Origin of the sequence: Kitasatospora sp. NPDC091335 (assembly GCF_044757205.1) — a bacterium.
In the GTDB taxonomy this organism is placed as follows: domain Bacteria; phylum Actinomycetota; class Actinomycetes; order Streptomycetales; family Streptomycetaceae; genus Kitasatospora.
Genome location: NZ_JBIVUM010000015.1, coordinates 1 through 223679, shown reverse-complemented (window position 1 = coordinate 223679; position 223679 = coordinate 1). Strand labels below are relative to the sequence as shown.

Below are 223679 nucleotides of genomic sequence, written 5' to 3'. Positions count from 1 at the left end.
CCGGGGACTACGGCGTGCTGATGACCATGGGGCCGGGTTCGACGATCGAGTCCGCGCTCATCCAGTGGTGACCCAACGCAAGGGAGACCCCGCCATGCCCGTCAACGCCTTCCCCGGAGGTCCCGTGCTGCACGTGGACGGCCGCCGGGAGCTCTCGGCCGAACTGACCCACGCCGTGGCCGCCTTCTGCGACGAGGCGGAGTCCACCGGCGCGGACTTCGCGACCCTGTACCTCTCCGGCGCCCCGTCGCACGAGGCGGTGGCGAAGGTGTCCGACGTGGCCGCCGTCACCAAGTGGGAGCGGGCCGTGCGCCGCCTCGAACGGCTGCGGCTGCCCACGCTGGCGGCGGCGAGCGGGGAGTGCGGCGGGGCCGCGCTGGACCTGCTGCTCGCGACCGACATCCGGGTGGCCACACCGGACCTGCTGCTCCTGCTGCCCCTGCACGAGCAGGGCACCTGGCCGGGCATGGCCGGCTTCCGGCTGGTCCAGCAGCTCGGGCTGGCCCCGGCCCGGCGCACGGTGCTCTTCGGACGGCCGATCACCGCCCGCGAGGCCCTGGACCGGTGCTTGGTGGACCAGGTGAGCACCGACCCGGGGCGCACCCTGGCCGCCGCCGCCCGGCTGCTGCGCCGGCTGTCCGGGCCCGAACTCGCGATCCGCCGCCAACTGGCCTTCGACGCCCAGTGGATGAGCTTCGAGGACGCGCTCGGCCCGCACCTGGCCGCCTGCGACCGCGCGCTGCGGCGCACCCGGACCGCGGACGAGGTGTCGGCATGAGCACCGCGAACGCCCAGGCACCCGCCGCCGCGCGGGCACCCGTGCGGGGCCCCGCCGCGGACGGGCTCGACCGGGCGGGCGCCCTGCTCGCGCCGTTCCCCGAACCCGGCCCGCGCACCCGCGGACAGCGCGCCCTGGCCGAGCAGGCCCTGGAGACGGCCCGCGCCCAGCGCACCGCCTTCATGGACCGCCACGCCGAGGCGCTGTACGACCGGCTCACCGCGGGCCGCACCCTGCGCCCGCGGCTGGACGCCCTGGTGGAGGACGCCGCCTCCGCCGTGCCCGGCCTGGTGCCCGCCCCCGCGCGGCTGCGCGCGGACCGGGCCGCCGCGCCCGCCGAGCGCCTCGGCCACGAGATCGACGTGGGCGTCCTCCTGCGCGGCCTGCTGCGCAGCCCCTCCGCCGGCGGGCACCTGCTGGACTCCATGCTGCGGCCCACCGGGCGCGCGCTCGGCCTGCTCGGGGAGTTCCGGGCCACCGGCGCCGTCCGGCTGGAGACCACGGCGCTGGAGCGCCGCGAGGGGGTGGCCCGGATCACCATGTGCGCCGGGGACCGCCTCAACGCCGAGGACGAGCAGCAGGTCGACGACATGGAGACCGCGGTCGACCTCGCGCTGCTGGACGGGCAGTGCGAGATCGGGCTCATCCGGGGCGGCGAGATGACCCACCCGCGCTACGCGGGCCGGCGGGTGTTCAGCGCCGGGATCAACCTCAAGCGCCTGCACGCGGGCGAGATCACGCTGGCCGGCTTCCTGCTGCGCCGCGAACTCGGCTACCTCAGGAAGCTGCTGCTGGGCCTGCGCACGGACGAGCCGTCCTGGCGCTACCCGCTCACCGACATGCCGTGGGTGGCCGCGGTGGACGGCTTCGCGATCGGCGGCGGCATGCAGCTGCTGCTCGCGGTGGACCACGTCCTCGCGGCCTCCGACGCCTACCTGAGCCTGCCGGCCGCGCAGGAGGGGATCGTCCCCGGCGCGGCGGACTTCCGCCTCCCGGCGGTGACCGGCCCCCGGCTGGCCCGGCAGATCATCCTCGGCGGGCGGAGGGTGCGCGCCACCGACCCCGAGGCCCGCACCCTCGTCGACCGGGTCGTCGACCCCGAGCGGCTCGACGCGGCCGTCGAGGAGGCCCTCGGGCTGCTGCGCGACCCGGCCGTCACCGCCAACCGCCGCATGGTGAACCTCGCCGTGGAGCCGGCCGACGGCTTCCGCGCGTACATGGCGGAGTTCGCGGTCCAGCAGGCGCTGCGCATCCACGCCGCCGACGTGCTCGGCAAGGCGGGCCGCTTCACGGCCCGCCCGGGCGGGTGACGCCGTACCAGGACCCTCCCGCCGCCTCCCGGCGGCCGGCACCCGAACGCAGAGGAGACCGAGATGACCAGCCCCTTCGACGACCCTGACGCCGCCTTCCTCGTGCTGGTCAACTCCCTCGGCCAGTACTCGCTGTGGCCCGCGTTCGCGCAGGTGCCGGCCGGGTGGCGGGTCGTCTTCGGCCAGGGCGCCCGCGACGAGTGCCTGGCCTACGTCGACCGCACCTGGACCGACCAGCGTCCGCGGGTCCCCGCCCCGGTCACGGCCACGAACGGCAAGGAGGTCGCCGCATCATGATGGGCCCGGGCCCGCTGATCACCATCCGGGCCACCCCCGACGACGAGGAGCAGCCGGCCCGGGGGCGGGTCAGGCCGGGCACCTCGCGGCGGGTGCTGCCCTACCTGCGGCCCTACCGCCGGCAGATCGTCGCGCTGCTGAGCCTGACGGTGCTGGACGCCGTCATCACGGTCTCCACGCCGCTGCTGTTCAAGGTGCTCATCGACCACGGCATCGTGCCCCGGGACCGGGGCGTGGTGGCGGCCGCCGCCGGTGTGGTGGCGGGCCTGGCGCTGTTGCAGGCGCTGGTGGGCTTCCTGGTCAGCCGCAGTTCGGCGCGGATCGGCGAGGGCCTCATCTACGACCTGCGGACCCAGGTCTTCGAGCATGTGCAGCGCCAGCCGCTGGCGTTCTTCACCCGGACCCAGACCGGTTCGCTGGTGAGCCGGCTCAACACCGACGTGATGGAGGCCCAGCAGGCGGTGACGGTGCTGCTGTCCAACGTGCTCTCCAGCGTGCTGGTGCTGGGCCTGGTGGTCGTCACGATCTTCTACCTGTCCTGGGTGGTGGGCCTGGTCGTGCTCGTCACGGTGCCCTTCTTCGTGCTGCCGGGGCGGGTGGTCGGCCGCCGGCTCCAGCGCAACCTGCGCACGTCGATGCAGCTGGACGCGGAACTCGGCTCGCTCATGCAGGAGCGGTTCAACGTGGCCGGCGCGCTGCTGGTCAAGCTCTACGGGCGGCCGCGCGGCGAGACCGGCAGGTTCACCGACCGCGCGGCGAAGGTCAGGGACGTCCGCGTGGTCACCTCCGTCTACGCGCGGATGCTGCTGGTGACGGTGACGCTGCTGGCCTCGCTCGCCACCGCGGTGGTCTACGGCGTGGGCGGCGAGCTGGTCATCGGCGGGGCCATCCAGATCGGCACGCTGGTGGCCCTGGCCACCCTCCTGGCGCGGCTGTTCGGGCCGATCAACCAGCTCTCCAACCTCCAGTCGAACTACCTGACCGCCCTCGTCTCCTTCGACCGGCTCTTCGAGGTGCTGGACCTCAAGCCGCTGATCGTGGAGCGGCCCGGCGCCGTCGCGCTGCCCGCCGCCCGGCCGGGCGAGGCCCCCGAGGTCGAGTTCGAGGACGTCTCCTTCCGCTACCCCAGGGCCGGGGAGGTCTCCCTCGCCTCGCTGGAGACGCTGTCGCTGCCGGCCCCGGAGCGCTCCGGCGACGCCCACGCGCTGCGCGGGGTCGGCTTCCGCGCCCCGGCGGGCCGGCTGACCGCGCTCGTCGGGCCCTCCGGCGCGGGCAAGACCACCGTCAGCCAGCTGGTGGCGCGGCTGTACGAGCCCACCGAGGGCATCGTGCGGATCGGCGGCCACGACGTGCGCGACCTGACCCTGGCCTCGCTGCACGCCACCGTCGGCATGGTGACCCAGGAGGCGCACATGTTCCACGACACCATCCGCGCCAACCTGCTCTACGCCAAGCCCGGCGCCACCGAGGCGGAGCTCGTCGAGGCCTGCGAGGCCGCGCAGGTCTGGGACCTGGTCTCGGCGCTGCCCGACGGCCTGGACACCGTCATGGGCGACCGCGGCTACCGCTTCTCCGGAGGCGAGAAGCAGCGCCTGTCGATCGCCCGGCTGCTGCTCAAGAAACCGTCCGTGGTCGTGCTCGACGAGGCCACGGCGCACCTGGACTCGGAGTCCGAGGCGGCCCTGCAACGGGCCCTGTGGACCGCCCTGGCCGGCCGCACCGCCCTGGTGATCGCGCACCGCCTGTCCACGATCCGCGAGGCCGACCAGATCCTCGTCCTCAAGGACGGGCAGGTGGTCGAACGCGGCCGGCACACCGAACTCGTCGACGGCGGCGGCCTGTACGCGGAGCTGTACCGCACCCAGTTCGCCGACCCGCCCGCGCCGCGCCCGGAGCCGGGACGGCCGTCGCCGAACGGCAACGGCCACGGCGACCTGCCCCCGCTGCCGCCCGGCGGAGGCCCCATGCGTCTGCTGCCGCCGCCCGAGACGGCGGGCAACCCCGGCCAACCCGAACGGAGAGCATGATGACCCAGTTGACGGTCGAGGACGTCTGGCCGCTGTCCCCGCTGCAGGAGGGACTGCTGTTCCACGCCTCGTACGACCAGGACGCGCCGCGGGACGTGTACGTGGGCCAGCGGATCCTCAACCTCGACGGCCCGCTGCGGCCCGACGTGCTCCAGGCGTCCTGGCAGGCGCTGCTGGAGCGGCACGCGAGCCTGCGGGCCGGCTTCCGCTCCCGCTCGGCCGGCGACACCGTCCAGGTGATCGCCAAGGGCGTGCGGATCCCGTGGACGTACGCCGACCTCGGCGACCTGGACGCCGGGGCGGCCGAGGCCGAGGCCGCCCGCCTGGCCGCGGTCGACGCGCGGCGCTTCGACCTCGGGGTGCCGCCGCTGCTGCGGGTGCTGCTGCTGCGCGCCGGACCCGACCGGCACCGGATGGTGGTGACGATGCACCACATCCTGATGGACGGCTGGTCGCTGCCGATCCTGTTCGGCGAGCTGTGGACGCTCTACGACGAGGACGGCGACCCCTCGGTGCTCCCGGCGGTGCCGCAGTACCGCGACTACCTCCAGTGGCTGGTGCGCCGGGACGGGGACGCCGCGCGCGAGGCGTGGCGCGCGATGCTGGCCGGCACCGAGGAGCCCACCCTGGTGGGCCCCGGCGACCGCGGCGGCCCGCCGGTGATGCTGCGGCACGCGATCGACCGGATCGGCGACGACCTCGCGGAGCGGCTGCGGGAGACGGCACGCTCCTCCGGGGTGACCCTCAACCGGGTCTTCCAGGTCGCCTGGGCACTGCTGGTGGGCAAGCTCTCCGGCCGGCTGGACCCGGTCTTCGGCGCGACCGTCTCCGGCCGCCCGGCCGAGGTCCCGCAGGCGGACCGGATGGTCGGGCTGTTCATCAACACCGTGCCGGTGCGGGTGCCGCTGGACGCGGCCGTGTCCTTCCGCGGGGCCATGACGGCGCTGCAGGACCAGCAGGCCTCCCTGCTGGACCACCAGCAGCTGAGCCTGCCCGAGATCCAGCGGGCCGGCGGGCCCGGCGCCGTCTTCGACACCCTGATGGTCTTCCAGAACTATCCGCGCGGCCCGATGAAGGCCCCCTCGATGCGCTCGGCCGCGCCCGGCGGGCAGGCCCCGGCGCCGCGCCCGCCCGAACCCCCCTCCCCGCCGGGCGAGGGCCTGGGCGGCACGGCGCTGCGCAGCGGGCGGCAGGCCGGCGGCCCGCTGCTCCCCGGACCGGTGCCCCCGGGACCGCCGCCCGCCGGCGGCGCCGACCGCCCGCCGGGCCCGGACGGGCCGCCGCCCTCCCCCGTCGGTCCGGGCCCGGCCGGCCTGCGGGTCTCCGCGGGCGGCGGCGAGGAGGCCGCCCACTACCCGCTGACCGTCGTGATCACCCCGACCGACGACATCGAGGTCCGGCTGGACTACCGGCCCGACCTGTTCGACGAGCGCACCGCCCGCGCCCTCGTCGACCGGATGATGCGGGTGCTGCGCCAGGTCGCGGACGACCCCGACGTGCTCCTCGGCCGGCTCGACGTGCTGACCGGCGACGAGCGGCAGGACCTGGGCGCGGGCGGGCGGGCGACCCGCCGCGAGCTGCCCGGCGCGACGCTCGCCGAGCTCTTCGGGCAGCAGGCGCGCCGCACCCCGCGGGCCGTGGCCGTGGTGGCCGGGGACACCGAGCTGACCTACGCCGAACTGGACCGCCGGGCGAACCGGCTGGCCCACCGGCTGGCCGGGCTCGGCGCGGGCCCGGAGACGCTGGTGGGCGTGGTGGCCGAGCGCTCGCCCGAGCTGGTCACCGCCCTGCTGGCGGTGGTGAAGACCGGCGCGGCCTACCTGCCGATGGACGGCCGGCACCCGGCCGCCCGGCTCGGCGCGGTGGCCGCGCAGGCGGGCGCGTCCGTCGTGCTGGTCGACGCCCCGAACGCCGGCCGGGGCCTGGCCGACGCCGCCCTGTTCGGTCCCGCCGAGGTGCTCCGCCTGGAGCCCGACCCGGCGGACGCGGACTCCCCCGGCCCGGACTCCCCCGACGAGCCCTTCCCCACCGTGCCCGTGCGCCCGGAGAACCTGATGTACGTCATCTACACCTCGGGGTCCACCGGTGTGCCGAAGGGCGTCGCGGTGACGTACGGCAGCGTCGTGGCGTTCTGCCTCGACGAGTGCTGGACCCCCGAGACCCTGGAACGGGTGCTGGTGCAGGCCAACCACGCCTTCGACGCCTCCACCTACGAGATCTGGGCGACGCTGCTGCACGGCGGCCGGCTGGTGCTGGTGCCCCCGGGCGACATCGACACGGTCGAGCGCGGCCGGCTGATCGCGGCCCAGCGGGTGACCAGCGTGCACGCCACGGCGGGCCACTTCCGGGTGCTCGCCGAGCAGGCCGCGCACATCTTCGGCGGGGTGCGCGAGGTGTCCACCGGCGGCGACGTGGTCTCCGCGAACGCGGTGCGCACCCTGCTGCGCTCCCACCCCGGCCTGGTGGTGCGCACCACCTACGGCCCGACCGAGTCCACCGCGTTCGCCACCCAACTGCCCTTCACCGACCCGGAGTCGGTGCCCGACGCGGTGCCGCTGGGCCGGCCGATGGACAACACCAGGGCGTTCGTCCTGGACGCTTTCCTGCGGCCGGTGCCGGTCGGCATGACGGGCGAGCTCTACCTGGCCGGGGCCGGGCTGGCCCGCGGCTACCTCGGCCGCGCCGCGCTCACCGCGGAGCGCTTCGTCGCCTGCCCCTTCCCCGCCGAGGGCGAGCCCGAGGGCGCCCGGATGTACCGCACCGGCGACCTGGCGCAGTGGACCGGGGACGGGCAGCTGCTCTTCCTCGGCCGCGCCGACGAGCAGCTCAAGATCCGCGGCTTCCGCATCGAGCCGGCCGAGATCGAGGCCGTGCTCGCCGCGCACCCCGGCGTCGCCCAGGCGCTGGTGGTCGCGGTCGAGGACGGCGGCGGCCACAAGCGGCTGGCCGGGTACGCCGTACCGGCCGACGCCCAGGCCCCGCCCGACCCGCGGGCGCTGGAGGAGCACCTCGCCGGGAAGCTGCCCGACTACATGGTCCCGGCCTCGGTGACCGTGCTCGACGCGCTGCCGGTGACGGTGAACGGCAAGGTCGACCGGGCCGCCCTGCCGCTGCCCGACTTCTCCGGCCGGGCGGCCGGGCGCGCCGCCGCCACCGACACCGAGGAGACGCTGTGCCGGCTCTTCGCCGAGGTGCTGAGCCTGGAACGGGTGGGGGCGGAGGACTCCTTCTTCGCCCTCGGCGGCGACTCGATCACCTCGATGCTGCTGGCCGGGCGGGCCCGCAAGGCCGGCCTGGCGCTCACCCCGCGCCAGATCTTCGAGCTGCGCACGCCCGCCCGGCTGGCGCGGGTGGCCGAGCCGGTCGGCGACGCCCGGGAGGAGCGCACCGAGGACGTGCCCGGCGGCCCCGTCCCGCTGACCCCGGTGATGCGCGAGATCGCGGCGCGCACCGGCTCGGTGGCACGCGCGGGCAGCCAGGCGATGGTGCTGAGCGCGCCGCCGGGACTGACCACCGACCGGCTGGCCGCCGTGCTCCGGGTGGTCCTCGACCGGCACGACGTGCTGCGGGCCCGGCTGGAGGAGGACGGGGCGGACGGTCGGCTGGTGATCCCCGGGCCCGACGCGTCCCCGGCACCGCCCGCGACGGACCTGGTGACCCGGGTGGAGGCGGCCGGCCTCGGCGGGGAACGGCTGGAGGAGCTGCTGGACGAGCAGGCCGCCGCCGCGGAGGCCGCGCTCGCGCCGCACGACGGCGTGATGCTGCGGGCCGTGCTCGTCGACCGCGGCGCCGGGCACGGCGCCCTGGTGCTGCTGGTCGCCCACCACCTGGTGATCGACGGCGTCTCCTGGCGGGTGCTGATGCCCGACCTGGCGCACGCGGACGAGGCCCTGGAGGCCGGCGGCCCCGACGCGGCGCGCGAGGCCGTCGCCGCCGAACCGACCTCGTTCCGCCGCTGGGCCACCGCCCTGGCCGAGCGGGCCAGGGCGCAGCAGACGGTGGACGAGCTGCCGCTGTGGCGGCGGATGCTCGACCGGGCCGAGCCGCCGCTCGCCGGCCGGCCGCTGGATCCGCGCACGGACACCGTGGGGGGCGGCCTGTCCCGGGCGGAGCTGACCGTCCCGGCGCCGACCGCGGGCGCGCTGCTGGCGGCGCTGCCCGAGGCGTACCACGCGGGCGTGGACGACGTGCTGCTGTCCGGGCTCACCGCGGCGCTGGACGAGTGGCTGCGGGCGCGCGGGCGGCCGGTCCCGGACGGCTTCCTGATCGACCGGGAGGCGCACGGCCGGGTGCCGCTGGACGAGTCCATGGACCTGACCCGGACGGTGGGCTGGTTCACCGCCGTCCACCCGGTGTGGCTGGAGACCGGGCCGGTCGACCCGGCCGAGGTGCGGGCGGGCGGCGAGGACGCGGCGCGGCTGATCAAGCGGGTCAAGGAGCAGCTGCGGCAGCGGCCCGGTGACGGTCTGGGCTTCGGCCTGCTCCGGTACCTGAACCCGGCGACGTCCGCGGTGCTGGAGCCCCTCGCGGCGCCGCAGATCGGGTTCAACTACCTGGGCCGGTTCGGCGGTTCGGGACCGGACGCGGACGCCGGGGGCGGCGGCGGGCCGGTGCCGGCGGGGGCCGGGCGCGGTGGTGCGCGGCCGTGGACGCCGGCGGCCGGGCACGGGTCGCCCGAGGGCGGTGTCGACGCCTCGGTGCCGCTGCGGCACGTGCTGGAGATCAACGGTGCGGCGCGGGACCTGCCGGAGGGCCCGGAGCTGCGCTTCGTCCTGGAGTCTCCCCGTGGGCTGCTCACCGGGGAGGAGCTCGGCGACCTCGCCGAGCGTTGGCAGGCCGTGCTCGAAGGCCTGGTCCGGCACGCCTCCGAGGGCCCCGGAGGTCACACCCCGTCGGACTTCTCGCTGATCTCGCTCGGTCAGGAGGACATCGACGAGTTCGAATCCGCCTTCGGTGGCGCGGCCGGCGACTGACCCGGCCCCGGCGCGCTCCGGAGCGGAGCGGGGTGGAGTTCTCCCGGTCCGGCCAGGCCCGACGACGGGCCGGACCGGGAGAACGGGCGTTCAGGCGGCGGGCGGTGTCAGCGCCCGCGTGAACGCTGGGGCGGTGTCAGCGCCCGCGCCACACCGGGTCGCGTTTGTCCGCGAAGGCGCGCGGCCCCTCCCTGGCGTCCTCGCTGGCGCGGCGGACCTGTTCCCACCGGTAGCGGGTGGTGAAGGCCTGCTCCAGCGGCAGGTCCAGCGAGCGCATCACGGCCTCCTTCAGCGCGCGTTGCGACAGCGGTGCGCAGCGCAGCAGGTCGGCGCTCCAGCGCTCGACGCACTCGTCCAGCCGGTCGTCCGGGGCGACCTCGTTGACCAGGCCGAAGGCCAGGGCCTGGTCCGCCGTCATCCGGCGTCCGGTGAGCAGGTGGCCCATCGCGGCCTTGAGCGGGATCTGCCGGGCCAGCCGGAAGGCGCCGCCCGCGCCGGGGACCAGTCCGAGGGTGGCTTCGGGCAGGGCGAAGACGGCGCTCCGTGCGGCGATCACCAGGTCGCAGGCGAGGACGAGTTCGAAGCCGCCGCCGAGGGCGTAGCCGCGGACCCGGGCCAGGACGGGTTTGGACAGGGAGAAGCGTTCGGTCAGCCGGGGCCAGCCGGGCAGGCCGCGCGAGCCGAAGGTGGTGGGTTCGGCGCCCTCGCGGTCGAGGCGGGCGCGTTCGGTGAGGTCCTGGCCGACGGAGAAGGCGCGGTCGCCGGCGCCGGTGAGCACGACCAGCCGTACCCGGTCGTCGCGTTCGGCTTCGTCCCAGACGGCGCCGAGTTCGGCGTGCATCCGCAGGTCCATGGCGTTGAGCACCCGGGGCCGGTTCAGGGTCACCCGCGCGACGTGCCCGGCCCGTTCGTAGAGCACGGGCCGGTCCGCCTCGGTCGGCTGCGTCGCGGGGTCCACCCGGGACAGGCTAGCCAGTGGCGCGGCGGGGCCGGTCCCGCCGCGCCGGTGCCCCGGCGGCGCGGGGCGGGTTCAGAGCAGGGGCAGGCGCCGCAGGAAGACGTCCTGGTGCCCGTTGGTGTCCCCGGGGAGCTGGGGCGTGTCGGCGCAGGCGATCATCACGGCCGTCCCGAGCGCGTCGATGGCCGGGCCGTCGGAGGCGACCGGGGGCTGGGAGCCGTCGGCGGCCAGGGCGACCCTCTCGACGGTGCCCGTGCGCAGGTCCCGGCGGAAGACGTCGTCGACGCCGTTGGTGTCGCCGGGCACCAGGTTGGCGGCCTGCGAGGCGAAGTAGACCCGGCGGTTGTCGGCGGTCATCACGGGGCTGTGGGACTGGCCGTCGCCGGCGCCGGGGGCGCCGTCGTGGGCGGTGCTGACCAGGGTGGTGGTGCCCGCCCCGAGGTCGTGGACGAGGATCTGCGGGTGGGCGTAGCCGGTGGCCATGGAGGTGTAGGAGCTGAAGAGCGCGTAGCGCCCGTCGGGGCTCAGACCGCCGTCGAGGACGCCGTAGGTCTTCCCGTCGGGGCCGATGCTGGCGGGGCGGGTGGTGCCGGTGCGCAGGTCGTGGACGTACAGCGGGTAGGTGCGGGCCCGGGCGAGCGGCGCGGTGGCGTCCTCCTCCTCGGGGTCGCCGCCGGTGCCCGGGGCGAGGCTGTCGCGGGAGACGAAGGCGATCCGGCTGCCGTCGGCGCTGAGCGCGGGGCTGCGGGCGGGGCTCTGGGCCTGGGTGCCGTCGTCGGCGACGTTGGCGCGGCGGGTGGTGCCGGTGCGGCGGTCGTGCACGAAGATGTCGGCGACGTGGTTGGTGTCGCCCGCCACCAGGTCGGCGCGGCCGGAGGCGAAAGCGACGTGGCGGCCGTCCCAGCTGATCACCGGGGTGCCGGTGCCGCCGGTCTGCGGCTGGGAGGGGTCGCCGACGGTGATCCGCTCGGTGCGTCCGGCGACCCGGTCGCGGACGAACACGTCGAAGGCGCCGTTGGTGTCGCCGGGCACCAGGTTCGCGGCGTCCGAGGCGAAGGCGACGTAGCGGCCGTCGGCGCTGATCGCCTTCCCCGAGGAGGTGCCGACGGCCTGGCCGCCGTCGTCGGCCAGGCTGACGCGTTCGGTGCGCCCGGTGAGCAGGTCGCGGACGAACACGTCGGAGGCGCCGTTGGTGTCGCCGGGCACCAGGTTCGCGGCGTCCGAGGTGAAGACGGCGTAGCGGCCGGTGGCGGAGAGGCCGCCGGGGTAGGAGTCGCCGTCGGCCTGCGCCCCGCCGGGCGCCTGGCTGATCCGCTGGGTGTGCGGCGCCGCCCAGCCGGGTGCGGCGGCCGGTGCGGCGGCGGCGGGCCCGGCGCCGACCGCCGCGAGGGCGGCTGCCGCCAGGGCGCGGACGGCGGCGGTCAGGGGTCTGGTGCGGTGCGGTGCGGACATCGGCTGTCTCCCGAACTGGCTTGCCGACGGGCCCTGTTGGCTCGGTCGGACGCCCCGAGCCAATAGCCGCGGCGGGGGTCTGGTCAACGGCCGGACGGTGAATGTCCGCAAACCGACCCTCTCCTGACATCGCGTCAACAGTCGGAGCATCCGGCGGGCCCCGCTCCACCCGGGCCATGACAGGCCGTTCAGGTCATTCGGTGGCCGGATGCGCACACCGAGGCGGTTTCCCGCGCGAAGACGGCACCCCGTGCGCAGAGGTCTGTCACGATGCCTTCATAGCAATGTGACATGTCACAGTGCTCCCGGTGAACCGCCGGGAGCACCGGACGAGGGAGGGACCAACCTTGAACCGCCTCACCGCCGTTCTCGCCGGCACCGCCGCCCTGGCGGCACTGACCGGCGTCCAGAGCGCTTCCGCCGCCCCCGCGCCCACGACCCGTACGGCGGGCACGACCGTCTGCGGGAGCCCGGGCGCGCCGAACCACCTCACGGTCAGAGCCTGCGTCAACTGGACCGGGAACCAGGTGTACGCGTTCGGGCGGGCCACTCCGTCCGGCTCGTCCTGGCTGGACCAGCCGGTCTCCTTCCGGCTGAGCACGACGGGCGTCACCAGCCCGCCGCTGGCCACCATCACCCCGACCGTCGTGATCCCGGCCGGCGGGAGCGAGGTCGGCGGCATCACGGGCACCGTGCCCTGCGGCACGACCGTGACCGCCCAGTTCAGCATCGAGCAGCCCGGCTGGTCACCGTCGACCTCGACCGTCTCGGCGGTCGTGACCTGCTGAGACCGTGACCCGCCGAACTGCTGACCCGCCGAACTGCTGACCCGCCGGGCCCGGCCGTCGACGGCCGGGCCCGGTGGCGGGGCCTCCGGCGCGGGGCCCGCTCAGATCAGGAACACGATGATGGCCGCGAACAGTCCGACGACGATGCCCAGGACGATGACGGCCATCATGCCCCCGACCACACCGACTACCAGGGACTCACCCTCGGGAGCCCGGCCGCGCCACGCGCCGACCAGCAGCCACCCGGCCGGCACGGCGCCCAGGATGAGGATCAGGCCCGCGCCGATGCCGAACTTCATGGCGGGCGCCGTCGACGGCTCGTAGGCCTTGCCCCGCGCCAGCCGCACGGACAGCCGGGTGCCGGCCCGGTGCTTCCTGACCGCGCCCCGCACCACGATCGGACGGGCCTCGTCCGCGGAGGCACCGGCCGGGGTGAACCGCCCCTTGCAGTCGGTGCCGTCGCTGTTGCCCTCGCCGTCGTCCACGTCGTAGCAGCTCTCCACCACCACCACACCGTCCGGCGGGCCCAGCCCCATGGCCGCGCCCATCCGCTCCGCGGCCAGCCACCAGGCCAGCGCCACCGCCCCGGTCAGGAGCGCCACCGCCAGCGCCACCGCCAGCCCCCGCGTCGCCGCACGCCCCACGTCCGCCTCCCCCGTTCCCGCCACCCCTGGCGGAAGGCCCCGCGCGAGGCCGGGACCGCCCGGCCCGAGGATGCCAGCGCGACGGCCGGCGCGCAACGCCAGAACCCACAGTCTTGCGGCTCAACTCCACTTGCAGTAAAGGACTTTGAAGGAACCGCCCGCACCCCGGCCGCCCCGCGGGCGCCTCCCCCACGACGGACCCCCGCGGCCCCGCCCACGCCGCTTCACCCAGGGCAGAACGCCGGCGCCTTCCCCCCGCGCCGCGGATGCCTAGGGTGGAGGGGTGAGCACCCATGCGCCGAACGAAGCCCGCGTCATCCCCCTGCGCCCGCAGGCCTCGCCGCCCGCGTCCGGCGGCACCGGCCGCACCCCGCAGCGGCCGACGGCCGTCCCGCAGCCGCCCGTACGGCGGGAGCCGCTCTGGCGGGACCTGGTCGGCGACGCGCTGCGGCGCGAACGGCTCGCCCAGGAACGCACGTTGAAGGACGTCTCGGAGGCGGCCCGGATCTCGATGCCGTACCTGTCCGAGCTGGAGCGCGGCCGCAAGGAGGCCTCCTCCGAGGTGCTGGCGGCCGCCGCCAGGGCCCTCGGGCTCGGCCTCGGCGACCTGCTCTCGCTCGCCCAGGAGGAGCTGGCCCGCTACGCCGTCCCGAGCCGGGTGGGCCGGAGCCGCACGTCGTCCGCGTCGTCCGCGGCGCCCATCGCGCGTTACGACGGCCTCTGCCTCGTGGCCTGACCCGGCCCGCCCCGGCAGGCGGCCGGTACGGCGGTGGTGCGCCCACCGCCGTACCGGCCGCCGCGGGTTCAGCCGAACAACTGCCGCCGGCTCAGCACCTCGTCGGCGATCCCGTAGGCGACGGCCTCCTCGGCGGTGAGCACCTTGTCCCGGTCCATGTCCGCGCGCAGCGTCGCCGCGTCGTGCCCGGTGTGCCGGGACAGGACCTCCTCCACCTGCGAGCGGATCCGGACCATCTCCTTGGCCGCGAGGCTCAGGTCGGAGACCGTCCCCTGCCGGCCGCCGCTGGCGGGCTGGCCGAGCAGCACCCGCGCGTGCCGGAGCACGAAGCGCCGCCCCGGGTCCCCGCCGGCCAGCAGCACCGCCGCCGTCGACGCCGCCTGGCCGACGCAGAACGTGGAGATCGGCGCCTGCACGAACGTCATGGTGTCGTAGATCGCCATCAGCGAAGTGAACGATCCGCCGGGCGAGTTGAGGTAGATCGAGATCTCGCGCTCCGGGTTCTCCGCCTCCAGGTGCAGGAGCTGCGCGATGACCACGTTGGCGACGCCGTCGTCGATCTCGGTGCCGAGGAAGATGATCCGCTCGTTCAGCAGCCGGCTGAAGACGTCGTAGGACCGCTCGCCCTGCGCGGTGCGCTGGACGACGTAGGGAACCGTGTACGAGCCCATCTCACAGCCCCATCCGTCGGCGGGAGGAGGCCGGGCGGATGTCGGCGACCGACTCCACCACCCGGTCCACGATCCCGTACTCCCTGGCCTGTTCGGCGGTGAACCAGCGGTCCCGGTCGCCGTCGCGCGCGATCGTCTCCTCGCTCTGCCCGGTGTGCTCGGCGGTGATCCGCTCGATGGCCCGCTTGGTGAACAGGAGGTTCTCCGCCTGGATCTCGATGTCCGCGGCGGTGCCGCCGATGCCCGCCGAGGGCTGGTGCATCATGATCCGCGCGTTCGGCAGCGCGAACCGCTTGCCGGGCGAGCCCACGGCGAGCAGGAACTGGCCCATGCTGGCGGCGAACCCCATCGCCAGGGTGGAGACGTCGTTCGGGATGAGCCGCATGGTGTCGTAGATGGCGAGCCCCGCGGTGACCGACCCGCCGGGGCTGTTGATGTACAGGCTGATGTCGGAGCGCGGGTCCTCCGCCGACAGCAGCAGCAGCTGCGCGCACACCCGGTTCGCCGACACGTCGTCGACCTGGGTGCCGAGGAGGACGATCCGCTGGGCGAGCAGCTGCGCCGCCAGGTGGTCGTCGAAGGGGCTGGGCGGGGTGTCGCCCTCCCCCGCGCGGGGCGGGGGTGCGGTGAGTGGAGCCATCTGCTCTCCCTGGTCGGGGGCGGAGTTGCCGTCCACCCCACTGTCGCCCCGGGAGGGCCCCCCGATGCCGCCCTTCTGCCCGCCGCGGATTCGCCACGGGCAGAGCCGGCGGCCCGGCGTCAGCGCACGGCGGCCCGGGAGCACCGGGGCTTCCCACCCGTAGGTCAGCAGTGGCAGTCCAGGGCGACCAGGATCGCGCCGCCGTCGAGGCCGTCCAGGTAGCCGTTGGCGGCCCGGAGGTACGCGTCGCGGGACGGCGCCGCGTCGGCGTCCGTCCAGGTCCCGTCCAGGCGCAGCAGCGCGTGCCCGGGGACGGCGGCCTCGCGGGCGGCGGCCGCGTAACGGTCGCGGGGAGTCGCGAAGCCTCCGTCCCAGTGGGCGAACTCCTCCGTACCGGCGGCGGCCAGGCACCTGGGCTGTGCCCGGTGGTCCTGCCGGGCCCGCTCGACCGGGTAGCCCGCCGGGTCGGCGTCATGACGGGCCCGGAAGTGCGCCCACGGGCGGGCCGGGGGCAGGCCGTCGACGAGCGCGGTCCACCGGTCGTGCCGCTCGGCGGCCTGCCGGGCCGCCAGGTCCCGGTGCCCGTCGAGGTCGAGCAGGGCGCGCGGGCCGCCGTCGCAGCGCGGGCGCTCCCCCGCCGGGCCGGTGGGGTGGATCAGCCGGGGATCGGCGCCCGCGCCGGGCAGCGGGAGGAAGTGGCCGGCGAACAGGCCGCCGATCAGGTGGTAGTCCAGCTCCCCGTTCCGGTTGTAGGTCGACAGGAAGTAGGCGCGGCCCTGCCCGTCGACGTGCAGGCGGTCGTCGTCCCCGGGTCCGAAGCCGTACCTGCGGTTGTGGGCCTCGGCGACCTGGTCCCAGGTCAGGTCGTCGTGGCCGGGGAGCAGGCCCGCTGCCCGCAGGGCGGCGACGCAGCCGATCCCGGCCGGGGCGCCGTCCAGGTACGCGGGGTAGGGGTCGACCTCCAGGTCGGACCTGAACGGCGCGAGCGCGGCACGGAGCGCGCCCGGGACGTCGTCACCGGCGGCGCCCGGGAGGGCGACGACCAGGGCGAAGTGCGACACGGTGGGCCTTCCGGACGAGGGCGGCGCGGAGACGGCCGCTTCGGCGGCCGATCGTATCGCCGCCCTCCGCCGGGCCCGGTTCACCCGCGCGGGCTCGCCGCACCGGCGGGCCCGCGCCTCCCCCAGGCCGTCCGGGCCGCCGGCCCGGCACACATGGCCGTCCGGTCGCACGAGCATCGGCCCGACGTCGGCGCCCCCGCCCGTACGGTCCACCCGGTCCGCCCAGGGCGCGGCGTGGACAGCCGTGCCTATCCGACGAGTTCGGAAGCCGCCTTCTGCGGCGGAGCCACCCCGGTCAACTCACGTGCCCGGTCGGCGAGGAGGGGCGCCAGTTCCGGGTACCACCCGCGGGCGACGGCCTGGAGCATCTCGGCGAGGGCGGTCAGCTCACCGGTGCGACCGGCCGGGGTGGCGAGAACGGCGGCGAACTCGTCGCGGACCCTTGCGGCGACGGCGGGGACGAGAAGGCTGTTGGCATGGAGCATGCCCGCGTCGAAGCCGACGGGAATCATCCCCCAGCGTTCCCAGTCGACGATGGTCAGCCGGGGGCCGGCGAGATTGCCCCAATGGAAGTCACCGTGCCCGGTGACTCGTTCGACCTTCTCCGGGGCGGGGATGCCGAGGAACTGAGGAAACGCTCTCCCGATCCAGCTGTCCCTCACGGTGGTCCGCACGCCCTTGGCGGTGGCCAGGCTCTCGGTCGCGCTCCGGAGGCTGTGCCACCAGGAGTCGGGAAGGCCGGGGTCGTCGGTCAGGTCGGGCCGGGTGGAGACCATCGGCTCGGTCACACGGTCGAGGAGGTCGGCCTGGTACCCGCAGCCGTCCTCCGCCCAGTCGAGGGCGCCGTGGAGGCGCGGCCGGGGCACGTCCGGCGGGACGAGCGCGTCGGCACCGGCGATGCCGTGCCCGGGCGTGCGGGAGCCGGTCGGGGAAGCAGCGGCGACGCGCAGCCAGTGGGCGCCGGCGCGGCGGCCGATGGTGCTGCCCGCGAAGCCCCAGGCGGGGTCACCGGTACAGGTCGCACCCAGGCGGGCCGCCGCGGTGGCGTGCGCGGCTTCCATGCGGACGCGGGTCGGTTCGTCAGGCGACTGCACGGATCACTCTCCTGAGCTGGTGGGGCTCCAGCGGCACGGCGGTGGCTTGCCGGGCATCCTGCCAGTGCGCGGCGCTGCTCGCGGACAGGAGCATGACGTTCAGGCCGGGGCAGGAGGCCACGACCAGGAGCGCGGCGGTGGCGGGCGTCAAACCGGGTCGGATGAGGCCGACCAGTTCGGGTGTCATCATGCCTGGCAGATCTCCGCCGTGAAGGGGGGCTGATCCAAACGTGGTGATACCGGCGTCCCGAGCCTGATAGAGGGACGGTGGCGTCCGGGTCGGTCGCCGGATGGCCGACGGGAGGGTCATCTTCGTGACCATGCCGCGCCGGGCATTGGCGCACGGGGTACTGGCGCCATCGGTTGCCACGCGCTTGTCCGGTCATGCGGTGCCCGACGCCCGGACCCTGCTTCCCACGCTGTCCCCTTCACTTCACCCGATCGAGAGCCTGCGGTCGCTGCGAAGGTCCCTGGTCGAGTGCGACAACGTCCTCGGACCACGCGAGGTCGTCGCCACCACACAAGGGCACATCCAGCTGATCCAGCACCTCCGCCGGGAGGCCGGCGGCCAGGAACGACGGACCTGGCTACAAGTTCTCGCCGAGTACGCGGAGTTCTGTAGCTGGCTCCACCAGGACGGTGGAGACCATCGCGCCGCCCAGTACTGGGCCGACCGCGCGACCGACTGGGCGAACGCCTGTGACGACCACGACCTGACCGCATACATCATGGCCAGGAAGGCCCAACTGGCCGGCGACATGAAGGAGTCCGTCGACGCCGTCGACCTTGCCGACTACGCCCAGCGCCTGGCCCGTCCCGGAAGCCGGCTGAGCGCCATGGGCGCGGTCTACGGTGCTCACGGGTACGCGCTCCTCGGCGACGAGCTGACCGCCCAGCACACGTTCGACCACGCGCTCGCGCTGATCGCCGACCCCTCCGAAGCGCCGATCGGCCGCGGCAGATGGCTCGACGCCGCGTACGTGGAGGCCCAGCGCGCTCGATCGCTGTCGCTACTCGGGCGCCACCACGAGGCGGTGGCCGGCTTCGATCGGGCGATCCACGCCCTTCCTCTGAACTTCCGCCGCGACCGGGGCGTCTACCTCGCTCGCGCGGCCATCTCCCAGCTCGCTGCCAACGGCCCTGAGGAGGCAGCCGCCACGGGCGAGACAGCACTGGCGATCGCCGTCACGACCGGCTCAGCCCGGATCTTCACGGAGTTGGCCATGCTCGACGGACTGCTGCAACGATGCCGGGGCGTTCCCGAGGTCGACCGGTTCCGGGAAGTCTTCGACAGCCATCTCCTCCATGACGTCTGAATCACCAAAGTGCCCAGTACCACCGAGAGAACGGACCGCGATGGCCATCCGCCCCTTCGTCCTGCTCAGCGTCGCCACCTCTGTCGACGGCCACATCGACGACACCTCGCCCGACCGTCTCCTGCTGTCGAACTCGGCTGACTTCGACCGTGTCGACCAGGTTCGAGCCGAGTCGGATGCGATCCTCATCGGCGGCAACACCTTGCGCAGCGACAATCCCCGGCTGCTCGTGAACAGCGACAAGCGCCGCGCCGACCGCGTGGCTGCCGGCAAACCGGAGTACCCGCTCAAGGTGACGGTCAGCGGCAGCGGAGACTTGAGCCGGGAGCTCAAGTTCTGGCATTTCGGGGACAGGAAGGTCGTGTACACCACCAACTCCGCCGCCGCCAAGGTCCGTGCGGAACTGGACGGCCTGGCCGACGTCGTAAGCACCGGTGAGGTCGTCGACTTCGGCGTGCTGCTCGACGACCTCGCCACCCGCGGTGTCGAGCGGCTCATGGTCGAAGGCGGCGGACGGATTCACACCCAGTTCCTCTCCCAGGGCCTGGTCGACGAGGTCCACCTCGCCGTCGCACCGCTCGTCGTCGGGGACGCAGCCGCACCCCGTTTCCTCCACCCGGCCGACTACCCCGGCGGAAGCACCCGGCGGATGCGTCTCCTCGGAGTGGAGACGGTCGGCGACGTCGCACTCCTGCGCTACGCGCCCAAGCAGGAGTCCGCCTGAGCAAACCTTCCGGTGGTCGGTGTCGTATCGCCGGCCGGTTGCCGCGGCACCACCTACGGCGGCTGCGGGTGCGGCGGCCTCGGCGCCTGGCCCTCAGCCCAAGGCCTGAGGGCCCGGGAGCCCCGTCGCCGGCGCTCCCTGTCCGGGACCGGTCATAGGGTGGGCCCGACCGGTACCGGAGTGGGGAGAGTGATGTCTGACTCGCAGGAACACCGCGGCTGGATAGGCCGGTTGCTCGGCGGTCGCCGCACGCAGGCCGCCCGGCCCGTCCCCGAGGACCGCCGGGCGTGGGCGCGCCCCGGGGAGCTGGTCGACCTGGACTCCCTGCCGCCGGACGTGGCGCGGGCCATGGTCGACGCCGCGACGGCGATCGACGAGGCCGACCAGGCGTACTACCGCGGCGACCTGGCCCAGGCCGAGCAGTTGCTGCGCGGCGCGGTCACGACCGAGATCGATCCCTACCGGCAGCTCGCCGAGGAACGGCTCGGGGGGATGCTCTCCCAGGACGGCAGGATGGCGGAGGCGGTCGCGCTGTGGCTGCGCGCGGCCAGGGGCCCCGATCCCGGGCTGCGCCAGGCCGTCGCGACCTGCCTGGGCTCCATCCCGCTGGCCGACGGCGCCTTCCTGGTGAACGCCGATCCGGCGACGATGCGGGCCGTGCTGCCGGAGGCCTGGGGGTTCGGGCGGCCGGGCGCCGCGGTGTACCAGGCCTCGGCCCACCGGCACCGGGACGCCGGCCCCGCGGTGCGCCGCCGGCTGCTGGTCCTGGACGCCCTGCGGTACGGGGACCGCGAGCTGGCGGCCCGGTTCGAGGCCGTCCCGCTGGACGAACGCTTCCCGCAGTGGCACCCGGTGTGGGCCAGCGGCTCCCAACTGGGCGGCTGTCTCTGGAGCGTGGCCGGCCACCCGAAGGGCACGTCGGCGGTCACCACGGCCACCGTGGACGGCCGCCCGGTCGTGGTCACCGGCGGGGAGGAGGGCACCGTACGCCTGTGGGACCTGGCCACCGGCGAACCGGTCGGCGAACCGATGACCGGCCACACCCAGCTCATCCGCTCCGTGGCGACGGCCGAGCCGGACGGCCGCCCGGTCGCGGTGTCCGGCGGGGTCGACCGGACCGTACGGGTCTGGGACCTGAGGACGCGCCGGCTCCTGCACCCTCCCCTGACCGGGCACACCGGCTGGGTGACCGCGGTGGACACGGCGGTGGTGCGGGGCCGGACGGTGGCCGTCACCTGCGGCGAGGACCGCACCGTGCGGGTCTGGGACCTGGCCACCGGCGAGCCGGTCGGCACGCCGATGCACGAGCCGCCGCTCACCGCCCACCACTACAGGAGCAGGCTGTCGGCGCTGGCCACGACGGTGCTCGGCCGCCGGCCGGTGGCGGTGACCGGCGACATGGGCGGCACCCTGCGGGTGTGGGAGCTGGCGAAGGGCCGTCAGCTGGGGCCGGCGCTGGAGACCGGGGGCGGCTCGGTGTCGTCCCTGGCCGCGGTGCTGGTGGACGGCCGCCCGACCGTGGCCGTCGGCCACTTCGGCGGCGTGACCACCCTGTGGGACGTGGCCACGGGCCGCCGGGCCGGCGAGCGCATGGCCGGCCCGAAGGATGCGTCGCACAAGGCGACGGCGGTGGAGACCGGTGGCGGGGTGGCGGTGGCCGTCAGCGACCACGCCGGCCTGGTGCGGCTCCTGGACCCGGCCACCGGGCGGCAGCTCGCCCAGGCCTTCGCCGGCCCCCGGGGCGGGACCCGGGCCCTGGCCACGACGGTGCTGGACGGACGTCCCGTGGTGCTGGTCGGCACCGACGACGGCCGGGTGCACCGCTGGGATCCGGACCTCGACGTCCGTCCCGTGGGCGACCCGCTGCCGGGCCACGGCGGCCCGGTGACCGCCGTGGTGACGGTCGGGGCCGACGGCGCCGCGCTGGTGGTCAGCACCGCCGCGGACGGCACGGCGCGCCTGTGGGACCCGGACACCGGCGCCGCTGCGGGCACCCCCTCCACCGGGCACCGGGGCTGGGTGCAGGCGATGGCGGCGGCGGTGGTCGACGGCCGTCCCGTGCTGGTCACCACCGAGGGCGACACCGCCGTCCGGCTGTGGGACCCGGCGACCGGGGCCCCGGTGGGCGAACCCCTCGCCCACGACGGCCGGGTGCGCGCGGTGGCCGGCGTGGTGGCCGACGGGCGGCCGCTCGCCGTGACCGGGGGCACGGGCGGCCTCGTCCGGGTCTGGGACCTCGCCACCGGCGAGGACCTCCACGGGCCCCTGGCCGGCCACGGGTCCGCCGTGACCGCCGTGACCACCGTGGTGGTCGACGGCCGGCCTCTCGCCGTGACGGCGGACGGGGACACGGTGCGGCTGTGGGAGCCGGCCACCGGTGCGCCGGTCGGCGAGCCGATCGGGCTCCCGGCCGTGACCGACGCCCCGCGACGGGAGCGGGAGCGGGAGCCGGCGGACGAGGACGCCGAGGACGCCGGCGACATCGACGACATCGACGAGGACGAGGACGAGGAGCCGGACGACGGGCCGGTCGTCAAGGCGGTGGCGGCGGCGGTGGTCGACGGCCGCCCGGTCCTGGCGGTGGGCGTCGACGACGGCCTGGCGCACGTCTGGGACCTGCTCACCCGCACCCCGGTCGGCCCGCCCCTGCGCGCCACCGACGACGGCCTCACCGCGATGACCGTCGCACGGATCGCGGGCCGCCCGGTCCTCGTCACCGGCGGCTCCGACGGCACCGTACGGACCTGGGACCTGGCCACGCTCGCCCGGGTCGGCCCCGACCTGGTGCTGCCGCTGCCGGTCGGCGCGCTGGCCGCGGCCCCGGCGGACCGGCTGGTGGCCGGATTCGGCTGGGAGGTCGCGGTGTTCCGGCTCGCGGAGCACGCCGGCCAGGCCGGAGGAGGGCGGGCGGAGGCGTGAACACGAGGGTCCGGCCCCCCGGGCCGGACCCTCGTGGGCCGGGACGTGCGCGCGGCAACGGACGCGAGTACACCCCGTGCAGGGGTGCGTTCGGAGTGCCTACGCATCCTTGCCGATGCTCCGGGCCCGCCGGTATCCGAGTTCCCTCGGGGGTGCCCGGCCCCCGCGGCCCCGGCCGCCGCGTCAGGCCGGGAGGTGGGCGGCCACCAGGGTGGCGAACTCCTCGGGGGTGAGGACGCGGATGCCGAGTTCCTCGGCCTTGGCCCGCTTGGAGCCGGCCTTCTCGCCCGCGACCAGGAGGGTGGTGCGCTTGGAGACGGAGGAGGAGGCCTTGCCCCCGGCCTGTTCGATCAGCTCGTTCATCTGGTTGCGGGAGAGGGCGGCGAGCGCGCCGGTCATGCTGCCGGTGACCACGACGGCCTCGCCGGCCAGCGGTCCCCCGTCGCTCCCGACGCCGACGCCGCCCTCGCCCTTACTCGGACGGGGAGGCCAGCGGGGCGGCGGTGTCGATCATGTGGGAATCATGGCGGACGGCACTGACATCACCCTGGGGTTCGGCGTCACCCCGGGCCGGGGTTGCCGGTCAGCACTCCAGCAGGGCGCAGGCCCAGTGCATGCCGCGGCCCATGCCGGCCAGGGCGATCAGGTCGCCCTGGGCGAGGTGTCCCGCCGCGCGGTGGTGCTGGAGGTTGAGGATGTGGTCGGCGGCCCCGAAGTGGCCCCGTTCCAGGGAGATGTCGAGGTTGGTGCGCTCCGGCGGGACGCCGAGCAGGTCGGCCAGCTTGGTCAGGGTGGAGAGGTTGTCGTTGAGCAGCACCACCCTGGCCAGGTCCGACACGGAGACGCCGATCCGCTTGCAGGCCCGGGCCGTCACCTCCTGCACCCGGTCGCCCATCAGGCCGATGAACTCCTGGAAGCGCTCCGTGTCGTAGTCGAAGAACTCCATCAGGTCCCAGGCGTCGCGGGCCGGCGGGGGCACCCGGCCGCCCTGGAAGGGGGCGGCCGCGCCGCCCTGGTCCATCCGGAACAGGTCGGCGTAGCGGCCGTCGCTGATCACCTCGCCTGCCCGCCAGCGCAGTTCGGGGTGGTCGCGTCCGGCCACGGCCGCGCCGGCGCCGTCGGAGAACAGCAGCGAGTTGGTGTACATCCGGTTCCAGTACGCGTCGCAGGTCCGGTTCGCCCCGACCACCAGCGCCCGCTGGTAGTCGGGGTGGGTGGCGAAGCGGCCGGCGAGCAGGTCGAAGCAGGTGATCCCGCTGACGCAGCCCTGGCTGACCAGGACCGCCTCGGCGCGGTGGGCGCCCAGCCGGTCCTGGAGGCTCGCGGCCGCGTCCCAGTACAGGTACTCGGGGATGTCGGTGATCGCGAGGACCACCAGGTCCAGTTCGGCGGGGTCGGTGTCCGCCTCGTCCAGGGCCGCCCGGGCGGCGTCGAAGGCCAGGTCGGTGAGCCCGACCCCGTCCGGGGCGCGGTGGATGGTGCGGTAGCCGTACGCCTGGACGCGCTCGACGTCCGCGGTGTACTCGGAGACCGCGTCCTCGACGGCGACGGGCTCCCCGAGCGCCGATCCGAATGACATCAGGCCATAGTCCACGTCACTGCCCCTTCCGGCTGCGCACCCTCGCCGGCGAACCCCGGCCGGCCCCGACACCGGCACCCTCAGGGCAGGGGGCGCGTTCGCGGGGCCGACGCACGGGAGAGGGCGCCGGGCGTCATCCCAATGCCGGGAATGCCAGGAAATATGACGAGTCCGGGGCCGTGGTCAGGGCGCCGGCGGAATCCGGCCCGGGTCCGGGGCGGAGCCGGCAGCGGGATCGGGGCCGGGGCCGGGATCGAGGTCCGGGCCGGCGGTCGCGAGGGTGACCATGTGGTGCATGACGGCGACGGGGACGCCTGGGTTGCGGGCGCCGGTGTCGGCCCTGCGCGGGTCGAGGAGCAGGGCCACCAGGTCGTCCGGGGGCAGGGCCGGGTTGGTCCTGGCGAGCCACCGCACGCCGCGGTCGCCGTCGGCGGTGAGCGCGGCCGCGGTCGCCGGGGGCAGCCGGTGGTGCCCGGCGGCGGCCCGGCGGACCACCGGGTCGGGGTCCGCGGCGGCCCGGTCGGCGTCGGCCGGGGTGGCTTCGGGGTCGTCGAGGGCGGCGACCCGCAGGAGCGGGTTCGGGTCGGCGGCCAGGCGCAGCAGGCCCTCGCGGGGGAAGTTGGGGTGGCTGCGCGGGCGGCCGGGGAAGGAGAGGCTGCCCTCCCACCACGACGCCACCTCCAGCAGCATCCCGGGCGGGGCGTCGTCGCAGGACTCCGCCAGGAAGAGCCGCACCACGCGGTCCTCGTCCCGGGCGAGGAGGTCCGCCACGTCGGCGGGCAGGCGCGGCGCGCGGGCGACGCTGCGGCGGACCAGCGGCTTCGGGGAGGCGGCGAGCAGCCGCATCGCGTCGGTGTCCGCGTGCAGCGCGACGACCCAGGCCAGGGCCGTGCTGAAGCTGCCGGGCTCGATGTCGGGGGCCTGGTCGGCCAGCGCCGTCAGCTCGGCGGGGGTGGCGGGCGACGGGCGGGGTTCGCGGCCGGCGCCCCGGGTCTCCTCGGCGAGCAGCGTGAACCGCCGGCGCAGGCGCGGTTCGGGCGAGGCGGCGATGAGCCGCTCCCACTGCTCCGGTGACGGCCGGCGGGCCTCGGTGAGGCCCGTGCGCACCTGCGGGTCCGGGTGGGTGATCGCGGCGTCCACGACCTCCTCGGGCAGGTCCCTGCGGTAGAGCAGGTTCCACCGGCCGGCGTCCAGGAGGCGCAGCAGCAGGTCGACGGGCGCCGCGCGGTTGGAACCGAGCCCGGACAGCCAGCCGAGGCCGGTCCGGTGCTCGACGCCGTCGGCGCGGGTCAGCGCGGCCCAGGCGGGGTCGAGCGGGGGGAGGGAGGCGGGCGGGGCGGGCGGTTCCGGTGTCACCGGCCGGACCCTACGCCCTGGGCCCGTACGGCGGCACGGCGGGGTGCGCCGCCGGGCGCCGGCCGCGCCCCGGGGGCATGCCGGGCCGCACACGGGGAAGCCGCGTCCTACGGAACACCGTCCCCCTGGGGGGGCAGCCGGTGAGGAGACGTCAGGAGGAACGATGCATCGGATCGAGGAGTCCGTCGAGGTCGCGGCGCCGCTGGACGCGGTCTACGGGAGCTGGGTGAGGTGCGAGGAGTTCCCCGGTTTCATGCGGGGGGTGGTCAGCGTGGACCGGTCGGAGCGCGGCACCAGCTGGGTGGTGCGGACCGCCGCCGGGCCGCGGGAGTTCGAGGCCGTGACCACGGAGCTGGTGGAGCGGGAGCGGGTGGCGTGGGACAGCGGGCCCGGGCCGGCGCGGCACCGGGGTGTGGTCACCTTCCACCCCGTGGACGACCGGACCACCCGGGTGATGCTCCAGCTGGAGGTCGAGCCGCACGGGTTGTGGGAGCACGTGGCCGAGGCGCTCGGTTTCGTCGACCGCCGGGTGATCGACGACCTGGCCGACTTCCGGCGTCATGTCGAGGAGAGCGGCGGGCGGGCTGCGTGAGCCCCGCCCGGGAGGGACGACGGAGCCGCCGGCGGGGCGGGGCCCGGTGCCCCTCCCCCGCCGGCGGCGTCCGGGTCAGGAAGTGGTGAAGGTGACCTGGTCGACGGTCCAGAAGGCGCTGTTGGTGCCGGTGTAGCGGAACTGGAAGCGGGCGGTGGCGGCGCCGGCCGGGACGGTGACGGGGAGGTTCTCGACGGTGTTGAGGTCGGCGCGGTAGGACTTCACCAGCTGCGGGGCGCCGTTGTCGAAGACCACGTAGAGGTCGCCGGTCTGCGGCCCGTCGATCTTGTAGTCGGTCGCGAAGGACAGCACGCCGCGGCTCCTGCCGGAGACCGGGTAGGCGGGGCTGACCAGGGTGGAGTCGAACTGGCCCGCGCCGTGCGCCTTGTCGTCCCACTCGTCGGAGTCGGCGACGGCGAACACGTTGCGGGCGCGCACGTTGGTCTCGCGGGACTGGCCGAGCTGGGAGGCGGTCCAGAACTCGTCGGTGGCGAAGGTCCAGCCGCGCCACTCGGTGACGCCGCCGCTGGGCATCCGGGAGTTGTCGATGCTCCAGCCGGCCGGCGGGGTGTGGGTCCAGCCCTTCACGCCGGCCGGGATGCCGCTCTCGTCGGCGCGGGCCGACAGGCCCGGGCGCAGCGCGTCGAAGTCGTCGGGGGTGATCTCGTCGATGGGGCGGCCGTCGAGCTTCCAGGCGGGGTCGATGGCGGCGCCCTCGTGCTTGAGGACGGTGGGGGCGATGTCGGCGGGCCTGACGTCGTAGCGGCGGGAGCCGGGGGCGTAGCCGGTGCCGTCGGCGATCAGGAAGGTCTGGCGCTCGTTGGCGCTGTTGCCGCCGTGGCCGCCGGCGTCGGTGTGGCCGTGGTCGGTGGTGACGATGATCAGCCAGTCCTCCGAGCCGTACGTGGGGCGGGACCTGACGGCCTGGAGGACCTGGCCGACCAGGGTGTCGGCGCTGTGGAGGGCGGCCAGGTAGTCGGCGCTGGCGCCGCCGTGGTTGTGGCCGGCCTCGTCGACCTGGTCGAAGTGCAGGAAGGTGGTGTCGGGGTTGCCGTGGGCGAGGTAGTCGGCGGCGTCGGCGGCGGTGGTGGTGTCGTTCTCGCTCTCCTGGAGGCGCAGGTCGGCGCGGCCGTTGAAGACGTTGCCGGCGATGGGGTTCCAGGAGCCGATCACCAGGGTGGAGTTGCCGGGGTCGGCGTTCTCCAGGCGGGTGGCGAAGTCGGGGTAGAGGTCGAAGCGGGCGCCGGTGAAGGCGTTGTCCTTGACCTGGTGCTTGTCGGGCCACACGCCGGTGGCGATGGTCGACCAGCCGGGGCCGGAGAGGGTGGGGGCCAGCGGGTTGGCGTAGAGGTTGCCGGTGGCGGTCATGCCGCCGGCCATCAGGGCCTTGAGGTGGGGGGCGTCGGCGGTGAGCAGCTTGTCGTAGCGGGTGCCGTCGACGCCGATGACCAGGGTCTTGGCCTGCTTGGTGCCGTTGGGCAGGTTCCGGTACGGGCCGCCCGCGGCAGAGGCGGCGGGCACGGCGGCAAGGGCGGGCGCGGCGGCCGAGGCGGCGGCGGACAGCGGGGTCAGCGCGGCCACGGTGGCGGCGACCGTGGCGGCGGCGAGGACGGCGGTGCGGGTGGAGCGGGAGGAGCGGGAGGTACGCAACGGAGGACTCCCCAACTGGTCGTCGGCGCGGTGCAGTTGCACCGGGAGTGAGGATGGGCCGGGCGGGCGAGGGCGGCCCCTCACCGAGTCCACGGTTGTATGAACAACCGCCGAAATTCAGTCCAGACCCGTTACGCTTCCGTGATCACCGACGCCGGCCCCGAACGGCCCGGCCCGGCGGCCCCACGGCACCGCGGAACCGGTCCTCGATAGGCTGGCGCGGTGAACCACCCCATCCCCAGGGCCGGCCCGGAACCCGCCCGCGCCGGCGTCCCCGAGCACGGCCGGGTGCCCAAGTACTACCTGGTCAAGGCCCGCCTGGAGGAGCTGATCGGCGAGCTCGGCCCGGGCGGCCGGCTGCCCACCGAGGCCGATCTGGCGCAGCGTCACGGCGTCGCCCGGGCCACCGTGCGCCAGGCGCTGCGCGAACTGCTGCTGGAGGGCCGGCTGCGCCGGCAGGGCCGGGGCACGGTGGTCGCGGGGCCGAAGATCGAGCAGCCGCTGTCCTTGAGCAGCTACACCGAGGGCGTCTCCCGCCAGGGCCTGCGCCCCGGCCGTACCCTGATCGCCCTGGACCGGCTGCCCGCCGACGCGGCGATGGCCCGGCTGCTGGACGTCGCCGAGGGCGAGCCGCTGTGGCACCTGGAGCGGGTGCTGCGCGCGGACGAGGAGCGCGTCGGACTGGAGTCCACGTACGTGCCGGTCGCCCGGGTGCCCGCACTGGGGCGGGACTTCGACCCCGAGGGGTCCTTCTACGGCTACCTGCGCGAGCAGGGGGTGCGCCTGGGCGCCGCCGACGAGCGGATCGAGACGGTGCTGGCCACCCCGCGCGAGGCACTGCTGATCGGCACCCCGCCGGCGCTGCCGATGCTGCTGCTGCACCGCCGCAGCCGGGACGCCGCCGGGCACCCGCTGGAGCAGGTGCGCGCCCTCTACCGCGGCGACCGGTTCAGCTTCACCCTCGCCCTGGGCGCCCCGGACACCCCGGACGCTCAGAACGCGAACTGACCGTCCGGCGGCCGCGGGTGCGGCCGCCGACGGCGGGGCGGGCGGCTGTCAGCAGGTGCCGACGCGGCCGTTGTACGAGGACCAGACCGGCGTCCAGGCGCTGCCGTTGTCGTGCGGGCGGTAGACGACGAGGTTGCCGTCGTTCTGCATGCGCAGCCAGTTGGCACTGGGGTTGCAGCCGAGGGCGGTGCCGGAGGACCACTTGGCCTTCTTGAAGGTGTCGTAGACGACGAGGTTGCCGTCGTACTGCATGATCACCTTGCCCGGGCCGCCGCTGTTGGTGCCGCTGGCCCACACCGGGTAGCCGGTGTTGGTGTCGTACTGCACGAGGTTGCCGTCGTTCTGGTACAGCAGCCGGTAGTCGCCGTTGCCGGAGACGAGCGAGTCGCCGGGCAGCAGACAGCTGCCCCAGTTCATGTGGTCCCAGCCGCTCGGGTTGCGCGAGCAGTTCCACTCGCTGTTGACGTCGGCGGAGGCGCTGGTCGCGGTCGCCAGCCCGGTGACCGAGGCCAGTGCCAGTGCGGCTCCGACGAGCGAAAGGGCGCGCCTGACCGTTCCGGTGTTCCGCATGGTTCCCCTCTTTTCCGCTGCGGCACGGCTCCTGGCCGTCCGCGGCACGGTGTCCTTGACCGCGGCGGACCGGCCCCGGGGCCCGCCCGCCGCCGTGCGGTGGGAGCGGGGCCTCTCGACCCCCGCGTCCATGCCAACGGGCGGTGATCGACACCCGGTTCACCGTGATGCCCGGGGGCAGCGGAAGGCCTCCGACTCCCCTGGGCCTGCCAAGACCCCCTCGCCGCACGGCGGCCCCGCACACCCGGGCCCGGGCGCGGGACACCCGGCCCGACCTTGTAGGTTTCGGTGTCACCGACGGCGAGGAATCGGTGACGCCAGGTGGGGGAAGGGGGCCCGGCCAGGCAGAACGGGAAAGGGAAGGACGGACGGTGGCCACGAGCACGGAGAACGTGTTCAGCAGTGAGGGCATGCCCGAGAAGGAACGGTTCGAGTGCTGGCGGGAGTTGGTCGGCCGCACCCGGGACAGCGAGGTGACCAGCGACCACTCCGCCGACTTCCGCGCGGAGATGCGGCGCCTGGAGCTCGGCCCGGTGACCCTGCTGCGGACCTCCTTCCCGCCGACCCGCTTCCATCGCACCGCGCGCCGGGTCCAGCGCTCGGACCAGGAGACGTTCCACCTCACCCTGCTGCTCGACGGCGGCTTCGCCCTCAGCCGCGGCACCGAGCCCACCGAGATCCTGGAGCCCGGCAAGCTGCACATGCTCGACAGCTCCCACCCGTTCGACCTGCGGTCCTACGGCTCCCGCGCCGAGGCCCCGCCGGAGCGCCGCGTCGAAGCCGTCGGCATCGACTTCCCGATCTCCCTGCTGCCGCTGCCGCCGCACCGGCTGGAGGAGGTGCTGGGCCGCGGCTTCTCCGCCCGGGAGGGCACCTCCGCGCTGCTCACGGACTTCATCGTCGGCCTCGACCGCCAGGCCGCCGCCCTGGGCCCGGTCGAGACCCCCCGCCTGGGCGGCATCGTGATCGACCTGGTGTCCGCCTGGATCGCCCGGGAGCTGGACGCCGAGGCCGCCGTGCCCGACGACAGCCGGCAGCGGGCCCTGGTCGAGAACGTCCGGGCCTTCATCGGACGCAACCTGCACGACCCCGAACTGACGCCCGCCGTGATCGCCGCCACCCACCACATCTCCGTCAGCTACCTGCACCGCCTGTTCACCCGGCGCTCCGACGGCGAGACCGTCGCCGCCTTCATCCGCCGCCACCGGCTGGAGCGCGCCCACCGCGACCTGGCCGACCCCGCGCTGCGCGCCCTGCCCGTCCAGACCGTCGCCGTCCGCTGCGGCCTGCCCGGCGCCTCCGAGTTCAGCCGCGCCTTCAAGGCCGCGTACGGCCTCTCCCCCCGCGAGCACCGCCGCCGGGCCCTGGGCGGGTAGGCGGACGCCCTGCGCACGGCCGGGCGCGGGAACCGGAACGGGAACGTGCACGCAATGCCAAGGAACTGTCCACTGGGCGCCAACACGGCCGCGCCGGGTCCTGACATCCTCCACGAGGAACACCGCGCGGCGGAGCGTTGTGATCCACTTCCGAGCCCGACGGCCCGGCACGCCACGGGGGAGCGTGCCGGGCCGTCGGCCCGTGCCGACCGGTCCCTTCCGACCGGTCCGCGGGTCAGTCGGACAGGTTGACCGGGCGGTAGGCGTGGTAGCCGTCGCCGCTCTTGAGGCCGTAGCTGTGCGAGGCGTGCCGGGTGCCGACCTGGCCGGCCTGCTCGTAGGCCTGGTACGAGCCCTTGCCGCTGTTCCAGCCGTCGAAGATGACGACGTGCCGGTGGTCCGGGTCGCCGCTGTTCGCCTTGATGACCAGGTCGCCGCGGCGCAGCTCGGACATCTTGATGGGCTTGGTCCAGCCGTCGTTCTTCAGCGCGACGGTGTTCGGGCCCGACTTGGGCAGGCCCAGCGCCATCGAGGCGTAGCCGGAGCAGTCCTGGCGGTAGCCGTCCTTCCAGTTCTTGTGCTGGCTGTACGGGACGGGCTTGCCCCCGTTGGCGGTCAGCCAGAGCTTGGCGCGGCGGATCTCCTCGGCGCGGGTGATCTTCGGGGCGGCGGCCCGCTGGTCCTGTGCCTGGAGGACGACGGCGGTGTCGCCGGCCGGCGCGGTGGCGGCGAGGGCGGGCGCGGTGAGGGTGAGCGAGCCGAGCAGCGCGGTGGCGGCGAGGGCGGTGACGACGGCCGTCCGCAGCGCGGTGCGGGTCCTGGGACGGGAGTCGGGCTTCATGAGGGGGGTTCTCCTCTGCGGTGGTGCGGGGGTGGTGACGGAGCGTCGCCCCGGGGTGGCGGTCCTGCCGGTGTGTCCCGGGGCCTGGTGAGAGCTTCGCCGGGTGGGCGGCTGGGGTGTAGCGGTTGCCTGTTGTCGCCCGGCGCGGGCACCTCGACAACGGCTCTGACCTGCGGCTTCGCTCGTTCGCGGGGAACGTCCCCGCCTCCCGTGACCGCTGCGGCCCGGCCTCGTTGAACGGTTGGGACACGATCGGACCGGGGGCTGCGGGTGAGCGCGGAGGGCGAGCGGCGGCGGGTGCCGGAGCAGGGCGCGCCGCGATCCGGACGGGACGGGCGCTCCGGCGGGGACGGGAGCGGGGACGGGCACGGAAGCGGCGGGAGCGGTCCCGGCAGGCCCGGGAACGACTGGAGCGGGCACGGCGCGGCCGGGGCGCGGGCGGCGGAGGGCTTCGCGGCGGCGCTGCGCGAGCGGCGGCGGGCGCAGGGCCTCTCGCAGTCCGGCCTGGCCCTGCGGGTGCACTACGACAAGAGCCACATCAGCAAGGTGGAGAACGGCGACAAGCCGGCCACCGCGGACTTCGCCCGGGCCTGCGACCAGGCGCTGCGGGCCGGCGGCGAGCTGGTGGCACTGGCCACCCGCGGCCAGTGCCCGTACCCGGGGCTCGCCTCCTTCCGGGCGGAGGACGAGCGCTGGTTCCACGGCCGCGAGCGGGCCCGCGCCGAACTGCTCGCGCTGCTCGGCGAGCGGCTGGCGGACCGCGGCGGGCCGGTCGTGGTGGTGGGGCCCTCCGGCGCGGGCAAGTCCTCGCTGCTGCGGGCCGGGCTGCTGCCCGCGCTGCGGCGCGGCGCCCTGCCGGGCCTGGGCCCCGCGGGCGCCGCGCTGCTGTCCCCCGGCGCCGCGCCGCTGGAGCGGCTGGCGGCGCTGGACGGGGACCGCTCCCCCGTCTGGGTCGTCGACCAGGCCGAGGAGTTGTTCACCCTGTGCCCGGACGCCGACGAGCGGCGGGCCTTCCTCGACCGGCTCTGCGCGGAGGCCGGGCCCGGCGGCACCCGGCTGGTCGTCCTGGGCGTACGGGCGGACGTGTACGGGCACTGCCTGGCGCACGAGGGCCTGCTGCGGGCGGTGCGGCGCGGGCAGCTGGCGCTCGGCCCGATGAGCGCCGCGGAGCTGAGTTCGGCGATCACCGCCCCGGCCCGTACCGCCCGGCTCGACCTGGAGGCGGGCCTGCTGGAGCTGCTGCTGGCCGACCTCGGGCTGACCGGCCCCGGCCTGGACGGCACTGCCGGCGCTGGTCCGGACGGTGCCGGGACTGCCGGCGCCTACGACCCGGGCGCGCTGCCGCTGCTGGCGCACACCCTGCGCGCGGTGTGGCAGCAGCGCACCGGACGCTCCCTCACCCTGGCCGGCTACCGGGCGATCGGCGGGCTGCACGGCTCGGTGGCGCTGACCGCCGAGCGGGCCTGGTCGCGGCTGGACGAGCCGGCCAGGGCCACCGCCCGCCGGGTGCTGCTGCGGCTGGTCCACCTCGGCCCCGACGGCCAGGTCTCGCGCCGGCGTGCCGAGCGCGCGCAACTGGCCGCCGCCGGCGCCGACGGGCCGCGCCTGGACCACGTCCTGGCCTCGTTCGCCGCCGACCGGCTGGTCACCCTGGACGCCACCGGGGTGACGCTCTCCCACGAGGCCCTGCTGCGCGCCTGGCCGCGGCTGCGCGGCTGGATCGAGGAGGGCCGCACCGGGCTGCGGCTGCACCAGCAGCTCGCCCAGGACGCCGAGCACTGGGCCGCCTCGGGGCGCGAGGCCGCGCTGCTCTACCGGGGCAGCCGGCTGGACCTCGCCCGCCAGTGGGCCGGGCCGTCCGCCGAGGAGGCCGGGGACGCCGGGGTCTCCGGGGGCGCCGTCCTCGCCCCGGTCGAGCGCGAGTTCCTGGCCGCGGCCGCCGCCCGCCGGCGGCAGGAGCGACGGGCCGAGCGGCGCCGACTGCGCGCCCGGCGGCAGGTCGCGGGCGTGCTGACGCTGCTGCTGGTGTCGGCGCTGCTGGCCGGCGGGCTGCTGTGGCAGGAGCGCGACCGGGCCGCCGCGGCGGTGCTCGGCCGCACCGCGCTGACGCTGCTCACCGACGCCCAGCGCAGCAGCGCCCGCGACCCGTACGCGGCGCTCGCCCAGTCGCTGGAGGCCCGGCGGGTCGCCCGCGCGGGCGTGCCGGAGCTGCGGCGCAGCGCCGACGACGCGGTGCTGAGCACCCAGGCCGGGTACCTGGCCGGGCGGATCCCGGGCTTCCCGTGGGGCGTCAACGCGCTGGCGCTGAGCCCGGACCGGCGGCTGGTGGCCACCGGTGACTCGCAGGGGCGGGTGGCGCTGTGGGACACCGCGACCACGGCGCTGGTGGCCGAGTTGCAGGGGTTCGTGACGCATCCCGTGCAGGACGTGGAGTTCAGCCCCGACGGGTCGCTGCTGGCCGCCACGCTCACCCGCGACCCGCGGCGGCGGGTGCTGCTGTGGCGGGTGGCGGACCGTCGGGCGCTGCCCTCGCCGGTGATGCCGCCGAGCGCCTCCGGGCAGTCGACCGTCGCCAAGCGGGTGGCGTTCAGCGCGGACGGCACGCTGCTCGCGGCGGGCAGCAGCGACCCGGACCTGCCGGGGCGGGTGTGGGTGTGGCGGGTGGCGGCGGGCGCCGCCCTTCCGGTGCGGACCCTGGTCGACCAGGGCGGGGCGATCCAGGGCCTGGGGTTCGGCTCCGGCCATCGGCTGGCGTCGGCGGCCACGGACGGCACGGTGCTGGTGCGGGACCTGGACGCGCCGGCCCGGGAGGACGGCGGGGCGCCGGTGGTGTTCTCCGGGCGCTCGCCCTCACCGCGGTCGCTGGCCTTCGCGGCGGACGGCGGGCTGCTGGCGGTCGGCGACGAGCAGGGCGGCATCCGGCTGTGGCGGCCGCCGGCGGGCGGTGCCCCGGTCGACTCCCCAGGCGGCTCCCCCGGCAGTGCCTCGGGCGGGGGCGCCGAGTGGCCGGTCACCGACCTGCCGGCCCGTCACCTCGGCCCGGTCAACGCGCTGGGCCTGACCCCCGACGGCGCCACCCTGGTCTCGGCCGGCGCCGACCAGAGCGCCCTGGTCTGGGACCTGCCCACCCGGCGGGTCACCGCCGAGCTGCGCGGCCACCCGACCTTCGTGCTGGGCGTCGCGGTCGGCGGCGACAACCGTACGGTCGTCACCTCGGCCGGGATCAGCCGGCCGTCCGGCAGCGTGCTGATCTGGGACCTGGGGCGCGGCACCGACCTGGCCCCCGGCCCCGACCACCCGCCCGTCACCGCGGTCGCGGCGGCCGGCGGGCGGGCCGCGGTCGGCACGGCCGACGGCCGCACCGCGCTGTGGGACGTCACCGGCCCCTCCCCCCGCCCGGTCGCCACCACCGCGCCGACCGGGCACCCCGTCGCCGCGCTGGCCTTCGACCGGGCCGGGCGCACCCTGGTGAGCGCCGGCACCGACGGCACCCTGCGCGTCCACGACGCCCGGGACGGCTCGCTGCGGGCCGCCACCGCCGTCGGCGCCGAGATCGAGCCCACGGCCGTCGCCCTGAGCCCCGACGGCACGCTCCTGGCGGCGGGCACCGCCGACGGGCGGCTGCTCACCGGGGCCCCGGACGGCACACCGCTGCGCCCGCGCTGGCACGCCGACAAGGACCGGGTGCACGCCGTGGCCTTCCTCGGCGACGGCGCCGTGGTGGCCTTCGCCCACGACTCGCAGTACGTCGGCCTGCTCGACGCCGCCGACCCGGCCGCCACCGCCCGCCGGGGCGACGTCCGGCACGACGACCTGCTGCTCAGACTCGCCGTCAGCGCCGACGGCCGGCGCCTGGCCACCACCGGCAACGACCGCCAGGTCCGCGTCTGGGACGCCGGTACGGGCGAGCGGCTGGACACCGGCGGGCACACGGCGGGCGAGGACAGCGCCCGGGCCCTGGCCTTCGCCCCGGACGGCCGCGGCGTGGCCGGCGTCGGCTTCGAGGGCGGCCTGCGGCTGTGGACCCCCGACTCCCCCACCGCGCCGGCCACCCTCACCGGTCCGGGACAGGCGCTCAACTCCGTCGCCTTCCTGCCCGACGGGCGGGCCCTGGTCGGCGGCGACAACGGTTCGGCGCCGCTGTGGAGCCTCACCCCGGCCACCGCCGCCGCCCGGGCCTGCGCCGTGCTGCGCGCGCCGCTGCCCCGCGAGGAGTGGTCCCGGCTGCTGCCCGTCGTGCCGTACCACCCGGACTGCGGCTGAGTGCCGGCCACCGCCGTCCTCCCGGGGCCCTGTGGGGGTGCCCCGGGTCCGGAACGTGGAGCGGTCCTCAGGCGGTACTCGGCCGTGCCGGGCCCGGGAGCTGCCAGTCGCCGCCGCGCTCCTCCTTCGACCGGCGCGCGACGAGGTCGGGGATGTGCAGGAAGGAGGCCAGCGCGGTGGCCGCCTGGAAGGCCTCGATGGCGCGCCGGGTCATCGGCAGGCCCAGGCGCAGGAGCCGCGGACTGACCTCGGCCTGGATGCGGTCGACGAAGGGCCGCAGCACGGTGTCGTAGTTCGCCAGTGCGGTCGGCAGGTCGTCGGGGTGCCGGTTGATCTCGTCGGCCAGGACGTGGGCGCCGACCAGGCCGCCGGAGACGCCCATGCCGCTGTAGGGCGAGGCGCAGTGCGCGGCGTCCCCCGCCAGCACCACGCGGCCCTCGGACCAGGTGCCGGTGCGCACCTGGACGACCTCCTGGGAGTGGAAGAAGGGGCTGCTCCCCATGCCCGCGGTGAAGCGCTCGGTCTGCCACCCGGCGTCGCGGAACCTGCCCGCCCAGAAGGCCTGTTGACGCTCGACGGGTTCCCGGTGGACCGCCGAGGCCTCCTCGGACTCCTCGCGCAGCACGAAGTGGACCTGGGTCTCGGTCGGGTTGTGGCTGCGGCGCATGATCTGACGGCCGCCCGGGACCATGTAGGTGTCCCGGATGTCGCTGTCGGAGTCGGTGCGCGGGACGAACCAGTACGCCATGTGGATGCCGACCCGCCAGTACGGGTCGGCACCCTCCGGGAGGATCGCCCGGCGGATGCGCGATCCCTGGCCGTCCGCGCCGACCAGGAGGTCGAACCCGCCGGACGACCCGTCGGAGAAGTGCGCGACGACCTCGTGCTCGTCCTGCTCGAAACCGTCCACGCTCGTGCCGAAGACGTACTCGGTGTCGTGCCTGGTCGCGTCGTTGAGGATGCGGACCAGGTCGCCGCGCATGATCTCGTACTCGGAGGTCAGGCTCTGGCGGCCCTGCCCCGAGGTGTTGGCCATGATCGTCGCCCTGGCCCTGCTGCGGGCGTCGACGAAGGCGACGCCCTTCTCGTCCACGAGCTTGCCCCGGACCTCGTCCAGCAGTCCCATGCGGCGCACGGCCTCGATGCCCTGGCCCCGGAGGTCGACCTGGGCGCCGGTGGCCCGCAGCGCGGGGAAGCGTTCGACGACGGTCACCCGGTGGCCGCCCCGCGTCAGCCAGAAGGCCAGCGCCTGCCCCGCGACTCCGCCGCCGGCGATGAGGACGCGTAAGGATCGCGTTCCCGCACCCCGTGTCATGTCCACCATCCAAAATCTATCAGTGAATGATTCCTCTCCAGCGTCATCTATCGGCGATAGATTGTCAACGTGACGAAGATGAACCGTGAGACCGTGGTCGCCGAGGCGCTCGACCTGCTCGACGAGGTCGGCCTGGACGCCGTCAGCACCCGGCAGCTGGCGAGGCGGCTGGGCGTCGAACAGCCGTCGCTGTACTGGCACTTCCGCACCAAGAAGGACCTCCTGGCCGCCATGGCGCAGGCCGCGATGGCACCCCATGCGAGCGCACCGCTGCCGGCGCCCGGGGACGACTGGCGCGCGTGGTTCCTGGAGAACACCCGCAGCTTCCGGCGGACCCTGCTGATGCGCCGCGACGGCGCACGCCTCCACGCCGGCTCCACGCCCACCGCGGACCTCGACCGGATCCGCCGCAAGATGTCCTTCCTCGTCGACTCCGGCGTGCCCGAGCAGGACGCCCGGATGGCGATGCTGACGGCCGGCCGCTTCACGGTCGGCAGCGTCCTGGAGGAACAGGCGGCCTCCGGCGGCGGCAGCGAAGACGGCAGCGGCGACGGCCCGGGCCTGCCGGCCGGCGTTCCGCCGATCGACCCCGAAGCGGCGTTCGAGGCGGGGCTCTCCCTCATCGTGGACGGCCTGGCCCCGCGCGTCCCGGCCCGAGGAGGCGCCGGGTGAGACCGATTACACCGGAAATGCGCCAAGTTGGAGCAAGCTCCCGGTCCGGCGCACCTGGAGACCCCGGCGCGGGAAACTGTATCGAGGTCCGATGAGCGCGCAGGGCGCCCCGGGCTGGAAGGGAGATCCGCGATGCGTCGTGCCCGCCTCGGGGTCTTGGCCGGCGTCACTGCTCTCACGCTTGGAGTGCCGGCTGCTCCGGCAGCCCAGGCATCCGCCTCCAACGCGGTTCCTTCACTGGAGATGTGCACACGGGGTGTCAAGCCTTACATGGACTCGTTTCCGCGTTGGTCATGGCTCGGCCGATGGAACACGTCCAACGCCAGCAACGGACCACGCACCTGCGGTTACACGCAGAGCAGGTGGATCGAGTACGTCTGCTGGTCCGATGCCAACGGCTCCACGATTCAGGTGGTCGGCGGCACGGAATCCAGGGGACGGCGTCACACCATCAGACCGATTTGCGATGGCCGGACTCACGGCATCAAGCCGTATCAGGGCCTCCCCCAGCCATATCACGTGCACTGGCACCATGATCGAAAGGTGAGGTGGAAGCAGGTAGGACTGGGCCTCTACTGACCCCCTTTCATCCTGGGGTGAGCTCGCAGGCTTCCGGAGGGAGGCGGACCGGCACCCGCGTGGACGCTGTCCCCGGGCGACCGCCGGTCAGGATCGGTGTGGTGTGATCACGGCCTCGGGGCCGACGACGGCGACCGCGTGTCGGCGTCCTCCCTGGTCCAGGCGCCGGCGCCGAGGCGTCCCGTGGTGCCGAGGTCGAGTTCCGGGGTGACCATCACGGGGGCCGCGTCGGGGGTGGCGCGCACCCGGACGTAGGGGGCGTTCAGCGGTTCGCCGAGACCGGCCTCGGTGGTGTTGCGCCACACCAGGGTGGTGCGGGCGCCCTCCCCGGGGAGCAGGGCGAACTTCCGGGGCGGGTCGTCGGCGCCGGTGCCGGTGGCGATCCCGGCGCCGCCGCGCAGCACGCTCACCCCGCCCAGGGGGCGGTGGTCGAGGTCGAGCGGCTGCACCTGGGGGTAGCCGTCGAGGGTGACGGGGGTGGTGCCGCAGTTGCGCAGGTGCAGTCCGACCACGCGCAGGCCCATCGCGGCGTCCCCCTCGTCGGCGTACAGCCGCACGCCGGAAGTCGGGCAGGGGCCACCGGAGTTCGGGGCCTCGGCGGTGGGCACGCCGCGGACCTTGGCGATCTCCGGCTTCGCCGTGGACGTACGGGTGCCGGGCAGGGTGAGGGTGGGCGGCGGGCCGGGCTCGGGGGTCCGGCTGGGCCCGCCCAGGTCGATCCGCCCCTTCTCGGTGGCGCCGGGGGCGAGCGCGGTGACGGTCCTGGAAAGGTTGTCCAGCACCTCGCCCTGCGCGGAGCGGAGGCTGAACAGCACGGTGTAGTCGTACGGTTCGCCGTTCGGGTTGGTCACCTCGTACTCGGCGCAGCCGGGGCCGGAGACGGTGATCCGCACCCCGCCCTGCGCGAGCCCGGTCGGCTGCGCCACCCCGGGGGTCGTCGCCGTCGGCGTCGGGGTCGGCGTCGCGCACGCCCCCGGAGTGCCGGACGCCTCCGCTCCCCCGCCGGAGCCCGCGGCCGTCACGGTGCCGCAGCCCACGAGCAGCAGGGCGGCGGTCGCGGCGAGACAACTGGCCGCCGGCTGGCGGCGGGGAACGGAGAACTGGCGCATCAGCCGAGTCGATCACGCCCCGGGACGGCACCGCCGTGAGCCGCGTCACTTCGCGTGCAACAGCCCTGTCATGGTCCGCTTCCGGATCCCGCCGGGCCGGCCGGCGGAATTCCGGCGTGCACACTGGGTACGTGAAGACGCCGGCCGGTGGCGGGCGACCGAGGTCGCGCCGCCGGCCGGCCCGAGGAGTCGGAGGACCCACGAGGTGTCAGCATTCCCGGAGTTCCGCGGTTTCGACCTGGTACGGCGGGGCTACGACCGCCCCGAGGTCGACCGCTACCTTGACGCCCTGTCCGGAGCCGGTGCACCGCCACCCGTTCCGGCGTTCCGCATCAGGTGGCGGGGCTACGACCGCGAGCAGGTCGACGCGCGCATCGCGGACCTCCTGCGCGGCAGGGGCGGCAGCGCGTAACCCCACGTGCCGGGCTTGACGCAGGAAGTCGGACCGGCCGACTTCCTGTGCGACGGGGTGCCCGGTACCGCGCGGATCGACGAAGTCCGGGGCGAAGTCCAGCACCCGGCTCCCGAGAGGCCGCCTTGCCGGGAGTTCCGTCTTCTGACGGAACGCCGACTTGGCGGCCTCTCGGGAGCCGGGGTTGCGCCACGGCCCCTAGAAACCGCCGTGGGCGGCGGGGGCCGGCGGGTGGGTCAGGCGTCCTCCTCGGGCGGGGCGGCGCTCAGTGGCAGACGAGCTTGTTGCGTGCGAGCTCCTGGACGGTGCCGGCGGAGACCGGTGTGTCGCAGGAGACGGTGCCCTCGGTCTCGGCGTCGAAGGTGCTGTAGGTGGGGTGGGAGCCGAAGAGGTAGGCCCAGTACCCGTCGCCGGGGTTGCTGCCCCCGAAGTCGCGGAGGAGGCAGACGTACTCGTCGGCCTTGCCCTGGACGCGGTTGGTGCCCTTGAACACCGCGTAGTCGCCCGGGCGGGAGAAGTTCAGCGTGACCTTCTGGGACCAGGTGCTGCTGCTGGACTTGCTGGTCTGGACGGAGAAGCCGACCTTGACGGAGACCTTCGCGAAGAACGCGCCCGCTTGCGCGTTGATCTCGGTCGAGGCGTTGAAGGTCGTGCTCACGTTCTGGACCTCGGACACGGTGGTCTCGATGGAACCGGTGGTGCCGGGGGCGATGGTGATGCCCTTCCAGTGCGTGAGCACCGGGTCGACGACGGCGGTCGAGACCTCGTACAGCCCGTACCGGGTCACGCGGGGGTCACACGGGCCGCCCGGCTCGGCCGCGTGGGCCGTGCCGGTGGAGAAGGCCGAAGCCGCCACGGTCAGGACGGCGAGCGCGGCGGGTAAGGACAGCCGCCGCAGGAAGGCGTTCGCCAAGGGGACTCCTCGGGACGGGAGGTGTCAGGTCGTCACGCCGCCGACACCTGGCATGAATTTGTCAGAGCATGCCCCGATCATCTTCTCCGCACACCCACAACCCCGAACTCCCCCGCACAAACGGAAGGTTGCCCGTTCACATGGCCTGTCGCCCTGCGACGGCAGGTGCGGCCCCGCCCGCACGGGGTGCGGGCGGGGCCGTCGTGCGCTATGACGCGGCCAGGACCCGGGCCGCAGCGCCTCCTCGGCGATGCCTTCGGCCGGCTGCCAGGCGTATCCGACGAGGTGGGGGCAGTGCCCGGTCGATCTCGCACCTCGCACCGGGGACGGCCCGGCTCAGATGGGCAGGTTCCAGCCCGGTCCGTCCTCCGTGCCCAGCCAGACGCGCTGTCCGGCCGCCGACACGGTGATCCCGAAACCGTCCTGGTGCGGCTCACCGGCCGCCTGCCAGCACTGGACCGCGCGCTCGACCCGGTCCCACAGCCGGACGGGCCCGCGCTGCGTCACGGTCCACCCGCCGCCGGGGCCGGGTGCCGTCCGGGCCTGCGACCCGGTGGACGGGTCCCAGAGGATCTGCTGAGCCCCCACACCCATCCGGATGGCTGCGGGCGCGGCGAGTTGGGCCACCCAACCGCCCGTCCAGCCGTCGAGCGCCGCCGGGTCGATGCGGGTCCTGGACTCGTCGCCGGGCAGCAGGTCCAGCGTCGGGAGGGGCGGCCGGTCGTGCGGGCGCGCGATCATGAAGCTGGTCTGGTCGGCCAGGAACCGGCCGGTGGCCTCGCCGGGGCCGGTCACGTCGAGCAGCGCGAGGGCGTTCGCGTAGCTCCACCCGGAGAGGGTGACCAGGATCCGACCGCCGGGCCTGACCTGGTGGAGCCACGGGAGAGGGATGTACCGGACCGAACAGGTGGCGATGAGCCGGTCGTACCGGCCCCCGTCCGGATCGCCGCGCAGCCCGTCACCGGTGATCAGCCGCGGGGAGAATCCCGCGGCCTTGATCGCTGTCGCGGCTGCCGCGCCGACCGTCGGGTCGTACTCGACGCTGGTGAGGTCGGCGTCCCCGAAGCGGTGGGCGCCGAGGGCGGTCGAGTACCCGGTCCCGGTGCCGACCTCCAGCACACGGTGTCCGGCCCTGGCGCCGAGCTGCTGCCACATGCGCAGCACCACGGACGGGAGGGTGGACGACGAGGACGGGATGCCCGTCACGGTTTCCCCGTCCGTGTCCTCGGGCCCGATGCGGCCGTCGAGCCGGGTGACCAGCGTCTGGTCCTCGTAGATCCCCTCCAGCCATCCGGGCTCGCCCTCGCGGACGGGCCGGTAGCCGGTCGGAACGCTGCCGGCGACCGGAGCGAAGTAGGTTCCGGCGAAGAGTTCCCGCGGAACGGCCCGCACGGCGCTCTCCCACGCGCGTTCGGTCAGCACGCCGTTCCCCGTGAGCCTGTCGGCCAGAGCGGCGCGGAGTTCAGCCGGTGTGCTCATGTGTCACGGCCTTTCTGGAGCTGGTCGGCGAGAGCGTGGGCGATGGCGTCGGTGGTCCCGGCCGGCTGCCACGCCCACTGGCCGTTCGGGTTGGACTCAAGGAAGTACCAGGCACCCGAGGCGGTCACCGCGAAGTCGAAGGCTCCGTAAACCAGACGAAGCTGTCCGAGGTAGGCGGCAACCGAGCGCGCGACCGGCTCGGGTACGTCGATCGGCGTGCACGTCATCCGGTCCTGGCGCCGCCGCCAGTCGAGGTCGGGACTGTCGATCCGGACGCCGAACAGACGGTTGCCGACGGCCGTCACCCGTGCGTCGAACGCTTTCGGCACCTTCGCTTGGAAGAGGTGCGGGCAGACGGACACCGCGTCGGTGAGGTCGGCCGGATCGACCTCTCGCACCCACACCGCGTGGGGCCGCCCGCCGACCGCGTAGGGGGTGTTCCACAGCGGCTTGTACACCGCCCCGCAGGCCTGGGCGGCAACGAACTCCCTGGCCTCGTCCTCGCTGTTCGTGATCACCGTGTCGGGGACCAGGAATCCGAAGCGCTGCGCGGCCGCGAGCTGTGTCGGCTTGTACTCGGCGGCGCGGTTGGCCCAGGGATGGTTCACGTAGTGCGCGGCGGGGAGCGACGCGAGGATGCCGCCCGCGCCCCACAGGGCTTGCGAGGCGGCGAACCGGCGGTCCTGTCCGTCCAGTTCGGAAGGGCCCTCGTAGGGCGAGGCCCGGCGCACCCAGACGGACCGCACGACGGAGAGATCGACGTCCCGGCCGACCGTGCGCAGAGTGCCTCGCTGACCGCCCGTACGGTACGCGGCGGTCAGCGAGGCACCCGTGTGCAGGTCGGTGCCGGGATCGAGACGGACCACCGGAACCCGGCGCTCGGCGAGCACCCGCAGTACCGCATCCGCAGTCGCGTCAAGGGGGTTGGTCAGCACCAGCACCGACCCGCTTCGGTCATCCATCAGTCGCTGCTCTGGTCCTGGTCGTAGGACTCGGTGGTGTCGGTGTCGGTCGGGCTGCCCGGGTTTCCGTCGGGCGTGGTCTGCGTGGGCGTCAAACCGCTGGTGCTGGTGCCGTGGCCGCCCATCTCCACCGTGCGGCCGTGCTCGTCCACGAACACGGCGACCTGCGTCTCGGGGTCGATGACAGGCGTGTACTGCGGGACCGGGACGGTGGCCGTGAACGGCCCCATGCGGGTGGTACCCCACGGTGCGGTTGTCATCTGTGCTGCGCCTCCGTTTCGTGGTGCTGACGGGATCAACAGCTCGGGCAGTCGGCCGGGTTGTTGATCCGGCCGTTCGATCTCGCGCCGCTCTCCGGCGTCGATGCTCTTGGCAGGAAAGTACGGAGTGAGCGGCAGACCCCGCCATGAAATTCCACAGGATTCCACGCCGATTGCAGGGGTCACCCGAGCAGCGCAGCGGCAGACGTGATGAGCTCACGAGCGGTCGCCCCGTAGACAGCCGACTCGGCAAGCTCACCGAACGTCTCGGCGTACATCGTGATCTCGCTCGGCTGGGTGATCGTCAGGTATCCGGAGATCAGTTCCACATTCACCTGCGCACTGTCGAAGATCCAGAAGCCCTCAGCCGGCCAGCGCGTCCGATCGGGACGCATCGGAACAACTCCCAAGCTCACGTTGGGAAGCGATCCGACTGTCGTCAGGTGGTGCAGTTGGTCGCGCATGACGCCGCCACCGCCGATCCCGCAGCGCAGCACGGACTCCTCGATCAGGAAGGCGAACCGCCGGTCGCCCGCGTACAGCACCCGTTGGCGCTGCATGCGGGCGGCCACAGCGGCCGGAACGTCGTCAACGAGCCCTCGGCGCTGCTGAATGGCTTGGAGGGCAGCAGTCGTGTACCCCGGCGTCTGAATCAGGCCGGGCACCAACCAGGACGAGTAGGACCGGAACCGACGCGTTCGCTCGTACAGCGGGAGCCGGGCTTCCTGAGCTGCCTTGAGACCGGCGCGTTCCATGCGTCGCCACTCGATGAACATGCCTTCGACCGCTCGCAGGGAAGCGATCAGGTCCGGCGCGCGGTCCTCGGCCCCGCAGGCCCGGCACCACTCCCGGATGTCGTCCTCGGACGGCGGCGTGCGGGCGTTCAGCAGACGCGAGACCTTGGACGGGTACCAGCCGCACGCCGCGGCCAGGTCACGCCCGGTCAGCCCGGCATCCCGCTGAATCTCGCCGAGCCGGTCGGCGAGATTCCGGCGGGCGCGCTGGACACTTGACGATGCCGGGACAGCCATGGACGGTTATCGATCAGGCGGGACGGTACTCCGCGTGCGGTGTCGCCCGTTCCCATGCGATCTCGTAGGCCGCCAGGTACCGTTCGGCCAGCTCCGGATCGGTCCGGACCTCCATGCCGGCCTCGGCCCACTGCCCGTCCCCGGTGAAGTGGTGCAGGATCACCACCTCGTCATCCATCACCCAGCCGTCCAGACCGGGCAGGAACAGGTCACCGGCGCGGGAGCGCGGCAACCATCGCACGTCTTCTCCCGCCGCGACATTCGGAAAGGTCACGTCGTACTCGTACCGGATGTAGTCGGTCACCGGCTCGGAGACCACGCGCAGACGGCGCATGGCGACCCCACGGCCGGTCGTCTCGGCCACCACGTCGAGCCACGACCGCCACCACGACTCGCGGTCCATCGGATCAAGCCGTTTGCCCTGCTGCCAGGCGATGAACTCGGGGTCGTCCAGCATGTAGCTGTCCCGCATCTCCAGATGCACCGCCGAGCGCTGCGCCTTTGCGAGCTGCTCACGAACCGCCGTTGCCACCGTCGTTGACCTCACTGTCCGGCCGGGGGATGAACTGGATCATGTTGGCGGGAAGCCGGAACACGCCCTCGTGATCCGGGATGTCCGTGGAGTGGCCCGGGATGGAACCGACCTCCTGGGCCTCCCTGATGGTGGCTTCGTCGGCCTTCCAGGACTGGATCACCAGGTCGCCGGTCGCCTCGTCCAGCCAGATGGTCGGCGAGCCGTCATCGGGGGTGTTCGGGTAGATCCCCAGAAACTTTAGCGCCATGACTACCTCCTGTACCGAGTGGATTCCACGCAGTTCCACGAACCTTGACCCCGCCCGTGAAGGAGCGTCAAGGGCACGGCTCGGGATGGGCCCGACCCCCGCACAGCGCCGCAGGGCTCAGACCTTGTACTTCTCGTGGTCGGTGGCACGCGCCCAGACAGCCTCGAAGGCCGAGGTGCAGAGCCGCGCCACGTCGGCGTCGTCGGAGTGCTGCGGCCCCAGGCCCCTCCCGTATCCGTCGAACAGATTGAAGCGAACCAGCTTCCCGTCGAACAGCCAGAAGTCGTTGCCGGGGAGGGCAAGGTCCGACGCCTGGCTTCGGGGAAGCCAGCGAACCAGTTCACCGGCCGCCACGTTCACCTGGGTGATGTGGTGTTCGTAGCGGATGTAGGCCGTCACCGGCTCCGACACGATCCGTGCCCGCCGGACGACGACGCCACGCGCGACCGCGCGGCGTACGGCCTCGGTCCAGTCCTGCCAGTACTCCGAGTCGGGGTCCACGTCGACGGCTTCGCCCCGCTGCCACCGGGCGATCTCGTCGGACTCCTCCGAGATGCCGTACTGGTCCCGCATCTCCAGGTGGACGGCCGAGTGCTCGGCGGTATCCAGGAGTTCATAGAAGCTCGGTACCTTCTGCGACATCGCACGCCCTCCTGTCGATACTCAGGCAACCGTAGTGCCACGGCCGTCTCTCCATCTGCCACGGACGCCGGGTTGGTGGGGCGGGTTGTGTCGCGGCCCCCGGCGCGTGGGCGGCGGGGGCCGACGGTCAGGTGTCCTCGTCGGGCGGCGGGGCGGCGCGGAGGGCGGTGACGACGCCCAGGGCGACGGTCGCGAAGGCGAGGGCGTGGAGGACGGCGAGGGCCGTCCCGATCAGGTATCGCACGAGGTCCTGCGTTCGGCGTCGAGGAGCAGGGTGAGGAGGTTGAGGAGGGTCGACGCCGGCGCGGTGTTGAAGCGGACGAGGACGCGGCCGTCCATGGTCCTGTCGGTGTCGATCGAGGGGAAGATGAGGCCGAACTCGCGCCCCCGCTCCCGGACTTCGTCCAGGAGGGTGCGGATGTGGTCCTCGGTGTAGTACCGGATCCGGGGGTCGGTCGGCAGCATCGGGTGGCGGCCGGGACGGTAGACCATCAGGCGGCGTCCTTCAGCAGCTCGAACCACACGGATTTGGCACGCTCGTGGGGGTCGACGCCCCAGCGGTGGGTGAGCGCCTCGACCAGCTGGAGGCCGCGCCCGGACTCGGCGAGCAGGGACAGCGGCGGGGCGGAGGGCAGGACCGGGCTCTCGTCCGTGACGGAGACCCGGAGCGAGTCGTTGACGGAGATGATCTCGACCAGCGGCGCGGGGGTGTCGGTGTGGCGCCACGCGTTGACGAGCAGCTCACAGAGCGCGAGCTGCGCGTCGAAGATGGTGGAGGAGGACCAGCCGACGCGCGTCATGGTGGTGCAGAGGGTCTGACGGGCGATGGCGATGGTGGGCGTGTTGATGTGACGCATGGGAGTTCTCCCGAGGCGTGAGTGAGGGGGAACCGGCGGAAGATGTCGCCGTGAGCCAGGCCGGTGGAGATGGACGTGGCTGCTCTGCGGTGCTTGCCAGCAGGCGTTACTGACGATCCGTCGGATCGATGTGAGATCGACCATAGCGCAGCTCGGCTCAAATTTGAGCCGACTCCTGGGAGGTTCCCCCGAACGTGGCACCTCCACCACCCCGACCTGCGGCAGACTGGTCATCATGGCGCTACGACCGAACCCAACCCTTCGCCAGCGGCGGATCGGGACCGAGCTGAGGAGGATGCGGGAGCAGGCCGGCCTCGGCGGCAGTCAGCTTGCGCGCAAGCTCGGCATCCAGCCCGCGCAGATCACACAGATGGAGAGCGGAAAGGGCGGCATCAGCACCGAACGGCTGCGGACCATCGCCACTGCATGCATGTGCGACAACCAGCCCCTGATCGATGCACTGGCCGACATGACCTCAGAGCGCGGAAAGGGCTGGTGGGAGGAGTACCGAAACCTTCTGACCATCGACTTCCTCGAAGTCGCAGAGCTTGAGGGGCACGCCGAGCGGATCACCTTCTGCAACACCGTCTACATCCCTGGGCTTCTCCAGACCAGGGCATACGCATCAGCGGTGTTCGCTCGACTCATCCCTCCCCTGCCTCCGCAAGACATCGAGACGCGAACGACCTTCCGTCTCAAGCGCCAGGAGGTCGTCCGATCCGGGGCGAAACCTCTTCGCGTCTTCATCCATGAGGCCGCCCTACGAATGCAGTTCGGCGGCCCTGTGGTGCTCATCGATCAGCTCGCCGCGCTACTGGACGACTCCGAGCAGCCTGGGATCTCCGTTCGCGTGGTGCCATTCGCCATTGACACTTTTCCAGGTGCCGGCGAGAACCTGATCTACGTCGAAGGGCCGGTCCCCGAGCTGGACACCGTCGAGATGGACGTTTCCCAAGGTGCACTGTTCTTCGACTCGCCGACGAACCTGGCCAAGCATCGAACCATCTTCTCCAGCCTGGACGCCACAGCCCTCACCGAAGACGAATCGCGCGACTTCATCCGATCCATCATGAAAGAAGTAAAGTCCGCCTATGCATAGCTCAGAGTGGCAGAAGTCCAGCTACAGTGCGGCAAGTAACGAATGCGTCGAGGTTCGCGCCATCAACGGGCTGATCGATCTCCGCGAGTCCGACGAGGGCGACATCATCCTCCGCACCAGGCCCGCGACCCTGGCCGCTCTCCTCCACGACATCAAGGCCGGCGAGTTCGACCACCACGCCTGACAGCTTCATCCGCGCCCCTCGCCCTCCCCTGGGCGAGGGGCGCGGCCGCAGCGGCCAGGGCCTCAGGTGGTCCGGCCGGCGCAGGCCGCCGCGGTCACCAGGGCGGTGAAGGCGGCCTCGGAGGCGGGCAGTCCGGCCGGGTCGTACGGGTTGCGGGAGAGCACGACCTGGCGCTGCCCGGTGTCGTCACCGAGCATGATGCTGCTGTAGCCGAGGCTGTCGCCGCGGTGGCCCCAGAAGTCCCCGCACGGGGTGGGTGTGCGCTCCAGGCCGAGGCCGTAGTCGGCCCCGCGTCCGAGGCCCGTGGTGTGCTTCATCTCGGCGAGTTCGGCGGGCCCGAGGAGCCGTCCTCCGAGCAGGGCGGACATGAAGGCGGCGAGGTCGGCGGTGGTGGAGATGCCGGCGCCGGCCGGGCCGGCGATGGTCGGGTTGAACAGCGTGATGTCCACCGGGCCGCCGGGCATGCTGACGTAGGCGCGGGTGTGGCGGCCGGGGACGGTGGGGTCGTTCTCCGGCATGGTGGTCTCGCTCAGGCCCAGCGGCCGGACGATCCGGCGCTCGACCTCCTGCTGCCAACTGCGGCCGGTGGCCTTCTCGATGAGCATGCCGAGCAGGATGTAGTCGGTGTTGGAGTAGTGCCAGTCCTGACCGGGTGGGAAGTACGCCGGGTGGGTCTCGGCGACGGCGACGAGTTCCGCCATCGTCCGCGACTTCCAGCGGTCGGTGCTGAGCCAGGTCCGGAACGAGGCGTCGTCGGCGTAGGCGAAGGCCGGGTCCGAGGTGTAGTTGTAGACGCCGCCGGTGTGGTTGAGCAGTTGGCGGACGCTGATGCGGGCGCCGTCGCGCAGGACGCCGGGCAGGTGCGTCTCGACCGGGTCGTCCAGGGCGATCCGGTGCTCCGCGACGAGCTGGAGGACGACGGTCGCCACGAAGGTCTTGGTGGCGCTGCCGATCCGGAAGCGGTCGCGGGCCGCGGCGGGCTCGCCGGTGGTGAGGTCGGCGGTTCCGGCCGCGCCCTTCCAGAGGGTGTGGCCGTCCTCGCGCACCCGGCCGATCGCGGCGGTCGCGCCGCCCGGCGCCACCACTGCCCGCAGGCCGGCGTCCAGCGCGGCCCGGTCGACCCGCCGCGCCTGGTCGGCCACCGCTCCGACGGCGCTCGCGGTGCCGGCGTTCGTGCCGCCCGTGCCCTGCGCGAGGGCCGCCGGGACCACACCGGCCACCAGTCCCACCCCCGCCAGCACGACCGCCGCCACGCGGACGGCCCGCGCCCGGCGGCGTCCGGCTCCGCTCCTCGACGTCCCCACCATGACAACCTCCACCGTCTCCGCCGGAAGCTGTCACCAACTTCCGTCTTCCATCTGACAGTTGAGACTGTCCCAGCGTTCCTGCGGCGGATCGTCAGACTCAGGGCCGACCCGCTCTCCCCACCAGGTCGCACCCCTGCGGCGGGGCGGCTACGACCTGGGCAGGGGCCCGCCCCCGACGGCTCCCGGAGGCGGCGCCCCCGATCCCCTCGGGGGCGCCCGCCCGCCGGCCGGCCGGCGCGGGCAAGCCGCTCCGGCACCGTGCTCACACCGGCCACACCGCGACCATCCCGCTCACGACTGGCAGTCGGAGGCTGTTGGCCGCGTCGCGCCCGGCCTACCGCTTCTGCGCTCGGTAGCGCCTGAGCAGGCCGGTCAGCGCCTCCGGGTCGGCTCTGCCGTTGAGTTCGGTGAGGAGATCGTCGGGGCAGAGCTCGTAGTTGTCGCCCCACCAGCGGCGGGCCCGGTTGTCCCAGATCCGGTAGCCGCCGGGCACACCACGGGCCACGTAACGCCGACGGCTCACCGGGCAACGCCGCACCGGGAGCGGAGTTCGTGACTGTCGACCGTCGTCAGCGCCACGCTCAGCGGCACGCCCGTGCCCGCCGCGGCGGCCAGCCGCTCGCGCACCTCGCGCGGGGTACGGGGCCGCCAACCGGGCCCGTCGCAGCAGCCCGAGTGGAACGTGACACCCGCGCCGAGCAGGGCGGTCAACGCCCGCCAGCCGGCGGTGTCACTCCGCTTCGGCACAGCGAGGTCCTGGCCCGCGTCGATCAACTCCACACGGCAGCGCGGGCAACGGCTCGCCCACGTGCCGCGCTTCTTGAACGAGGCACGGCAGGGCAGACAGACGTGATGCCGGTTCGGAGTGGCCCCTCGAAAGCACATCGCACCAGTATGGCAAGGGACTTCGGCCACCCCGGGGAAGGCCTCATGGGCATCGTCGCGGATGTCCCAGCGGCTCCGCAGGCGGCGGAAGCCGTGGATGCAGGCGGTTAGTACGCTCGACGACCCACCGCACGGCTCCGAGGCCGGAGCCGTGCGGCACCAGCACCTTCGGCGCGCGGGCGGCTGCCCCTGCCGTCGGCCGGGACCAGGGCGGCGGCGCGGGCGGGCGGGGAGACGAACCTGCTGGTGTACCGGTCGGCGGGGTAGGTTCCGGTGGCGCTCCGTTCGGTCACGGGGCCCTCCCTACGGGACGGGTGGGCGCGGCGTCCGGCCGGCTCGCCCGCTGCTCCCCTCCCCGGCTACAGGAGCCCGAGGTGATCGAGGGCGAGGTAGGCCGCGGCGGCGTCGGTCAGCTCGCCGGTGCGGAGCACGCGGGTGCGGAACTCCGCCAGGTCGAGGATGGCCACGTCGATGAACTCGGTGCGCTCCGGCCGCGGTTCGCGGACCTTGACGCAGCCGGTGGCGAGGAAGGCGTGGCGGCGGGTGTCGGAGTAGGCGTCGAGCCAGTACGACCCGACCTCGCGTACGTCGCCCTGGTAGCCGGTTTCCTCCAGCAGTTCTCGGGCGACGGCGTCCGCCGCGGACTCCCCGGGTTCGATGTCGCCGCCCGGGAGTTCGTGCAGGACGCGGCCGGGGCCCGGACGGTACTGGCGGGCCAGGATGACGTGCCGGTCGGGGGTGAGGGCGAGCACGGCGCCGGCCGGGCGCTCGCGCTTGAGGTAGAACTCCTCCTTCCTGCCGTCGGGCATCTCGTAGTCGACGCGGTCCACGGCCCGGCCGAACTCGCTGAAGTCGGTGGCGCGTTCTGTCTCGCGCCACGGAGCGGTGGTGGTGGTTTCGGTCATGGCCAGGACTGTACGACTCGCCCCGTCGCGGGGGAGCCGTTCCCGTACGGCGTCTACGTCGCTCCGCCGAGCCGCTGGTAGAGCACGTGCCGGGAGCACCGGGTCCGGGTCACGAGCCCGGCCCGGTGAAGGATCTGTAGGTGGTACGAGGCCGTGGCCGGGCTCAGGTACAGCCGCTGCGCGATCTCCGTCGTGGACCTCGGCTGGCTCAGCTCCGCCAGCAGTTTCCGCCGCATCGCACCGATCAGCGGATGGTCCTGGGCCGGCGGCAGACAGTCCAACCGCGCGGCCGGGTAGACGATCAGCGGAGTGCGCGGTGCCGGCACACCGGGCGGCTCCCCCGCGCAGAACAGCGCCCAGTCGACGAAGACGCTCGGCGTCAGGATCACCGCGTCCGCGTCCACCGTCAGCCGGTGGATGCTGTCCGTGCGCAGGTGGACGATCAGCTCGCCGTCACGCCACTCCAGGTTCGGAGCCAGCCGGTTGAGCGCCTCGGCAAGCCCGGACCGGGCGATCTCGGTGGCCCGGGCGGTGACGTCGGCCTCCAGCCCGGCCCGGATCGCCGGCCACGAGGGTGCCAGGGCCGTCTGCCAGAACCGCGCCATCTCGTCGGCGAGGCGGCGCGCGAGGTGGTCCTCCCCCCGGTCGAGGGCCCGGAGCAACTGCCGCGGCGGCGGGTGAGCCGAACCGGGCTCCCAGGAGTGGCCGTTGACGGCCCCGGCCAGCTCGTAGCGGATCCGCTCCCGCGGAGTCGTCGCGATCTGGTGCAGCGCCGTGTCGATGTCGGTCAGGAAGGCCGGCGGCTCCGGCCGGAGGAAGTCCGGGGCGTACCCGAGGGGACCGCCTCCGCCGACCACGGCCAGCAGCCCGAGCCGGTGCCGGGACAGCGCCTCCGTGGCCCTGCCCCGCCACTGCGGGGTCAGTGTGCCCGGGCTGAAGCCCACCAGGCGGAGCAGGTCCTTGGCCGCGCCGACCGGCGAGACCGCGAACCTGACGTTCCCCAGCCCCCGGGCCCCCAGGCGGATCCGGATCACGAACGCTCCCCCTTCGCCAGCCCCTTCGAAAGAAATCGAATCATTCGACCGGTCGATCGGCCCGGCGTTTCCTGGATTCACCGCACGGACCAACCCCGAGAGGAACAGGACCAGTGATCGTTCACAGGAAGCCGGCCGCCGTCGCCGGCCGCACCCGGACGAAGCTCGGCGCGGGGGCCATCGGGCTCGCCGCCGCGATCGCGTTCGCGGCGGGGGTGACGCCCGCCTCGGCGCAGCAGGGCGGTGGGGGCGCGTCCCCGTCGGTCAGGGACGGGGAGATCGTGGAGCTCTGGAACTACAACAGCCAGCACTGCCTGTCGGTCGGGGCCGGGAGTACGGCGGGCGGGGCCGGGATCATCCAGTGGTCCTGTTACGGCGGCGCCGAGCAGTACTGGGGCCTCTACCCCATGCCGAACTCCGGTGGCGGCTACGAGATCGTGAACAAGAACAGCGGCAAGTGCCTGGCCGATCCGGCGAGTTCGCCGAACGCCGGGGTCCAGCTGATCCAGTACGGCTGCGACAAGGGGGCGGAGCAGACCTGGTACTTCGGCTCCAACCCGGACACGGGCTTCGCGCAGATCAGGAACCGGGCGAGCGGCCTGTGCGCCGCGGTCGGCGCTTCGAGTACGACGCCGGGCGCCCCGGTCGTCCAGTGGACCTGCACCGGCGGTTCCGAGCAGCGGTGGACGACCTCCGGGTGACCCCCGCACGGCCGGCCGCCGGCGGCCGGTGACCGACGTCCCGCGGCTTCTCCCCCACGAGGCCGCGGGGCCCGTCCCGGACGGACGGCCGCCCGGCGCCGACGCGGGCCGCCGGGGGCGCCCCGACCGGTACGGGGGTCCGGCCGGTGCGGCCCCCGGCAGTCCCCGGCGGCCCTGGCGAAGGCGCGCCCGTCGATCACGCCGGCTCCTCCGCCTTCGCGAACGCACCGTCCGGATCGGCGAGTTGGCGCCGCCCCACCGTTCCGGGCCGCCGCCACCCGTCACCCGGGACGCCCCGGACGCCCGGGACGGGCGCCGTGGTGGTCTGCTCGGCGGCCACCCGATTGGGTGGCGACCGCTATTGATCCCGCACTGTTCACCGGGGCCTGCTGGAGTGGACGGGTTCCCCCACCCCGTCGCACTCCTCGCGGACGAAGCAGGTGCACGACATGACCGACCGCCCCTCCCGGCCTCCCCGCCCCGCCCGGCCCGCGCTGTACCTGCGCTGTTACCCCGCCGACGCGGCGGGGCTGGACTACCAGCGCTCCGTGCTGGAGCACCTGGCCCGGCAGCGCGGCCTGCCGGTGCCCTCCGCCTTCCTGGACGACGGGGTGCGTTCCGCGGACCCGCGCCCCGCCCTGGAGCGGCTGCTGGAGCGGGCCGGGCAGGGCTGGGTGAACGTGGTGCTGGTGCCCGGGCCGTTCGTCTTCTCGCTCGACGACCGCTGTGCCCGGGCCACCGTGCGCCGGCTGGAGGCGCTGGGCTGCGCGGTGCTCGACCTGCCGGGCCCGGGCGCGCTGCCCCTGCCCGCGCCCGTACGGACCGCGCTGCTCGCCGAACCCCGGCGACGGCGCCCCCTGCGCGCCCGCACCGCCTGAACGACCCGCCTGAACGACCCGCCTGAACGCACCGCCTGAACGCCCTGGCCGGAGGCACCGACTGAGTGCCCCCGGCGGGCTGCCCCCGGAGCCGTCACGGCATGATGGGGCGCATGGCCTTCGCACCCCTCCTCGGCGAGCGCCGCGCACCCGAACCAACCGGACGGCCGTGAGTCGGCCCGTCGAGCCGGGATCGCCCGGCGCCGGTTTCGCGTTCGTCGGGCGCCGGCCCGAACTGGACCGCCTCACCGAAGCGGTGCTCCACCCGCCCGCCGTGGTGCTGGTCGAGGGCGAGGCCGGCCTCGGCAAGTCCCGCCTGGTGGCCGAGGCCGCGGCCGGCGCGGCGGCGGCGGGCCGCCGGGTGCTGACCGGCTTCTGCCACCCGCTGCGCGAGCCGCTGGCCTTCGGCCCGGTGGTGGACGCGCTGCGCGGCGTCGGCCCGTTCCTGCCGCCCGCCGGGCGCATCGCCGCCAGCGCCGGGGCGCTGCGCCCGCTGCTGCCCGACCTCGCCGACCGGCTGCCGCCGCTGCCCGCCGCCGCCGGTGAGGGGCCGCCCGGGCTGCGGCTGCTCGTCCAGGCGGTGCGCGCGCTGCTCGACGCGCTCGGCGAGACGGTCCTGGTCATCGAGGACCTGCACTGGGTGGACGACGCGACCCGCGAGCTGCTCCTGCTGCTGGCCAGGGACGTGCCGGCCGGGCTGGCCCTGGTGCTCACCTACCGGGCCGAGGACCTGCCGCCGGACACCCCGGCGCTCGGCGCCGCCTACCGGCGCCCGGCGGGCGTGGGCGGCGCGCTGCTGCGGCTGGCCCCGCTCGCCGAGGCCGAGGTGCACGAGCTGGCCAGGGCCGCGCTGGGCCCGCGCGCGACGCCCGCCCTCACCCGGGTGCTGTTCGACCGCAGCGAGGGCCTGCCGCTGGTCGCCGAGGAGGACCTGATCACGCTGGGCGAGCGGCGCGGCGCCGGCGAGCTGACCAACGCCGCGGACCTGGCCGCCGACCTGGAGCAGTCCGAGGTGCCGCGCGGCCTGCACGACGCGGTCGCCGAGCGGCTCGCGGCGCTGTCCCCGGACGCCGCCGCGATCGCCTCGGCCGCCGCGGTGCTCGGCGTGGCGGCCGGGGAGGACCTGCTGGCGGCCGTGGCCGGCCTCGACGCGCAGGCCGCGGCGGACGGCCTCACCGAGGCGCTGCGGGCGGCGGTGCTCAACGAGCAGCCGCTGGCCCGCTACGGGTTCCGGCACGTCCTGGCGCAGCAGGTGGCCTACCGCCGGCTGCCCGGGCCGCGGCGCTCCGCCCTGCACCGGCGGGCGGTGGCGGCGCTGGGCGCGCGCGAGCCGAGGCCGCTGGTGCAGATCGCCCACCACACCCTGGCGCTGGGCGACCGGGCGGCCTGGCAGGAGGTGGCCGAGGCCGCCGCCGGGCAGGCGGTCGCGCTCGGGGACAGCGGCAGTGCCGGCGCGCTGCTGCGGCGGCTGCTGGACGAGCCGGACCTCGCTCCGGAGCGGCGCGGGCGGGCCGCGATCGCGCTGGCCAGGATCGCGGCGGACGGCGTGGACTCGGTGGCCAGTGCCGCGGCGCTGACCGCGATCATCGCCGATCCGCGGCTGCCGGCGCCCGACCGCGGCGAGATCCGCCTGTCGCTGGGCTTCCTGATGGCCGTGCACGGCGGGGACCGGGCCGGTTTCGACCGGATGGAGGAGTCCCTCGACGAGCTGGAGCAGCGCCCGGACCGGGCGGCCAGGGCGATGGTGGCGATGGCCATGAACGAGCGCGACGGCGCCGGCGAGCGCTCCTGGGGGTGGCTGGAGCGGGCCGAGCGGACGCTGGCCGGGCACCCGGACGAGGAGGTGGCCGCCGCGGTGCGGGCCACCCGGCTGACGTTCCTGGCGCGCGAGGGGGACCCGTCGGTGTGGGAGCGGCTGGACGCGCTGCCGCGCAGTTCGGACCGGCCGGAGATCGTCCGGCAGACCACCCGCGCCCTGTACAACGTGGGCGAGATCTCCGTCGAGCTGGGCCACGACCGGCGGGCGGCGCGGCTGTTGGAGGAGAGCCGGCGTCTGGCGCGGCAGGCGGCGATCCCGTACCTGGAGTGCTACAGCCGGATCGCCCTGGTGCGGCTGGACGGCCTGGCCGGGCACTGGGACGGGCTGGAGGAGCGGCTGGCGGCGCTGGGCGCGGAGTTCCCCGACCTGGCGATGGCGGGGATCGAGCAGGCCCTGCTGCTGGGCCGGCTGGCGGCGGCGCGCGGGCAGCTGGCGGTGGCGCACGCCCGGTTCGCCGAGGCGGGCCCGTACGGGGACCGGGAGTCGCAGGTGACCGGGGTGATGCGGGCGGCGGCCGGGTCGGCGGCGCTCCAGCTGGCGGAGGGGGACGGCGGACGGGCGGCGGCCACGCTGGAGCCGGCGCTGGCCGCGCTGCGCCGGGCCGGGGCCTGGGCGCGGGCGGCGGAGCTGCTGCCGGTGGCGGTCGAGGTGCTGCTGGCCACGGGTGACCGGGCGGGCGCGCGGGAGCTGGCCGGGCAGGCGGGGGCGGGTCTGGAGGGGCGGGACGCGCCGGCCGCGCTGGCGGCGCTGGCCTTCGCCCGGGGTCTGCTGCTGGCCGGGGCGGATCCGGCGGGCGCGGGCGCGCAGTTCGTCCGCTCCGGTGAGCTGTGGGAGGGGATCGGGCGCCCGTACGAGGCGGCGCGGGCCGGGGAGCGGGCCGGTGCCGTGGCGGCGGTCTCGGACCGGGCGGCGGCCGGGGAGCGGATCGCCGCGGCCGAGCGGGCCTATCTGGCGCTGGGCGCGGCCTCGGACGCGGCCCGCTGTCAGCGGCTGCGCCGTGAGCTGGGTCTGGGCCGGGTGGCGTCGCCGGGGCGGCGCGGGTACGGGGAGCGGCTGTCGCCGCGCGAGCGGCAGGTCGCGGCGCTGGCCGCGCGGGGGGCGGCGAACCAGGACATCGCCCGGGCGCTGTTCCTGTCGACCCGTACGGTCGAGCACCACGTGGCGAGCGCGCTGCGCAAACTGGGTGTCGGCCGGGCGGGGCTGGGTGAGGCGCTGGCCGCGGAGGAAGCCGCCTCCTGAGAAAGAGGTGGGTCCCGCCTGCTCCCTCAAGAGGCGGGACCCGGTCCGGTCAGCAGTGCTGCTGGTGCCCGGCCCGTTCGACCAGCCGGGAGAGCCTGGCCAGCCGGGCCAGGCCGGGCCGGCGCAGGCCGCTGCTGCGGCGGGCGGGCGATACCAGCCCTGGGTCGGGGGCGGTGAAGTGCTCGTCGGCGTAGAGCCGCAGGCGTTCGCGACGGGTCATGGGCGACCTCCGGGGAGGGTGAGGGTCGTCGGTTCGGGCGGGCTCCAGGAAACCGGCTGGGCCGGGCGGGAACAATGCGTACCGCTACCCAATCCTGGGCGAATCCTGGGTACTCCCCCGTGCCTGTCCCCCCGGGTGCCTGACGTGCCGTGGCCCCGTACCGTCCGCCGACGGTACGGGGCCACCTGGGGCAAGGGATCGGACGTCAGCCGCGGGCGGCGCCGTCCAGGGCGCGGGCGTCGGCGGCGATCAGGCGGGCCCGGTCGGCGGCGATGCCGCGGCCGGCCTGGTTCTCGGCCCACTGGGCGAGCGGCTGGTACTGGCCCTGACCGAGCATCACGGTCAGGGTGGCGACGGCGTTGCGGTCGGCGCCGGAGGTGAGCACCAGGGCGGCCAGGCCGGTGGGCGTGGCGGCGACGGTGAACTCGGCGGTGGTCTCGGCGCGGCCGCCGGGGCCGGTGGCCTCGGCGCGCAGGGTGTGCTTGCCGAGCGCGAGGGCGGTGGTGTCCAGGGCGGTGCCGGCGGCCAGTTCCCTGCCGTCCAGGGTGAGGCGGACGGTGTCGGCACCGGTGGCCTGGACGGCGGTCACCGGCTGCTGGGCGCGGTCCAGGGTGGCTCCGGCGGCCGGGGAGGTGATCGCGACGGTGGGTGCGGCGGGCTGGGTGGGCGCGGTGCCCTGGAGCCAGGCGCTGTTCCAACCGGTCAGCTCCGCCGGGCGGTTGGTGATGACGCCGTCGACGCCGGCGGCCTCCAGGGCCTTCCAGCGGGTGGCGGAGTCGACCGTCCAGACGTTGACCGCGACGCCGGCGGCGTGCAGGTCCTTCACCACGCCGGGGCGCGCGGCGAGGCCGCCGTCGGAGGGGTTGTAGGCGGACAGGCCGAGGTCCTTGGAGAGGGCGACCGGGTCGGCGTCGAGGTCGCCGCGCAGCAGGCCGAGCGGCAGTTCGGGGGCCAGTTCGCGGGTGTACCGCAGGGCGTCGACCTCGAAGCTCTGGACGAAGACCCGGCCGGTCATCCGCTGGTCGCGCACCTCCTTGACGATCCGGGCGACCTCGTCGCGGCTGTGCTTGCCCTTGATCTCCAGCAGCAGGTTGCCGCCGCGGGTGCGCAGGTCCTCCAGCTGGGCGGCCAGGGTGGGCACCCGGGTGCCGGTGTAGGCGGGGCCGAACCAGGAGCCGGCGTCCAGGGCGTCGAGCTGGGCGGCGGTCAGGTCGCGGATGCGGCCCTTGCCGTTGGTGGTGCGGTCGACGCTGTCGTCGTGCAGGACGTAGGGGACGCCGTCCTTGCTGGGCTGGACGTCGTTCTCGATCCACTCGGCGCCGCCGCGGCGGGCGATCTCGTCGGAGACGAGGGTGTTCTCGGGGGCGGCGGAGGAGGCGCCGCGGTGGGCGAAGACGGTCAGCGGCGAGCCGGCCGGGCGCAGCCAGCCGCCGGGGGCGAGCGCGGTGACCTTGAGGTCGTCGAAGGAGACCTTGGCGCCGTTGACCACCAGGGCCTGGCCGCCGTCGGCGGTGCGGGCGACCTGGGTGGTGCGCATGATCTCCTTGCCGTCGAAGATCCAGCGGGCGGTGGTGCCGTGGACCTCGACGGCGACGCGGACGTCGCGGCCGGTGCCGGCGGCGGTGGGGGCCGCGGCGGTGTTGGTGACGTTCCAGGCGTTGGCGGCGGTGCGCTGGGCGAATTCGAGGCCGTTGGCGGCGGTGGTGCCGGTGCGCATGGTGGCGATCGACCAGGGGGTGGCGCCGGAGGCGGGGACGTCGAGGCCGACGGCGGTCCAGCGGGCGTTGTCCTGGACGGTCTCGAAGCGGGCGGTGGCCTCGATGCGGAAGTCGTTCAGGTGGCGGCCGAAGGTGATCCGGCTCTGCTGGCCGGAGTTGGCGGAGGTGCCGACCAGGCGACCGCCCTCCACCTTCCAGTCGCCCTCGACGGCGGTGAAGCCGGCCGGCAGGGCGGGGGTGGAGAAGTGCTCGTCGAGGACGACCTCGCCGGGGGCCGGGGTGGCGCCGGCCGCGGTGGGGGCGGCTTCGGCGGAGACGGCGGCCGGGGCGTTCAGGGCGACGGCGCCGAGGCCGAGCGAGGCGGCGACGGCGGCGGCGAGCAGGCCGGCGCGGCGGCCGGCGCGGGGGCGGTGACTCTGTGTCATGGGCGGCACGCTAGGGACGGTTGTCGAACCGGGCGCCACGGCTCCGCGAACCGTTCGTGACCATTGCGCGTGCGGTTCGCGACGGTGGCGGGTTCCTTGCGCCGATTGGCCGGTTCGTTTCCGTACAGGGTACGGCGGCCGGGTGCGGGGCCGCCTGCGCGGGGCGGTCGGGCGGTAGCCCAGCGCGACCGGGACGGGCACGCCGAGCCGGGGCGGCCGCGCCGTCCGGCGGGCGGTTCCGCCGGACGGCGCTCCGGGGCGGCCGGGCCGGTCAGTCCTCGCCGTGCACCCGGCGGCCGTCGAGGAAGGTCAGGTCGACGGGGAGCCCGGGCAGGTCGTGCGGGGAGGTGGTGGTCAGCCGTCCGCCGAGGACGCACAGGTCGGCGACCTTGCCGGGTTCGATGCTGCCCTTCCACCGCTCGGCGAAGTCCTGGCGGGCCGGCTCTGCGGTGTAGGCGCGCACCGCGTCGCGCAGTCCGACGCGCTCCCGCGGGCCGCTGGTGCGGCCGGTGGCCTTGGACTCGCGCAGCAGCATGGCGGCGACGCCCCGGCGCCAGTCGGGTTCGGTGATCGGGGCGTCCGAGCTGGCGCACACCCGGACCCCGGCGTCCAGGGCGGAGCGCACCGGCCACATCCGGGCCGAGCGGTCCGGGCCGACCACCTCGTCCATCAGGTCGGAGATGGTCCACTTGATCGCCGGGTTCATGTTGACGCCGTAGTCGTGGCGGGCGAGCAGGTCCAGGGCCCGGGGGGTCGCGAAGTCGCCGTGGATCAGGTAGTGCCTGGCGTCCGGCCTGGGGTGGGCGAGCTGGGCGGCGGCGAGGGCGTCGGCGACGGTGTCGATGGCGCGGTCGCCGGTGACGTGGACGCCGATCTGGTGGCCGGCGGCGTGCGCGACGGCGATCATCGCGGTCAGTTCGGCGGCTTGCAGGGCCGGTGCCGAGCCGTGCACGCACAGCGCTCCGTGGCCGCCGCCCGGGTAGGCGTCGCGCATCCAGGCCGTCCGGTTGGGCGGTACGCCGTCGGCGAAGAGCTTGACGCCGAGCACGGCCAGGCGGCGCGGGTCGATGCCGTCGAGGGCGGTGCCGGCCAGGTCGGCGAGTCCGGCCTCCAGGTCGGCCACTCCCCCGCCCATCGGTGCGGGCAGCAGCAGCACGCTGACCCGGGCGTGGAGCTCGTCGGCCCGGGCGAGGTCCAGGTAGGTGCGCAGGGCGGCGCCGCCGAGGGCGCCGGCCATGATGCCCTCGCCGCCGGGGCCGAGCCCGGGTTCGGTGTAGCTGGTGGTGCCCAGGGCGTTCAGGGCCCGGATCGCGCCGGTGACGGCGGCCCGGCGGCGCTGTTCGTCGGGGCGCGGGATGTGGGCGTGGACGGCCCGCTGGGCGGCCTCGCGCAGGATGCCGGTGGGGTTCCCGGCCGGATCGGTGTCGATGGTGCCACCGGACGGGGGGACGGAGCCGCGGCCGATGCCGGCGACGCGCAGGGCGGCGGAGTTCACCCAGGCGGTGTGGTCGGAGAAGTCGGTCAGGCAGACCGGGTTGTCGGGGGCGGCGGCGTCCAGGTCGGCGCGGTCGGGCAGGTCGCGGCTGCCGTCCAGGCACTCGGCGAGGTAGCCGACGTCCCAGCCGCGGCCGACGATCCACTCGCCGGGGGCGGCCGTGCGGGCGGCGGCGGCCACCGTGGCGACGACGTCGGCGATCGAGCCCACCGCGGGGTGGTTGAGGTCCAGGGCGAGCGGGGGGCGGTTCAGGCCCCAGGCGTGGCCGTGCAGGTGGGAGTCGTTGATGCCGGGCAGCAGGGTGCGCCCGCGCAGGTCCACGGTCCTGGTGGCGGGGCCGGCGTGGGCGAGCACTTCGGCGGTGCTGCCGACGGCGAGGACCAGGCCGTCCCGGACGGCGACGGCCCGGGCCGTGGAGAAGGCGCCGTCGACGGTGAGCACCTCGCCGTCGAGCAGCACCAGGTCGGCGGGGCGGGCGGATCCGGGCGGGGCGGTGGTGTCGGCCATCGGTCACGGTCCTTCCGGGTCGACCACGCCGCGGTCCGCCCAGTACGGGGCCACCAGCTCGCGCAGCCGCTCGGCGCCGACCCGTTCGACCAGGGCGAGGGCGCCGGTGTTGTCGGTCAGTTGCGCCATCCGGCTGGCGCCGAACAGCACCGTGGCGGTGGCCGGGTGGGTGAGGGCGAAGGCGACGCACAGCTGCGCGGCGGTGGCGCCCAGGCCGGCGGCGGTCTCGGCCAGGCCGGGCGCGGCGGCGGTGATCCGGTCGCGGATGCCGCCGGGGTCTCGGCCGATCTCCCGGGAGGGGGCGGCGCGGCCGGCCAGGAGGCCGCCCTCCAGCACGTCGGAGGCCTGCATCGAGAGGCCTTCGGCGAAGAGCGCGGCGAACGGTTCGCCGTCGGGGATGGCGCGGCGGCAGGGGCTGTACTTGAGCTGGGCGAGCTGCGGGCCGGGCGATCCGGCCGCGCGGGCGTGCTCGCGGACGGTGCGGATGTGCGTCGCCGACCAGTTGTTGACGCCCCAGCAGCCGATCAGGCCCTCGCGCTCCAGTTCGGCGAGTTCCTCGGCGACGGCCCGCAGGTCCAGGTCGTCGCGGCGCACGTCGCCGAGGACGGCGACGTCGGCGTGCTCGACGCCGGCCCGGAACAGGGCGCCGCGCAGCTGCTCGCGCAGCGGGAGCCCGGGGTAGGGCTCCAGCCAGAGCTTCGCGGACAGCAGGTAGTCCTCGCGGGCGAGGCCGGCGGCGCGCACGATCGCGGAGAACAGGACGTCGGTGAAGACCGGCGGGCCGCCGGGCAGGCCGTAGACGGCGACGTCGAAGAGGTTGACGCCGAGGTCGACGGCGTGGCGGACCATGGCGACGGCGTCGGCGAAGTCCATCCGGTCGTAGGTGTGCCAGGAGCCCAGGGAGAGGACGGAGGCCTCGGGGCCGGCGGTGCCGAGCCGGCGCCTGGGCACGATGGGCCTGGTGGTCGCGGTCATGCTGCTCCTCGCGGATGAGGTCGGACGGGTCGGGCGGGGTCGGTACGGGACCCGGCGCCCCGGAGGGTCGGGACACACACGGGGACCTCGGGGCGCCGGGCGGCGGGGGGCCGGCGGCGCGGGGGGCGCCGGGCGGCGGGGGGGTGGCGGCCGGCCGGGCCGCCGTGGCGGGGTGTCAGGGCAGCCTGGGGTCGACGACGGCCTTGGTCTGCTCCAGCCGGGACATCGCCTCGACGGCGGCGGTGGCGCCGCTCAGGCCGACGGGCTCGCCGAACAGGGCGTCCCAGTCGAAGCGGGAGCGGAAGTCGCGCAGGAAGCCGATCGCCCGGTGGTAGTCGCCGACGTCGCCGTTGAGCGAGCCGAGCACGGTCAGCTCCTTGCCCATCACGGTGCCGAGCGGGATCTCCTGGGGCGCGGGGCCGGTGGTGCCGACCACCACGAAGCGCCCGCCCCAGGCGGCGAGGTCGACGGCCTCGGCGCCGACGCCGGGGGCGCCGGCCAGGTCGATCACCAGGTCGGCGCCGCGGCCGCCGGTGGCCGCGAGCACCGCCTCCTTGCGGGCGGCGGGGCCCTCGTCGAGTCCGAGCACCAGGTCGGCGCCGAACTCCTCGGCCAGGTCGAGGCGGCGCTTCGGGGCGCCGATGGTGATCACCGGGCCGGCGCCGCCGGCCTTGGCCACCGCGGTGGCGACGATGCCGAGCGCGCCCGCGCCCTGGATCACCACCGAGGATCCGGGGCGGGTGCCGCCGGCCCGGTCGAAGGCGTGCAGCACGGTCTTGACCGCGCAGCCGGCCGCCGCCGCCCAGGTGTCCTCGACCTCCTCGGGCAGCAGGTACTTCTGCGCCCCCGGGGTGACGTAGGCGTGCTCGGCGAGCCCGGCGGTGGCGTACGGGTGGCGGTCGCTGCGCTGGAGGAAGCCGTAGCCGCGGTGCTCGCATGCCACCGGGGTGCGCAGCACCGTACAGCCGTGGCAGTGGCCGCAGGTGGACTCGGACCAGCCGATCCGGCTGCCCGCGGTGACGGGCCGGCCCAGGGCGTCCACGGTGCCCTCGCCGGCGGCCAGGACGGTGCCCACCATCTCGTGGCCGAGGACCATGGGCAGCATGCCGGGGAAGGTCATGGCGCCGCTCCACAGGTGCACGTCGGTGGCGCAGAGCGTGGCGCAGTCGGTCCTGACCAGGGCGGCGCCCGGTTCGATCCGGTCGGGCAGCGGGATCTCCTCGGTCACCAGCGGTTCGCCGTGGGCCCGCAGGACGGCCGCCCGGGTGTGCGTGGGGAGCGTCATCGCTCTCGGTCTCCTCTCGTGTCCCCCGTGTCGGCGGCCCGGACGGGTGTCCGGGCCGGTCGGGGCGGTCATCGGCTGTGCGCGGTGTCCCACACCTCGTGGCGGCTGCGCCACCAGAGCAGCACCAGGATGACCAGGAAGGGCACCACGCCCTGGTACTTCTGGATCGCCTCGATCGAGGAGGACAGGCCCTCCAGGCAGCCGAGGAAGAGGCCGCCGGCCACGGTGAGCGGCAGGCTGCGGAAGGCGCCGAGCATGGCCACCGCCAGCGCGGTGTTGATCAGCTTGCCGAGGCTGGAGAAGTCGCCGCCCAGCCGGGGTGCGGCCAGCACCACGACGAGGGTGGTGACGGCGCCGATGGCGGCCCACAGCGCCACCGCCAGCCGGGCGACCGGGATGCCGACCACCTCGGCGGTGGCGGGCTGTTCGGACAGTGCCTGGAGCCGCAGGCCGATCCTGGTGCGGGTGAGGAGCAGTCCGACCCCGCCGGCGATCACCACCGCGAGGGCGACGGTGACCAGGACGGACTGCGGGACCACCACGCCGCCGACGGTGAACAGCGGCTTCTCGAAGGGGCTCGGGAAGGTGTGCGCGCCGGTGGTGTTGGAGCCGAACAGGCGCAGGCCGACGGCCATGACGGCGACGTACACGGCGACCGTGACGGCGGCCTTGGTGTTCTGGGAGTGCCCGGCGAACCAGCGCACCAGGACCGCGCCGAGCAGGGCGGAGAGCGCGGCTCCGGTGAGGACCCCCACCGGCAGGGCGAGCCAGAGGCCGGTGCCCGCGTCGGTCAGGCCGACCATGGTGAAGGCGCCGAGCGCGCCGACGGCGGCCATCGCGAAGTTGACGGTGGCGACCAGGCGGTGGGTCAGCACGACGCACAGTCCGAGCAGTGCGTAGACGCCTCCGCCGGTGAGGCCGGCGAGTGTGGAGTTCAGCACGGGACAGCTCCTGTGGTGCTCGATCGGGTGGGGGCGGTCACGGCCTGGCGGTCACTTCTTGGCGGGGACGACGAAGCCTTCTGGCAGGACCTGCCAGCTGCCGTTGACGGCCTTGACGAACCGGCTGCCCTGGACGGGGTTGTGGCTGTCGCCGGGGCCGAAGACCCAGGGGGTGCCGACCATCGGGTAGTCGACGGGCTGCATCTCCTTGAAGGCCTTGGTGACGGTGGCCCGGTCGATGGGGCCGCTCATGCCCTTGAGGACCTTGACGAACAGGTCGGCGGCCATCACACCGCCCTGGCTGAACGCGGTCTTCTGGACCTTGTTCTTCTCCACCAGCTGGGACCAGCGGTCGTTGCCGGGCAGGGTGGTGTCGGTGTAGGGCTGCCACTCGGTGCCGGCGTAGACGTCGAGGCCGGCGGGGATGGCCTGGGCGTTGGCGTCGGTGTAGCTGTTGGCGCCGACGATGAAGTCGACGTCGGTCATGCCCTGGGTCTTGGCCTGGGCGAAGTACGGTCCGACGATGCCGTTGTAGAGGACCGCCTGGCAGCCCGCGTTCTTGTCGGCGACCAGGTACTTGGTCGGGTCGCCCTCGGCGATGGCGAGTTCCTTGTGGGCGAGCTGCTTGCCGGTCAGCTCGGTCCACTTCCTGATGGAGTCCTCGATGCCGCTGCCGCTGCCGGGCAGCACGGTGTAGTCGAGGCAGACCCTGTCGCGCTTGAGGACCTCGGAGGCGTAGTAGAGGTTGGCGGTCAGCAGGTTGAACGGGCCGGGGTTGACGGGGGCGATGTCGGGGCTGGTGAAGCAGGCGGGGTCGACGCCGACGGCGGGGATCGAGACCACGTGGGCCTTGGTGTAGGCGGCGCGGTTGAGGCCGCAGTCCACGGCGCTGGAGGAGCCGACCAGGGCGACGACGTTCTTGGAGCGGATCAGGTCGACGGCGGCCTCGGTGGAGCGCTGGGGGTTCATCGCGTCGTCCACGCTGATCAGTTCGAGCTTGCGGCCGTTGATGCCGCCGGCGGCGTTGACCTCGTCGAAGACGGCCTTGACGGCCTGCGGGACCTCGGGGGTCTGGAAGAGGCCGGTGATGCCGTTGATCGAGCCGACCTTGATCGGGCCGGTGGCGGAGTCCTCGTCCTTGGAGCAGGCGGTGGCGGTGAGGACCAGGGCGAGGGCGGTGAGGGCCACGGCCGGTTTCGCGTGCTTCATGGGGGTGCACTTCCAATTCCGTGGGGGCGGGGCCGCACCGGGGGTGGGAGGGGGTGTGCGGCCCGTCGCGGGTGGGGGTGGCGGGGCGGGTCAGACGGCGGTGGGTTCGGCGGTGCCCAGGTAGGCGGCCATCACGGCCGGGTCGGCGAGGACCTCGGCGGTGGGGCCGGAGGCGATGACGTGGCCGAAGTCGAGCACGGTGACCTCGGAGCAGGCGGCCTGGACGAGGTCCATGTCGTGTTCGACGAGCAGGACGGAGACCCCGAAGCGGGCGGGGACCTCGGCGAGCCGGCGGCCGAGGAGCAGCGATTCGGCGGCGGACTGGCCGGCGGCGGGTTCGTCCAGCAGGGCGACGGCGGGGCGGGCGGCGACGGCGGCGGCCACGTCGAGCAGGCGGCGGGCGCCGGCGTCGACCATGGAGACCGGCAGCCGTCCGGGCGGGCAGCCGAAGAAGTCGAGCAGTTCGTCGGCTTCGGCGGTGTCGAGGTGGCGCCCGGCGCCGATGGTCAGGTACTCGTACTGGGTGAGTTCGGGGGCGATGGAGGTGGTCTGGAAGGTGCGGCGCAGGCCGCGGGCGGCCCGGGTGTTGGGGGCGAGGCGGTCGAGCGGGGTGCCGGCGAGCGCGACGCTCCCCTGGTAGCCGCCGACGAATCCGGTGACGGCGGCGATGAAGGTGGACTTGCCGGCGCCGTTGGGGCCGATCAGGCCGACCACGGCGCCGCGCGGCACGCTCAGGTCCACCGCGTCCAGGGCCGTCACCGATCCGTAACGGACCGTCAGTCCACTGACGGTGAGGCAGGGTTCGCCGCGCGGGGCGGCGGGCTGCGGCGGGGCGGGCGGCCCGGCTTCGGGGACGGGGGCGGCTTGACCGGCGGGGCCGGTGCCGGTCCCGGCGGCGGCCTCCTCGCGTTCGGCGAGGAACCTGCGGGCGGCGCGCTCGCGCTTGCGGGCCCGGGTGAAGTCGGTCTGGCTGACGCCGGAGCGCAGGGCGAAGAGCGCGCCGATGCCGAACAGCATGCCGCCGAGGTCCTGCGGCAGGCCGAGCTTGTCCAGGAGGGTGGCCATCACCGCCCCGAACAGTCCGCCCATGATCGCGCCCTCGGGGTTGTGCGGGCCGATCATGATGGCGACCGCGAAGAGGGTGAGCGACTGCATCATGGCGAAGTTGCCGGGGACCACCAGGCCGAGCTGGCCGGCCATCAGGCCGCCGCCGACGCCGGCGATGAAGGCGCTGATCGCGAAGGCGGCCAGCTTGCCGCGGGCGACGGACACGCCGTGCGCGGCCGCGGCCCGCTCGGAGTGGCGCAGCTCCGTCCAGGACATCCCCAGCCGGGTGCGGTTGAGCAGTGCCAGGCCGAGTGCGATCAGGGTGAAGACGGCGACGGCCAGCACGAAGTAGGCGCCGTCGTCGGAGAACAGCGCGGGCCGTTCCAGGGTGGTGAGGTCGGCCATGCCGGGGAACTCGTTGGCGGTGAGCACGATGTCGGCGGCGACGGCGAAGCCGAAGGTGACCACGGCCAGGTTGACGCCGCGGATGCGCAGGGCGGGCAGGCCCACGGCGATGCCGACGGGGACGGCGGCCAGGCCGCCGAGCGGCAGCCAGAGCAGGAAGCCGCCGGGGGCGTCGGCGGCGTTGAGCCACAGCACCACCCAGGCGCCGATCGCGGCGAAGGACACCTGGCACAGCGACATCACGCCGACCCGGCCGACGATGACGCCGTAGCTCTGCATGATCACGGCGCCCACCACGGCGGTGACGGCCAGGTAGACCCAGTACGCGGGCAGCACGGTGGGCACGAGCAGGCAGGCGAGGACGGCGGCGCCGAGGCCGGCGGCCGGCGGGCGGCGGGCGGCCGTCGTTCCGAAGGGGTTCGGCCCGGTGGGGTTCATGCGCCCTCGCTCTCCGCCGGGCCCAAGCCCTGGCTGCGCGGCGCGCCCGCGGCGGCGGGCGTGCCGGTCGTGCCGGTCGTGCCGGTCGTGCCGGTCGTGCCGGTCGTGCCGGTCGTGCCGGTCGTGCCGAAGTAGAAGTCGTGCAGGCGGTCGGCGTCGCCGCGCAGGTCGGCGCAGCGGCCGTCGAAGACGATGCGGCCCTTGGCGAGGACGTAGGCCCGGGTGCCGATCTCCAGGGCGAGATGGGCGAACTGCTCGATGAGGAGCACGGCGATGCCGAGGTCGGCCAGGCCGGCGACGGCGCGCATCAGGCGGTGCACCACGACGGGGGCGAGGCCGGAGGACATCTCGTCGATCAGGACGGTCCTGGGCCGGGCGACCAGGGCGCGGCCGAGGACGAGCATCTGCTGTTCGCCGCCGGAGAGGTGGCCGGCCTGGAGGGTGCGGCGCTTCTCCAGTTCGGGGAAGAGCCGGTAGGCGGCGCCGAGGTCGCCGTCGCCGTGTTCGGCGACCAGGAGGTTCTGTTCGACGGTGAGGGTGCGGAAGACGGTGCGGGCCTGTTCGACGTAGGCGAGGCCGGCACCGGCGCGCCGGTGGGTGGGGAGCCGGTCGATGGGGGTGCCGTCGAGGGCGACGGTGCCGGAGGTGGTGCGGACCAGGCCGGCGATGCCGTCCATCAGGGTGGTCTTGCCGGCGCCGTTGGCGCCGAGCAGCACGGTGATCCCGGCGGGGGCGACGTCCAGGCTGACGCCGTGGACGACCTCGGTCTCGGCCCGGTTGATGCTGACGTCGCGCAGCGAGAGGGCCGGGGTGCTCACGCGGGGTCCCCGCTGGTGCGGCGGAGGGCGTCGGCGACCAGGGTGTGGGCCCGGGCGGCGTCGGTGAGTTCGGTGGCGAGCAGGCCGAAGAAGCCGTGGATGAGGCCGTCGAAGCGCACGAGGCGGGTGGGCACTCCGGCCTGGAGGAGGGCGTGGGCGTAGTCCTCGCCCTCGTCGCGCAGGACGTCGTACTCGGCTTCCAGGACGAGGGCGGGCGGCAGGCCGGAGAGGTCGGTGGCGCGCAGCGGCAGCAGGTGGGGGTCGTCGAGGTCGGCGGCGTCGCGCGGGTACTGGTCGAAGAACCAGTCCATGCTCCCCTTGGAGAGGAAGTAACCGTCCGCGTAGTCGCGGTAGGAGGCGCGGCCGTCGTCGGGGTGGCCGACGACGGGCGAGACCAGGACCTGGAGGGCGATCGGGGGGCCGCCGTGGTCGCGTGCGCGCAGGCTGGTGACGGCGGCCAGGTTGCCGCCGGCGCTCTCGCCGCCGATGGCCAGGCGCCGCGGGTCGGCGCCGACGGCGGCGGCGTTGTCGTGCAGCCAGGTCAGGACGGCGTGGCAGTCGTCGGCGGCGGCGGGGTAGCGGTGTTCGGGGGCGAGGCGGTAGTCGACGGAGACGACGACGGCCTGGGCCTGGGCGCAGACGGCGCGGCAGGAGTACTCGTTCTCGTCGAGGCAGCCGATGGTCCAGCCGCCGCCGTGCAGCCAGACGAGGGCGGGGAAGGGGCCTTCGCCTTCGGGGGTGTAGATCCGGACCGGGATGTCGCCGGCCGGGCCGGGGACGGTGGTGTCCGCGACGGCGGCGACGGCGGGCAGGTCCTCGGGCATGGTCCAGGTGGTCCGGAACTGCTCGCGCATGGCCTGGGCATCGAGTTCGACGGGCTGGGCGGGCTGCTCCTCCGCACCGGACCGGTCGATGATCAGTTGTGCCTCGGGGTGCAGGGGCATCGTCATTCCTCCGATTGCCCGGGTGCCGGCGGGGGTTCCGGCACTCGCAAATCGTATCTGATTCCATGTACGTTAAGAGTCGCAATCGACCCTGTCCAGAGCTGGGAGCAAGATGATGCGCAACGGATTCCCGGACCCGGCCGACCCGGCCGACCTGGTCATTCGGGGTGGTCGGGTGATCACGATGGACGACCGCCGCAGCGTCGCGCAGGCGCTCGCGGTACGCGCCGGACGGATCGTCCGGGTCGGCTCCGACGCCGAGGTCGCGCCGCTGGCCGGGGCCGGGACCCGGGTGGTCGACCTGCGCGGCGCCACGGTGCTGCCGGGCATCAACGACTCGCACCTGCACGGGGCCTGGCTGGGCACCATGTGGCCCGCCACGCTGATGGACCAGCTGGCCGCGGCCGGCCCCGGACCCGGCGGGCACGACGGGCACGACGGGCAGCCGGGCGGGCACGACGGGCACGGCCACGGCGCCGAGGGCCCGGCGCTGGCGGCGCTGGCCACCGAGGAGGAGCGCCGCCGGGCGGTGCTGCGCACCGGGGAGCTGCTCGCGGGCCTGGGCGTCACCAGCTACACCGAGCCGGGCCTGGGCCCGGGCGAGGACGCCGGGCCCACCGGCTGCTTCTCCGCCGCCGTGCTGGAGACGTACGCCGCGCTGGCCGCGGAGGGCCGGCTGCGCGCCCGGGTCACCGCGCTGCTGCTGTTCGGGCTGCTGGACGGCGCGAGCAGCGCCGCCGACCTGCTGCGCGGGCTGGAGCGCTTCCCCGGCCCGGCCGAGGTGCCCGGCTGGTTCCGGGTGAACGGGGTGAAGGTCTTCGCCGACGGCATCCCGCCGATGGGCAGCGCGTGGAGCGAGGAGCCGTACGCCGACGGGGGCCACGGCGCGCTGCTGGTGGACGGCGCGGACCCGGGCGAGCGGGAGGCGAACCTGCGGGCCATGATCCGGGCGGCGCACGCGGCCGGGCACCAGGTCGGGGTGCACGCCACCGGCAGCCGCACCACCCGGGTGGTCACCGAGGCCTTCGCCGAGGCCCGCGCGCTGGACGGCCGGGACGGGCGGCACTACCTGATCCACGGCGACGTGCTGCACCCGGCGACGCTCGCCGCGATGGCGGCGGCCGGGGTCGGGCTGAACACCCAGCCGGGCATCGCGGTGGCGACCGCGCCGATGCTGGCCGGCGCGCTGGGCGCACCGGCGCTGGCGCACGCCTGGCCGGTGCGCGACGCGCTGGCCGCCGGGGTGCGGCTGTGCCTGAGCAGCGACGCGCCGGTGCTCGCGCCGGACTGGCGGGCGTCGGTGGCCGCCGCCGTCACCCGGGCCGGGGTGGACGGCACCGTCCACGGCCCCGAGCAGCGGATCGCGCTGGCCGAGGCGCTGTACGCCTGCACGGCGGCCCCGGCCCGGCAGGACGGGGCGGAGGCGTGGAAGGGCACCCTGGAGGCGGGCAAGGTCGCCGACCTGTGCGTGCTGGGCGCCGACCTGCGCGGGGTCGAGCCGGCGGCGCTGCCCGAGGTGCCGGTGGTCATGACGGTGGTCGACGGGACGGTGGTGCACGAGGCCTGACGCCGGGCCGGCCGCCGCACGGGCGCGCCCCGGACCCGCCGCGTGCGGGGTCCGGGGCGCGCCCTCGGTGTGTCAGGCGGGGACGTCGGTGCCCCAGGAGGCGCCGGGGGCGACCACGTCGCGGTCCAGCCACAGGTGCTCCACCGCGGCGCGCAGTTCGTCTCCGTGCCTGGCCAGCAGGTCCAGCGCTCCCAGGTTGCTCTCGAACTGGGCGGCGCTGCTGGCGCCGAACAGCACGCCGGCGGCGGCCGGGTGGGTGAGGCAGAACGCCACCGCGAGCTGGGCGGCGGTGGCGCCGAAGCCCTGGGCGATCCGCAGCACCTCGGGGTGGCTGGCGCGGATCGCCTCGCGGATGCCGCCCGGGTCGGCGCCGATCTTGCGCCGCGGGTGCAGCCGGCCCGCCAGGATGCCGCCCTCGAAGACGTCCGAGGCCTGGAGCCCGAGGCCGTCGGCGAACAGCCGGCCGTACGGTTCGCCCTCGGGCACCGAGCGGCGCGCCAGGCTGTACTTGAGCTGGGCGAAGACGGGTTCGGGCATGCCCTCGGCGCGGGCGAAGCGCACGGCCTCGCCGAGCGCCCGCGCGGACCAGTTGTTGACGCCCCAGGCGTCGAAGCGCCCCGCCCTGATCAGCTCGGCCACGTCGGTGACCACGGCGGCCACGTCCAGCTCGCCGACGTAGTCGCCGGCGACCATGAGGTCCGCCCGGTCGGTGCCGATCCGCTCCAGCGAGACGTCGGTCTGCTCGGCGAAGGAGGCGGCCGGGTAGTCCCAGAGCCACAGCTTGCCGCAGAGCAGGTAGTCGGAGCGCTTCAGGCCCGCGCCGCGCACCGCCTCGCCGAACAGGATGTCGGTGACGGCGTTCTCGGCGTGCGGGCCGAAGTCGTAGTGCGCGACGTCGAACAGGTGGACCCCGTGCGCCACCGCCCGGTGCACCAGTTCGGCGGCCTCCTCGGTGGTCATCCGGTCCCAGGTGTTCCAGGAGCCGAGCCCGAGCACGGGCACCTCGGGGCCGCGGGCGCCGAGCCGGCGGCACGGCACCGCGGCCGCGGCCCCGGGGGCCGTGCCGTCCGCTCCCCCGCCGCCCGCCGCCGCACCGTCGGGGGACACCGTCTGCGAGAACTCCACGCCAACCTCCTCGGATGGGATGCCGTACGGCCCTGGCCGCCGACCCCCAGATCGTATAGCATCCAGCATATTCTTTTCGTCAAGGAGGCATGCGATGTCCCTGCACCCGGACTCCCCGCCGGCGGCCGACCCGACCCCCATCATCGGGACGGCCATCGGATACATGGCCGCCAAGCAGCTGTTCGCCGCCGCCGACGCGGACCTGTTCGCCGCGCTGGCCGACGGCCCGCTGGACGTTCCCGGCATCGCCGCCCGCACCGGGCTGCCGGAGCGCACCGGCCGCGTCCTCGCCGACGCGATGGCCGGCCTCGGCCTGCTGGAGCGGGTCGAAGGACGGTACGCCAACTCCCCCGCGACCGCCACCTACCTCGCCGGCACCGGCACCGGCGTCGACCTGCGCCCCTTCCTCGGCTTCCTCGACTCGATCAGCTACGGCCACTGGCTGGGCTTCGGCGAGACCAGCCGCACCGCCGAACCGGCCGCCCTCGACCTCTCCGGCGACCGGATGCCCGCCTTCCTGGCCGGCGTGATGACCTACAACGCGCTGCACGCCCGGCAGCTGGCCGAGCACTTCGACTTCACCCGCTACCGGCGGGTGCTGGACCTCGGCGGGCTGTCCGGCTCGTTCCTGGCCGAGGCGCTGGCCTCGGCGCCCGGGCTCACCGGCACCTTCCTGTCCGCCGGGGAGCTGGTCGGGCACGCCCGCGGCGTCCTGGAGGCGGCCGGGGTCGCGGACCGGGTGGAGATCGCCGAGGGCGACGCGACCGCGGGCGAGGTGCCCGGCGGCTTCGACCTGGTGCTGCTGGAGCACGTGGTGCACCGCTTCGACGCCGGGCAGAACCGCGCCATCGTCCGCCGGGCCCGCCAGGCGGCGGCCGAGGGCGCGACCCTGGTGCTGCTCGACTTCTTCCTGGACTCCGACGAGCACCAGCGCACCATCGACGCCCTGCACGCCGGCGAGTACCTGGTGATCGACGGCACCGTGGTCTACCCCGAGGACGAGGTGCGCGGCTGGCTGCGCGAGGCCGGCTGGGAGCCGGTGGAGACCCGCGCGCTGCCCGGCAGCCCGCGGATCATCATCGCGGAGGCCCGGTGAGCACCGGGCGCGTGGTCCTGGTCACCGGGGCCGGCAGCGGGATCGGCCGCGCGGTCGCCGAGGCCTTCGCCGCGGCGGGCGACCGCGTGGTGGTCGCCGACCTGGACGGGGCGGCGGCGCAGCGGGTGGCGGCGGGCATCGGCGCGGCGGCGCTGGCCGTCACCATGGACGTCGCCGACCGGGCCTCGGTGGTCGCGGCGGTGGCCGAGGCCGCCGACCGCTTCGGCCCGGTCGAGGTGCTGGTCAACAACGCCGGGCTGGCGGGCGGCGGCGGGCCGCTGATCGACCTGCCGGCGGAGGTCTTCGACCTGGTGCTCTCGGTCAACCTGCGCGGCACCTTCCACGTCACCCAGGTGGTCGGACGGCAGATGGCCGACTCCGGCCGGGGCCGGGCGATCGTCAACATCAGCTCCATCGGGGCCCGCCAGCCCACCCCGGGGCTCGGTCACTACGAGGCCACCAAGGCCGCCGTGGACGCGCTGACCCGCACCGCGGCCCTGGAGCTGGCCGGCCACGGCATCCGGGTCAACGGCGTGGCCCCGGGCCCCGTCCACACCCCGATGACCGCCCCGCTGACGGACGACGCGGCGGCCCGCGCCGCCTGGGAGGCCCGCATCCCGCTGGGACGGATCGCCGAGACCGCCGACCTGACGCCGCTGGTGCTCTTCCTCGCCTCCGACCAGGCCCGGCACATCACCGGCGCGGTGGTCCAGGTGGACGGCGGCCAGCTGCTGGTCTGACCCGTACGGCGCAGGGGGCGGGGAGCCGGTGGCTCCCCGCCCCCTCCTCGTGCGACGGCCTTGTCAGCTACCGGACTTGGCCTGGTGCAGCGCCTCGGCGGTGGCCGTCTTGTGGGCGCAGGCGACCCGCTCGATCTCGGCCGCGTCCGCGCCCTGCTCGATCAGGTCGAGGATGTTCTCGTGCTCCACCACCGAGCGCCGCGCCCGGCCCGGCACGTAGGTGAAGGTGGAGCGGCGCATGTGGTCCAGCCGCGCCCACTCCGCCTCCAGCAGGGAGCGCAGGTGCGGGTCCGGGCAGTGCTGGTAGATCGAGAAGTGGAAGGTGCGGTTGAGCACGGTGAACGCGGCCGGGTCGAACCCCTCCAGCGCGGCCACCATCCGCTGGTTGATCTCGCGCGAGGCCGCGATCTGGTCCGCCGTCAGCAGCGGTGCGCTGACGGCCGTCGCGTACCCCTCCAGCCTCGCCAGGATCTGCAGGGAGTGCTCGACCTGCACGGCCTCGAAGACCGCCACCCGGGCGCCGATGTTGCGCACCACCTCGACCAGGCCGTCCGACTGGAGGCGGCGCAGCGCCTCGCGCAGCGGGATGGTGCTGACCCCGGCCTCCTGCGCCAGCTGGTTGATCACCAGCCGGTAGCCGGGGCCGTACGTGCCGTCGAGGATGCGCGCGCGGAGCAGCTCGTAGCTCTGCTCGGCCTTCGAGCCGGCCGCCTTCGAAGCCTCCTGTTTCGAGGCGGCCTGTTTCGGAGCCGCCGCCTTGGAGCCGGCGGCCCCGGACTGTTCCTTCGCGGAACCCAACGCCCTTCCCTCACTTCTCCTCGCCGCGCTGCCCGCCCCCGTCGCGGGCCGCAGCGCGGCCCGCGCGCCCTGGGCTGTCAACGTTCCAACGCCTTCCGCACGGTGTCGCGGAAGGCGGTCCCCGTCAGAGCGCCGAGGTGGTCGCCGGGAACGGTGACCAGCTCCGCCCCGTCAAGGGAAGCAACGATACCGTCGATGCCCCGGGTCATCGCGTCGTCCGCGCCGACCACCACCAGCGGTGCCGCGGCGCGGGCCCAACTCCCGGGCGCGAAGGGGGTCCTGGCCAGGCCCTCGACCAGCAGGGCGAGTCCGGCGGCGCGTTCGCCGTGCGCGCGGACCAGGCCGGCGACCATCGCGGTGAGCGGGTCGGCGGGCTCGGTGCCGTCGGCCACCGCGCGGTGCAGGGCCTGCGTGTCGAGCGCCGCGAAGGGGTCGGCCGGGCTCAGCCCGCCGAGCACCACCCGGCCCACCCGCTCGCCGGCCACGGCCGGGAACTCCCAGGCCAGCCGGGCGCCCAGGGAGTAGCCGACCACGTCGAACCCGGCCACCCCGGCGGCGTCCAGCGCGGCCAGCAGCCGGGCCACCAGTGCGGTGGCACCGGCCTCGGCCGGGTCCGCGGGCGCCGGCGAGGCGCCGTGGCCGGGCAGGTCGGGCACCAGCACCGTGCGTCCGGCGGCGGCGAGTTCGGCGGCGGTGCCCGGCGCGATCCAGTCGCTCTCGCCGTCCGAGGCGAAGCCGTGCAGCAGCAGCACCGCGGGCGCGCCGTCCACGGCCGGGCGGCCGACGTCGGACGGTGTGACGATCCGTACGGCCAGGCCGGTCAGCTCTCTCATGCCCGGTACACCTCTCCCTGTTTTCGCATACGATTTTTGATAGTACGGCACTCGCCCCTGCTCGCAGGACTCCCGCCGAGGGGGACTTGCGCCAGCAGATCATGTACGAAGTCGTATCGGATAGACCATGGTCAGCTCTTCTTCGCTCCGCTATCGTGCATGATTGCGTATACGATTATGGAGGGCAACATGGCGCACCCCCTCGGCCTCGCACCGGGAAAGATCGTCGCGGTCCATCTCAACTACCGCAGCCGCGCCGCCGAACGCGGCCGCACCCCCGAGGTCCCCTCCTACTTCCTGAAGCCGTCCTCCTCGCTGTCCTGGGACGGCCGGCCGGTGGTCCGGCCCGCGAACTGCGAACTGCTCGCCTTCGAGGGCGAGATCGCCGTGGTCATCGGCCGCCGGGCGCACCGGGTCGGCCGCGAGGAGGCGCTCTCCCACGTGGCCGGCTACGCCGCCGCCAACGACTTCGGCGTCTACGACCTCAAGCACGCCGACCTCGGCTCCAACCTGCGCGCCAAGGGCCGCGACGGCTACACCCCGGTCGGCCCGGTCCTGCTCACCGACGTGGACCCCGCCCGGCTGCGGCTGCGCACCTGGGTCAACGGCGAACTGGTCCAGGACGCCTCCACCGAGGAGCTGCTGTTCCCGATCGACCTGCTGATCGCCGACGTCTCGCGCTCCACCACCCTGGAGCCCGGCGACCTGCTGCTGGTGGGCACCCCGGCCGGCTCCACCGTGGTGCGCCCCGGCGACGTGGTCGAGGTCGAACTGGCGGACGGCGGACGGCTGCGCAACGAGGTCGTCGCCGAGGAGCCGGGCGTCACCGAGTACGGCGTGCTGCCGCGCGTCACCGAGGAGGTCCGCCGCGCCGCCCACGGCTCCGCGCGCCCGGACGCCGGGGACACCGCGGAGGACACCGCCGGGGAGGCCGTGCCGGTCCCCGGGCTGGACGCGCGGACCGCCGAGCTGCTGCGCACCGTCTCCACCGCCACCCTCTCCACCCAGCTGCGCAGGCGCGGCATCGACCACCACTTCGTCGAGGGCGTCCGCCCTGGCCGCCCCGACCTGCGGATGGTCGGCACCGCCCGGACGCTGCGCTACCTGCCGCTGCGCGAGGACGTGTTCGCCGCCGTCGGCGGCGGGATGAACGCCCAGAAGCGGACCGTCGAGGAGCTCCAGCCCGGCGAGGTGCTGGTGATCGAGGCCCGCGGCGACCACGGCGCCGGCACCCTCGGCGACATCCTGGCGCTGCGCGCGCTGCGCCGCGGCGCGGCCGGCGTGATCACCGACGGCGGGCTGCGCGACAGCCCCTCCTTCGCCGGCCTGGACCTGCCCTCCTACTACGGGGTGCCGCACGCGGCGGTGCTCGGCCGCCGCCACGTGCCGGTGGACTCCCAGCTGCCGGTCGCCTGCGGCGGCGTCCTGGTGTGCCCCGGCGACGTGCTGGTCGGCGACGCCGAGGGCGTGGTGGTGATCCCGCCCGCCCTGGCCGCCGAGGTCGCCCGCGACGCCGCCGCGCAGGAGGACGAGGAGCGCTTCATCCTCCGCCAGGTCGACGCCGGCGCCTCGGTCGACGGCCTCTACCCGATGGCCCCGCACTGGCGCGCCCGCTACGAGGAACAGCGCCAGGACTCCTGAACCACCCCCCGCTCCCCCGTCCCGCCCCACCCCGACGGAGAACCGATGAAGTTCCGAAGCGACCCGGCCGCGATCCGCGGCTCCCTGGCCCCCGTGGTCACCCCCTTCACCGAGGACGGCGCGGTCGACCACGACTCGCTGCGCTCCCTGGTGCGCTGGCAGCTCGACTCCGGCTCGCACGGCATCTCGCTGGGCGGCTCCACCGGCGAGCCGAGCGCCCAGAGCACCGCCGAGCGGATCGCCGCGATGCGCACCGTCGCCGAGGAGGTCGGCGACCGGGTCCCGTTCCTGCCCGGCACCGGCTCCGCCAAGCTCGACGAGACCCTCGAACTGACCGCCGCGGCGGCCGAACTGGGCGCCGACGCGGCCCTGGTGATCACGCCCTACTACGCCCGCCCCACCCAGGAGGGCCTCTACGACTGGTACGCCACGGTGGCCCGGGAGTTCCCCGACCTGCCGCTGGTGGTCTACAACGTGCCCTCGCGCACCGCCGTGGACATCGACCCGGAGACGGTGCGCCGGCTGTTCACCGACTTCGACAACGTCGTCGGCGTCAAGGAGACCACCAAGGACTTCGAGCACTTCTCCCGGGTGATCCACGCCTGCGGCCCCGACCTGCTGGTCTGGTCCGGCATCGAGCTGCTGTGCCTGCCGCTGCTGGCGCTCGGCGGGGCCGGATTCATCAGCGCGGTCGCCAACCTGGCGCCCGCCGCGGTGGCCCGGATGTACGAGCTGTGGGAGCAGGGCGACCACGCCGGCGCCCGGGAGCTGCACTACCGGCTGCACCCGCTGGTGGACCTGCTCTTCGTCGAGACCAACCCGGCCCCCGCCAAGTGGGTGCTCGCCGAGCAGGGCCGGATCGCCTCCGCCCGCGTCCGCCCGCCGCTGTCCTCCCCCACCGAGGCCGGCCTCACCCGGATCCGCGCCCTGCTCGCGCAGGGCGGCGACCTCACCCGGCAGCCGTGACCCCCCACCGCAGCACAGGAGACGAGATGACCACCACCACCGAGGCCCCCGCCGCCTCCCCCGCCCGCCCGGCCGCGCTGCCGGACCGGATCGACCACTGGATCGGCGGGCGCACCGCCGCCTCCGCCGACGGCCGCACCTTCGAGGTCGCCGACCCGGTCTCCAACACCGTCTACGCCACCGCCGCCGCGGGCGGCGCCGCCGACGTGGACCGCGCCGTGGCCGCCGCGCGGGCCGCCTTCCCCGCCTGGTCCGCGCTCGGCAACCGCGAACGGGCCACCGTGCTCAACCGGATCGCCGACGCGGTGGAGGCCCGCGAGGAGCAGCTCGCGGCCTTCGAGTCCTTCGACACCGGGCTGCCGATCACCCAGGCCCGCGGCCAGGCCCGGCGCGCGGCCGAGAACTTCCGCTACTTCGCCGACGTGATCGTCGCGCTCGGCGAGGAGTCCTTCCGGGTCGGCACCCAGCAGCTGAACTACGTGGTGCGCACCCCGGTGGGCGTCGCCGGGCTGATCACCCCGTGGAACACCCCGTTCATGCTGGAGAGCTGGAAGCTGGCCCCCGCCATCGCCTCCGGCTGCACCCTGGTCCTCAAGCCCGCCGAGTGGACCCCGCTGTCGGCCTCGCTGTGGCCGGACATCCTCGCCGAGGCGGGCCTGCCGGCCGGCGTCGTCAACATCGTCCACGGCATCGGCACCGAGGCCGGGCAGGCCCTGGTCGACCACCCGGACGTGCCGATCCTGTCCTTCACCGGCTCCACCGCCACCGGCCGGCACATCGTGCGCTGCTCCGCGGACCGGCTCAAGACGGTCTCCATGGAGCTGGGCGGCAAGTCCCCGGTGGTGGTCTTCGCCGACGCCGACGTGGAGGCCGCGCTGGACTCGGTGGTCTTCGGGGTCTTCTCGCTGAACGGCGAGCGCTGCACGGCCGGCTCCCGGGTGCTGGTCGAGCGCCCGCTGTACGAGGAGTTCACCCGCCGCCTGGCCGAGCGCGCCGAGCGGGTCAGGGTGGGGCTGCCGGGCGACCCGGCCACCGAGGTGGGCGCGCTGGTCCACCCGGTGCACTACCGGCGGGTGCTGGACTACGTGGAGGCCGGGCGCGCCGAGGCCCGGCTGGTGGCCGGCGGCACCCGCCCCGCCCACCTGCCCGAGGGCAACTACCTCCAGCCGACCGTCTTCGCCGACGTGCCCAGGGACGCCCGGATCTTCCAGGAGGAGATCTTCGGCCCGGTGGTCGCGGTGGCCCCCTTCGACGACGAGCACGAGGCCGTTGACCTGGCCAACGCCACCGAGTACGGTCTGGCCGCCTACGTGTGGACGTCCGACCTCAAGCGGGGTCACCGGGTCGCCCACGCGGTGGAGTCCGGCATGGTCTGGATCAACTCCCACAACGTCCGCGACCTGCGCACGCCGTTCGGCGGTGTGAAGGCCAGCGGTCTCGGCCGCGAGGGCGGTGCCCACAGCATCGACTTCTACACCGAGTCCAAGATCGTTCATGTGATGCTCGGCGAGGTCCACACCCCTCGCTTCGGCGCCGACGGGCAGCACTGAACCCGCACGAAGGAGGTCACGGACATGCTCACACCGCCGGACGTCGTACGGTCCGCCTACGCCCAGCTCGTGGTCACCGACCTGGCCCGGGCCCGCTGGTTCTGGGTCGACATGCTCGGCTTCCACGTCCAGCACGAGGACGCCGCCACGCTCCACCTGCGCGGCACCGACGAGCTCACCCACCACAGCCTGGTGCTGCGCACCGGCGACGCCCCCGCGCTGGACCACCTCGCCTACCGGGTCCGCGCCCCCCGGGACCTGGACCGCGCCGAGGAGTTCTTCGCCGCCCTGGGCTGCCCGGTGCGCCGGGTGCCGGCCGGCGCGGGCACCCTGGGCGTCGGGGACGCGGTGCGGGTCGTGGACCCGCTCGGCTTCCCGGTCGAATTCTTCCACGCGATCGACCGGGCCGAGCGGCTGATCCAGCGCTACGACCTGCGCCGGGGCGCCGAGGTGGCCCGCCTGGACCACTTCAACATCGTGGTGCCGGACATCCCGGCCGCCTACGAGCACTACCGCTCGCTGGGCTTCGGCTGCTCGGAGACCATCGAGGGCGACGAGCACGAGATGTACGCCGCCTGGATGTACCGCAAGCAGACCGTGCACGACGTCGCCTTCACCAGCGGCGCCGGACCGCGGCTGCACCACGTCGGGGTGTTCGCCCCCGAGGCGCACCAGGTGCTGCGCACCGCCGACATCTTCGGCTCGCTGCGCGCCGAGCACCACATCGAGCGCGGCCCCGGGCGCCACGGCGTCTCCAACGCCTTCTACCTCTACCTGCGCGACCCCGACGGACACCGGGTGGAGATCTACACCTCCGACTACTACACCGGCGACCCGGACCACGAGACGTACCGCTGGAACGTCAACGACGACCGCCGGCGGGACTTCTGGGGCAACGCCGTGATCGAGTCCTGGTACAAGGAGGCGGTGCCGGTGCTGGACCTGGACGGCAGGCCGCGGCCGGTGGTGTCGGCGGCGCTGGACGAGTCGGCCGTGAAGGTCGGCGCGGACGGGCTGGGCATCGTCCCGGCGGCCCGCGAGGGCTGAGCCCCGACGGGCGGCGGATCCGCCCCGGGCCGCTCCCGGGACGGCCCCGCCGCCCCTCGGTCCCTTCCCTCCCAAGATCGTACGGATGCAAATGGCCTGGTCGGCACGCTAGATTCGGCCCACGACAGCCGACGACGGCGCACGGCGGGCCAGCCCGCCGCAACGGGGAAGGGACAAGCGGTGACCGGCAGGCATACCGTCCAGGAGACCGAGCGCGCCGTCCTGGCGAAACTGGGCCGGGTGCCGCTGCTGCGCGCCCGGATGGCCGCGGTGGCCAACATCCACCGGGCCGCGGCCTCGGTGCGCCAGCACCTGGAGAACTCGGTGCTGCGCGGCGCGCAGCTCAGCTGGACCTCGTTCGTGGTGCTCTGGGTGGTGTGGATCTGGGGCGAGCTGGAGACCCGTCACGTCGCCGAGGAGGCGGGCATCTCCAAGGGCACGCTCACCGGGGTGGCCAGGACGCTGGAGTCCCGGGGCCTGGTGGAGCGCTCCGGGCACCCCTCGGACGGGCGGCTGGTGCTGCTGCGGCTGAGCCCGGCGGGCGAGGAGCTGATGGCGGAGCTCTTCCCCCGCTTCAACGAGGAGGAGGCCTTCGTCTCCGGCGCGCTGTCCGACGAGGAGTGCGAGCAGCTGGCCGGGATGCTGCGCCGGATCGTCGGCACCCTGGAGCGCGACGGCGAGGCCCGCAGGGCGGAGCTGGCGCAGGACGCTCCCCCGCCGCCGCGCCCCGGCGGCCGGCGCCGGCGCGACGGCTGAGCGCCCGGCCCTGCCTGTCGCGCGGGCAGGGCCGGCGGCCGGTCAGTAGCGCAGGACGGCGGCGATCCGGCCGGCGTCGGCGAGGGTGCCGTCGGGGACGAAGCCGACCTGCCCGCCGGTGTCCAGGGTGCGCTCGATGACCTCGTCGACGATGTCCTCGCGGGCCCCGGGCTGGTCGGCCTCGGCGGGTACCAGGTGCTCGCCGTCGTCGCGCACGGTGGCGCGGAAGTTCTCCTCGACCACCAGCCGGGCGATCCGGCCGTCGCCGACGGCCTGCCACAGCTCGTCCAGGCCGGCCGCGAACTGCTGGGCGCCGCGGGCCCTGTCGAGCTGGGCGAGGTTCTCGGCGACCTCGCGTTCGGCCTGCGCGCGCACGGCGGGCTCGACCACCTTGCGGACGGTCTCGGCGTCGGCCTGGGCCAGCCCGCCGTGCGGCAGCTGCGCGGTGGACTCCTTGGCGATCGGGCCGACGGCGTCCAGCAGGGCGAGCGCGGCGGCCTCGCCGACCACGTACAGCGGGCGGGGGGCGGCGGCCAGCAGCTTGCCGACCTCGGTGTCGGCCTGGCGCAGGAAGGTCTTGGTCGCCTCGTCGCGGAAGGTGCTGGGCGTGTCGCCGATCTGCTCCTGCCGCTCGGGGTCGGGGTTGTCGAAGACGCGCACCAGCGGGAAGCCGCGGTCCCTGTCCTCGGTGACCCGCTCCGCGGTGCCGCCCCACAGCACGACCCTGTCGGCGGCGACGGCGAGCACCCAGTGCGGGCGCTCGGCGGCCTGGGCGGCGACCAGGTTGCGGGTCAGGAAGGTGTCGGAGAGGACCACCCGGGCGGGGGCGGTGCGCCCGAGTGACCACACCTGGTGCTCACCCGGCGCGGCGAGGATCGCCAGGCCGTCCTCGGCGTGCACCAGGTCGACCTCGGCGAGGGCCCGGTCGAGCTGCTCCAGCACCTCGATCCGGTCGGCGCGGGAGACCTTCGGGTCGGCCTGGACGCGCTCCTTCGCCTCGGCCAGCAGGTTGCGCAGCCGCACCGGGTCCTGGGCGTTGTCCGGCTCCCTGCGGTGCGTGGGCATCAGGATCGACACCGCCGGATAGGGCCGCGGCCGGCGCAGCTCGGCGAGGACGGCGGGGCTGAGGTCGGGGCGCATGGAGACCCTTTCCGAAGGCGGTCGGCCTTCTTTCGTGGACGCGCGAAGCCATGGCACTGCTGCCAAATGTCGTCAATGTACCTATTGACGGCTTCGGCGGCGCGCGAGCACGGCTCCGGGGCGGGGTCTCGGGTACGGGCGGGGGCCTCCGGGGGGTCTTCCGGTACGGGCGGTGTCCCGCCCGCGCCGTCCGGGGTCGGACGGCGCGGGCGGGACGTGACGGTCAGGGCCTGACGGTCAGGGTGCGACGGTCAGGACGCGACGGTCAGAACTGGACGTCGGTGCAGGAGTAGAAGGCGTTGCCGGTGTCGGCGACGTCCCAGACGGCGACGACCACCTGGTGGCCGGTGCGGCCGCTGGGCAGGGTCGCGGTGTGGACGGTGGTGGCGGCGGGCTGGCGGCCGTTGTAGGGGACGGTCAGGAACGGGGTCAGGTCCAGGGAGGCCCGGGTGATCGGCTGGCTCGCGTTGTAGCCGGGCTTGGTCAGGTAGTACTTGAAGTACGAGGTGGAGTGCCTGGCCTCGATCTCCCAGGTGAAGTTGAGCTGCTGACCGGCCGTCACCTTGGTGGTCGGCCAGGCACCGCCCCGGGGGTTGTCCAGCGGGGCCCAGCGGCCGTCGCCGCCGGCGCAGATGGTGCCGTCCGCCGGGCCGCGGCTCGGGAAGCCCTTGGGGCCCTCGACGCTCTGCGGCTCCCACTGGATGTCGCCGCAGTCCCACGGGACGGCGTTGGCGCCGCAGAGGGCGGAACGGCTCGGCGGCAGGTTGATGAAGCCGTGCGACTGGGCCGGCAGGGCCGCCGCGATCGGCAGGGCGATCGCGGCCGCGGCGGCGGCGATCAGGTGGCGCTTGCGCATGCGCATGGTGCTCCTCCGTGGGGGTGGATGGAGTGTGCGCCCGGCACGGGACGTGCGCGTGGGGGTGCGCACGATGGCCTGCCCGAGGCATGGCATGCCCGTGCCAGACCGGTTGCCCGACACCGTAGGATCTGCCTTCCCTCCGCGTCAATGGTCTGAACCATTTGCGCCAAAACCCCGTGAATACTGGGCACCGTACGGCAGTTGGCGATCCGCGCCCGTGCGGAAATATTTGCATAAGCGCACTACGGGCTCTGGCCGATATTTTGGTCCGTGGCTTATCCTGGTACCCAGCCACACCCGCAAGGAGGCCAGGCCCATGACCGCCACGGACCCCGCGCTCACCGCCCTCGCCAACGGCTGGGGCGCCCTGTCCCTCCTGCACGGCAGGATCGAGTCCCACATCGAACGCGCCCTCCAGTCCGGGCACGGCCTGAGCGTGCGGGAGTACTCGCTGCTCGACGTGCTCAGCCGCCAGCACGACGGCGACGGCGGGCACCTCCAGATGAAGCAGGTCGCGGACGCGGTCGTGCTCAGCCAGAGCGCCACCACCCGCCTGGTCACCCGACTGGAGGACCGCGGACTGCTGGCGCGCTACCTCTGCCCGACCGACCGCCGCGGCATCTACACCAACGTGAGCGAGGACGGCCTCAGGCTCCTGGAGGAGGCCAGGCCGACCAACGACGCCGCCCTGCGCGAGGCGCTCGGCGAGGCCGCCCGCACCCCCGAACTGGCCTCGCTGGTCAGGGCGGTCGAGGCCGTGGACGCCGCCTCCCCCGCCCACTGACCCCGGCCGGCTTCTCCGGCCACCGACCCCGGCTGCCTCCCCCGCCCGCCGACCCCGGCTGCCACTTCAGGCCGCCCACCCGTACGCACCCCGGGCCCGGCCCGTCCCCGACCGCACCCCGCGGCCCGGGGCGGACCGGGCCCGGCCGCGCTTCCGCCCACCCCACCCACCCCGGAACCCTTGGCGCACGCCGCCTGTCTGCGCTTGCATTTATCGCGCGCCTGCAACTATTGTTCAAGCATGCAAGGCGCTCACTCAAGCAATCCCAGAAGGGTCGGTTCCATGCCCCTGGCTCTCCTCGCCCTGGCCATCGGCGCGTTCGGGATCGGGACCACCGAGTTCGTGATCATGGGCCTGCTGCCCGAGATCGCCGGCGACTACGGCGTCTCCATCCCCCACGCGGGCCTGCTGGTCACCGGCTACGCCCTCGGCGTGGTCCTCGGCGCGCCGCTGATGACCGTCCTCGGCACCAGGATCGGCCGCAGGACCATGCTCATGCTGCTGATGGGCCTGTTCACCGCGGGGAACCTGCTCTCCGCGTTCGCCCCGTCCTTCCCCGTGATGCTGGCCGGGCGCATCGTGACCTCGCTCGCCCACGGCGCCTTCTTCGGCATCGGCTCCGTCGTCGCCGCCGACCTGGTCGCCCCGGAGAAGAAGGCCGGCGCCATCGCCACCATGTTCACCGGGCTGACCGTCGCCAACATCGTCGGCGTGCCGCTGGGCACCTTCGTCGGCCAGGCCGTCGGCTGGCGCACCACCTTCGCCTTCGTCGCCGCGCTCGGCGTGGTCGGCCTGCTCGGCATCGCCAGGCTCGTCCCCGACCTGCCCCGCCCCGAGGGCGCCCACCTGCGCCGGGAGCTGACCGCCTTCCGCAACCCCCAGGTGCTGCTCGCGATGGCGATGACCGTGCTCGGCTTCGGCGGGGTCTTCGCCGCGATCACCTACATCGCCCCGATGATGACCGACGTCGCCGGCTACGCCGACGGCTCCGTCACCTGGCTGCTGGTGCTGCTCGGCGTCGGCATGTTCCTCGGCAACCTGCTCGGCGGCCGCTACGCCGACCGCAGGCTGATGCCGATGCTCTACACCACCCTCGGCGGACTCGCCGTCGTGCTGGCCCTGTTCACCCTCACCGCCCACAGCAAGGTGCTCGCCGCCGTCACCGTCCTGCTCATCGGAGCCCTCGGCTTCGCCACCGTCCCCCCGCTCCAGAAGCGGGTCCTGGACCAGGCCCACGGCGCCCCCACCCTGGCCTCCGCCGTCAACATCGGCGCCTTCAACCTCGGCAACGCGCTGGCCGCCTGGCTCGGCGGCGCCGTCATCTCGGCCGGCCTCGGCTACACCGCCCCCAACTGGGTCGGCGCCGCCCTCGCCGCGTCCGCCCTGCTGCTGGCCCTGTGGTCCGCCGCCCTGGAACGCCGCGACCACAGCCGCCCGGCCGCCGCGACCGTCCCCACCCCCGTTCCCGTCCACCACTGAACGCCCCTCCCGGAGAACCGACATGAGCACCACCACCACCGCCGTCGCCCCGCTGACCACCGCCGACGCCGAGACCCTCGTCGCCGCAGCCCGCACCGCCGCCGAGGCCGCGGACGTGCCGGTCAGCGTCACCGTCCTGGACGCGGGCGGCCACCTGCTCGCCTTCCGCCGCGACGACCGGGCCGTACTGATCTCCGGCGAGACCAGCACCCGCAAGGCCTACACCGCCCTCCAGCTGAACGCCCCCACCGCAGACCTGGTCGACCTCGTCAAGCCCGACGGGCCGTTCCACACCCTGCCCACCGCGCTGGACCGCCCGCTGCTGTTCATCGCCGGCGGCGTCCCCGTCCACCGCGACGGCCGCCTGATCGGCGCCGTCGGCGTCGGCGGCGGCGCCCCCGAGCAGGATCACGCCTTCGCCACCACCGCACTGCGTCAGCTCGGCTGACACCCGGCCCGTCCCGGCCCGCATCGTCCCGGCCCGGGGATGTGGCGGGCAGGGGGACGGACGGCCCGCCATCGGCCGTCCGTCCCCCTGCCGCCGAAACGGAGCCCCCATGCGCCGACGCCGCGGCGCCCTGCTGACCGCCGCCCTCCTGGCCCAGCTCGCCGCCGGACCCACCCACGCGGCGGCACCGGCCCCCGTCGGCCAGTGCGTGGTGGTCCGCAGCGGCGACACCCCGCTGGGCGGCGCCGAGGTGACGCTCTACCAGGCCGGGGACGACACCGGCGCGGTCGGGCTGGCCTTCCTGATCATCCTGGCGGTCTTCCGCGGCCTGCTGGTCGCGGTCAAGGCGGCGGTGCTCAACCTGCTGTCGATCGCGGCCTCGTACGGGGTGGTGGTGGCGGTCTTCCAGTGGGGCTGGGGCGGGCCGGCGCTGGGGGTGGCGGGGAAGGTCCCGATCGAGGGCTACGTGCCGATGATGATGTTCGCGATCGTCTTCGGGCTGAGCATGGACTACGAGATCTTCCTGCTCTCCCGGGTGCACGAGGCCTGACTGCGCACCGGGCGCAGCCAGGACGCGGTGGCGCACGCGCTGGGGATCACGGCGCGGGTGATCACCTGCGCGCGCTGATCATGGTGAGCGTGTTCGCGGCGTTCGTCGTCAGCGACAACGTGGTGGTGAAGATGATGGACCTGGGCGATGGCCACCGCGTCGGTGTGGCTGGTCCTGGTGTTCACCGTCGTGTGGGGGGTCCAGGTCGCCGGGGCGCCGCCCCGCATGGTGGCGCTGCTGCTGGTCTTCTCCGCCTTCGCCGTTCCGGTCGTCTCGGCGGTCGCGGTGACGGCCGTTCCGCACGGACGCACCCGGCGGCCGGTGCTGGTGGCCGCCGTCCTCCTGGCCGTCGTGGCCTGCGCCCTCGCTGTGGCGGCCCTCTGAGGACACGTACCCGGGGCCGGGGCCGTACCCGGGGCCGGCCGAACCGCCGTCACGACCCCCGGACGCCGTGGCGCAGCGTGACGGCGGCGCGGACGGTGTTGGCCTGCTGGGCGGCCTGGCGGGCGACGGGCAGCCACCGGGGGCGGAAGCGCCGCTGGTACTGGGCGCACCAGTCCCCCAGGAGTTCGTCGAGGCGGGCGGCCTGGGGTGCCGCGGGGGCGCCGGCGGCCCGGACGGCGCGGCGCAGCAGGGCGGCGGCGCGGACCGGGACGCGGTGGGCCCACAGGTCGATGCCGGTGAGGCGGGCGCGGGTCATCGGGGTGTGCGGGAGGTCGTGTCCGTGGGCCTCGGGGTCCCATTCGTCGGCGAGTTGGTGCAGGGCGGTCAGCGGGGTGCGGGCGGCGCGCAGCAGCGGGGTGTCGGGGGCGGGCAGGTGGGGCCGGGCGGCGTCGAGGAGTGCGGTGAGCTGCTCGCCGCGTTCGCGCAGGCGGTCGGCGCAGGAGCGCAGGTGGTGGTGGGCGGTTTCGGCGGGGCGGGTGTCGCCGAGGTGGGCGCTGGTCCAGGCGGGGACTTCGACCAGGACGGTCTCGCCGCCGTGGCGTTGCGGGGCGAACCAGGTGCCGGCCCGGACGCCGTCGGTGCGCTCGTGCGGGGTGAGCATGCCGGTGGTGCTCTCCTGGTGGTCGATGTGGTGGGGGGTCATCAGGTAGACGCCGGGGCCTGATTCGTGGAGGCGGAAGGTGTCGAAGGCGCCGGTCTCGACGGGGATGCCGAGCGCGGCGGCGGAGCGGGCGAAGGGGTGGGCGAGGGCGGCGGGGTCGCTGGTGGCCTGGACGAAGGTGCCGCCGACGTCGGTGCTGTGCAGGGAGAACTGGAGGGTGGGGCGCAGTTCGTCGATCAGGTCGAGGAGGGTGCGGCTCTCCGGGAGGGCGGCGCCGATGGCGGGGGCCCATTCGGGCTGTTCGTCGGCGGCGGGGCGGTAGTAGTGGTCGAAGTAGGCGGGCAGGGTGCGGGCGGTGCGGCTGCCGTCGGCGAGGTGGGCGCCGTCGGGGTCGAGGCAGAGCAGGAAGTGCCAGGCCAGGTCCGGGTGTTGGTGGGTGAGGGCGTGGTGGGCGAGGTCTTCGGTGGCGGCGCGGCCGGCGAACTCGTCGGCGTGGGCGCCGGAGACGATCAGCACGTTGTGCGGGCCGCGGCCGACGGTGAGCAGGGTCAGCGGGCGCCCGGCGCGGGAGGTGCCGACGGTGCGCACCCGGCACCGGCCGGGCCACCGGTCGGCCAACTGCCTTGCGGTGGCGTCGAGTTCGTCCAGGCTCGGGTAGTGGTCACGGATGCCCGCCGGGTCCGTCGCGTCGGTCGCCATCGGTTCCTCCCCTGTGCCGCGGACGCCCGCGGCGGATCGTGGTCGTGGCAAGCAGTTGTACCCGCCGCACGCCGCGAACGGCCCGGGCCCGTCCGGGTGCGGGGACTCGGACGGGCCCGGGCGGGGCTGGGAGGGGCTGGGAGCGGTCAGCCGGTGACGGGGCGGGTGTCGAGGCGGATGTGGTCGACGGCCCAGTACCAGTTGTTGCCGGCGTCGTACATGCGGAACCTGAGGGTCACCGAGCGGGCTCCGGCCGGGACGGGGAAGCTGCGGGTGATCCGGGTGTTCTGGACGTCCTTGCCGGCGTTGTCGTTGCCGGTGGTGTCGGAGCTGTAGGCGAGCAGGCGGGTCTCGGTGCCGTTGTCGAAGACGGCGGTGACGGAGGCCTTCTGGGGGGCTTCCTGGCGGTAGTGGGAGTCGAAGGCGAGGTGGAGGGTGTCGGTGCCGGCCGGGATGGTGACGGCGGGCGAGACCAGGGTGGAGTCGAAGACGCCCTTGCGGGAGGGCGATCCTGTGTCGTCCCAGTCGTCGGGGTCGGCGACGGCGACGACGCCGAGGGCGCGGGTGAAGTTGCCGCGGTCCTGGGCGCCGAGGGCGGCCCATTCGCGCTTGGTGTGGAAGGTCCAGCCCTGGAGGCGGACGGTGCCCTGGGGCATGGCGGGGGCGTTGACGACCGTCCAGCCCTGGGGGGCCTGGGCGGTCCAGCCGAGCAGGCCGGACTCCGGCTTGAGGGCGCCGGCCAGGGATTCGAAGTCCTCGTCGAGGAGGTGGCCGGTCATCACCGGGGCGGGGCGGGCGGCGAGTTCGCCGTCGGCGAGGGCGTGGCGGCCGTCGGCGAGGGCGCGGGCGGTGACCAGCAGGCGGTGGGTGGCGGTGGCGGGCAGCTGGGCGGGCGGGGTGACCTGCCAGACGGCGGTGGCACTGGCGCCGGCGGCGAGCCGCTCGGGCGGGGCGGTGACGGCGGTGGCCGTCCAGCCGGGCGGGAGCAGCGGCTGGGCCTCCAGGCGGGTGAGGGCCGCGGTGGCGGTGAGGGTGGCGGTGACGGTGGCGGGCCGGCCGGGCAGCAGGACGGGTTCGTCGATGGTGGTGGAGGCGGCGCCGAGGGCGAGGTTGACGGTGAGCGGGTCGGCGAGGCCGATGGCGGGGTCGGTGACGGTGCGGTCGTCCCAGGGGAAGCGGTTGGCGAGGCGGCGGCGGAAGGCGAGGTCGCCCTGGACGGTGACGGCGACGTCGTACCAGCCCTCGGGGCCGACCTTGAGGTTGACGGTGCGGTCGTCGCCGGCCGCGACGCGCACCTCGCGCAGGCCGTCGCCGTAGGCGAGGTCGCCGACGAGGAAGGTCTGGGCGGTGCGGGAGCGGTTGATGACGTCGACTTCCAGCACCTTGCCGTTGCCCTCCTCGGAGAGCGAGACCTCGTAGGCGGAGGCGGTGTCGCCGCGCAGGTGCCACAGGGCGCCGTCGGGGCCGTGGACGCGCAGGTCGTAGCCGGCGGGGCCGACCTTCCAGACGTCCGAGAGGCGGGACTTGGCGGCGACGGTGTAGTGCTTGGGGGCCTCGCCGGGGGCGGGGTAGACGGCGAAGACGGCGCCCTGGCGGCCCTGGTTGACGAAGTCGAGGGTGAGTTCGTCGCCCTTGAGGCGGGGCTTGACCAGCAGGTTGTACGGGGCGGGGCGGGAGGAGCGGGTGCCGCGCTGCTGCTGGGGGAAGGTCTGCGGGCTGGGCACGGTGGGGGCGGGGAGCTTGCCGGTGTCGACGACCTTCTGGCGGTTGCCGCTGGTGTCGGGCAGCTGGGGCCAGGCGGGGTTGCGGCCGGAGAAGTCGAAGACGCCGGTGAGGTCGCCGCAGACCGCGCGCCGCCAGGGGCTGATGTTGGGTTCCTGGACGCCGAAGCGCTGTTCCAGGAAGCGCAGCACGGAGGTGTGGTCGTAGACGGTGGAGTCGACGACGCCGCCGCGGGTCCACGGGGAGACGACGATCATCGGCACCCGGACGCCCAGGCCCATCGGGTAGGGGCCGGAGACGAGGGTCTCGCCGGCGGGGAGGGTGTCGGACCAGCCGAGGGTGCCGTCGGCGGCCTTGACCCGGTACCTGCCGTCCTGGTCGACGACCCGGTGGTAGGTGGAGCCGCCCTTGGCGACGCGGACGACGACCTCGCCGTCGACCGGGACGTTGGACTTGCCGCGGCCGGTGGCGAGCGGCGGGACGGGCGGCAGCTGGTGGTCGAAGAAGCCGCCGTGCTCGTCGTAGTTGAGGATGAAGACGGTCTTCTGGAACACCTCGGGCTTGGCGGCGAGCGCGGACAGCAGCCGGGAGGTGAGGTGTTCGCCGTTCGGCGGCGCGTAGTTGGCGTGCTCGGACAGCGCGGCGGGGGCGACGATCCAGGAGACCTGCGGGAGGCGGTCGGCCTGGACGTCGGCGGTGAAGGCGTCGACGAGGGCGTCGCCCATGGCGAAGGGGTCGTTCTTCTTGGCCGGGTCGCCGACGGCGCGCATGCCGCGCTCGTACAGCGGCTCGCCGGGCTTGGCCTTGACGAAGGGGGCGAACCAGGCGAGGGCGTTGTCGTCGAAGTTGTCGATGGCCTGGTAGGTCTTCCAGCTGACGCCGGCCTTCTCCAGGCGCTCGGCGTAGGTGGTCCACTCGTAGCCGCCGGGGATCTCGGTGTTGTCGGTCACCGGGGTGTCCCTGACGGTGCCGCCGCTGGTGCCGGTCATCAGGTGGTCGCGGTTGGTGTTGGTGTTGCACTGCACGGAGGCGTGGTAGGCGTCGCAGACCGTGAACACCGAGGCGAGGGCGTGGTAGAAGGGCATGTCGGCGGACTCGTAGTAGCCCTGGCCGAGCCAGCCGGAGGAGCGGCGGGTGACGGAGCCGTCGGCGCGGCCGTCGTTCCAGGCGTTCATGGAGTCGCCGTAGCCGAAGGCGGGCGCGCCCTGCTGGTAGGCGTTGGTGTGGGCGGCGTTCATCGCGAAGGGCAGCAGGTAGCCCTCCTTGCGGCCGGGGTCGGGCTGGTGGAACACCGAGCGGCCGTCGACGCCGCGGACGGCGGTGCGGTCGCCGAAGCCGCGCACGCCCGTCAGGGTGCCGAAGTAGTGGTCGAAGGCGCGGTTCTCCTGCATGAACACCACGACGTGCTGGATGTCCGCCAGCCGTCCGGGCCTGGCCGGGGCGGCGAGCGCCTGCTGGACGCTGAGCGGGAGGGCGGACAGCACCGCGGCCGCCGCCGCGCCGCCGAGGACACTGCGGCGCGACAGTTCGGGCTTCGGACTCATGGGGGTGGGGCTCCTTGCTGACGGACCGCGGGTCTTCGCTTTCGGGGGCCGGCCGCGCGGTTCGGACCGGACCCGTTATGTGTACGAGACCGAGGTGGACGCAGCCGTGGTGTCCGATGACGGGTCGGTGACCGGTAAGAGACTCCGAGCTGTACAGACAACTTGACGTCAGTGGATCAAGGAAGCGGGCCGGACCCGCCGTCAGGAGCACCGCCGGCCAGGGCGTTCGCGCCGGCTTCACCCGGGCCCGAGGAGCCGGGCGCGACAAAGTGATCAGCCACGAGGAGTTCCGGACGGCCGTCACCGAGTTCTGCCTGAGCGCCGACGAGAACGCGCCGGGGAACCGGCTGATCGGCCCCATCGGGCAGCAGGCCCGACCTCCCCGGAACAGGACCCGCCCCCGGACGCCCAGGACCGGGGGGTGTCGGGCCGCGCCCCGCGGGCAGACGCGCGGTGTGAATCCGATCGAACGGGCCCTGCGGGCCGTGGACGGCTTCCAGCAGCGCCACCGGGCCCCCGGCCTGGTGATCGGCGTCGTGCGCAAGTACGGGGACGACCGGGGCGGGCTGCTGGCCGCCCTGATCACCTACTACGGCTTCGTCGCCCTGGTCCCGCTGCTGCTCCTGCTCAGCACCGTCCTCGGCTTCGTCCTGCACGGCCACGCCGGGGCGCAGCGCGCGGTGCTGGACTCCGCGCTCGCCGACTTCCCGATCATCGGCGACCAGCTGCGCCAGAACGTCCACTCGCTCCAGGGGAGCGGCCTGGCCCTGCTGATCGGTGTGCTCGGGCTGCTGTACGGGGCGCTCGGCATCGCGCAGGTCCTCCAGCACGCCATGGCCGAGGTCTGGAACGTGCCGGGGGTGCAGCGGCCCGGCTACTGGCCGCGGCTGGCGCGCAGCGTGCTGCTGTTCGCGGTGCTGGCCGGCGGGCTGGTGCTGGGCACCGCCGCCGCCTCGCTGGTCGGCAGCGCGCTGGGCGGGCCGGCCGCCAGGATCGGGGGCCTGGTCGTCTCCGCGCTGGTGAACACCGCCCTGTGCCTGGCCTGCTTCCGGGTGCTCACCCCGCGCGAGGTCCCGCTGCGGGCGCTGTGGCCGGGCTGCGCGCTCGCCGGGCCGCTGTTCACCGCCCTCCAGGCGGGCGGCTCGCTGCTGGTCACCCACGAGCTGCGCCACGCGAGCCAGGTCTACGGGTTCTTCGCGACCGTGATCGGGCTGCTGTCCTGGCTCTACCTGGCCGCGCAGGTCACCGTGTACGCGGCCGAGGCCAACGTGGTGCTCACCCGGCGGCTGTGGCCGCGCAGCCTGCTGCAGCCTCCGCTGACGGACGCCGACCAGGCGGTGCTGTCCTCGGTCGCCCGGCAGGAGGAGCGCCGGCCCGAGCAGCGGGTCGACGTCTCCTTCCCCGGGGCACCCGAGGACCCGGACGAGGGCGGCGACGACGGCGGGGGCCGCGACGACGGCGGCGGGGACACCAAGGAGAGCGGGAAGGACGGCGGCGGCGGCCGGTGACGGCGTCGGCCCGGCGGGGACCCGGTCGGCGGGGCCCGCGGGGCATGGATGCGGCGGCCGGGGGCAGCCGGTGGTCGCGCGCCCGCGCCGGGCCCGGCGCCCCGCCGGCCCGTACCTGCCCCATGGAAGGGAGAAGCGCATGAGTGGGAACACCGACATCTGGGAGTTCCGCAGCACCAGCGGCCACAGCGCCGGTACCGACCTCATCGGGTTCCACGTGGAGGCCCAGGACGGCCCCGTCGGCAAGGTGGACAAGCTGTCCGAGGAGGTGGGAACGCGGTACCTGGTCGTGGACACCGGCCCCTGGATCTTCGGGAAGCGGGTGCTGCTGCCGGCCGGCACCGTCATCCGCATCGAGATCGCGGAGCGGACGGTGTACGTGGACCGGACCAAGGAGGAGATCAAGAACGGTCCCGACCTGGACGGCGGGGCGCTGGAGACGGAGTCCGGGTTCCAGGAGCGGGAGCGGTACGCGCTCTACTACGGGCCGTTCTACAGCGGCCGCATCCTCTGACTGCCCGGGCCGCCGGCCGCCGTCCCGCTCGGGGCGGCGGCCGGCCGCCGTGCGGGGCCTGCGGGGGCGCGGGCCTGCGGGAGTACGGGGTCTGCGAGGGCGCGGGTCAGGCGCGGGTCAGCCGCGGGTCAGGCGGCGGGCGTCGAACTCGGCCCAGATCGTCTTGCCCTGGCCGTGCGGCTCGGCGCCCCAGCGGTCGGCGGTGCGCTGCACGATGAACAGGCCGTGGCCGCCGGGCAGGGCCGGGTCGTGCGGGTGGCGCAGGGCGGGCATCGCCGGGCTGCGGTCGCTGACCTCCACCCGCAGGCGTTCCCCGGTGGCGTCCAGGACCAGCTCCAGCGGGCCGTCCCCGTGCAGCATGGCGTTGGCCACCAGCTCCGCCACCAGCAGCACGACATCCGCGCCGACGCCCTCGTGGACGTCGGGCAGGTACCAGTCCCCCACCGCCTCGGCGGTGAAGCCCCTGGCCCGGGCGACCGGCTTGGGGAACCCGGCCAGGGTCAGCCGCCGGCGCTGGCCGCCGGGCGGCAGCGGCGGCCCGGCCGGGTGTGCGTCGCCGTCCAGGGTTCCCCGGCTCATCGTCATGTGAGGGCACCCTTACGGATCGACGGCGGTTTCGCATGGTCGGTTTCCCGGCGCTTCCGGGATTATGCCTGTCCGGGCACCGGGTGCGCGGCCTCTGCGGCACGCGTCCCGGCACGAACCGGTCGGGAACCGGGTCGGGAACCGGACGGGAACCCGGTACGAACCCGGTACGAACCGGACGGGAACCCGGTGGGCCCTACCCGGCGGGGCGGGGGAACGGCTCAGGCCGCCAGGGCCGACTCGGCGGACTCGTGGATGGAGAACACCGCCTGGGTGCCGGTCAGTTCGAGGACCCGCATGACGGTGGGCGGCACCGCCGCCAGGTGCAGCGGCACGCCCTCCGCCTCCGCCGCGAGGCGGGTCCTGAGCAGGAGGTTCAGGCCGGAGGAGTCGCAGAACCCCACTCCGGCGAGGTCGATCACCACCGCGCCGGGCCGCTGCGCGACCAGGGCGGTGAGCGTGTCGGCCGCGGGCGCGAGCGTCTCGATGTCGAGGTCGCCCGCCAGCGCGCACACCACCGCGCCGCAAGCCGCGGTGCGGGTCCGTACCGCCGGCTCCGCACGGTACGGGGCGGCCGCCGGTCCGGGGTCCCGCTGGTCGTTGTCGGATGGCATCATCGTCGTCCCCTCCAGGTCCGTGCCCTCCGACCTTACGTAGGCGGTGTCCCTCGGCCAAGCGGCGGGTCGCGGACCGGGCCCCGCCCGGTCCGCGACCCCGCCCGGGCTCAGGCTTCGGTCAGGCCCTCGCGCAGCCGCCGCAGGGTGCGGCTGAGCAGCCGGGAGACGTGCATCTGGGACAGCCCGAGGCGCTCGCCGATCTGCGACTGCGTCATGTCCTCGCAGAAGCGCATCGACAGGATCAGCCGGTCCCGCTCCGGCAGTGCGCCGACCAGCGGCTTGAGCGCGACCAGGTCCTCCACCAGGGAGAGGTCCCGGTCCTCCTCGCCGAGGCGCTCGCCCAGACAGCCGGGGCGGTCGTCGTCCTCGCTGCTGGTGTCCAGGGAGCCCGCGGTGTGCCCGTTCGAGGCGGTCAGCCCCTCCACCACCTCCTCCTGGGAGAGCCCGAGGTCCGCGGCCAGTTCGGCCACCGTGGGGGCCCGGTCCAGTTCCTGCGCCAGCCGTTCCTGGGCCTTCGCCAGCACGATCCGCAGCTCCTGGAGGCGGCGCGGCACGTGGACGGCCCAGGTGGTGTCACGGAAGTGCCGGCGGACCTCGCCGAGCACCGTGGGCAGCGCGAAGGTCGTGAACTCGACGCCCAGATCGGGATCGAACCGGTCGATCGCCTTGATCAGCCCGACCGCCCCGACCTGCAACAGGTCCTCCTGCGGCTCCCGGTGCGCGGTGAAGCGGCGGATCGCGAACCTGACCAGCGAGAGGTTCATCTCCACCAGCGTGGCCCGCACGTACGAGTACTCCCGGGTGCCCTCCTCCAGGGCCGCGAGCCGGCGCAGCAGCACCCGGGTCAGCTCGCGCGCGTCGGCGGGCGCGACCTCCCGCAGGTCCTCGGCCGGGTCGAGCTCCGGTGGCAGGAGCCCGCGCAGGTCGGCTGTGGCGGAGGCGGCCGTGCGGCAGGGGTCCGTCGGCGGAACGGAAGTGGTCAGTTCACCAGTGGTCATGACCATCGGAGTCCTTTCCTCGTGTCGGCACGGTCGAACGCCCCGACTACCCCGCCTCGGCCGATCGATGCGGCCGCCCGGGGTGAAGGTTCCGTGAAACCCGTCCGGGGCGTTCCGGCAGGCTACGGGAAACCCGCCGGCCGGCGGCGCCGACCGGAGGATCATGGAGCGGCGCGCCCGGGCGCCTCCGGTGTCCCACGCGTCCCTGACGCCACCTCCCACGCGAAAGCGGTGCCCCTCCGTGATCCCCGCCGTACCCGACCCGACCGTGCTGCACCCCTTCCCCGAGCAGCCGCGGGTGGTGCTCCTCAAGCCGCTGGTCACCTCGCCGCTGATCGAGGTCGGCGAGTACTCGTACTACGACGACCCCGACGACCCGACGGCGTTCGAGACCCGCAACGTGCTGTACCACTACGGGCCGGAGAAGCTCGTCATCGGGAAGTTCTGCGCCTTCGCCGAGGGGGTGCGGTTCGTGATGAACGGCGCCAACCACCGGATGGACGGGCCGTCCACCTTCCCCTTCCCCGTCATGGGCGGCGCCTGGGCCGAGCACTTCGACCTGCTCACCGGCCTGCCCGGGCGCGGCGACACCGTGGTCGGCAACGACGTGTGGCTCGGCTACCGCACCACCGTCATGCCCGGGGTGCGCATCGGCCACGGCGCGATCGTCGCCGCCGGGTCCGTCGTCACCTCCGACATCCCCGACTACGCGATCGCCGGCGGCAACCCGGCCAAGGTGATCCGGCCGCGCTACGACGGGGCCGACGTCGCCCGCCTGCTGGACCTCGCCTGGTGGGACTGGCCCGCCGAACACCTCACCCGCCACCTGCGCACCGTCATGTCCGGCACCGTCGACGACCTGGCCGCCGCCGCGCCCGGGGCCTGACCCGGCGGCGGCCCCGCCGCACCCCTCGGAGGCAGCGTGGCCCCGACCCCCCGGCGGCCCGAACTCCTAACCCACCGTGGGGTGGTGGAGCTTGCGGGCGGCAGTGCGGATGGCGAGGGTGTACGGGGCGTCGAGGGCGCGGGTGCGGGCGTCGAGGTCGTGGAAGGCCACCAGGGCCCGGTGGGTGTCGTCGGTCGTCTGGGTCCAGGCCGTCCAGGCGTTGTGGACGTCCTCGTCGGTGACCTGTTCGCCCTTGGCCTGGAGCAGCACGGCGTAGATGCGGAACAGGTCGTCGGAGCCCGCCGGGGGTCTGGCCTCCGAGGGCAGGCAGTCGCGGATCAGTTCGGCGATGGGATCGAGGTGGCTCATACGGCCAGTGTGCCGCCGGCGAGGGTGCCCGCGAGGAGGATCAGATGAGCCACCGCGAAGATCATCGGTACGGCCCGTTCGGTGGTGCCGAGTTCGGTGTAGTGCCGGTGGCGCCGGCCGGGCCCCTCGGTGCTCCGCAGGACGTCCCACTCGTCGGTGAAGATCCGCGCGGACAGCTTCTCCTCCAGGCTGTTGATGACCTGGAACTTGGCGCCGTTGAGGTCCCGGTAGCTGCGCAGCTGCATCCACCAGGCGCCGGAGAGGGTGATGCCGGCCAGTGCGACGGCCGTCGGCACCCACCACGGGGACTCGGAGAGCCTGGGTATGCCGAAGCCGATCAGGGTGACCAGCGCGGTCTGCACGGACAGGAAGAAGGTGTTGGCGGTGCCGCGCCGGGCCGAGACCCGGTCGGCCATCTCCACGGCGAGCTTGTACAGCTCCAGCAGCTCGTACTGACGGTCGGACGGACGGTCCGGCGGACGGTTCGGCTCCGGCGGCGTGGTCATCGCGAAACCCCCTCGGGCAGGTGGTGTGCCGGCTTCGCCCGCTGCCCGGGCTCCCCCCGATGTGTCCATCCTTCCCTGTACGCCGGCCCGCCAGTGCTGCCGGGCCGACGCCCGGGGCGGGCCGACGCACGGAACGAGCCGACTCGCGGGTCGGGCTGACGGCCTACCAGACGGCTCCGGCCACCGCGGGGGCCGCCGGCGGTTCCCGGTCCGCCGGACCGGCGGCGGCCGTGGCGGGCACGGAGGCCCTGGCGGGCGCCGCGGCCTCGGCGGGCGCCGCCGTGGCGGTGTGCGCGACGGCGGCCACGGCGGGGCTGCCGGCCGACAGGGCGCGCAGGGCCGCGCCGGCCTCCGCCTCCCCTTCCCCGTACCCGTGGGCGCGGGCGGTGCGGACGGCGGCGGCGAGGTGGAGCGCGGCCTCCTCCGGGCGGCCGGTGGCGGCCAGCGCCCGGCCGTAGAGGGTCTGGAGGACCACCCGGCGGGTGACCGGGAAGGGCGGTTCGGCGACGGCCAGGCCGTGGGCGGCGTGGCGGGCGGCCTCCTCGGCGGCGCCGGCGGCCAGGCACTCGCCGGCCAGGTGCAGCCGGGCGAGGCCGACCAGGTCGGCGCGCCCGGCCCGTTCGGCCAGCGACAGGGCCTTCAGCAGCAGCCCGTTCACCCGGTCCCGGCCGCCCTGGTCGCCGTGGCGGGCCAGCGCGATGGCGTGGTTGACCAGGGCGACGGCCTGGGCGCTGATGTCGCCGGCCCTGGCCGCGAGGTCGGGGGCGCGTTCCAGGTGGACCAGGGCCTGTTCGGGGCGGCCCTCCTCCAGCAGGACCCAGCCCAGCAGGGCGCGGGCGCGGGACTGGGCGCCCGGGTCGCGGTCGGCCTCGGCGGCCGCCAGGCCGTGTTCGAGCAGCGGCGCCCAGCCGTCCCTGACCTGCCAGACGATCAGCGGCCACTGGAGCAGCACCAGGCGCCAGGCGCGGTCGTGCAGTCCGGCGGCGACCGCCGCCTCGACCGCGCCGCGCAGGGTGTCGCGTTCGGCGGCGTACCAGCTGAGCGCGCTCGCCCGGTCCGGGAAGGGGCGGACGTCGGCGGGGCGGCGGGTGCCGGGCGGCAGTGCGCAGCACGGTTCGCTGCCCGGTTCGGCGGTGCCGCAGGCGGTCAGCAGGGTGTTCAGCAGGTGGTCGAGCAGCCGGGGCAGCACCTCGCGGTCGGTGTCGCCGGGCAGGCTGCGGGCGTAGAGGCGGACCAGGTCGTGCAGGGTGTAGGCGTCCCGGCCGATCTCCACGATCAGGTGGGCGGTGGCCAGTTGGGCCAGGGCCTCGGCGGCCTCCTCGGGCCGGCAGCCGGCCAGGGCGGCGGCGGTGCGGCTGTCGAGGGTGGCGCCGGTGTGGGCGCCGAGGCGGCGGAACATCCGGCGGGCGGGCTCGGTCAGGTGCTGGACGGTCAGCGCGAGGGTGGCGGCGACGCTGGTGTCCTCGATGTCGAGGAGGTCCAGGCGGTCCTGCTCGTCGGCGAGTTCGTCGACGAGGGTGGCCAGCGCCCGGGCCGGGCCGGTGGCGAGGCGGGCGGCGGCCAGCCGCAGGGCGAGCGGCAGCCCGTCGCACAGGCGGGCCAGGCGGGTGGCGGCCTCGGGTTCGGCGGCGACCAGGTCGGCGCCGAGGGTGGCGGCGAGCAGGGTGACGGCCTGCGGGGCGGACAGTTCGGCGAGCGGGACGGGGCGGGCGGCGTCGGAGGCGACCAGGCCGCCGAGCCGGTCGCGGCTGGTGACCAGGGTGACGCAGTCGTCGCCGTCCGGCAGCAGCGGGCGGACCTGCTCGGAGCAGCGGGCGTTGTCCAGGACGATCAGCATCCGGCGGGTGGCGGTCAGTTCGCGGTAGCGGGCGCCCATCGCCTCGGCGGTGGCGGGCATCTGCTCGGCGGGCAGGCCGAGGGCGAGCAGCAGTTCGCGCAGGACGGCGGCGGTGTCGCGTTCCGGCAGCGGGCTGTGGCCGCACAGGTCGACGAAGAGCCGTCCGTCGGGGAAGTCCTGCCGGCGGCGGTGGGCCCAGTACAGGGCGACGGTGGTCTTGCCGACGCCGGCGCCGCCGGTGAGCACGGTGACGGCGCCGGGGGCGGTGGTGGCCCGGTCGAGCGCGGTCAGTTCGTCCTCCCGGCCGGCGAAGCCGCGTGGGCGGCGGGGGAAGGGCCAGGGGGCGTGCTGCCCGGGGGTGGCCGGCGCGGGGGCGGGGGCGGGCCGCCGGTCGGGGACGGAGGCCAGGCCGCCGACGGTCGGCACCCGGGCGGGCGGGACGCGGTCCGACGGCACGCGGTCCGACGGCACGCGGTCCGACGGCAGGCGGACCGGCATCTCCTGGTCGCCGGGCAGCCGGGCGGGCGGCACCCGGTCGGGCCGGTGCCGTGCCGCATCGGTGCGCGCCGGGGTGTCGCTGCGCAGCTGCGTGTCGGCGTCGGCGCGCGGCGGGGCCCCGGCGCGGGCCGACGCCCCGGCGTGCAGCAGGCGGTCGTAGGCCTCGGCGAGTTCGGGGCCGGGGTCGATGCCGAGTTCCTCGGCCAGGGCCCGGCGGGTGCGGTGGAACCAGTCCAGGGCCTCCGAGCGGCGCCCGGCGCGGCCGAGCGCGTGGATGAGTCCGGCGATCAGGGGTTCGCGCAGCGGGTTGGCGGTGGCCTCGGTGTGCAGGAGGGTGGCGGCGGCGCCGTGGTCGCCGAGCCGGCCGTGGGCGCGGGCCAGTTCCTCGGTGGCGGCCAGGCGCAGTTCCTCCAGGGCCTGGGCGGCGTAGCGCAGGGGCAGTCCGGCGGTGCCGGCGAGGGCGGGGCCGCGCCACAGGGCGAGTGCTTCGCTCAGGACGGCGGCGGCCTGGTGGGCGTCGTCCAGGGCGCGGGCGCGGGCCACCAGGTGGTCGAACCTGACGGTGTCCACGGCCAGTTCGGGCGCCCGGAGCAGGTAGGCGCCGTTGTCGGTGACGAGTTCGACGCCGGCGGCGGGGGCGCCGTGGGTGGTGAGCAGGGCGCGCAGTCCGGAGACGTGGTTGTGGATGACGGTGCGCGAGTGGCGGGGCGGTTCGGTGTCCCAGAGGGTCTCGGTGAGCCGCTCGACGGTGACCGGTGCTCCGGGGTGGAGCAGCAGCATGGCCAGCAGGCTGCGGCGTTTGGCCGATCCGGCCGGAAGCTCCCGGCCGTCGGCGGCCAGCACGGCCACCGTGCCCAGCAGTCGGAACTCCACGCACCCCCCTTAGATGTATATGACAAGCATATGACGGCAGGCGATCCCCCGGTCGCGGAGCGTCCGCGCGGGCGGCGGGGCCGGGGCGCCGCCGCCCATGGGAACACGACGGAGGAACTACCAGGTGACGGCGTCGTCCATGTCCTGCTGCCAGTAGGTGACCTTGAGCGAGTCGTCGATGTAGAGACCCTTCGAGGGCAGCCCGGGGTTGCCTCCCGTGCCGACGCTCTCGTTGCCGGACGGGCCCTGGAAGTAGACGGCGAGTGTGGTCTCGGTGTGGCCGTGGGCGCCGCTGCCGTCGGCGGCGGACAGGTTCACCGAGGCGTAGCCGGACTCCCCCGGCTTGAGGGTGACGACGGCCTGCGGCTTGGAGTCCTCGTTCGGGGCTCAGTTACGGGGTGCTGGCCAAGCGCCTGCACCTGAGCACCTCGACGCTGCACCGCTACTGCATCGGCACGGTGGTGCCCGCCGAGTTCGCCCCGCTGGACCGCCTGGCGCGGGTGTGCCGGGCGACGCCGCAGGAGATGACCGAGCTGCACCGGCGCTGGATCCTGGCGGACGGCGCCCGCCGGGCCCGGCCGGCCCAGGAGGCGGGCGGTGCGGCGGCCGCGCCCGGGCCCGTACCGGTACCGGTACGGGTGCCGGACGTGACACCGGGCGGTGCGGAGGAGGAGCCGGTCACCGTCGGCGTGACGCCGCCCGCGGGGCCCGTCCCGTGGCGGGGCCGGCGCGCGGTGCTGGTGGCCGCCGTCGCGACGGCGGCCGTGCTGGGGGTGGTGGCGCTCGGCCTGGAGCCCTTCGGCGGGGACGGGAAGAGCGGCGGCGCCGCCGACCAGCAGCCGGCCGGTGCCGCCGCGACCGCGGCGCCCGAGGCCGGCCAACGGCAAGCCGTTCCGGACCAGTCCGGGCGTCGGGCGGCCGGGCTACGACTACCCGCTGGGCGGCAGCGAGTGGATCCGGCGCGAGGGCTGAGCGGGCCGGACCCGGGTGCTTCCGGGGCGCTACCACACGTATCCGCAGCTCACACGGGGGCCGGGTGACCGCCGAGACCCGCAGCGGCCACCACAATGGTGCGGACAGTTCTTCGGAAGTACAGAGAAAGCGAACCTCACCATGGATCTCGGCGTGCGCTGGAAGCTGCACGGTGACGGGCGCACGCCCGCGCCGGGGGCGGTGGTCCGTCCCGACGAACGGCTCTCCTGGCCCCGTACGGCAGGGCTCGGCGCCCAGCACGTGGTGGCGATGTTCGGGGCGAGCTTCGTGGCGCCCGTGCTGATGGGGCTCGACCCGAACCTCGCGATCATGATGTCCGGCGTGTCGACCGTGATCTTCCTGCTGGCCACCAAGGGCCGGGTGCCGAGCTACCTGGGCTGCTCGCTGTCCTTCGTGGGTGTGGCGGCGGTGATCCGGGCGCAGGGCGGCAGCAGCGCGACGGTGACCGGCGCGGTGTTCGTGGTGGGCGCGGCGCTGTTCCTGGTGGGGCTGGCGGTCCAGAAGTTCGGGGCGCGCATCATCCACGCCACGATGCCGCCGATCGTCACCGGCGCGGTGGTCATGCTGATCGGCTTCAACCTGGCCCCGGTGACCGCCTCGACGTACTGGCCGCAGGACCAGTGGACGGCGCTGCTGGTGATGCTGTTCACCGGTCTGGCCGTGGTGTGCCTGCGCGGCTTCTGGTCGCGGGTGGCGATCTTCCTGGGGCTGCTGTTCGGCTACGGGATCTCCTGGCTGTTCGACCGGGTCTTCGGGAAGATCCACTCGGTGGACGGCGGCGGGCACATGACCGACCACTGGCGCCTGGACCTGTCGGGCGTCGGCAAGGCGGACTGGATCGGCCTGCCGACCTTCCACGGCCCGTCGTTCCAGTGGTCGGCGATCCTGGTCGCGCTGCCCGTGGTGATCGCGCTGGTCGCGGAGAACGCCGGGCACGTCAAGGCGGTCGGCGAGATGACCGGCTCGAACCTGGACGACAAGCTGGGCACCGCGATCTCCGCGGACGGCGTCGGCTCGATGCTCTCCACCGCGGTCGGCGGCCCGCCGAACACCACGTACTCGGAGAACATCGGCGTGATGGCCGCCACCCGGGTCTACTCGACGGCGGCCTACTGGGCCGCGGCCTGCTTCGCGCTGCTGTTCGGCCTGTGCCCGAAGTTCGGGGCGGTCGTGGCCGCGATCCCGGGCGGGGTGCTCGGCGGCATCACCGTCATCCTGTACGGCATGATCGGCCTGCTCGGCGCGCAGATCTGGACCAAGTCCGGGGTGGACCTGCGCAACCCGCTGAACCTGGTGCCGGCCGCGGCGGGCATCATCATCGGCATCGGCAACGTGACGCTGAAGTTCACCGACACCTTCAGCCTCAGCGGCATCGCGCTGGGCACGCTGGTCGTCATCACCGGCTACCACGCGCTGCGGGCGCTGGCCCCGGCGCACCTGAAGACGCAGGAGCCGCTGCTGGACGAGGGGACGTCCTCGTACGACGAGGGCGCCGAGGGTGCCGGAGGCGCCGAGGGTGCCTCCGGGGAGCCGCGCAAGCCGTAACGGACGAGGTAGGGGCCGGGTTCAGGCCCGCGGGGCGGCCGGCGGAAGTGTCCGAAAAGGATCTTCCGCCGGCCGTTCCATGTGGCCGGACGGGCCCGGCAGTGGTCGAATCACTGATCGCTCGTATCGGCCACTCATCCCCCCGGGAGAGGCATGTCCCTTCTGACCCACCGCCGCAAGGCCGCCGCCGCGGCCGTCGCCCTCGGCACGTTCGCGATCACCTGCGCCGGGGTGACGCCCAGCAGCGCGGCCGGCCAGGTCCTGTGGACCCCGAGCACCAGCACCGGCCCGTCCTCGTTCAAGGCGGTCCAGTGCGCGGCGAACAACTTCGGCGTCGTCAAGGACGCGGTCAAGGGCAACGTGTGGCGGGCCTTCCAGGCCGCCGGCGAGGAGCGCTGCGAGACGCTGAGCCCGGACCTGAAGGAGGGCGACACCTTCTACCTGGGCTGGTCGTCCAAGGTGGACATCCAGGACACCAACAGCCGGTACGTGTTCCAGCTGAAGTGCTCGCCGAGCACCGACACGGCCAACCACCCGATCGAGATCGACATCCTCAACGGGCGCGTGCGCCTCCAGGAGTGGGACACCGCCCACGTGTCGCACTCGCTGTGGACCGCGCAGACCACCAACAACACGTGGCACTCGTACGCGCTGAAGATCCGCCTGGGGCGCACCGACGGCACCATCGACTTCTGGTTCGACGGCGTGAAGCAGACGTTCACCACCGGCTCGGGCACGTTCAAGGGCACCACCTGGGACGGCGACCGGAACTACCTCAAGTGGGGCTCCTACCACCCCTCCACGGGCGACGCGACGAACACCTTCACCAGCCCGGTGATGGCCACGACCCTGGAGGCGGCCACCGCCGGCTCGTGAGCCTTCCCGGATGAACCCGCGGGCCCGGACCGCCGTGAACGTGCGGTCCGGGCCCGCGGGTTCACGCGTTCCCGGGCGGGTGGCGACAACCGGCCAGGCTGGCCGGCCGGGGCGCCCCGACTATTCTTGACTCATCATTCCAAAATCTGCGATGCTCCCCCCATGGCACGACCGAAGGAATTCGACCCCGACCGCGTCCTCGACGCCGCGATGAACGCCTTCTGGAGCAGGGGCTACGCGGCGACCTCGGCGCAGAACCTCGTGGACAGCACGGGCCTGGGCCGGGGAAGCCTGTACAACGCCTTCTCCAGCAAGCACCACCTCTTCCAGGAGGCCCTCACCCGGTACGGCGAGGCGCAGACGGCCCGCCAGGAGGCACTGCTCGAAGGGCCCGGCGACATCCGGGAGCGGATCCGGAGCCTGCTGATGACGGTGGTCGAGGAGGAGTCCCGGACGGACGGCCCCGGCCCCCGGGGCTGCCTGGCGGTCAACGCCGCCCTCGAGCTGGCGGGCCTCGACGCCGAGATCACCGCACGGGTCCGCCGCATCTTCGAGCGCATGGAGGAGGCCCTGCGCACCGCGCTCGCCAGGGCGCAGCGGGACGGCGAGGTCGATCCCGGCAAGGACCCCCGGGCGCTGGCCCTGTTCGTCCTCAACTCCATGTACGGCCTGCGGGTACTGGGCAAGACGGCCGACCGCCGCGCGCTCGCCGGCATCGTCGACACCACGTTGTCGATGCTCTGAGGCGGTTGCCGTGGGGCCGCCCGGGCCTCGCGGCGGCCGTGCCTCCGCATGCCCAGATTCTGTAACGCACATTCCAATTCAAGTCCATCGAGGAGTCATGATGCCCATCCCGGTCTACGTCCTCGGTCTGACGGTGTTCTGCATCGGGACGACCGAGTTCATGATCTCCGGGCTGCTGCCGGACCTGGCAGGCGATCTGTCGGTGTCGATCCCCGCCGTGGGCTGGCTGATCTCCGGCTACGCCCTGGGCGTGGTCGTCGGCGGCCCGTCCGTCACCCTGGCCACGCTCCGGGGCAACCGCAAGACCTCGCTGCTCGGCCTGCTGCTCCTGTTCATCGCCGGCCAGACGGTCTGCGCCCTGGCGCCCGGCTACGGCGTCCTCATGGCCGGACGCGTCGTCGCCGCCCTCGCCCAGGGCGCCTTCTTCGGCATCGGTTCCGTGGTCGCCGTGGACCTCGCCGGCCCCGAACGCCGCGGCAGGGCCCTGGCCGTCATGTTCGCCGGACTGACCGTGGCCAACGTGGTCGGCGTCCCGGCCGGGACCTTCCTCAGCCAGCACGCCGGATGGCGCGTCAGCTTCTGGGCGGTCGACGCGCTGGCCGTCCTGGGCCTGCTCGGCGTGGCCCTGCTCGTCCCGCGCCGTCCCACCGCGCCGCACGCCGGCATCGGAGCCGAGTTCGGCGCCTTCCGCAATCCCCGGGTGTGGGTGGCCCTGAGCACCTCCATGCTCACCCAGGCCGCCGTCTTCTGCTGCTTCAGCTACCTGTCGCCGCTGTTCACCGAAGTCACCGGCTTCGCCGAGGCCGTGGTGCCGCTGCTGCTGGCCCTGTTCGGCGCCGGCTGCTTCCTGGGCAGCGTCATCGGCGGCCGCTTCGCCGACCGGCACCTGCTGCCCGGCCTCTGCGCGGGCATCACCGCGATGGGCGTGGTTCTCCTGCTCATCCCGCTCGCCGCCCACCACAAGGCCGCCACCGTGGCGGCGGTCGTGGCCTTCGGCGTGGCCGCCTTCTCCATCAACCCGGCGCTCCAGGCACAGGTGATGCGGGAGGCCGGGGACGCGCCGACGCTGGCCACCACGACCAACACCTCCGCGTTCAACATCGGCAACACGATCGGCCCGTGGGTCGGCGGCGGGGTCATCGACGCCGGTCTCGGCTTCACCGCGCCCTCCCGGGTCGCCGCCCTGCTCGCGGCGGCCGGACTGGCCACGGCCCTGGCCTCCTGGGTGCTGGTCCGCCGGGCGGGCGCCGCGGCCGACGGGCCGGGGCGCCGCCGGATCCCCGTCTCCACCTGAAACGAAGGGATCCGACGGATCGCCCGCCCCGTCGAAGGGGCGCCCGCCGTCACGCTCAGCGCTCCTCGGCGGCCCGCGCGGCCGGCGACCGCCGCGCCCACAGGGGCATCACCTCGACGGCGGCGACGCAGCCCCGGGTCGGGGCCTCGACGCTCCGCCCGGCCGCGGCGGCCCGGCCGGCGCCGGTCGGGAAGGTGGTCATGCTCTTCGCAGGAGTCATGTTCCGAAACTACCGGCGGCCACTGACAACGCCCGGCGGGCACCCCCGGGACCGCAGGGCCGGGCCGCCGTAACGTGCGGTCCGGACCTGCGGGTTCACCCGGTCACGGGGCGGGTTGCGGTAACCGGCCAGGCTGCGGTGCGCAGGTGGACGCCGGCGGGCCGCTCGGACGGGGTGAGGACGGCGGCCAGGGCGCGGTCACCGGGAAAGGCGGTCGCGCCCTTCCCAGGAGTCACGCCCGGCAACATGCCGGCGACCACCGACAGCGCCTGGTGGAGAGTCCGGCGAAACGCCCCCAACAGGTCCCGCCGACCGGCATGATGACCGATGGTCACCACTCATATCACCAGCGTCACCTATCAGATGCGGGAGAGGCCGGATGCCGGACACCGTCACCGCCCCGTGGGGCACGACCCGGATGCGCCCCTGCACCGGCACACCGCCGTGGCCGGCGCTGACGCCCGTCATCGACCCGGAAACCCAGGCCGCGGTCTTCCACGACGAGCGGGGCCGCACCGTCGAGATGGGCAAGCACGGGACCAGCACCGACCAGACCGGCCCGACCAGCACCGGCGGCGGTGGCGGGGACGGGCAGAGCGGCGGCCAGGCGCAGCCGACCGACGTCGACACCATGACCAGCAACGACCAGGACTGAGCCGTGGCGGATGACCGGCAGCCGGCGGTCCTGGTGCTGACCTGCGCCTACGATCCGACGGCCGACCTGGTGCTGCGGATCCTGGCCGAACGGCAGGTGCCGGTCGTACGCGTGGACCCCGGCGCCGACCTCCACCGAGGTGCCGCGCTGACCGCCCGCTACACGGCGGGCGGGCGGCGCGGCATCCTCACCACCGCCAGCCGCGCTCTCGACCTCGGTCGGGTCCGGTCGGTCTGGCATCGGCGCCCGTCGGGTTGACCGCGCCGGCCGGTATGACCGGGCAGGACGCCGAGTTCGCCCGCGCCCAGGCCCAGTGGGGCCTCGGGGGCGTCCTCGCCGCGCTGCCCGGCGCCCACTACGTGAACCACCCCTGGCGGATCCGGGCCGCCGAGCACAAGCCCGCCCAGCTCGACGCCGCGCTCACAGTCGGCTTCGCCGTTCCCGACACGCTCGTCACCACCGACCCCGGGCAGGCGCGTGCCTTCTGTGCCGAGCAGCCCGGCGGGACGGTCTACAAGCCGCTGTGGAACTCCCCATTATACGAACGAGGACGGCCGACCGGTGCAGGCCTGGGTCGCCGAGGTCGCCCCGGACGAGATCACCGACGCCGTCGGCGCCTGCCCACACCTGTTCCAGGCCCGCCTGGCCAAGGACCACGACGTGCGACTGACCGCCGTGGGCCGCGAGCTCTTCGCCGTACGGATCGACAGCCCCGACCTGGACTGGCGGCGCCGCCAGTCCCTGCTCACCTGCACCCCGGTCGACGTCCCGGCGCCCGTGCGCCGATCCGTGGCCCGCTACCTGGAGCACTTCCGACTCGTCTACGGCGCCTTCGACTTCGCCGTCGACGCCTCCGGCCGCTGGTGGTTCCTGGAGTGCAACAGCAACGGGCAGTGGGCGTTCTTCCCACCCCCGACCACCGACGCCATCGCCATGGCGATCGCCGACCAGCTCCGGAAAGGCCACACCGCATGACCTCCACCGCCGCGGACCTGCGCGCAGCCCTCGTGCGGCAACTCGCCGACGGCGAAGGCCTCACCGACCCGCTGTGGCACGCCGCCGCGGCGGCCGTACCGCGCGAGGCCTTCGTCGGCGACTACTTCCGCATGGTCGACGGTTCCTTCCCGACCTCCTACGAGCCGGTTCGCGAGGGCGCAGACGGCTGGCTGGAGGCCGTCTACGCCAACCGGACCCTCGTCACCCAGCTCGACGGCCGCACCCGGCCCGCCGACGCCGACGGGCCGGTCGCCGGATCCCCGTCCTCGTCGTCCACCCTGCCCTCCCTGGTGCTGCGCATGTGGCAGCAGCTCGAAGTCCACGACGGCCACCGGGTCCTGGAGGTCGGCACCGGCACCGGATACTCGGCCGCGCTCGGCGCCCACCGGCTCGGCGAGGAGAACATCGTCAGCGTCGAAGTCGACGCGGTGATCGCCGACCGGGCCGCCGCCGCCCTCAGGACGGCCGGGTACGCCCCGCACCTGGTCGTCGGCGACGGCCTGGCCGGCCACAAGGCCCGAGGCCCGTACGACCGGCTGATCGCGACCTGCGCGGTGCGCACCCTGCCCTACCCCTGGCTGCACCAGGTGAAGCCGGGCGGAAAGATCCTCGTCACCTTCTCCGGCTGGCAGTTCGGCTACGCCCTCGCCCTGCTGACCGTCACCGAGCCCGGCGAGGCGACCGGCCGCTTCCTGCCCGGCTGGACCAGCTTCATGATCGCCCGCCCCCACGACCGGCCCCCGCGCCAGAACCCCACCCTGCTGCCGGGCGAGGAGCGCGCCGCCCGCATCGACCCGGCCACCATCACCACCTGGACCGGAACCTGGGTCGCCCAGCTCGCCGCACCCTCCGCCGAACGCATCGGCGCCGGCGACCAGCAGATCCTCATCGACCACGCCACCGGCTCCCAGGCCCGCACCCGGCCCGACGGCCACGGCGGATGGACGGTCACCCAGCGCGGGCCGCTACGCCTGTGGGACCGGGTGGAGGAGGCGGTCGAGGCCTGGCAGGCGGAAGGTGCGCCGCACCAGGAGCGGTTCGGCATCACCGTCACCGGCGACGGGCAGCGGGTGTGGCTCGGCAGCGAGGACGGGCCCGGCTGGAACCTGCCCGTGTGACCCGAAGGGCGGGCGGGTTCAGACCTCGCCGAACTCGCCGCCGCGGACGGCGGTGACGAACGACGCCCGGGCGACGACGGGGAAGAGCAGGGCCGGGCCACAGGGGTCCTTGGAGTCGCGGACGGGAGCGAGACCCGGAAAGTCCGCGGTGGTCTCCACGCAGCTGCCGCCGTTGGCGGAGTACGAGGACTTGACCCGGCAAGCACCGGGCAGGTCCACGCGGTCAGCCATGGCGCACCTCTCAGGTCCGGGAGCAGTGCCGGCCGGGCGGGGTCAGCCGGTGCAGGTCGCGGCGCCCACCAGCTTCTCGAAGGCCTTCCGGGTGGGCAGCGGGGTCGAGAGGCCACTGTTGTTCATCGAGACGGAGAGCTGACGGCGCAGGTCGGGGCTGGTGTACAGGAAGGTGCTGAAGCCCGGGATGCCGCCCGTGTGGCCCCAGAGCTCACCGCAGTCGGTGGTGGTCCGCTCCAGGCCCAGGCCGTACCCGCCCTGGCTCTGCGGGGTGACCGTCATCATCTCGGCGAGCTGCGGCCGGGGCAGCAGCCGCCCGCCGAGCAGGGCGGTGATGAAGGTGTTGAGGTCGGCGGTGGTGGAGATCCCGGCGCCGGACGCGCCCGCCATGCTCGGGTCCAGGTCGGTGACGTCCACGCGGCCGGTGGGCAGGTCGAAGTAGCCGTGCGCGTGCGGACCGGGGACGGCCGTCTCGTGGTCGGGCATGGACGTGCCGGTCAGGCCCAGCGGGCTGATGACGCGACGCTCCACCTCCTGCTGCCAGGTGCGGCCGGTGGTCCGCTCGATGATCTGTCCGGCCAGGATGTAGTCGGTGTTGGAGTAGTGGTAGCCCTGGCCGGGCGGGAAGTACGCCGGGTGGCTGTTGGCCAGGGCGATGAGCTGCCGCGGTGTCCAGCGGGTGTAGCGGCCGGACTCCAGCCATCGTTCGAGGGAACCGGGCGCCGTGGGGTCGAAGGCGTGGTCCTCGGTGTAGTCGAACAGCCCGCTGGTGTGGTTGAGCAGCCGGCGCAGGGTGATGTTCGCGCCGTTCGGCACCGCGCCCGGCAGCAGCCGCTCCACCGGGTCGTCCAGGCCCAGCCGTCCCTCGGCGACCAACTGGAGGACGACGGTGGAGACGAAGGTCTTGGTCACGCTGCCGATCCGGAACCGGCCGGTCGCCGAGGCGGGGGCGCCGGTCGCGTCGTCGGCGGTACCGGCGGCGCCCTTCCACCGGCTGCGGCCGTACTCGCCGACCCGGGCGAGTGAGGCCGAGGCGCCGCCGGAGTCGACGATGGCCCGCACCGCGGCGTCCAGGGCCCTGGGGTCGACGCCCTTGCGCGGCCCCCGGCCGGCGGCGTCCCGCGCCGGGTCCTGGACAGCGGTCACCGTCACCACTCCGACCGGTCCCGCTGTGCCGAGGGCACCGGCCGGCGGGGCCGTCACCCCCACCAGGCCCGCGCCCGCCAGCGCGAGCGCCACCAGGCGCGCGACCGAGTGGCCCCGCCGGCGCCCCGTGCGCCCGCGGCCGCGACCGCGACCGCCCGGACCCGTTCCGCCCCTGTGTTCCGCCATGCCCGTCCGCCTTCCCGTGTCCATGCCGAAGGGCGAATGCAACACCCCTGTGAATGACGGCAACTGACACATTGACAGCCGACGGGGTACCGGGTCGTCAGCCCACGGTCCGGACCGGCTCCGGCCCTCGACCTACCTTCGAACGATGAGCCGCTCCCCCTCAGGGATGGGCCACCCCCTAGGGTCGGTCAGGGGCGCCCCGCCCGCAGGGGCCGTCAGTCAGTCAGACCTCACCGAACTCACCACTGCGGACGGCGGCGACGAACGACGCCCAGGCCTCGGACGGAAAAACGAGGGCCGGGCCCTGAGGGTCCTTGGAGTCACGGACAGGGGCCAGGCCGGGGAAGTCCGCTGTTACCTCGACGCAGGTTCCGCCGTTGTTGCTGTAGCTGCTCTTGCTCCAAGAAGCACCTGTCAGGTCAACGTTCTCACTCATGCCGAGTCCCTTCACACCTGGCTGATCACAGGAGCGATGCCGCCCCAGAGTACGAAGCCGGCCTACTTCGACCGCGCTTCGGGCTTCTCTACCCACCCACGCATCGGCCAGAGCCGGAGCACCAGTCTGCGCCCTCCGCCTGGCTGATTCGCCAGCACCCACCCTTCCGCCGTTCACCCGTTACAGCCAGACCGGGAACTCGCCCGCTTTGACGGCATCGAGGAACCCCTGGAACGCCGCAGAAGTGAACTCCAGGACCGGGCCACGCCGGTGCCGGCGCCAAGCACGCACGCACGCACGCACGCCAACCAGCCTTACCAGTTCCGGACCAAAGACCGCAGGCCCGGGCCACGAACGGCCCGGGCCTGCGGTTCAAGGCGATGGATCAGACATCTCCGAACTCGCCGCTGCGGACGGCGGTGACGAACGACGTCCAAGCCTCAGCAGCAAAGATCAGGGCCGGGCCATAGGGATCCTTGGAGTCACGGACGGGCATCAGGCCAGAGAAGTTGGCGGCCACCTCGACACACTGCCCACCATTGCCGCTGTAGCTGCTCCTACTCCAGGAAGCTCCCGTCAGGTCAACGTTCTCGCTCATGCTGAAGAGTCCCTTCGCGCCTTGCTGATCGTTTTGAGTGATGCCGCCTGCGGCAGCGCTTCCACTTGGAGCAGATCGTATTCCTTCGCCCAGGCGGACACGATTGCCCGGTCGTTCTCCAAGTATCCGCGCTGATGCGTCTCGGTGTACCCGAGTGAGGCTCCATCGCCAAGATCAAGGAGCGACATAGACCTCATGAACGGGCGAAGCGCGCCCAGGTCAAAGGGTGCAACTTGGACCACATAGTTGGGCCTCTGGGCCAACTCCTCTACATGGGCCAGTTGCTGGGACATTACGACTCCACCGCCGACCACAGTCCGAAGGCAGCTCTCGTCAAGGATCACATGGATCAGCGGAGCCGGATCCCTGTTGATGCGCTCCTGTCGGTTCAGGAGGAGCCGCACGCGCTCAATTCCCTGCTCGGCTGTGACACTTCCTCGCGCAACAGAACCAGCCTCCAGGGCCTCAGCGTAGCCACGAGTCTGCACCAGGCCAGGGATGATGCCCAGCTCAAAGAGCCGGATGACCCTGGCCTCCCGCTCCTTGGCCGCATATTCCGGGTAGCCGGGCAGGAAGGAGGAGCCCCTGAGGCTCCAGTACGTCAGTTCCAGCGTCCCGCCGGTCTCAAGTACCTTGTCAGCGGCACGCACCCACTCAAGTGTGGGATTCCGCGTCCCTCTTTCGAGGTTCGAAATCTGACTATCACTCAACTGCGTGCGCTCGCCAAGCTCGATCTGCGTCAAGCCCGCCGCCTTGCGCAACCTGCGCAGTTGAGCCCCGAACGCCCTGAGGGGCGAAGCCGATGGATCCAGCTGAGACTCACGCATAGCCATGCCTCCACTGCCGTGCAAATTCCACATGCGAAAACTGTCAAGTGGGAAAGCCTTCCGATCGTAGGGGATAAACCCCCACCATGGCTACACCCGGTGATTTGCCGGACGCGCAGCGCAATCTGTGGAAATTTCCCCATGCCTTGCGGGAAGTCGCACCGTCGACCGCTGTGACCGTCAAACCCTCATGCCTGGAGCAGAGTTGAGCACGACCCGCATCACGACCAAACCCCCCACCCGCCGCTCGGGCCACCACACCCTCGTCCTGCGCGAGGACCCCGACGGCTCGCACGACCTCTCCGTCCTCCTCGTCGAACCCATCGACACAGACGGCCTCACCCTCCCCGGCGGCCCCGCCGAACAGGACGAACTCCCCCACCTCGCAGCCCGCCGGCACCTCGAAACCGAAACCGGGCTCGTCCTCCCCCTCCGCACCATCCTCACCATCGACTACACCCCCGCCACCGACACCCCCGAAGCCCTCGACCTCGTCTACGCGGGCGGAATGCTCACACCCCGACAAGCCCACACCCTCCGCCACCACCAGCCCCCGCAGCAGATCCGCGCCCTCCACTGGATCCCCCGGCACAGGCTCCGCGACGCCATGACCGACGACTGCTACCGCCGCGTCGAAGACGCCTGGGACGCCTGGGAACACGGCACCGGCCTCCCCCTCCTCGCCGACCCCCGCCCGAACTCCGAAACCGACACCGGCGAAGTCCTCGAAGCCCTCGGCATCTTCGACATCCCCAAGTCCCTCACCGACACCGAACTCGCCATCGTCAACCTGTTCCTGACCGCCATCGACGCCATGGGCGGCATCCGGGCCGGCCACCACCACGGCCTCCAGCGCTGGATCACCACCGGCAACCTCACCACCGCCTACCTCTCCCTCGCCGCCGCCCGCCCCCTGCCCCGCACCGGCAACCCCGCCCAGTACTGGACCACCCTCACCACCGCCGGCGAACTCCTCACCACCACCAACCCCGACCGCCGCATCATCTACGCCCTCACCCACTGCCGCACCCAAGCCACCACCCTGCGCCAGAAGTCGACCCCACCGACTTCCCACGCACCGAGCCGGCTCGTAAGGCCTTGAGGGACAACACCGCAGGCCCGGACCGCATCCACTGCGGTCCGGGCCTGCGCTTGCGGCACGTGCGGTGCCCGGTCGGGTCAGCAGTACTTGAAGGAGCTGATCCTGTCGTTGATCCACGACGGGACCAACGGCCACCGCTCCCAGGGGCCGATCCTGAACTCCGGGCCGGCGCACCAGTTGTTCTCGTAGAAGCAGATGCTGCTCCCGGTGTTGTTCAGCACGGACGAGGTGGTGTCCTGCATGCCCTTGTCCCCGCCGCTGGCGCGCTTCTGGAGCTTGCCCATGTCGCCGGTGTTCTGGTTCGACGGGAAGGAGCCGAACTTCGCGCCGTTGACGGTCCCGCCCCGGATGAAGTCGCCCTCCACTCACAGGCAGACGTAGCCGTCGGGGCACGACCCGGGCCCGCGGTCCATCCGTGCGGTGGGCGGTCAGGGGCGGGTGGCGGTCACCAGCCAGGCCGCGGTGCGCAGGTGGACGCCGGTGGGCCGCTCGTACGGGGCGAGGGCGGCGGCCAGGGCGGCACGCACCCGGTCGGCGCCGCCCGGGCCGCCGAGTTGGCCCACCAGGTGCTGCCCGGGGCCGGAACCCAGCAGGTGGCCGGCGGCGTCGGCGGCGTCCCGGCCGAAGTGTCCGTCGGCTTCGACGGTTTCGGCGCGTACGCCGGTGAAGCCGGCCGCGCCCAAGACCCGGCGGATCTCGGCGGGGTCGGCGAGCGAGAACATGCCCGGGCCGGCGGGGGTGCCGGCGTCCTCCGGCGGGAGCGGCAGGGCGGCGCGCGCCGCGCCGTGCACCTGCACCCACTCGCAGCGGATCGGGTCGGCGACGCAGACGAAGGCGAGCCGGCCGCCGGGGCGCAGGGCGCGGCCGATGGTGGCGAAGGCGGCGACCGGGTCGGCGAAGAACATGATCCCGAAGCGGCTGATCGCGACGTCGAACCCGGCGGCGGGGAGCGGGTGGACCTGGGCGTCGCCCTGCTCGAACGTGATCCGGTGCAGGCCTTCTTCGGCGGCCAGGGCGCGGGCCCGGGCGAGCATCGGGCCGGAGAGGTCCAGGCCCAGGGCGGAGCCGTGGGTGGCGGCGCGGGCGGCGAGCCGGGTGGTCTGGCCGGCGCCGCAGCCGACGTCGAGCACCCGGTCCCCGGGGGTGATCGCGGCGGCGGTGAGGAGGGGGTGGTCGAAGCCCTCGTTGACCGCGTTCCAGCGGTCGTGGTGGTCGCTCCAGTACCGGCCCTCCTCGCCGTTCCAGGCTTCGGACTGTGCGGTGTTGACGAGCTGGCGCATGGGATGGCTCCTGTCGGACAGCTAGTATGGGCGTTCGCCCATAGAGAAGGTATGGGCGAACGCCCATACTGGCAAGCCCGATACGACCGGCAAGCCCGATACGGAGGACCCGATGTCACCACGCGGCGTAGCGATCCCGGACGTGCGGGAGCGGCTGTTCGCGGCGGCCGAGCGCGTGCTCGGCCGGGAGGGGTCGGCGGGGCTGACCAACCGGGCCGTCACGGAGGAGGCTGACTGCGCGAAGGGCCTGCTGTACAACCACTTCGCGGACCTGGACGACTTCGTGGCGCAGCTGGTGCTGGACCGCTTCGAGGGGATCGCGGCCGAGGTCCGGGAGCTGCCCGGGCGGGCGGGGCGGGGCGACGTGCGGGAGAACCTGACGGGCGCGGCGCTGGCGCTGCTGGGGACGAACGGGCCGGCGATGGCGGCGGCGGCGCTGTCCCGGCACCGGGTCGCGGAACGGGTCCGGCGGGCCTGGGAGGGCGGCGCGCCGGGGCCGGGCGCGGTCGAGGAGGCGATGGCGCGGTACCTGGAGGCGGAGCAGCGGCTCGGGCGGGTCCCGGCGGAGGCCGACGCGGCGATGCTCGCGCTGGCGATCACGGGCACGGTGCACCATCTGCGGATGCACGGCAGCGTGCTGACGGAGGGGAGCGACCGGCTGGTCCGCCGTCTGGTCACCGCCCTGGTGCCGGTGCCCGCCTGAGCGGGTGCCGGGCGGCTCCGTCCGCCTTCCGGGGGCCGTCCGGGTCCTGACGGGTTCGTTCCCGGTCGAATCGCGCCCGGACGCTCGCCATCGAAGTGCCCCGGGGCGCAGGCTGCTTCCGTGACCACGCCGGCACGGGCGCGGCGCGACCGGAAGGACGAACATGACGAGCACGCGCGGGCGCATCGCCGCCCTGCTGGGCGCCGTCGCGGTGGTCGCCGGCACCACGCTGGCCTCCCCCGCTGCCGGCTTCGCCGCCACGGCCGGGCCGGGCGGAACGGCCGTACCAGCCGGAACGGCCAGAGCAGCCGGACCGGCCCACGGCGGCGGCGCGATCACCGGGCAGGCGCCCTGCCCGGACGCACCCGAGTTCACCTGCGGGACCCTCACCGTCCCGTTCGACCACAGCGGCGCCACCCCCGGCACCCTCGGCCTCCAGGTGGCCTTCACCGGCAACACCACGGCGCCCAGGGGCGACCTGCTGTTCCTCACCGGCGGCCCCGGCCAGCCCGGCGTCCCGACGATCAGGCGGATGGCGGGCAAGCTGGAGCCCGTCCTCAAGGACTACCGCCTGGTGATGTTCGACCAGCGCGGCACCGGCCGGGGCGCGCTCCAGTGCCCGGGCCTCCAGGAGGACATGGGTTCCTCCGACCTCGCCGTGCCGCGCGGGCAGTCGGTCGCCGACTGTGCCGCCGCCCTCGGCCCGGACTCCCGCCACTACAGCACGGCGGACACCGTCGCCGACATCGACCGGCTGCGCCGCGCCCTCGGCGCCCGGCGCCTCACCCTGGACGGCGTCTCGTACGGCAGCTTCGTCGCCGAGCGGTACGCGCTCGCCCACCCGTCGCGGGTGGCCCGGCTGGTGCTCGACTCGGTGACGCCGCGGCAGGGTTTGGACCCCCTCGACCTGGCCGCGCTGCCCGCGACCGCCCGGGTCCTGCGGGCCGCCTGCCAGGCCACCGGCTGCACCACCGACCCGGCCGCCGACCTCGCCGCCACCGTCCGGCGGTACGGCAACGGCGCGCAGATCCTGAGCGCGCTCACCGGTTACGAGTTCATCGACCCGGACTTCGGCGGGGTCCCGGAGATCCTGCACGAGGCCGCCGCCGGGCAGCCCGCGAAGCTCCAGGACTTCTTCGCGCTCGTCCGCCGGGAGGTCGACGCCGCCCCGGCCGAGGAGCTCAGCCAGGGGCTGCACTCCGCCGCCCTGTGTGCCGACTCGCGCTTCCCGTGGGGCACCACCGACACCCCCGTCGCGGGCCGGGCGGCGGCGCTGGAGCGCACCCGGCAGCGGCTGACCGCCGAGCAGACCTGGCCGTACGACGCGGCGACCGCGACCGGGCTCGGCAGCCTCCTGGTCTGTCTCGACTGGCCGCGCGAGCAGGTGCCGCCGGCGCCGCCGGAGGACCGCAGGCTGCCGGACGTGCCGGTGCTGCTGCTCGGCGGCGACCGGGACCTGTCCACGCCGTATGAACTGATCTACGAGCAGGCCGAGTTGGCGCACGACCCGCAGATCGTGATCGTGCCCGGGGCGGCGCACTCGGTACAGAACCGGGCGGCGAACCCGGCCGGACGGCAGGCGGTGTACGACTTCCTGCTGAATTGACTTCCGCTCCCCCAGCTGAAGCCGGGGGATTCCCCTGTCACGGTCGGAACTCATGCGCGAAGTACCATCCCTGCAAGGTGCTCCGGCCGGTACTTCCCAACCTCCGCAGTGGCGTAGCCGGACGGAAACATCCCTGTGGAGAAGTCAGAGGGCAGAGGGCAGAGGGCGATGAGTGTGGCTGAGAGTTGGTCGCGTGTGATGAGTCTTCTTCGGGAGCACGCGCCGGCCGATCACGCGGAGCTGCCAGGGCCCGCTACCGAGCAGATGCTCGCGGCAGCCGAGGAACGGATGGGGATCTCCCTGCATGGGGACCTGCGGACCTGGCTGTTGCAGAACAATCTGGATCTGCCGGAGGAAGACGTCGACGACGACGTGATGTGCTGCGGCTTCGACGGGTTCCCCGACGAGGGAAGCTTCTTTCTGGGCATCCGGGCGATGGAGAGGCTCTACGCGAGCCGCTCCACGTCCTGCGGATTCGACCCTCCGGACCAGCCGGACAGTCCGTTCTGGCGTAACGAGTGGATCCCGTTCCTGTCGGACCAGGACGGCTGGACGGGAAAGTTCGTCGATGTGCGGGACGGACGCGTCGGCAGGTGGTTCGTGGGTGGCCCCACGATCACGGGCGAGTACGAATCGATGGCCCGGTATTTCGACTCCGTAGCGGAGACGCTGACGAGGATCGCCGATGGAAGCTTCCCGGTCTGCCGGTTCACCGAAGGCCGACTCGCCTGGTCGTGAGACGGCTCCGACCTGGTCCGGCACTGCCGGCGAGCGTTCACCACAGGATCGGCAACGGTGGCACTGGTGCCACCACGGATTCGGATACCAGGCTCATGGCCGGTACGGAGCCGCGGAACCTAGCGTCGATCCCATGAAAAGCAACCGCCGTATCAGCGCCGTCGCGGTGCTGGCGCTCGCCGCCCTCGTCGCCGGAACCGGCGCCGGGTTCGCCGCCACGACCACACCGTCGGGCACACCGGTGGCCACGCGCGCGTTCGACACCGCACCGGCCACCGCCACCGCCACCGCCACCGCCACCGCCACCGTGCCCACGCCGTCCTTCCACGGCACGCTCCCCGCGCCGACCGGCCCCTACGCCGCCGGCGAGGACGTCATCCACGTCACCGACGCGAGCCGTCCCGACCCGTGGGTGCCGTCATCCGGCCCCCGCCAACTGACCGTCACGATGCTCTACCCGGCCGTCCCCGGGACCGGGACTCCGGCCCCTTACATGACCCTCGGCGAGGCAGCCGGAATCCTCCAGCGCCGGAAGCTGCCGGCGAGCTCCGGCGTCACCCCGCAGAACCTTTCCGGCGTCACCACGCACGCCTTCGACGGCGCGCGGCCGCGGAGCGGCAAGTACCCGCTGGTGGTCCTCTCACCCGCGCACGAGGACCCGCGCATGACGCTCACCGCGCTCGCGACCGACCTGGCCAGTCACGGCTACGTCGTCGCACTCGTCGGCCACACCAACGAGGACAGCGGCGAGACGCTGGCGGACGGCCGGACGTCGCCGTGCGCGGTCTGCGACGACCCGACGCTCGACTTCGACTCCCTCGCCGCCGGCCGCGCGCTGGACGTGTCCTTCGTGATCGACCGGCTGACGCACGGCAATACCGCGTGGCGCCTGGCACACCTCATCGACAAGCACGAGATCGGCATGGCCGGACACTCCATCGGCGGAGCGGCGTCCGCCGCCACGATGATCGCCGACCCGCGAGTACGGGCCGGAGTGAACATGGACGGCTCCTTCCACCCGGCCCCGGTGCCCGGCCGGATCGACCGGCCGTTCCTCATGCTGGGTGCGGCCGCCACCCACCCGGACGGCGGCCACGACACCACGTGGGAGCAGGCCTGGGCCGCCCTCGGCGGCTACAAGAAGTGGCTGACGGTCGCCGGCGCCGACCACTTCAGCTTCAGCGACCTGGACCTGCTTCTGGAGGAGGCCGGGTTCCCGACGCCGCCCCTCTCCCCGGAGCGCGGGCTGGTGATCACCCGCGAGTACGTGACGGCGTTCTTCGACCGGACGCTGAAGGGGATCCACAGTCCGCTGCTGGACGGCCCCTCGCCGGACAATCCGGAAGTGCTCTTCCAGCACTGATGCGGCGCCGCGCTGATCCTTCCGGCGGCAGGGCCTGGCGTCGTGTTCGTCGTCGGCCAGGACGAAGGTGTCGATGGCCGCGGCCGGTTCGTCGCGGGAGGCGAACCGGCCGCGGCGCGGTGGACGCCGGGTCAGGGCGGAGACGGACCTGCCGGTCTACCTCCACCGGCTGGAGGAGCGGCGCTCCCCCGCACCCGTCGACCGGTTGCCCGAGCTGTGGCGCCAGGCGGCCCGGCCCGTGCGGCGGCTGCCGCACGGGCCGTCTTCTCGCGCGGGTCAGGGTGTGGCCGGCGCCGTACGGGACGCCTGGTGGCGTGCGCCGGTGACGATGAGTGAGACGTTCTGCCCGCCGAAACCGAAGGAGTTGCTGAGCACGGCTTCCTGGGGGGCGTCCCGTCGCTCGGCGACGACGTCGAGGCCGATGTCGTCGCCGACGCCGGCCGCGGTGAGGTTGCGGGTCGGCGGGATGACGCCGTGCTTCACGCTGAGGACGGCGATGAGCGCCTCGACGGCGCCGGCGGCACCGAAGAGGTGTCCGAGCGCCGCCTTGGGCGCCGTCACGGTGGCGTGGCCGAAGACCTCCCTGATCGCGCGCGCCTCGGCGGTGTCGCCGACCGGGGTTCCGGTGGCGTGGGCGTTGATGTGGCTGATCTGCCCCGGAGCCAGGCCGGCTTGCGCGAGGGCCTTGCGCATGGCGGAGATCTGGCCGGATCCGTCGGGAGCGGGCGCGGTGATGTGGTGGGCGTCGGCGGCGATGCCGGCGCCCGCGATGACCGCGTGGACGCGGGCGCCCCGGGCGGCGGCGTGTTCGGCGCTTTCGAGCACGACGACGGCCGCGCCTTCGCTGAGAACGAATCCGTCGCGGTCGGCGGCGAACGGCCGGGAGGCCGAGGCGGGTTCGGCGGTGTGCCGCGACAGTGCCTTGGCCTGGGCGAAGCCGGCGACGGTGATCGGGGTGATCGCGGCCTCGGTGCCACCGGCGATGACCACGTCCGCCTCGCCGGCGCGGATGAGCCTGGCGCCCAGGGCGATCGCCTCGGCGCCGGAGGAGCAGGCCGAGACGGGCGTGTAGACCCCGGCCCTGGCGCCGTACTCGATGCTGATCAGCGCTGCCGCCGCGTTGGGCATGAGCATCGGGACGGTGCGTGGTGAGACGCGCCGCGTCCCGGACGCCTCCAGCGCGTCGTCTTCCTTCAGCAGGGTCCGGATGCCTCCGATGCCCGTGCCGATCGCCGACGCGAGCCGGTCCGGGTCCACCCGCGGGGCGCCGGCGTCGGCCCAGGCTTCGGCCGCCGCGGCGAAGGCCGCCTGCTGCGAGCGGTCGAGCCGCCTGGCCCGCACCGGCGAAAGCGACCGGGCGGGGTCGGCCGCCATCGTCCCCGCGACGGTGTCGGGAAGGCCGGCGTCCTCGTGGCCGGGCAGGACGACGCCGCGGATGCCGGACTCACCGGCGAGCAGGGCCTCCCAGGTGGACTCCACGTCCGCGCCCAGTGGCGTGATCGCGCCGAGTCCGGTCACGACGACTTCAGTGCGGTGCATGTCCTTGGCCTTTCTTGTATGCGATACAAACGAACGCGGCCAGTTGTATCACATACAATTCAGGCGTGGAGAAGAAGCGAAGCGAAGCCCGGCCGACGTCAGCGCGATCAACGCCGGTCCGGTCGACCTCGGCCCGGTCGCGTGACCGCGGCCGCGCGACGAGGCGCCGGCTGATCGAGGAGACCGCACGGCTCTGCAAGGAGCGGCCCGGCGCCGAGGTGAGCGTCGCGGAGATCGCGAACGCGGCAGGCGTCTTCCCCAACCAGGTCACCTACTACTTCGGCTCCAAGGACTCGCTGCTCGTGCACGCCGCCTTCCTCGGCCTGCTGCACGACGCCCGGCGGATCGAGCGGATCGGCCGCCAGGCCCCCGACGCGGCGGCGTTCCGGCGCAACGTCGCCCGCGCCGTCCTGGCCATGCCCTCGCTCCCGTCGGTCACGCGGGCACTCGCCGCCGGGATCTCCAAGCCCGAACTCGCCCCCGTGGTCGACCGGCACCTCCAGCTGCTGTTCCGGCAGTCCGAGCGCTTCGTGGGCCAGCTCATCGACAGCCGTGGCTGGAAGACCCGCAGGCCGCTCGGCGCGGAGGCCAGGACGTTCTGGAGCACCGCGCTCGGCGCCGTGCTGCTCGTCCGCGCCGGGGCACACGGCACCGTCGCCGACCTCGACCTCGCCGGAGCGCTGACCGTCCACGACGAACCCGAGCACGGCTGACGAAGCCGAACGGGCCTGCGGCACGGACCCTCGCGGGGTCCGGCGGCGGGCCTCCTCGGCCGGACCTGTCGAAGGAGCGTCACAATCCCAGAAATCTGGGATTGTGACGCACGACGGGTGACGGCAGGATCTCCTCGGCAGGAACGCCGGAGCACCCTCGGCACATCATCTGTCAGGTACCTGCCATATCGGCGGCCGTCACAGCGACCGCCGGGCCCGCCCGTGTTCCACGGTGCCCGCTCTCGGACTTCGGTGACGTGGATGCGCCAGCCCCCGCCCGCTCCCTCTTCGGCCCCTAGGAGTCCGCAGTGATCCGCCTCGCTTCCCGCCGACGTGCCGTGATGCCCGTCGCCGTAGCGCTCTCCGCCCTCGTCTCGGCCGGCGTGCTCGGCGCCGGGACGGCCCAGGCGACCCCGCTTCCGAAGCCCCCGACGACCACCTGTAATCCCAGCGTCGAGCCGACGTGGGTGGACATCATGTCCTACCGGGTCGACCCGGTCATCACCGACTACCTGTCCCTGTACATCGCCGACGGGACGACCGGCCAGCGCACCGACTCGCTGACCAACACGGACTCGGTGAGCACCACCGTCAACAACAGCACCGAGATCGGCGCGAGCCTCTCCGTCCTGTTCGTCAAGGTGGAGGCCAAGGTCGGCTTCTCCGTCATGAAGACCACGTCGACCACGAGGACCTCGCAGATCACCACGACCTGGAACTTCAACAAGCCCGGCAAGTACGGCATCTACCGGGGCACCCGCAAGGTGCAGGGCGAGTGGGTCAAGTACCTCTGCGCCGAGACCAGCCCGACCACCGGCGTGTGGATCAACGCGCTCAGCGGTGGCTCCGGTTCCTTCACCACCTTCGAGCCCCCGGAGATCGGCACCGTCTCCTGCACGACGCAGGAGCCCGCCGGCACGTTGCGGCGGGCCGTCCAGATACGAGTGGGCTGCTGACCGGACCATGGAACACACCGAGGAGAACAGCATGACCAGCAGCACGGCGCACCCTGTCCGCCGACCCGCCGCGCGTTCGGCGGGCGCCGCCCGTACGGTGGCCCGGGCGGTTCGGACGGCAGTCGCCACCGTCGCCGCGGTGGCCCTGCTCGCGACGCCGGCGGTGGCGGACACCGGGAGCGGGGCCGCTCCGGCCGGAGCACCCCAGGGCTTCTACACGTACGACTGGAAGGGCTGGAGCTGCGAGAGGTCCTACAGGATCAACACGCCCACTCCGGGCATGGTCCTGCAGTACGACAACGCGTCCGACAACAAGGCGGTGCTCCAGAAGCAGTGGACGGGCGCGGACAACCAGCAGTGGGATGTCTGCCAATGGCCCGGCCCGGTGGAGACCGCCGACTACATCCTGAAGTCCAGGGTGGACGGCCGTTGCGTCACCCTCTGGGAAAGCTACCAGGAGGAGGGCTACTGGTTCTCCGTCTTCGACTGCGAGAGCTCTCTCACACAGAACCAGAAGTTCTGGATCTCCCGCGACCCGGGATCCGACAAGGTGATGTTCCAGGTGCTGCACAGCGGTATGTGGATGGCGATCCAGGGCCCGTTCGCGGCGGACGGCTCGCACGTCAGCCAGTACCTGAACCGCGCCACCGCCTTCTCCCTCCAGAAGCTCTGACCGACAGCGACGGCCCGCACCGGGCCTGAGCAGCTCCGCCGCACGCCCCTGGCACCACCCTCGCCGCAGCGGCCTCCGGGGTGGTGTCAGGAGGAGGAGCGTTCGTCGTCGCGGCCAGGTGGTGTGCAAGACGACGGGTGGGCCCTGGCGGCTGGTGCGCCAGGGCCCACCCGTCCGTCGTTCACCCGCTACGGCTGAACCGGGAGCTCGCCCGCTTCAGGACCGGGCCGCGCCGGTGCTGCTTGGTGTCGCGCACCGGGATGGTGCCGGCCGGAGTCCGGCCGGTCTCGGCTCAGTTGCCGATCTCGCTGCTGCTGTCACTGGACTTGGCCCAGCTGTGGCCGCCCTGGTCGAGGGTGGTGCCGTCGTGCATGGTCGTCTTCTCAGCTGCCCCTGGCGTGACTTGTTCGTCAGGCCTGCCAAGTCGCCGCCCAGCCCTTCCAGTTCTGGGCCAAAAACCGCAGGCCCGGGCCATGAACGGCCCGGGCCTGCGGTTCAAGGCGCTGGATCAGACATCGCCGAACTCGCCGCTGCGGACGGCGGCGACGAACGACGTCCAGGCCTCGGACGGGAAAACGAGAGCCGGGCCGTGAGGGTCCTTGGAGTCACGGACAGGGGTCAGGTCACGAGAGCCGCGCGCGACCTCAAGGCAGTTGCCGCCATTGTTGGAGTACGAGGACTTGACCCAGCAAGCGCCGGTCAGATCTACCCGGTCAGCCATGACGCCCCTCTCAGACATCGCCGAACTCACCACTGCGGACGGCGACGACGAACGACGCCCAGGCATCGACTCGGAAGACGAGCGCCGGGCCCTGAGGGTCCTTCGAGTCACGCACAGGCATCAGGTCACGAGAGCCATGCGCAACCTCAAGGCAGTCGCCGCCTTGCTGGCTGTACGTCGACTTCACCCACGAAGCACTGGACAGGTCCACCCGGTCAACCATGGTGCCCCTCCCGGACTTCACCGAACTCACCACTACGGACAGCAGCCACGAACGACGCCCAGGCATCGGCTCGGAAGACAAGCGCCGGGCCCTGAGGGTCCTTCGAGTCACGCACAGGCATCAGGTCACGAGAGCCGCGCGCAACCTCAAGGCAGGCACCGCCCTGTTGGCTGTACGTCGACTTCACCCACGAAGCACTGGACAGGTCCACCCGGTCAACCATGGTGCCCCTCCCTGACTTCACCGAACTCACCACTACGGACAGCAGCCACGAACGACGCCCAGGCCTCGGATCGGAAGACAAGCGCCGGGCCCTGAGGGTCCTTCGAGTCACGAACCCTGCCCGGGTGCGCATCATCCACCTCGACGCAGCCGCCCTGCCCGTTGCTGTAGATGCTCTTGCGCCACTTGGCGCCCGCTGGGTCATGCATGGTCCAGCCCCTTCCATGCCGCCCGGATCACGCCAGACCGTCCGGCCGGCTGAACGCGGTGACCTGGAGTCGATCGCACGCCCAGGCTTCCTTACCCACCCGTACCCCAACAGAAGCCCAGCACACCAGCCATACCCCAAGACCGCAGGCCCGGGCCCTGAACGGCCCGGGCCTGCGGTTCAAGGCGCTGGATCAGACATCGCCGAACTCGCCGCCACGGACGGCAGCGACGAACGACGCCCAGGCCTCGGCTCGGAAGACGAGCGCCGGGCCCTGAGGGTCCTTCGAGTCACGGACAGGCATCACGTCACGAGAGCCGCGCGCAACCTCAAGGCAGTTGCCGCCTTGCTGGCTGTAGCTCGCCTTCACCCAATGGGCAGTGGCCAAGTTGATGTCGGACATTCGATCCCTTTCCGAGCAGCGCGCATCCATTCGAGAGTCGCCGTCTCGGACAGCGCTCCCACTTGGAGTCGATCGTAGTGTTTCCTCCAGAGGGCGAGCCGTTCGGTGTCCCGCTCAAGGTGGCTTCGCCCCTCGGATTCCGAGTAGCCCAGGAGAGACCGGTCGGAGAGAGTCAAGAGCACGATCGGCAAGGCGAAGGGACGTTCTTCCGCCAGCGCGAACGGCGCAATTTGAATAATCACATTGCTGACGGCATACAGCTCCTCCAGCCGTGCAAGCTGAGCCATCATCACCTCGCGGCCACCGATAGGGCGGTGCAGGCAACTCTCGTCCAGTACAGCATGCACCAGTGGCGGCCGGACGCGTTGGAGGAGTAGCTGTTGCCGCGTGAGCAGGTAGGTTACTCGCTCGTCAGCCTGCTGCTGAGTGATCGTCCCCCGCCGGACATCACCGACTGCCAGAGCCCGGGCATAGGGCTCAATCTGGAAGTGTCCTGGGATGACTCCAGCCTCGTAGATCCTTATCTCCGTGGCACTCTGCTCCTGATTTGCGAACTCGGGGAAGCCCTCCAGCAATGCCGAGTGCTTGACCTGGAGCCACATCAGCAGCAGGGTCCCCCCGGTCTCAAGCACCCGGTCGGCATCGCGCGCGAACTTCTCACTGGGAGGGGTCCGGTCGGGCGGAGCAAGTTCGGCGTAGGAGACATAGGAGGGATCGACCCCCACGAGTCTCGCCAACTGAGCTTGTGTGAGGCCAGCGGCCTTGCGCGACCTGCGGAGTTGCACTCCAAAAGGCGCCCATGGGCCTGACGTTGGATCAAGTTCTTTGAGGTTCATTGATCTTCACCTACTTGCCGAGCACTGACTTCAAGATTCAGGCCAGGTTCCGATCGTAGGGGATGAACCACCACTATGGCTACACCCGGCGATTTGCCGGACGCGCAGCGCAATCTACGGAAATTTCCCCATGCCCTGCGGGAAGTCGCACCGTCGACCGCTATGACCGTCAAACCCTCATGCCTGGAGCAGAGTTGAGCACGACCCGCCTCGCCACCAAACCCCCCACCCGCCGCTCGGGCCACCACACCCTCGTCCTCCGCGAGGACCCCGACGGCTCGCACGACCTCTCCGTCCTCCTCGTCGAACCCATCGACACGGACGGCCTCACCCTCCCCGGCGGCCCCGCCGAACAGGACGAACTCCCCCACCTCGCAGCCCGCCGGCACCTCGAAACCGAAACCGGGCTCGTCCTCCCCCTGCGCACCATCCTCACCATCGACTACACCCCCGCCACCGACCTCCCCGAGAGCCTCGACCTCGTCTACGCGGGCGGAATGCTCACACCCCGACAAGCCCACACCCTCCGCCACCACCAGCCCCCGCAGCGGATCCGCACCCTCCACTGGATCCCCCGCTCCGGCCTGCGCGACGCCACGACCACCGACCACTACCGCCGCGTCGAAGACGCCTGGGACGCCTGGGAGCACGGCGCCGGCCTCCCCCTCCTCATCCAGGGCACCCCCGTCCCGATCGGCTGACCACAACCCCCGACCGGCAACAACCCCCCTTCACACCCCTCCCCCCGAGGTACCCCCATGCTCACCGCCCGCCGCCCCCGCATGTTCGTCGCGCGCCTCGACTCCCGCACCGAATCCACGCCCCTGGCCCGGTACCTGCTCCGCGCCTACCTCTCCGGCCTCCCCGACGGCGACCGCTACACCGACACCGCCGAACTCCTCCTCAGCGAACTCTTCGCCAACGCCGTCCAGCACACCCACACCCCCGACGACCACCACATCGAGATCCGCTTCACCCTCACCCCCGACCACCTCCTGCGCCTCGAAGTCCACGACGCCGGCACCGAACACCCCACCCTCCACACCCCCACCCTCGACGCGGAGCACGGACGCGGACTCCTCCTCGTCAACGAACTCGCCCACCACTGGGGCAGCGCCACCCTCCCCGACGGCATCGGCAAGTTCACCTGGGCCCTCATCACCCCCGCCACCACCACCGCCTGAAAGCCCAACCCCCTCATGAACCTCACCACCCTCGCCCGCCACGCCCTCACCCGCGGCCACACCCCCGCCGCCACCTACGCCCTCCTCGCCAAACGCTCCGGCAAGCCCCTGCACTCCGCCCGCGCCGTCTGCCTCGCCCTCACCATCCCCCTCGCCGAAACCACCCGCCGCCTCACCGACTGCCACGACACCCTCCTCGCCGACCCCCGCCCGAACTCCGAAACCGACACCGGCGAAGTCCTCGAAGCCCTCGGCATCTTCGACATCCCCAAGTCCCTCACCGACACCGAACTCGCCATCGTCAACCTGTTCCTGACCGCCATCGACGCCATGGGCGGCATCCGGGCCGGCCACCAGCACGGCCTCCAGCGCTGGATCACCACCGGCAACCTCACCACCGCCTACCTCTCCCTCGCCGCCGCCCGCCCCCTCCCCCGCACCGGCAACCCCGCCCGGTACTGGACCACCCTCGTCGCGGCCGGCGAACTCCTCACCACCACCAACCCCGACCGCCGCATCATCTACGCCCTCGCCCACTGCCGCACCCAAGCCACCATCCAGCACCAGAAGTCGGCCCCGCCGACTTCCCACGCACCGGGCCGGCGGTAGACCCGGCAACCCCCGCCCCACACACCAGAAGTCGGCCCCACCGACTTCTCACGCACCCGCCCACCTCGATGCCATCCGACCACCGACGACTCCGGGAGAGGGCGAGCGTCGCGCCAAGCGGCTCTCGCCGCCCCCGTGATCGCGGGTTCCGGAGTCCACAGGCAGGCAAGCGGTGTGAAGAAGCAACTCAGGGAGCGAAGTACCAGCACGGCCAACGCCGACCACCCCGTGCCGGTGGCGCCACGCACGGCAGGGCGCCACCGCGGTGCAGTCCGCGGTGCCGCCCTGCCGTTCAGCCGTTCAGCCGTTCCTCCGCCTCCCCGGCGCCGGTCCGCTACGCGAGCGGTCCCTGCGGGTCGTGCCCGGGGAAGGGGCGGTCGAAGAGCCAGTTGTAGAGCATCTCCCGGCAGATCTCCGGCTGGTAGGCCGGCACCTCGTGACCGGAGTCGGGGATGGCCACCTGCGTCAGGTTGCCGAGTTGGCGGACGAAGCCCTTGGGGTCGCCCGGCGACTGCTTCCAGATCAGGCGGGGCGCGCTGTGCCACTTCGGGTCGCGCTCCCGCATGAGTGCGTCGAGGATCTCCTCGGTGCTCCGGTAGCCGCAGGCGGTGTCGAAGTTCCCGGTGTAGAGCAGCACCTTGTAGCGCTTGGAGTCCCCGTCGCTCCTGTCGATGAGGTCGCCGTACTTGTCGGACGCGTCCGCCATGTTGTCGGCTGCCAGGTTGTCGGCCACCGGGCCGCTGTTGTCCTCGCACGTCCACTCGACCCCGGGCACGTGCAGGGCCTTCTTGACGGGCTCGCTGGTCAGGTACTTCTTCATCGTCTCCCAGGGGAGGCCGTTCCACCGCCGGACGTCGTAGACGTCGAAGTTCCCGCCGTAGGCCAGGGTCTTGTCCACCAGGGCGTTGCCGTCCTTGGTGGCCTGGACCATGCTGCCTTCCTTGATCTCGGCCTGGACGTTCGCGTAGTCCCGGAGCAGTTCCTCGCGTTGGCCGATGCCGATGAACCCGGTGGTGTAGGCGTAGTCGATCATGAGGCCCAGTGAGAGTTCGGGCGTGATCCAGCCGTTGCCCACCGCGATCCCGCGCAGGTCGAGGTGCCGTCCCTTCTTCTGCCCGTTCTGCTTGTCGATCTCCAGGGCGATCGCCGGCACGTACTTGCCGGCGTAGCTCTCGCCGCAGACGTACAGCGGGCACTTCGCGTACTCGGGGTGCAGCCGGAAGAACTCCTGGAGCGCCTGCCAGAACATGTGGCCGAGCTCGGCCTCGTCCCGGACGTACTCCTCGGGCTTGTCGGAGTGGGTGTATCCGGTGCCCAGGGGCTGGTCCCAGTAGACGACGTGCGCCTCCTTGTTCCAGCCGGTGGTGGTCAGCGACACGGTCCCGACGCTGTCCTCGGTGATGGTCAGCGGGCCGTTCTCCAGGAAGAGCCCCACCAGCGAGGAGGCGCCGGGGCCTCCGTTGAGCCAGATCAGCAGCGGCGTGGCGCTGACCAGGTCCTGTTGCTCGGAGACGGGCACGTGGGGGCTACAGGTCTGGCTCTCGAAGAACCAGTAGAAGAGGTGGTTCTTCCTGGTGCCCGTGCCGTCGAGCCGTACGCGCCCCGCGTAGGAGCGGAGCCTCTTGGTGTCCTTGGTGTACAGGTCGAGGCTCTGGGTGTCGAGGAGGTTCGCCGGGATCGACGTGACGAGGTCTTCCGGGTCCATGGTTCGGTCCTTCGTTCGGGAGCGGATCGGCGGGATCGACCGGATCAACGGGATCGACGGGTTCAACGGGCGAACGGGATGCCCCGGCGGGACTGCGTGTGGTACGAGCCGGTGAACAGCCCCTTCGTACGCTCCGGGGCCTCCAGGGTGCCGATGCGCTGCCCCATGTGCAGTTGCAGGGCCGGGAAGCGGCCGTACTCGAACAGCAGGATGTTCAGGGAGCCGCCGTACTGGAAGTTCCCGATCTTCTGACCCTTCGCCACCGCAACGGGCTTCTGGGGGTTCTTGAACTCCGGTTCGTACTGCACGGAGCCGATCGAGTTGAGGCCGACGGTCACCATCGCCACGTACGTCTCGTGCTGCTTCCCCTTGGGGTCGGTGAAGTTCGTCCTGAAGACGAGGTAGCCGCGGCGGAAGTTGTCGAACATCTCGTAGTCGAACCCGTAACCGACGTTCCCCTTGTTGAGGAGCTCGGGGAAGTCCCGCATTCCGTAGTAGATCCCGTGGACGTCGTCGTGGGACTCCACGACCTCGCCCTTCACCGGCGCGTGGTACCAGTGGTAGGTGTCGGGCATCAGGATGCACGAAACGGCCGTGCCTCCGGGCAGCGTGCTGCCGTCCTCCTCTCTGGGGACGAACTTCTTGTAGTACTCGGAACCGGCGAGCAGCTGCTTGACGTTCATGGTGACGGTCTTGACCGGGATCGGCGTCTCCTCGGCCAGGTCGTCGACGATCATGTTGATGACGCAGTCGGTCGGGGCGACCACGACGCTGTCGTCGCCCGGGGCGTCGACCGGGCGTACCGACGGGTCCCGCAGCTCACGGATGAAGAACCGGTTGAAGGTGTCCCAGGGGCCCTGCTCGAAGTCGTCTATCCTCGTGCCGAGTTCAGTGCGCCAGAGCTTGATGAGATCCTGCCCCTCCTTCCCCTTGTCGTCCATCTGACCGCCCTGGAGATTGGTGAAGTCCTTGGTCATCTCCAGGCCGGGACCACAGGTCATGAAGACCATCCCGTAGTCGTTCTCGTAGGTGAGCCAGCTGAACTTCTCGATGTAGTCCAGGCCGTCGTTGGGCTTCGTCTTGTACCAGTCGTCGTACCAGTCCGTGAAGAACTTCTTCAGCGTCTCGATCGTCGCCCCCCGCCAGTCGTAGTACACCTTCTTTCCATCGGGATCGGTCGGGTCGGCCGGGCACTTCACCACGTTGGCGATCGTCGCGTCGAACAGGGTCCTGAAGCCCTCGTGATTGTCGCGGTACCAGTCGCCGATCTTGTCGAGGAACTCTTTGAGTGACTTCGAGAATTCACCGTTGTCCGGCATGCTCTCCCTTTCGCGTCCGCCGCGGAGGCGTCCCCTTTCGGATCACCTCTCTGGTCTCGGCGTCCACGAGTATGGCTCCGCCCCGACCAGCGGCCGGGGCGGACACACATGGGCGTCACCGGTCCGTGAATTCCCTTGCTGATATGAGGAATTGCCTCCTCCGGCGGCCGACCGGAAGAGCCGAAACGTTCTTCCGGTCGTGGCGACCGGCCCCCGTCAGCCGACCGGTGGAGGCTGCCGGCCACGACCGCGAGGCGCTCCCCTTCCAACGGCGGACGGCCGGATGGCGCATCGGAACGTCCCGGCGTCCCGCGGTCGCGGCCTGCGGGGGCCGTTGCTCTGGCGGGGTGATCCGCCACCGCCGCGCGCACGTTGGAGCCCGTCGGGCGCCCGCCGTGCCGTAGTCATGACCAGTGTTCCGGGCCCGCTCCCGTCGCCGGCGGAGCCGGGCCACCCCCGTCCCCCGTCGTGAAGGAGCCGCCATGTCCACCACGCCCGCCACGCCCCAGGAACCGGGCACCGCCACAGGACCGTCGGACGCCACGGTGTCGATCAAGAGGACGCAGGTGAGCACCGACCCGAAGGACTGGGCCCCCGTCCTCAAGGCCGGCTTCGTCTGCACCGCCGCACACCTGGAGATCAGCACTCCGGGCGACCGGCTGACGATCAGGCCGCGGTGCGTCCCCATGGTCTACGCCTACCACGAGGAAGGTGGGAGGAGACTCCTCTACCTGCACGGGTCCATCTACTACCCGACCGGGATCCCGGTCTCGCTGAAGCACCTGTGGAGCGATGACGGCGTGTCCGTCAGCCTGGCCGTCACCCTCGTCGACGGCCTCGTCGTCGGACGCGCGGCCATCAGCACCTCCCTCAACTACCGCTCCGTCGTCGTCAACGGCGTCGCCAGGAAGGTCGGCCCCTCCGAGCGCGCGAAGGCCTTCCAAGCGCTGAGCGACCAGATCATCCCCGGGCGCTGGAGCGAGCTGCGCCCCATCGACGACAAGGACCTGAACACGGACGGGCAGCACAGCCCCACCACCGGAGTCCTCTCCGTCGACCTCGGCGAGGAGGGCACGACCGTTCACGCCAAACTGGCGACCCACCCCGACGGGCCCGAACACGAAACCCAGCGGGACTGGGACTACCCCAACGCCTGGGGCGGTGTCCTCGCCCTGCACCAGACCTACGGCGACCCCGTCCCCGACAAGCGCGTCAAGCAGGGCACCCCCGTCCCCAAGTCCGTCCAGGACCTCGTCAAGAACCACAAGGCCACGTAGGACACGGCACCGTGGGCAGGGTGTCGGCCCCCGCCTTCGATGTTGGGGGCCGAACACCCTTGCCCGGCAGGTCAGTTGTCGTTGTTCACCTTGGTGTAGGCCGTGCTGTAGCCGGTCGGACAGTAGAGGGTGTCGGTCCCGATACCCATGTGCCAGGAGCCGAGGACCGTCGTCTGGTTGCCCTTGACGTTGTCGTTGTTGCAGACCAGCACCAGCTGCCAGTGGTTCTTCGTGGCGGTGGTCTGGCAGCTCACCGACCCCCAGTTCGTCCCCTGGGTGGTGCTGCAGTACGAGGTCGCCGACGCCCCCGGCGCCGCCATCACACCGGCGGCCACCAGCAGTGCCGCCCCCGTACCCAGAGCCGCGATTCGACGCATGGCCATCTCCCTTGCCGTATCCGGATCACGTGTGCGGTCAGCATGCCGAAGATGCGACCGGATGTACCCACTGGTGACACAACTGGCGGTCGGCCCTCCCGTTTGCGTGGGCAGCCGCGGCGTACGGCGCCACGGCCCGCCGCTCTGCCGACAGCCAAGGCGGGCCCGCATGGACCCCAACCGCCACTACAGTCCGGTGACATGACGACGGTCACCACACGCACGGTCGAGTACCCCGCCGACGGACTGACGATGGTCGGGCACCTCGCGCTGCCCGCCGGGAGCGGCCGCGGGCCCGCGGTGCTGGTCGGGCCCGAGGGTCCTGGCCTGAACGACTTCCAGCGCCGCCGCGCCGACGCCCTCGCCGAACTGGGGTACGTGGCGCTGGCGTTCGACATCAACGGCGGGCGCTGGTTCACCGATCCGCAGGAGATGCTGGCGCACGTGCTCCCGCTGCTCGCCGCCCCCGAGCGGCTGCGGGACATCGGCCATGCGGCACTGGACGTGCTGCGGGCCGAGCCCCGGACCGACCCCGAGCGGATCGCCGGCATCGGCTACGGCACCGGGGGCGCCGTCGTGCTGGAACTCGGGCGCGACGGGGTCGACCTGCGGGCGATCGGGACGGTCAACGCGGTGACCACGGGCCGCCCGGGCGAGGCGGCGCGCATCCGCTGCCCGGTGTGGGCCGGGGTCGGGTCGGAGGATCCGATCATGCCGCCCGCGCAGCGGGAGGCCTTCGCCGCCGAGATGCAGGACGCGGGCGTCGACTGGCGCCTGGTGGTCTACGGCGGCGCGCTGCACGCCTTCCACCACCCGATGGTCGACCAGGAGGTGCTGCCCGGCGTCGGCCACCACCCGCTGCACGCGCGGCGGGCGTGGCGCGACATCGTCGGCCTGCTCGCGGAGTGCCTGCCCGTGACGGAGTGAACCGGGGGCGGGGCGGAGCGTCAGGGCCTGGAGGGAGCGGGGGCCGGTGCAGGCAGGGCGAGTTGGCGTGCGGCGGCCTCGACGGTCTGGGCGAGGAGGACGGCGATGGTCATCGGGCCGACGCCGCCGGGCACGGGGGTGATCAGGCTCGCCCGATGGCGGGCGGTCCCGAAGTCGACGTCCCCGACGTTGCCCGGGTTGTAGCCCGCGTCGACCACCACGGCGCCGGGCTTGACGTCCGCCCCCTCGATGAAGCGCGGGAGGCCGACGGCGGCGACCAGGACGTCGGCCTCGCGCACGATCGCGGGCAGGCCGACGGTGCGGGAGTGGCAGTAGGTGACGGTGGCGTCCCGTCCGAGCAGGAGCAGGCCGGCGGGCTTGCCGAGGATGGGGCTGCGTCCCACCACGACGGCGTGCTTGCCGGTGAGGTCGACGTCGTATTCGTCCAGCAGGCGCATGATCCCTCCGGGCGTGCAGGAGACGAAGCCGGGCAGTCCGAAGGCCGTCGCGGCGAAGGAGTGCGTGGTGACCCCGTCGACGTCCTTGCCGGGGGCGATCGCCTCGAACGCGGCGCGCTCGTCGAGGTGCGGCCCGACCGGGTGTTGGAGCAGGATGCCGTGCACGTCCGGGTCCTCGGACAACTCGGTGACGGCCTCCACCAGCCCGGCGGTGCTCACCGAGGCGGGGAGGGCGACATGCCGCGAGCGGATGCCGGCCTTCGCGCAACGGGCCTGCTTCATCCGGACGTAGGTGACCGAGGCCGGGTCCTCCCCCACCAGGACGGTCGCCAGGCACGGCGACGTGCCGGTGCGGTGGCGGATGTCCTCGGCGGTTGCCGCGCTGGTCTCGATGATCCGGCGGGCGAGATCCGTGCCGTTCATCAGCCGCGCCTGCTGTGTCTGCACCACGTGCCACTCCCGAGCTCCACAATGGGTGCCCAGGCGCACGGCATCGACGGGGTGTCAGGCCGCTCCCCGGTGGTTCTCCACCTCAGCGCCAGTCACGGCCCGCGACCACGATAGCCCGTACGGACGGTTCCCGCTCGAAAGTTTCCGGGAAGGCCGCAGGCCCGGGCCGCGAGGAGCGGTCCGGGCCTGCGGTGCACCACTGGAGATTCACTTCCGACCGTTCATTTCTGACGATCCGTCATAGTTTGGCGCACTGACCGCCCTTCGGCCCGTTCACGGTGTTGGCGATGCCGCCGTTCACCGGGTCGGGGGTGTTGCCGGCGCAGTCCAGCGGGCCGCGCACGGTGGTGCCGGCCAGCAGGGTGGCGCCCTTGTTCAGGGCGACGTGCAGCGGCCCGGCGACGGTGCCGCGCAGGATCGCCGTGGTGCCGGTGGTGCCGCTGACGGCGACGGGGCCGTTGACGGTGGTGTCGGTCAGCACCAGGGTGCTCGCGCCGCGGGCGGAGAGCGGGCCGTTGACGGTGGAGTCCACCGCGATCAGGGCGGCGCCGGGCTGGACCAGGACCGGTCCGTCGATGCTCGCGCCCTCCAGGCAGGTGACGCCCGCGGTGACGGCGAGCGAGGAGTGCTTGCCGCGCACGGTGGTGGTGCAGGCGGGCACCGCGCCGACGGTGAGCGGCTGTTCGGCCTTCACCCCGCCGACGGTGACGCTCAGCGTGCCGCGGCCCGGGCGCAGCCCGGTCAGGGTGCCGGTGGCCGGGTCGTAGGCGGCGAGGGCGCCGCGCGGGGCGCTCGCGGCGGTGCCGATGTGGACGCCGGTGCCGCCCCACTGGGCGGTGACGGGCCAGGCGACGGGCACGGTGCGCTCGCCGTCCTGGGTGAAGGTGGCGTTGACCGGCGCGGCTTCGAGCAGGCCGAGCGCGGTGGGGGCCTTGAGGTCGACGGCGTCGGCGCGGGCGCGGACCTCGGCGCGCAGCCAGGCGGAGGTGTCGTCGGTGACGGCGTAGGGGTCGGTGACCTTGCCGGCGGTGGGGTTGATGCCGAGCATCGTCCAGCCGGTGAAGCCGCCGCGGTCGGGTTCGGAGGCGGGGCCCTTGCCGGAGTTGCCGTTGATCAGGTGCGGGACGCCGTCGATGCTCTGGGCGTGGAAGGCGCCGACGTGGCCGGTGACCATGGCGGCGGACTTGCCCTTGGTGCGGAAGTCGGCGAGCCACTGCTCGACGAGGGCGGCTTCCTTGCGGTCGCTGAGCCGGCTGCCCTGGTCGGGCAGCGGGTCGCGGGTGGGGTGGTGTTCGAAGAGCAGCAGGCCGGTGATGGACGGGTCCTTGGCGGCGCCGTCCAGGGCGTTGCGCAGGGTGGCGATCTGGTCGAAGCCGCTGCCGCGCAGGGTGCCGAGCGAGCTGTTCAGGGTGACGAAGCGGGTGCCCTTGACGTCGAACACCTGGGTGGTGTCGCCGAAGGCGGCCTTGAAGTTGTCGATGGTGCCGGGGCCCATCACCTCGTGGTTGCCGGGCACGTAGTGCCAGGGGATGGTGCGTCCGGTGAGCTGGTCGAACTCGTCGAGGAGCTTGCGGGCGAGGGCGAAGTCGGCGGGGGACGCCTCGTCGACGAAGTCGCCGTCGATGACGAGCAGTTCGGGCTTGGCGGCGGCGATGTCGCGCAGGGTGCGGCGGGCGGCCTGGACGATGTCGCTGTCGGGGCTGCGGGCGATGAACTGGGCGTCGGACATGACGGCGACGCGCAACTGGCGGCCGTCGACGGTGCCGTGGGTGAGCACGACGGGGTCGGTGACCTTGGGCTGGACGGGCAGTTCGACGTCGGGGGCGACCTTGACGCGCAGGTCGGCGAGGGTGAGGGCGCCGCTGTAGGAGCGGGCGGCGCCGGTCTCCATGAGGCGGAAGCGCTGGAAGGTCAGCGGGTACTGGACGCCTGCGGGGATGGGGAATTCGACCTTGCGCCAGCCGTTCCAGGTGACCATCGGGGCGTCGAGGTTGGCGGTGACGCCGGCGGCGGTGCGGTACTGGACGCGCGGCCAGGCGCCGTTGCCGTCGCCTTCGATCCACATGCTGACGGAGCGGGGCTGGCCGGGCAGCACGATGCCCTCGGGGGCGATGGCGTACTGGCCGCGGGTGCCGGTGGACTGGGTGAAGTCGTAGGTCAGGCGCAGGCCGTGGGTGCCGTCGGGGCCGGCGGCGGGGGCGACCGAGCCGCCGGGGGCGCGGTCGTTGCCGGACTTCCAGGCGGCGGCGTCGGAGAAGTCGGCGAAGGGCTTCTCGGTCATGCCGACGGTGACGGCGACGGCGGTCTCCAGGGTGCCGACCGTCAGTCTGAGGGTGGCGGACCTGCCGTCGGCCAGGGCCTTGAGGGTGATGGTGCCGTCGGCGGCGGCGCCGGCCTCGACGACGCCCTCGCCGCCGGTGACCTTGACGTCGGCGGCTTCGACGGGTGCGGCGTGGCCGAGTGCGTCGTAGCCGGTGACGGTGAGGCCGGCGGTGGTGCCGGTGCCTTCGAGGCCGATCGGTTCGTTGCCGGCGGTGATGCGTACGGCGGGGCCGAGCACGGTGAGCGGCAGGACGGACCTGTCGGCGCCCTTGGCGGTGACGGCGACCTCGGCGGGGCCGGATTCGCGGCCGGTGACGACGGCGTCCAGGCCGCGGCCCTCGACGGTGACCTTGGCGCCGGTGGCGGTGGACCAGGCGGTGGCGGGCACTGTGGCGGTGACGGCGCCGTAGGCCTCGTCGTGGGGCAGGGCGCGCACGGTGCGGTGCAGGCCGGGGAAGACGCGGGCGGCGGTGTCCACGGTCTCGGCGGGGCGCAGCCGGAAGCCCTTGGTCCGGCCGGAGCCGGGGGTGGAGAACAGGCCGAGGCCGTTGGCGACGGCGCGTTCCCCGCCGTTGTCGGAGGGGTTGCTGACGGTGCCGGCCTGGCCGGCGCCGGGCAGGCGGGCGGCCATGGCGGCGGAGCCGCCGCCGTCCATGTTGAGGGCGTTGTGGGCGCCCATGTCGCGCATCAGGACGGCGAGGTCGGGCAGGTTGATGCCGGGGCTGTCGGCCTGGCGGCCGTCGATGGAGACGAGGTACATGCGGCGGTTGTCGGCGGAGAAGCCGACGGCGGTGCGGGCGTTGAGTTCGTTGCCGTCGTTCTCGCCGGAGCGCTGGGCGACGCCGTCGGCGACCAGGACCTGGTAGCCGCCGACCGCGACGGCGACCTCGCCGAAGGAGGCGCGCGGGCGGTAGCCGACGGAGACCTGGTCGCCGGGCTTGAGGTCGCGCAGGGTGCGGGCGCCGGCGTCGCGGCCGACCAGGACGGTGGCGCCCTCGGGGACGGCGGCGCCGAGGGTGTCGCGGACGGCGGTGACCTTGCCGTCGCGCAGTTCGACCTCGACGACCTCGGCGGAGCCGTTCGCGACGTGGGCGCGGGTGGCGTCGCCCCAGGCGGGGGTGAACACGCCGATGCCGTCGGCGGGCAGGCCGTAGGTGTTGACGCCGGTGAGGGTGGCCTCGCGGCCGCCGGGCAGGCTCGCGTGGCCCTCCAGGAAGACCTGGGCCATCCGGGCCAGGCCGTCGGTGCCGACGGTGACGGCCTGGTTCCAGCCTTCGACGGGGGCCTGGATCAGGCCGTCCTGGCGGGAGACGCCGACGCCGAGGGGGGCTTCGGAGGCGTTCATGTCGAAGTAGTCGCCGTTGATCGCGGCGACGGCGCCGGCGCCGCGGGCCATCTCGGTGACGGTCTGGCGGGTGGTCACCTTGCCGGAGGACAGGTAGTCGACGCTCAGGCCCTTGGTGTCCAGGTCGGCGACGAGGACCTTGCCGCGGATCCAGCCGGCGCCGCCGAGGCGGTCGAAGGAGGTCATGGTCAGGCCGGGGGCGATCGGGGTGACGTCGCGGCGGGTGACCACCGACTCGCCCGGGCGGTCCAGGACCAGGCCGGGGTCGGCGGGCTTGGCCGCGTCCTTGGCCGGGGCGGGTGCGGGGGCGGCCCAGGCGGGGGTGGCGAGGCCGGGCAGGCCGGCGGCCAGCGCGGTGGCCAGTGCGAGCGCGCCCAGCCCGCGCCGGCGGGTGCGGGTGCGGGTGCCGGTGGGCGCGGTGGGCGCGGGCGCGGTGGTGGCGGGTGGGGGTGACATGTGGGGCTCTCCTCGTACGGCGGCGGGCTGGGGTCTTCCGGCGGCGTGCGGGGCGCCGGATCGGCCGTTCGCCCGCGGACGGTGCAACCCGGGGGCGTGTCCTCCCAGGTCGCAGGAAGCCAACCGTGCACGGACGGCCTCCAGTCCACGGCCCGGTGAACCGGCCCGCTCCGGGCCGCGAACAGGAGGCGGGATCCGGCGGGCGGATCCGGCGGGAAAGCTGACGTACCGCCATGAAGCGGACGGGGCCCGGCCGCTGCGCCGGGGTCCGGGATTCTGGACTCGCGGTCCGTCTCGGCTGCCCACCGTGCTGTTCGCTCCCTCCGGGACGAGCCGCACAGGAAGGTGTCGTCCCCTTGCGCGCGATCGGGATCGAGGAGCACGTCGGCCCCGGGGTCATGCGCCGGACGGGCCGCGCGACGGGCTGCACGGCGGACTCGCGAACCGCCACCGGTGGGCCCCGACCGACGCCTCGGCGGTGACACAGCGGGATCGTTCCCGTACGCACGGACACGGCCCCGCTGTGGGAAGGGCCACAGTTCCGGGGCCGCCGGGGCCACGTGGTGAGAAGGGTCACCTCCGGCGCCCGCCGGCGGCCCCCGGTGGCGAGGGCCCCGGCAGGACTGGCCGAGCGCCGTTCCGGCACGGGCGAACGGCCCGTCCGCTTCGGGACCTTGGTCATGAATCCGCTCGACCTTCGGCCCGGTGGCGGCCCCATGGAGGCGGGGCAACCGTGGACGGTCGCCCGTTGTGACCGGGCGGTGGCGCCGTCCGAGGTGGGCGGCGTCTTTCCCTGCCGTCTACCCGGCGCACGGTGCGCAGTGCGCGCCGTACGCTCCGGAGGACCCCCAGCACATGTCCCAGACCATCGACAACGCCCCGTATACCGCGTTCCACCGTCGGCTGGCCCTCGCCTGTTCGGGCGGGCCCCTGCTCGACGGCTACATCCTGAGCATCGTCGGCGTCGCCCTGATCGGGATGCGCCCTGAGCTCGGGCTGTCCACCGCCGAGGTCAGCCTGATCGGCGCCGCCGCGCTGGTCGGCATGTTCGTCGGCGGCGCGCTCTTCGGCGTGCTGACCGACAAGATCGGCCGGGAGGTGATGTACACCGCCGACCTGCTCGTGATGGTCGCCTGCTCGGTGCTCTCCTTCTGGGTGGACACGGTGTGGGCGATCGCCGTGCTGCGCTTCGTGCTCGGCATGGCCGTGGCCGCCGACTACCCCATCGCCACCTCACTGCTCGCCGAGTGGCTGCCGTCCAAGCAGCGCGGCCGGCTCCTCGGGCAGCAGATCATCGCCTGGTACGCCGGCTCCGTGCTCGCCTACGTGGTGGGCTACCTGTTCCTGGAGCTGGCCGGCCCGGGCAGCTGGCGCTGGATGCTGGCGAGTTCCACGGTGCTGTGCGTGGTGTTCCTGGTGATCCGCCGCGGCTCGCCGGAGTCGCCGCGCTGGCTGGCCGCCAACGGGCGGGTCGGCGACGCGGTGCGCGTGGTCGAGAAGCACCTCGGGGTCAAGGTCGACGGCCGGGAGCTGATGCCCGAACCGGCCGAGCGCGGCGCTCCCACCGGACTGCGCTTGCTGATGACCCCGCCCTACCGGCGCCGCACCCTGTTCTGCGGACTGTTCTTCCTGTGCCAGGTCGCCCCGCTGTTCGCGATGCTCACCTTCGGCCCGCAGATCCTCTCCTCCTTCGGCATGCCGGGCGGCACCGTGATGGAGACCCTCGGCACCGGCCTGATCAGCCTGGTCTTCCTGCTCGGCTGCTACCCGGCGCTGCGCCTGATCGACACCCGCGGCCGCCGGCCCGTCATCATCTGGTCCTTCGCGCTGATGACCGTGCCGCTCGCGCTGCTGGGCGTGTGGCCCACCGCCCCGGCCGCCGTCGCCCTGCTGGCGCTGTGCGCGTACGCGTTCCTGTGCGGCGGGCCCAACGTGCTCGACTGGACCTACCCCAACGAGCTGTTCCCCACCGAGATCCGGGCCACCGCCGTGGGCGTGGCCACCTCGGTCAGCCGGATCGGCGCGGCCGTCGGCACCTACCTGCTGCCGCTGTCGCTGACCGGGCTCGGCACCGGCCCGACCATGCTGATCGCCGCCGGGGTCACCGCCCTGGGCCTGCTGGTCTGCGCCCTGTGGGCCGAGGAGACCCGGGGCACCGCCCTCGGCGCCGCCCCCGCCTCCGCCGCCGCCCAGCGCACCGCCCGGGGCTCCGTCCCGGCCCAGCGCGTGCCGCAGACGGCGCGCTGACGGCCGGTTCACTACCGCCGCGTACGGCTTCGACGGCGCCGCCCGGTTCTCCCGGGCGGCGCCGTCCGGCGTCACGGGGCGCCGTCCGCCGCTTACCCCGGGCCCGCTCCCCCGGGCCGTTCCCTCATGCCCGGAGCGGTCAGGCCAGGTCGCCGCGTTCGCGCAGCAGGGGCAGCAGGTGGTCGCGGACGGCGGGGGCCAGACACAGGGTGTCGTCGCGGCCGTCGGTCCAGCGCAGGTCGGCGAGTTCGGCGGCGGGGGCGGGCTCGCGGTCCAGGCCGGCGGTGAAGACGGTCATCAGCATGGGGACGCCTTCGAGGGCGGCGGTGGCGCGGATGTCGGTGAGGTGGCGGGGGCCGACCGGGGCCGCGCCGAGTTCCTCGCGCAGTTCGCGGGTCAGGGCCGCCAGGGCGTCCTCGCCGGGGTCGGGCTTGCCGCCGGGGAGGTAGAAGACCTCGGGGGCGGCCTGCTTGCTGACGACCAGGAGCCTGCCGTCCCGGATGATCGCGGCGGCGGCGACGGTGAGCGGGGCGGTCGGGGTGGCTGCGGCGGCTTCGGCGGCCTGGGTGGCTTCGGCGGTCGGGGTGCTGGTGGCTGCGGGGTCGATCATGGAGGGGATTGTCGCAGGTGGGAGGGTGTCCCGGCGGAACACCCTTGCAAGTCTCTGCACGTGCAACTATTGTTCGCGAATGTAGATGCAGTTGCAAAAGTTGCATGACCGCCCCTTCGTCCTGGCGCCGACCCCACCGGGAGTCCGACATGAGCACCTCTCTCTTCACCCCGCTCACCCTGCGGGCCCTGACCGTCCCCAACCGGATCTGGATGCCGGCGATGTGCCAGTACAGCGCCGTCCCGGACGGGGACGCGGCCGGCGTCCCGACCGACTGGCACTTCACCCACCTCGCGGCCCGCGCCGCCGGCGGCACCGGGCTGATCATCACGGAGGCCACCGCGGTCAGCCCCGAGGGGCGCATCAGCCCGTACGACCTCGGCATCTGGAACGACGAGCAGGCCGCGGCCTTCCGCCGGATCACCTCCTTCCTGAAGAGCCAGGGCACCGTCCCGGCGATCCAGCTCGCCCACGCCGGCCGCAAGGGCTCCACCGAGCGCACCTGGGTCGACCGGGGCCGCCCGGTCGCCCCCGGCGAGGAGCACGGCTGGACGCCGGTCGGCCCCAGCGCCGAGGCCTTCTCGCCCGCCCACACCACCCCGGAGGAGCTGACCGAGGAGCAGATCGGCGAGATCGTGCGCCAGTTCGCCGACGCCGCCCGGCGCGCCCTCGACGCCGGCTTCCAGGTCGCCGAGGTCCACGGCGCCCACGGCTACCTGGTCCACCAGTTCCTCTCCCCCGCGGCCAACCGCCGCACCGACGGCTACGGCGGCTCCTTCGAGGGCCGCATCCGCTTCGCGCTGGAGGTCGTCGACGCCGTCCGCTCGGTGTGGCCCGAGGACCTGCCGGTCTTCTTCCGCGTCTCCGCGACCGACTGGATCACCGAGAACCCGGAGGACGGCCGCGAGGGCTGGACCTCCCGGGACACCGTCCGCCTCGCCAAGGAACTCCGGGCCCACGGCGTCGACCTGCTCGACGTCTCCACCGGCGGCATCGTCCCCGACGCCCGGATCGAGGCCGCGCCCGGCTTCCAGGTGCCCTTCGCCGAGGCCGTCCGCCGCGAGACCGACCTGCCGGTGGCCGCCGTCGGCCTGATCACCGACCCCGCCCAGGCCCAGGCCGTCCTCACCGACGGCCACGCCGACGCCGTGCTGATCGGCCGCGAACTGCTGCGCGACCCCTACTGGGCCCGCCGCGCCGCCGCCGAACTCGGCGGCGAGGTCGCCACACCCCTCCCGTACCACCGCGCCTGACACCGGCTCCGCCCCGAGCGGGCGCCCGGGGCGACTCAGGCGCCCGGCCGCCCCGAGCCGTCGACGCCACCGGCGTCGGCGGCTTCGGCTTCGGCTTCGGCTTCGGCTTCGGCTTCGGCTTCGGTTTCAGCGGCTTCGGCTTCGGCTTCGGTTTCAGCGGCTTCGGCTTCGGCTTCGGTTTCAGCGGTTTCAACGAATTCAGCGGTTTCATCGGTTTCAACGGATTCGGCGTCGCTCAAGTCCTCCACCCTCAGCGGCCGTTGCCCGTCGAACACGACCGCGAGGCCGTAGGGGTCGCAGATGGGCAGGCGGCCCTCGGCGAAACGCAGGTGCCACTCGTCGAGGTGGAAGGTGAGCTGCGGGAGATCCAGCGGAAAGTCCGCGACGGGCAGGCCGCGGAAGGGCCGCGCCTCCGCTTCGGTGAGACCGAAGAAGGCCGGGTCGGCCTCCACCGCCTCGCGCACGAAGCGGAGCCCCGCCTCCAGGTAGTGGTCGATCCTGCCGAGCACCTCGCCGACCAGGGGCAGATCGGCCCGGTCGAGGTCGTCGGTGCCTTCGAGCAGGATGGCGGCCTCGACGGGCGCGCCAAACAGCGCGCTCCTCGGCGCCTCGGCCACGCTCCAGACCCTCAGCCCGTCCGGCCCCCGGCCGGGGAGCAGCTCTCCGATGCCACTGCGGAAGACGTTCGGGGCCACGGCGGCTCCCTCTCACGAAACTCGGGGCGGGGCGGGACGGACAACGCTACCCCGGAGCCCTTCCGCCCCTTCTGACGGTGCGCCCACAGGAAATCTTTCAGCTCCGCCCGGTGAGGTGACCCCACTTCAGGGCGTCCCGGCCGCAAATCTTCCTGCTGAGGCGGGGCGGAGTGTCGGACTTGAGTTGGAGCGCACTCCAAGTCCTACGGTTCTGCCGTGGTCGCCGCGCCGGTGGCCGGCGACCGGGAACCACCGCGTGCCGCCGGGTGTCCTTGTGGAGATGAACGACCGTTCGGGGACAAGCCGTATGCCGGGCTGCCTGGTGGCCCTCGTGGGACTGGCCGGAGGGGCCGGCTCGTGGGCGCTCTCGGACGCGGCTCGCAGGTACTGCGGCTCGTACCAGGACGAGCATGTGGACTGGGGTGGTGTCCGGCCCTACGAACTCCCCTTGTCCGTTGCCGCGGGAGGCGCCGTCGCACTCGCCGCCTACCGGGCCGCCTGGGTCCTTGCCCGGCGGCCGGGCCGCAGGAGGATCTCCTCACTGGTTCCTGTCGCCGTCGCGCTGTTCGCGCTCCTCGCGATGACCTGGTGCCAGTTCGCCTGGATCGGCACCGTTCCCGGAACGGTCAGCGACAGCGGTCTCTGTCCGGCCGGCAACGTCCCCGGCTGGTGGCCCCGCTGGATCCCCGCGTGACGACGCGTCGGGTGTGACGCCTCCCCGTTTCCGGTCGCGGGGCCGGTCACACGGGTGGTCAGACCCCTGTGCTGTACTACGGGCTCTTCCGTGTACACCCGCGTCACCTCCGGAGTCACACCTCGATGAGCGTTACCTGCCCGACGTGCGCCGCGGCGGACGGGACCGTCGCCGTGCGCAACGCCCTGTTGGACTCCGACCGGCCCCTCGACCCGCCGACGCGGGAGCTGCTGTCGATGCCGTCCGAACCCGGGGGCACGACCGGGGCCGCGATCACCCTCTTCGTCCTGGCCGGCCTGTTCGGCCTGCTGGGACTGCGTGGGCTGTTCTCCGGCGACGGCGGCGGCAGCTCCGACATGGCGTACCAACTCGGCTACCGCTACGGCGCGTTCCTGGTCGCCGCGATCCTGCTGGGCATCGGGCTCACCGTCCATTCCGACCACCGGAGCCGCCGCGGTGACACGGCCGGCCAGTGGCCGCGGACCTACGACCAGTGGCAGAAGCTCCACCGGGTGTGGCGGGCGACCTGGCTGTGCCGGCGCTGCCGCGCCGTGTTCCTCCCCGCGGCCGCGCTGCGCCCCGACTTCGCCGCCTCGCCCGCGGTACCCGTGGCGCGGTTCCCGCAGTGGGCGGAGACCATCGCACGGCAGGAGGACCGCCCCGGCACCCCGTCCACGTCGGGCTGACCGCCGCCTGGCCGCCGGCCTCCGCCGCCGGCCTCGCCGCCGTGCCGGACTTCGACGCGACGCGATACCGCGGCAGGATCGAGACGGCTCCGGCTCTCGCCGAGCACCTCACCGGTGTCCGCCTGGGCCCTGAACTCTTCGAGGGCGGCTCCTTCGCCACCGGCACCGTCGAGGAGCCCTGGGACTGAACCGCGTGCGGATGTCCTCGGCGGCCACCCGCGCCGGAAGTCGGCCGGGCCGACTTCCGGTGCGGCGAAGGGAAGTCGGACTCCCGCCGCCGGGCGGGCCGCCTCCGGCCTGAGGCCTACCCCTGCGGGGGGAGGCAGCGCGGCGCGGAGCGGGCGCCGACGGTACCTGCGGCGGAGGACCGGTTCCCGGCCCGGCTGACAGGCTGTCACGCAGGGGGCGGGCGCCGACAGGGCTCCGCCCGTGCGGAAGGGCGGGGCACATGACGGGGAACCGCGGCATGCGGTCGGTTCGGTCGGAGCGCGGCACGGCGGGATCGCGCCGCCGGCTCCGGGCGGCCGTGGCGGCGCTCGTGGGCGCGGGCCTGCTGGCCACCGCGGCACCTGCGGCCACCGCGGCACCTGCGGCGACGGCGGGAACGGCGGCGGCACAGGGCGGCCCGGCCGCCCGGGGCGGCACCCCCCGGGTGGACCGCGGCCCCCTGGACGCCGCCGTGGCCGCGCTGGTGAAGCAGGGCGGCGCCGCGGCCGCGCTGGGCGCCGTCCGGGAGGGCTCCCGCCCCGCCTGGACGGGCGCGGCCGGCACCTCCGACCTCGCCACCGGCGCGCCGGTCGACGAGAACGGCCGCTTCCGCATCGGCAGCGTCACCAAGGCCTTCGTGTCCACGGTGGTCCTCCAGCTCGCCGGTGAGCACCGGCTGGGCCTGGACGATCCGGTCGAGCGCTACCTGCCCGGCGAGATACCGACCGGCGCCGTCGTCACGGTGCGCCAACTGCTCGACCACACCAGCGGCCTGCCCAACCACACCAGCGACCCGGCGTTCGACTTCGGCGATCCGGCCTGGGCGGAGCGCGGCCGGTGGAAGGACTACCGGGCCCAGGACCTGGTCGACATCGCCAACCGGCTCCCGTCACCCGCCGCGCCCGGCACCGCCTGGAACTACTCCAACACCAACTACGTCCTGGCCGGGATGATCATCGAGAAGGTGACCGGGCACACCTGGAGCGCGGAGGTCGAGCGCAGGATCGTCCGGCCGCTCGGCCTGACCGGCACCTCCATGCCCGTCAGCTCCCCGTTCGTCCCGGGCCCGCACGCCCACGGCTACCTCCCGCTGCCCACCGGTCCGGCCGACGTCACCCTGGAGAACCCCTCCTGGGCCGGGCCTGCCGGCAGCGGCATCTCCACCGCCGCCGACCTCGACCGGTTCGTCGCCGCCCTGCTGAACGGCACGCTGCTGCGCCCCGCCGAACTCGCCGAGATGCAGCGGACCACCGGCCTGGGCGACGGCAAGGACTACGGGCTCGGCCTCCAGCGCTACGACACGCCCTGCGGACTGTTCTGGGGCCTCACCGGCGGCATCCCCGGCTACAGCACCGGCATGTTCGGTTCCGCGGACGGGCAGCGCCAGTTCTCCGTGTCGGTGACCTTCTACGACACCTCGGACCCGGCGGCCGGCGGGCGGGCCTGGCAGGACCTCGTCCACGCCGGCACCTGCACCGGCCGGAGCTGAGCGCCCCAGCTGAGCGGCCGGAGCCGACCGGCCGGAGCCGAACGGCCGGCGCCCGCCTCACCCTCCGAGGCCCTCCCCCGTGCCGGGCAGGTCGAGGGTGACCCGCAGGCCGCCGGCCGGTTCGGGGGTGAGGTGGAGTTCGCCGTGGTGGGCGTCGGCGACGGCGGCCACGATCGCCAGGCCCAGGCCGTGGCCGCGGCGGGCCGGGTCGGTCTCGGCGGTGCGTCCGCGCCCGCGCAGGAACGGTTCGGTGAAGGTGGCCACGGCCTCCGGCGTCAGCCGCGGGCCGGTGTTGGCGACGGTGAGGCGCACCCGCCCGGGCCGGCGCGGGTCGGTCCCGGTGGTGACGGTGACCTGCCCGCCGCCGGGCAGGTTGTGCCGCAGCGCGTTGTGCAGCAGGTTGACGGCCGCCTGGCGCAGCAGGACGGGGTTGCCGGTGGCCGGGGCGGGGCGCAGGTCGGCGGTGACGGTGACGCCGAGGGCCGCGGCCTCGTCGCGGACGGCGGTCAGCGCCTGCCCGGTGGCGGCGGCGAGGTCGGTGGGGGCGAGGTCGGGCGGGGCGTGGCCGAGGTCGGCGAGCTGGAGCAGGGCGTCGCTGATCTCGATGCCGCGGCGGTTGGTGTCCTGGAGGCGGGCGACGAGCTTTCCCCAGTCCTGTCCCGCCGGGTCGGCGGCGGCGACCTGGAGCATGGTGCTGGTGATCGCCAGCGGGGTGCGCAGTTCGTGGGAGGCGTTGGCGGCGAAGCGCTGCTGGGCCTCGAAGGAGCGCTGGAGGCGCGCCAGCATCTCGTCGAAGGCGTCGGAGAGGTCGGTGAACTCGTCGCGCGGGCCGGTGAGGGCGATGCGGTGCTCCAGTGCCCCGCTCGCGGCGCGGTGGGCGGCGCCGGTGATGTCCTGGAGCGGGCGCAGCACCCGGCCGGCGATCAGCCAGCCGCCGGCCATGCCGACGGCGGTCAGCAGGGCCAGGGCGTAGCCGCCGGCCCTGAGCAGGGAGTCCAGGATCTCCTGGCGGGAGGGGGCGTCGGAGCGGTAGCGCGGGTTGGAGGAGGTGAGGGGGTAGTTCGGGATGTAGCGCATGCCGACGTAGACGACGGCGAGGGAGAGCAGGCCGGCGGTGACGGCGAAGAGGGTGTAGCTGAGGGTCAGGCGCATCCGGGCGGTCAGGCGGCGCGGGCGCTCGGTACGGGGACGGTCGTCGCGCTCGTTCACCTCGGGCCGTCTTCCCCGCCGGGGGCGGTGAGGCGGTAGCCCACGCCCGGCACGGTCTGGATCACCCACGGGTCGCCGAGGCGTTTGCGCAGGCCGGAGATGGTGATGCGGACCGCGTTGGTGAAGGGGTCCGCGTTCTCGTCCCAGGCGCGTTCCAGCAGGTCCTCGGCGCTGATCACGCCGCCGCGCGCGGTCATCAGGACCTCCAGGACGGCGAACTGCTTGCGGGACAGGCCCACGTAGCGGCCGTCCCGGTAGACCTCGCGGCGGAAGGGGTCCAGGCGCAGTCCGGCGTACTCCAGGACGGGCGGGGCGGCCTGGGCCGGGCGGCGGGCGAGCGAGCGCAGCCGGACGACGAGTTCGGCGAGGTCGAAGGGCTTGGTGAGGTAGTCGTCGGCGCCGAGTTCGAAGCCGGCGACCTTCTCGTTCAGGCGGGCGGCGGCGGTGAGCATCAGCACCCGGCAGCCCAGGCCGCGCCCGACGATGCTGCGGCAGACGTCGTCGCCGTGGGTGCCGGGGATGTCACGGTCGAGGACGACGACGTCGTAGCTGTGGACGGCCAGGCGCTCCAGCGCCGCGTCGCCGTCGGTGACGATGTCGCAGGCCATCGCCTCCAGTCGCAGGCCGGCCTGGACCGCCTCCGCGAGGTAGATCTCGTCCTCCACCACCAGGACCCGCACGCGCTGTTCTCCCGTCCTCGCCGTTCGCGTCCCATTGGACCCGATGTGGCCTATCGAAAACGTATCGGCCCGCGCAGACGTCCTCGCAACACCGCTTTTCCTCCAATGGTCCGGCAACGGACGAACACAGTGGGAGGCAGCGATGGACACGCCGGAGACAGCGGCGGCGACGGCACCGGCGGTGCGGGGCAAGCGGCGGCGGCTGGCCGTGGGCGCCTCGGCGGCGGCGGCGCTGGCCCTGGTCGGGGCGTGCGCCGCCGACCCGCCGGGCACCGGGGCCGTCCTGCGCACCCTGGCGGCCACCGTCGTCGCCGCCCAGCCCGCCACGGCCGGGGCGGAGGCGGACGGGGAGATACCCGACGGCCGGACGCTGAGCCCCTTCGACACCCACGCCCCGGCCGTGGGCAACCTGGACGGGCCGCTGCTCGAAGCCCTGCAACAGGCGGCCGGCGACGCCCGGGCCCAGGGCATCGAGATGACCGTCACCTCCGGCTGGCGCAACAAGGCCTACCAGCAGCGGCTGCTGGACCGGGCGGTGACCAGGTACGGGAGCGTGGAGCAGGCCAGGAAGTTCGTCAACACGCCGGAGAAGTCCGCGCACGTCAGCGGGAAGGCGGTGGACGTCGGCCCGACCGACGCGGACTACTGGCTCATCCGGCACGGCGCCCGGTACGGGCTGTGCCAGGTGTACGCCAACGAGATCTGGCACTTCGAACTGCTCACCCGGCCGGGCGGGACCTGCCCGGCGCCGCTGCCGGACGCCGCGGGATGAGCGGGCCCGCCGTGACCGCCGCCCCGCACGCCGACCGGCCGCACCGGCCACACCAGCCGCACCGACCGCACCGGCGGCGGTCCGCACCCCGGCCGTGCGCCTTCCTCCGGCGGCGGGCCGCGCCCGGGAGCGCCCCCGCGTGGCGCTCCGTCCCCCGGTGGCGGCGCGGGCTGGTGCCCGCCGCGCTCGGGCTGCTCACCGCCCTCGCCCTGGGCGGCCACCGGCTGGTGCCGGAGCTCGGCCTGGGCCTGGGCAGTCTGTGGGAGAGCGCCCTGCCCTGGAGCGGCCTGGTGGCGGTGGCGGCCCTGCTGTGCGCGGCGCTGCGCCGGGCCCCGGCGGCGGCCTGCGCGGGCGGGGTGCTGGCCGTGGTGTGGGCGGTGGTGTTCGGTCCCCTGCTGCTGTCCGGCGGGGCGCCGGCGGGCGGCTCCGGCGGGCCGGGGCTGACGGTGGTCACCCACAACGTGAACGCCGCCAACCCGGACCCGGCCGGCACCGCCCGCGCGCTGCTCGCCGCGGGCCCCGACCTGGTCGCGCTGGAGGAGGTCACCGACGCCGCGCTGCCCGCCTACCGGAGCGTGCTGGACCGGGCGCTGCCGCACCACGCCCGTACCGGCACCGTCGCCCTGTGGAGCCGCTACCCGGTGACGGACTCCCGGCGGCTGGTCATCGACCCCGGCTGGAACCGCTCCCTGCGGGCCGAAGTCCAGGCCCCCGGCGGCCCGTTGGCCGTCTACGTCGTCCACCTCGCGTCGGTGCGCCCGACCGTCACCGGCTTCGCCACCGCCCACCGCGACCGCGACCTCGCCGCCCTCGGCCGGGCGCTGGACGGCGAACCGCTGCGCCGCGTCCTGCTGCTGGGCGACCTCAACACGGCCGCCGACGACCGCGCGCTCGCCCCGCTCACCAGCCGGCTCACCCCGGCCCGTACCGGCTTCGGCTTCAGCTGGCCGGCGGCCTTCCCGCTGGCCCGCGTCGACCACGTCCTGACCCGGGGCCTGCCGGCCACCGCCACCTGGACCCTGCCCGCCACCCCCAGCGACCACCGCCCGGTGGCGGCGAGGCTCAAGGACTGACGGCTCAAGGACTGACGGCTCAAGGACTGACGGCACAGCATGTTCTGACGAATCGTCAGGCGATCGGCACGGCGTCCTTCGGCAGGGTGTGCCAGTTGGTGACAGCCGGCTTGTCGACCGGGGTGGTGCCGACCGGGACGCTCACCGGGTTCGGGTCGGGGTTGCCGATGCCGATGATGACGTCGGTGTACTGGACCGCCTGGTTGCCCTTGGTGGTCTTGGCCATGATGCCCGCGTACACGGTCTTGGCGCCGCTCAGGGTGATCTGCTCCCCGGCGGTGTGCTCGACGGGCGTCGCCTCGATGCCGCCCGAACCGAACGCGATGACGGGGTGGCCCGCGGGGAGGGTGCAGGTGATGCCCGACTTGGCCTTGGCTGAGATCAGGATGTAGCCGCCGGCCTGGGTCTCGGTCTTCGCGCCGAGGTCCAGGTCGTTGGCGCCGCAGACCTGGCCGTACCCGCTCTTGTCGCCGGCCGGGGCGGAGGCGGCGCCGGAACCGGCGGGGGACTTGGGCGGGGCGCTCTTCGTCGGGGCGGCCCCGGCCGGCGCGGCCCCCGTCGGCGCGGCCGGGGCGGGTGCTCCGGCGGGCGCCCCGGCGGTGGGCGCGGCGGTGGCCGCGGGTCCGCCGGCGGCAGGGGCGGCGGTGTCGCTGTTCTCCGGCCCGCAGGCCGTCGCGGCGGCGGCGATCACCGTGACGGCGGCGGCGGTGAGGACGAGGCGGCGCGTGCGCATGGGGTGCTCCTGCGGTCGTTCGGGCGGTACCGGTCTCTGCTGTGTGATCACCGTAAGTCGGGGTCGTTCACGGGCTGGTGCGGGAAATATCCCGATCCTGTTCCAGAAGCCGGCGCGGCCCGTACGCCGCCCGCGCGCGCGGCGGGCCGGCGCCCCCGGGTGGGGACGCCGGCCCGGCCGGGTCGGGTGAGACGGGGTCAGAGCAGCAGGTCGGACTGGAGGGTGACGACCTGTCGGAACGGGGCCATGGGAACGCCGGCGGGGTTGGTCATGGTGACGACGGCGAGGATGTCCGAGGCCGAGAGGTAGGCGAAGCGCGCGGTGGGGGCGCCCCTGGAGCCGGTCGTGGTCGACTCCACGGTGGTGAGTTTGATGCCGTCGACGGTGTCCCAGTCGTCGTGGGCGGTGGTCCTGGTGTCCTCGGCGGCCTTGGGGCGGGCCTTGTTCCGCAGCGAGGCGAAGGCGTCCCAGGACTCCCGGTGCGAGCCGAAGCGCAGCAGCCGGATCTGGGTGCGGGTGCCGTCGGAGGCCGTCCACTCCCGGACGGTGGCCGCGCGGCAGGCGTCCGCCAGGAGCAGGGCGCGCATCTTGACCGCGTCCTGCTGCTCCTCGGCGATCGCGTCGCAGGGCGCCCACTGGCCGGGTTCGGAGCCGGGCGCGGGCGCGGTGGCGGACGCGGTGGCGGACGCCGGGGGCGTCGCGGACGCCGAGGGCGTGGCGGACGCCGAGGGCGTGGCGGGGGCCGAGGGCGTGGCGGACGCCGAGGGCGTGGCGGGGGCCGAGGGCGTGGCGGGGGCCGAGGGCGTGGCGGGGGCCGAGGGGGTGGGGGTGGGCGCCGGGAAGACCGGCGGGGTCAGGGAGCCGCCGGCCTCCTTGGGCGCCGGCAGCAGCAGGTGGCGCAGGTCCGCGTAGTGCGGGGACGTGCCCTTGTCGTCCGGGGCGCTCTTGCCCGAGGGCAGCGGCGGCAGCGTCAGCGGCGCGAAGGTGTAGCGGCCGTCGCCCGCGGTGGCCAGGCCCGGCAGGTCGGTGCGCTCGGGCGCGGTGACGGCCAGGGCGGTGCCGGTGCCGGCGAGGGCGAACACCAGGGCGGCGCAGCTCCAGCGCACCGCGGCCTTGCGGCGGCGGGTGCGGCGGGCCTCCTGTTCCGCGAGGACGGCGGGGTCCACGGGGACGGCGACGGGCGCGGCGAGCGCCGCCAGGACCGGATCGGCCTCGGGCGCGCTCCCCGGCTCGTTCCCGGGGGCGGCCGACGGGGTGACGTGGTCGGTCATACGGCTGCTCCCGGGAGGGCGAGGCGTTCGAGCTGGAGGGTGAAGAGGGCGACGATCTTGTCCTTGGGCAGCGGTGCCACGCCCTCGGCGCTCATGATCACCAGGAGGTCGCCCTCGGCGGCCGAGCACTCCAGGTAGTCGATCGGCGCGGACGGCGGCGCCGGCATCAGGTAGCAGTGCGCCTCGGGGTGTCCGGGGATGGACGGGCCGATCCGGAACAGGCCGGTGTCGCCGGTGAAGACCGCGGTGTACTCGTTGATCCGCTGCACTTCCTGCTGGTTGAACTGGCGCAGCTTCAGGCCGATCACCAGGTCGTCGCCGGAGGCGCGGTAGGTGCGCACACCGGTGGCCTTGACGTGCATGCCCTCCCAGTAGGAGCGCATCTTGTCGCGCTTCTCCTTGGGGAGCTGCTGGAGTTCGGCGTCCAGCTCGGCGGACAGCTGCTCGCCGTTGAACTCGGTGTCGTTGCCGTAGCCGCTGTCGTCCGGGCCGGGTTCGTAGCCGGCCGGGACGGGCAGCAGCAGGTCGCGCAGCGAGCCGAAGTGGCTGCCGTTGGACTTGGCGCCGTACGGCGTGGCGGTCGCGGTGGGGGTGGGAGCGGTGGACGGGGCGGCGGCGGTGGCCGGCGCGGGGTCGTCGTACTGGGTCTTGATGATGCCGATGCCGATGGCCACGCCGACCAGCGCGGCGGCGGCGGTCGCGGCGCCGGCGCGCAGCAGCCGGCGGGGGGCGGGGTTCGGCCCGGCGGGGGCGGCGGGGGCGACGGACCCGAGCGGCGGGACGGACCTGCCGGGCGGAACGGACCCGATGGGCGGGCCGGTCAGGACGGGCCGGGCCTCGGGGGCCGGCTCGGGCGTGCCGGGGGCGGCGGCCGTGGTCACGGTGTCGTCGTTCATGCGAGCCGCTCCCACTGCCGCTTGGCGAGGTCCTTGAGGGTGTCGGGGTTGACCGGCTTCGGGGCGAAGACCTCGACCGTCATCTGCACCGTGCCGCGCTTGGCGATGGCCTGGCCGTAGTAGTACTGCTCGGTGGTCTCGGCCCAGTGGTGGGCCTCGGGGTACACCTTGTAGCCGCCGTTGGCGTTCTCGGCGAACGTCTGGGGCCAGGTGACGGCCTTCGCCTCGTCGGCGTGGTCCGCGGTGTACTGGACCAGCTGGACGCGGTACTTGACGTCGTCCTTCTTCCAGTCCACCGCGGCCGCGCGCCGGAAGCCGGTCGACGCGAGGTCCTTGAACCGCTCGGCCGCCCTGCCGCTCTGCTCGGCGAGTTCGCCGATCGAGATCCAGCTCGGCTTGTCCGGGTAGTCCTCCCAGGAGGTGCTGCCCTCGGGCGCGCTGATCAGCAGCTTGGTGAGGTCGCCGTCGATGGCGAGCGGCTTGGGCTGCTCGGCGGCGAGGGCGGCCGCGTCGACGGTCTCGGCCGGATAGGAGGGGCGGGCGGCCTGGAGCGGCGGCAGCGGCGTGGGCGGGCGCTGGGCCTGCACGGCGTAGCCGACGCCGCCGCCTGCCAGGGTGCCCAGCACCAGGGCGCAGACGGTCAGCAGCACCGGGCGGGGGCGGCGCGGAGCGCGGGGCGCGGGGGCCTCCCGCACCGGCTCGGCCGGGGCGGCGGACTCGCCGGCGCCGGGCGCGACGGGCGGGGCGGCGGGCGGCGCGGCAGGCGGCGGCGGAACAGCGGGCGCGGCGGGCGCAGCGGGCACGGCAGGCTCAGCGGGCCCGGACGCGGCGGGCTCGGCGGGTGCCGGCTCCGCGGGTTCGGTGGTCACGGAAGTGGCTCCAGAGGAGGGAGGAGAGGAAGGGGTGGCGTGGTACGCGGGCGGACGGGCACGGGGTTTCGGGGCCCCGGGCTCAGCCGCCGTTGGTGAGCCACTCGCGCTGGCGCTTCATCAGCTCGTTCAGCAGCGCCTTGTCGGGCGTCCCCTTCACGTCGACGTCGATCGTGTACTGGACGTCGCCCTGGCTGGAGATGCCGCTCATCGAGCCGGTGTACGCCTGCTGCTTGGGAGCCTTCAGGTAGCCGCGGCCGCCGGAGTCGCCGGCGATGTCGAACGGTTCCAGCGACTTGACCTTGTAGTTCTTGGCGAAGTCGCCGGCCATCGCGGTGGAGCCCAGCTTGAGCAGGGTGACGGTGACTTCGGCCTTGCCGTCGGCGGTCCGGTACATCCGGGTCGCGCCGCCCTTGTAGCCGTAGGACTTGAGGATGTCCATGATGCCGTCCTGGTTGCCGAACAGGTCGGCGGTGTCCTCGTCGGTCATGGTCATCCCGTCCGCGGGTCCGTAGGACTCGCCGCCGGCCGGGATGGGGAGCAGGAAGTAGCGCAGGTCGCCCTCGTGCTTGCCGCCGTTGACGGTGCCCTTGACGGTGCTGGCCGGGGCGGGCTCGGCCGGGACGGCGGTGGGCGTGGGGACGGGCACCGCGGAGGGCGTCGCGCTCGCGGGGGCGCTCGCGCTCGTGCTCGCGGCCGTCTTCGACGGGCCGGTGGCGGCCACGGCCGGGCGGGCGTCGGGCTTGCCGACGGCGACGGTCACGGCGGCGCTGGCCGCGGTGACGGCGAGCAGACCGGCGGTGGCCAGCGCGACGCCGACCGCGCGCGGCAGCCGGCGCGGGGCAGGCTCCGGGGCGACGGCCGGTTCGGCGACCGGCGCCGGAGGTCCGGCGGCTGCGCTCTCGTTGTCGGACTCGGGCAAGGGAATCCCCCAGGAAGATTGCGGAATCTCACGCGCGGGCCCCTCGCGGGAACCCCTCCCCCATGCGGGTTCTCCGGGCATTCCGTCAACGCGTGTCGGCAGGAATTATGAGAGCCCGTCGACACCACTGCCAAAACATTTAATCACCACACTCTCACCCAATGTTCGATGAATCGGACACGCCGTGATCGAACCGCAATGGGCCGCTGGTCTGCGGTGATGACACAGTGTCGACACATCGATTCGAACACGGGGTCCTTCGAGCCGAGGGGCGGGGCGGTGAATCGGGCACGCGGCCTTTCGGCTGCGCCTACGGTTGGAACGTGGACGGACAAGAATCGGGCACCTGCCGGCCGGCCCGGCCGCGGTTCGCCGTCGGCCCCGGGTACGCGCTGTACCGGGGACCGCTGGCGGACAGCACCTTCCACCGCCACGCCACCTTCCAGATCGCCGTCGCGGTGGCCGGTGAAGCCTCACCCGGGGGCGCCCACGGGGTGACGATCGACGACGCGGACGGCCGGCGCCACCGCGGGCCCGCGATCGTGGTGCCGCCGATGGTGCGCCACCGGATGGCCCCGGTCCGGGAGGTACTGGTCTTCTACGTCGACCCGCACTGCGCCTTCGCCGACCGGCTGCGGCAGCAGTGCGGCGAGGGCGTCACCGTCACCCCGTGGTGGCACGGCCTGACCGAGCGGGACGTACGGTCGCACGGTGGGCTGCCCGCCACCGGGCTGGACCCGCGGCTGCGCGCGGCACTGGCGGCGCTGGCCGACGACCAGGTGCCGCTGGAGGGCCTCGCCGCGCGCGTCGGACTGTCCCCGCCGCGCCTGCGGGCCCTGGCGCAGCGGCAGTTGGGGGTTCCGCTGGCGCGCTGGCGCAGCTGGCAGCGGCTGTCCAGGGCGGCGCTGGCGCTCGGTGCGGGGTGCTCGCCGGCCGAGGCGGCGTTCGCGGGCGGGTTCGCCGACCAGGCCCATTTCACCCGCTGGATGCGGGAGTCGACCGGTCTGACGCCCACTCAGGTGCTGCCCGCCCTGCGCGGCACCGGGGACGCGGCGTCGGCCTCGGCGTCGGCTTCGGCTTTTGCCCCGGCCGCTCAGGCGGCGCGGCGAGCGGTGTAGAGGGACAGCGAGCCGGTCACCGTCGCGACGGTCTCCGTCTCGCGCACGCCCTCGAAACCCGCCTCGGCGATCAGCCGGGGCAGGATGCCGTCGGCGTTGGGCTGGGTGTCCTCCTTGCCGTCGGCGAACTGGACGATCCGGAAGGCCAGCCGCATGGCCGCCGTGCGCTGCCTGCCGAAGTCGGCGATCACCAGCTTGCCGCCGGGGCGCAGGGTGCGGTGCATGGCGGCGAGGATCGCCTGCTTAGCGGGGAGGGGGCACTGGTGGAGGACGAGGCTGGAGACGACGGTGTCGGCGGTTCCGTCGCCGACGAGGTCGGCGACGGCGTCGCCCATGCCGGTGCGGAAGTCGGGGGCGGCGCCGGCCGCGGCGGCCTTGCGGCGGGCCAGGCGCAGCACGGCGGGGTCGGGGTCGACGCCGATGACGGTGGCCCGGGGTTCGGCGCGGCCGAGGAGGACGGCGAGGGAGCCGGTGCCGCAGCCGACGTCGACGATGACGTCGTCGGGGCGGGGGGCGACGTGCATGGCCACCAGGCTGCGCCAGAGGCGTTCGCGGGTGAGGGAGACGATGGGGTCGTAGAGGCCGAGGGCGAAGCGCCCGGCGGCGGGGGTGAAGGTGTCGGTCGGTGTCATGCGGCCAGTGTGGACGGGCAGTTGGGGCGGGGTCTTGAACGAATCGCTCGCGGCTCCGGACGGCGGAGCGCTTCAGGACGGGGTGGGAGGGCCGACTGCCGGAGGAGAGGCAGGAGGAGGAACGGGGGCGGAAGCGGGAGCGGCCCGGAGCAGCAGGACCAGCCCCAGTCCCAGGTCGACGGCCACGTCCAGTGCCTGGAGCCAGTCGGCCGTCTTCCCGGGCGAGTAGATCTCCAGGTGGTCGGACAGCGCGTGCACCAGGGCCAGCGGCCAGATGCTCCCGATGTACAGGCGCGCGCGCCGCACAGGCAGAAGCCGAACGCACCGGCCTCCACCACCTGCCACAGCGTGTTGTCCAGGGGCGCGTCGAAGAACAGCCAGTTGCCGAGGTGCCCGACCCCGAACAGCACCGCCGCACGCACCGGGCCGAGTGGCCGCGCGACCTCATCGATGGCTACCGCTCACCATCCAGCGCGAGAAGTCGGACGGGCCGACTTCTCGCGCACCAGCACGCCGACGGCCAGTGACACCGGGCGGCCCCGCACCACGCGCGGGGCCGCCCGGAAGGCTTCAGGGGCCGACCGGAAAGTCGTCGGCCCGGATGCCCTCAACGAAGGACTGCCATGCCTCAGGGGCGAAGCTGAGAGCAGGGCCGTGAGGGTCTTTGCTGTCCCGAACCGGAACCACGCCGGTGATGCCCTCGGCCATCTCGATGCAGTTGTCGTTCGGGTTGCTGTAGCTGCTCTTGCGCCATGCCAGGTCAGCTGTCACGCGGATGACCTCCCGAAGCTCTCAGCCTGTGATGGGCTGCCCCGTCCGACGCGGGGCAGCCCACGGTACTGAGTCAGTTGGCTGCCGGGAAGTCGCCCACCCGGACGCCGGCGACGAAGGACCGCCACGCATCGGGAGTGAATGCGAGGGCTGGGCCTTGCGGATCCTTTCCGTCACGGACAGGGACCATGTCCACCAAGCCGTCGGCTATCTCTACACAGTCGCCTTGGCCATTGCTGTATGTGCTCTTGCGCCAGACGGTCTCGTCGGGCCGATCTCTCATGTTCCGTACTCCTCTGCGGTGTTCCTCAACCAGGAGATATCCCTCTCGGCACACCTCACACGCCGGACGGCCCCGCGTGGTGCGCGGGGCCGTCCGATGGGGAGCGATTCAGGGGTTGATCGGGAAGCCGTTGGCCTGGATGCCGGCAATGAAGGCTCGCCAGGCCTCGGGGGTGAAAGCGAGGGCCGGGCCGTGAGGATCCTTGCTGTCACGGACGGGAATGGAGTCCGGAAGCCCGGTGGCGATTTCGATACAGTTACCGCCCTCACTGCCGCTGTAGCTGCTCTTCTGCCAGGTCAATTCAATCGTCATGTCCGTACCCCTAGGTTGCCAACTTTTGCATCCAAGCCCGGGAGTCGTCCGGGCTCATCGCGGCAGCTGTGAGCTGATCGAATACCAGCTCATGATGGGCGATGTCCTCGGCCTTCTCCAGGTAGAGGCTGCTCGTCAACGCCTCGACGTAGACGATGTCGCCCGGCACATCGGCGAAGGAGAGGATGTGGAACGCCGAGCTCATGGAGGGGTGGGGGCCATGGCTGAACGGGAGAACCTGGATCGTGATGCAGGGATTCTCCGAGAGCGCGAGAAGGTGCCCCACCTGGCTATGCATGACGTCGGGTCCACCGACTGGCCTACGAAGGGCTGATTCGTTCAGGATGACCTTCACATCAGGCGCTATCGCCCGGCGAAAGACCTCCTGTCGCTGGATACGCAGTTTGACCCGGCGTTCGATCTCTTCCTTGCTCATCCCAGTAGGCGAGACACGAAACATGGCCCGGGCGTAGTCCGCTGTCTGGAGCAGACCAGGAACCAACTCGACCTCGTAGCCACGAATCCGCGCGGCATCGGCCTCAAGCCCCACATAGGTCTGGAACCAGTCCGGCAGCGTGTCCGCGTAGTCATGCCACCAACCGCGCTGCGTGCTGCGGCGGGTCAGGGAGATGAACTGCCGCAACTCGGCTTCATCATCGACGCCGTACAGTTCGAGCATCGCACGAACGTCGGATTCCTTGAGGGTCGTCTGGCCTGACTCGATCCGCGACACCTTGGTTGCGCTGAAGCCGAGTTCGTCCGCAACGGACTTGGCCTGACGCCCGGTCCGTTCGCGCAATCGTCGCAGCTCGGAGCCGAGCCTACGGCGCAGCACGGTTGGACTGTCCACGCTCGTCGCTCCCTCTTGGTTGACGTCGGGTCACAGTCTGCCACCTCCCTCGGAGATCACAAGAATCTTGCGTCGCCACGCAATTGCGCGAGAGTGCGCTTGCGTAATGGAGCTATTGCAGAGCATGCTACAGGGAGTAGCGCTTCAGGTCTCCTGAGTGACCATGACCGGCCTGCTGCCGGGCATCCCCATGCCTCCGCCCGGCTTCCGCATGGCTTCAAACTCCGTGCCCGGAAGGTGGATTCACCATGTCCTCCAACTGCTCCACCACGTGGCTGCCGCGCAGCCGCCGCGCGCCCTCCGAGGGGCGCTCCCTCCTCGCCTCCCTCCTCGCCTCCGCCCCGGGCGGGGAGTTCTACCGCGACTCCGGGCTCCTGATCGTCTCGGAGCTCGTCACCAACGCCCTGGTGCACGGCACGCCGCCCGGCCACCGCATCTACCTCTCCCTCGACCTCGACCCCGCCCGCCTGCGCATCGAGGTGCACGACGCCCGGCGCAACCGCGAGCCCGTCCTGCGCGCGCTCACCCTCGACAGCGAGGCCGGGCGCGGCCTCCATCTCGTCAAGTCCCTCTCCGCCCACACCGGTTGCTCTCCACGCGAGCACACCGGCAAGATCGTCTGGTCGGAGCTGACCGCATGAGGGCCGACCACGACATCCTCGTGGAGGTCCCGGACCTCCGCCCGCCCACCGTCCACACCCTCAACGCCGACGCCCTCGAACGGATCTGGGCCTCGGTCTGCCACCTCCCGATGTCCCGCTTCCAGCACTACGCCCTGGAGCGCCGCCTCACCGGCCCCTGCGCCCGGCGCGACATCCTGCGCGACCTCGCCGGCGCCCCCGTCCTCGTCCTCCCCCTCGGCGACCGCGAACTCCGCATCAGCTGGGCCAACCCCACCCGGGAGCCCACGTGATCCACCGCGTCCGGAGCTGACGCCCGCCCCGGCCCGTCCACGCCCCGCTCCGCCCCCTTCGCGTGAGAAGTCGGCCCATCCGACTTCTCACGCCCCTTGCCCTCCCGCCCGTCTTCCTCCGGCACAGGGACGAGAACCCGGCCTGCGACGCTCGATCGCCACGACGGAAGCAATGGGCTGATGTGCGACGTTCCATAACTTTGGACAGAAAAGCACAACTTGGCAACGTTATGTCCGTTCCCCTGGCCATGCCTGACGGTCCGTCGCCAACCTCGGTGGTAGCTCTTCTCGCCGCACCGCTACCCCCTGGAGCCAGAGTGAGCACCACCCCCTTCTCCCGCCGCCCCCTCGCGGCCATGGCCGTGGCGGTCGCCGCCGTCGCCGCCGTCGCGATCCCCACCACCGCGGTCTCCGCCTCCGCCGCCCCCGGCAAGCGGGAGACGGCGGTCACCCAGGCCCGCGCCAACGTCGCCCACAACGCCGGGGTGTTCGGCTTCGGCCCGAGCCAGGACCTCGTGCCCAAGGACGTCGTCCTCGACGCCGACGGCGCCTCGCACGTCCGCTTCGACCGCACCTTCCAGGGCCTGCCGGTGGTCGGCGGCGACCTCGTCGTCCACCAGGACGCCCGCGGCCGGTTCGAGGACTCCTCCCGCGCGGCCGCCCACGACCCGTCCCTGAAGTCCACCGTCCCCGTGGTGCCCGCACAGACCGGCGCCGCGAACGCGCTCTCCGCCTCCCCCGGCATCCAGAACGCCGTCAGCACCCCCGAGTTGGTCGTCTGGGCCGCCGACGGAACCCCCCGCCTCGCCTGGCGCACCACCGTCCGGGGCAGCGGCGACCACGGCCAGCCCGCCGGGCGGGTCGTCGTCACCGACGCCGTCACCGGCGAGCGGATCGAGGCCTACGACGCCGGGCACCAGGCGGCCGGCACCGGCAACTCCGAGTACACCGGCAAGGTCACCATCGACACCACCCCGGTCGGCGGCGGCTACACGCTCACCGACCCGGTGCGCGGCCACGTCACCAAGGACGCCAACAACTCCGACCCCAGCGACGCGAGCTCCGGCACCACGTTCACCAGCACCACCAACGTCTGGGGCGACGGGAAGAAGTTCTCCACCGACCGCTCCACCGCCGCCGTCGACGCCCACGCCAACACCGCCTGGACGTACGACTACTACAAGAACGTCCACGGCCGCAACGGCATCAAGAACGACGGCAAGGCCGCCACCGTCTTCGTCCACGTCGGCACCAAGTGGGACAACGCCCAGTGGTCCGACGACTGCTTCTGCATGCTCACCGGCGACGGCAACGGCACCAAGGACCCGGAGCAGGTCGACCTCGACACCATGGGCCACGAGATGACCCACGGCGTCACCAGCGCCACCGCCAACCTGCGCTACAGCGGCGAGTCCGGCGGCCTCAACGAGTCCACCAGCGACATCTTCGGCACCATGGTCGAGTGGTACGCCGACAACCCGATCGACACTCCCGACTACCTGTTCAGCGACCAGTCCACCCCGCCGTGGCTGCGCCGCTTCGACAAGCCCTCGCTGGACGGCCGCTCGGCCGACTGCTGGAGCAGCGGCGTCGGCAGCCTCGACGTGCACTTCTCCTCCGGCGTCGGCAACCACTGGTTCTACCTGGCCAGCGAGGGCAGCGGCAGCAAGACCGTCAACGGCGTCACCTACAACAGCCCCACCTGCAACGGCTCCACGGTGGCCGGCATCGGCAACACCAAGGTCGCCAGGATCTGGTACCGCGCGCTGACCGTCTACATGACCTCCACCACCACCTACAAGGACGCCCGCACCGCCTCCCTCAACGCCGCCAGTGACCTGTACAAGGTCAACAGCGCCGAGTACAAGGCGGTCGCCGCGGCCTGGAGCGCCGTCAGCGTCAACTAGCGCCGCATCAGGCCGCGTTCTCCCCGTTGTGACGTGCGCCCGGTTGCCCCAGGTGGCAACCGGGCGCACGGAACGACCACGCGGCTGAACGCGCACGGGTCCGTGAGACCGACGATGACGGGGCAGGCGGTCGCTGTGGATCGTCCGCGGGGGCACCGGGCCGGTGGTCACCTGACGGCGGGCCCGGACGGTCAAGCGCGCGTGGGCACCGCCCGGCACCCCCGCGCCCCGAACACGGCGGCCGGGGCGTCCGACGGGGCCGGACGACCGGACCGCAGCGACACCACGCCCGCCCGCACGCCCGTGACCTGCGAGTTCCGCCGGAGCTGCGGGCGGCCGGGCAGCTGGCCAGCCTGGTCGAGTGGGCACGAAGCATCTCCGTGCCCGCCGGGCCCGGGCGGTCAGCGATCCGCCCGCCCGGGCAACCCACCGGCGCCGCCCACGGCCCGCAGCGCTTCCGACGCCATCCACGGAAGAGCCCGCACACCTCTCGGACATCCCACAAGGGAGAGCACATGAGAGTGACGCCCATGTCTCCTGCCAGGCGCATCGCGACCGCGGCCGTCACCGCCGTACTGCTGGCCGGCACTCCCGGCCTGGCCATGGCAGTCGCCCCGCAGACCACCCTGCCGTCCCTCCAGACCGAGGAATGGCGCCGGTTCAGCATCTGGCCGCCGCCCAACCTCCCGGCCAGGAACCTGGACGTCGACAGCAGCGGCAGAGTCGTCGTGTCCACGCCCGACCCCGCGAGCGAACGCCAACAGTGGAGCCTGAGCGCCGACGGCGGGCTGCCGGTCATCAAGAACAGGGCGACGGGCACGTGCCTGACCGCGCCGGACGACACCCTGGACCCCGTCACCGTGCAGACCTGCGACAAGAACAACCCGAACCAGCGGTGGGACGTGCATGACGTGACGTCCAGCCAGGTCGAGATCTCACCCCCGGCCCACGGTTCCCTCGCCCTCACCGGGGGCGCGCAGGCCGGCAGCAACCAGGTCGTTCTCCGGCCCTATACGGCGGCGGAAATCCAGCAGTGGTCCATCCGGTCCGTGAAGTAATCAAGGACGTTCGTGCCGCACGCCCGGCCGGCGAGGGCGGCCGGTGCGGCAGCCTCCCCCCTGGCCCGCGTGCCCGCTCTCGGCGAGGATGGACCGTCAGGCTTCGGGAGAGGGCGATGACGTGCCGTTACGCATTCACTTCACCGTGGAGGACCTCGCGCGGACCCGCGTCTCCGACAGACCCGCGCCCTGCATCGAGCTGAGCACCGCGGCCCGGCAGCTCCAGGAACGCACGCATCCGGTACGGCTCGGGGCCTGGCGCCACCGCACCCTGTCCGCCCTGCACCCCGCCTCGCGGATGGTCTTCGCCCTCATGCCCCCGCGCGGGCGGATCACCGACTTCCTGAGCGGCGCGAACGCCCCGACCCCCGCCGAGCTGATCGACCGGATCCGTTCCACGCCCCGCGGCCGTTTACGGGCCAGCCTGGAAAACACCGCCCGGCACCAGCCGCTGCCCGCCTGGGACGTCTTCCCTATTGAATCGACATGTTGAAGCCAGAGTTGGAGGGGTTGAACATGACTGGCTGGCGCGTTTTCTGGGTGCCCAGGGGCCGGACCGTGGTTACAGAGCGTGTGCCCGCATTCACCTCGCATGGGCCCGTCGTGAGCCCGGCGGCCGGCCGGCCCTTTCAGGGGAGGAACCGATCGGCCGCGTTCAGGCGTCAGGCCGCCATGCCGAGTTCGGTACGGGTTCGGTGCAGGAAGTCGCGCACGGCGCTCTCCCGCCGCCAGGGGGCCAGGGCGGTGTTGAACTCGCGGACGTAGTCCAGGGCCCGGCTCGACTGGACGCGGGCGAGGACGTCGACGGCCTGGTGGCCGAGCGCGAGCCCCTGGTCGAGGTCGCGGCCCTGGAGATGGGCGGTCCCGACGATCGCCAGGCGTATGCCGACGGAGCGGGTGAACAAGCCGGTCGGCATGGCGGCGGCCTGCGCGTTCCAGGCCAGGGCGGCCTTGGGGTTCTTGAGGTCGCGGAAGACCTCGGCGGCGTCGGCGGAGAGCCGGGCATGGTGATAGAAGTCGATCCAAGCGGGGTCGCCGGCGCCGTCGCGGGCCCGGTCGAGCAGGCTCTCCGAGGCGGCCAGCGCCGCCGAGGCGGCCCGGGCGTTGTCGTCGCGGGCGTGAGCGCGGGCCTCGATGAGTTTGGTGAACGCGAGCACCCTCGGGGCGGCATGGCCCTTGGCCCGCTCGAAGGCGCCCTGGGTCATGTCGATGGCCTCGCTGGCGAAGCCCCGCAGCAGGGTCTGCATCGCCATCGTGGTCAGCACATAGCAGCCGAGCTCGATGTCGCCGCCGGCCCGGGCGAGGCGGAGGGCCTGGATGAAGTGCCGCTGGGCGGCGTCGTGCTGGCCGACGTCGAAGGCGGTCCAGCCGGCCAGCCGCGACAGTTCGGCGGTCACCGAGAACAGGCGGCGGCCGACGTCGTCGCTGAACGAGCCGTTCAGCAGCGGCACCGCCCGTTCCTGCAAACAGGCGGTGACGGAGTTGGCCTTCCAGTTCCCGCCACCGTATTTCGAGTCCCAGCGCCGGGCGTCGTCAGCGGCCTCCCGCAGTTCGGTGAGGTCGGCGGCGCCGACCCGGCCGCGGCCGCGGTAGGCGGCGGTCTCGTCGGCCGGAGTGACCAGCCACCGGGTGACCGGAGTGGTGAACGCGGAGACGGCGAAGCCCGTTCCGGTGAGGAAGTCGCGGCGGTTCACGGAACTCCAGAACGAAGTGGCGACGCGCACGGCGTCGGCGGGGTCTCGCGGGAAATCCAACCCCACCGCGGCGTCCGGCGTCTCGGCATCCGCCATGCCGATCTCCGCCAACTGCACCGGCCGCCCCAGCCGTTCACCGATCGCCTGAGCCAGCAGCCTGGGCACCGGCCATTCCGGGACCATGCCCCGGCGGCACCAGTTCGCGACCGAGGTATGCGTATACGTGGTGGTCAGCCCGGCCTCATGGGCGAGCTGGTTCACGCGCAGGGCCAGCGATTTGTGGCTGGCCCCCTCACACTTGTCGATCATCCGGGCCAGAGCCTCGTTCGGCGGCTTGGCCCGGCGGGTGGTCGACGCCACAGCGTCCCCCTCAATCGGTCCCCGGCTGGGTCCGGGGAGTCGTACGCGACTGGGCACGAGAAGTCGTACATCCGGCACCGCGGCCGGATCACCGAGGGTATTGCCTTCGCCGCTCACGGTGAATCGCTTTCGCGAGTTGTGAGCCCCCTTGCGAGCCCTGCCCCGGGCCTCGGCGGACGCGGTTGTCTGATGCCCCGGGCCTCCGCCGGGACGGACCACAAACCTTCCGGCGGGGGCCGCCACCGATTCACGCTCGGGGGTGACAACCAGATGTGCGGAATCGCAGGACTGGCCGGCGCGGACGCCGCCCGCCACGAGACCACGGTCGCGGCGATGGGCATGGCCCAGCACCATCGCGGCCCGGACGGCACCCGGCACCTCACCTCGGCCGACGGCCGGGCGGTGGTGTCCATGAACACCCTGCTGATCGTCGACACCGCCGCCCAGCCCGGCCCCTACCAGGACCCGGCCAGCGGCATCGTCCTCACCTTCAACGGCGAGATCTACAACTACCGGCAGGCAGCCGCGGCCTGGGGCATCCAGCTGGAGCCCGGCGAGACCGACGCCCACCTGGTCCTGCGGGCCTGGGCCAAGCTCGGCCCCGGCTGCCTCGCCGGCCTGGACGGCATGTTCGCCCTCGCCGCCTACGACCCGCGCGAGGGCCGGCTGTTCCTGGCCCGGGACCGGCTCGGCGAGAAGCCCCTCTACTGGCGCCTGGACGGCGGACGCCTCGCGTTCGCCTCCGAGGTCACCACCCTCACCGGCTACGGCACCGCCCCGCTGGTCGTCCGCCCCGAGATGCTGTCCATCGAGACGCCCACCGGCGCCGACACCCCGTTCCAGGGCATCCAACTGCTGCCGCCCGCCGGGCTTCTCGCCTTCGACGTCGCCACCGGCTCCCTGGCCCAGCGGACCTGGTGGTCCCTGGAGGGCCTGGAACCCTGGCAGGGCGACTACAGGACGGCGCTCGCCCGGTTCTCGACCCTGCTGGCGGACCGGATCCCGATGCGGGCCCCTGGCACCGACTTCGCGCTGCTGCTGTCGGGCGGGCTGGACTCCTCGGTCCTGGCCTACCTGATGCGCCCGCAGGTCTGCGTCACGGTCCGCTACCCCGGCCAGGACCGGCTGGACGAGTCCGCGACCGCGGCCGTCGTCGCGCGGGACATCGGCGCCGAGCTGCTGGTCATCGAGCCGACCGCCGCCGACTTCGCCCGCACGCTGCCGGAGATCACGCACGCGCTGGACTACCCGATGGGCAACGCGTCCACGTTCTCCGAGCACATGGCCTACCGGGCGGTCGCCGAGCGAGGCATCCGCGTCGTCGTCGGCGGGCTGGGGCCGGACGAGTTCCTGATGGGCTACGTCCGTCACGCGCTCGTCCTCTTCGGGCCGGAGGCGGTGCTCGGCGCCGGGCTGGATGCCTACCGGCCGCTGGCCTCCAAGCTCCTGAACGGGGACGGCGGCCCGCTGGAGCCGTCCGAGGCGATCGTCCGCCTGATCCTGCGCGGATCGGACCCCGACGGCCGGGTCCGGGAAGTCGTCGCTGACGCCCTTCGCCGGGCCGACGGCGACCTGGCCCGCGGGCTGACGCTGGCGGACCTGGCCACGGCCTGGCGCCCGCTGGTGATGACCTCGGACAAGCTGGCCTCCGCGTTCGCGCTGGAGCGGCGCTCGCCGTTCCTGGCGCGGGACTTGGTCGAGTTCTCCTACCGGCTGCCGGTCGAGCACAAGATCGCCGACCCGGCCGGGGGCAAGCGGATCCTGCGGGACGCCGCCAGGGCGCTCGGGCTGCCCCGGGAGGTCTGGGGCAGCCGAGACAAGCTCGGTTTCGCCTCACCGGTCCCGAGCTGGCTGTCCGGCCCGCTGGAGCACTGGGCGACTGCGAAGATCTCCACCGCGCTCGACCAGGCCCCCGTCTCGCTGCGGCCGCTGCTGGCCGGCGGTCTGAAGCCCGGGGGCCGGTTCGATCGCACCCGGATGCAGGCGCTGATGGCCGCAGCCTGGTTCTCCGACCACACCCTCACGGCCGCCGCATGACGCGCCGTCGGCTTACTACGGTGAGCACATGGACATCCTTCCCCCGAACCCGGCCGCCGCCGAGCCGCGCGGAGCGGTCGCGATCATCACCAACCGGCGCGGCGAGTTCCTCCTGCACCTGCGCGACGACCTCGACGGCATCGCCTGGCCCCGGCACTGGAGCCTCCTGGGAGGCGGTTGCGACCCCGGCGAGAGCCCGGCCGACGCGATCGTCCGCGAGCTCGACGAGGAAGCCGGCCTGGCCGTCGACGGCGGCCCGGCCGAGCTGTTCGAGACCCGGGACGTCCACGGCTCGGGTCAGGTCATCACCTTCTTCGCCGGCTCCTGGGACGGCGACGAGACCGCGCTGCCGCTGGCCGAGGGCGTCAAGCTCCAGTTCTTCGCCCCCGAGCACCTGCCCGTTCTGACCATCCCGCCGTTCATCCGCGACGGCATCCACCGTTTCCTGGCCGCCCGCCCCGGCACCTGACGCCCCCGTCCCCGAGGGGGCGGGGCCCGGCCGGGTCGCCGACCCGCCCCCTCGGAAGGACACGTTCGTGAAGCTCACCGTGATCGGCTGCGGCTACCTCGGCGCGACCCACGCCGCCGCGATGGCCGAGCTCGGCCACCAGGTCCTCGGCATGGACACCGACACCGACAAGGTCGACGCGCTGAACAAGGGCCAGGCCCCGTTCGTCGAACGTGGCCTGGACGACCTGCTCGCCAAGCACACCGCCACCGGACAGCTCAGTTTCACCGTCTCCTACGCCGAGGCCGCCGCCTTCGCCGACGTCCACTTCCTGGGCGTCGGCACCCCGCAGCAGGACGGCAGCAGCGCCTACGACCTCACCCACCTCCACACCGCCGTCCGCCGCCTGGCCCCTCGACTCGGGGACGGCGCGCTGATCGTCGGCAAGTCGACCGTCCCGGCCGGCACCGTCGCTGAGCTGAGGCAGACCCTGGACGAGCACGTCCACACCGGCGCGAGCGTCGGCCTGGCCTGGTCGCCGGAGTTCCTGCGCGAGTCGTTCGCCGTCCTGGACACCCTGGAGCCGGACCGGATCGTCCTCGGCATCGAGGACGGCGACACCAGCAGCGAGGCCATCTTCCGGAGGGTCTATGCCGACATCCTGGCCAAGGGCTCGCCGCTGATCGTCACCGACATCGCGACCTCCGAGCTGATCAAGGGCGCCGCGAACGCCTTCCTCGCCACCAAGATCTCCTTCATCAACGCGATGGCCGAGCTCTGCGAACTGGCCGGCGCCGATGTCCAGCAGGTCGCCCTCGCCCTGGGCTACGACCACCGGATCGGTGCCAAGGGCATGCGGCCCGGTCTCGGGTTCGGCGGCGGCTGCCTGCCCAAGGACCTGGCCGGCTTCACCTACCGCGCCGAAGAACTCGGCGCCGACACCGGCCTCCTGCGCCAGGTCGCGGCGATCAACCGGCGCCGGCGCGAGCACACCGTCGACCTCGCCCGCGAAGCCCTCGGCGGCACCCTGGCCGGCAAGCGGATCGCCGTCTGGGGCGCCGCCTTCAAAGCCCACACCGACGACATCCGCGACTCCCCGGCCCTGGCCGTCGCGGACGCCCTCCAGCGGGCCGGCGCCGAGGTCACCGTCCACGACCCCGCCGCGATGGAGAACGCCCGAAGGGCCTACCCCCGGCTCGACTACGCCGACGACCCCACCCAGGCCGTCACCGGCGCCGGGCTGCTGCTGCACCTGACCGACTGGCCCCAGTACTCCGACACCGACCCGGCCGAACTCGCCCAGCACATCGCCGTCCCCAAGGTCCTCGACGCCCGCGGCACCCTCAACGCGAACCGCTGGCGCGCGGCCGGCTGGACCTTCCGCGCCCTCGGCCGCCCCTGACAGCACCGGCCGCACGGCACATTCACAGACTCCCGGCCCGGCCGCCGCACGCGCTGAAGGACAGCCTGCTCCCGGACGGCGGCAGCGGGTACGCGTGCTGACGTGAGCCGAGGCGTCGTCAGGTGAGCGTCGGGGCTCCGGTTCGCCGGAGCCCCGACGCTCGTGACCGGACCCCGGCCCGGCGCTCGTGCCCGGGCCCCGGCCCGGCGCCCGGTCAGAGCCAGCCCCGCCGCGCCGCCTGGACGCCGGCCTGGAAGCGGGTGGTGGCGCCCAGGTTGGCCAGCAGGACGGACACCCGGCGCACCACCGTGCGCCGCCCCAGCCCCAGCCGGCGGGCGATGGCGTCGTCCGTGGCCCCGCCGGCCATCAGCGTCAGGATGCGGCGGTCGCGTTCGTCGATGTGCGGGCCGACCCCGGCCACCGAGGCGGGCACCGCCAGGCGCCACAGCGTCTCGAACACCGCCGTCAGGGCGTTCAGCAGCCCCGACGGCCGGACCAGCAGCGAGACCACGCCGGGCCCGTCGTCGGCGGGCAGCGTGACGATCGCCAGGTCGTCGTCCCCGATCGCCAGCTTGAGCGGCGGCTCGTCCAGGGTGCGGGCCTGCTCCCCCGCCTCCACCATCCGCGCCATGTTCGGCCCGGCCACCGGGTCCTGGAACGCGCAGCCCTGGTAGATCGCCCGGTAGCCGACCCCCGCGGCCATCCGGCGCCGCTGCAGCACCTCCTGGTCGAGGTAGTGGGCCGGGCTGCCGGAGTACGGCGGCACGTCGATGACCCGCACCTGGTGACGGGCGGCCAGCTGGAGGCTCCGGCTGGCGGCCAGCACCTCGGCCGGGTCCTCGACCACCTCCAGCGCGCCGTAACTGCCGGTGTCGCGGCGGGCGTAGCGGTAGAGGCGCTCCAGTTCGGCGCCGGCCCGGCGCACGGTGGCCTGGCGCAGCGCGTCGCGTTGCAGCACCGTCTCGACCACCCGGGCCGGCGGCAGCGCCTCCCAGGCGTGGTCGCGGTCGTCGGCGCTGTCGGTGGTGTCGAAGGCGACCGCGACGCCCTCGTCGGCGAGGTCGCGCAGCACGGCGAGGACGGCCTCCTCGTCCAGGCCGGCCTCCCTGGCCAGTTCGGGGACGCGGGCCCGGGGCCGGCCGACCAGGCAGTGGTAGACGCGTCCGCGTTCGGACTCCGGTTCCAGCACGTCGTGCACGAAGCCCCCCTGTCGTCGGGCGCCCCTGGCGGGGCCGGTGGAGGCTACCCACGCCGGCGGCGCACATGCGCCAGTGGCGCAGGTGCGCCGCCACGGTGCTCTGGCGTCCGGCGGGGCCACTCGCAAGAGTTGTCGGTGATCAGTCAGATCATCGAAGGCCTCGGGTCCCCGGAGGCCGAGGAGGCCGAGGACGCCCATGACCCCTGTCCGGCTCCGGCGCGCCCGCGCGGCTCTCGCCGCCCTGGCCGCCTGCCTGCTCCCGCTCGCCGCACCCGCGGCGCCCGCCATGGCCGCCACGGCCGCCGAAGCCCCCGCCGCCGTACGGGCCGGGGCCGACGGGCCGCCGCCGCTGACCGACGGCTTCGGACTGACCCAGACCGGCGCCGCCACCGGCAGCGCCACCAACTTCGTCGTCACCGTCACCACGGCGCAGGTCGCCGGGCCGCACACCATCCGCATCCTGCTGCCCGCCGACTACGCGGCCCGGCCGGACAAGCGCTACCCGGTGCTGTACTTCCTGCACGGCGCCTCGGACAACCCGAGCAGCCCGGCGCTGGCCTACCCCGCGCTGACCGCCGCCCAGTCGATGATCACCGTCATCCCGGACGGCGGCCTGCGCGGCTGGTACGCCGACTGGCTCGACCAGAACACCGCCGCCGGCGCGCAGAACTGGGAGACCTTCCACCTCACCCAGGTCCTCCCGTTCGTCGACGCCAACCTGCGCACCCGCACCGACCGCGCCCACCGGGCCGTCGGCGGGCTGTCCATGGGCGGCTTCGGCGCCCTGCACTACGCCCAGGACCGCCCCGACCTGTTCGGCCAGGTCCTCACCATGTCCGGCGCCAACGACCTGTCCACCGACGAGATGATCATCCGCGGTGCCGTGGTCGCCACCCTGACCAACGCCGGCACCGTGCTGTGCGGGCCCAGCGACGGCCACCCCTGCGCCCTGGACTTCGGGCCCACCGTCTCCAGCGACGCGATCTTCGGCAGCCCGTACCCGGTGTTCGGCGCCGACTGGCGCTGGAACGCCGCCGACCCCGCCTCCCGCCTGGCCCGCCTGGCCGGCACCGGCATCGCCGTCTACACCGGCAACGGCAACAACAGCCCCTCCGACATGGAGTTCTGGGCCGAGGGCACCGCCAAGCGCGTCAAGCAGCGCCTGGACGCGCTCGGCCTGCCGCACCACTACGTCGACTACGGCGACGGCACCGGCTGGGGCGCCGACTGCCACGGCGGCCACACCCCGGGCTGCTGGGCCCAGGACCTCGTGGACTACGTCCCGCGCCTGGAGGCGGCCTTCGCCGCCGCGCCCTGAGCCGCGCACCCCGCCCCGAGCCGCACGCCCCGAGCCGCGCGCCCCGCCCCTCTCCCCCGACCCCCGATGAAAGGACACCCCCTTGCCCGCCACCCCGACCCCCGGCCGTACGGCCTCCTGGCCGCGCCTGCTCGCGGCCTTCCTGGTGAGCTGTTGCGCCGCCCTGGGCCTGGCCGCCCCGGCCTCCGCGAGCGGTGCCGCCGCCGCGCCCGCCCCGGTCGCCGCCTGCACCACGCCGCAGCAGTGCCTGACCATCAAGTCGCTCAGCAACGGACGCCAACTCGACGTCCAGAACGGCACCATGGGCGACGGCGCCTACATCGTCACCAACTCCGCCCCCGGCTACCACCAGTCCTGGCGGCTGAGCGTCAACCCCGCCGACTCCTCCTTCGCCATCGTCAACAACGACACCGGCAAGTGCATCGACCTGGCCTTCCTCACCCCGGCGCTGCGCCAGCAGACCTGCGCCGGCCAGGCCAGCCAGCGCTGGTACTTCCAGCCCGTGTCCGGCGGCGGCGACGCGTTCATGATCCGCCACCAGGGCGACAACACCTGCCTGGACCTGCTGCTCGGCGGCAACTACGACGACGCCTGGACCGACCAGTACACCTGCAACGGCACCGCCAACCAGCAGTGGTCCACCGGGTTCCCGCTCGCCGCCCGCAACCTGGCCGTCGACCACGGCGCCAAGCAGTGCCAGAAGGACCCCTCCAGCTGCTCCTGGACCACGGTGAGCGAGGCCCCGGCCGCACCGCTGCCGCGCGCCTGCGCCTCCGCCGTCTGGTTCAACAACACCAGCGGCACCGTCCAGCAGTCCTTCTCGGTCAACGACGACAGCGGCTGGTCCAACAGCATCGGCGGCGACATGACGACGTCCATCACCGGCGGCGCCCCCGGCAACGTCCTGACCGCGACGATCAGTTCCACGCTGCACTACACCAACGAGTGGCACGGGTCGCGGAGCGTCAACAACAGCGTGACCGTCACCGTCCCGCCCCAGGAGTACGGCTGGGTGACGCTCGCCAAGGTCGCCCGCAAGGTCACCGGCACCTGGACCTTCGACGCCCACGGCATCCCGTGGACCGCCGAGGACACCATCACCGTGCCGCTCAGCTCCGACCCCACCGCCGGCGCCACCCTCTACATCGCCAACACCAGCGCGACGTTCACCAGCTGTTCCTGACGCAACGTCAACTCCAGGGCCGCCGCCCGTGCTTCACCGGGCGGCGGCCCCGCGTCCGCCCGGACCAGGCCCCTCACCACGGGAGCCGCGCCGTGGGCACCGGCTGCCGCAGCGCGGACGGCCGGGGAGGCCGCAGAGGGGGTGGTTGCAGCGGGTGGCCGCGGAGGGCTCGGGCGGCAGGGCCGGTTTCCCGTGCCGTTCCCCGGCCTCCACCCGGTCGGCCGCACGTCCCCGGCCACCACGAGCGGTGAGCGGCGCCGCCCCGCAGGATGGACGGCATACGGGTGCCGCAGCATGTCCTGCCTGCCGAGGGAGCACCGTCCCACCACTCGCCCCTCGCCCCTCGGTCCCGGACCGCGGCACCAGCCGGACCACGGCGGGCAGCGCCCCCTGCGCGGCCCTGCGCGTCTCGCTCGCCGAGCACACGCGCCGACCACACGCGCCGCCCGGCCGAACCGAACGCGAAGGGATCAATCGTGGAATCCAAGGGAAACGTCACTCGGATCGCCGGTGCAGGTGCGGCGATCGCCTTCAGCTCGACGCTGCTGGTCGGCGGCGCCACCCCGGCGCACGCGGTGACGTACTACGAGGTGGCCAACGCCAACAACACCAGCGCCTGCCTCCAGGTGGACGCCAGGACGGACCCGGGGAACGTCGTCCTCGGCAGCTGCGACCGCAGCGCGAAGCAGGTGTGGCAGATCAGCGGCGGCGTCTTCAAGAACCCGGCCTCGGGCCACTGCCTCGACGGGAACGGCGCGGACGTCTACACGCACCCGTGCAACGGCGGCGACTACCAGAAGTGGACGACCACGTCCGGCAGTCCGAAGTCCATCAAACACAACAAGAGCGGCAAGTACCTGGACGCGAACGGAACGGTCGGGGCCGAGGTCGGCTTCCAGCCCACCATCTCGACGGCGTCCCGCTGGGTGATCCGCACGGTGTGACGGTCCCGCCGGCCCCGTGCTCCGCCGGACGGCGCCCCCGCGCCGTCCGGTGACGCCCGGCTCCTCGGAACCCGGGGCCCGACGCCACCCGGGTCAGGAGTGCCCGATCTCGACCGAGGTGATCACCACGTCCTCGACCGGGCGGTCGTCCTCGGTGGGCGCGGTGGCGATCGCGTCGACCACGGCCCTGGACGCGGCGTCGGCGACCTGGCCGAAGATGGTGTGCCGGCGGTTGAGGTGGGCGGGGGTGCCCACCGTGACGAAGAACTGCGAGCCGTTGGTACCCGGGCCGGCGTTGGCCATCGCCAGCAGGTACGGCTTGGTGAAGAACAGCTCCGGGTGGAACTCGTCCGCGAACTCGTAGCCCGGGCCGCCGGTGCCGGTGCCGGTCGGGTCGCCGCCCTGGATCATGAAGCCCTTGATCACCCGGTGGAACAGCGTGCCGTCGTAGTACGGGCCCCGGCCCGGCTCGCCGGTGCGCGGGTCGGTGTACTCCCGGGTGCCCTCGGCGAGTTCGGCGAAGTTGCGGACCGTCTTCGGCGCGTGGAACGGGAACAGCTCCAGGCGGATCGGGCCCGCGGTGGTGTGCAGGGTGGCGAACCGGGCAGTGGCCACGGGGTGACTCCTCGGGTGGATGGCGACGGGTGCGGCCTGGGCGACCGGTGCGATGATCAGGGCCGTTCGGCTACGGCATCCTGGCACAGCCTCCGGGCCCGCGGCCGAACCGGGTGGGACGATCCACACGTCGTACCCAGGGAGAACGTCGGACGAAGGGGCAGGTGGCCGTGATGGTCGGTGCGGTTCTGATCGGAGTGCTGGCCCTGGTCGTCGCGGGGTGCGGCTGCGTGGTGTGGGCCGACCGGGGCGGGCCCCGCTGGACCCGCGCGGTCGCGGCCCTCACCATCGGCGCCGGCAAGGCCGTGCGCGGCTACCAGCGCCAGCCCCGCCGGACGAACAGCGGCGGAGAGGGCGGGGACGGCGGGGACGGCAGCTGAGCCGCAGGCCCCGCGGTGTCCACCGCTGCCGGTGCCGCTGCCCGTACCGGGCTTGGTCGTCGCGGCCTCGTCCCTGGCGCGGGCCTTTGCCAGCCCCGTGTCCTGGCGTCGGTCGCCGCCGCGCCCGCGGCCGGATCCGCCGCCCGGGCCCGCCCCACCCCCACGCGCGCCAGCCCGGTCGGCGCAGGCCCTACGCTGTGGCGGATGAGCTTCCACCTGGTCGTCGGACACGGGCCCGCCGGGGCCGCCACCGCCCGCCTGCTGGCCGGACAGGGCCACGAGGTCCGGGTCGTCACCCGCACCGGGCGCCCCGCCGGGGCGGCCGTCCCCGGCGTCGAGCACCTCGCCCTGGACGCGTCCGACCCCGTACGGCTGGCGCGGGCCGCCCGCGGCGCCGCCGCCGTCCACGGCTGCGCCGCCCCGCCACTGCCGCGGTGGACCCGGCTGTGGCCCGCGCTGACCGCCTCGCTGTGCGCGGCGGCCGAGGAGAGCGGCACGGTGCTGGTGATGCTCGGCAACCTGTACGGCTACGGGCCGGTGACGGGCCCGATGACCGAGGACCTGCCGCTCGCCGCCACCGGCCCCAAGGGGCGGGTGCGGGCGGCGGCCTGGGAGCAGGCGCGGGCGCTGCACGAGGCCGGACGGATCCGGGCCGTGGAGGTGCGGTCCTCGGACTTCTTCGGCCCCGGCGTCACCGACGGCGGCCACCTGGCCGCGCGGGTGATGCCGAACCTGCTGAAGGGCCGCCCGGTCGCCACCCTCGGCGACCCGGACACCCCGCACAGCTGGACCTACCTGCCGGACGTGGCCCGGGCGATGGCCGAGCTGGCGGGCGAGGAGCGGGCCTGGGGCCGGGCCTGGCACGTGCCCACCGCCGCGCCGCTGTCGGTGCGCGCGATGGCCGGCCGGTTGGCCGCCGAGGCCGGCGGCGGACCGGTCGCGGTGCGCCGTCTGCCCGCGCCGCTGCTCGCCGTGGCGGGGCTGGTCAACCCGCTGCTGCGCGAACTGCGGGAGGTGCGCTACCAGTTCGACCGGCCGTTCACGGTGGACTGCTCCGCGTACGAGGCGGCGTTCACGGTCCGGGCCACGCCGCTGGAGGAGCAGCTGCGGGCGACGGTCGCCTGGTGGCGCGAGCGGGCGTAGCCGGCGCGGGGCCGCCCGCCGCCGCTGCTTCCGTGGCGGGCCTCTCCGCCCCACTCCATCCGTTCACCGGACACCGGTCCCCGACTTCCGTAGTATTCCGTCCGTGGCCAAACGACGTGATGTCGAGCGTGAAGTCCTGTTTTCCATCCGGGAGTTGTCGGCCTCCCTGATACCCGCGGCCGAGCTGTTCCGCGAGCTGCACACCCTGCTGGTGGGCCCGCTCGGCTTCGACGGCGGCTGCTGGCACGGCAACGACCCGGTCACCGGCTTCCCCGTCTCCACCGTCGCCGACGGCCTCGACCCCGCCCGGTTCGAGCAGGCCGTGCAACTGGAGCTCCAGGGCGATGACGCCACCACCTTCACCGCGATCCGCACCGCCGGCCGGCTGGCCCAGAGCGTCGGCCGGGCCACCGACGGGCGGCCCGAACGCAGCGTCCGCTACCGGGAGTTGCTCCACCCCTGCGGCTACGGCGACGAACTGCGGATCAACTTCGACCTCGGCGGCGGCCGCTGGGCCTCGGCGGCGTTCATGCGCGAACGCGCCCGCGGCCACTACGAACTGCCCCACCTGCGCCTGGCGGAACGCGTCGCCGCCCCGATCGGCGCGGCCCTGCGCGGCTCCCACCTCGCCGCCCTGCGCGGCACCCAGCCCGTACACGCCCCGGCCGTGGCCATCCTCGACGGCTACGGGCGGCTGCGCTCGACGGACGCGGCGGCCCGCGAACTCATCGGACGGATGGCCGAACCCACCGCCCACACCGGCGGGGTGCCCAGCGGCTTCCTCACCGTCGCCCGCCACGCCGCCCGCACCGGCGGGCCGGCGGAGGTGCGGGTGTGCACCCCCGACGGCCAGTGGCTCGCCCTGAACGCCTCCCCGCTGGACGGCCGCCGCGGCGGCGTCGCCGTCGTCGCCTCCCCCGTCTCCCCCGCCCAGCGCCTGCCCCTGGCCCTGCTCGCCCACGGCCTGTCCCCGCGCGAACAGCAGGTCGCCCTGCACGCGGTGCGCGGCGCCAGCACCAAGGACATCGCCGCCCTCCTCCACCTGACCGTGCCCACCGTCCAGCAGCACGTCACCGCGATCCTCCACAAGACCGGCACCGGCACCCGCCGCGAACTGGTCGCCCTCCTCATGGCCGACCACCTCCCCACCCTCGGCCGGCCCCCGGCCTGACGCCGCGGCGGCGCGGCATCGTTCGCAGGATCGGACAGGCCCCGGGCCCGTGCTAGCGGAAGGCGGCGACGTTGCGGGCGGCCCAGGCGGAGAAGGGGCGCGGGGCGCGGCCGAGGACCCGCTGGACGTCCGGGCTGATGCGCAGTTCGGCCGGGTTGGGTGCGCCGAGGATGTCCAGGGTGTCGTCGGCGAGTTCCGCCGGCATGGCCCGGCTCATGGCAGCCCTGGCCTCGGCGCGGGTGAGCTCGTGGAACCGCACCGGCGAGCCCAGCGCGTCGGCGATCGCGGCCGCCTGCCCGCGCGGCGTGATCACCTCGGGGCCGGTCAGCTGGTACACGCCGCCGGCGTGCCGGTCGTCCAGCAGGCAGGCCGCCGCGACCGCCGCGATGTCCGCCGGGTCGACGACCGGCACGCCGACATCGCCGAAGGGCGCGGCGGCGAGCCCCTGCGCACGGACGGAATCGGCCCACCAGAGAGCGTTCGAGGCGAAGCCGCCCGGCCGCAGGATCGCCCACTCCAGGCCGGATTCCCGCAGTGTGTCCTCCAGTTCGCGCATCGCGATCCGGGTCGGCCCGAAGGGCCTGGTCACCACGCCCTGGCTGGAGAGCAGCACGACCCGCCGGACCCCGGCGGCCGCGGCCTCGCCGATGAGGTCGGCGGGGTCGCCCCCGGCGGCGTGCAGGTCGCCGGAGAGCAGCAGGAAGAGCGCCGTCGCCCCGGCCAGCGCGGGCCTGAGCTCGGCCGGCCCGGCCAGGTCGGCCGCCAGATGGCGAGCGCCGTCCGGCACCGCCGCCGGGTGCCGCGACACCGCCGTCACCCGCTGCCCCGCCTCGGTCAGCGCCCGCGTCAACGGCCGGCCGATGTTCCCGGTCGCTCCGGTCACCACGATCATGGTCACTCCTCGTCAGATGTTCTCGGTGGCTCCGACGTTAGGAGGGCGGGCTGACTCCGGGTAAGGACATACCTGGAGGTAAGCTCATGGCATGGTGGGAGGGGTGCAGGACAGAGGGACCGAGGCGGGCGGCCGGTATGACGTGTTTCACACCGACTGCCCCGCGCGCGACATGGTCGACCACGTCACCAGCAGGTGGGGCGTCTGGGTGCTGATCTCCCTGCGGAGCAACGACCTGCGCTTCTTCGAGCTGCGCGAGAGCATCCACGGCATCAGCGAGAAGATGCTCGCCCAGACCCTGCGGGTACTGGTCCGGGACGGCCTGCTCTGGCGGAAGGTCGAGCCGACCACGCCGCCCCAGGTCACGTACGGCCTGACCGAGTTCGGCCACGAGGTGGGCGAGCCGCTGACGGAGCTGTTCGACCGGATCACCCGACGCCTCCCGCCGGGCGGACGGCCCGGACTCGCAAGTCCCCCGGCCGCCGGCCCCTTGACCACATGACCGCATGACCGCACCTACGGCGCGGTGAGGCTCGGGCGCCGCCCGCCGCCGTCAGAGGTCGTCGAAGACCACGAGTCCTCCCTCGGGAAGGCCGACTCTTCCGATCCGCCGTGGACCGGCGGCTACGACACGTGAGCGGCCGCCACCGGCCCGTACGGCGGGTTCCTCGCTAGGCTCGACAGCGCCAGGGCTCCGACGGGACGGCGAGGTGTGCGCATGCTCGGGTACGACGCGGACGGGTTCGTGCGGGACGGGGTGCCGCACCGGGTGGTGGCCGGGGCGGTGCACTACTTCCGGGTGCACCCGCGGCTGTGGGAGGACCGGCTGCGCCGGGTGCGGGCGCTGGGGGTGAACACCGTGGACACCTACATCCCCTGGAACTTCCACGAACTGCCCGACGGCACCGTGGACTTCACCGGCTGGCGGGACGTGGCCCGGTTCGTGCGGCTGGCCGCCGGCCTGGGCCTGGACGTGATCCTGCGCCCCGGTCCGTACATCTGCGCCGAGTGGGAGTTCGGCGGGCTGCCCGCCCGGCTGCTCGCGGTGGACGGCCTGCGGCTGCGCTGCGCCGACCCGGCGTACCTGGCCGAGGTGGACGGCTGGTTCGACGCGCTGGTGCCCGAACTGCTGCCGCTGCTGGCGAGCCGCGGCGGGCCGGTGGTGGCGGTGCAGGTGGAGAACGAGTACGGCAGCTACGGCAACGACGCCGGCTACCTCGCCCACCTGCGCGACGGCCTGCTGCGCCGCGGCGTGGACTGCCTGCTGTTCACCACCGACGGCGCCCACGACTCCATGCAGCAGGGCGGCGCCATCCCCGGCGAGCTGGCCACCGTGACCTTCGGCTCGCGCGCCCCCGAGCGCCTCGCGGTGCTCCGCCGCCACCAGGGCAAGGGCCCGCTGACCGCCATGGAGTTCTGGATCGGCTGGTTCGACCAGTGGGGCCTGCCGCACCACGTGCGCGACCCGGAGGAGACCGCCGCCTCGCTCGACGAGCTGCTCGCCACCGGCGCCTCCGTCAGCCTCTACATGGCGCACGGCGGCACCAGCTTCGGCCTGTGGTCCGGCGCCAACCACTCCGGCGCCCACCCGCTGGACGCCGGCTACGAGCCGACCGTCACCAGCTACGACTACGACGCGCCGATCGGCGAGGCCGGCGAGCTGACCGGGAAGTTCCACGCCCTGCGCGAGGTCATCGGCCGCTACCTGCCCCTGCCGGACGGCGAACTGCCCGCCCCCGTACCCCGGGTGGCACCGCAGCGCCTGGAGCGGGCCGAGGGGCGGGCGGCGCTGCTGGACGGGCTGGACGCGCTCTCGCGGCCCCGGCAGCACGCCGCGCCGCTGCCGATGGAACGGGTCGGGCAGGACCGCGGGCTGATCCACTACCGCACCCGCGTACCCGCCGGCCGACCCGAACTGCCGCTGCGCATCGACGGGTTGGCCGACCGGGCGCAGGTCTTCGCCGACGGTCGCCCGCTCGGGGTACTGGAGCGCAACTCCCCCGGCGCGACGCTGCCGCTGGCCACCGGACCCGACGGCGTCGTGCTGGACATCCTGGTCGAGGCGCTCGGCCGGGTGAACTACGGCCCGCAGATGGACGACCGCAAGGGCATCACCCGCGGCGTCTCGCACGGCCACCAGCGGCTCTTCGACTGGCAGATCCGGACGCTGCCGCTGACCGACCTGTCCGCCCTGCGCTTCACCGACGACGGCGACAACACCGGCACCAGGGCCGGCGACGGCGAGCCGGCCTTCCACCGCTTCACCGCCCACCTCCCCGCCCCCGCCGACGCGTTCGTCGCCCTGCCCGGCTGGGGCCGCGGGCTGCTCTGGCTCAACGGCTTCCTCCTCGGCCGCCACTGCGCCGCCGGCCCCCAGCACACCCTCTACGCCCCCGCCCCGCTGTGGCGCGCCGGCCCCAACGAGCTGGTCGTCCTGGAACTCGAACGGCACGGCACCGCGGTGGAGTTGCGCGACGAACCGGACCTCGGACCGGTCACGGCCGCCCCCAGCTCCGAGTACTGAGGCACCACCCGCCTGCACACTCGGGCCCGAACAGGGCCCCCGTTCAGGCCCCGATCAGGCGCAGCGAGGCCCACAGGGCCAGGACGGCGGCGGTGAGGGTGGCGGGGACGGCGAGCAGGCCCAGGCGGGTGAAGCGGCGCAGGTCCACCGGTACGCCGTGGTCGCGGACGATGCCGCGCCACAGCAGGGTGGCCAGCGAGCCGGCGTAGCCGAGGTTGGGGCCGATGTTGACGCCGAGGAGGACGGCGAGGACGGCGCCGGGCCCGGCCGTGGCGGCCAGCGGGACCAGGGCGAGGGTGGCGGGCAGGTTGTTGATGACGTTGGCGAGGACGGCGGCCAGCGCGGCGGTGGCGAGCAGGGCGGGCAGGGTGGTGCCGGAGGGGACGAGGTGGGCCAGGCCGGTGGCCAGTCCGTTGTCGACGACGGCGCGCACGACGATGCCCAGGGCCAGGACGAACGCGAGGAACGGCGGGTTGGCCGAGCGGACGACGGTGGTGGCGGTGGTGTGGCCGCGAGCCAGGGCGCGGACGGCCAGGACGGTGGCGCCGGCGGCCGCGGCCCAGGCCGGGTCGATGTCCAGGGCGGAGGCGAGGACGAATCCGGCGAGGGTGCCGGCGACGGTGAGCAGGGCGAACAGCGGCATGGCGGGGGCCGGCCCGGCCGTCGGCGTCCCGGCGGGGACGGCGTCCAGGTCGGTGGCGAAGAAGCGGCGCAGGACGAGGTACTCGACGCCGACGGCCGCCAGCCAGGGCAGTGTCATCAGGGCGGCGAAGCGGCCGAAGCTCAGGCCGCCGGCGGTGAAGGCCAGCAGGTTGGTCAGGTTGGAGACCGGCAGCAGCAGCGAGGCGGTGTTCGACAGGTGGGCGCAGGCGTAGAGGTGCGGTGCGGGCCGGGCGCCGAGGCGGGCGGTGGTGGCGAGCACCACGGGGGTGAGCAGGACGACGGTGGCGTCCAGGCTGAGGACAGCGGTGACCGCCGAGGCGGCGGCGAACACCTGGACCAGCAGGCGGCGCGGACGCCCGGTGGCGCCGCGCGCCATCCAGGCCCCGCAGGCGCGGAACAGGCCCTCGTCGTCGCAGAGCCTGGCCAGGACCAGGACGGCGGCCAGGAAGCCGACCACCGGTGCGAGCCGGGCGGCCTCGGCGGTCGCGTGGCCCAGCGGGACGGCGCCGGTCGCCACCAGCAGGGCGGCGGCCGGCACCGCGACGACGGCCTCCGGCCAGCCCCGGGGCCTGGCGACGGCGCAGACCAGGACGAGCACCAGCAGGCCCACGGACAGGGCTTCGGCGCAGGCGGTGTTCAGCGGTGCTCCTCGGGCAGGGGGGTGCTCGGTGGCCGGTGGCCGGTGGCCGGTGTGCACGGGGTCGGGTCCGCGGCCCGGCGCAGCATGCCACACGGCGGCCCGCGGCCCGCAGACGGACCGCCTCCGCCCCCCGGGGTCAGGTCAGTCCCACCAGAAGGACCACTGGTGGACGCCCACCAGCTGCTCGGCGTACTCGGTGAGGGTGCCGGCGCCCTGGAAGATCAGGTCGGGGCAGAAGGCGGTGTGCTCGGCGGCCAGCGGGAGCGCCTCGGCGAGCGTGGCGGGCGGCACGGGGACGCTCAACTCCAGGGTGTCGAAGCCGACTTCGACCACCTGGGTGCCGAAGCGGCGCTCCCAGTCGGCGAGCACGGCGGCGATCTTGGCGATGTCGTTCTCGTGGTTCAGGGGGCCGCTCCAGCCGCACACCGCGAGGGCGTCGGCGCCGCTGTCGGCCCGGACCAGGCCGAGGCGGACGTCCTTGAAGGAGCGCAGCACGTCGGCCAGCCCCCTGGCCTCGGCACCGGCGGCGCCGGCGGGGAGGGTGACGGCGCGGGCGGTGCCCGGCCAGGTGCGGCCGTAGGGGGCCAGGGTCTCGTCGGGCTCCTCCTCGTCCCCGGACGCGTGGCCGTCACCGTCCTCGTCGTCCTCGTCGCCGTCGCTCTCCCACCAGCCGCGCAGCAGGGCGGCCGGGTCGTAGAGGTCGGGCCGGGAGGCGTAGCTCGGGGACAGTTCGCCGGACAGCCAGGGCCTGAAGTCGTCGTCGCCGTGGCCCAGCGGGGTGAGCAGCAGCGGCCACAGGCCGCTCTGCGGGTGGGCGCGGTGCAGCCGCGCCCACAGCCCGGCGGGGGCGAGGTCGTCGCTGACCCACATCAGCGGCTCCCGCCCCTCGTCCTCGGCGACCAGTCGGCCGGGCGGCAGGGCTGTGGGCAGGGCCGCGAGGGCGGCGGCGAGGTCCAGGTGCTCGGTCATGCGGCTCACCGTAGGGGCGGGCACCGACAGCGCCGCACTGGCAACGGCGCACCGGCAACGCCCCACCGACAGCGGCGCACCGACGCCGGGTGCCCCGCCGCTCCCGTCAGGACCAGGGCAGCCCGGCGCGCGTGCGCCAGTACGCCTCGGCGGGCTCGGCCATGGCGGCGAGGGTTGCCAGGTCGTCGGGGGTGGGGTGGAGGGCGGTGGCGGCGAGGTTGGAGGTGAGCTGGTCCGGGGTGGCGGCGCCGGACAGGACGATGCCGGCCCAGGGCTGGGCGGCGGCCGCGGCCAGGGCGAGGGCGTCGGGGGTGGCGGCGGTGCGGTCGGCGAGGGTGCGCAGCGCGGCGGTGCCGGGGCCGGTGGCGTTGCGGCCGGCCAGGCGGCCGTTGGCCATGGCCTCCTTGACCACGACCAGCCATCCGGCGGCGTGGGCCTCGGCGAGGGCGGGGGCGGCGGAGGTCTCCAGCAGGTTCCAGGTGGACTGGACGGCGGTGAACAGCGGGCGGCCGCCGGCGGTGACGGTGAGGGCGCGGCGGATGGTGTCGGCCTGGGCGGGGCCGCTGGTGGACAGGCCCACCCGGACGCCTCCGGCGGCGAGGCCGGCGAGGCGCTCGTGCAGGGCGGGGTCGGTGAGGGCGGGGCTGTCGGGGGTGACGGAGTGGACGAGGTAGACGTCGAGGTGGTCGCCGAGCAGGGTGCGGGTCTCGTGGATCTGGCGGTCGTAGACGGCGGTGGAGTGTTCCTTGACCTCGTGGGCGGCGACGCCGTCGGTCTGCCAGCCGGCGGTGTAGGTGTAGCCCCACTTGCTGCCGACCGTCACCTCGGCCGCGGCCCGGGGGTGCCCGGCGAGCCACTGGCCGAGGAACTCCTCGGCGCGGCCGTAGGAGCGGGCGGTGTCGAGGTAGCGCACGCCGGCGGCGTACGCGGCGTCGAGCAGGGCGTGGGTGCGTTCGCGCAGGGCTTCGACGGTGCGGTCGGCGGGCAGGTCGGTGTCGCGCCCGAGGTTGATGTAGCCGGGCCGGCCGACGGCCGCGGTGCCCAGGCCGAGGCGCGCGGGGTGCGGGTGCGCGGGGGCGGCGGTGGGGTCGGTCGGCATGGCGGGGTCTCCTCGGGCGCGACGGTGCTCACCTGGGACCTTAGCCGCGGCGGGGTCCGGCCGCGGTGCGGGGCCTGGCGGCGTCAGCGGTGCCGGTCGTGCCGGTCACCTGGTGCCGGTCGTACCGGTCATGTGGCGCCGGCCAGCGGTGCCGGTCGTGGCCGGTCAGCGGCCGCTGAGCGTGCCGCGGATCCAGGGGGCGTAGGCGGGCACGTCGGTGTAGAGGCCGGGTCCGTCGGCGCAGGCCGTGCCGGGGGCGCCGGGGCCCGAGGTGGTGCCGACGAGTTCCCAGCGGCCGCCGCGGCCGCGCTGGATCTGCGGGCCGCCGGAGTCGCCGAAGCAGGCCATGGCCTGGGGGACCTGGCTGAGGGTGCACAGGCGGGTGGAGCCGGCCCAGCCGGGGGCGCAGTCGGCCTGGGCGCCGACGCGGGTGGGCAGTTCCTGGAGGCGGTCGGGGAAGACCATCTGCTGGTAGTCGGTGGTGTCGACGACGGTGCCGAAGCCGAGCAGCCTGGTGGGGGTGCCGGCCGGTCCCGGTCGGTCGGCGATGCGGACGGGCTGCTGGGCGACGGGGCGGTCCAGGCGCACCAGCGCGAGGTCGTCGTGGTTGGGGGCGGTGGCGCCGTCCCCGAAGCCGAAGCCGGGGTGGACCACGACGCGGTCGACGTTGCGTACGGTGCCGCCGCTGTCGCGGTGGGCGCTGCCGATGCGCACGGTGCCCTTGAGGGTGACGCCGGTGGCCTCGGTGCCCACCACGCAGTGCGCGGCGGTCAGCACCCACCGGGGGTCGATCAGGGTGGCGCCGCAGGCCCCGTCGGCGAGCTGCGCGGCGCTGAGCGGGAGGGTGGCCATGAAGGGGTAGCGCTCGGTGGAGTCGCGGCCGTTGATGATGGCGGAGGCGCTTCCGCTCATGGCGGTGGCGCCCAGGGCCGCGGCCAGGGCGGTGACGGCGGCGGCCCGGCCGACGCGGCGGCGGCGGGCGGTCGTACGGGGATTCGTGCGGGAAGTCGTGCGGGCGGTCGTGGCCTCGGTCGTACGGTCGGCGGTGGCGTCGACGGTCTTGCGGAACGGCACGGGTGACGGCCTTTCGGTTGTGCTGGTGCGAATGGCTCCAGCCAACCCCGGACCGTCCGGCCGGAACACCCGGCCAGCAGGCCGCCCCGGCCTGGGGGTATCCCCCGTATCCGGTGCCCCGCACGCCGTCCCCGCGCTGCTTTCGGCACCGGCAAAACCCGCGAAGCGGAAGTTCCCGTTTGACGGCGAAGCCTGATACGGTCGTAGGAGTTGCAGTTTTGGTTCCCATGACTCTGTGTGCGCCTGCTGGTTCCATCGCAGGCGTATTTTTTTTCTGAGGTCCCGGCGGGTCATCAGTGCGGCGACGGATAGTCCGCGCAGTGCGGGTCTATGGCGCCTTCTAAGGAGAATTCCTATGGCTTTCGGTACCGTGAAGTGGTTCAACGGCGAAAAGGGCTTCGGCTTCATTCAGCAGGAGGACGGCGGCCCGGACGTCTTCGCCCACTACTCGAACATCAACGCCTCCGGCTTCCGTGAGCTGCTCGAGGGCCAGAAGGTCGAGTACGACGTCACCCAGGGCCAGAAGGGCCTTCAGGCGGAGAACATTCGCCCCGTCGCCCTCTGACATATCCCGCTGAGCGATTTCTTTTTCGATTTCGCACGGCGAACGGGGCCCGTACCGCTCAGGCGGTACGGGCCCCGTTCCTTGTCCGGGTCCACGCACGCCGACGGGTAAAGCGCGGCGCGCGGCCCGGCCTCTTCCTTCTGCTTCCGCGGACGCTTCCGCCGCCGCCGGCTGTTCCCGTATTCGTACGGGCTGCCAGGGCACGGATGAAGGATTTCCTCAGGCCGCCTTTCGAACGGCCGAAACCGGTTTTCCGGCCGTACGGAGCCGCCGCGGGGCCCTCACCGGGTGACGGCCGGCGTGACGGCCGGGGCACCGGCTCGAACGGCCTCCCCGGCCATTCCCTGCGACGGCGACGGCACCGGCGACGGCAGCCGCGGCGGCAGCGCCGCGGGGGCGGTGCCGCGCTCACGCTCCGCCTCACGCCCCGGCCTGGACTCGCGCTCACGCTCCGGCTCGGGCCAGCCCGAGGAGACGGTGCGGACGGCCTGGACGGGCGCGCCGACCGGCGCCTCGTTCACCCGCGCCGCGCGCACCGGCACGGCGGCCGGGGCGACGGCCTGGTCCAGGCGCAGCACGAAGTTGACGTAGTCCAGCGGCTTGCCCGGCCAGTGGCAGTCGTTGCTGGTGAGCAGCTGGCTGCGCAGGCCGTCGTGTTCGGTGACCGGCCCGGGGGTGGTGCGCAGGTTCGGCTGCCAGCTGCGGCCCCACAGGTGGTGTTCCAGGGACAGCGTCCAGCTCTCCTCGTCCACGTCGATCGCGGCGCCGACCCGGCCGGGCAGCACCCGCAGCCCGTACGCGCCGCGGACGACGACCCGCTGGTCGAAGTCGGCGCTCCTGCCGACCACGGTGATCCGCCACGCGCCGTGGAACCTGAGCATGCCTGCCTCCTGACGCCGCGGCGCCCGCTCCGGCAGAGGGCGCCCCGTCCACGTCTACGGCCCCGCACCGGCGCGCGGCTCAGCCGGTGAGCCGGCCGCTCGGTGAGCCCGCCGCCGGCTCAGCCGGTGAGCCAGCCCGCCTGGGCGGCCCGGACCCCGGCCTGGAAGCGGCTGCGGGCGTCGAGGCGTTCCATCAGGTCGGTGGCGATGCGGCGGGCGGTCCTGGGCGAGACGCCCAGGCGCTTGGCGATGGCGTCGTCGGTGTGGCCGTCCGCGAGCAGGGTGACGGCGGCCTGTTCCTGGGCGCTGAGCCCGTGCTCGTTGAGGCGGGTGGTGGTGCCGAGCGGCTGCGCGTCCGCCCAGACGGTCTCGAACAGCGCGCACAGCGCGGCCAGCATGCCCTGTCCGGTGAGCACGACGGCGCCGGTGGCGGTGCTGTCGCTGAGGACGGGGATGACGGCGGTGGCGCGGTCGACGACGATCATGCGGGTCGGCAGTGCGGCCACGGTGCGGACCTGGCCGCCGTGGGAGACGAGCCAGTTCACGTACTCCACGGTGTGCGGGCTGTTGCGGATGCTGTCCAGGTAGACGGTGCGCATCCGGATGCCGCGTTCCAGCAGGTCGAGGTCGAGGGGCTTGGCCGCCTCGATGTTCTCGGGCTTCTGGCCGCCGTCCGGGGCGAAGGTCATGACCTCCTCGCGCACCTCCCGGGTGAGCGTGGTGAGCCGGTCGCGGATCTGGTCGAGGCCGGTCAGCTGCTCGACGCCGGGCTGGTCGGAGGCCGGGCGCAGGTCGGCGTACTCGGCGATGAGCTGCGCGGCCGCGGCCCTGGAGGCCTCGATGCGCGACTGCTGGGCCGCGAGTTCGGCCTGCTGCCGGGCCATCAGGATCTCCATCCCGACCTCGGGGGAGACGGCGCGCAGCTCGCCCGCGCGGTCCGCGGACGGGCGCAGCAGGGCCAGATCGCTGAGCGTGTCCAGGGCCTGCCTGACCTGCTGCTCCGGCAGGGCGAGGCGCACGCCGAGGGCGGCCACCCCCTCCTGCGGGTGCGCGAGCATCGTCCGGTAGACCGTTTCCGAGACCTTGTCCAGCCCCAGTGCCGTCAGCATTTCCCCACCCCCGTGATGAACCCGTGTTCGATCCGCGCGCGATCATTTCACAACCTTCCGGGCGTGACCATCGCCGTGGTGGACGGTTCAGGCCTGGGCCGGTATGGTCCTCGCCCTTTCCTATGTTCCGAACGCCCTTGCGCGGCAAGCTCGTTGCATGTACCTCGTCCACACCGCGCTGCGCCCTGATTCGCCGGGCCTCGCGCTGCCCCCCGACGCCCGTGAGCTGCTGCTGGCCGCCGCCCTTCCCGGGGACCGGGTCGAGCACCTGGTCGTCCATCCGGAGGCGTTCCCGGATCCGGTGCTCGGTGTGTACCTCGTCGCCGACTCCCTCGCCGAGGCGGAGGGCCGGGCGGCCGTGTTCTGCGGTCGGGTGCTGGCGGCCGTGCCCGGGTTCGAGGGCTGGAGGGCGGCGGGGTCGGGTGTGCCGCTCGTCGCGGCGTTCTACGAGCGGCTGCTGTCCGGCCCCGCCGGCGCGGACGACACGGACGGCGTGGACGGTTCCGCCGGCCCCGCCGCCCCCGCCCGTGAGGACGGTTCCGCCGGCCCTGGCCGGAACGGTCCAGGGGCGCTTCCGTCCACCTGAATCCCCTTCCATGGGCCGTGACCAGCGACGAAGCTAGTTGATGTCGGCAGGGAACACCGCCGGCGACAGACCGGAGAGAGCGTCACCGCGGGACGCGAACACCGGAACAGCCCCGAGCCCGTCACATCCGAGAAGGAGACACCGTCATGCTTCGTTCCGTCCCCGCCAAGGCCGCCGCGGTCGCCGCCCTCGCCCTCGCCGCCCTCGTCCCGGCCGTCGCCGCCCAGGCCTCCCCCGCCCAGCCGGCGGGCGTCGTCCTGGCCGAGGCCGCCGAACCGGCCGTCGCCACCGTCGCCACCACGATCACCCCCGGCCCGTCCGACAACATGATCTGGGGCTGATCCCCGGGCCGCGGACGCCCACCGATCGGCTGCTCCTGCAGGGCAGCCGCCCGGCCGGACCGGACCGTCCCTCCGCGCACCGCCGACGGTGCTCCGGGACCGCCGGCCCCTCGGTCCGCGAGGCCCTGAACACTTCACGACGACGCACCGCTGACGGCGCACCACTCACGACGCACCAGTCACGACGCACCGCCGATCACGACGCACCGCTGACGGCGCGCGGCCGATGACGCCCCGCCGTCGCCCCCTCGACTTCTCACACCCTCGAACACCTCGGGAGATATGTCATGTCCAAGACCAGCCTTCGCCGTGCCGCCGCGCTGACCACCGCCGCCGCGGTCCTGCCGCTCAGCCTCGCCCTGGGCGCCTCCACGGCCTCCGCCAGCGTCGGCACCTCCATCGCCGCCACCGCCAAGGCCAACGTGGGCAAGAACGCCTGCTCGGTCAACAGCGCGGGCACCAACTACTACTACAGCAGCTGCACCGGTGCCTCCGGCAACCCCGAGAACTGGTGCGCGGACTTCGCCATGTGGGTCTGGAAGCAGAACGGCGTGGATGTGCGCGGCCTGAGCCCGTGGGCCGGCGACTTCGGCCGCTACAACGGCGGGCTGCACAAGACTCCGCAGGTCGGCGACGCGGTCCTGTACGACTACAGCGGCGGCTACGCGGCGCACGTGGCGATCGTGACGGCCGTCGGCAACGGCACGATCACCACCATCGGCGGCAACGAGGGCGGCACCAGCGGCAACTGGGCCGCCACCTCCAGGGTCAAGGAAGTGACCCACAGCTCCGCCATCGGCTACAGCTGGGGCGGCCAGCGCCTCAGCGGCTACGTGTCGCCGATCGGCGGCACCGACTCCGGCAGCCCCGCCGCCCCCGCCCCGACCCCGCCCGCGCCGAACCACGTGTACGACAACGTCCGCTTCGCCAACGGCAACTGGCAGGGCGCCGCCCTCGCCGACGCCGGTGCGGACGTCTCCCAGGTCGTCACCGCGGCGCTGCCCAACGGCGACCTGCACGTCGTCACCCTCAGCAACGGCAAGGTGTACGACAACGTCCGCTTCGCCAACGGCACCTGGCAGGGCGCAGCCCTCGCCGACGGCGCCGGCACCATCTCCTCGATCGCGGCCGTCGGCATGCCCAACGGCGACATGCACCTGGAGACCGTGGTCAACGGGAACGTGTACGACAACGTCCGCTTCGCCAACGGTTCCTGGCAGGGCGCGGCCCTGGCCGACGCGGCCGGCACCATCACCCAGGCGGGGGTCGCCGCGATGCCCAACGGCGACCTGCACCTGGTCACCCTGGCCAACGGTGTCGTGTACGACAACGTCCGCTTCACCAGTGGCGCCTGGCAGGGCGCCGCGGTCGCCGACGCCGGCGGCAAGGTGGCCTCGATCTCGGTGGCCGGCATGCCGAACGGCGACATGCACCTGGCGACCGTGGGCGAGCGCAACGTGTACGACAACGTCCGCTTCGCCAACGGCAACTGGCAGGGCGCAGCCCTCGCCGACGCCGGCGGCGCGGTCGGCCAGGCCGCGATCACCGCGATGCCCAACGGCGACCTGCACCTGGTCACCCTGAGCAACGGCAACGTGTACGACAACGTCCGCTTCGCCAACGGCAACTGGCAGGGCGCGGCCGTGGCCGACGCCGGCGGCAAGGTGAACGCCATCGCCGCGACCGGGATGCCCAACGGCGACATGCACCTGAACACCCTCGCCAACTGACGCTCCTCCCCCCCTGATCAGCCGCTCTGCACCACACAGCCGTCCGCTCCCGCCGGGGAGCGGGCGGCTGCCCTCGTTCGCCCCCGCCCTGCCCCGTCAGCGCTGGACCGTCAGCGCTGCCCCGTCAGCGCTGGACCGTCAGCGCCGAACGGTCAGCGCTGGGCGGCGGCCAGGGAACGGAGCTGGACGTGGACGGCGGCCGGTTCGGTGCCGGTGAGCGCCGCGATCTCGGCGGCCGGCAGGTCGAGGACCAGGTGCAGCAGCAGGACGTCCTGCTGGGTGGCGGTGAGGTGGGCGACCGGCCCGAACGGCCGGGGGCCGGCCAGGGTGCGGACCCGGCGGCGCACCGCCTGCCAGGCGCAGGCCGTCGGGCTGGCGGTGGACAGGGCGTCGAGCCAGTGGCCGCCGAGTTCCTCGAAGGCGTCGTGGACGGCCAGTCGGGCGTCGGCGGGCGGCAGGAGCAGTTCGGCGTAGTCCAGGTAGTGGCGCTGGTGGAGGTCGCGCAGCGCCCGCAGGCCCAGCGCGGGCCCGGGGTCGGCCGGGCGGCGGGGTGGTGTCGGCATGGTGGTGTCCCGAGGTGGCGCGGGTGGGTGCTGGTCCGCGGCCGGGGCGCGGGTCGCGCGTCCCGGCCGCGGACCCGGTCACACGAGGACCGACGGGTTGTCGTCGGTGCCGTCGCGGCCCGCCGCGGCGGGGTGGCCGGGGCTCTCGTCCCGGTCGGCGGCCCGGCTGTTGCGCAGGGTCACCCACAGGCGGAACAGGATGTCCGTCGAGGCGCCCGCGCTGGAGGACTGCATGGCCCGGGCGAACTCGCTCTGGTACGTGCGCGAGTTGACCGGGACCGGGGTGCGGGAGTTGTTGGTCCGCTCCCAGGCCGCCGCCCACTGGGCGCGGCGGGCCTCCTTGACCCCGCAGACCTCCATGTAGGCGAGGAACACGGGCTTGCGCAGCGGGGCCTCGCCCTTGAGGACCAGGGACAGGGTGCTGGAGGGCAGGCGTTCGCCCCGCTCGCGGGCCCGGCGGTCCAGTTCCCTCAGGGAGGGCCAGTCGGCCTTGCGGCGCATCTCGTGCATCGCCCGGCGCAGGTCGGCGAAGGAGTCGACCTGCTGGGGGTCGACCCGGCGGGGTGCGCGCAGCAGCCGCCGGCTCCCCGAGGGGCGGGGGACGTGGGACCAGTAGTTGGCCTGGGCCCACTTGCGCCGGATGGTCTTGAGGTCGCCGCCGCATTCGCGGGTGACGGCCTCCACGACCTTCCAGCTCGGCACGGAGCGACCGTCGGCGGCCCGTTGCAGGGTGGTGGGGTGGTAGTTGGTCCGAGCGGCGAGCTGACGATACGTCAACCCTGCCTGCTCGCGCTGATTCCGCAGCAGGAGGGCCAGCCGGGCGAGCGCCGGCTCGGTCACCTCGATCGGATTCTCTTGGCGTCCCATCGCAGGCAGGCGTTCTTCCTAGGCCTGCCCCCGTCGCAGCCTTACGGCCAACAGGCAGCCGCCCGTGGCCAGTTCGATCGCCGCCCCGGCCGACATGCCCGTCGCCACCAGGACGGCGGCCAGCACGACCACGACGACGACCACGGCCGTCTCACCGGCCGCGAACGGCCCGTACGGGCGCGGGCGCAGCGGTACGGGGTCCGCCGTCGCGCAGCGGGTGCGGGTTCGGGTGCGGATGCGCTTGTTCCGGTTCCTCGTCATCGAGGAGGCCTCCATATCACTGTCCACTCCAACTGACGGGCACTTGTGCGGTTGGCGTCGCACTGTGTGCCCGGTGGCATCACACTCTGTCAGGCGTACGGGTGAATCCCAATCGGTTCGGTGAACATCGCGCGGATTGATGCGCCACTGTCCCGGTCTCCGCCCGCAATTCTGTGAACGCCCTATCAGAGACGCACAGTTCAACGAACTGAAACCGGATTTTGATGCGCCTTTGTGCAGCATGCCCTTGTGAGCCGTCCTGGCTGGGTGTGACGATTTGGAGCGGCGTTCACCCGGACCCGCGGGTCCGGAACCCGGGGGCGCTGTTCACTCCAACAACTCGGGAACATCGGCAGCGGGCCGTGTTGGCGCATGGGTCCGCCCGAACAGCAGAGACCGCCCGGCCCTGGTGGCCCGAGCGGTCTCTCTGTATTTCCCGGCACCGGCCGGTGCCCCGCGTTCGGTGGACGGCGGGTCACCCGCCCGCCGGGGCGGGGGCGGGGCGGGGTGCCGTGGCCGGGGTGTGCAGTGCCGGGTAGTCGGTGTAGCCCTCGGCTCCGCCCGTGTACATCAGGCCGCGGTCGCGCACCTGGTTGACCGGCGCGCCGGTGCGCAGCCGGTGGACGAGGTCCGGGTTCGCGAGGAACGGGCGGCCCAGCGCGATCAGGTCGGCGCCCGCGGCGAGCAGCCGCTCGGCGGCGGCCCTGCCGCCGTCCTCGGGCAGCGGGCCGCCCCAGCCCAGCACCGGGTTGGCGATGAGGGTGCCGGGCCAGGCCGCGCGCAGCTCGCGGAACAGCGCCTGGCCGGGGTCGGCGAACACGACGTGCAGGTAGGCCGGGCCGATCCCGGCGAGGGCGGCGACCAGTTCCGGGTAGATCGCCTCGGTGTCGCCCTCGGCCATGGCGTTCGCGGTGACGCCGGGGGCGATGCGGACGCCGACCCGCTCGGGGCCGATGGCGTCGGCGACGGCGCGCACGACCTCGACGGTGAACCGGATGCGGTGGGCGACCGGTCCGCCGTAGGCGTCGGTGCGCCGGTTGGTGTCCTGGCCGAGGAACTGGTGGAGCAGGTAGCCGTTCGCGGCGTGCACCTCGACTCCGGCGAAGCCGGCGGCCACCGCGTTGCGGGCGGCGTTCGCGAAGTCCTCGACGGTGGCGCGGATGTCCTCGGCCGTCATCTCGCGCGGCACCACCGCCGGACGCGGACCGGACGGGGTGTGCACCGGGCCGGGGAACGGCACCGGGGAGGGTGCGACGGGGTGCAGGCCGCTGGTCTCCGGGTGGCCGATCCGGCCGCCGTGCTGGAGTTGCAGGAACATCCGTCCGCCGGCGGCGCGCACGGTGTCGGTGACCGCCCGCCAGCCCTCGACGTGCGCGTCCCGGTGGATGGCCGGGATGTTCGGGTACGTCGCGCCGACCCGGTTCGGGGTGGTGGCCTCGGCGATGATCAGCCCGGCGCCGGCCCGCTGGGCGTAGTACTCGGCCATGATCGGCGGCGGGGTGCCGTCGGCGGCGGCCCGGTTGCGGGTCATGGGGGCCATCACCAGGCGGTTCGGCAGGTCGAGCGGGCCGAGCCGGGCGGGCTCGAACAGGTCGCGGGCGGCGGGGGCGGCGGCGGGGCTCGTGGTCATGGCGGGGGCCTTTCCGGGTACGGGGCTTCGGAGTTCGCGAAGCGGAGGGGCGAAAGGGCGGAGGGCCGGGCCTCAGGCGGCTTCAGGCCGCGGTGCCCCGGTCGGCCGGGAAGCCGTGGGAGCGGGCCGCGAGCACCACGGCGAGGACGGGGACGAGCAGGACGAGCGCGCTCCAGGCGAACGCTCCCGCGCCGAACAGGTCGAACAGCAGCCCGCCGAGCAGCCCCCCGAAGGCCATCGCCGCGTTCCAGAGGGTGACCAGCGCGGCCTGCACGGCGTCGGCCGCGTCCCCGGCCACGTCGCCCGCGGCGGTCTGGAGCAGGGTCGGCACGCCGCCCCAGCCCAGGCCCCACAGCGCGGCCGCGGCGTAGACGGCGGGGGTGCTGTCGGTCCCCAGCGCGAAGCCGGTCGCGGCGACGGCGACGAGCAGCGTGGCGGCCACCGTCAGGACCCGCAGCCTGCGGTGGATGAGCGCGCCCACCAGCCAGATGGAGAGCAGCGAGGCGCCGCCGAAGACCAGCAGCACGGTGCCGGTGGAGTCACCGAGGCCGAGGTCGTCGAGGAGCGTGGCGATGTAGGTGTAGAGGATGGTGTGCGCCAGGACGAACAGGAGGGTGACGGTCAGCACCGGCCGCACCCCTGGCCTGCGCAGCGCGACCCGTACGGGCGTACCGGCGGAGTGCTCCCGGCCGGGCTGGTCCGGCACGAAGGCGGCGATCCAGGCGAGCAGCAGCAGGGTCAGACCGGTCATGGCCAGGAACGCGGTCTGCCAGTTCACGGCGTCTCCCAGGAACGTCCCGGCCGGGACGCCGAGCGACAGCGCGAGGGGGATGCCGGCCATCGCCACCGCGACGGCCCGGCCCTCCAGGTGCGGCGGTGCCAGCCGCCGGGCGTAGCCGGCGAGCAGCGCCCACGCGAGGCCGGCGGCGACGCCCGCGACGAACCGGGCCGCCATGGTCAGCGGGTACGCCGACGACACGGCGGTGACGGTGTTGGCGGCGGCGAACCCGGCCATCGAGACGAGCAGCAGCCGCTTGCGCGACCAGCGGGCGGTGGCCACGGCGAGCGGGATCGCGGTGAGCGCGGTGCCGAGGGCGTAGACGGTCACGGTCTGCCCGGCCGCCGACTCGCCGACGCCCAGGTCGGCGCTCATCGCGGGCAGGAGTCCGGCGGGCAGCGTCTCGGTGAGGCTGGTGATGAAGACGGCGGTGGCCAGGGCGAGCAGTGCGGGCAGCGGGAGGCGGCCGGGGCCCGGGGGCGGTGCCTTGCGGGGCGCTGTCTTGCGGGGTGTCCCGGGTGATTCGGCGGGTGCGGTGGCGGGCATGGCGGGTCGTCCTGTTCGTGGGTGTGGTGTGGGTGTGGCGGTGTGGGTGTGGCTGGGGTGTGGTGTGGCGGTGGGAGTGCCACTCAGTGGCGGGGCGCGGGGCCCGGCCGGGCGGTGGCGCAGCCGAGGCCGCCGTCGACGGCGAGCACGGTGCCGGTGGTGAAGGTGGCGTCGGCGGCCAGGAAGAGCGCGGTGCGGGCGACGTCGTCGACGGAACCGCGGCGCCCGAGCGGCGGTGCGGCGTCGCGCCGGGGGCCCCGGGCGGCGCCGTCGGCGGGTGTGCCGATGGCGCCCGGCGAGACGGCGTTGACGCGCACGCCGCGGTCGGCGAGTTCGACCGCGAGCACGTGGGAGAAGGCGTGCACGGCCGACGCCGTCATGGCGTGCACGCCCGCGTCCGGCAGGCCGGGCCGGCAGGCGTCCGCCGCCACCGTGGTGAAGACGATGGCGCCGTCGTCGGCGACCAGCGGTGCCAGCGCCCGGACGGCGAGGTACGCGCCCTTCGTGGCGGCGGTGAACTGCCGGTCGTAGCGCTGCGTTTCGGACTCCGGCTGCGGCTCCGTCTGCTGCTGCGGTTGCGGCTGCGCGGCGCCGGGCTCGGCGGCGACGAACAGCATGTCGACGGTGCCGAGGGTGCTCCGCGCCGCCGAGGCGAGCGCCGCGGCATTCGCCTCGGCGACGTCCCCGGCGGCCCCGGCGGCCCCTGGGTCCCCCGTGTCGCAGGCGACCAGGGTCGCCGCCGTACCCAGCCGGGCCGCCGCCTCCGCCGATCCGTGCGCCGCGCCGCCGGTCAGCAGCACGCGGGCGCCGCCTTCTACGAGGCGCTTGGCGATCGCGAGGCCGACCCCCGTGGTGCCGCCGACGACGACCGCGTTCCGGCCCGTGTACTTCGGCATGGTCCGCTCCCTCCGATCGCTCGTGTCGTGCCGTGTCGCGTCGTGTCTTTCTGCTGTTCTGCCGTTCTGCCGTTCTGCCGGCTTCCGACAGGAACGACTCTGGCCGCGGGCGCTTCGGGTCGGCTGACGATCCGCTGACGGTGCCCCGGAGCGGCTGACGGTCCACTGCCGGTGCTCCGGGACACGCCGTGTAGCGTGCAGACATGCGTTTCGGGGTGCTGGGTCCGCTTGCGGTGTGGGACGCCGCGGGCGACCAGGTGAAGGTCCCCGAGGCGAAGGTCCGCGCGCTGCTGGCCGCGCTCCTCGTCCGGGAGGGGCGGGTGGCCTCCGCGGACCTGCTGGTCGACGACCTGTGGGGCGACGAACCGCCCGGCAACCCGGCCAACGCGCTCCAGGCCAAGGTGTCCCAGCTGCGCCGGGCGATCGGCCGCGACCGCGTGCTGCGCCAGGGCGCCGGCTACCGGCTGGCCCCCGCCACCGCCGACGGCGGCGAGAGCGGCGAGGCGGGTGAGCCGGACGAGGTGGACGCCGCGCGGTTCCTGGCACTGGTCGCCGACGCCCGCGCCGTCACCGACCCCGAGGAGCGCGCCGCCCGGCTGGCCGCCGCGCTGGGGCTGTGGCGCGGCGCGGCGTACGCGGACTTCGCCGACGAGGAGTTCGCCCGTGCCGCGGCCCACCGGCTCGACGAGCAGCGCGTCGCCGTGCTGGAGGAGCACGCCGAAGCCCGCCTCGAAGCGGGCGGCGACCCGCTGCTCACCGGCGATCTCGCCGACCTGGTGGACCGGTACCCGCTGCGCGAACGGCTGCGGGCCGTCCAGCTGCGGGCGCTGTACCGGGCGGGGCGGCAGAGCGAGGCGCTGGCCTCGTACGCCGACCTGCGCGGCCGGCTGGCGGAGGACCTGGGACTCGATCCGGGCCCCGGCCTGGCCGCGCTGCACGACGCGATCCTGCGGCAGGACCCGTCCCTGGCCGCGCGGACGCCCGAACGGCCCGCCGCCGCTCCCGCTCCCCCGGGCGACAACTCCCCCGCCGTCCCGTCCCCATCGCCCGCTGCTTTCCCCGCCGGTCTCCCCTCCGATCTCCCTGCGGACCTCACCCCGCTGATCGGGCGCGACGCGCTGCTGACGCGGGTCGCCCGGCTCCTGGACGGCTCCCGCCTGGTGACGCTGACCGGCCCCGGCGGGGTCGGCAAGACGCGGCTGGCGATCGCCGCCGCACGACGCCTGACGGACGCCGCACCCTCCTCCCCGCAGCGCCCCGACAGCGTCCGGTTCGTCGAGCTGGCCGGCCGGCAGGGCGACGCCGCCGACCTGGCCGCCGAGGTCGCCGCCGTCCTCGGCATCCGCGACGACAGCCCCACGGGCGCCCCGCGCCTCGGCCTCCCGTCGGCGCCCGCCGAACGCCTGGTCCAGGCGCTGCGCGAACGGTCCGTGCTGCTCGTGCTGGACAACTGCGAGCACGTGGTGGACGCCGCCGCGCAGCTGGCCGCCCTGCTGCTGCGCGCCGCGCCGGGGGTACGGATCCTGGCGACGAGCCAGGAGCCGCTCGCGGTCGCCGGCGAGGCCGTCGTACTGGTCGAACCGCTCGAACCGGCGGAGGCGCAGGCGCTGTTCCTGGCCCGGGCGGCGGCCGCCGCACCGGGATTCGGAGCGGCCGAGGACGACGGCGGCCTGGCCGCGGTGGCGGAGGTCTGCGAGCGCCTGGACGGCATCCCGCTCGCGCTCGAACTGGCCGCGACCCGGGTCCGGGCGCTCGGCGTCCGCGAGTTGGCGGACCGGCTCGGCGACCGGTTCGGGCTGCTGACCTCCGGCCGCCGCGACGCACCCGCCCGCCAGCGCACGCTGCGCGCCGTGATCGACTGGAGCTGGGAACTGCTCGGCGCACCGGAACGCATCGTGCTGCGGCGCCTGGCCGTGCACCGCGACGGCTGCACGCTCGACGCGGCCGAGGCGGTGTGCGCGGGCGACGGCGTGGACCGCACGGACGTCCTGGACCTGCTGACCCGGCTGGTCGAGCGGTCGCTGGTGGTGGTCGTCACCGGCCCGACGGGCACCCGCTACCGGCTGCTGGAGACGGTCGCCGCCTACGCCCTCGACCGGCTGCACGAGATGGCGGACGCGGCCGACACCCGGCGCCGACACCTGCGCTACTACCTGGCACTCGCCGAAGGCGCGGAGGCGGAGCTGCGCGGCGCGGGCCAGCAGCGCCGGCTGGCCGTGCTCGACGCCGAGGCCGCGAACCTGCGCACCGCCCTCGACGAGGCGTTCACCCGGCCCGGGCTGTCCGAGCCCTCCGACGCGGCCCGGCTCACCGTCTCGCTGTGCTGGTGGTGGCTCCTGCGCGGCCGCCTCACCGAGGCCAGGCGCCGCCTCCACGCCGCCGTGGAGGCCGCCCCGGGCGATGCCGAACTCGCGCTGCTGCACTACGCGTTCGCCCGCATGACCGGCGAGCCCGCGGCGGCCGTCGGCGGCATCACCGACGCCACCGCGCACGGCCTCGCGGACGGTGTGCCGGACCCGGTGCGCCGCGGCCGGGCCCTGTGGCTGTGCGCGTACGGGGAGTTCAGCGCGAGCGACGTGGCGGCGAGCGCGAAGCTGAACGACGCCGCGGTGGCTCTGTTCGAGGCGGCCGGAGACCGCTGGGGCGTCGCCGCCGGCCTCGCGCTGCGCACGCTGCACCGGCTCTTCACCGGCGACCTGGCCGACCTCGACCGCGACGGTGTGCGCGCCGCCACGGCCTTCCACGAACTCGGCGACCGCTGGGGCGAGTTGCAGACTGTCTCACCGCTGGCCACGTACGCGCAGATCATGGGCGACTACGCCACGGCCGAACGCCGCCAGCGGCAGGGCCTGGCACTGGCCGAGGAGCTCGGCCTGCACACCGAGGTGTCCGCACGGCTCACCGGGCTCGGCCGCCTCGCCCTGCTCGCCGAGGACTGGCCGCGCGCCGCCGGACTCCACGAGCGGGCCCGGAAGCTGGCCGTCGCCCAGGGCTACCGGTTCGGCGAGTCGGCCGCCGAGACCGGCCTCGCGCTCGGCGCGCGCCGCTCCGGCGCCCTCGACGAGGCCGAGGCACGGCTGCTCAGCATGCTGGCACGCTTCGTGTCCCCGGTCGGCGACCACCTGCGGCACGCCGAGCTGGGCTTCACCTCCGAACTGCGCGGCGACCGCCCCGCGGCGCTCGCCCACCATCTACGGGGCCTGGACTACGCGTTCACCCTCGCCGAGCCGCGCGCGTTCGCACTGTCCCTGGAGGGCCTGGCGGGAGCCGAGTCGCTCGCGACCGGCCCCGAGGGCCCGGCCCGCGCCGCGCTGCTGCTCGGCGCCGCCGACGCCGCCCGGCGCAGCGTCGACGCGCCACTACCCGCCGCGGAACGCGCCGACGTCGACCGGATCACCGCCCGCACGACCGCCGCCCTGGGCGAGCAGGCCTACCGGGAGGCCTTCACCCACGGCACGGCCATGGCACCGGAGCAAGCTGCCGAACTCGCCCGCACCCCGACGGCAGGCTGAGCCCGCACCCAGCCGCTCACCGCCAACGCCAACGCCAACCGAACCACCGCCCTGGGCAAGCAGGCCTTCCGGAAGGCCCTCACCCACGGCACAGCCCTGACCCCGGAGCAGGCCGCCGAACTCGCCCGCACCCAGCCACTCATCCCCAGCCGCTCACCCCTTCCTCCGGACGAGGCCTGCCACCAGCCCAGCCAGGGCACCCCGCACCCGGCCCCCGGCTACCGACGGCCGCCCGGCCGCGGCAGCGCCGGCAGCGCCGCCGGCGAGGCGCTCGCGCAGCTCGGCGCTCGGCCATCCCCGGCCGGCTCCCGCCAAGAGCCAGACCGGATCGGTGTGCTGCCACCGCCGGAAGTACCCGACCAGGTCGTCCAGGCACCCGCCGGCCGCCGGGGCACGGCCGGCGTCGAGGCCTTCCAGGTCGGCCAGGGTCTCCTCGAACAGTCGGCGAAGGCCTCCGCCATCGCCGCCGTCGGCCAACGCCTCGGTCCGCAGCAGCACGTAGGGGCCGAACCGGGCGTCGACGAGCGCGACGAACTCGTCGTACAGGGGCGCGAACCGCTCGCCGAGCAGGCCGGTCAGCGCCTCCCGCCGGGCGCGCAGCCGCGCCAGCGCCGTCGGCTGGTCGACCACCAGGTACGGGTAGGCGGCCTCGCCCCACTCCTCCAGCAGTTCCGCGTGCTCCACGGTTCCGGCGTCCTCGGTGTCGGCGATCCTCGCCTCGGCGAGATCCGCGCGGCCGAACATCGCCCACCACAGCAGCGGCGGCCAGTTCTTGGCCTCCAGTTCCATCGCCCCGTCGAAGAAGTCTGCCCACTCCCCCGCCGACCCGTCCGGTGTCCGGGGCTGCCGGGCACTGTCCAGATACAGTCTCGTGCTCATCTCGCCTCCTCGCCTTCACCGGTCGTCACGCGTACCCCTCCTGTTCCTGCGGCCCATGCCTACCACCGGGCACTGACACGGCCGACGGCTGCGCCGGGACGGCCTGGGGGTGTGCGCGCAGGAAGTCGGCGGGGCCGACTTCCTGCGCGCGGCGATGGGGTGGCGGGGATGACCGGGTGCGCCCCGACCCTGCCCTCGCCCCCGACCGCACCCGTCCCTCCCCGACCGCACCTGCCCCTCCCCGGAGGGGCCGTGATCTTCCGCCCCATCCTCGCGTCCGAGCTCGACCGCCTCCTCCCCCTCCTCGTCACCGGCCCGGCCTGCGACCTCACGGCCGACACGTACCGGGCCCGGCTCGCCGCCGGCGAGTACCGCCCCGCGTGGACGTGGGTCGCCGAGGAGGCCCCCGGCACCGCGCCGCTCGCCCTCGCCGTCTGGTGGGGCTCCCCCGGCGACACGTCGCCCGGTGCCCTCGACGCCGTGCTCGTCCACGACACGGTGCGGCCGGCCACCGACCGCACCACCCTGGCCGCCGGGCTGCTCACCGCCGCGCACCCGGTGTTCGCCGCCGGCGCGAGCGCCCCGCCCGCGTACCACCTGTTCCTCCCCGTCGACTGGCACAACCGCCCCGACGCGGTCGCGGGCGTGGACTGGCGTCAGGAGGCGGCCCGCCGGGCCGGGCTGACGGCGAGCGTGGAGCGCCTGCGCTACGAGTGGCCCCCCGGGCCGGCCTCCCGGAGCCATCGGGGCGCCTGCTCTTCCGCGCCGAGCCCGACGACGAGGTCTTCACCGGCCTGTTCCGCCGGGTCCTGGAGGGCAGCCTCGACGCCGCCACCCGCCGGGAGGCCGCCCGGATCGGCGCCGGGGCCCGGGCGCGCGCGGACGTCGCGTTCTACCGCGACACCATGCCCGGCGAGCGTTCCTGTTGGCGCACCGCCCGTACGCCCGGCGCCGAGGTGGCCGGTTTCGCCGTCCCCTCGCGCAACCACGCCTCCCCCGTGGTCGGCTACCTCGGGGTGCTGCCCGGGCACCGGGGCCACGGGTACGCGGACGAGATCCTCGCCGAGACCACCCGGATCCTGGCGGCCGAGACCGACCCGCGGCAGGTCCGCGCCGACACCGACCTGGCCAACACGCCGATGGCCGCGGCCTTCGAGCGCCTGGGCTACCGCACCACCGCCCGCCGCCTTGGTGCTCTCCGCCGGCTGAATCCGCGTCAACCCAGCGCCGCCCGCACCACCCCTGCGGGCGGCCTACCGGTCGGATCGTACGGGAACAACCGTGGCATCAGCCCCCGATCCTCCGAGGAGGACCAGTGAGAGGACCACCGTGCGCCACAGGTGACGCCACCACCGTCACCACCGCCGCCGCCACCGCCACCGCCCGTGCCCGACGTCTGCGACCAGCGCCTCGGCAGCCCGGGGCGGCCGCTCCGATCCATCGACCCTCGCAAATTGAACGGGTTCAAAACATGTGGCAGGCTGGCCCGAACGCGGCGGAGCATCGCCGGCCCTCTGGGCACGCGCATGCGCCGACGCTCCCGAACCAGGGGGTGGGACATGGATCCAGCACACGACGGCCCGGCCGGAGCCGGCCACGGCAGACGGCCGGCACCGCGCCCGGGCAGCCGGGCGCACCGCACGGCCCACCGACTCGGCGGGTTCGCCGGACGGGTGGCCGCGGTCGTCGGGTGCCTGGTACTCGCCTGCACCTCGTGCGCCGCCGCCGGCGGCGAGGTGGCCGTGCTCACGCAGGCCGAGCTGGTCGGGGACTGGAGCAACGCCGCCGGTGCCAGGGTGCACCTGTCGGCCGACCACAGCCTGACGGCGGACGGGATCGACCACGCGATGCACGGCTACTCCTGCTCCACGAGCATGAAGGCCGGCAAGTGGCGGGTCTGGGAGCCGAGCGGCTCGGCGGACGAAGGCACGAACTTCTCGATATCGCCGGACAACGCCGATCTCCCCAGCTGGTGCGGCCTCGAAGCCCAGGTCCAGCACGATGCGAAGGGCTTCAACATCTGCCTCTACCTGGACCCGGACGGCATGTGCTCCGCCGAGGAGCTCCTCCGGAAGGAACCGGCACCGCCCCGGTAGTGCGGCTCCGCCCTCACGGACGCGTCAACGCCCGCCTCCCCGGCGGGGAGGTGACGCCGAAAAACCGGTGGGCCCGCCCCCACCGCGTCTGCCACGATCACCGGATGGGTGCACTGGACGCGGTGGCGGCAAGGGTGGCCGGCGGGGCCACCGTCGAGTTCCGGCCGAGCGGCTCCTCGATGGTCCCGCTGATCCGCAGTCGGCAGCTGGTGGCCGTCGCCCCGGTCGACCCGTCGAAGCTGGAGCCCGGGGACATCGTCCTCGCCCGCGCCGGCACCGTCTACCTGCACCTGGTGTCCTCCCTCGACCCGGCGAGGCAGCGCGTCCAGATCAGCAACAACCGGGGCCGCGTCAACGGCTGGACCAACCGCGCCCGCGTCTTCGGCATCTGCGTCGCGGTCGACGGGGCACCCCGCCCCGGCGCCGCGGCCAAGGCCCGGGCAGCCGACCCCGACGACCGGCCCTGAGCCGGCCCCCGCCCCGACCCCCGGCCCCCTCGGTCGAGCCGCCCGGCCTCACAGGCTCCGCCCCCTCCGGTACCGGTACGGACCAGTACGCTGCCCCCGTGATCGACTCGTCGCCCCGCCCGCTCACCCCCGAAGCCGCCAAGGACCTCCAGCGCCTCCTCGGCGCCGAGATCGGGCCGGGTCTGAGCGAGGACGAACTCGACGGGGTCGAGGCCCGGTTCGGCGTCCGGTTCGCCGCGGACCACCGGGTCTTCCTGGCCGCCGGGCTCCCGCACGGCGCGCGCGAGTGGCCGGACTGGCGCCACGGCGACCCCGAGGACCTGCGGGAGCGACTGTCCCGGCCGGTCGAGGGCGTGCTGTTCGACGTCACGCACAACGGGTTCTGGTACCCGGGCTGGGGGCCGAGGCCCACCGGGGCACCGGACGCGCTGCGGATCGCGCGTACCGCACTGGCGGCCGTACCGCGGCTGGTCCCGGTCTACGGTCACCGCTACCTGCCCGGCACGCCGGGCGAGTCGGGCCATCCGGTGCTCTCGGTCCACCAGAGCGACATCATCCGCTACGGGGACGACCTCGCCGACTACGTCCGGCACGAGTTCACCGGCCGGCCGAACGACCAGCCGGGCACCGGGCCGGGCACCCGGCCGGACACCGGGCCGACCGGACGTTCCCGGGCCCGTGCCACGGTCCGCTTCTGGTCGACCATCGTCGAGGGCTGCCCCGAGACGGCGTTCACCACACCGCACGACCCCTGCGCGACGACCCCGGCGGAAGCGGTCGAGCACCTGCGGATGCTGGCACTGGAGCAACTGATCGGCCGCCGGGTCCACGACGACCAGATGGTCCAGGCCGGGCTGGTCGCGCTGGCCCTCGGCGTCGAGGCCCCGTCCCTCCCCCCGCTCGCCGGCCTGCCCGGCGACGAGTACGGGCGGGCCGGCGCGCTCTTCGGGCAGGTGCTCACCGAACTGGGCCTCGCCCCGGCTCCTCCCGCCGACGGCACCGCCCTCCCGGCGGAGTCGGCCCGCTGGGAACTCGCCCGCTGGTGGCTCCGGTTGATCGTGACGGGAAGTGCGGCACCCGCGACCGGCGGCGGTGCGATCGCCCACGACAGCTGGGGCCCGCTGGGCCGGCCCGAGGCACTGCGGCCACTGGTCGACCTGGTCGACGCCTGGGAGTCGACCGGCCACGGCCCGCGCACCGGGACCGCCTCGGCGATCGTCGCCGAGGCCCGGCGGCTGCTCGCCGGCCCCTGGCCCCCACACGCAGACTGATCCCCGCCCCGCCGGCCACCCGCGTCCCTGGCCGCGCCGCTCCGTAGCCTTGCCCCCCATGGAGAACGGGATCGACCGCGTCGAGGACGGCTGGGACCTCCGCCCGATGCGCGGGGTGGGCGTCGGCGAGGTGGTCCTCGGCAGCACGGTGCGGCGGCTGCACATCGGCCCGCACGGCATCGAGGCGCACGGGCCGGCCGAACTGACGGCGGGCACGGAGACCTTTCCCGTCCACGCCGCGGCGCGGCTCAACCTGGGCAGGGTCACGCAACTGCTCGACCAGGTGGTCGCCGGGGTCCGCGCCGACGACTCGGGCACCCTGAGCGTCCGGTTCGCGAACGGCTGGCGGCTGGACGTCCCGGCGGCGTCCGACGGCCCCGGCTGGACGGTCGCTCTCCGGGGCCGGCACTTCCTCGCCTCCGCGCCGGGTGGCAGCGTGAGGACGTCCGATCAGCGAAGGGGTTGACCGGGCTCCTACCGCTTCAGGACACGTGGGTTGGCCTCCAGGACGTACTGACCGAGGAGTACGCGGTCGTGGAAGGCCGTGCGTGGGAAGTCGGCCGGGCCGACTTCCCACGCACAGCCGTCAGCCTCAGAGCGCGGGCGCCGGCCCATCGCCGACCAGGTCGCAGCTGGCCTCCCACAGCCGGGCCGCCGTCGCGGGGTCGGTCAGGTGGTCCCAGAGGGGTTCGGCCCTGGGCGTGCCGCGCAGTCCGAACGCGCGGGGGCTCCACATCCGGCCGCCGCGCACGCCCGGGTCGAGCACCGCCCGGACGGCGGGCCAGGCGGCGGCGTCCTTGCCCTGGACGACGAGCCCGAGCGGCAGGTGGCGCAGCCGTTCGCCGGTGGTGCGGACGTGCAGCGGCGGGCGGGAGGGGGTGAGGGAGTCGAGCGCGCCGCCGGGGTGGACGAGCACGCTCAGCGTCGTGCTGCCCGAGTCCCGCAGGCGGCGGTCGAGTTCGACGGCGAAGAGCATCTGGGCCAGCTTCGAGCGCCCGTAGGTGCGCTTGGGCCGGTAGTCGCGCGTGCTCTGGAGGTCGTCGAGGTCCAGGCGTTCGGACTTGGCGGCGAAGCTGCCCGTGGTGACGATCCGGCTCCCGGGGGTCGCCGTGAGCAGGGGGCCCAGGCAGTGGGTCAGCGCGAAGTGGCCCAGGTGGTTGGTGGCGAACATCAGCTCGTGGCCGTCCCCGGTCTCGCGGCGCGGCGGATGGTCGAGCGCCACACCGGCGTTGAGGACGACGGCGTCGAGGCGGTCCAGCCCGAGCCCGTCCACGGAGGCCCGGAGCGAGCCGAGGTCGGCCAGGTCCAGGGGCAGGTGCGTCACCCTGGCGCCGGGGACGCGCGAGCCGATGGAGGCGATCGCGGCCTCGGCCTTCGCTCTGTCGCGGCTGCCGAGGACGACGGTGGCGCCGGTGCCGGCGAGCTGCTCGGCGACGAAGTACCCGATGCCCGCGTTGCCGCCGGTGACCAGGACGTTCTTCCCGTCGGCGCGGGGCAGCCGGTGGACGTCCCACGGCGCGGCCTGGGGTACGGAGGGGGTGGCTGGCACGGCGGGGCTCCCGGAGTTCGGAGTGGGTCTGGAGGGACGGCGGGCGGATCGACCGCCGTCCCTCCCCACGGTTCCGCAGGCCGCTCACATCCCACCGGCAGGTCGCCGTCCCCGCTGACAGCCGGCCGACACCGCGCCACCAGCCCGGTCCGATCCCACGCGGCGTCAGGTCCGCTGCCACCCCGGGCCCGGCACGTTGACACCCGGCCGGCGAGCCGGGGCCGAGGCTGGTCCGGCCTCGACACCCTGGTCTCCCAGCGGCGTTGGGACGTGGCCGCATCGTCCCCTTCTCCGCGGCCTCCCTCGGTCTGCTGCTCCTCGCCCTCTGCCCTCTGCCCTCTGCCGGACACTGGGGCCGGATCCGTCGCCCGTTCGGCTGGTGCGACCGTCTGTCAGCGTGCGGGGGTGGAAGATCTGGGACCCGTGGCGTGGCCGCCCGAGCCGATCAGGACCGACAGGCTCGTGCTCCGTCAGCCCGAGGCCCGGGACCGTGCGGCGTTCATCGAACTGCTCGCCTCACCGCAGGTGCACACCTACCTCGGCGGCCCCCGGCCCCGTGCTTGGGTTCTAGGGATCGTTGCAACACTCCAGCTGAGGAGTGCAATGACTTCGAGATCCGCAAGGACCGAACGGGACGGGGACGACGGAAGCCGGTCCGTGAGCGGGAGGAATGCTTCCGGCTCATGGACCAGGGTCTGAGCAGCAGGGAAGCCTGCCGGATCGTCGGGATCAACTCCCGGACCGGCAAGCGGTGGCGCAACGGCAGGAACCCCACTGGCAGGACCACCGGGGCGCCGCCCGCCCGGCGGGCGGCGCCCTCGCCCGGTCCGTCGCGGTACCCGCGCGACGCCCCGCGCCCCTCGGACAGCCCGCCCCGTGACAGCCCGGGGTTAGCCCGCCCGCGTTGTCCTGCGGCCGAGGTCAGACTTGCACGAACTTCCTGGTGATACGTTCTCCCCCAAGGGCGACTCCGCCCGATACACCCGTGCCGCGAAGGCTCCGCGAGAAGAACGTGCATCGAATTCCGAGACCACCACCCGGAGTTCGCCGTCGCCGTCCCGATCCTTCACCGAAGACGCTCCTCCCGCGTACCGGATGACCGACACATCGCAAGGCACCGTGCGGTCCACCGAGTTCCCTGCACGAACGACCCTCAGGCCTGCGTGGTCCACCGAAACAGCAGGAGAAGACATGACGGAGACCAGGAGCATTCACAAGCCGAAGATCGTCGACATCGAACCGGAGGCGGCGAAGACCAAGACGGTGATCAGCATCGAGGGCGATCACCTGGGCGGCGCCATCAAGGTCAAGTTCACACCCGCCACGGGCAGTCCTCAGGATGTCACCCCTGAGGTCCTCAGCAATGAGCTGATCACCGTGAAGGTTCCCGAGAGGCTTCCCGCCGGAAACACCGACGTGACCGTGGAGAACTCGGCGGGCTGGAGCGCTCCGTACGTCTTCGCCGTTCTCCGGTCCTGACCGGCCCGCGATCGACCCGACGTGCCCCGGCCTCCGGAAGGCACCGGAGGGTCGAGTTCACCGGGTCCCCGAGTCCCCCGGGCGAGCCGCACGGGCAGACGCCCGGGTCGTCAACACCCGACCCGACAGCAGGAGGAGCAATGACCAGCACCAGGTCCACCCACAAGCCGAAGATCGACGACATCGACCCCGAGGCGGCGAAGAAGGGGGCGACGATCACCATCAGCGGTGATCACCTGGCCTTCGTGACGAAGGTCCACTTCGATGACGGCTCCGGCCACAAGCAGGATGCCGTCCCGACCGTGGTCGACGATGAAACGCTGACCGTGACGGTTCCGGACGGACTGACCCCCGGGACCTACGACGTGACCGTGGAGGGCTCGGGCGGCACCAGCGGCTCCTACAAGTTCGTGGTCCTGAAGTAGGGAACCGGACACGGGTGCAGGCACTCCGATTTCAGCGTCCGGGGAGCCTGCGCCCACCGCTGTCCGGAGGCACCACGGCCGGGAGAACGGCGTGACGCCTCGGCATTCGTGAGGCCGGAGCATCCGGCCTTGACCGGCCGGATGCCGCGTAGGGAACGGACTACGGGTGCCGCCCGGTCGTCGCCGTCGAACGGGTGCCCGAGTATGCCGCGGTGGGTGCGTGGGAAGTCGGCGGGGCCGACTTCTGGTGCTGGATGGTGGCTTGGGTGCGGCAGTGGACGAGGGCGTAGATGATGCGGCGGTCGGGGCTGGGGGTGGTGGCGAGGAGTTCGCCGGCCGCGACGAGGGTGGTCCAGTACCGGGCGGGGTTGCCGGTGCGGGGCATGGGGCGGGCGGCGGCGAGGGAGAGGTAGGCGGTGGTGAGGTTGCCGGTGGTGAACCAGCGCTGGAGGCCGTGCTGGTGACCGGCCCGGATGCCGCCCATGGCGCCGATGACGGTCAGGAACAGGTCGACGACCGCGAGTTCGGTGTCGGTGAGGGACTTGGGGACGTCGAAGACGCCGAGGGCTTCGAGGACTTCGCCGGTGTCGTGCTCGGAGTTCGGGCGGGGGTCGGCGAGGAGGGTGTCGTGGCAGTCGGCGAGGCGGCGGGTGGTTTCGGCGAGCGGGATGGCCAGGGCGAGGCAGACGGCGCGGGCGGAGTGCAGGGGCTTGCCGGAGCGCTTGGCGAGCAGCGCGTAGGTGGCGGCGGGGGTGTGGCCACGGGTGAGCGCGTGGCGGGCGACGGTGGTGAGGTTCATGGAGGGGGTCGGACTCTCAGGCGGTGAGGAGGGAGGGGGTGACGGCGGGGGCGACGAGGACCCAGATGAACTTCCCGATACCGCCCGGACGGGGGGAGTAGCCCCAGCGGTGGGCGAGTTCGTTGACGAGGAAGAGTCCGCGCCCGTGCTCGTCGTCCGGGCCGGCGGTGCGGAGGGTGGGGTGGCCGCTGTCGGCGTCGTGGACTTCGAGGCGCAGGAGGCGGTCGGGGGTGAGGTCGAAGCGGATCTCGATGTGGCGGTCGTCGGGGGCGTCGGAGTGCTGGACGGCGTTGGCGAAGAGTTCGCCGAGGAGGAGTTCGGCGGTGTCGGCGTAGCGCTCGCCGATGGGGAGCCCGGAGAGGTAGGCGCGGAGCAAGTAGCGGGCCAGGGGCGTGGATTCGGTCTCGGAGTCGAGGCGCGCGACGAACATGCGGGGGCGACGGGCAGCGAGCATCAGGGGACCTCGGAGGGGGAGGAGGGGGCGCGCAAAGGGGGCGTACGTCACGCTTTGCATGCGATTGAATGCGTTCCGGTGCCAATCATCGAGGTGCTGGAGATACGGTGGCGACCAAAACGCTGTGTAGGGATCCGTGGCACCTGAAGGAGAAACACATGGCACATCGGCGTCTTGGTAGCGGACCGACGGTGAGCCCGGCAGAGATGTTCGGCGAAGCGCTCCGCTTCGCGCGTGAGCAAGCCGGCTACACGCAGGAGGAGTTGGGCAAGCTGCTGCACGTCGACCGCACGGTGATCACCCGGTTCGAGGGCGGCAGGAGGTCGATGGACCGGGAGACCGTGGAGCGGATCGACGGTTTCCTGGCCATGGGAGGCATGCTGGTCCGACTCTGGGAACGAGTGGACTGGCAAGCGGAAATCGAAAGCCCGGACTGGTTCGGGATGTTCACGGAGCTGGAGGAGACAGCTCTGGCGATTCGAGTGCTTCAGTACAATCGGATCAACGGCCTCTTGCAGTGCGAGGAGTACGTTCACGCGATGATGTGCACCGGAAACGCGCGCAACAACCCGAAGCTGTTCGCCGAGCGGGTCGAAGCTCGGCTGAAGCGACAGCGCCGCTTCTTGACTGCTGATGGGCCGACACTCATGGTGGTGCTTGACGAGAGTGCCATCCGCTCAATCATCGGCGGTCCGGGCGTGATGCGGCGGCAGATGGAACACCTGCTCGCGGTGACTGAGCGCTCGAACATCGTGGTCGAGGTGGCCCCGTTCGATCGTCCGGCGCCGGTGACGCCGTCGACATCCTTCATCCTGATGGTGATGCCGGATGGGAAGGAATGCGTGTACTCGGAGAGCCTGTACCGTGGGCGATTCAGTGACGCCCCATCGGTTGTCGCAGAGTCCAGGCGAGACTTCGACCTGGCACGTACCGATGTGCTCTCGCCGGGGGATACCCGCGCCCTGATCACCGATGCGATGGAGGAGTACCGCTTTGCAGAACGTCGATCTCAAGAAGGCCGCTTGGCGCAAGAGCAGCTACAGCGCGGGCGACGGACGCGAGTGCATCGAGGCGGCCCTTGGCTTCCTCCCCGGAGCCGTCCCGGTGCGTGACTCCAAGGACCCCCACGGCCCGGCCCTCCTCTTCCCCGCCTCCTCCTGGACCTCCTTCATCGAAGCCGTCCGCGGGGGCGAGTTCCCGACCCACCGCCCCTGAACCACCCCTCGCATGTCCCCGCGCCCGCCCGGGTAGGGAGCCCCCGGAACACCGGACTCCCCTGGGTGGTGCGGATTGTCGGTCAACGTCCCCGTACTCGCTGCGGCCACCGTGCTGCTCGTCCTCAGCATGGCCCTCCTGCTGCGACGGTCGAACGAAAGATCCGGCACCCGCGGCCAGGCCACCATGACGTACGCCTGGCTCTGCCTCGCCCTCGCGGCGACCCTCGTCCTCTTCGCCTTCTTCCCTCAAACCGAGGTCCAGGGCTCCGCGTTCGGGTTCTCCCTCGGCGGGGCCGGCGCCTTCGTGTTCGTCGTCCTGCGCGCCATCATGTGGGTGCACGGCAGGGTCACCGAGATCGACCGCGGCAACGCCTCCCCTCCCCCGGCCCGGATCCCGCGTCAGCGCACCGCAGCCACCCGTACCGATCAAGCGCCCGAGACCCTGCGGGAGTTCGTCGTACACCCGTTCCTCCTGGACGGTGTCCGCGGCAAGCGGATCTGCCTGATCACCGGCAATCTCCGCGACCTCAAGTGCGTCGACATCTGGGTGAACTCCGAGAACACCGAGATGCAGATGTCCAGCCAGTTCGAACGCTCGATCTCCGGCACCATCAGGTACGAGGGCGCCAGGCGCGACGAGTTCGGGCACATCGTCGAGGACGTGATCGCCGACGAGCTCTCCGCGAAGGTCGCCGGGAAGACGCCGGTCGCCCCCGGTGTCGCGATCGTCACGGGCTCCGGTGAACTCGCGCGTTCGCACAACGTGGCGTTCGTCGTCCACGTGGCCACCGTCCGGGGCGAGCCGGGAGAGGGCTTCCAGCAGATCGGCGGGATCGACCGCTGCGTGACCAACGCGCTGGCGGCCGCCGCCCGCCTGGGCGCGGACAAGCCGCCGCGGTCCATCGTCTTCCCGCCGCTGGGCGTCGGTTCGGGCCGCGGGGACCGGGAGACGACCGCGCAGCGCATGGTCGCGGCCGCGGTGGGCTACCTGCGGCAGAACCCCAAGTCGCCGCTGACCGACATCTGTTTCCTCGCGCGCAAGAACCTCACCCGCGATGCCTTCCTCTCGGCCCTCGAAGAGACGGCCGGACTGACGTCGACCGGAACACACCAGCGACTCTGAGTGGTTCACCGTCATGACCACCGCACCCAGACGGCACCTGCTCCCCCGCGGAACCGTCCTGCACCGCGTCCACCGCTCCCACCGGTCGCCGGTCGAGTTCAACCCCGGCTCGACCGGGGGCACCCCGCGCGGCGGGCGCTTCGACAGCACCTCCGAGGAGCCGTACCCGTACTACTACGCCGCCCTGAGTCCCCGGACGGCGGTCTTCGAGGTGTTCCTCGACGAGGGCCGGGACGGGCCCGCCGAGGACCCGAAGGTCGGAGCCAGGAACCGGGTGATCTCGGCGGTGGAACTCACCGTGGACGCCTGCCTGGTGTCCCTCGCCGAGCCGGGGGACCTGGCCGCCGTCGGCCAGGGCGAGTGGCTCGTCCGGGGGGCGAAGGAGGACTACCGCAGGACCCGGCAGTGGGCCAGGGCCCTGCGGGCGACGGCCCCCTGGGCGCAGGGCCTGGTCTGGCGGTCGTCGAAGGACAGCGGGGCGAGGTCGGTGGTGCTCTTCGGGGACCGCCTCCGCGAGGGTGCGCTGAGGCCGTTGCCCGGCTCCTCCCGCCACCTCGACGAGGAGCCCCACTTCCAGTGGCTCGTCAGCGTGTTGGCGGAGGACGGCCGGGCACCGTGGACGGGCGGCGACCCGGCGCGGACCCCGTGGGGCGGGCCTGCTGCCGGGTGAGGCCGGCCCCGGCCGGGCGGGGCGGGGCCCCGGCCCGGGTCACTCCCGGCTGCGGCCCAGCAGGGCGGCCGACTGCGGGTCGCCGACGCGGGACGCGACCGCCCCCTTGACCACCGTCAGCGCGGCCGGAAGCGCCGCCAGTGCCGCCGCCTTGAGCGCGCTGATCGACGTCAGGTCGAACCCGTCCGCCAGCAGCAGGCCGAGGAACGCCGCTGCGTACGTGGCAACGGTGCGCTCGACCAGGTCGATGATGAGCTTCGCCATGATCAGGACTCCTTCGCGGTGGAGGCGGTGGGGTGCACGCTCACGGGGCGCCCGGGCCGGGCCGGGCGGCGGGGGTCGGTGCGCGGCGGTCGCGCGGGACGTCGGGGGTCGGCCTTCGGAGGCATGTGGCAGGCGCCGTCGGGGAGTTGCCGCCCTGATGTACACGTTCAGGCCGACGGATCCGACGACGGGACCACCGGACGAATTCCGCGTCCCCTTCCGCACCTCACCCCAGCCGGTCGCTCAGCTCCATCGCGCGCAGGGCCGCCGCCAGCGCCGGTGCGTCGCCGACGTCGAGGGCCGTGTCCGCCAGCTTGATGACGTGCTCGTCCCCGTGCGCCAGGGCCAGCTCGAACACCTCCTCGGGGGTGACCGCCCCGGGCGGGACGCAGGCGACCGGCGCCGCGGGCGCGTACATCGCCGTCACCGCCGCGGAGGCCGTCCAGGCCGCCCGCAGGCTCGCCGGCCACAGCGCCCGCGGGAGCGCGGGCAGCGTGCGCAGCACGGCGTTGGGGGCGGTGGCCGCGTGGACCAGCATCGTCTCCTCGCCGTGGCCGTACGCGGCGTACCGGTGCGTGGCCGCCCGCACCAGTTCGGTGAGGCGGTCGTACGCCTCCCCCGGTTCCGTGACCGCGTCCGCCCACACCGGCAGGGCCGTGACGCGGTCGAGCCGGTCGGGGAAGCCGCCGTCCCGGACGGCGACGGGCGGCACCGCGTCGAGGCCCGCGGCCGCGCCGGCGGCGCCGGGCAGCCGGGCGGGTGCGGCGACGGGCCGGTGGCGGGCGGCCCAGTAGCCGAGGCCGTGGGCGAGTTCCGCGAGCCTCGGCCCGGTTGCGGCGACCCCGACGGCCCCGGCGGCGCCTGCGGCCTCGCCCGCCAGCAGGGTGCGCACCGCGTGGCCGACCCGGATCACCGGGTGCGTCGAACCGCCGTACAGGCCGGGCAGCAGCCGGGGCCACCACCGGGCGAGCACCTCGCGCCAGGGACGCTCCGCCAGCTCCCGCTCGAAGTGGCCGATCCAGTCGGCTACGCGGCCCGGATCGCCCAGCGCCGAACGCCAGTTGGCGTCCGTGACCGGTTCGACGCGGGACGGGAACTCCTCCAGCCTCCGCGCGTACAGGTCGAGCCAGCGGTGCACCGCCCCCGCCTGCCCGTGGGCGGCGAGGGCCTCGACGGCCATCGGCGCGTGGTTGCTGAGCCGCCCGAGCCGCTCGGGCCCGGTGCCGTGCAGCCGGTGGAGCGCCTCGTCCAGAATCCCTGTCGTATCCACGGCAAGGACCGTAGGCGGACGCGGGTCGGGGGCGTAACGGGCCGGAGACCTAAGCCCTTTATCGGAGGAGGATCTTGTGCGTAGGGTGGGGTCACATGAGGCTCATCACCCACAAGACCCTCGCCACCCTCGCGGGGGCGACCGTCGCCTTCACCGGCATCGCCGTCCTCAACAGCGCCCCGGCGTCCGCCGGCCTGGCGCACTTCACCGGGCAGCTCCAGGTCCAGGGCGACCAGACCTACCTGGACGAGGGCACCGGCACCGGCGTCCTCGCCCGCGCCGCCGCTCCGGCCGGCCAGACCTGGGTGTTCGACAAGGTCGACTACGCCTACGAGTCCGTCGGCGTCTTCACCGTCAAGGGCAGCACCTCGGGCAAGTGCGTCACCGCCAAGGGCATCGGGCAGGCCGTCGTCCAGGAGACCTGCCGCAGCGGCGACCTGACGCAGCGCTGGATCATCGACAACAGCCAGGACACCACCCTGATCAGGAGCCACGGCGACCTGGGCCTCGTCCTCCACACCACCGGCGTCGACCAGCCCGTCACCGGCTCCCCCGCCCCCGACAACGGTGGCGGCCCGACCGGCGCCGGCCTGCCCGGCAGCCCCGACCAGAACTGGATCCTTTACCAGGACTGACGCCCACCGGCCCGCGAATCGGAGTGGGAAGTCGGCCGGCCCGACTTCCCACTCCGGGTGGACCAGGCGGTGCGCCGTACAACCGTCCTGGAACGGGTGCGGGCCTTCCGGAACGGCGGAGTCCGGCATCCACGCCGTCGGCCGGAAAGGCCCTCGCGCCACTCCCCGCGCACCACGGCACCATTCCACAGGCGAATGCCGGAGCGCATTTCCACGAGCGTCGAAGGCCCGTCGATCCGTGCCTGTCCAGCCGGTCGAGAACGGCCGGGCAGGGACGCGGAAGGTCACCCCGTGATGGTGAGGAACGGGTCCCACTTGTAGTAGCCCACCAGGTTTCCGTCCCTGTCGATGATCTGGAACGAGAACGTGTAACTGCCGCTTCCAGGGTTGGTCACGTTGGCGGACCAGTAGCTGTTCTGCACCTTCTGCGTGGCGTCGTACTTCGTGTCCCCCGCGCTGGTCGCGGTCGAAAAGGGAAGCCTGGCTTGGGCCGGGCCTGAAGGCTGCGGCTTGCTGATGAGGTTGCTCGTGCTCTCGTAGTCGTAGAGCAGCGCGGCGAAGTTGTCGTCCAGGGAGTACGTGGTCTCGCGCCACCGGATCTCGTCATCCACGTGTGCGGTGATGTTGAGTTCGGCTCCGGTGCTTCCGGACACGGTGTTCGCCTGCTTGACGGTCACGTAGATGTACTTGGCGGCCGCTTCGACCCACGTGGGATTCTTCGGATCCTGGGAACCCGGACCGAGATCGTTGACGATGTCTTCGGCGTTGAACACGATCAGCACCCTGATGAATTCAGGCTGGGGCATTGCCGTCATCCTCCTGCTAGCGTTCGAAAGTGGGCCGCCTTTGTCGGCATCCATCACGCCGTTCCGGCCCACCGGAGGCGACGCCAGCAAGTAGGTACCCGAACCTCTCCCTGTGCAGGGTTTCCTATGGCTCGCCCGCTCGTTTGACCAGGACGTGGCAGTCCTCCTGGTTTCGCGTCTGGTCCCCGACGAGCTGTGGGATCCGTTCAGAAGAGTGGTACCGCCGACGGAGGCGGTCCGGCCGCAAGGCGGCGGCCGGCGCAAGGCCGATGACCGCGAGGTGCTGGCCGGGATCGTGTTCGTGGTCACCGCCGGCATCCCGTGGCGTGAGCTGCCGCCGCTGTTCGGTCCGCGATGGCAGACGGTCTACCGTCGCTTCGCCCAGTGGAGCCGGGCCGGGGTGTGGGAGCGGTTGCAGCTCGCCGCCCTGCCCGAGCTCGGGGATTCCGGGGACACGCGATGGGCTCGCGGGGTGATCGACTCCCTCCGACGGCGTTGCGAGCCGTCGCGGGTCCGGTGACATGGGCAAGGCACCAAAAGAAACGGGGGACTTGGCCCCGGTCGCTAGCCCGTGCGAGCGACCGGGACCGCCCCTCTACCACCCCGCCGGCACCGGGCCGCCGGCGCCGGGCCGCCGCGTTCGGGGCCCCGGGTATGGAGGCCGCGCGGATGTCCCCACCACCTGCCCCGCCGAGGAGCCGGTCCCGGCAGGTACGGCGAACGACCCCTCGACATCGCGGTAGGAGCGGTACCGAGTGATCACGCGGACGGCGCCCCGCCGAGGTGAGCCGACGGATCCTCCGCGCGAGCAGCCTCGTCCGGCCGGTCCGCCGAGCCCGAGGACGGCCGCCCGCCGAGCCGGACGGTGGTGAGGGCGGCCAGGGCCGGGGTGGCGGCGAGGGCGAGGCACACGGGCAGCGGGAGCCGGTCGGCGAGCAGGCCCGCCAGCGCGGTGCCGCCCGAACTGCCCGCGTTGAACGACGCGTTGACCCAGGCGCCGGCCCGGGTGCGGCGGCCGGGGCCGGCGAGTTCGTCGGTGAACAGGTAGGCGGTGGTGAGGGTCGGGGCCACGGCCAGTCCGGCCAGGGCGGCGACGGCCGCCAGGAGCGGGAGCGTCGGGGCGAAGGCCGCCAGGGCCAGCGTGCCGCCGAACGCCGCGGTGAGGACGGCGAGCCTGGCCCGCGCCGGAGCCCGCCAGTCGAGGGCACCGAGGACGAGACCGCCGACCGCGCTGCCGGCCGCCAGCGCCGCCTCCACCCAGGCGGCGCTGGCGGCCTGCCCGTGCCGCTGGGCGAAGACCACCGCCAGCAGGCCGAACGCCCCGAGCCCGGCACCGGCCCCGGCCGCGGCGGCCAGCGGCTGGCGGGTGCGGGCCAGCAACTGCCAGGGGCGCGACCGGTCCTCGGCGCCCGCAGGTTCGGTGCCGGTGCCGGACTCGGTGCGGACGGAGGCGGCCAGGGCGAGGGTGCCGCCGAGGACGAGAGCGGCGCCGAGCACCAGCCCGAGCGCCGGGCGCGCCGTCGCCGCGGCGATCACACCGGCCAGCAACGGCCCCGTGACGTACAGGAGTTCCTCGGCGACGGTGTCCAGGCTGTAGGCCCGGCGGCGCAGGCCGGGGTCGGGCAGCAGGGCGCTCCACCGCGCCCGGGTGACCGGCCCGAGGGGCGGCGCGAACACGCCGGCCGCCACGGCGAGGGCGAGCAGCGCCGGGTAGGGGACGCCAGGGCGCCAGGTGGCCGCGGCCAGGCCGAGCAGCACCAGCGCGTACCCGGCCGCCATCGGCGGCAGCGCCCGGCGCGGGCCGTGGCGGTCGACCAGTCCGGCGCGGACGGGCGAGAGCAACACGCTGGAGGCGCCGAACAGGGCGGTCAGCCAGCCGGCCCGGGCGTAGGAGCCGGTGGTGGCGCTGACGGCGAGCAGGAGTGAGAGGGGGACGACGCCGTAGGAGAGGCGGCCGATGAGGGCAGCGGAGAAGAGCCGGACCGCGCCGGGGGTGCGCAGGACCGCCGCGTAGGACGAAGGCATGAAGGGGTTCCTCGAAGGCTGGCGCGCGCCGCGCGCCGGTGTACCGGGACGCCGAAGGGCCGCCGCACCACCGGGGTGCGGCCGCCGCCTGTGGTCCTAGTCACGCGAGAGGAACATGGGGGCCATGGTAGGCCATCCGACCAGGGGCTTTGCGTGAGAAGTCGGCGGGGCCGACTTCTCGTGCGCGGCGGGGGCCGGGGGGTTCGGCGGAACGGAACGACGACGTGACGCGAACTCTGCACCTTCCACGGCCGGTTCGGCGTCTACGCTGAGGAGCTTGCACCGCGGGGCCGTCTCCGCGACGGCTCCGGAACGGAACAGGAAAGGCTGATCACAGGGGCTCTCCTCGGCCGGTTCCTCGGGGAAGGGCCCACGTCGCCGAGGAGGCCTCATGCCCGACCCTCAGCACAGCCGTACCGCCCCCACCGCCCGACGGCCCAGCGCCCTGCGGCGCACCGTCGCGGCCGGCCTCGCCCTCGTGGCCGGCCTGGCCGTCACCGCCGCCGCGACCCTCCCCGCACAGGCCGCGCAGGCCTCAGAAGCCACGGAGGCCGGCGCCCCGGGGCTCGACCGCTACCACGGGCAGCACCTCGACTGGCACAGCTGCGTCCTGGGCCCTGACGACCGGGACGGCGCCGCCCTCGAACAGGCCGGAGCCCGCTGTACCGAGATCACCGTGCCGCTCGACTACCGCAACCCCGGCGGACGCACCGTCACCCTGGCGGCCTCCCGGATCAAGGCCACCGACACCCGCCACCGGATCGGCGCGCTGCTGCTCAACGACGGCGGCCCCGGCGGCCCGACGATCGGCGCGCCGCCCCGGGTGCACACCGCGCTCAAGGAGACCACCGGCCGCTTCGACATCGTCGGGCTGGACCCGCGCTTCGTCGGCCGCAGCGCCCAGATCGACTGCGGCTGGCATGTCGGCCTCAGCGTCCTGTCCTCGGGGACCGGCCGGGCCTCCTTCGAGCGGCAGGTCGCCCTCCAGCGGGACCTCGCGGCCCAGTGCCGCTCGGCGGCCGGCGACCTGCTGCCGTTCGCGAGCACCCGCGACACGGCCCGGGACCTGGACGTGCTCCGGGGGGCGCTCGGCGAACGGAAGGTCTCCTACCTGGGCCTGTCCTACGGCACGTACCTCGGCACGGTGTACACCCAGCTGTTCCCCGGCCGCCTCGACCGCATGGTCCTGGACAGCGCGCTCGACCCGCGCCACGCCGGGCCCGGGCTCATTCCGAGTCAACTGCCCGGGCTCGACCACGCGTTCACCGACTGGGCGGACTGGGCGGCGGCCCGCCACGGCACGTACGGGCTCGGCCGCACCCGCGCGGAGGTGACCGCCGGAATCCTGCGCACGGAGGAGGCGGCCGCGGCCCGCCCGCTCGTCCTCGGCACCGGCGCCGACGCCTTCGAACTCGACGACTCCCGGGTGCCGATGCTGCTCTTCATGGGGCTCCAGGGCGACTCCGATCCCGAACGGGCTTCCCTCGCCGGGCAGGTGGCGATGCTCGCGGAGGCCGCGGCGGGCCGGCCGGTCACCCCGACGCCGGACACCGTCGGCCTGCTCCAGGCCCTGTTCGGCCCGCAGGGCTCGCCGGCCGGCAGCGCCCTGCAAGCCGTGCTGTGCGCGGACGGCCCGGCCTCCCACGACCCCGAGCACTACTGGCGCGAGATCGAGCAAAGCCGCGCCGAACACCCGCTGTTCGGCCCGCTGCTCGACAACATCAGCCCCTGCGCCTTCTGGGACGCCCCGCGCGAGGCGCCCACCCAGGTGCGCCGCGACGCCCGGGCGCTGATCCTCTCCGCCACCGGCGACCCCCGCACCCCCTACAGCGGCGGCGTCGCCCTGCACAACATGCTGCCCGGCTCGCGCCTGCTGACCCTCCAGGGCGCCGACCAGCACCAGCTGTACGGGATCTACGGCAACGCCTGCGTGGACGACACCGTCAACGCCTACCTGGCCTCCGGACGCCTCCCGGACACCGACCCCACCTGCACCCGCCAGTAGCCGCCCGCCGCGCCTTCGGCGGATGCGGGCGGCGCCGGCCCGTGAGGCGAGTACTCACGGGCCGCCCGCCGCCCCTCACCGCACGCCCTTCCGTGCGCCCCGGACTCCTCCACCGGCCGGTACGGCGGCACGCGTACGAGGCCAGGTACGCGAAGCGGGCCCGCTGCCCCGCGTCCCCCTGGGTGCTCCACCACGGTGAACCCGGCTCCGGAGCGGAGAAGGAACGGCTGGTCACAGGGGTTCTCTCGCTAGCTTTCCGGGGAAGAGTCCCACGCCGCCAAGGAGGCGTCATGGCCGGTCCCCACCGCAGCCGCTCCGCTCCCGCCGCCCGGCGGCGCCGTGCCCTCCGGCGCACCGTCGCGGCCGGCCTCGCCCTCGCGTCCTGCCTGACCGTGACCGCCGCGGCGACCGCCCCCGCAGAGGCTGGCGCCCCGGAACTCGACGGCTACTACCGGCAGCATCTCGACTGGCACGGCTGCGCCTTGGGCCCGGACGACCAGGACGGCGCCGCACTCGAACGCGCCGGCGCCCGCTGCGCCGAGATCACCGTGCCACTCGACTACGGCGACCCCGGCGGACGCACCGTCACCCTGGCGCTCTCCCGCATCGCCGCCACCGACACCCGCCACCGGATCGGCGCGCTGCTGCTCAACGACGGCGGCCCCGGCAGCCCGACGATCGGCGCCCCACCCCGGGTGCACGCCGCCCTCAAGGAGACCGCCGCCCGCTTCGACATCGTCGGGATGGACCCTCGCTTCGTCGGCCGGAGCACCCCGCTGGACTGCGGCTGGCCGGACGGCGGCTTCTACTCCGCCGGAACCGGCCGCGCCTCCTTCGATCGCCAGGTCACCTACCAGCGGGACCTCGCGGCCAAGTGCCGCTCCACGGCCGGGGACCTGCTGCCGTACGCGAGCACCCGCGACACCGCCCGGGACCTGGACGTGCTCCGGGGCGCGCTCGGCGAACGGAAGATCTCCTACCTCGGCCTGTCCTACGGCACATACCTCGGCACGGTGTACACCCAGCTGTTCCCCGGCCGCTTCGACCGGATGGTCCTGGACAGCGCACTGGACCCGCACCACACAGGACCCGCCCTGCTCCCCCACCAACTGCCCGGCCAGGAACACGCGTTCGCCGACTGGGCGAGCTGGGCGGCGGCCCGCCACGGCACGTACGGGCTCGGCCGCACCGGCGAGGAGGTGACCGCCGGAGTCCTGCGCACCATCGACGCCGCCGCGGCCCGCCCACTCGTCGTCGGCAGCGGCGCCGACGCCGTCGAACTGGACGACACCCGGGTGCCGGTGCTGCTCTACGTGGGGCTCCAGGGCGACTCCGACCCGGAACGGGCCGCCCTCGCCGGGCAGATGACGATGCTCGCCGAGGCCGCGGCGGGCCGGCCGGCCACCCCGTCGGCGCCGACCGCCGCCCTGCTGCACCTGCTGTTCGGCCCGCAGGGCTCGCCGGGCGGCAGCGCCATGCAGGCCGTCCTGTGCGCGGACCGGGCGGCGCCCCGCGACCCCGAGGACTACTGGCGCCGGATCGAGGCGGCCCGCGCCGAGCACCCGCTCTTCGGCCCGATGCTCGGCACCATCAGCCCCTGCGCCTTCTGGGACGCCCCGCGCGAGGCGCCCACCCAGGTGCGCCGCGACGCCCCGGTGCTGCTCCTGTCCGCCACCGGCGACCCGCGCGCCCTCCACCGGGACGGCCTCACCCTGCACCACCTGCTGCCCGGCTCACGCCTGCTGACCCTCCAGAGCGCCGACCAGCACGGGCTGTACGGGACGTACGGCAACGCCTGCGTGGACGACACCGTCAACGCCTACCTGGCCTCCGGACACCTCCCGGACACCGACCCCACCTGCACCCGCCGGTAGCCGGCTACCGCGCCTCTATCGGATGCGGACGGCGCGAGCTGGGTGGACAACGGCTACGTCTTCACCCGGCCCGACGGCCACCCCATCGAACCCGCCACCCTCACCCGCCACTTCAACGCACTCCTCCGTCGCGCACACCTCCGACAGATCCGCTTCCACGACCTGAGGCACGACCGCCACCCTCCTCCTGAAACAGGGCGTCGAACTCGTTGTCATCAAGGAACTCCTCCGCGACCCCGCCGAGCCCGCCACCCGGCCCGACGACGGCGACGAACCGCCCGTTTGTGCAGCACCCGTCCGTTGACGTTGCCGTCAATACCGCAAAAGAGCCCCACCGGAGCCATCCCGGTAGGGCTCTTTCTGTCTGCCAGATGATCCTTCTTCATTACCGCAGAGGCGATATCAACCGGCCGCGAATCAATCCTTAAACAGGACTCTCCAGATACGAGAAAACAGAGCCATACTGTGCACGCAAATTCGGATTGCCGAAATATGCCAGTCGAACCAAATCAAGAGCTTCTTGGGTTCTCCCGATCGAAACAGCCAGCGCCGCTCCGAGCGTGGCGCGATTACCGGCACTGTAACCCAGGAAAGAGGCTGCCTTCTGAACACCATCCCGACAAATCGCAAAGAGCCCGTCCACGGATGCAGTTTCCCTCAGATACGGGAGGACAGAGTTGGAAATGGCTCGCAACACGTTCGCTTCCAAGGCGGCCGCCGACGCGTCATCCTTGAATAGCCACATGCCTACTCGCTCACACGCAATGGACTCAAGGGGAGCAGAGATACGGCACGAATCCAGCGGCTCTGGATCGGCTGGCAGCATCTCCTTGTAGATCGCTAGGACACTCTCCGGCGACACGTGGGTATTGAGAACAAGCTGGGCGCTATCCCGCGCGTGTGCAGGGCGCACGAATAGGCCAAACTCAACCTCCTGCTTCACGGCACCGATCGAGCGGACAAACGACAGCGAACCCCCAGCGAAGCCCTCGGCCTTCAGGATGGCAGCTGGGACACCTTGAATGACAGGCTGAATAAGGCGCCGATAATCCGACTTCGACGGGGGTTTCACTATCGATACACCTCAACTATGGAGTAATTGCATCAAAGACGCCGATTATATTGAATCCCTTTGACTGCCCGATGCCGGTTGGGACATTGCCCTGACCAACCCAGTTGTCAAAGTCGCGCTGCTCCGGGGTACGGGATGCGCCGCCCGACTTTACCTCAATTCCGACATAGTTACCACCCCCGAGATCGATCGCCCCGTCGTAGTACCTAGTTTGGCCGCCGTTGCCAGTTACAGCCACTGTGCGCCTGACTATTGTGTGCCCCTCGGTCTCAAGATGATCCCAGACATTCGCTTCGGCCGAGGCGCCAACTCGGGTACCGGTCGAGCTTGCGAAATGACCCTTCGCATCTCGAATCGAACCATCCGGGTGCTGGAATAGGCCGTTCCCCAAATCAATCGGGCCACATCCAGGACCGGTATTGTGCACCAGTACCGGGGTGTTGCCCGCCAGCACATAGTACGTGTGCTACGCGACCCCTCTCCACCTGCTTTTTCGCAGGTCAACGGTGATTTGACGGCCCATCGGCGTCCGTGGATGTGCGCCGAAGTCCGTGGTTGTTGCCGTCGCCACTGCCGTCAGAGGTATAGACCAATCACCCTTCCGCTGGCTGCGCGCGTGATCTTACTGCCATGCTCCGGGCTCGGCGCGGACGATGGTCCGCGCGGTTTGCTCGTACGACTGATGACCAGTCTGCGCACAGTGTCCGGCGATCCAGCGCGTCAGTTCCTCCGGGGTGTGCAACTCACCTGACGCGGCGCCACAGTCCTGTTCTTCGCCCGTGACGCAGATGGCCTCGAAGGTCGGCAGCGCCAGGAAGTCAGCGACGGTGGTCACGTGGTACTCGCGGAAGCGGTAGCGGCTGGTCGTGCCCATCAGCGCGCCCCTTGCCCGAGTCGTGCCATCTGATCCCCCGGGTCGTTCGTCTCGCTGAGGTTGCCTGCCAGCGTGCTGATGCTTACGGCGTCAGGCATCCTCGGCCCCCTCCTGTGGGGCCGCGATGCGCTGGCCGCGCGAGTCCGCGACCCTGAGGGCGTCCGACAGCGCCTCGGCCAGCCGGCAGGCCAGCCAGCGGTATTCGAGGGCCGGCAGCGCCCGCGCTCCGGGGGCCAAGTCCTTGCGGGCGTATTCCAACAACTCCTGGCCCATGCTGAGCTGCACCGCCTCGATGCCGTCGGCGAGCGTGGAGAGGTAGCCCCTGCCGTCAGTGCTCAGGTAGCACGGGTTCCCGTCCGGGGTGGTCCACGGCAGCAAGCGGGGGCCCGTCACGCCCGACGCCGCGTCGTACAACTCCCTGCGGCGCAGACGATCCGCGTCGCTCCTCGGCATGCTCACAGTGGGCTCCCGGCCTCGGTCGCTGGATGGGGACTCGGCGACCGTAACCGTCTGACTACTCGTCACTCCATGGATGCGGCAGCGCAGATCGCAACGCTGGGTCGGCAAACTGCCACGCTGCGTGGCACCTATCCGACGACGCCCAGGTAGGCGGCCATCTCGCGCATGTCGCTGGTCAGGGTGCGCTTGCGCTTGCTCAGGATCTCCTGCATGGTCTCGGCGGCGGAGTTCTGATGCCTCAGCCACTCCGGTGCGGCTTCGCGGGCGAGGGCCAGTTCGTCCATGGCGGCCGACAGGTCACCCGTCCGCGTGTGGGCGCGTGCCATGTCGAGGGTGAAGCGGTTCCCGTCGTTCGTGCTGGGCCTGCCCAGACGCTTCCACGCCTTCGGCGACAGCTCCGCCTCCTCCCCCACCTTGCGCACCACCGCGCGGGCGTCCCCGATGACCATGGGATCTTCGAGCGCCTTCAGGGCCACGGTCACCGGTCCGAAGACGGACCAGTGCCGGGAGACGTTGCGGTGCGCCGTGCCGACAGCAGTCGCCGCCACCCGCGCCGCCTTGCGGTACTCCTTGGCCTCGTCCGGGCGGTTGTTCCGCGCCGCTGCGGCGGCGGCCTCCATCGCCAGACCGCCCCACACCGCGTAGTGGTCGGGCTCGGCCCCGGTGATCTTCGGCTCGACCACGTCCATGCTCTGGGTGGCGATCCGTTCCGCCTCGTCCAGCCGGCCTTGCCGCACCAGCAGCCAGCACATGCCGCCGACGCCGGACCCCGCCGCGAGCATGTCCCCGGCCCGTCGGGCGTCCGCGATGGCACCGCTCAGGGCCGCGTACGCGATGTCATACTGCCGGACCTGAGTCAGGTACGTGCCGGCCAGGCGCAACGTCTCGGCGCGGGCCAACAGGGCCTGCCGGTGCTCTTCGCCGCCGTCGTAGTAGGCAACGGCCCGCGCGGCATCCCGCAGCAGGCCCGGCAGTTGAGCGGCGACGCTCTTGTAGCTGTCGGAGAAGTACAGCACCCTCGCATCTCGAACCGTTCGAGCGTAGGCGCGAAGGTTCGGTTCCTCGCCCGCGGCTTCGGCCTCCTGGTCGACGAGCCCGACGGCCGGGGTGAGCGCGGCGCGGAGCTGAATGAGGTTGACCCGGTTCGGCTCCTCGGTCCGCCCTACAGGTTCTGGGGCGTCGGAGGCGATCAGCGCCGCTGTGGTCACGCCCAGCGCCCGTGCCAGGGCGTGAAGCGTCTCCATGCGGACTGTTCCGCCCTGCTCCACCTTGCGTACCGTGGCCGGCGACATGCCCGCCGCGTGGGCCAGTTCCTCCTGGCTCATCCCGGCCCGACGCCGGTACTTCCGCACGTTGTCCGCGAGTTCCGTAGTCATCTGCTCACCTACCTTCAGCGCCACGGTACGCCGGGCGGGCGAACTGACCGAGGCTAGGAGCTGTCCGGCCGATCATGTGACTATTGCCTGCCTTGGTCGTTGGTCGGGGCATGGGGCGGGGAGATCTGACGGATGCCGAGTGGGAAC

220 protein-coding genes, 4 pseudogenes and 1 riboswitch (1 of these 225 running past the window's edge) are annotated in these 223679 nt (G+C 73.7%); of the genes and pseudogenes, 106 read left to right on the top strand and 118 right to left on the bottom strand.

The window, feature by feature from the left end; translation table 11 throughout:
• The 6 genes from dpgA to ACIQOW_RS28615 all read left to right on the top strand — a co-directional run.
• Positions 1-71, top strand: partial view of a 3,5-dihydroxyphenylacetyl-CoA synthase DpgA gene (gene dpgA / locus ACIQOW_RS28640; protein WP_401089698.1) — the end only. The gene continues 1039 nt to the left of window position 1, outside the view; the window shows 71 of its 1110 coding nt (coding positions 1040-1110); its start codon lies off the left edge, out of view; its stop codon occupies positions 69-71.
• Positions 72-94: 23 nt separating this feature from the next.
• A complete protein-coding gene (gene dpgB, locus ACIQOW_RS28635; RefSeq protein WP_401089696.1) occupies positions 95-778 on the top strand; it encodes an enoyl-CoA-hydratase DpgB in 684 nt (227 codons plus the stop codon).
• Entirely contained in the window at positions 775-2088 is a 1314-nt protein-coding gene (gene dpgC / locus ACIQOW_RS28630; protein WP_401089694.1) for a (3,5-dihydroxyphenyl)acetyl-CoA 1,2-dioxygenase DpgC, read from the top strand. The genes dpgB and dpgC overlap by 4 nt, the downstream gene beginning before the upstream one ends.
• 63 nt (positions 2089-2151) lie before the next feature.
• Positions 2152-2385: an MbtH family protein gene (locus ACIQOW_RS28625; protein ID WP_401089692.1), complete on the top strand. Its 234-nt coding sequence runs from the start codon at positions 2152-2154 to the stop codon at positions 2383-2385.
• Positions 2382-4412: an ABC transporter ATP-binding protein gene (locus ACIQOW_RS28620; protein ID WP_401089690.1), complete on the top strand. Its 2031-nt coding sequence runs from the start codon at positions 2382-2384 to the stop codon at positions 4410-4412. The genes ACIQOW_RS28625 and ACIQOW_RS28620 overlap by 4 nt, the downstream gene beginning before the upstream one ends.
• Complete coding sequence (locus ACIQOW_RS28615) at positions 4412-9385, top strand: amino acid adenylation domain-containing protein (RefSeq protein WP_401089688.1); 4974 nt, start codon at positions 4412-4414, stop codon at positions 9383-9385. The genes ACIQOW_RS28620 and ACIQOW_RS28615 overlap by 1 nt, the downstream gene beginning before the upstream one ends.
• A gap of 136 nt (positions 9386-9521) precedes the next feature.
• Here the strand turns inward: ACIQOW_RS28615 and dpgD are convergent, their stop codons facing one another.
• Complete coding sequence (gene dpgD / locus ACIQOW_RS28610; RefSeq protein ID WP_401089686.1) at positions 9522-10343, bottom strand: enoyl-CoA-hydratase DpgD; 822 nt, start codon at positions 10341-10343, stop codon at positions 9522-9524.
• Between the two features lie 72 nt (positions 10344-10415).
• Complete coding sequence (locus tag ACIQOW_RS28605) at positions 10416-11795, bottom strand: TolB family protein (protein WP_401089684.1); 1380 nt, start codon at positions 11793-11795, stop codon at positions 10416-10418.
• A gap of 347 nt (positions 11796-12142) precedes the next feature.
• Between ACIQOW_RS28605 and ACIQOW_RS28600 the strand changes: the two genes are divergently transcribed.
• On the top strand, positions 12143-12583 hold the full coding sequence (locus ACIQOW_RS28600; protein ID WP_401089682.1) for a hypothetical protein: 441 nt from the start codon (positions 12143-12145) through the stop codon (positions 12581-12583).
• A gap of 101 nt (positions 12584-12684) precedes the next feature.
• Here ACIQOW_RS28600 and ACIQOW_RS28595 read toward each other — a convergent pair whose 3' ends face one another.
• A complete protein-coding gene (locus ACIQOW_RS28595) occupies positions 12685-13227 on the bottom strand; it encodes a hypothetical protein (protein ID WP_401089680.1) in 543 nt (180 codons plus the stop codon).
• 283 nt (positions 13228-13510) lie between these two features.
• Here ACIQOW_RS28595 and ACIQOW_RS28590 point away from each other — a divergent pair, with 283 nt between their 5' ends.
• Positions 13511-13963 carry a helix-turn-helix domain-containing protein gene (locus ACIQOW_RS28590; RefSeq protein ID WP_401089678.1) on the top strand — a complete coding sequence of 151 codons (453 nt, stop codon included), beginning with the start codon at positions 13511-13513 and terminating at the stop codon, positions 13961-13963.
• Between the two features lie 68 nt (positions 13964-14031).
• Here the strand turns inward: ACIQOW_RS28590 and ACIQOW_RS28585 are convergent, their stop codons facing one another.
• The 5 genes from ACIQOW_RS28585 to ACIQOW_RS28565 form a co-directional block, all read right to left on the bottom strand.
• Complete coding sequence (locus ACIQOW_RS28585; protein ID WP_401089677.1) at positions 14032-14634, bottom strand: ClpP family protease; 603 nt, start codon at positions 14632-14634, stop codon at positions 14032-14034.
• Position 14635: 1 nt separating this feature from the next.
• On the bottom strand, positions 14636-15274 hold the full coding sequence (locus tag ACIQOW_RS28580; protein WP_401089675.1) for an ATP-dependent Clp protease proteolytic subunit: 639 nt from the start codon (positions 15272-15274) through the stop codon (positions 14636-14638).
• Between the two features lie 164 nt (positions 15275-15438).
• Positions 15439-16335, bottom strand: a complete 897-nt coding sequence (locus tag ACIQOW_RS28575) for a hypothetical protein (RefSeq protein WP_401089673.1) — start codon at positions 16333-16335, stop codon at positions 15439-15441.
• Between the two features lie 248 nt (positions 16336-16583).
• Entirely contained in the window at positions 16584-17429 is an 846-nt protein-coding gene (locus tag ACIQOW_RS28570; protein WP_401089671.1) for a phosphotransferase, read from the bottom strand.
• On the bottom strand, positions 17416-17619 hold the full coding sequence (locus ACIQOW_RS28565; RefSeq protein WP_401089669.1) for a hypothetical protein: 204 nt from the start codon (positions 17617-17619) through the stop codon (positions 17416-17418). The genes ACIQOW_RS28570 and ACIQOW_RS28565 overlap by 14 nt, the downstream gene beginning before the upstream one ends.
• 199 nt (positions 17620-17818) lie before the next feature.
• On the opposite strand from ACIQOW_RS28565, the gene ACIQOW_RS28560 reads away from it, so the two are divergent.
• The 3 genes from ACIQOW_RS28560 to ACIQOW_RS28550 all read left to right on the top strand — a co-directional run bounded on the left by ACIQOW_RS28560 (position 17819) and on the right by ACIQOW_RS28550 (position 22388).
• The gene (locus tag ACIQOW_RS28560; protein WP_401089667.1) at positions 17819-18745 is read left to right on the top strand and encodes a DNA-binding protein; all 927 of its coding nucleotides are present in this window, start codon (positions 17819-17821) and stop codon (positions 18743-18745) included.
• 40 nt (positions 18746-18785) lie between these two features.
• Positions 18786-19469 carry a RibD family protein gene (locus ACIQOW_RS28555; protein ID WP_401089665.1) on the top strand — a complete coding sequence of 228 codons (684 nt, stop codon included), beginning with the start codon at positions 18786-18788 and terminating at the stop codon, positions 19467-19469.
• 192 nt (positions 19470-19661) lie between these two features.
• On the top strand, positions 19662-22388 hold the full coding sequence (locus ACIQOW_RS28550; protein ID WP_401089663.1) for a hypothetical protein: 2727 nt from the start codon (positions 19662-19664) through the stop codon (positions 22386-22388).
• A gap of 183 nt (positions 22389-22571) precedes the next feature.
• Here the strand turns inward: ACIQOW_RS28550 and ACIQOW_RS28545 are convergent.
• From ACIQOW_RS28545 to ACIQOW_RS28535, 3 genes and pseudogenes are all read right to left on the bottom strand, one after another.
• Positions 22572-22898: pseudogene (locus ACIQOW_RS28545) on the bottom strand (BRCT domain-containing protein); the annotation flags it as partial.
• 73 nt (positions 22899-22971) lie between these two features.
• Positions 22972-23967, bottom strand: a complete 996-nt coding sequence (locus ACIQOW_RS28540; RefSeq protein ID WP_401089661.1) for a 3-oxoacyl-ACP synthase III family protein — start codon at positions 23965-23967, stop codon at positions 22972-22974.
• Positions 23968-24150: 183 nt separating this feature from the next.
• Positions 24151-25323, bottom strand: coding sequence for a hypothetical protein (locus tag ACIQOW_RS28535; RefSeq protein WP_401089660.1), 1173 nt, complete (start codon positions 25321-25323; stop codon positions 24151-24153).
• A gap of 163 nt (positions 25324-25486) precedes the next feature.
• Between ACIQOW_RS28535 and ACIQOW_RS28530 the strand changes: the two genes are divergently transcribed.
• On the top strand, positions 25487-25915 hold the full coding sequence (locus ACIQOW_RS28530) for an SRPBCC family protein (RefSeq protein WP_401089658.1): 429 nt from the start codon (positions 25487-25489) through the stop codon (positions 25913-25915).
• A gap of 75 nt (positions 25916-25990) precedes the next feature.
• Here ACIQOW_RS28530 and ACIQOW_RS28525 read toward each other — a convergent pair whose 3' ends face one another.
• Complete coding sequence (locus tag ACIQOW_RS28525; protein ID WP_401089656.1) at positions 25991-27565, bottom strand: alkaline phosphatase family protein; 1575 nt, start codon at positions 27563-27565, stop codon at positions 25991-25993.
• A 222-nt stretch (positions 27566-27787) separates the two neighbouring features.
• Here ACIQOW_RS28525 and ACIQOW_RS28520 point away from each other — a divergent pair, with 222 nt between their 5' ends.
• The gene (locus ACIQOW_RS28520) at positions 27788-28573 is read left to right on the top strand and encodes a GntR family transcriptional regulator (protein ID WP_401089654.1); all 786 of its coding nucleotides are present in this window, start codon (positions 27788-27790) and stop codon (positions 28571-28573) included.
• A gap of 48 nt (positions 28574-28621) precedes the next feature.
• Here ACIQOW_RS28520 and ACIQOW_RS28515 read toward each other — a convergent pair whose 3' ends face one another.
• Positions 28622-29143 carry a hypothetical protein gene (locus ACIQOW_RS28515; protein ID WP_188301286.1) on the bottom strand — a complete coding sequence of 174 codons (522 nt, stop codon included), beginning with the start codon at positions 29141-29143 and terminating at the stop codon, positions 28622-28624.
• Between the two features lie 410 nt (positions 29144-29553).
• Here ACIQOW_RS28515 and ACIQOW_RS28510 point away from each other — a divergent pair, with 410 nt between their 5' ends.
• Entirely contained in the window at positions 29554-30519 is a 966-nt protein-coding gene (locus tag ACIQOW_RS28510) for a helix-turn-helix domain-containing protein (protein ID WP_401089716.1), read from the top strand.
• A 235-nt stretch (positions 30520-30754) separates the two neighbouring features.
• Here the strand turns inward: ACIQOW_RS28510 and ACIQOW_RS28505 are convergent, their stop codons facing one another.
• On the bottom strand, positions 30755-31360 hold the full coding sequence (locus ACIQOW_RS28505; protein ID WP_401089651.1) for a hypothetical protein: 606 nt from the start codon (positions 31358-31360) through the stop codon (positions 30755-30757).
• A gap of 270 nt (positions 31361-31630) precedes the next feature.
• Between ACIQOW_RS28505 and ACIQOW_RS28500 the strand changes: the two genes are divergently transcribed.
• Positions 31631-35623: a helix-turn-helix domain-containing protein gene (locus ACIQOW_RS28500; protein WP_401089649.1), complete on the top strand. Its 3993-nt coding sequence runs from the start codon at positions 31631-31633 to the stop codon at positions 35621-35623.
• A gap of 67 nt (positions 35624-35690) precedes the next feature.
• On the opposite strand, the gene ACIQOW_RS28495 is transcribed toward ACIQOW_RS28500, so the two are convergent.
• Entirely contained in the window at positions 35691-36938 is a 1248-nt protein-coding gene (locus ACIQOW_RS28495; protein ID WP_401089647.1) for an FAD-dependent monooxygenase, read from the bottom strand.
• 78 nt (positions 36939-37016) lie between these two features.
• On the opposite strand from ACIQOW_RS28495, the gene ACIQOW_RS28490 reads away from it, so the two are divergent.
• Complete coding sequence (locus ACIQOW_RS28490; RefSeq protein WP_401089714.1) at positions 37017-37610, top strand: TetR/AcrR family transcriptional regulator C-terminal domain-containing protein; 594 nt, start codon at positions 37017-37019, stop codon at positions 37608-37610.
• Between the two features lie 686 nt (positions 37611-38296).
• Here ACIQOW_RS28490 and ACIQOW_RS28485 read toward each other — a convergent pair.
• Positions 38297-39298: a DUF4232 domain-containing protein gene (locus ACIQOW_RS28485; RefSeq protein WP_401089644.1), complete on the bottom strand. Its 1002-nt coding sequence runs from the start codon at positions 39296-39298 to the stop codon at positions 38297-38299.
• A gap of 205 nt (positions 39299-39503) precedes the next feature.
• On the opposite strand from ACIQOW_RS28485, the gene ACIQOW_RS28480 reads away from it, so the two are divergent.
• Positions 39504-39710 (top strand): DivIVA domain-containing protein, encoded by a 207-nt coding sequence (locus ACIQOW_RS28480; protein ID WP_401089642.1) that lies wholly within the window; start codon positions 39504-39506, stop codon positions 39708-39710.
• Between the two features lie 265 nt (positions 39711-39975).
• Here the strand turns inward: ACIQOW_RS28480 and ACIQOW_RS28475 are convergent, their stop codons facing one another.
• The 10 genes from ACIQOW_RS28475 to ACIQOW_RS28430 form a co-directional block, all read right to left on the bottom strand.
• A complete protein-coding gene (locus ACIQOW_RS28475) occupies positions 39976-40623 on the bottom strand; it encodes a hypothetical protein (protein ID WP_401089640.1) in 648 nt (215 codons plus the stop codon).
• A 336-nt stretch (positions 40624-40959) separates the two neighbouring features.
• On the bottom strand, positions 40960-42102 hold the full coding sequence (gene tgmC, locus ACIQOW_RS28470) for an ATP-grasp peptide maturase system methyltransferase (RefSeq protein ID WP_401089638.1): 1143 nt from the start codon (positions 42100-42102) through the stop codon (positions 40960-40962).
• Entirely contained in the window at positions 42099-43064 is a 966-nt protein-coding gene (tgmB, locus tag ACIQOW_RS28465) for an ATP-grasp ribosomal peptide maturase (protein ID WP_401089636.1), read from the bottom strand. The genes tgmC (ACIQOW_RS28470) and tgmB overlap by 4 nt, the downstream gene beginning before the upstream one ends.
• Positions 43064-43324: a putative ATP-grasp-modified RiPP gene (gene tgmA, locus ACIQOW_RS28460; RefSeq protein WP_401089635.1), complete on the bottom strand. Its 261-nt coding sequence runs from the start codon at positions 43322-43324 to the stop codon at positions 43064-43066. The genes tgmB and tgmA (ACIQOW_RS28460) overlap by 1 nt, the downstream gene beginning before the upstream one ends.
• Positions 43325-43506: 182 nt before the next feature.
• Positions 43507-44355 carry a helix-turn-helix domain-containing protein gene (locus ACIQOW_RS28455; protein WP_401089633.1) on the bottom strand — a complete coding sequence of 283 codons (849 nt, stop codon included), beginning with the start codon at positions 44353-44355 and terminating at the stop codon, positions 43507-43509.
• A 13-nt stretch (positions 44356-44368) separates the two neighbouring features.
• Positions 44369-44887: a DUF6879 family protein gene (locus ACIQOW_RS28450; RefSeq protein ID WP_401089631.1), complete on the bottom strand. Its 519-nt coding sequence runs from the start codon at positions 44885-44887 to the stop codon at positions 44369-44371.
• Positions 44868-45137 carry a hypothetical protein gene (locus ACIQOW_RS28445; protein ID WP_401089629.1) on the bottom strand — a complete coding sequence of 90 codons (270 nt, stop codon included), beginning with the start codon at positions 45135-45137 and terminating at the stop codon, positions 44868-44870. The genes ACIQOW_RS28450 and ACIQOW_RS28445 overlap by 20 nt, the downstream gene beginning before the upstream one ends.
• 117 nt (positions 45138-45254) lie before the next feature.
• Entirely contained in the window at positions 45255-45779 is a 525-nt protein-coding gene (locus ACIQOW_RS28440; protein WP_401089627.1) for a DUF6879 family protein, read from the bottom strand.
• 231 nt (positions 45780-46010) lie between these two features.
• Positions 46011-46271, bottom strand: a complete 261-nt coding sequence (locus ACIQOW_RS28435) for a hypothetical protein (protein WP_401089625.1) — start codon at positions 46269-46271, stop codon at positions 46011-46013.
• The gene (locus ACIQOW_RS28430) at positions 46271-46636 is read right to left on the bottom strand and encodes an ATP-binding protein (protein ID WP_401089623.1); all 366 of its coding nucleotides are present in this window, start codon (positions 46634-46636) and stop codon (positions 46271-46273) included. Before ACIQOW_RS28430 ends, ACIQOW_RS28435 begins: the two co-directional genes overlap by 1 nt.
• Positions 46637-46871: 235 nt before the next feature.
• Between ACIQOW_RS28430 and ACIQOW_RS28425 the strand changes: the two genes are divergently transcribed.
• Together ACIQOW_RS28425 and ACIQOW_RS28420 are read left to right on the top strand one after the other, a co-directional pair.
• Positions 46872-47735: a helix-turn-helix domain-containing protein gene (locus ACIQOW_RS28425; protein ID WP_401089621.1), complete on the top strand. Its 864-nt coding sequence runs from the start codon at positions 46872-46874 to the stop codon at positions 47733-47735.
• Entirely contained in the window at positions 47728-47919 is a 192-nt protein-coding gene (locus ACIQOW_RS28420; RefSeq protein ID WP_401089619.1) for a DUF397 domain-containing protein, read from the top strand. Before ACIQOW_RS28425 ends, ACIQOW_RS28420 begins: the two co-directional genes overlap by 8 nt.
• Before the next feature lie 62 nt (positions 47920-47981).
• Here ACIQOW_RS28420 and ACIQOW_RS28415 read toward each other — a convergent pair whose 3' ends face one another.
• From ACIQOW_RS28415 to ACIQOW_RS28395, 5 genes are all read right to left on the bottom strand, one after another.
• Entirely contained in the window at positions 47982-49226 is a 1245-nt protein-coding gene (locus ACIQOW_RS28415; protein WP_401089617.1) for a serine hydrolase domain-containing protein, read from the bottom strand.
• 334 nt (positions 49227-49560) lie between these two features.
• Positions 49561-49749: a hypothetical protein gene (locus ACIQOW_RS28410; RefSeq protein WP_401089615.1), complete on the bottom strand. Its 189-nt coding sequence runs from the start codon at positions 49747-49749 to the stop codon at positions 49561-49563.
• Positions 49746-49973, bottom strand: a complete 228-nt coding sequence (locus tag ACIQOW_RS28405) for a hypothetical protein (protein ID WP_401089613.1) — start codon at positions 49971-49973, stop codon at positions 49746-49748. Before ACIQOW_RS28405 ends, ACIQOW_RS28410 begins: the two co-directional genes overlap by 4 nt.
• Positions 49974-50470: 497 nt before the next feature.
• The gene (locus ACIQOW_RS28400) at positions 50471-51016 is read right to left on the bottom strand and encodes an NUDIX hydrolase (RefSeq protein ID WP_401089610.1); all 546 of its coding nucleotides are present in this window, start codon (positions 51014-51016) and stop codon (positions 50471-50473) included.
• Positions 51017-51069: 53 nt separating this feature from the next.
• Positions 51070-52050, bottom strand: coding sequence for an ArsR/SmtB family transcription factor (locus tag ACIQOW_RS28395; RefSeq protein ID WP_401089609.1), 981 nt, complete (start codon positions 52048-52050; stop codon positions 51070-51072).
• Between the two features lie 113 nt (positions 52051-52163).
• On the opposite strand from ACIQOW_RS28395, the gene ACIQOW_RS28390 reads away from it, so the two are divergent.
• From ACIQOW_RS28390 to ACIQOW_RS28380, 3 genes are all read left to right on the top strand, one after another.
• A complete protein-coding gene (locus ACIQOW_RS28390) occupies positions 52164-52751 on the top strand; it encodes an RICIN domain-containing protein (protein ID WP_401089607.1) in 588 nt (195 codons plus the stop codon).
• 449 nt (positions 52752-53200) lie between these two features.
• Positions 53201-53629: a recombinase family protein gene (locus ACIQOW_RS28385; RefSeq protein ID WP_401089605.1), complete on the top strand. Its 429-nt coding sequence runs from the start codon at positions 53201-53203 to the stop codon at positions 53627-53629.
• A gap of 169 nt (positions 53630-53798) precedes the next feature.
• The gene (locus ACIQOW_RS28380) at positions 53799-56687 is read left to right on the top strand and encodes an ATP-binding protein (protein ID WP_401089602.1); all 2889 of its coding nucleotides are present in this window, start codon (positions 53799-53801) and stop codon (positions 56685-56687) included.
• 49 nt (positions 56688-56736) lie between these two features.
• On the opposite strand, the gene ACIQOW_RS28375 is transcribed toward ACIQOW_RS28380, so the two are convergent.
• The 10 genes from ACIQOW_RS28375 to ACIQOW_RS28330 form a co-directional block, all read right to left on the bottom strand.
• Positions 56737-56907 (bottom strand): hypothetical protein, encoded by a 171-nt coding sequence (locus tag ACIQOW_RS28375; RefSeq protein ID WP_188296538.1) that lies wholly within the window; start codon positions 56905-56907, stop codon positions 56737-56739.
• A gap of 205 nt (positions 56908-57112) precedes the next feature.
• Positions 57113-59050 (bottom strand): glycerophosphodiester phosphodiesterase family protein, encoded by a 1938-nt coding sequence (locus tag ACIQOW_RS28370; protein WP_401089600.1) that lies wholly within the window; start codon positions 59048-59050, stop codon positions 57113-57115.
• A 271-nt stretch (positions 59051-59321) separates the two neighbouring features.
• Positions 59322-61052 carry an amidohydrolase gene (locus ACIQOW_RS28365; protein WP_401089598.1) on the bottom strand — a complete coding sequence of 577 codons (1731 nt, stop codon included), beginning with the start codon at positions 61050-61052 and terminating at the stop codon, positions 59322-59324.
• 3 nt (positions 61053-61055) lie between these two features.
• Positions 61056-62027 (bottom strand): aldo/keto reductase, encoded by a 972-nt coding sequence (locus tag ACIQOW_RS28360; RefSeq protein WP_401089596.1) that lies wholly within the window; start codon positions 62025-62027, stop codon positions 61056-61058.
• 175 nt (positions 62028-62202) lie between these two features.
• Positions 62203-63312, bottom strand: coding sequence for a zinc-binding dehydrogenase (locus tag ACIQOW_RS28355; RefSeq protein ID WP_401089594.1), 1110 nt, complete (start codon positions 63310-63312; stop codon positions 62203-62205).
• A gap of 68 nt (positions 63313-63380) precedes the next feature.
• Positions 63381-64253, bottom strand: a complete 873-nt coding sequence (locus ACIQOW_RS28350) for a branched-chain amino acid ABC transporter permease (RefSeq protein WP_401089592.1) — start codon at positions 64251-64253, stop codon at positions 63381-63383.
• Positions 64254-64304: 51 nt separating this feature from the next.
• The gene (locus tag ACIQOW_RS28345) at positions 64305-65462 is read right to left on the bottom strand and encodes an ABC transporter substrate-binding protein (protein ID WP_401089590.1); all 1158 of its coding nucleotides are present in this window, start codon (positions 65460-65462) and stop codon (positions 64305-64307) included.
• A gap of 90 nt (positions 65463-65552) precedes the next feature.
• Positions 65553-67352: an ATP-binding cassette domain-containing protein gene (locus tag ACIQOW_RS28340; RefSeq protein ID WP_401089588.1), complete on the bottom strand. Its 1800-nt coding sequence runs from the start codon at positions 67350-67352 to the stop codon at positions 65553-65555.
• Positions 67349-68170, bottom strand: a complete 822-nt coding sequence (locus tag ACIQOW_RS28335; protein ID WP_401089586.1) for an ABC transporter ATP-binding protein — start codon at positions 68168-68170, stop codon at positions 67349-67351. The genes ACIQOW_RS28340 and ACIQOW_RS28335 overlap by 4 nt, the downstream gene beginning before the upstream one ends.
• Entirely contained in the window at positions 68167-69114 is a 948-nt protein-coding gene (locus ACIQOW_RS28330; RefSeq protein WP_401089584.1) for an alpha/beta hydrolase, read from the bottom strand. Before ACIQOW_RS28330 ends, ACIQOW_RS28335 begins: the two co-directional genes overlap by 4 nt.
• A gap of 115 nt (positions 69115-69229) precedes the next feature.
• Between ACIQOW_RS28330 and ACIQOW_RS28325 the strand changes: the two genes are divergently transcribed.
• The gene (locus ACIQOW_RS28325; RefSeq protein WP_401089582.1) at positions 69230-70681 is read left to right on the top strand and encodes an amidohydrolase; all 1452 of its coding nucleotides are present in this window, start codon (positions 69230-69232) and stop codon (positions 70679-70681) included.
• A gap of 72 nt (positions 70682-70753) precedes the next feature.
• Here ACIQOW_RS28325 and ACIQOW_RS28320 read toward each other — a convergent pair whose 3' ends face one another.
• Positions 70754-71806, bottom strand: coding sequence for an aldo/keto reductase (locus tag ACIQOW_RS28320; RefSeq protein ID WP_401089580.1), 1053 nt, complete (start codon positions 71804-71806; stop codon positions 70754-70756).
• A 94-nt stretch (positions 71807-71900) separates the two neighbouring features.
• Between ACIQOW_RS28320 and ACIQOW_RS28315 the strand changes: the two genes are divergently transcribed.
• Both ACIQOW_RS28315 and ACIQOW_RS28310 read left to right on the top strand, forming a co-directional pair.
• The gene (locus tag ACIQOW_RS28315) at positions 71901-72902 is read left to right on the top strand and encodes a methyltransferase (RefSeq protein WP_401089578.1); all 1002 of its coding nucleotides are present in this window, start codon (positions 71901-71903) and stop codon (positions 72900-72902) included.
• A complete protein-coding gene (locus tag ACIQOW_RS28310) occupies positions 72899-73642 on the top strand; it encodes an SDR family NAD(P)-dependent oxidoreductase (protein ID WP_401089576.1) in 744 nt (247 codons plus the stop codon). Before ACIQOW_RS28315 ends, ACIQOW_RS28310 begins: the two co-directional genes overlap by 4 nt.
• A 63-nt stretch (positions 73643-73705) precedes the next feature.
• Here ACIQOW_RS28310 and ACIQOW_RS28305 read toward each other — a convergent pair whose 3' ends face one another.
• Both ACIQOW_RS28305 and ACIQOW_RS28300 read right to left on the bottom strand, forming a co-directional pair.
• The gene (locus ACIQOW_RS28305) at positions 73706-74440 is read right to left on the bottom strand and encodes a GntR family transcriptional regulator (RefSeq protein ID WP_401089574.1); all 735 of its coding nucleotides are present in this window, start codon (positions 74438-74440) and stop codon (positions 73706-73708) included.
• Positions 74441-74517: 77 nt separating this feature from the next.
• Positions 74518-75273 (bottom strand): alpha/beta fold hydrolase, encoded by a 756-nt coding sequence (locus ACIQOW_RS28300; RefSeq protein WP_401089572.1) that lies wholly within the window; start codon positions 75271-75273, stop codon positions 74518-74520.
• Positions 75274-75462: 189 nt separating this feature from the next.
• On the opposite strand from ACIQOW_RS28300, the gene ACIQOW_RS28295 reads away from it, so the two are divergent.
• The 5 genes from ACIQOW_RS28295 (at position 75463) to ACIQOW_RS28275 (ending at position 81233) form a co-directional block, all read left to right on the top strand.
• Positions 75463-76914 carry a fumarylacetoacetate hydrolase family protein gene (locus ACIQOW_RS28295; RefSeq protein ID WP_401089571.1) on the top strand — a complete coding sequence of 484 codons (1452 nt, stop codon included), beginning with the start codon at positions 75463-75465 and terminating at the stop codon, positions 76912-76914.
• A gap of 45 nt (positions 76915-76959) precedes the next feature.
• Positions 76960-77880 carry a 4-hydroxy-tetrahydrodipicolinate synthase gene (gene dapA / locus ACIQOW_RS28290; protein ID WP_188296844.1) on the top strand — a complete coding sequence of 307 codons (921 nt, stop codon included), beginning with the start codon at positions 76960-76962 and terminating at the stop codon, positions 77878-77880.
• A gap of 26 nt (positions 77881-77906) precedes the next feature.
• A complete protein-coding gene (hpaE, locus tag ACIQOW_RS28285; protein ID WP_401089569.1) occupies positions 77907-79430 on the top strand; it encodes a 5-carboxymethyl-2-hydroxymuconate semialdehyde dehydrogenase in 1524 nt (507 codons plus the stop codon).
• Positions 79431-79454: 24 nt separating this feature from the next.
• A complete protein-coding gene (gene hpaD, locus ACIQOW_RS28280) occupies positions 79455-80477 on the top strand; it encodes a 3,4-dihydroxyphenylacetate 2,3-dioxygenase (protein WP_401089567.1) in 1023 nt (340 codons plus the stop codon).
• A 180-nt stretch (positions 80478-80657) separates the two neighbouring features.
• Complete coding sequence (locus tag ACIQOW_RS28275; protein ID WP_401089565.1) at positions 80658-81233, top strand: MarR family winged helix-turn-helix transcriptional regulator; 576 nt, start codon at positions 80658-80660, stop codon at positions 81231-81233.
• A gap of 42 nt (positions 81234-81275) precedes the next feature.
• Here the strand turns inward: ACIQOW_RS28275 and ACIQOW_RS28270 are convergent, their stop codons facing one another.
• The gene (locus tag ACIQOW_RS28270; protein WP_401089563.1) at positions 81276-82373 is read right to left on the bottom strand and encodes a chemotaxis protein; all 1098 of its coding nucleotides are present in this window, start codon (positions 82371-82373) and stop codon (positions 81276-81278) included.
• Positions 82374-82638: 265 nt separating this feature from the next.
• On the bottom strand, positions 82639-83229 hold the full coding sequence (locus ACIQOW_RS28265) for a lytic polysaccharide monooxygenase (RefSeq protein ID WP_401089561.1): 591 nt from the start codon (positions 83227-83229) through the stop codon (positions 82639-82641).
• A 319-nt stretch (positions 83230-83548) separates the two neighbouring features.
• Between ACIQOW_RS28265 and ACIQOW_RS28260 the strand changes: the two genes are divergently transcribed.
• From ACIQOW_RS28260 to ACIQOW_RS28240, 5 genes and pseudogenes are all read left to right on the top strand, one after another.
• Complete coding sequence (locus tag ACIQOW_RS28260) at positions 83549-84016, top strand: MarR family winged helix-turn-helix transcriptional regulator (protein WP_401089559.1); 468 nt, start codon at positions 83549-83551, stop codon at positions 84014-84016.
• 282 nt (positions 84017-84298) lie between these two features.
• The gene (locus ACIQOW_RS28255; RefSeq protein ID WP_401089557.1) at positions 84299-85495 is read left to right on the top strand and encodes an MFS transporter; all 1197 of its coding nucleotides are present in this window, start codon (positions 84299-84301) and stop codon (positions 85493-85495) included.
• A 22-nt stretch (positions 85496-85517) separates the two neighbouring features.
• Positions 85518-85943 carry a heme-binding protein gene (locus ACIQOW_RS28250; protein WP_401089555.1) on the top strand — a complete coding sequence of 142 codons (426 nt, stop codon included), beginning with the start codon at positions 85518-85520 and terminating at the stop codon, positions 85941-85943.
• A 286-nt stretch (positions 85944-86229) separates the two neighbouring features.
• A pseudogene (locus ACIQOW_RS28245) lies at positions 86230-86639 on the top strand (MMPL family transporter); the annotation flags it as partial.
• Position 86640: 1 nt separating this feature from the next.
• Positions 86641-86877, top strand: coding sequence for a hypothetical protein (locus ACIQOW_RS28240; protein WP_401089553.1), 237 nt, complete (start codon positions 86641-86643; stop codon positions 86875-86877).
• Between the two features lie 49 nt (positions 86878-86926).
• Here ACIQOW_RS28240 and ACIQOW_RS28235 read toward each other — a convergent pair whose 3' ends face one another.
• On the bottom strand, positions 86927-88237 hold the full coding sequence (locus ACIQOW_RS28235) for a M14 family zinc carboxypeptidase (RefSeq protein WP_401089551.1): 1311 nt from the start codon (positions 88235-88237) through the stop codon (positions 86927-86929).
• Between the two features lie 146 nt (positions 88238-88383).
• Positions 88384-91503: a phosphocholine-specific phospholipase C gene (locus ACIQOW_RS28230; RefSeq protein WP_401089549.1), complete on the bottom strand. Its 3120-nt coding sequence runs from the start codon at positions 91501-91503 to the stop codon at positions 88384-88386.
• Positions 91504-91958: 455 nt separating this feature from the next.
• Between ACIQOW_RS28230 and ACIQOW_RS28225 the strand changes: the two genes are divergently transcribed.
• Positions 91959-93011, top strand: coding sequence for a YihY/virulence factor BrkB family protein (locus tag ACIQOW_RS28225; protein ID WP_401089547.1), 1053 nt, complete (start codon positions 91959-91961; stop codon positions 93009-93011).
• Between the two features lie 139 nt (positions 93012-93150).
• Entirely contained in the window at positions 93151-93525 is a 375-nt protein-coding gene (locus ACIQOW_RS28220; RefSeq protein WP_401089545.1) for a PRC-barrel domain-containing protein, read from the top strand.
• A 117-nt stretch (positions 93526-93642) separates the two neighbouring features.
• Here ACIQOW_RS28220 and ACIQOW_RS28215 read toward each other — a convergent pair whose 3' ends face one another.
• The 3 genes from ACIQOW_RS28215 to ACIQOW_RS28205 all read right to left on the bottom strand — a co-directional run bounded on the left by ACIQOW_RS28215 (position 93643) and on the right by ACIQOW_RS28205 (position 95725).
• Positions 93643-94110: an ATP-binding protein gene (locus tag ACIQOW_RS28215; RefSeq protein ID WP_401089543.1), complete on the bottom strand. Its 468-nt coding sequence runs from the start codon at positions 94108-94110 to the stop codon at positions 93643-93645.
• A gap of 221 nt (positions 94111-94331) precedes the next feature.
• Positions 94332-94727 (bottom strand): STAS domain-containing protein, encoded by a 396-nt coding sequence (locus tag ACIQOW_RS28210; protein WP_401089541.1) that lies wholly within the window; start codon positions 94725-94727, stop codon positions 94332-94334.
• Positions 94728-94834: 107 nt separating this feature from the next.
• Complete coding sequence (locus ACIQOW_RS28205) at positions 94835-95725, bottom strand: SigB/SigF/SigG family RNA polymerase sigma factor (protein WP_401089539.1); 891 nt, start codon at positions 95723-95725, stop codon at positions 94835-94837.
• A gap of 244 nt (positions 95726-95969) precedes the next feature.
• Between ACIQOW_RS28205 and ACIQOW_RS28200 the strand changes: the two genes are divergently transcribed.
• The gene (locus ACIQOW_RS28200; protein WP_401089712.1) at positions 95970-96611 is read left to right on the top strand and encodes a CatB-related O-acetyltransferase; all 642 of its coding nucleotides are present in this window, start codon (positions 95970-95972) and stop codon (positions 96609-96611) included.
• 66 nt (positions 96612-96677) lie between these two features.
• On the opposite strand, the gene ACIQOW_RS28195 is transcribed toward ACIQOW_RS28200, so the two are convergent.
• The 4 genes and pseudogenes from ACIQOW_RS28195 to ACIQOW_RS28180 form a co-directional block, all read right to left on the bottom strand.
• A complete protein-coding gene (locus ACIQOW_RS28195; protein WP_188297203.1) occupies positions 96678-96980 on the bottom strand; it encodes a hypothetical protein in 303 nt (100 codons plus the stop codon).
• The gene (locus ACIQOW_RS28190; RefSeq protein WP_401089537.1) at positions 96977-97486 is read right to left on the bottom strand and encodes a hypothetical protein; all 510 of its coding nucleotides are present in this window, start codon (positions 97484-97486) and stop codon (positions 96977-96979) included. Before ACIQOW_RS28190 ends, ACIQOW_RS28195 begins: the two co-directional genes overlap by 4 nt.
• A 163-nt stretch (positions 97487-97649) precedes the next feature.
• Entirely contained in the window at positions 97650-100694 is a 3045-nt protein-coding gene (locus ACIQOW_RS28185) for a BTAD domain-containing putative transcriptional regulator (RefSeq protein WP_401089535.1), read from the bottom strand.
• A 117-nt stretch (positions 100695-100811) separates the two neighbouring features.
• Positions 100812-101018 (bottom strand): annotated as a pseudogene (locus ACIQOW_RS28180) (hypothetical protein); the annotation flags it as partial.
• A gap of 74 nt (positions 101019-101092) precedes the next feature.
• Here ACIQOW_RS28180 and ACIQOW_RS28175 point away from each other — a divergent pair.
• The 5 genes from ACIQOW_RS28175 (at position 101093) to ACIQOW_RS28155 (ending at position 106146) form a co-directional block, all read left to right on the top strand.
• The gene (locus tag ACIQOW_RS28175; RefSeq protein WP_401089533.1) at positions 101093-101734 is read left to right on the top strand and encodes a helix-turn-helix domain-containing protein; all 642 of its coding nucleotides are present in this window, start codon (positions 101093-101095) and stop codon (positions 101732-101734) included.
• Positions 101735-101807: 73 nt separating this feature from the next.
• Complete coding sequence (locus ACIQOW_RS28170; protein WP_401089531.1) at positions 101808-103232, top strand: uracil-xanthine permease family protein; 1425 nt, start codon at positions 101808-101810, stop codon at positions 103230-103232.
• A 153-nt stretch (positions 103233-103385) separates the two neighbouring features.
• Positions 103386-104108: a hypothetical protein gene (locus ACIQOW_RS28165; protein WP_401089529.1), complete on the top strand. Its 723-nt coding sequence runs from the start codon at positions 103386-103388 to the stop codon at positions 104106-104108.
• Between the two features lie 162 nt (positions 104109-104270).
• Positions 104271-104852 carry a TetR/AcrR family transcriptional regulator gene (locus ACIQOW_RS28160; protein WP_401089527.1) on the top strand — a complete coding sequence of 194 codons (582 nt, stop codon included), beginning with the start codon at positions 104271-104273 and terminating at the stop codon, positions 104850-104852.
• Between the two features lie 100 nt (positions 104853-104952).
• Positions 104953-106146, top strand: coding sequence for a Cmx/CmrA family chloramphenicol efflux MFS transporter (locus ACIQOW_RS28155; protein WP_401089525.1), 1194 nt, complete (start codon positions 104953-104955; stop codon positions 106144-106146).
• Positions 106147-106201: 55 nt separating this feature from the next.
• Here ACIQOW_RS28155 and ACIQOW_RS28150 read toward each other — a convergent pair whose 3' ends face one another.
• The gene (locus ACIQOW_RS28150) at positions 106202-106366 is read right to left on the bottom strand and encodes a hypothetical protein (protein ID WP_401089523.1); all 165 of its coding nucleotides are present in this window, start codon (positions 106364-106366) and stop codon (positions 106202-106204) included.
• Between the two features lie 379 nt (positions 106367-106745).
• On the opposite strand from ACIQOW_RS28150, the gene tgmA (ACIQOW_RS28145) reads away from it, so the two are divergent.
• The 4 genes from tgmA (ACIQOW_RS28145) to tgmC (ACIQOW_RS28130) all read left to right on the top strand — a co-directional run bounded on the left by tgmA (ACIQOW_RS28145) (position 106746) and on the right by tgmC (ACIQOW_RS28130) (position 109135).
• Positions 106746-107021 carry a putative ATP-grasp-modified RiPP gene (tgmA, locus tag ACIQOW_RS28145; RefSeq protein WP_401089521.1) on the top strand — a complete coding sequence of 92 codons (276 nt, stop codon included), beginning with the start codon at positions 106746-106748 and terminating at the stop codon, positions 107019-107021.
• A gap of 3 nt (positions 107022-107024) precedes the next feature.
• Complete coding sequence (locus ACIQOW_RS28140) at positions 107025-107279, top strand: hypothetical protein (protein ID WP_401089519.1); 255 nt, start codon at positions 107025-107027, stop codon at positions 107277-107279.
• A gap of 303 nt (positions 107280-107582) precedes the next feature.
• On the top strand, positions 107583-107996 hold the full coding sequence (locus tag ACIQOW_RS28135) for a hypothetical protein (protein ID WP_401089517.1): 414 nt from the start codon (positions 107583-107585) through the stop codon (positions 107994-107996).
• Positions 107993-109135: an ATP-grasp peptide maturase system methyltransferase gene (tgmC, locus tag ACIQOW_RS28130; RefSeq protein WP_401089515.1), complete on the top strand. Its 1143-nt coding sequence runs from the start codon at positions 107993-107995 to the stop codon at positions 109133-109135. Before ACIQOW_RS28135 ends, tgmC (ACIQOW_RS28130) begins: the two co-directional genes overlap by 4 nt.
• Positions 109136-109153: 18 nt before the next feature.
• Here the strand turns inward: tgmC (ACIQOW_RS28130) and ACIQOW_RS28125 are convergent, their stop codons facing one another.
• The 5 genes from ACIQOW_RS28125 to ACIQOW_RS28105 form a co-directional block, all read right to left on the bottom strand.
• Positions 109154-109366 carry a DUF397 domain-containing protein gene (locus ACIQOW_RS28125; RefSeq protein WP_401089513.1) on the bottom strand — a complete coding sequence of 71 codons (213 nt, stop codon included), beginning with the start codon at positions 109364-109366 and terminating at the stop codon, positions 109154-109156.
• 42 nt (positions 109367-109408) lie between these two features.
• Positions 109409-110512: a serine hydrolase domain-containing protein gene (locus tag ACIQOW_RS28120; RefSeq protein WP_401089511.1), complete on the bottom strand. Its 1104-nt coding sequence runs from the start codon at positions 110510-110512 to the stop codon at positions 109409-109411.
• Positions 110513-110921: 409 nt separating this feature from the next.
• Complete coding sequence (locus tag ACIQOW_RS28115; RefSeq protein WP_401089509.1) at positions 110922-111134, bottom strand: DUF397 domain-containing protein; 213 nt, start codon at positions 111132-111134, stop codon at positions 110922-110924.
• Between the two features lie 385 nt (positions 111135-111519).
• Positions 111520-111732 carry a DUF397 domain-containing protein gene (locus ACIQOW_RS28110; protein WP_401089507.1) on the bottom strand — a complete coding sequence of 71 codons (213 nt, stop codon included), beginning with the start codon at positions 111730-111732 and terminating at the stop codon, positions 111520-111522.
• Positions 111729-112559 carry a helix-turn-helix domain-containing protein gene (locus ACIQOW_RS28105; RefSeq protein WP_401089505.1) on the bottom strand — a complete coding sequence of 277 codons (831 nt, stop codon included), beginning with the start codon at positions 112557-112559 and terminating at the stop codon, positions 111729-111731. Before ACIQOW_RS28105 ends, ACIQOW_RS28110 begins: the two co-directional genes overlap by 4 nt.
• Positions 112560-112764: 205 nt before the next feature.
• Here ACIQOW_RS28105 and ACIQOW_RS28100 point away from each other — a divergent pair, with 205 nt between their 5' ends.
• Positions 112765-113661 (top strand): NUDIX domain-containing protein, encoded by an 897-nt coding sequence (locus ACIQOW_RS28100; RefSeq protein WP_401089503.1) that lies wholly within the window; start codon positions 112765-112767, stop codon positions 113659-113661.
• A gap of 77 nt (positions 113662-113738) precedes the next feature.
• On the opposite strand, the gene ACIQOW_RS28095 is transcribed toward ACIQOW_RS28100, so the two are convergent.
• Positions 113739-114026 (bottom strand): peptidase inhibitor family I36 protein, encoded by a 288-nt coding sequence (locus ACIQOW_RS28095; protein ID WP_401089501.1) that lies wholly within the window; start codon positions 114024-114026, stop codon positions 113739-113741.
• 63 nt (positions 114027-114089) lie between these two features.
• Positions 114090-114941, bottom strand: coding sequence for a class I SAM-dependent methyltransferase (locus ACIQOW_RS28090; RefSeq protein WP_401089499.1), 852 nt, complete (start codon positions 114939-114941; stop codon positions 114090-114092).
• Positions 114942-115053: 112 nt separating this feature from the next.
• On the opposite strand from ACIQOW_RS28090, the gene ACIQOW_RS28085 reads away from it, so the two are divergent.
• The 4 genes from ACIQOW_RS28085 to ACIQOW_RS28070 all read left to right on the top strand — a co-directional run bounded on the left by ACIQOW_RS28085 (position 115054) and on the right by ACIQOW_RS28070 (position 119351).
• Positions 115054-115644 carry a TetR/AcrR family transcriptional regulator gene (locus tag ACIQOW_RS28085; protein ID WP_401089497.1) on the top strand — a complete coding sequence of 197 codons (591 nt, stop codon included), beginning with the start codon at positions 115054-115056 and terminating at the stop codon, positions 115642-115644.
• Positions 115645-115807: 163 nt separating this feature from the next.
• Positions 115808-117250 (top strand): alpha/beta fold hydrolase, encoded by a 1443-nt coding sequence (locus tag ACIQOW_RS28080; protein ID WP_401089495.1) that lies wholly within the window; start codon positions 115808-115810, stop codon positions 117248-117250.
• Positions 117251-117385: 135 nt separating this feature from the next.
• The gene (locus ACIQOW_RS28075) at positions 117386-117988 is read left to right on the top strand and encodes an SMI1/KNR4 family protein (protein WP_401089493.1); all 603 of its coding nucleotides are present in this window, start codon (positions 117386-117388) and stop codon (positions 117986-117988) included.
• A gap of 133 nt (positions 117989-118121) precedes the next feature.
• Positions 118122-119351, top strand: coding sequence for an alpha/beta hydrolase family protein (locus tag ACIQOW_RS28070; RefSeq protein WP_401089491.1), 1230 nt, complete (start codon positions 118122-118124; stop codon positions 119349-119351).
• A gap of 276 nt (positions 119352-119627) precedes the next feature.
• Here ACIQOW_RS28070 and ACIQOW_RS28065 read toward each other — a convergent pair whose 3' ends face one another.
• Positions 119628-120890, bottom strand: coding sequence for a beta-ketoacyl-[acyl-carrier-protein] synthase family protein (locus ACIQOW_RS28065; RefSeq protein WP_401089489.1), 1263 nt, complete (start codon positions 120888-120890; stop codon positions 119628-119630).
• A gap of 65 nt (positions 120891-120955) precedes the next feature.
• Here ACIQOW_RS28065 and ACIQOW_RS28060 point away from each other — a divergent pair, with 65 nt between their 5' ends.
• The 3 genes from ACIQOW_RS28060 to ACIQOW_RS28050 all read left to right on the top strand — a co-directional run bounded on the left by ACIQOW_RS28060 (position 120956) and on the right by ACIQOW_RS28050 (position 123232).
• A complete protein-coding gene (locus ACIQOW_RS28060) occupies positions 120956-121603 on the top strand; it encodes a TetR/AcrR family transcriptional regulator C-terminal domain-containing protein (RefSeq protein WP_401089488.1) in 648 nt (215 codons plus the stop codon).
• A gap of 341 nt (positions 121604-121944) precedes the next feature.
• Positions 121945-122559 (top strand): hypothetical protein, encoded by a 615-nt coding sequence (locus tag ACIQOW_RS28055; protein WP_188295167.1) that lies wholly within the window; start codon positions 121945-121947, stop codon positions 122557-122559.
• Between the two features lie 31 nt (positions 122560-122590).
• Positions 122591-123232, top strand: a complete 642-nt coding sequence (locus tag ACIQOW_RS28050) for an RICIN domain-containing protein (RefSeq protein ID WP_401089485.1) — start codon at positions 122591-122593, stop codon at positions 123230-123232.
• 508 nt (positions 123233-123740) lie between these two features.
• On the opposite strand, the gene ACIQOW_RS28045 is transcribed toward ACIQOW_RS28050, so the two are convergent.
• From ACIQOW_RS28045 to ACIQOW_RS28020, 6 genes are all read right to left on the bottom strand, one after another.
• Complete coding sequence (locus ACIQOW_RS28045) at positions 123741-123953, bottom strand: DUF397 domain-containing protein (protein ID WP_401089483.1); 213 nt, start codon at positions 123951-123953, stop codon at positions 123741-123743.
• 10 nt (positions 123954-123963) lie between these two features.
• Entirely contained in the window at positions 123964-124176 is a 213-nt protein-coding gene (locus ACIQOW_RS28040; RefSeq protein ID WP_401089481.1) for a DUF397 domain-containing protein, read from the bottom strand.
• Complete coding sequence (locus ACIQOW_RS28035; protein ID WP_401089480.1) at positions 124169-124399, bottom strand: DUF397 domain-containing protein; 231 nt, start codon at positions 124397-124399, stop codon at positions 124169-124171. Before ACIQOW_RS28035 ends, ACIQOW_RS28040 begins: the two co-directional genes overlap by 8 nt.
• Positions 124392-124607, bottom strand: a complete 216-nt coding sequence (locus ACIQOW_RS28030; RefSeq protein WP_401089478.1) for a DUF397 domain-containing protein — start codon at positions 124605-124607, stop codon at positions 124392-124394. The genes ACIQOW_RS28035 and ACIQOW_RS28030 overlap by 8 nt, the downstream gene beginning before the upstream one ends.
• 192 nt (positions 124608-124799) lie before the next feature.
• The gene (locus ACIQOW_RS28025; protein ID WP_401089476.1) at positions 124800-125009 is read right to left on the bottom strand and encodes a DUF397 domain-containing protein; all 210 of its coding nucleotides are present in this window, start codon (positions 125007-125009) and stop codon (positions 124800-124802) included.
• Positions 124973-125845: a helix-turn-helix domain-containing protein gene (locus ACIQOW_RS28020; RefSeq protein ID WP_401089474.1), complete on the bottom strand. Its 873-nt coding sequence runs from the start codon at positions 125843-125845 to the stop codon at positions 124973-124975. Before ACIQOW_RS28020 ends, ACIQOW_RS28025 begins: the two co-directional genes overlap by 37 nt.
• 194 nt (positions 125846-126039) lie before the next feature.
• Here ACIQOW_RS28020 and ACIQOW_RS28015 point away from each other — a divergent pair, with 194 nt between their 5' ends.
• From ACIQOW_RS28015 to ACIQOW_RS28005, 3 genes are read left to right on the top strand one after another with little or no spacing between them, the layout of a single operon-like run.
• Positions 126040-126546 carry an NUDIX domain-containing protein gene (locus ACIQOW_RS28015; protein WP_401089472.1) on the top strand — a complete coding sequence of 169 codons (507 nt, stop codon included), beginning with the start codon at positions 126040-126042 and terminating at the stop codon, positions 126544-126546.
• Positions 126547-126603: 57 nt separating this feature from the next.
• Positions 126604-127029 carry an ATP-binding protein gene (locus ACIQOW_RS28010; RefSeq protein WP_401089470.1) on the top strand — a complete coding sequence of 142 codons (426 nt, stop codon included), beginning with the start codon at positions 126604-126606 and terminating at the stop codon, positions 127027-127029.
• Between the two features lie 15 nt (positions 127030-127044).
• Entirely contained in the window at positions 127045-127638 is a 594-nt protein-coding gene (locus tag ACIQOW_RS28005) for a hypothetical protein (protein ID WP_401089468.1), read from the top strand.
• Positions 127639-127972: 334 nt separating this feature from the next.
• Here the strand turns inward: ACIQOW_RS28005 and ACIQOW_RS28000 are convergent, their stop codons facing one another.
• Positions 127973-129343, bottom strand: coding sequence for a hypothetical protein (locus tag ACIQOW_RS28000; protein ID WP_401089466.1), 1371 nt, complete (start codon positions 129341-129343; stop codon positions 127973-127975).
• Between the two features lie 62 nt (positions 129344-129405).
• A complete protein-coding gene (locus ACIQOW_RS27995; RefSeq protein WP_401089464.1) occupies positions 129406-130662 on the bottom strand; it encodes a phosphatidylserine decarboxylase in 1257 nt (418 codons plus the stop codon).
• 482 nt (positions 130663-131144) lie between these two features.
• Here ACIQOW_RS27995 and ACIQOW_RS27990 point away from each other — a divergent pair, with 482 nt between their 5' ends.
• Positions 131145-131939, top strand: a complete 795-nt coding sequence (locus ACIQOW_RS27990; RefSeq protein WP_401089462.1) for a pyridoxamine 5'-phosphate oxidase family protein — start codon at positions 131145-131147, stop codon at positions 131937-131939.
• 71 nt (positions 131940-132010) lie between these two features.
• Here ACIQOW_RS27990 and ACIQOW_RS27985 read toward each other — a convergent pair whose 3' ends face one another.
• The gene (locus ACIQOW_RS27985; RefSeq protein ID WP_401089460.1) at positions 132011-132316 is read right to left on the bottom strand and encodes a hypothetical protein; all 306 of its coding nucleotides are present in this window, start codon (positions 132314-132316) and stop codon (positions 132011-132013) included.
• 201 nt (positions 132317-132517) lie between these two features.
• On the opposite strand from ACIQOW_RS27985, the gene ACIQOW_RS27980 reads away from it, so the two are divergent.
• Positions 132518-133243 carry a dienelactone hydrolase family protein gene (locus tag ACIQOW_RS27980; protein WP_401089458.1) on the top strand — a complete coding sequence of 242 codons (726 nt, stop codon included), beginning with the start codon at positions 132518-132520 and terminating at the stop codon, positions 133241-133243.
• A gap of 20 nt (positions 133244-133263) precedes the next feature.
• Here the strand turns inward: ACIQOW_RS27980 and ACIQOW_RS27975 are convergent, their stop codons facing one another.
• Together ACIQOW_RS27975 and ACIQOW_RS27970 are read right to left on the bottom strand one after the other, a co-directional pair.
• Positions 133264-134124 (bottom strand): bifunctional 5,10-methylenetetrahydrofolate dehydrogenase/5,10-methenyltetrahydrofolate cyclohydrolase, encoded by an 861-nt coding sequence (locus ACIQOW_RS27975; protein ID WP_401089710.1) that lies wholly within the window; start codon positions 134122-134124, stop codon positions 133264-133266.
• 47 nt (positions 134125-134171) lie between these two features.
• A riboswitch (ZMP/ZTP riboswitch) is annotated at positions 134172-134257 on the bottom strand.
• Between the two features lie 132 nt (positions 134258-134389).
• Positions 134390-138274: a phosphodiester glycosidase family protein gene (locus tag ACIQOW_RS27970; protein ID WP_401089457.1), complete on the bottom strand. Its 3885-nt coding sequence runs from the start codon at positions 138272-138274 to the stop codon at positions 134390-134392.
• 855 nt (positions 138275-139129) lie between these two features.
• Here ACIQOW_RS27970 and ACIQOW_RS27965 point away from each other — a divergent pair.
• On the top strand, positions 139130-140521 hold the full coding sequence (locus tag ACIQOW_RS27965) for an MFS transporter (protein WP_401089455.1): 1392 nt from the start codon (positions 139130-139132) through the stop codon (positions 140519-140521).
• 139 nt (positions 140522-140660) lie between these two features.
• On the opposite strand, the gene ACIQOW_RS27960 is transcribed toward ACIQOW_RS27965, so the two are convergent.
• A complete protein-coding gene (locus ACIQOW_RS27960) occupies positions 140661-141131 on the bottom strand; it encodes an NUDIX domain-containing protein (RefSeq protein WP_401089453.1) in 471 nt (156 codons plus the stop codon).
• Positions 141132-141280: 149 nt separating this feature from the next.
• Between ACIQOW_RS27960 and ACIQOW_RS27955 the strand changes: the two genes are divergently transcribed.
• A complete protein-coding gene (locus ACIQOW_RS27955; protein WP_188295404.1) occupies positions 141281-142384 on the top strand; it encodes an NADH:flavin oxidoreductase/NADH oxidase in 1104 nt (367 codons plus the stop codon).
• A gap of 35 nt (positions 142385-142419) precedes the next feature.
• On the opposite strand, the gene ACIQOW_RS27950 is transcribed toward ACIQOW_RS27955, so the two are convergent.
• Positions 142420-143079 carry a hypothetical protein gene (locus ACIQOW_RS27950; RefSeq protein ID WP_401089451.1) on the bottom strand — a complete coding sequence of 220 codons (660 nt, stop codon included), beginning with the start codon at positions 143077-143079 and terminating at the stop codon, positions 142420-142422.
• 448 nt (positions 143080-143527) lie between these two features.
• Here ACIQOW_RS27950 and ACIQOW_RS27945 point away from each other — a divergent pair, with 448 nt between their 5' ends.
• The 4 genes from ACIQOW_RS27945 (at position 143528) to ACIQOW_RS27930 (ending at position 146155) form a co-directional block, all read left to right on the top strand.
• Positions 143528-143773, top strand: coding sequence for a hypothetical protein (locus tag ACIQOW_RS27945; RefSeq protein ID WP_401089449.1), 246 nt, complete (start codon positions 143528-143530; stop codon positions 143771-143773).
• Positions 143774-143898: 125 nt separating this feature from the next.
• The gene (locus tag ACIQOW_RS27940) at positions 143899-144459 is read left to right on the top strand and encodes a hypothetical protein (protein ID WP_401089447.1); all 561 of its coding nucleotides are present in this window, start codon (positions 143899-143901) and stop codon (positions 144457-144459) included.
• 41 nt (positions 144460-144500) lie between these two features.
• A complete protein-coding gene (locus ACIQOW_RS27935; RefSeq protein WP_401089445.1) occupies positions 144501-144647 on the top strand; it encodes a DUF6461 domain-containing protein in 147 nt (48 codons plus the stop codon).
• Between the two features lie 278 nt (positions 144648-144925).
• A complete protein-coding gene (locus ACIQOW_RS27930) occupies positions 144926-146155 on the top strand; it encodes a serine hydrolase domain-containing protein (RefSeq protein WP_401089444.1) in 1230 nt (409 codons plus the stop codon).
• 57 nt (positions 146156-146212) lie between these two features.
• Here the strand turns inward: ACIQOW_RS27930 and ACIQOW_RS27925 are convergent, their stop codons facing one another.
• Positions 146213-147364, bottom strand: a complete 1152-nt coding sequence (locus ACIQOW_RS27925; RefSeq protein ID WP_401089443.1) for a sensor histidine kinase — start codon at positions 147362-147364, stop codon at positions 146213-146215.
• On the bottom strand, positions 147361-148044 hold the full coding sequence (locus ACIQOW_RS27920; RefSeq protein ID WP_401089441.1) for a response regulator transcription factor: 684 nt from the start codon (positions 148042-148044) through the stop codon (positions 147361-147363). Before ACIQOW_RS27920 ends, ACIQOW_RS27925 begins: the two co-directional genes overlap by 4 nt.
• A 142-nt stretch (positions 148045-148186) precedes the next feature.
• On the opposite strand from ACIQOW_RS27920, the gene ACIQOW_RS27915 reads away from it, so the two are divergent.
• The gene (locus tag ACIQOW_RS27915; protein WP_401089439.1) at positions 148187-148816 is read left to right on the top strand and encodes a M15 family metallopeptidase; all 630 of its coding nucleotides are present in this window, start codon (positions 148187-148189) and stop codon (positions 148814-148816) included.
• 173 nt (positions 148817-148989) lie between these two features.
• A complete protein-coding gene (locus tag ACIQOW_RS27910) occupies positions 148990-149889 on the top strand; it encodes an endonuclease/exonuclease/phosphatase family protein (protein WP_401089437.1) in 900 nt (299 codons plus the stop codon).
• A gap of 55 nt (positions 149890-149944) precedes the next feature.
• Here ACIQOW_RS27910 and ACIQOW_RS27905 read toward each other — a convergent pair whose 3' ends face one another.
• From ACIQOW_RS27905 to ACIQOW_RS27885, 5 genes are all read right to left on the bottom strand, one after another.
• Complete coding sequence (locus ACIQOW_RS27905; RefSeq protein WP_401089436.1) at positions 149945-150622, bottom strand: hypothetical protein; 678 nt, start codon at positions 150620-150622, stop codon at positions 149945-149947.
• Positions 150623-150819: 197 nt separating this feature from the next.
• Positions 150820-151893, bottom strand: a complete 1074-nt coding sequence (locus ACIQOW_RS27900; protein WP_401089434.1) for a hypothetical protein — start codon at positions 151891-151893, stop codon at positions 150820-150822.
• Complete coding sequence (locus ACIQOW_RS27895) at positions 151890-152789, bottom strand: hypothetical protein (protein WP_401089432.1); 900 nt, start codon at positions 152787-152789, stop codon at positions 151890-151892. The genes ACIQOW_RS27900 and ACIQOW_RS27895 overlap by 4 nt, the downstream gene beginning before the upstream one ends.
• Positions 152786-153658: a hypothetical protein gene (locus ACIQOW_RS27890; RefSeq protein ID WP_401089430.1), complete on the bottom strand. Its 873-nt coding sequence runs from the start codon at positions 153656-153658 to the stop codon at positions 152786-152788. The genes ACIQOW_RS27895 and ACIQOW_RS27890 overlap by 4 nt, the downstream gene beginning before the upstream one ends.
• Before the next feature lie 82 nt (positions 153659-153740).
• Complete coding sequence (locus tag ACIQOW_RS27885) at positions 153741-154580, bottom strand: hypothetical protein (RefSeq protein WP_401089428.1); 840 nt, start codon at positions 154578-154580, stop codon at positions 153741-153743.
• A gap of 323 nt (positions 154581-154903) precedes the next feature.
• Here ACIQOW_RS27885 and ACIQOW_RS27880 point away from each other — a divergent pair, with 323 nt between their 5' ends.
• A complete protein-coding gene (locus tag ACIQOW_RS27880; RefSeq protein WP_401089426.1) occupies positions 154904-155698 on the top strand; it encodes a helix-turn-helix domain-containing protein in 795 nt (264 codons plus the stop codon).
• Here ACIQOW_RS27880 and ACIQOW_RS27875 read toward each other — a convergent pair.
• The 6 genes from ACIQOW_RS27875 to ACIQOW_RS27850 all read right to left on the bottom strand — a co-directional run bounded on the left by ACIQOW_RS27875 (position 155674) and on the right by ACIQOW_RS27850 (position 158546).
• Positions 155674-156330: a class I SAM-dependent methyltransferase gene (locus tag ACIQOW_RS27875; protein ID WP_401089424.1), complete on the bottom strand. Its 657-nt coding sequence runs from the start codon at positions 156328-156330 to the stop codon at positions 155674-155676. The two genes, ACIQOW_RS27880 and ACIQOW_RS27875, sit on opposite strands and share 25 nt — an antisense overlap.
• 72 nt (positions 156331-156402) lie before the next feature.
• Positions 156403-156636, bottom strand: coding sequence for a hypothetical protein (locus ACIQOW_RS27870; RefSeq protein ID WP_401089422.1), 234 nt, complete (start codon positions 156634-156636; stop codon positions 156403-156405).
• A gap of 264 nt (positions 156637-156900) precedes the next feature.
• Positions 156901-157101, bottom strand: coding sequence for a DUF397 domain-containing protein (locus ACIQOW_RS27865; RefSeq protein ID WP_401089420.1), 201 nt, complete (start codon positions 157099-157101; stop codon positions 156901-156903).
• Between the two features lie 73 nt (positions 157102-157174).
• Entirely contained in the window at positions 157175-157384 is a 210-nt protein-coding gene (locus ACIQOW_RS27860; RefSeq protein ID WP_401089419.1) for a DUF397 domain-containing protein, read from the bottom strand.
• Between the two features lie 108 nt (positions 157385-157492).
• Positions 157493-157696, bottom strand: coding sequence for a DUF397 domain-containing protein (locus ACIQOW_RS27855; protein WP_401089417.1), 204 nt, complete (start codon positions 157694-157696; stop codon positions 157493-157495).
• Positions 157697-157706: 10 nt separating this feature from the next.
• Complete coding sequence (locus ACIQOW_RS27850) at positions 157707-158546, bottom strand: helix-turn-helix domain-containing protein (RefSeq protein WP_401089415.1); 840 nt, start codon at positions 158544-158546, stop codon at positions 157707-157709.
• 248 nt (positions 158547-158794) lie between these two features.
• Here ACIQOW_RS27850 and ACIQOW_RS27845 point away from each other — a divergent pair, with 248 nt between their 5' ends.
• The 5 genes from ACIQOW_RS27845 (at position 158795) to ACIQOW_RS27825 (ending at position 162917) form a co-directional block, all read left to right on the top strand.
• Positions 158795-159187, top strand: coding sequence for an ATP-binding protein (locus ACIQOW_RS27845; RefSeq protein WP_401089413.1), 393 nt, complete (start codon positions 158795-158797; stop codon positions 159185-159187).
• Positions 159184-159459 (top strand): hypothetical protein, encoded by a 276-nt coding sequence (locus tag ACIQOW_RS27840; RefSeq protein WP_401089411.1) that lies wholly within the window; start codon positions 159184-159186, stop codon positions 159457-159459. Before ACIQOW_RS27845 ends, ACIQOW_RS27840 begins: the two co-directional genes overlap by 4 nt.
• A gap of 356 nt (positions 159460-159815) precedes the next feature.
• Complete coding sequence (locus ACIQOW_RS27835) at positions 159816-161366, top strand: M4 family metallopeptidase (RefSeq protein ID WP_401089708.1); 1551 nt, start codon at positions 159816-159818, stop codon at positions 161364-161366.
• Between the two features lie 530 nt (positions 161367-161896).
• Positions 161897-162424, top strand: coding sequence for an RICIN domain-containing protein (locus tag ACIQOW_RS27830; RefSeq protein ID WP_401089409.1), 528 nt, complete (start codon positions 161897-161899; stop codon positions 162422-162424).
• 121 nt (positions 162425-162545) lie between these two features.
• Entirely contained in the window at positions 162546-162917 is a 372-nt protein-coding gene (locus ACIQOW_RS27825; RefSeq protein WP_401089407.1) for a hypothetical protein, read from the top strand.
• Between the two features lie 169 nt (positions 162918-163086).
• On the opposite strand, the gene ACIQOW_RS27820 is transcribed toward ACIQOW_RS27825, so the two are convergent.
• Positions 163087-164478 (bottom strand): sporulation protein, encoded by a 1392-nt coding sequence (locus ACIQOW_RS27820; protein ID WP_401089405.1) that lies wholly within the window; start codon positions 164476-164478, stop codon positions 163087-163089.
• A gap of 270 nt (positions 164479-164748) precedes the next feature.
• Here ACIQOW_RS27820 and ACIQOW_RS27815 point away from each other — a divergent pair, with 270 nt between their 5' ends.
• The 3 genes from ACIQOW_RS27815 (at position 164749) to ACIQOW_RS27805 (ending at position 168365) form a co-directional block, all read left to right on the top strand.
• A complete protein-coding gene (locus ACIQOW_RS27815) occupies positions 164749-166515 on the top strand; it encodes an asparagine synthetase B family protein (RefSeq protein ID WP_401089404.1) in 1767 nt (588 codons plus the stop codon).
• A gap of 28 nt (positions 166516-166543) precedes the next feature.
• Positions 166544-166984 carry an NUDIX domain-containing protein gene (locus ACIQOW_RS27810; RefSeq protein ID WP_401089403.1) on the top strand — a complete coding sequence of 147 codons (441 nt, stop codon included), beginning with the start codon at positions 166544-166546 and terminating at the stop codon, positions 166982-166984.
• Between the two features lie 67 nt (positions 166985-167051).
• Positions 167052-168365 (top strand): UDP-glucose dehydrogenase family protein, encoded by a 1314-nt coding sequence (locus tag ACIQOW_RS27805; RefSeq protein ID WP_401089402.1) that lies wholly within the window; start codon positions 167052-167054, stop codon positions 168363-168365.
• 214 nt (positions 168366-168579) lie between these two features.
• Here the strand turns inward: ACIQOW_RS27805 and ACIQOW_RS27800 are convergent, their stop codons facing one another.
• Positions 168580-169563 (bottom strand): LuxR family transcriptional regulator, encoded by a 984-nt coding sequence (locus ACIQOW_RS27800; RefSeq protein ID WP_401089401.1) that lies wholly within the window; start codon positions 169561-169563, stop codon positions 168580-168582.
• A gap of 196 nt (positions 169564-169759) precedes the next feature.
• On the opposite strand from ACIQOW_RS27800, the gene ACIQOW_RS27795 reads away from it, so the two are divergent.
• The 3 genes from ACIQOW_RS27795 to ACIQOW_RS27785 all read left to right on the top strand — a co-directional run bounded on the left by ACIQOW_RS27795 (position 169760) and on the right by ACIQOW_RS27785 (position 173008).
• Positions 169760-170881 (top strand): alpha/beta hydrolase, encoded by a 1122-nt coding sequence (locus ACIQOW_RS27795; protein WP_401089399.1) that lies wholly within the window; start codon positions 169760-169762, stop codon positions 170879-170881.
• Positions 170882-170963: 82 nt separating this feature from the next.
• Complete coding sequence (locus ACIQOW_RS27790; protein ID WP_401089398.1) at positions 170964-172064, top strand: RICIN domain-containing protein; 1101 nt, start codon at positions 170964-170966, stop codon at positions 172062-172064.
• Positions 172065-172540: 476 nt separating this feature from the next.
• Entirely contained in the window at positions 172541-173008 is a 468-nt protein-coding gene (locus ACIQOW_RS27785; protein ID WP_401089396.1) for an RICIN domain-containing protein, read from the top strand.
• A 93-nt stretch (positions 173009-173101) separates the two neighbouring features.
• On the opposite strand, the gene ACIQOW_RS27780 is transcribed toward ACIQOW_RS27785, so the two are convergent.
• Positions 173102-173623, bottom strand: a complete 522-nt coding sequence (locus ACIQOW_RS27780) for a peptidylprolyl isomerase (protein WP_401089394.1) — start codon at positions 173621-173623, stop codon at positions 173102-173104.
• Positions 173624-173796: 173 nt separating this feature from the next.
• On the opposite strand from ACIQOW_RS27780, the gene ACIQOW_RS27775 reads away from it, so the two are divergent.
• From ACIQOW_RS27775 to ACIQOW_RS27765, 3 genes are all read left to right on the top strand, one after another.
• Positions 173797-174003: a hypothetical protein gene (locus ACIQOW_RS27775; RefSeq protein ID WP_401089392.1), complete on the top strand. Its 207-nt coding sequence runs from the start codon at positions 173797-173799 to the stop codon at positions 174001-174003.
• Positions 174004-174207: 204 nt separating this feature from the next.
• Entirely contained in the window at positions 174208-175146 is a 939-nt protein-coding gene (locus tag ACIQOW_RS27770) for an NAD-dependent epimerase/dehydratase family protein (RefSeq protein ID WP_401089390.1), read from the top strand.
• A 154-nt stretch (positions 175147-175300) separates the two neighbouring features.
• Positions 175301-176317 carry a LuxR C-terminal-related transcriptional regulator gene (locus ACIQOW_RS27765; protein ID WP_401089389.1) on the top strand — a complete coding sequence of 339 codons (1017 nt, stop codon included), beginning with the start codon at positions 175301-175303 and terminating at the stop codon, positions 176315-176317.
• 52 nt (positions 176318-176369) lie between these two features.
• Here the strand turns inward: ACIQOW_RS27765 and ACIQOW_RS27760 are convergent, their stop codons facing one another.
• Entirely contained in the window at positions 176370-177209 is an 840-nt protein-coding gene (locus tag ACIQOW_RS27760) for an SDR family oxidoreductase (protein WP_401089387.1), read from the bottom strand.
• 91 nt (positions 177210-177300) lie between these two features.
• Here ACIQOW_RS27760 and ACIQOW_RS27755 point away from each other — a divergent pair, with 91 nt between their 5' ends.
• Together ACIQOW_RS27755 and ACIQOW_RS27750 are read left to right on the top strand one after the other, a co-directional pair.
• On the top strand, positions 177301-177711 hold the full coding sequence (locus ACIQOW_RS27755; RefSeq protein WP_401089385.1) for a winged helix-turn-helix transcriptional regulator: 411 nt from the start codon (positions 177301-177303) through the stop codon (positions 177709-177711).
• Positions 177712-177927: 216 nt separating this feature from the next.
• Complete coding sequence (locus tag ACIQOW_RS27750; protein ID WP_401089383.1) at positions 177928-179733, top strand: beta-galactosidase family protein; 1806 nt, start codon at positions 177928-177930, stop codon at positions 179731-179733.
• 43 nt (positions 179734-179776) lie between these two features.
• On the opposite strand, the gene ACIQOW_RS27745 is transcribed toward ACIQOW_RS27750, so the two are convergent.
• The 4 genes from ACIQOW_RS27745 to ACIQOW_RS27730 form a co-directional block, all read right to left on the bottom strand.
• Entirely contained in the window at positions 179777-181036 is a 1260-nt protein-coding gene (locus ACIQOW_RS27745) for an SLC13 family permease (protein ID WP_401089706.1), read from the bottom strand.
• A gap of 141 nt (positions 181037-181177) precedes the next feature.
• Complete coding sequence (locus ACIQOW_RS27740; protein ID WP_401089381.1) at positions 181178-182005, bottom strand: DUF4253 domain-containing protein; 828 nt, start codon at positions 182003-182005, stop codon at positions 181178-181180.
• A 106-nt stretch (positions 182006-182111) separates the two neighbouring features.
• Complete coding sequence (locus ACIQOW_RS27735) at positions 182112-183104, bottom strand: aldo/keto reductase (RefSeq protein WP_401089379.1); 993 nt, start codon at positions 183102-183104, stop codon at positions 182112-182114.
• A 165-nt stretch (positions 183105-183269) separates the two neighbouring features.
• Positions 183270-184178, bottom strand: coding sequence for a S1 family peptidase (locus ACIQOW_RS27730; RefSeq protein ID WP_401089377.1), 909 nt, complete (start codon positions 184176-184178; stop codon positions 183270-183272).
• A gap of 355 nt (positions 184179-184533) precedes the next feature.
• On the opposite strand from ACIQOW_RS27730, the gene ACIQOW_RS27725 reads away from it, so the two are divergent.
• Positions 184534-184743: a cold-shock protein gene (locus ACIQOW_RS27725; RefSeq protein WP_049660537.1), complete on the top strand. Its 210-nt coding sequence runs from the start codon at positions 184534-184536 to the stop codon at positions 184741-184743.
• Between the two features lie 281 nt (positions 184744-185024).
• Here ACIQOW_RS27725 and ACIQOW_RS27720 read toward each other — a convergent pair whose 3' ends face one another.
• Together ACIQOW_RS27720 and ACIQOW_RS27715 are read right to left on the bottom strand one after the other, a co-directional pair.
• Positions 185025-185624, bottom strand: coding sequence for a hypothetical protein (locus ACIQOW_RS27720; RefSeq protein WP_401089374.1), 600 nt, complete (start codon positions 185622-185624; stop codon positions 185025-185027).
• Between the two features lie 119 nt (positions 185625-185743).
• On the bottom strand, positions 185744-186733 hold the full coding sequence (locus tag ACIQOW_RS27715) for a helix-turn-helix domain-containing protein (protein WP_401089372.1): 990 nt from the start codon (positions 186731-186733) through the stop codon (positions 185744-185746).
• Between the two features lie 157 nt (positions 186734-186890).
• Between ACIQOW_RS27715 and ACIQOW_RS27710 the strand changes: the two genes are divergently transcribed.
• The 3 genes from ACIQOW_RS27710 to ACIQOW_RS27700 all read left to right on the top strand — a co-directional run bounded on the left by ACIQOW_RS27710 (position 186891) and on the right by ACIQOW_RS27700 (position 189390).
• Positions 186891-187319, top strand: a complete 429-nt coding sequence (locus ACIQOW_RS27710) for a hypothetical protein (RefSeq protein ID WP_401089370.1) — start codon at positions 186891-186893, stop codon at positions 187317-187319.
• A gap of 146 nt (positions 187320-187465) precedes the next feature.
• On the top strand, positions 187466-187660 hold the full coding sequence (locus ACIQOW_RS27705) for a hypothetical protein (RefSeq protein WP_188299886.1): 195 nt from the start codon (positions 187466-187468) through the stop codon (positions 187658-187660).
• Between the two features lie 287 nt (positions 187661-187947).
• Positions 187948-189390 (top strand): CHAP domain-containing protein, encoded by a 1443-nt coding sequence (locus tag ACIQOW_RS27700; protein WP_401089367.1) that lies wholly within the window; start codon positions 187948-187950, stop codon positions 189388-189390.
• Positions 189391-189542: 152 nt separating this feature from the next.
• Here the strand turns inward: ACIQOW_RS27700 and ACIQOW_RS27695 are convergent, their stop codons facing one another.
• The 6 genes from ACIQOW_RS27695 to ACIQOW_RS27670 all read right to left on the bottom strand — a co-directional run bounded on the left by ACIQOW_RS27695 (position 189543) and on the right by ACIQOW_RS27670 (position 194931).
• Entirely contained in the window at positions 189543-189953 is a 411-nt protein-coding gene (locus tag ACIQOW_RS27695; RefSeq protein ID WP_401089365.1) for a sigma factor-like helix-turn-helix DNA-binding protein, read from the bottom strand.
• A 78-nt stretch (positions 189954-190031) separates the two neighbouring features.
• Positions 190032-190793 (bottom strand): helix-turn-helix domain-containing protein, encoded by a 762-nt coding sequence (locus tag ACIQOW_RS27690; protein WP_401089363.1) that lies wholly within the window; start codon positions 190791-190793, stop codon positions 190032-190034.
• Between the two features lie 45 nt (positions 190794-190838).
• Positions 190839-191081: a hypothetical protein gene (locus ACIQOW_RS27685; protein WP_401089361.1), complete on the bottom strand. Its 243-nt coding sequence runs from the start codon at positions 191079-191081 to the stop codon at positions 190839-190841.
• Positions 191082-191556: 475 nt separating this feature from the next.
• Entirely contained in the window at positions 191557-192711 is a 1155-nt protein-coding gene (locus tag ACIQOW_RS27680; protein ID WP_401089359.1) for an alkene reductase, read from the bottom strand.
• A gap of 82 nt (positions 192712-192793) precedes the next feature.
• Complete coding sequence (locus ACIQOW_RS27675) at positions 192794-194035, bottom strand: MFS transporter (protein ID WP_401089357.1); 1242 nt, start codon at positions 194033-194035, stop codon at positions 192794-192796.
• Positions 194036-194118: 83 nt separating this feature from the next.
• Positions 194119-194931, bottom strand: a complete 813-nt coding sequence (locus ACIQOW_RS27670) for an SDR family oxidoreductase (protein ID WP_401089355.1) — start codon at positions 194929-194931, stop codon at positions 194119-194121.
• Positions 194932-195134: 203 nt separating this feature from the next.
• Between ACIQOW_RS27670 and ACIQOW_RS27665 the strand changes: the two genes are divergently transcribed.
• Positions 195135-198443: an AfsR/SARP family transcriptional regulator gene (locus ACIQOW_RS27665; RefSeq protein ID WP_401089353.1), complete on the top strand. Its 3309-nt coding sequence runs from the start codon at positions 195135-195137 to the stop codon at positions 198441-198443.
• A gap of 153 nt (positions 198444-198596) precedes the next feature.
• On the opposite strand, the gene ACIQOW_RS27660 is transcribed toward ACIQOW_RS27665, so the two are convergent.
• A complete protein-coding gene (locus ACIQOW_RS27660) occupies positions 198597-199322 on the bottom strand; it encodes a hypothetical protein (RefSeq protein ID WP_401089352.1) in 726 nt (241 codons plus the stop codon).
• Between the two features lie 713 nt (positions 199323-200035).
• Between ACIQOW_RS27660 and ACIQOW_RS27655 the strand changes: the two genes are divergently transcribed.
• The 5 genes from ACIQOW_RS27655 to ACIQOW_RS27635 all read left to right on the top strand — a co-directional run bounded on the left by ACIQOW_RS27655 (position 200036) and on the right by ACIQOW_RS27635 (position 203622).
• A complete protein-coding gene (locus ACIQOW_RS27655; RefSeq protein ID WP_401089350.1) occupies positions 200036-200641 on the top strand; it encodes a GNAT family N-acetyltransferase in 606 nt (201 codons plus the stop codon).
• A gap of 240 nt (positions 200642-200881) precedes the next feature.
• Positions 200882-201418, top strand: a complete 537-nt coding sequence (locus ACIQOW_RS27650) for a hypothetical protein (RefSeq protein ID WP_401089348.1) — start codon at positions 200882-200884, stop codon at positions 201416-201418.
• Between the two features lie 104 nt (positions 201419-201522).
• Positions 201523-201885 (top strand): S26 family signal peptidase, encoded by a 363-nt coding sequence (locus tag ACIQOW_RS27645; RefSeq protein WP_401089346.1) that lies wholly within the window; start codon positions 201523-201525, stop codon positions 201883-201885.
• Positions 201886-201983: 98 nt separating this feature from the next.
• Positions 201984-203156, top strand: a complete 1173-nt coding sequence (locus tag ACIQOW_RS27640) for a hypothetical protein (protein ID WP_401089344.1) — start codon at positions 201984-201986, stop codon at positions 203154-203156.
• Positions 203157-203214: 58 nt separating this feature from the next.
• Entirely contained in the window at positions 203215-203622 is a 408-nt protein-coding gene (locus ACIQOW_RS27635) for a DUF6188 family protein (protein WP_401089342.1), read from the top strand.
• A gap of 126 nt (positions 203623-203748) precedes the next feature.
• On the opposite strand, the gene ACIQOW_RS27630 is transcribed toward ACIQOW_RS27635, so the two are convergent.
• Complete coding sequence (locus ACIQOW_RS27630) at positions 203749-204705, bottom strand: SDR family NAD(P)-dependent oxidoreductase (RefSeq protein WP_401089340.1); 957 nt, start codon at positions 204703-204705, stop codon at positions 203749-203751.
• A 405-nt stretch (positions 204706-205110) separates the two neighbouring features.
• Between ACIQOW_RS27630 and ACIQOW_RS27625 the strand changes: the two are divergent.
• The 3 genes and pseudogenes from ACIQOW_RS27625 to ACIQOW_RS27615 form a co-directional block, all read left to right on the top strand.
• Positions 205111-205263 (top strand): annotated as a pseudogene (locus ACIQOW_RS27625) (GNAT family N-acetyltransferase); the annotation flags it as partial.
• A 633-nt stretch (positions 205264-205896) separates the two neighbouring features.
• Positions 205897-206184, top strand: a complete 288-nt coding sequence (locus ACIQOW_RS27620; RefSeq protein WP_401089337.1) for an IPT/TIG domain-containing protein — start codon at positions 205897-205899, stop codon at positions 206182-206184.
• A gap of 140 nt (positions 206185-206324) precedes the next feature.
• Positions 206325-206609, top strand: coding sequence for an IPT/TIG domain-containing protein (locus tag ACIQOW_RS27615; RefSeq protein ID WP_401089335.1), 285 nt, complete (start codon positions 206325-206327; stop codon positions 206607-206609).
• Between the two features lie 160 nt (positions 206610-206769).
• Here the strand turns inward: ACIQOW_RS27615 and ACIQOW_RS27610 are convergent, their stop codons facing one another.
• Positions 206770-207408: a hypothetical protein gene (locus ACIQOW_RS27610; protein WP_401089333.1), complete on the bottom strand. Its 639-nt coding sequence runs from the start codon at positions 207406-207408 to the stop codon at positions 206770-206772.
• Between the two features lie 16 nt (positions 207409-207424).
• Positions 207425-207862 (bottom strand): ATP-binding protein, encoded by a 438-nt coding sequence (locus tag ACIQOW_RS27605; RefSeq protein ID WP_401089331.1) that lies wholly within the window; start codon positions 207860-207862, stop codon positions 207425-207427.
• Between the two features lie 158 nt (positions 207863-208020).
• Here ACIQOW_RS27605 and ACIQOW_RS27600 point away from each other — a divergent pair, with 158 nt between their 5' ends.
• The 4 genes from ACIQOW_RS27600 to ACIQOW_RS27585 all read left to right on the top strand — a co-directional run bounded on the left by ACIQOW_RS27600 (position 208021) and on the right by ACIQOW_RS27585 (position 210872).
• On the top strand, positions 208021-208974 hold the full coding sequence (locus ACIQOW_RS27600) for a helix-turn-helix domain-containing protein (RefSeq protein ID WP_401089329.1): 954 nt from the start codon (positions 208021-208023) through the stop codon (positions 208972-208974).
• Positions 208928-209077 (top strand): DUF397 domain-containing protein, encoded by a 150-nt coding sequence (locus ACIQOW_RS27595; RefSeq protein ID WP_401089704.1) that lies wholly within the window; start codon positions 208928-208930, stop codon positions 209075-209077. Before ACIQOW_RS27600 ends, ACIQOW_RS27595 begins: the two co-directional genes overlap by 47 nt.
• Positions 209078-209152: 75 nt before the next feature.
• Positions 209153-210202, top strand: a complete 1050-nt coding sequence (locus ACIQOW_RS27590) for a macro domain-containing protein (protein WP_401089327.1) — start codon at positions 209153-209155, stop codon at positions 210200-210202.
• A gap of 13 nt (positions 210203-210215) precedes the next feature.
• Entirely contained in the window at positions 210216-210872 is a 657-nt protein-coding gene (locus tag ACIQOW_RS27585) for an RES family NAD+ phosphorylase (protein ID WP_401089325.1), read from the top strand.
• A gap of 39 nt (positions 210873-210911) precedes the next feature.
• On the opposite strand, the gene ACIQOW_RS27580 is transcribed toward ACIQOW_RS27585, so the two are convergent.
• Positions 210912-211136: a holin gene (locus ACIQOW_RS27580; protein ID WP_401089323.1), complete on the bottom strand. Its 225-nt coding sequence runs from the start codon at positions 211134-211136 to the stop codon at positions 210912-210914.
• A 226-nt stretch (positions 211137-211362) separates the two neighbouring features.
• Positions 211363-212406 carry a questin oxidase family protein gene (locus ACIQOW_RS27575; RefSeq protein ID WP_401089321.1) on the bottom strand — a complete coding sequence of 348 codons (1044 nt, stop codon included), beginning with the start codon at positions 212404-212406 and terminating at the stop codon, positions 211363-211365.
• A gap of 95 nt (positions 212407-212501) precedes the next feature.
• Between ACIQOW_RS27575 and ACIQOW_RS27570 the strand changes: the two genes are divergently transcribed.
• Positions 212502-213041 (top strand): RICIN domain-containing protein, encoded by a 540-nt coding sequence (locus ACIQOW_RS27570; protein ID WP_401089319.1) that lies wholly within the window; start codon positions 212502-212504, stop codon positions 213039-213041.
• 284 nt (positions 213042-213325) lie between these two features.
• Here ACIQOW_RS27570 and ACIQOW_RS27565 read toward each other — a convergent pair whose 3' ends face one another.
• Entirely contained in the window at positions 213326-213847 is a 522-nt protein-coding gene (locus ACIQOW_RS27565; protein WP_401089317.1) for an AidA/PixA family protein, read from the bottom strand.
• Between the two features lie 154 nt (positions 213848-214001).
• Here ACIQOW_RS27565 and ACIQOW_RS27560 point away from each other — a divergent pair, with 154 nt between their 5' ends.
• Positions 214002-214367: a transposase gene (locus ACIQOW_RS27560; protein ID WP_401089315.1), complete on the top strand. Its 366-nt coding sequence runs from the start codon at positions 214002-214004 to the stop codon at positions 214365-214367.
• 239 nt (positions 214368-214606) lie between these two features.
• Here ACIQOW_RS27560 and ACIQOW_RS27555 read toward each other — a convergent pair whose 3' ends face one another.
• Entirely contained in the window at positions 214607-215872 is a 1266-nt protein-coding gene (locus tag ACIQOW_RS27555) for an MFS transporter (RefSeq protein ID WP_401089313.1), read from the bottom strand.
• A 391-nt stretch (positions 215873-216263) separates the two neighbouring features.
• On the opposite strand from ACIQOW_RS27555, the gene ACIQOW_RS27550 reads away from it, so the two are divergent.
• Together ACIQOW_RS27550 and ACIQOW_RS27545 are read left to right on the top strand one after the other, a co-directional pair.
• Positions 216264-217877 (top strand): alpha/beta hydrolase, encoded by a 1614-nt coding sequence (locus ACIQOW_RS27550; protein WP_401089310.1) that lies wholly within the window; start codon positions 216264-216266, stop codon positions 217875-217877.
• Between the two features lie 290 nt (positions 217878-218167).
• The gene (locus tag ACIQOW_RS27545; RefSeq protein ID WP_401089307.1) at positions 218168-219751 is read left to right on the top strand and encodes an alpha/beta fold hydrolase; all 1584 of its coding nucleotides are present in this window, start codon (positions 218168-218170) and stop codon (positions 219749-219751) included.
• Positions 219752-220175: 424 nt separating this feature from the next.
• Here ACIQOW_RS27545 and ACIQOW_RS27540 read toward each other — a convergent pair whose 3' ends face one another.
• From ACIQOW_RS27540 to ACIQOW_RS27525, 4 genes are all read right to left on the bottom strand, one after another.
• A complete protein-coding gene (locus tag ACIQOW_RS27540) occupies positions 220176-220823 on the bottom strand; it encodes a hypothetical protein (protein ID WP_401089304.1) in 648 nt (215 codons plus the stop codon).
• A 622-nt stretch (positions 220824-221445) separates the two neighbouring features.
• Positions 221446-221697, bottom strand: coding sequence for a hypothetical protein (locus ACIQOW_RS27535; protein WP_401089302.1), 252 nt, complete (start codon positions 221695-221697; stop codon positions 221446-221448).
• Between the two features lie 90 nt (positions 221698-221787).
• Positions 221788-222150 (bottom strand): hypothetical protein, encoded by a 363-nt coding sequence (locus tag ACIQOW_RS27530; RefSeq protein WP_401089300.1) that lies wholly within the window; start codon positions 222148-222150, stop codon positions 221788-221790.
• Positions 222151-222284: 134 nt separating this feature from the next.
• Complete coding sequence (locus ACIQOW_RS27525) at positions 222285-223556, bottom strand: helix-turn-helix domain-containing protein (RefSeq protein WP_401089297.1); 1272 nt, start codon at positions 223554-223556, stop codon at positions 222285-222287.
• Positions 223557-223679 lie beyond the last annotated feature (123 nt).

Bases quoted from the DNA above. Each gene is read 5' to 3' on its own strand.
- dpgB (WP_401089696.1), top strand. From the start codon at position 95: ATGCCCGTCAACGCCTTCCCCGGAGGTCCCGTGCTGCACGTGGACGGC.
- dpgC (WP_401089694.1), top strand. From the start codon at position 775: ATGAGCACCGCGAACGCCCAGGCACCCGCCGCCGCGCGGGCACCCGTG.
- ACIQOW_RS28625 (WP_401089692.1), top strand. From the start codon at position 2,152: ATGACCAGCCCCTTCGACGACCCTGACGCCGCCTTCCTCGTGCTGGTC.
- ACIQOW_RS28620 (WP_401089690.1), top strand. From the start codon at position 2,382: ATGATGGGCCCGGGCCCGCTGATCACCATCCGGGCCACCCCCGACGAC.
- ACIQOW_RS28615 (WP_401089688.1), top strand. From the start codon at position 4,412: ATGACCCAGTTGACGGTCGAGGACGTCTGGCCGCTGTCCCCGCTGCAG.
- ACIQOW_RS28605 (WP_401089684.1), bottom strand. From the start codon at position 11,795: ATGTCCGCACCGCACCGCACCAGACCCCTGACCGCCGCCGTCCGCGCC.
- ACIQOW_RS28585 (WP_401089677.1), bottom strand. From the start codon at position 14,634: ATGGGCTCGTACACGGTTCCCTACGTCGTCCAGCGCACCGCGCAGGGC.
- ACIQOW_RS28580 (WP_401089675.1), bottom strand. From the start codon at position 15,274: ATGGCTCCACTCACCGCACCCCCGCCCCGCGCGGGGGAGGGCGACACC.
- ACIQOW_RS28565 (WP_401089669.1), bottom strand. From the start codon at position 17,619: ATGATGACACCCGAACTGGTCGGCCTCATCCGACCCGGTTTGACGCCC.
- ACIQOW_RS28555 (WP_401089665.1), top strand. From the start codon at position 18,786: ATGGCCATCCGCCCCTTCGTCCTGCTCAGCGTCGCCACCTCTGTCGAC.
- ACIQOW_RS28550 (WP_401089663.1), top strand. From the start codon at position 19,662: ATGTCTGACTCGCAGGAACACCGCGGCTGGATAGGCCGGTTGCTCGGC.
- ACIQOW_RS28540 (WP_401089661.1), bottom strand. From the start codon at position 23,967: ATGTCATTCGGATCGGCGCTCGGGGAGCCCGTCGCCGTCGAGGACGCG.
- ACIQOW_RS28530 (WP_401089658.1), top strand. From the start codon at position 25,487: ATGCATCGGATCGAGGAGTCCGTCGAGGTCGCGGCGCCGCTGGACGCG.
- ACIQOW_RS28515 (WP_188301286.1), bottom strand. From the start codon at position 29,143: ATGCGGAACACCGGAACGGTCAGGCGCGCCCTTTCGCTCGTCGGAGCC.
- ACIQOW_RS28510 (WP_401089716.1), top strand. From the start codon at position 29,554: ATGCCCGAGAAGGAACGGTTCGAGTGCTGGCGGGAGTTGGTCGGCCGC.
- ACIQOW_RS28505 (WP_401089651.1), bottom strand. From the start codon at position 31,360: ATGAAGCCCGACTCCCGTCCCAGGACCCGCACCGCGCTGCGGACGGCC.
- ACIQOW_RS28495 (WP_401089647.1), bottom strand. From the start codon at position 36,938: ATGACACGGGGTGCGGGAACGCGATCCTTACGCGTCCTCATCGCCGGC.
- ACIQOW_RS28490 (WP_401089714.1), top strand. From the start codon at position 37,017: ATGAACCGTGAGACCGTGGTCGCCGAGGCGCTCGACCTGCTCGACGAG.
- ACIQOW_RS28485 (WP_401089644.1), bottom strand. From the start codon at position 39,298: ATGCGCCAGTTCTCCGTTCCCCGCCGCCAGCCGGCGGCCAGTTGTCTC.
- tgmC (WP_401089638.1), bottom strand. From the start codon at position 42,102: ATGAGCACACCGGCTGAACTCCGCGCCGCTCTGGCCGACAGGCTCACG.
- tgmB (WP_401089636.1), bottom strand. From the start codon at position 43,064: ATGGATGACCGAAGCGGGTCGGTGCTGGTGCTGACCAACCCCCTTGAC.
- tgmA (WP_401089635.1), bottom strand. From the start codon at position 43,324: ATGACAACCGCACCGTGGGGTACCACCCGCATGGGGCCGTTCACGGCC.
- ACIQOW_RS28455 (WP_401089633.1), bottom strand. From the start codon at position 44,355: ATGGCTGTCCCGGCATCGTCAAGTGTCCAGCGCGCCCGCCGGAATCTC.
- ACIQOW_RS28445 (WP_401089629.1), bottom strand. From the start codon at position 45,137: ATGGCGCTAAAGTTTCTGGGGATCTACCCGAACACCCCCGATGACGGC.
- ACIQOW_RS28440 (WP_401089627.1), bottom strand. From the start codon at position 45,779: ATGTCGCAGAAGGTACCGAGCTTCTATGAACTCCTGGATACCGCCGAG.
- ACIQOW_RS28435 (WP_401089625.1), bottom strand. From the start codon at position 46,271: ATGGTCTACCGTCCCGGCCGCCACCCGATGCTGCCGACCGACCCCCGG.
- ACIQOW_RS28430 (WP_401089623.1), bottom strand. From the start codon at position 46,636: ATGCGTCACATCAACACGCCCACCATCGCCATCGCCCGTCAGACCCTC.
- ACIQOW_RS28425 (WP_401089621.1), top strand. From the start codon at position 46,872: ATGGCGCTACGACCGAACCCAACCCTTCGCCAGCGGCGGATCGGGACC.
- ACIQOW_RS28420 (WP_401089619.1), top strand. From the start codon at position 47,728: ATGCATAGCTCAGAGTGGCAGAAGTCCAGCTACAGTGCGGCAAGTAAC.
- ACIQOW_RS28415 (WP_401089617.1), bottom strand. From the start codon at position 49,226: ATGGTGGGGACGTCGAGGAGCGGAGCCGGACGCCGCCGGGCGCGGGCC.
- ACIQOW_RS28400 (WP_401089610.1), bottom strand. From the start codon at position 51,016: ATGACCGAAACCACCACCACCGCTCCGTGGCGCGAGACAGAACGCGCC.
- ACIQOW_RS28385 (WP_401089605.1), top strand. From the start codon at position 53,201: ATGACCGACCGCCCCTCCCGGCCTCCCCGCCCCGCCCGGCCCGCGCTG.
- ACIQOW_RS28375 (WP_188296538.1), bottom strand. From the start codon at position 56,907: ATGACCCGTCGCGAACGCCTGCGGCTCTACGCCGACGAGCACTTCACC.
- ACIQOW_RS28370 (WP_401089600.1), bottom strand. From the start codon at position 59,050: ATGACACAGAGTCACCGCCCCCGCGCCGGCCGCCGCGCCGGCCTGCTC.
- ACIQOW_RS28365 (WP_401089598.1), bottom strand. From the start codon at position 61,052: ATGGCCGACACCACCGCCCCGCCCGGATCCGCCCGCCCCGCCGACCTG.
- ACIQOW_RS28360 (WP_401089596.1), bottom strand. From the start codon at position 62,027: ATGACCGCGACCACCAGGCCCATCGTGCCCAGGCGCCGGCTCGGCACC.
- ACIQOW_RS28355 (WP_401089594.1), bottom strand. From the start codon at position 63,312: ATGACGCTCCCCACGCACACCCGGGCGGCCGTCCTGCGGGCCCACGGC.
- ACIQOW_RS28345 (WP_401089590.1), bottom strand. From the start codon at position 65,462: ATGAAGCACGCGAAACCGGCCGTGGCCCTCACCGCCCTCGCCCTGGTC.
- ACIQOW_RS28340 (WP_401089588.1), bottom strand. From the start codon at position 67,352: ATGAACCCCACCGGGCCGAACCCCTTCGGAACGACGGCCGCCCGCCGC.
- ACIQOW_RS28330 (WP_401089584.1), bottom strand. From the start codon at position 69,114: ATGCCCCTGCACCCCGAGGCACAACTGATCATCGACCGGTCCGGTGCG.
- ACIQOW_RS28325 (WP_401089582.1), top strand. From the start codon at position 69,230: ATGCGCAACGGATTCCCGGACCCGGCCGACCCGGCCGACCTGGTCATT.
- ACIQOW_RS28315 (WP_401089578.1), top strand. From the start codon at position 71,901: ATGTCCCTGCACCCGGACTCCCCGCCGGCGGCCGACCCGACCCCCATC.
- ACIQOW_RS28300 (WP_401089572.1), bottom strand. From the start codon at position 75,273: ATGAGAGAGCTGACCGGCCTGGCCGTACGGATCGTCACACCGTCCGAC.
- ACIQOW_RS28295 (WP_401089571.1), top strand. From the start codon at position 75,463: ATGGCGCACCCCCTCGGCCTCGCACCGGGAAAGATCGTCGCGGTCCAT.
- dapA (WP_188296844.1), top strand. From the start codon at position 76,960: ATGAAGTTCCGAAGCGACCCGGCCGCGATCCGCGGCTCCCTGGCCCCC.
- hpaE (WP_401089569.1), top strand. From the start codon at position 77,907: ATGACCACCACCACCGAGGCCCCCGCCGCCTCCCCCGCCCGCCCGGCC.
- hpaD (WP_401089567.1), top strand. From the start codon at position 79,455: ATGCTCACACCGCCGGACGTCGTACGGTCCGCCTACGCCCAGCTCGTG.
- ACIQOW_RS28270 (WP_401089563.1), bottom strand. From the start codon at position 82,373: ATGCGCCCCGACCTCAGCCCCGCCGTCCTCGCCGAGCTGCGCCGGCCG.
- ACIQOW_RS28265 (WP_401089561.1), bottom strand. From the start codon at position 83,229: ATGCGCAAGCGCCACCTGATCGCCGCCGCCGCGGCCGCGATCGCCCTG.
- ACIQOW_RS28260 (WP_401089559.1), top strand. From the start codon at position 83,549: ATGACCGCCACGGACCCCGCGCTCACCGCCCTCGCCAACGGCTGGGGC.
- ACIQOW_RS28255 (WP_401089557.1), top strand. From the start codon at position 84,299: ATGCCCCTGGCTCTCCTCGCCCTGGCCATCGGCGCGTTCGGGATCGGG.
- ACIQOW_RS28250 (WP_401089555.1), top strand. From the start codon at position 85,518: ATGAGCACCACCACCACCGCCGTCGCCCCGCTGACCACCGCCGACGCC.
- ACIQOW_RS28240 (WP_401089553.1), top strand. From the start codon at position 86,641: ATGGCCACCGCGTCGGTGTGGCTGGTCCTGGTGTTCACCGTCGTGTGG.
- ACIQOW_RS28235 (WP_401089551.1), bottom strand. From the start codon at position 88,237: ATGGCGACCGACGCGACGGACCCGGCGGGCATCCGTGACCACTACCCG.
- ACIQOW_RS28230 (WP_401089549.1), bottom strand. From the start codon at position 91,503: ATGAGTCCGAAGCCCGAACTGTCGCGCCGCAGTGTCCTCGGCGGCGCG.
- ACIQOW_RS28220 (WP_401089545.1), top strand. From the start codon at position 93,151: ATGAGTGGGAACACCGACATCTGGGAGTTCCGCAGCACCAGCGGCCAC.
- ACIQOW_RS28215 (WP_401089543.1), bottom strand. From the start codon at position 94,110: ATGACGATGAGCCGGGGAACCCTGGACGGCGACGCACACCCGGCCGGG.
- ACIQOW_RS28210 (WP_401089541.1), bottom strand. From the start codon at position 94,727: ATGATGCCATCCGACAACGACCAGCGGGACCCCGGACCGGCGGCCGCC.
- ACIQOW_RS28205 (WP_401089539.1), bottom strand. From the start codon at position 95,725: ATGACCACTGGTGAACTGACCACTTCCGTTCCGCCGACGGACCCCTGC.
- ACIQOW_RS28195 (WP_188297203.1), bottom strand. From the start codon at position 96,980: ATGAGCCACCTCGATCCCATCGCCGAACTGATCCGCGACTGCCTGCCC.
- ACIQOW_RS28190 (WP_401089537.1), bottom strand. From the start codon at position 97,486: ATGACCACGCCGCCGGAGCCGAACCGTCCGCCGGACCGTCCGTCCGAC.
- ACIQOW_RS28170 (WP_401089531.1), top strand. From the start codon at position 101,808: ATGGATCTCGGCGTGCGCTGGAAGCTGCACGGTGACGGGCGCACGCCC.
- ACIQOW_RS28165 (WP_401089529.1), top strand. From the start codon at position 103,386: ATGTCCCTTCTGACCCACCGCCGCAAGGCCGCCGCCGCGGCCGTCGCC.
- ACIQOW_RS28160 (WP_401089527.1), top strand. From the start codon at position 104,271: ATGGCACGACCGAAGGAATTCGACCCCGACCGCGTCCTCGACGCCGCG.
- ACIQOW_RS28155 (WP_401089525.1), top strand. From the start codon at position 104,953: ATGCCCATCCCGGTCTACGTCCTCGGTCTGACGGTGTTCTGCATCGGG.
- ACIQOW_RS28150 (WP_401089523.1), bottom strand. From the start codon at position 106,366: ATGACTCCTGCGAAGAGCATGACCACCTTCCCGACCGGCGCCGGCCGG.
- tgmA (WP_401089521.1), top strand. From the start codon at position 106,746: ATGCCGGACACCGTCACCGCCCCGTGGGGCACGACCCGGATGCGCCCC.
- tgmC (WP_401089515.1), top strand. From the start codon at position 107,993: ATGACCTCCACCGCCGCGGACCTGCGCGCAGCCCTCGTGCGGCAACTC.
- ACIQOW_RS28125 (WP_401089513.1), bottom strand. From the start codon at position 109,366: ATGGCTGACCGCGTGGACCTGCCCGGTGCTTGCCGGGTCAAGTCCTCG.
- ACIQOW_RS28115 (WP_401089509.1), bottom strand. From the start codon at position 111,134: ATGAGTGAGAACGTTGACCTGACAGGTGCTTCTTGGAGCAAGAGCAGC.
- ACIQOW_RS28110 (WP_401089507.1), bottom strand. From the start codon at position 111,732: ATGAGCGAGAACGTTGACCTGACGGGAGCTTCCTGGAGTAGGAGCAGC.
- ACIQOW_RS28105 (WP_401089505.1), bottom strand. From the start codon at position 112,559: ATGCGTGAGTCTCAGCTGGATCCATCGGCTTCGCCCCTCAGGGCGTTC.
- ACIQOW_RS28090 (WP_401089499.1), bottom strand. From the start codon at position 114,941: ATGCGCCAGCTCGTCAACACCGCACAGTCCGAAGCCTGGAACGGCGAG.
- ACIQOW_RS28085 (WP_401089497.1), top strand. From the start codon at position 115,054: ATGTCACCACGCGGCGTAGCGATCCCGGACGTGCGGGAGCGGCTGTTC.
- ACIQOW_RS28080 (WP_401089495.1), top strand. From the start codon at position 115,808: ATGACGAGCACGCGCGGGCGCATCGCCGCCCTGCTGGGCGCCGTCGCG.
- ACIQOW_RS28070 (WP_401089491.1), top strand. From the start codon at position 118,122: ATGAAAAGCAACCGCCGTATCAGCGCCGTCGCGGTGCTGGCGCTCGCC.
- ACIQOW_RS28065 (WP_401089489.1), bottom strand. From the start codon at position 120,890: ATGCACCGCACTGAAGTCGTCGTGACCGGACTCGGCGCGATCACGCCA.
- ACIQOW_RS28055 (WP_188295167.1), top strand. From the start codon at position 121,945: ATGCCCGTCGCCGTAGCGCTCTCCGCCCTCGTCTCGGCCGGCGTGCTC.
- ACIQOW_RS28050 (WP_401089485.1), top strand. From the start codon at position 122,591: ATGACCAGCAGCACGGCGCACCCTGTCCGCCGACCCGCCGCGCGTTCG.
- ACIQOW_RS28045 (WP_401089483.1), bottom strand. From the start codon at position 123,953: ATGGCTGACCGGGTAGATCTGACCGGCGCTTGCTGGGTCAAGTCCTCG.
- ACIQOW_RS28040 (WP_401089481.1), bottom strand. From the start codon at position 124,176: ATGGTTGACCGGGTGGACCTGTCCAGTGCTTCGTGGGTGAAGTCGACG.
- ACIQOW_RS28035 (WP_401089480.1), bottom strand. From the start codon at position 124,399: ATGGTTGACCGGGTGGACCTGTCCAGTGCTTCGTGGGTGAAGTCGACG.
- ACIQOW_RS28030 (WP_401089478.1), bottom strand. From the start codon at position 124,607: ATGCATGACCCAGCGGGCGCCAAGTGGCGCAAGAGCATCTACAGCAAC.
- ACIQOW_RS28025 (WP_401089476.1), bottom strand. From the start codon at position 125,009: ATGTCCGACATCAACTTGGCCACTGCCCATTGGGTGAAGGCGAGCTAC.
- ACIQOW_RS28020 (WP_401089474.1), bottom strand. From the start codon at position 125,845: ATGAACCTCAAAGAACTTGATCCAACGTCAGGCCCATGGGCGCCTTTT.
- ACIQOW_RS28010 (WP_401089470.1), top strand. From the start codon at position 126,604: ATGCTCACCGCCCGCCGCCCCCGCATGTTCGTCGCGCGCCTCGACTCC.
- ACIQOW_RS28005 (WP_401089468.1), top strand. From the start codon at position 127,045: ATGAACCTCACCACCCTCGCCCGCCACGCCCTCACCCGCGGCCACACC.
- ACIQOW_RS28000 (WP_401089466.1), bottom strand. From the start codon at position 129,343: ATGGACCCGGAAGACCTCGTCACGTCGATCCCGGCGAACCTCCTCGAC.
- ACIQOW_RS27995 (WP_401089464.1), bottom strand. From the start codon at position 130,662: ATGCCGGACAACGGTGAATTCTCGAAGTCACTCAAAGAGTTCCTCGAC.
- ACIQOW_RS27990 (WP_401089462.1), top strand. From the start codon at position 131,145: ATGTCCACCACGCCCGCCACGCCCCAGGAACCGGGCACCGCCACAGGA.
- ACIQOW_RS27985 (WP_401089460.1), bottom strand. From the start codon at position 132,316: ATGCGTCGAATCGCGGCTCTGGGTACGGGGGCGGCACTGCTGGTGGCC.
- ACIQOW_RS27980 (WP_401089458.1), top strand. From the start codon at position 132,518: ATGACGACGGTCACCACACGCACGGTCGAGTACCCCGCCGACGGACTG.
- ACIQOW_RS27975 (WP_401089710.1), bottom strand. From the start codon at position 134,124: ATGAACGGCACGGATCTCGCCCGCCGGATCATCGAGACCAGCGCGGCA.
- ACIQOW_RS27970 (WP_401089457.1), bottom strand. From the start codon at position 138,274: ATGTCACCCCCACCCGCCACCACCGCGCCCGCGCCCACCGCGCCCACC.
- ACIQOW_RS27965 (WP_401089455.1), top strand. From the start codon at position 139,130: ATGTCCCAGACCATCGACAACGCCCCGTATACCGCGTTCCACCGTCGG.
- ACIQOW_RS27960 (WP_401089453.1), bottom strand. From the start codon at position 141,131: ATGATCGACCCCGCAGCCACCAGCACCCCGACCGCCGAAGCCACCCAG.
- ACIQOW_RS27955 (WP_188295404.1), top strand. From the start codon at position 141,281: ATGAGCACCTCTCTCTTCACCCCGCTCACCCTGCGGGCCCTGACCGTC.
- ACIQOW_RS27940 (WP_401089447.1), top strand. From the start codon at position 143,899: ATGAGCGTTACCTGCCCGACGTGCGCCGCGGCGGACGGGACCGTCGCC.
- ACIQOW_RS27930 (WP_401089444.1), top strand. From the start codon at position 144,926: ATGCGGTCGGTTCGGTCGGAGCGCGGCACGGCGGGATCGCGCCGCCGG.
- ACIQOW_RS27915 (WP_401089439.1), top strand. From the start codon at position 148,187: ATGGACACGCCGGAGACAGCGGCGGCGACGGCACCGGCGGTGCGGGGC.
- ACIQOW_RS27905 (WP_401089436.1), bottom strand. From the start codon at position 150,622: ATGCGCACGCGCCGCCTCGTCCTCACCGCCGCCGCCGTCACGGTGATC.
- ACIQOW_RS27900 (WP_401089434.1), bottom strand. From the start codon at position 151,893: ATGACCGACCACGTCACCCCGTCGGCCGCCCCCGGGAACGAGCCGGGG.
- ACIQOW_RS27895 (WP_401089432.1), bottom strand. From the start codon at position 152,789: ATGAACGACGACACCGTGACCACGGCCGCCGCCCCCGGCACGCCCGAG.
- ACIQOW_RS27875 (WP_401089424.1), bottom strand. From the start codon at position 156,330: ATGACACCGACCGACACCTTCACCCCCGCCGCCGGGCGCTTCGCCCTC.
- ACIQOW_RS27860 (WP_401089419.1), bottom strand. From the start codon at position 157,384: ATGAGAGATCGGCCCGACGAGACCGTCTGGCGCAAGAGCACATACAGC.
- ACIQOW_RS27855 (WP_401089417.1), bottom strand. From the start codon at position 157,696: ATGACGATTGAATTGACCTGGCAGAAGAGCAGCTACAGCGGCAGTGAG.
- ACIQOW_RS27845 (WP_401089413.1), top strand. From the start codon at position 158,795: ATGTCCTCCAACTGCTCCACCACGTGGCTGCCGCGCAGCCGCCGCGCG.
- ACIQOW_RS27840 (WP_401089411.1), top strand. From the start codon at position 159,184: ATGAGGGCCGACCACGACATCCTCGTGGAGGTCCCGGACCTCCGCCCG.
- ACIQOW_RS27835 (WP_401089708.1), top strand. From the start codon at position 159,816: ATGGCCGTGGCGGTCGCCGCCGTCGCCGCCGTCGCGATCCCCACCACC.
- ACIQOW_RS27830 (WP_401089409.1), top strand. From the start codon at position 161,897: ATGTCTCCTGCCAGGCGCATCGCGACCGCGGCCGTCACCGCCGTACTG.
- ACIQOW_RS27815 (WP_401089404.1), top strand. From the start codon at position 164,749: ATGTGCGGAATCGCAGGACTGGCCGGCGCGGACGCCGCCCGCCACGAG.
- ACIQOW_RS27810 (WP_401089403.1), top strand. From the start codon at position 166,544: ATGGACATCCTTCCCCCGAACCCGGCCGCCGCCGAGCCGCGCGGAGCG.
- ACIQOW_RS27795 (WP_401089399.1), top strand. From the start codon at position 169,760: ATGACCCCTGTCCGGCTCCGGCGCGCCCGCGCGGCTCTCGCCGCCCTG.
- ACIQOW_RS27775 (WP_401089392.1), top strand. From the start codon at position 173,797: ATGGTCGGTGCGGTTCTGATCGGAGTGCTGGCCCTGGTCGTCGCGGGG.
- ACIQOW_RS27770 (WP_401089390.1), top strand. From the start codon at position 174,208: ATGAGCTTCCACCTGGTCGTCGGACACGGGCCCGCCGGGGCCGCCACC.
- ACIQOW_RS27760 (WP_401089387.1), bottom strand. From the start codon at position 177,209: ATGATCGTGGTGACCGGAGCGACCGGGAACATCGGCCGGCCGTTGACG.
- ACIQOW_RS27755 (WP_401089385.1), top strand. From the start codon at position 177,301: ATGGTGGGAGGGGTGCAGGACAGAGGGACCGAGGCGGGCGGCCGGTAT.
- ACIQOW_RS27750 (WP_401089383.1), top strand. From the start codon at position 177,928: ATGCTCGGGTACGACGCGGACGGGTTCGTGCGGGACGGGGTGCCGCAC.
- ACIQOW_RS27740 (WP_401089381.1), bottom strand. From the start codon at position 182,005: ATGACCGAGCACCTGGACCTCGCCGCCGCCCTCGCGGCCCTGCCCACA.
- ACIQOW_RS27735 (WP_401089379.1), bottom strand. From the start codon at position 183,104: ATGCCGACCGACCCCACCGCCGCCCCCGCGCACCCGCACCCCGCGCGC.
- ACIQOW_RS27725 (WP_049660537.1), top strand. From the start codon at position 184,534: ATGGCTTTCGGTACCGTGAAGTGGTTCAACGGCGAAAAGGGCTTCGGC.
- ACIQOW_RS27720 (WP_401089374.1), bottom strand. From the start codon at position 185,624: ATGCTCAGGTTCCACGGCGCGTGGCGGATCACCGTGGTCGGCAGGAGC.
- ACIQOW_RS27715 (WP_401089372.1), bottom strand. From the start codon at position 186,733: ATGCTGACGGCACTGGGGCTGGACAAGGTCTCGGAAACGGTCTACCGG.
- ACIQOW_RS27710 (WP_401089370.1), top strand. From the start codon at position 186,891: ATGTACCTCGTCCACACCGCGCTGCGCCCTGATTCGCCGGGCCTCGCG.
- ACIQOW_RS27705 (WP_188299886.1), top strand. From the start codon at position 187,466: ATGCTTCGTTCCGTCCCCGCCAAGGCCGCCGCGGTCGCCGCCCTCGCC.
- ACIQOW_RS27700 (WP_401089367.1), top strand. From the start codon at position 187,948: ATGTCCAAGACCAGCCTTCGCCGTGCCGCCGCGCTGACCACCGCCGCC.
- ACIQOW_RS27695 (WP_401089365.1), bottom strand. From the start codon at position 189,953: ATGCCGACACCACCCCGCCGCCCGGCCGACCCCGGGCCCGCGCTGGGC.
- ACIQOW_RS27685 (WP_401089361.1), bottom strand. From the start codon at position 191,081: ATGACGAGGAACCGGAACAAGCGCATCCGCACCCGAACCCGCACCCGC.
- ACIQOW_RS27680 (WP_401089359.1), bottom strand. From the start codon at position 192,711: ATGACCACGAGCCCCGCCGCCGCCCCCGCCGCCCGCGACCTGTTCGAG.
- ACIQOW_RS27675 (WP_401089357.1), bottom strand. From the start codon at position 194,035: ATGCCCGCCACCGCACCCGCCGAATCACCCGGGACACCCCGCAAGACA.
- ACIQOW_RS27670 (WP_401089355.1), bottom strand. From the start codon at position 194,931: ATGCCGAAGTACACGGGCCGGAACGCGGTCGTCGTCGGCGGCACCACG.
- ACIQOW_RS27665 (WP_401089353.1), top strand. From the start codon at position 195,135: ATGCGTTTCGGGGTGCTGGGTCCGCTTGCGGTGTGGGACGCCGCGGGC.
- ACIQOW_RS27660 (WP_401089352.1), bottom strand. From the start codon at position 199,322: ATGAGCACGAGACTGTATCTGGACAGTGCCCGGCAGCCCCGGACACCG.
- ACIQOW_RS27650 (WP_401089348.1), top strand. From the start codon at position 200,882: ATGGATCCAGCACACGACGGCCCGGCCGGAGCCGGCCACGGCAGACGG.
- ACIQOW_RS27645 (WP_401089346.1), top strand. From the start codon at position 201,523: ATGGGTGCACTGGACGCGGTGGCGGCAAGGGTGGCCGGCGGGGCCACC.
- ACIQOW_RS27635 (WP_401089342.1), top strand. From the start codon at position 203,215: ATGGAGAACGGGATCGACCGCGTCGAGGACGGCTGGGACCTCCGCCCG.
- ACIQOW_RS27620 (WP_401089337.1), top strand. From the start codon at position 205,897: ATGACGGAGACCAGGAGCATTCACAAGCCGAAGATCGTCGACATCGAA.
- ACIQOW_RS27615 (WP_401089335.1), top strand. From the start codon at position 206,325: ATGACCAGCACCAGGTCCACCCACAAGCCGAAGATCGACGACATCGAC.
- ACIQOW_RS27610 (WP_401089333.1), bottom strand. From the start codon at position 207,408: ATGAACCTCACCACCGTCGCCCGCCACGCGCTCACCCGTGGCCACACC.
- ACIQOW_RS27605 (WP_401089331.1), bottom strand. From the start codon at position 207,862: ATGCTCGCTGCCCGTCGCCCCCGCATGTTCGTCGCGCGCCTCGACTCC.
- ACIQOW_RS27600 (WP_401089329.1), top strand. From the start codon at position 208,021: ATGGCACATCGGCGTCTTGGTAGCGGACCGACGGTGAGCCCGGCAGAG.
- ACIQOW_RS27585 (WP_401089325.1), top strand. From the start codon at position 210,216: ATGACCACCGCACCCAGACGGCACCTGCTCCCCCGCGGAACCGTCCTG.
- ACIQOW_RS27580 (WP_401089323.1), bottom strand. From the start codon at position 211,136: ATGGCGAAGCTCATCATCGACCTGGTCGAGCGCACCGTTGCCACGTAC.
- ACIQOW_RS27570 (WP_401089319.1), top strand. From the start codon at position 212,502: ATGAGGCTCATCACCCACAAGACCCTCGCCACCCTCGCGGGGGCGACC.
- ACIQOW_RS27565 (WP_401089317.1), bottom strand. From the start codon at position 213,847: ATGCCCCAGCCTGAATTCATCAGGGTGCTGATCGTGTTCAACGCCGAA.
- ACIQOW_RS27555 (WP_401089313.1), bottom strand. From the start codon at position 215,872: ATGCCTTCGTCCTACGCGGCGGTCCTGCGCACCCCCGGCGCGGTCCGG.
- ACIQOW_RS27550 (WP_401089310.1), top strand. From the start codon at position 216,264: ATGCCCGACCCTCAGCACAGCCGTACCGCCCCCACCGCCCGACGGCCC.
- ACIQOW_RS27545 (WP_401089307.1), top strand. From the start codon at position 218,168: ATGGCCGGTCCCCACCGCAGCCGCTCCGCTCCCGCCGCCCGGCGGCGC.
- ACIQOW_RS27535 (WP_401089302.1), bottom strand. From the start codon at position 221,697: ATGGGCACGACCAGCCGCTACCGCTTCCGCGAGTACCACGTGACCACC.
- ACIQOW_RS27530 (WP_401089300.1), bottom strand. From the start codon at position 222,150: ATGCCGAGGAGCGACGCGGATCGTCTGCGCCGCAGGGAGTTGTACGAC.